Source organism: Rosettibacter firmus (assembly GCF_036860695.1).
GTDB lineage: Bacteria > Bacteroidota > Ignavibacteria > Ignavibacteriales > Melioribacteraceae > Rosettibacter > Rosettibacter firmus.
In genome coordinates this window covers 519,044-749,729 of the sequence record NZ_JAYKGJ010000001.1, presented here as the reverse complement: position 1 = coordinate 749,729, position 230,686 = coordinate 519,044, and the positions used below count along the sequence as shown (strand labels likewise).

The window sequence follows — 230,686 nt, the reverse complement described above, 5'->3', positions numbered from 1 at the left end:
ATTACCTATAGGAATTATGAGTGGAATATATCTTGCAGAATTTGGTAACAATAAGTTTGGTACAGTATTAAGATTTTTAACTGATGTTTTAAGCGGTATTCCATCTATCGTAGTGGGTGTGGTGGCTTATACACTGGTTGTGATTCCTATGAAACATTTTTCAGCTCTTGCTGGTGGTGTAGCACTGGCTATACTAATGATACCAACAATTACAAGAACTACAGAAGAAATGATAAAATTAGTTCCACATAGTTATAGAGAAGCTGGTCTTGGTCTTGGAATTCCTAAATGGAAAACTTCTTTATTTATAATTTTAAGAACAGCATGGAAAGGAATTGCTACTGGAATATTACTTGCATTATCTCGAGCAGCAGGCGAAACAGCTCCTCTTCTTTTTACTGCTTTAGGTAATAGATTCTGGTCAACAAATATTTTTCAACCAATTGCTTCTTTAACTGTTTATATTTATGATTATGCACGTGCACCTTTTGAAGACTGGAATGAACAGGCTTGGACTGCCGCTCTCGTTTTAATTTTGTTGATTTCTATTTTTAGTGTAATTTTTAGAGTTATAACAAAATCAAAATATAAAGCTAATTAATGATGATAGAAACTAATGAAATATCGCAAATATTATCGACTTATAAAATTTCTCAAAAGAAATTTGAAGAAATTATAAAAATAGAAAAACTCTCTGCTTACTTTGGAGAAATAAAAGCTCTTGATGAAATCTCTCTGTCAATTCCTAAAAATAATGTTACTGCAATAATTGGTCCATCTGGATGTGGAAAATCAACATTTCTAAGATGCTTGAATAAAATGCATCAAGAAATTGGTGGTACTACTTCAGGGAAAATTTATTATAAAGGAATCGATCTTGATGAAATTGATCCCGTAATTTTAAGAAGAAATATTGGAATGGTTTTTCAAAAACCAAATCCTTTTCCTACAATGTCAATTATAAACAATGTAGTTGCAGGTTTAAGATACAATGGTATAAGAGATAAAAAATTATTAAATGAAATAGCCGAAGTATATTTGAAAAAAGTTGGACTATGGAATGAAGTGAAAGATAATCTTAATCGTTCAGGTGCGAGCTTATCAGGTGGACAACAACAAAGGTTATGTATTGCCAGAACTCTTGCTGTTAACCCAGATGTAATTTTAATGGATGAACCAACCAGTGCACTTGATCCAATTGCAACTATAAAAATTGAAGATCTTATTTATGAGTTAAAAAAAGATTATACAATAATTATTGTAACTCATAATATGCAACAGGCAGCACGAATTAGTGATTATACTGCGTTTTTCTATTTGGGTAGATTAATAGAATTTTCTGATACAAAAAAGATATTTACTAATCCAGATCATAAACAAACAGAAGAATATATATCAGGAAGATTTGGATGAGCGTTGATAACTATAAAATAAAAGTAAATAACCTGAATCTATATTATGGAAAGCTTAAAGCTTTGAATAACGTATCAATTAATATAAAAGAAAAAAAAGTTACTGCTTTAATTGGACCATCAGGCTGTGGTAAATCTACATTTCTGAGATGTTTGAATAGAATGAACGATTTAATAGAAAATGTCAAAATAGAAGGTGATGTAATTATTGATGAAAAAAATATTTACAAAGATAGAATCGATGTTGTTGAACTTAGAAAAAGAATAGGAATGATATTTCAAAAGTCAAATCCATTCCCAATGTCAATTTATGATAATGTTGCATATGGACCTAAAATAAATGGTATTCGAAATAAAGACAAATTAGATGAAATTGTAGAAAATAGTTTACGAAAAGCAGCATTGTGGGACGAAGTTAAAGATAATCTTAAAAAAAGTGGTCTTTCTTTAAGTGGTGGACAACAACAAAGACTCTGTATTGCACGTGCTCTTGCTGTTGAACCTGAAATTCTTTTAATGGACGAACCAGCAAGTGCTCTTGATCCAATCTCTACTACTAAAATTGAAGACTTAATTTTTGAATTGAAGGAAAATTATACAATTGTTATTGTTACACATAATATGCAACAGGCTTCAAGAGTGAGTGATTATACTGCATTTTTTTATATGGGAAATCTTATTGAATATGGAGAAACTGTAAAAATTTTTACTGCTCCAGAAAAAAAACAAACAGATGATTATATTCGTGGAAGATTTGGTTAATTTATAATTTAAGAAAAGGAGTTTATTATGCAACAACATTTTATGAACGAGATTGAAAGCTTGAAAACAAATTTAATAAGAATGGCTTCGCTTGTTGATGAACAGGTTGAAAGAGTGATTAATGCACTTGAAACTGGTAATGTTGAAATGTGTAAGGGTATTAAAGCAAAAGATATTGAAATTGATGCTTATGATAACTTAATTCAGGTGCAATGCGAAAATTTACTTGCACTGTTTCAACCAGTTGCTGCAGATTTGAGATTTATTATATCTGCAATGATGATTAATAATCAACTTGAGCGATGTGGTGATATTGCAGTTAATATTGCTCAACGAATAAAAAAGACGAAAGATTATAATTCATTAATAATAGAATCTCAAATAAATGAAATGGGAAAACAAGCAAGATTAATGCTTAAACAGGCAATTGATTCATTTATTTACGGTGATAGCCAGCTTGCAGAGAATGTAATTAAAAATGATGAAATTGTAGATAACTTAAATAAACAGGCATTTAAATTATTAGTCTCAAAAATGCAAGCAGACCCAAACTTGATTGAACCTGCAGCTCATCTTATTGTATTAACTCGCCATATAGAAAGATTAGCCGACCATGCAACAAACATTGCTGAAGATCTGGTCTTTTATGTCGAAGCAAAAATTGTAACTCATCAAAAGAAACTTCAAAAGCTCGAGAAAAAAAGTGAAGACTAATTTATTTAATATTATATCTCAAGTTTCTTATATAAATAAATATTTTAGTTGATTTTTTAAAAATTGATTAACTTATTCATTAAAATTTACCCTCCAATCGCATAAAATTTAAATAAAAAATTTCTTTGCTTTAGATTTTACTTTTTTTATATTTAACATAAATTCAAAGAAACTTTAATGGGTATTGTCAAACCTGAAAGACTGAGAACAGGAGATGTAATTGGAATTATTTCTCCTGCCTCTTCACCAGACGATTTGTCAAAGATTGACAAAGGAGTTTCTTACCTTGAAAAATTAGGTTACAGAGTTGAAGTTGGAAAAAATGTAGGCAAACAAAGAGGTTATTTAGCTGGCACTGACGAAGAAAGATTATCTGATCTTCATGAAATGTTTAAAAATAAAAATATTAAAGCAATTTTTACTCTACGTGGTGGTTATGGTTCTACTCGCCTTCTTAACAAAATAGATTATAAAATTATTCGGAATAATCCTAAAATTTTTGTTGGTCATAGCGATATTAATGCTTTACAATTAGCATTTTATACAAAATGTGAATTAATTACTTTTTCAGGTCCAATGGTTGCAGTTGATTTTCAGGATGAGATAGATCCTTTTACAGAAGAATTTTTCTGGAGAGTAATAACATCAAATAAAAAAATTGGAAAAATTCAAAATCCAAAAGGTGAAAAATTTTTTGTATTGTCTAAAGGAAAAACACAGGGAAAAATATTAGGGGGCAATCTTACTTTACTTACTTCGTTAATGGGTACTGAATATTTTCCACAATTAAAAGGTTCAATTTTAGTATTAGAAGATATTAATGAGGAACCTTATAGAATAGATAGGATGTTAAATCAACTAAAACTTGCTAAAGTTTTTGAACAAATTAGTGGTGTCATATTAGGTGATTTCATTAACTGTTATGAACATGATCCAGATAAGAAAACTTTAACTCTTAACGAAGTGATTCTGGATTATTTTGGTAAGATGAAAATGCCTGTTTTATACAATGTCAGGTATGGTCATGTAAAAGAAAAAATAACTTTCCCATTTGGAGTTAAATGCTCACTTAATTCTTCTAATAGTTCTATTGAAATTCTTGATAGTGCTGTTAAATAAAACCTCATAAAACTTTGCTTAGAATTTAGAATAAGCATTAAATCCCTTTCTCTTTTTTAAGAAAAATATTCAATAAAGCTAAATTTTATTACATTTTTTGATTATTTGTAACTGGTATATTTATTGTTCAAAGACATTAATAAAAAGGTGGGCATATGGAATTTATAAATGAAGATTATATTTTCTCTTTATTAAAAGATGAAAGTCTAAAAGAAAAAGAATTACAGAAAGATATTATTCAAAAGGCAAAAGAAGCTAAGGGATTAACACTCAGAGAAAGTGCCGCACTACTGAATATTGAAGATAAAGAACTTCTTGAAGAATTATTCTATACAGCAAAAGAAGTTAAAGAAAAAATCTATGGAAGTCGCCTTGTCCTTTTTGCACCATTATATGTAACAAATGCATGTGTAAATAATTGTTTATACTGTGCTTTTCGAAGAGATAATAAAGAGCTTAAAAGAAAAACATTATCAATTGAAGAAATAAAAGGTGAAACGGAATTCTTGGTTAAACAGGGTCATAAAAGAATTTTGCTTGTTGCAGGTGAAAGTTTGAAAAATTCTTCTCTTGATTACATTGGTGAAGCTATTAGAACTATGTACGAGGTTCATATTAATGGAGGTAATATTAGAAGAATTAATGTTAATGTTGCACCTTTATCAATTGATGGTTTCAAAACACTAAAAAGTTTTGGTATTGGTACTTATCAGTGTTTTCAAGAAACTTATCATTACGAAACTTATGTAAAAATGCATCCTGATGGACCTAAAAAAGATTTTGCATGGAGACTTTATGCAATGGATAGAGCTCTACAAGCAGGTATTGATGATGTAGGAATTGGAGCATTGTTTGGTCTAACGGATTATAAATTTGAAACTCTCGCTATGTTAAGTCATGCTTTTAATCTTGATGAAAAATATGGAATTGGTCCACATACAATTTCTGTCCCACGACTCGAACCAGCTCTGAATGCACCAGTTTCTCATAAACCACCTTTTGCTGTTGATGATTTATCATTTAAAAAAATAGTTGCAGTTTTAAGACTTGCAGTTCCCTATACTGGAATTATTCTATCTACAAGAGAAAGACCTGAACTTAGACGCGAATTATTTAGTTTAGGTGTTTCACAAATTAGTGCTGGAAGTAGAACATCACCGGGGGCTTACCGGGAATCTCAGGAAAGTTTAAATGAATATGAAATGCAACAGTTCCAGCTTGGTGATCATCGTTCGCTTGATGAAGTTGTAAGAGATTGTTGCCAGCTTGGATTTTTGCCAAGCTTTTGTACTGCTTGCTATCGTTCTCAAAGAACAGGCGATAGATTTATGGAATTTGCTAAATCTGGAACAATTCATTTTATGTGTTCACCTAATGCTCTTTCGACTTTTAAAGAATATATTATTGATTATGCATCTGAAGAAACAAAAAAAATTGCTAATGATTTCATTCAAAAAGAAATAGAAAAATTAGATGGACCTACGAAAACAAAAGCCATTAAAATGATCGAAAGAGTTGATGCTGGCGAGAGAGATGTTTACTTCTAAAATATTTTACAATTAAGCTAATAAAAATGAATCTTGAGAAAATTTTATATAAAGATGAATTGTCTAAAGAGGAAATTATTTTTCTTCTTAATCTATCAGATGAAAGAGATTTACAAAAACTCTTTAATAGAGCTGATGAGGTAAGAGCAAAATATTGTGGCGACGAGGTTCATCTTCGAGGCATTATAGATTTTTCAAATTATTGTGAACAAAATTGCCTTTATTGTGGATTAAGAGCAGACAATACTAAACTCCAGCGTTATCGAATGTCTCCAGAAGAAATTATTGAAACTGCTAAACAAATTATTAATTCCGGAATTTTTACAATCGTTTTACAATCTGGAGAAGATAATTATTACGACACTGATTTAATTGCATATATAATTTATTCTATTAAACAAATAGCAGATGTGGCTATTACTTTAAGTCTGGGAGAAAGAGGTTTTGATGAATATCAAACCTGGAGAATAGCAGGTGCCGATCGATATTTATTGAAACATGAAACTGCAAATCCAAAACTTTATTCAATCTATCATTTGCATCAACAATTGAATGAAAGAATTGCCCATTTGAAGTTTCTCAAGAAACTTGGTTATCAGGTTGGTTCTGGAAATATGATTGGTCTGCCAATGCAAACAATAGAAGATATTGCAGATGATATTTTATTGTGTAAAGAACTTGATCTGGATATGGCTGCTTTTGGTCCTTTTATTCCTTCTCCATTCACTCCTTATCGTAATAAAAAACCAGCAAGTGTTGAATTAACATTAAAAACAATGGCAGTGGCAAGAATAGTTTTAAAATCAGTCCATATACCAGCTACTACAGCTCTTGCTACAATTGATGAAGATGGAAGAATTAAAGGATTAAAAGCAGGTGCCAATGTTGTAATGCCAGATTTTACACCATTTCCTTATAGAGAACAATATCAAATTTATGCTAATAGAAAGTGCATGTCGGATGATCCTAAATCCTGTCGCTCTTGTTTACAACTTCAAATTGAATCAATAGGTAGAAAAATATCCACATCCAGAGGCGATTCATTAAAAATGCATTTAAATAGCTAATGCTCTCGATAATTTAATTGCATTATCTCCTTCATAAAGATGTTTTTAACCTATAAATTTTGATTGTATATTTATCTTAAGAATTTATAATATTTATGAGGTGTTTATGAAAGTGAAGTTATATCTACCAGTATTGGCATTATTATTTTTAATTAACTGTACACAAAAAAGTGATAAAGAATATTTTGATAAAATAATGTTAAGTATAAAAGAAAAAAAATATACCGAAGCTTTAAGTGAAATGGAAAAGTTATTAGAAAAATATCCTGAAAGTAAATTATCTCCACAGGCAATTTATGAAATAGCGAAATTGTATCACTCGAATTTAATTCCCAATTTAGGTAAAGAAGAATCATTAAGAAAAGCTATTGATTGCTATAAAAAAATATTCAGTAATTATAAAAATTTTCCTGAAGCAGAAAGAGCTTTGTTTGTTACTGGTTTTATTTTTGCCAATGAGTTGAATAAACTTGATTCAGCAAAATATTATTATGAATTGTTTCTGAAAAATTTCAATAATAGTGAACTAACAAACTCTGTTAAACTTGAACTTGAAAATTTAGGTAAATCTCCCGAAGAAATTTTAACAAAAAAGATGAATTCAAATGCTAAAAAAAACTGATATTAAATCATTTCTTGATCCTTCTATTATTGCCAAAATAGAAAATCTTGAATTAAGAGCTCGAATGATAGTTGAAGGTTTTATGATAGGTTTACATAGAAGTCCATATCATGGATTTAGTGTTGAATTTAGCGAGCATAGACCTTATATGCAGGGAGATTCACTTAAAAATCTTGACTGGAAAGTATATGCTAAAAGAGAAAAATTTTTTATTAAACAGTATGAAGAAGAAACAAACTTAATTTGCCATATTTTTCTTGATGCAAGTAATTCTATGAATTTTAAATACAACGCACAGGTTACTAAACTTGAATATGCAATTACTCTTGCTGCTGCATTGAGTTATATAATGATTAATCAGCAAGATGCAGTTGGACTTGCAACTTATTCAGATCATGTGCATTCTTTTCTTCCACCAAAATCTAATAATGTTTATTTAAAAACTTTATTTCTTGAATTGTTGAAAGTAAATCCTTCTGGTAAAACATTAACTTCGAAATGTATCGATCCTTTAGTCAATAAAATTAATAAAAGAGGTTTGACAATTATAATCTCGGACTTTTTTGATTTTACTCAACCACAGCAGGATAATATTAAGACTGACATGTTTGATTCGATAATGAAAACACTTAAGCATATTCATTATAAAAAAAATGAAGTTATTGTTTTTCAAATTCTTGATCCAGTTGAAAAGAATTTTAATTTTGATAGAGATTCTATTTTTGTTGATATCGAAACAGGCGAAGAAATTACTACTCAACCATATTTTATTCAAAAAGCATATCAGGAATCAATGCAAGAATTTATTAATCGATTTAAGACAGAATGTTTAAATTATGGTATTGAATATAATCTTCTTGAAACCACAACTCCATTCGATAAAGCATTGTTAAGTTATTTTTCAAAAAGATCAAAATTATTTTAATATTCTCTTATACTTTTTGTGTTTTGTAGAATAAGTTCTAATTATTGATATTATATTTGAACCATAAATTAGGAGAAAAATTTATGGCTGTTAAAGCTGGATTTGTTTCAATAATTGGTAAGCCAAATGTAGGTAAATCTACATTAATGAATGCACTTATTGGAGAAAAATTATCAATTACAACAAGTAAGCCACAAACAACAAGAAAAAAAATTATTGGAATACTTTCAACAGAAAATTATCAGATAATTTTTCAGGATACACCTGGTATATTAAATCCAGAATATTTGTTACAGGAAAGAATGCTTGAATATGTAGTTTCGGCAGCAAAAGATGCAGATTTGATTTTGTTTATGATCGATGTGCATAATGACCCAACTGGTGAAAAAACTTTATCGGACGAAAAAGTTTTTGAAATTCTTAAAGACAAAAAAATCAAGAAAATTCTTTTAATAAATAAAGTGGATTTAGTTAGTCAACAAGTCGTAGAGAATTTAATTAATTCATTGAGCGAAAAAAAATTCTTTGAAAAAATCATTCCGATTTCTGCTACAGAAGGTTATAATCTTCAAAATGTTATTGATACTATAGTGGAATATTTACCTGAACATCCCAAGTATTATCCAGATGATCAATTAAGTGATGAAAATGAAAGATTTTTTGTATCAGAAATAATTCGTGAAAAAATATTTGAAATGTATCATGAAGAAGTTCCTTATAGTACTGAAGTTGTTGTAGAAGAATTTAAAGAAAGAAGTAAAGGGAAAGATTATATTCGAGCAGTAATTATTGTTGAAAAAGATTCTCAAAAACCAATTATAATTGGTAAAGATGGTGAATTAATAAAGAAATTGGGAAAACTATCACGTGAATCGATTGAGAGATTTTTGCAAAGAGAAGTTTATCTGGAATTATTTGTTAAAGTTAGAGAAAAGTGGCGTTCGAAACCTAATCTTCTTAAAGCTTTTGGATATGTCCCACCAGAAGAATAATTGTGGTTATATCATCAATTAAAATCATAAAAACAAAATGAATGATTCAAGCAGAAAAAAATCCATACACTTTTTAGGAGAAGGTGCACTTTTATTAATGACTGTTATCTGGGGAGGTACTTTTGTAATTGTGAAAGAATCTCTAAGTGATATTTCAACAATGCTTTTTATTACTATCCGCTTTAGTATTGCTTCATTGATTGTTTTTCTAATATTGTTAATCAAAAAGAGAGAGATTAATAAGAATGCTTTTATGGGAGGAATATTTCTTGGTCTCTTTCTTTTTTTAGGTTTTCTATTTCAAACAATTGGTCTTAAATATACAACTGCTACAAAGTCTGGATTCATTACAGGTTCTCTTGTAGTTATGGTTCCTTTCTTGCAATTAATAATTGAAAAAAAAATTCCAACAAAAGGTGCAATGATTGGAACTATATTGGTTTTTACTGGAATATTATTCTTATCAAGTAGCGGGAGTTCTATAAACAATTTTATATCAGAATTTGGAAATTCATTTAATATTGGAGATGCTCTTACTTTAATTTGTGCTCTGTTCTTTGCACTTCATGTTGTTTACATGGATATAATTTCGCCGAAGCATGATTTCTGGATTTTATTTTTTAGTCAACTAATTACAGTATCATTTTTTGCTTTAATGATGTCTATCTTTTTTCATTTTTCTTCTCTTGAATTGTTAACAATAAAATTAACTCCAAATTTGTGGACTGGAATTCTTTATACTTCTTTACTTGCTACGTGTGTTAATTTTGGTTTACAAACGAAATTTCAAAAAGTGGTTAGTCCAACAAAAGCAGGTATTATATATTCATTTGAACCTGTATTTGCAGCATTATTTGCATTCTTTTTACTGAAGGAAAAATTCAGTAATTTTGTTTTGTTAGGTAGTGCTTTAATTTTTTCTGGATTGATTGTTTCTGAAATTTTTGATTCTGTCTATTTAAACTTTTTCAATAACAAGAATGGAAAACATTAAGAGAGCAGAAATAATTGTAAATGGACTTGTTCAGGGTGTTGGTTTTAGATATTTTATTTATCGACATGCACAAAATCTTGGACTTAAGGGTTATACTAAAAATCTTTATACAGGAGAAGTTTATACAGTTGTTGAAGGAGAGCCTCATTTAATTGAAGAATTATATAATAGAATTAAAGTAGGACCTATATCTGCAGATGTTAAAAACGCTTCGATTAAATGGAGCGAAGCAAAAAACGAATTTAAAACTTTTGAGATACGATATTGAATCAACAATTTAGAATTGGTTTTGGTTATGATGTTCACCCGTTTTCACGAGATCGAATTCTCGTACTGGGTGGCATTGTTATTCCTTATGAAACAGGCTTAGAAGGTCATTCTGATGCAGATGTTTTACTTCATGCAATATGTGATGCAATGCTTGGTGCTCTTGCACTTGGAGATATTGGTAAACATTTTCCAAATTCAAGCGAAGAGTATAGAAATATTGATAGCAAAATTTTACTTGAAAGAACTTATGATTTAATACAAAAAAATGGTTACATCCTTGGGAATTTAGATGCTACACTTGTAATTGAAAAACCTAAAGTTGCACCCTTTATAAAATTAATGATAAAAGAAATTGCTTCTGTATTGAAGGCTGAAGAAAGTCAAATATCAATAAAAGCAACAACTTCAGAGAAACTTGGTTTCGTTGGTCGAGAAGAAGGGGCAGCTGCTTTTGCTGTAGTTTTACTCACGAAAAAAGAAATTTAATGCTCGAAGATATAATCTCTTACATAAGCACTCTTGACCCATCTTTAATTTATTTAGCTCTCTTCTTTTTTGGCTTTATTGAAAATATTGTTCCACCTTTACCGAGTGATTTTGTTGTTGTGCTGGGGGCAACTTTAGTTGCTAATTCTACTTTAAGTTTTTTACCAATTCTTTTAATTACAAGTGTTGGAAGTGGACTTGGATTTATTGTGATGTATTTTATTGGTAAAAATTTGGGCGATAAATTAATTCGAACTGGTAAAATCAAATTTATTAAAGCTGAATATCTTGAAAAAGCAGATTTGTGGTTTCATAAATATGGTTATAATCTGATTTTAATAAATCGTTTCTTACCAGGTACAAGAGCTGTAATTAGCTTCTTTTCTGGATTTCATAGATTAAAAAAATTAAGAACTTTTATCTATGCAATTGTAAGTTCTTTTTTATGGAATACATTATTAATTATACTTGGAATATTTTTGGGTAATAACATCGATCTAATTGATAAATACTTGACTACTTACTCAGATATAGCATTATTAATTACTCTTGCTGTAGTAGCTTATTTTGTGATTAGATATTTTTTTAAAAGGAAAAAGAAGGGATGAGAATAACTAAATTATTTCTTCCATTAACTCCAGAACAAAAGAGAGCTAAAAAAAAAGAACTATTACTGGGTGTTATTAGTGGTGTTTTGCTTGGAATTTCATTTCCACCAATTCCTTTACCAGTTTTAATTTTTTTTGCCTTAATCCCATATTTATATGTAATTGAAAAGAAAGAAGAACTCAGTTCAATTAATAGATTTACATATTTCACAATTTTTATCTTTTCTTTAATTACTCTTTATTGGGTAGGAAGCTGGACAAAAGAAGCAGATCCTTTTTTAATGATTTCAGGTGTGTTATTAATTTTTGTAAATCCAGCTCTGTTTATCATACCATCAACTTTATATTATTTTTCTAAAAAAGCATTTAATGAAAAAGTTGCTTTATTTATTTTTCCATTTTTCTGGGTTTCGTTCGAATATGCTTATAGCTTAACTGAGTTACGCTTTCCTTGGCTTACACTTGCAAATTCATTATCATATTTTAACTGGTACATTCAGATTGCAGATATAATTGGAGCATATGGAATTTCTTTGCTGATATTTTATATCAATATTTTTCTTTATTTGTTTATAAAAAATTTTTCTACAGAAAAAAAGAGAAGTTTAAGATTTGCATTTATAGCTTTTTTACTTTTTTTAATACCTATTGTTTATGGAATGTATAAAACTTTTTCTTATACTTATTCTTCAAAGAGAATTAAAGTTGGTCTAATTCAACCGAATTTAAATCCATGGAATAAATGGGAAGAAGGAAATTTAGAAGAGCAATTAAATTTATATTTAAGACTTTCTCAAAATGCAGTTAATAAAGGAGCTAAATTAATTGTATGGCCTGAATCTGCATTGCCAGTTTATTTACTATCGGGTAATTATCCACATGAAGTTGAAAGAATTCATCAATTCATAGATTCAAATAATGTTTTTTTAATGACTGGAATGCCAGATATAAATTTCTATTTTGATTTATCGAAAGCTCCTAAAGATGCTAAAAGAACAAGAAGCGGAGATGTAGCTTATACTTCATATAATTCAATTTTACTTTTTTCACCATTTTCAAGTAATGTTCAAAAATATGGCAAAATGAAATTAGTCCCATTTGGTGAAAAAGTTCCATTTGTTGAATACTTACCATTTTTAGGTGATTTAATAAAATGGCAGGTAGGAATTTCGAGCTGGAATGTAGGGAAAGAACAAACCATTTTTAATTTACTGAATTCTAAAATAGCTGGTGTAGTGTGCTTTGAATCCATCTATTCAGATTTTGTTGCAAACTTTGTAAAAAAGGGAGCTGAACTTTTAGTTGTTGTAACAAATGATAGCTGGTATGGATATTCAAGTGGACCTTTTCAACATAAAGAATTTGCAGCTTTAAGAGCGATTGAAAACAGAAGAACTGTTATTAGAGCAGCTAATGGTGGAATAAGCTGTATTATTGATCCATTAGGTAGAACAATTTCAGAAACAAAACTTTATACAAAAGATGTTTTAATAGGTTTTGCAGAATTAAGAAAAGAGAAAACTTTTTTTACACAATATCCATTGATAATACCAATATTCTCTTCTTCAATATCAATTATTAATATTATGTTATTTTGTTTCAAAAAAATAATCAGGAATAAAACAAAATGAAAAAATTTATTGATTTACGAAGCGATACAGTTACAAAACCTTCTGAAGCAATGAGAAAAGCAATGTATGATGCAGAAGTGGGAGATGATGTTTATAAAGAAGATCCAACTGCAAATGAACTGGAAAGATATGCAGCAGAGTTATTGGGAAAAGAAGCTGCTCTTTTTGTTCCAAGTGGTGTAATGGGAAATCAAATTTGTTTGAATGTTTTAACACAACCAGGCGACGAAGTAATTTGCGAAAAAGATGCTCACATATTTCAGTACGAATCTGGTTCTCCAGCTGCATTAAGTGGAATTCAATTAAGCTTAATCGAAGGAAATAAAAAAGGAATATTTACAGCTGAACAAGTTGAACCTCTTATTAGACCGACAAGTGCATATTATATGGCAAGAACAAAAGTAATTGAGATTGAAAATACTCACAACAGAGCAGGTGGAACGATTAATCCAATTGAAAATATAAAATCCATTTCAGAGCTTGCCAAAAAATATAATTTATACATGCATCTGGATGGTGCAAGAATTTGGAATGCTTCGGTCGAAACAGGAATAAGTCCTGCTGAATATTCTTCTTATTTCGATACTGTTTCTTGTTGCTTATCAAAAGGTTTAGGTGCACCTATCGGTTCAATTATAGCTGGCTCTAAAGAATTTATTAAAGAAGCTTTTCGTGTTCGAAAGGCATGGGGTGGGGGAATGCGTCAAGTTGGTATAATTGCTGCAGCAGGTTTATATGCTCTAAAAAATAATATTCAAAGACTGAAAGAAGATCATCAAAAAGCAAAACAACTTGCATATAATTTATCACAGATTAAAAATGTTAATATCGATTTAGAACTCGTAGAAACTAATATCGTAATATTTTCTTTGAAAAATATGAGTGTTGATAATTTTCTATTGAAAGCAAAGGAACATAGTTTATTATTGGGCACAGGAAAAGTTGGTATGTTAAGAGCAGTTACTCATATGGATGTAACAATGGAAGATATTGAACAGGCATCGAAAATAATAGAAAGAATTCTTAATGAATAATTTATTTGAAATTATTTTTTAATCGTTCATTTTATTGTAACAGTATACTTTCTTTTATTGTTCTTTATAAGTAACATTAATAATATGAAATTGTTTTATGTAATATTACATTTTTCTAAAAAGTAAAAAATATAATTACTGCAAATGTAACTGTAATAAAAACTAATTTTGAAATTACTGCTGGATATCTCACTTTCAAATAACCCCAGCCTTTAGCTATTAAGACCATCAAAATTGCCAGTAATAATGTTATTATTAAGCATTGAATAATGTTAAGTTTTGATTCGAATAAGTCGATTAAACTTTTTCCATCCAAGATTTTTATATAAAGTAATTTTAAATGAAGCCAGTAAACAAGAAGTGATTCTCTACTTACCTCAAGTATGAATGTTTGATTATCCTTAACTTGTTCTAAATAATGCCAGCATAAACGAAGTAAAATGAAAATAATTCCGAGTCTCTGCAAAAAGAAAAAGAAATTTGGTTTAACATTAACTAATGATTGTGGGAATAAATAATTTAAAAACATTATACCAGTAATAAAAAATATTAAGCCAGCCGCAGATAAATTATTAACAAACTTTAATTCTCCAATTTTATTTTTTGCTTCAACATAATATTTACCTGTTAATGCTCCAGTGAAAATAAATGCAAACCATGGGAAAATTGGAAAAAGTGAACCATGTTGACGATTAAAATAATTTGCTATACCTAACGGGAAAATTTTTGTAAAATCTATCTTCCAGGCAATTGGTGAATAAGCAAGAATGAATAAATCGATTAATATCAGTGTTACATAATAAACCTTATCTGATTTTATTATTATCCTCAGTAATAATAATATAATTAGACCTACAGCAATACATTGGAGAATATCAACACGTAATAATTCTTTGATCATGTGTGGATAAGAAGGATTAGAAATTTTTTTTAATGATAAATAGGATGCATGCAGTAAATAACCAGCAATAAATATTAATATAAGTCGACCAAGCTTCTTCCAGAATTTTTTACCAAATTTTCTTAGTTCATCTAACCCCTTTTGAAGTGAAAGAACAAAGACCATTCCTGAAGTGAAAGTAAATGCAGGAGCAACAAGACCATTAATATAATTCAATAATTCAAACCAGCGATATGATTTAATCTCTGGAACTAAAAATGAATTGACAACATGCACCTCGATCATAACGAGCAGTGCAATACCTTTTAATAAATCAATAAATAGTGCTCTGTTCGATTGACTCAAAATAAATCCAGAAAATTTAATATAAGAAAGATAATTATTTTTAAAATTAATATGCTTTATGAGGTATAATATTATTGTTTTTATAATTGTAAAAAATTATTAGTTTTTACTGGATTATATGAGGTCTTTATGAATCTTGTATTTGATATTGAAACTGCGTCATTTGATTTTGATACACTTACAGAATCGCAACAAGAATATATACTGCGATATGCTGAGCGTGAAAAGGACGATTCTAAAAGAGAAGAAAAAATAGAAGATGCTATAAGATATTTAAGTTTATATCCATATACTGCAAAAATTATCGTTATTGGAATGTTGAATACTGAAACAGAAAATACTCTTGTATTATATGAAAGCGAAGAGAAAGAAGAATGGCGATCAGAAGAAAAAAAGACTATTTATAAATCAATGAATGAAAAAGAAATGATAAATTACTTTTGGGAATGTGTTAAAAAAGTTGATAAGGTTATTACATTTAATGGAAAAAATTTTGATATACCTTTTGTTATGATAAGATCTGCAATACTAAAGATAAAACCTTCTATAAACTTACTAAAAAATAAATATGATTCTTCTAAACACATAGACTTACTTGAGCAACTAACATTTTTTGGCTCAACAAGAAAATTTAATCTTGATTTCTACTGCCACGCATTTGGAATTGAATCTCCTAAATCTAAAGGTGTTACAGGAATGGAAGTAAAAGAATTATATAAAGCAGGAAGAATAAAAGATATTGCTATTTATTGTGGTGATGATGTTCGAGCTACTTATGGACTTTATAAAATATGGAATGAGTTTTTAAATTTTACATAAACTTTATTAAGTAAATGAAATTTAATTACGACAAATATTTTTATTTGAGAAATTTAAAAATCAGTCTCACACTTAGTTTAATTGTAGTCATACTTACTTTTTTAATTTTACCAAAAGAATTAATCAAAAAGAAAAGCATACCGATATATTCAGAACCAGTAATAAAATTAATAGAAATACCACCAACAAATATCTCAACTAAATCTGAATCTAAACCCATTGAGCCAGGGATAAATTTAAATGTAGATGATCCTGAATTTTTACCAGATATTGTAAGTGAAGATAAAATTACAACTGGAAATCAATTAACATACAATAATGAACAGATTATTAATAATTCAGAAAATATTGAAAATGATATTATAATGCCTCAGCAAATATTAGAAATATTACCATCTATTGATTCAAAAACAAAAGGCACAATAAAATTAGAACTCTTGATAGATGAAAAAGGGATGGTTAAAGAATATAAAGTAATAAGCAATACAATAAAATCGAAAGATAAAATTTCTGAAGTAATTGATGCAGTGTTAAAATCTCGATGGCAACCACTTACAAAAAACAACAAACAAATTGAATATCGAATTGAAAAAACCTATCAATTTAATTAAGAGCATCGACTAAAACTGGATTCAAATATATTTTTTATAAATAATTTCTGTGAAGCATAAAACTTTTTTATTGAAATAATAGAATATTTCCTTTAACTTTTACTGCACATTAAGGAGGGAAAATGGATTTTTCAAAAATAATCCATTTCCTCGAGCAAAATATTTCCTCCCTGTCCAATGCCTTCTATGAACAAGTTAAACAATCTGAATATATGCAAACATATAAACAGTTCGATAAAAATGAGGTTATTAAGAGAGCAGAAAAAGTTTTTTTACATCTTATAGATTGGTTGAAAGCTGGTTCATCGAACATAGAAGCTGAAAAATATTTTGAACAAATAGGTGCAGAAAGATTTAGAGAAGGATTTCCTCTTACAGAAGTAAATTATGCACTCTTACTACAAAAAAAGTATTCTGGAGCTTTGTTGCCTGGAAAGAAGACTTATTTGAAGAAATGGATTTTTTTAAAACCATTGAACATATAACATTATTAAATAATTTCTTTGATCTTGGGAGCTTTTATATAATCAAAGGATATGTTAATGAATTAATTAACAAAATAGATGAATCATCAAAATATTCTAAAGAAGAAATTAAAAAATTCCTGGTCAAATAGTTCTTTAAATTATCCTATCCTTTCTGCAATATCACAAACAAATAAAATAGGAGGGATGTATGAATGTTAAAAAGTTAATTATTGCTTTTGTTGTTGTATTTATTGTACTTGAACTCACTAATTTATTAATTCACAATGTAATATTAGCCTCAACATATGCAAAGGAAGAGATTTCAAAAGTATTTCGTCCAGAATCAGAAATTCAGGCAAAAATATGGATTGGATTAGTAGTAGATTTAATCTGGTCGTTCTTTTTTGTATTCATATTTGTTAAGGGTTACGAAAATAAAGGTTGGCTTGAAGGCTTAAGATATGGTATTTATATAGGTCTGTTTATGAGTCTTCCAGCTGCATATTATCAATATATGGTTTATCCACTCCCTTACTATTTAACATTCCAGTGGTTTATTTATGGATTTATTCAATATGTTATTCTTGGAATTATAACAGCATTAATTTATAAGAGCAAAGAGAAACCTGCCGAAGCAACAACTGCATGAATTAAAAGGGTGCATCTAATGCACCCTTTTCTATTTCAAAAAATTAAATTAAAGTTGTATTTGAAAAATTAATGAAAATATATGTATTCAATTGTAGGTGTAATTTTATCTGGTGGACAAAGTGAGCGAATGGGCTCGAAGAAAGCTTTGCTCAAATTTGATGACAAAACATTGATTGAAATAATTTATGAAAGAATAAAATCTATATTTGATAAAATTGTTATAAGTACAAATAATCCCGAAGATTTTGAGTTTTTATCTTTAGATAAGATTAAAGATATCTATCCTAACTTAGGACCTTTGTCTGGTGTTCATTCATCGCTTTCACAGGTTGAATCCGATAGAGTTTTTATAATGTCTTGCGATACACCTTTTATTACAACCAGTTTAATTAATCACCTGCTTAATGTAAAAACCGATGAGTTTATAATTGTTCCAAAGGCTGAAGGAGTTGTTCATCATTCAATTGGAATTTATTCTAAAGAAATATTACCACTTGCAGAAAAGATTTTGAGTGCTAATTATGTTGCTAAAAAGATATATGAAGAGAAAAAGCCATTCTATTTTAGCATGAGAAATTTTATTGAAAGAGCTGGAGCTGAAATTGTAGATGTAGAAAAAGAAAAATTTTATTTTCACGATTTGTTTTTCAATATGAATACTCCCGAAGATTACGAATATGTAAAAGAAAAATTGTTCTGATTGTGAAATTAACCAGAAAAAAATTCCTAAAATATTTTTATAAAATTCTTTTACTCCCAATCTTCTTGATAACATACCTTTCTATTGAAAAACAAAGAAATATGATTGGTAAAAAAAGTAGAATCTTACCTTCAATTATAAATGATGGGGTTAATTTTTATGATGATATCATAATTATTAAAAGAAATGAAACTATAAAAGTATTTTCTTCAAAATGTACTCATCTTGGATGTAAAATTACTAACATTGAATCAGGTAAATTTGTTTGTAAATGTCATGGTTCAAAATTTAATGAAGATGGTAAAGTAATTGAAGGACCTGCGAGAAAAGATTTAGTGGAACTGAAAATTAATTTTGATAAATCAAAGCAACAATTAGTAGTTTATGAATAAGGATAACAATTACATAAAAATTTTTAATGTTTCATTTGGTCAAATTGCTTATGCTTCCTTTTTAATTTGTGTTGTATCTGGAATTTTTGTTGCCTTACCTTATGATGTTTCAAAACCTTTTGAATCAATATCAAAATTTTTATTAGTTAATGAGAATGCAAAATTAATTCGTAGCATTCACTACTGGAGTGCACAATTCTTTCTGGTTTTTACATTATTTCATTTTTGGGATCATTTAAGATTATCTACTGAAAAAAATGTAACATCTGGAATGTGGATCAGGTTAATTCTCTCAATCTTAATCGTGATCTTCTTGATGCTGAGCGGATTCATATTGAAAGGAGATGAAGAAAGTATCTTTGCTCAAAATATATTTTCAGAGTTGATTAATACTATTCCTTTAATTGGTGAATCAATTTCATTTTTTCTTCTGGGCACATCAGAAAATTTTCAGACGATTTATTTACATCACATTGCTACTGCTACAATATTATTACTCTTTTTCATTATCGAGCATGCTAAAATTATAACTCCTTCAAATAAGGCTTTTTATATCACTTTGCCTTTAATACTTTTTGTGTCTTCTCTTTTATCCCCAAATTTACATGATAAGTATTTCTCTATTGTTAAAGGACCATGGTATTTAGTTGGTGTTCAGGAGATATTACATTGGTTGATTTATCCATCAATTTTTTTACTTATACTTTTAGTTATACTAATACTTTTGTATTTATTATGGCATTTCAAAAAATCCAGAGCAAAGAGAGTAAAAAAGTTTTTGTTTGTGTTATTTGTACTTTATACAATAATGACTGTTATAGGCTTTTATCTTAGAAATGAAAATTGGGAATTCTGTTATCCATGGCAATTCAATCCATATAAAAACGCATTTAGTACTGTATTTGATGTTAAGAATTTGTTTACTCAATCAAATCATAATATAAAATTAATTTCAGGCAGATACGAAGGATGCTTGAGTTGTCATGAAAATGTAAAAGGATTATCACCTTCACATGATCCAGAAGCAATAGGTTGTGTTTCCTGTCATCTTGGAAATCCATTTACGCTTAATAAAAATCAAGCTCATTCAAATATGATTTTAATACCAGGGAATTTGTCTGATGCTAAAATTACATGTGGTAGAAGTCAATGTCATTCTCAAATTGTTGAAAGAGTTAATAAATCATTAATGAACACGATGAGTGGTGTTGTGAGTGTGGATAAGTTTGTATTTGATGAAATTAATTCTCTGGATGAAATATTTAAAATACAGGAATTGAAATATTCACCAGCTGATACTCATCTTAGAAATTTATGTGCATCATGTCATCTATCAAATGAAAAAAATGAGTTAGGTAGTATAAATCAACTTTCAAGAGGTGGAGGATGTAATGCCTGTCATCTTTATTATTCAAAAGAGGCAGAGAGTTCATTACAAAATTATAAAGTTGCAAAATTTAATAAAGACTATAAATTATCAAAGCTTCATCCTGATATAAAATTACCTGATTCAAATAATTATTGTTTCGGATGTCATTCACGCTCTGGCAGAATATCAACAAACTATGAAGGCTGGCATGAAACTGAGTTGAATAGTTTTGATTCAACAAATCAAAATTATAGACAATTAGATGATGGACGAATTTTCGTAAAGACAATTCCAGATATTCATTATAAAAAAGGCATGTTGTGTATTGATTGTCATATCTCTTCTGAAATTATGGGAGATGGAAATGTTTATTCTCATAAAGAACAACAGGTGAAAATACAGTGTATTGATTGTCACATTAAAGATAAACCAGTAACAAAATCATTAAGACAATTTGATTATGAATCGAAAAAGATTGCTGAAATTAGAAAACTTGCTCTGGATGAGAGAGATTATTTAATTGTTCATAAATCGGGTGAGCCATTAATAAATACTTTTCTTGAAAATAATGAAGCTTATTTAATTAAAAAGAGAACTCTGGAAATAGAAAAAATTAAAAAACCTTTATCGGTTTGTTTTAAAGATAATGCTCATAAAAATTTAAGTTGTAATACATGTCATACTTCATGGTCTCCGCAATGTACTGGATGTCACACAGAATTTAATAAAAATAGTTTTCGATTTGATTTATTATCTAATGAAGAAATGAAAGGTGAATGGATTGAACACGCACAAAATTTTATTGCAGATTATCCAGCTCTGGGAGTAAAAGTTGATAAGGATAAAAAAGTAATTGATAACTTTGTTCCTGGAATGATTTTAACGATTGATAAAGATAAATCGAATATAAAAGATAAAATAATATTTAAGAGACTCTATGCACCTGCATTTTCGCATACTATAAGAAGAGAATCAAGAAGTTGTAAATCATGTCATCTAAATCCATCAGCCTTAGGATATGGTAGGGGAAAATTAGAATATAAGATAATAAAAAAAGGGAACTGGATTTTTACTCCTGAATATCCATTGTCGAAATATGATGGATTACCAATGGATGCATGGATAGGATTTTTGCAAGAACCAAAAGGGAATAATACTACTCGTAACAACATGAGACCTTTTACTTTAGAAGAACAAAAAAAGATTCTGGAAGTAGGAGCTTGTTTAATGTGTCACGCAGAAAATTCTGAAGTTATGAAGCAAGCATTAGTTAATTATGAAAGTATTAAAAAAAGGCTTTCAGATAAATGTATAATACCAGATTAAGATTAAAAAACACTCCATTTCAATAGACCATCAATCTTCTTTTTCCCAACAATTAAATAAAAATTAGTTGTTTTCTTAAAAACGAAAATTATCTCGGGGCAACTTTAATAAATTAAGCAAAAAACGATATTAATAAATGGCAATAAAGTTGATATTTATAAATATCAACTTTAATAAGAATAATAAATGTTAAATACATTAGAAAACGACGAACCAATATTTCCAATAAGTACTGCTGCTAAGTTATTAAATATTTCCATTCATACTTTAAGAATGTATGAAAGGGAGGGACTTATTATTCCATATAAAAAAGAATCCAATCAAAGACTTTACTCAAAATCTGATATTGAGAGACTTGAATGTATTCGCAAAGCAATTAATGAATTTAAGATAAGTATTAATGGAATTAAAGCTTTGTATTCATTAATACCTTGCTGGGAAATTGTAAAATGTTCACAAAAAGATAGAAAAAATTGTAAAGCTTATAATAATCATAGTGAGCCTTGCTGGAATTATGAACATAGGAAAAACATATGTGAAAAAAGAGATTGTCGTAATTGTGATGTGTATAAAAAGTACAATCAATGTGGTGAAATAAAAGAATTAATAAAGTCTATTTCGAGGTAAGAATGAATTCAATATCAAGAAGAAAATTCTTGAAGATCACAGGTTTCACTGTTGGAGCTGCAGCAGCATCAACTGCACTGAATCCCATAATAAAAGGTGCAAAAGAAATTAATAATAAAAAAGCAAAAGGAATTCAAAAAATTCCTACTTACTGTGATATATGCTTCTGGAAGTGTGGAGCTATAGCTTATGTAAAAGATGGTCAATTATGGAAAATAGAAGGGAATCCCAGAGATCCACTCAGCAAAGGAAGATTATGTCCTCGTGGTACAGGTGGTATTGGTGCTCATTTCGATCCAGATAGATTAAGAGCTCCACTTATAAGAACAAAAAGTAGAGGTCAGGAACATTGGAAAGAAGTAACATGGGATGAAGCTCTCGATTTTATTGCAAATAAAATGAAAAAGATAAAAGAAAATTATGGTGCAGAGTCCATTGCTTCTTTTTCTCATGGTATTGGAGGTAATTTTCTTAAACATATGCTCAAAGCATTTGGTGCTATAAATTTTGCTGCTCCTTCTTTTGCTCAATGTAGAGGACCAAGAGATGTAGGTTTTGAATTAACATTTGGAGATTCAATTGGTTCACCTGAGAGAACAGATATCGAAAATTCAAAATGTATTGTATTGATTGGTTCTCATCTTGGTGAGAACATGCATAATTCACAGGTTCAGGAATTTGCAACTGCAGTTCAAAATGATGCAACTATAATTGTAGTTGATCCAAGATTTTCAGTAGCAGCATCAAAAGCTAAATATTATCTACCTATAAAACCAGGGACAGATATTGCACTCTTACTTGCATGGATGAATGTGATTGTTACAGAAAAACTTTATGATGAAGATTATGTAAAAAAATATGGATTTGGTTTTGAACAATTCGTCTCTGAAATTTCTCAATATACTCCTGAATGGGCTTATCCTGAAACAGGAATTAAACCAGATTTAATTCGTACTACAGCCAGAACTATGGCAATGTATAAACCTGCAACTTTAATTCATCCTGGAAGACATGCAACCTGGTATGGAGATGATACTCAAAGAAGTCGTGCAATTGCATTGCTGAATGCATTAATGGGAAATTGGGGAAGAAAAGGAGGATTTTATTTTCCAGTTAGTTACTCTTTACCACCTTATCCTTATCCACCTTATCCAACTCCAACAAAAGATAAATTGGATAATCCAGATAAAAAATATCCATTCGCATCAGAAGAAATTACAACTGGAATTAGAGAGGCTACAATTACTGGTAAACCGTATTCTATCAAAGGATGGTTTGTTTATGCTACTAATTTAATTCATGCATTACCAAATGAAGAAGAAACAATAAAAGCAATACAAAATTTAGATCTTCTTGTTGTTATTGATGTAATACCAAGTGAGATTGCAGGCTGGGCAGATGTTGTACTTCCTGAATCTGTCTATTTAGAAAGACATGATGATCTTCATACATCTGCATTTAAAGAACCTTTTGTTGGAATTCGTCAACCAGTTGTAGAACCTCCTGCAGATCAAAAACCAAATTGGTGGATTGCAAAAAAATTAGCAGACAAGCTTGGACTATCACATTATTTCCCATGGAATGATATAGAAGAATATTTTGATTATCGACTTAAAGCAGCAGGTTTAAGTTTGGCAGAATTAAAAAAAGAAGGAATTATTAACGGTCCAAAACAACCTATTTATATTGAAGATGGGATAGAACCAGAATTTGCAACTCCATCTGGAAAGATAGAATTTTATTCGCTTCAACTATTGCAAGCAGGATTCGATCCTGTTCCAAAATATAGAAGACCGGAAGAACCACCAGCTGGTTATTATAGATTACTTTTTGGTAGAGCTCCGGTTCATTCGTTTTCTCGAACACAATCAAATCCAATTCTTATGGATATGATGGAAGAAAATGAAGTCTGGATAAATTCTGATATTGCTCAAAGATGGGGATTAAAATCTGGTCAATATATTCGTTTGAAAAATCAAGATGGAATTCTAAGCAATAAAGTGAAAGTAAAAGCAACAGAAAGAATTCGACCTGATTGTGTTTATATGGTACACGGATTTGGTCATAATTCAAGAATGTTGAAAAGAGCTTATCAAAAAGGGGCAAGCGATGCTCAGTTAATAACAAAATATAATACAGATCCATTAATGGGAGGAACTGGTATGAATGTTAATTTTGTAACTTTTGAAGTTGAGGTGTAATTATGGCACGTTATGGAATGGTTATCGATACAAAAAAATGTGTTGGTTGTATGGATTGTGTTGTAGCTTGTAAAACAGAAAATAATGTTCCAGAAGGATATAATCGTGATTGGATTGTATATGTAACAGAAGGGAAATTTCCTGATGTTCATCTGGAAATTCAGTCACAAAGATGCAATCATTGTGATAATACACCATGTGTATCCTGCTGTCCTACAGGTGCAAGTCATGTTCATGATGTAGGTAAAGTTGTTCTTGTGGATCATAATATGTGTATTGGATGCAAAGCCTGTCTTGCTGCATGTCCATACGATGCAAGATTTATTCATCCCGATGGCTATGCTGATAAATGTACTTTTTGCATTCATCGAGTCGAAAAAGGTGAGTTACCTGCATGTGTTTCAGTATGCCCAACTCATTGTATGTATTTTGGTGATTTAGATGATCCAAATAGTGAAGTAAGTCAATTACTTGCTTCACGAAAATATCATACTTTATTGCCTGAAGCGGGAACATCACCAAGAATTTTTTATTTGATATAAACTATTGAGGTAGCAATGCAAGAATTAACAACAACTCGACATAATCCTCAAATTGATCCTTTCACTCATGTGTGGGGATGGGAAATTCCAGTTTACTTGTTTCTTGGTGGTATGGTTGCAGGAATGATGATTATTTCGGGCTACTTTTTATTCAGTAAAAGATATAAAGAAACTACATGTGCATGCTATACTTTACCATTAATAAGTTTAATTCTGCTCAGTGCTGGAATGTTTTCGTTGTTTTTAGATTTAGAGCATAAACTTTATTTCTGGAGATTGTATACTACTTTCAGAATTAAATCTCCAATGTCCTGGGGTGCATGGATTTTAATTCTTGTTTATCCTGTTATAATTGCAAATTTCTTAATGGGACCACCTGATTTTATTGTAAGAAAATTTCCGAAGATTAATTTAATTACTACTTTCATTAATGAAAGACCAAGATTAATTCAAAACATTGGTATTGCAAATATGTTGCTTGGTGGATCTCTTGGAATTTATACAGGAATTTTATTGAGTACGATGGGATCTCGTCCATTATGGAATAGTTCGATTTTATCAATATTATTTTTAGTATCTGGTTTATCTACAGCTGCTGCTTTTGTTCATATGATTGCAAAAAATGTTTTTGAACGTGAATTACTTGCAAAAGCTGATAATGGATTTTTGATAATAGAACTTTTTGTGATAATGCTTTTACTTGTTGGTTTGTCAACTTCATCTGCTGTTCATATATCAGCTGCAAAACTTTTAATTAGTGGAGAGTATGCACCTCAATTCTGGACTTTTGTTATTGGTACAGGAATTATTATCCCATTAATAATTCAATTACTTGCTGTAAATCATAAAATTAAACATACTCCAGTTGCTCCAATTCTTGTAATTCTTGGTGGATTGATTCTCAGATTTATAATTGTTTATGCTGGACAGTATAGTCATTACTTTAATGCTCATTTCAATTAATAATTATGGAGAATAAAATGTCTTCGTTATCAGGTATATTTTCAAAAGAGAATGTCAAAGAAGAAAAAGTATTTCAACCTGAACCATATTCGAATCCTTATCTTGTTGGTGTAGGGTTGGGATTAGTGCTGCTTGCAGCTTTTGTTATCATGGGTCGTGGATTAGGAGCTTCTGGTGCTGCATCTACTGTTGTAGCAGTCACTGTTTCAAAAGTGGCTCCTGAACATGCATCAAAAAATAATTTTTATAAGGAATATCTAACTGATGGAACTACAAATCCATTGAAAGATTGGCTTGTATTTGAAGTTATCGGAGTTGCTGTGGGTGGATTTTTGTCTGGAACTTTAGCACATAGAATTAAAAGAACAATTGAAAAAGGACCTAACATTTCTAATCGTATGAGACTTATTTATGCATTCACAGGAGGAGCAATTATGGGATTTGGTGCCAAGCTTGCAAGAGGCTGTACAAGTGGTCAAGCCCTAACAGGTGGTGCATTACTTAATCTTGGAAGCTGGGCGTTTATGTTTGCTGTTTTTGCTGGTGGATATTTAACTGCATACTTTTTCAGGAGGCAATGGTTATGATGCCATATTATAAATTCGATTACTTTAGTTTCGATTTTAGTTTAGTTGTAGCTTTTATAATTGGAATTGGTTTTGGCTTTGCATTAGAACGTGGTGGATTTGGAAACGCAAGAATTCTTGCAGCTCAATTTTATTTTTACAATATGCGTGTGCTTAAAGTTATGTTTACAGCTATTATTACTGCGATGCTTGGACTTTTTTATTTTTCATGGATTGGCTGGTTAGATTTATCTCTGATTTATTTAACAGATACTTATATTCTTCCTCAAATAATTGGTGGATTATTACTGGGAATTGGTTTTGTTATTGGTGGATATTGTCCAGGGACTTCTGTTGTTTCTGCTTCTACTGGCAGGTATGATGGTATGATGTATTTAGCAGGAATGTTTTTTGGAATTTTTGTTTTTGGTGAAATATTTCCTTTAATAGAAAGTTTTTATAATTCTACTCCAATGGGAAGAATTACATTACCAGAATTTCTTGGTTTATCTCATGGTATGATAGTTTTTTTAGTTGTGCTGATGGCTTTAGGTGCTTTTGCAGCAGCAGAATGGAGCGAGAAAGTTATGACTAAAAAATTGGGGAGAGAAAAAGAATGAAATGTCCAGTCGAAAAATTATCATTGAATAAAAGATTAGCATTAATTACTCTCCTTTTAGGAATAATAGCTTTATTTATTGGAAATCCGAATAATAAAAATACAATTAAAGTTAATGCAAAAGAATTAGCATTATCAACAATAAAAGATCAGGATAAAATTTCTGTTTTACAATTAGCTGAATGGATTATAGAAGGCAGATCAGATTTTACTTTGGTTGATTTAAGAAACGAAAAATTATTTAATAAATATTCAATTCCAAGTGCTGTAAATATTCCAGTTGAAAATCTTCTTGATTCGGATTTAATGAGAAATGAAAAAATTCTTTTGTTTGGAGATGACGATATCACTTCTGCACAGGCATGGTTTATTTTAAAGAGTGCAAATTATAAAAATGTGTATATTCTAAAAGGTGGATTGAATGAATGGAAAGATAAAATTCTGTATCCCAAACTTTCAGAAAATGCAACTGCAGAAGAGAAAAATAATTTTGAAAAAGTAAAACAAATAAGTTTACATTTTGGTGGAACACCACAAATTGTTAGTGGAACAACAACTAATGTAATTCAAAATGTTCAAACACCTTCTGCACCAAAGATAGTGCAGCCTCCCGCTGGTAATCTTAAAAACGTTCCTAAGAAAAAAAGGGAAGGATGCTAATATATAATAAAAGCTGTCTTAAAAATTTTAAGACAGCTTTTTCATTAATTGAAAAGTTATTCTTTGGAATATTTAATTATTTTTTGATGATATCTATAATTGATTGAAAAGCTGAGTCAATATTAATTCCACCTTCTCCTTCGAATGTACAAATTTTTGGATTTCCAGGACAAAGAAGATCGCAATAATTTTTATCTGGTAAAATTATTTTATTTTCATTGCCAAGTGGTCCCCATAATTGTGGAGAACATGCAGTAAGTGGACAAAACATCGATACAGTTTTTACTTTTAATGCTGCACATATATGCATTGGTCCTGTACTTGATGAAAATAATAAATCCAATGTTGCAAAATTAAGTATTGACTCTCTCAAAGTTTTATTAATGTTAGGATATAAAACAGATTCGATATTCAATAACTCCACAGGTGGTTTATTATCAGTTAAAACAATTTGAATATCATTGTCTTGTGACAATTTCATGATTAATTCTTTATAGCTTTGTGGAGTCCAGTTGGGAGCAGAGTTCCCATTTGTAGTGTGTATCCCAATTAAGAATTTTTTCCCACTCAGATAGTTTTTTCTTAATTCTTCTACTTTTTTCTTTTCAATTTCTGTTAGGAATATTTCTGTTTCAAGATTTTTGGTTTCGATGCCAATCTTTCTTGCTAAGTCCATGCAATAATCAGCTTCGTGTCGTAATGGTATATATTTATTTCTTGAAACATAATGAGTAAATGTAATGAATTGAAAAAATTTGTGACCAACACCAACTCTATAAGGAATGCCTGCAAAGAATAACATATAATTTATTCTTTCATTGGGAAGTAACATTAAAGCATGAGTGAATTTATATTTTCTAATTTCATCTACTTTTCTCCAGAAAGTTTCTGAACCATCATAGTCATCAATTAAAATTATTTTATCAACATGTGGATTATTAAGATAAACATCACTTGTGTATTTTCTAAGCATTACAGCAATAAAACTATCTGGATAAAATTTTTTTAGTTCACGGGGTATGGGAGTAGATAGAATAACATCACCTATTCGATCGGGTCTAACAATTAAGATTCTTTTTTGTTTGTTCATATTAAAAATTTATCTTTAATTCTTTTATATTCTTCTTGCCAGTTGAGTTCTTTAGCAGCAATTATGCAATTATTTTTTAATGTATTAATTATATCTCGATTATTCTGCCAGTGTTTAATAATCGGGACTATTGATTCTCCCTTCTCGATATCAACAACTTTTCCCACATTATAATCTTCAACAATTTTTTTCATTTGTGGTAAATTACTTACTATAACAGGCAAGCCAGCCATAATGTATTCAAAAAGTTTATTTGGGAGAGCATGATAATAGCTTATACTTATATTTTCAATTAATGCTAAACCTACATCTGCACCAGCTGTATATTTTATCAATTCATTTTGTTCATAAACTCCAGCGAATATTACTTTTTCACTTACACCTATTTCATTAGCTAATTTGATAAATTTATTTTTTTGTTCACCTTCTCCTAAAATGATTAGATATGTATTATCTAATTCTTTGAGAGCATTTATTATAATTGGAATTCCTCGTCCTTCAAGCAATACTCCTTGATATAAAAGTAAGAATGAATTTTCTGGTAAATTAAATTTTTTTCTGAAGTCAAATATCTCTTTGGGTTGTTGATAAAGGGGAATGTTTCTTATTACCAGTGTATTATTGATTTTGTAAAAATCTTCAAGAAATTTTGAATCCATCTCTCCAGTAGTAAGAACCAGATCTACTTTCTTAATAAAAAATTTTTCAATTATTCTTATGATTGATTGTAAAATTGGTTTATTACGTAAACCTCCAATGTATGCATATAATTCTCGACTATTGTAATAAACTTTTGCTCTTTTAAATTTTCCAATTAATACAACAAATGGTAAGGTATAAAAATCTTCAGCAAAGTAGATCTCTGCTTTAGTTTTGATTAGTTCACGGATTAAGATTGTTGCAAAATGCAGATAAAAGAATAAAGTGATTCTACCTTTATGAAGCTTAAATACTTTTATATCATCTGTAAAGATATTTTGTTTTTTAATAAACCAATCGAACGATATAACAGAAACTTTACAACCATCTTCTGTTAATGAATTTTTGAGATTAACTATTCGAGAATCGTTAAAAGCATTCCCAAGAAATGCGATGCAAATATTTTTATTTTGCATTGAGTATTATAATTTGATATAAAGAGTATTACGCATTATAGTTTTAGCATCAAATTTTTCTTTGAATTCTATAAGGCTCATACTTGGCGTCATTGGATTTTCTGCTTTTGTATCCTGAGAAACTCCAATATCAACATAACGAAATCCTCGTTCAGTTGAATCTTTTACAACTTCATACATTACTCGTTGAATTGGTTTATATTCAGCATATTCATACAATAACATATTATAAAAACATAATGCAACATATTGATTTGGATAAAACATTAAAGATCCACCAATTGGTATATCATTATAATAAACCATAAAGAGTTTTAATCTATCTGGAAGTAGTTCTTTTAGTCGTAAAAGATCTTCATAACTATGAGTTGGTTTAACATTATGTCGTGCTTTGTTTTTTAGAAGTATTGGATAGAATTCATCGTATCGTTCGTTAACTTCTACACGAAGTTTGAAATCTCTGAATGTTTTACGAATATTTCTTCGAATTGTAGGAGAAAATCTTTCCAGAATATCCCGATCCTTATCAAGTTTTATTGCACTTGAAATATAATGAATCTTGTATTTGAAACCCTGCCATAACATTGCAAAATCGAGACTTTGATTTGGATACCTTTCATAAATCATAGGTGCTGCAGTTAATACAAATTCTTTAATTCCATTTTTTCTTCCATAATCAAGAAGTGTTGACACAATTTCCATAGCTTTTGCAAAAGTTATATCTTTAGTAACAATTGAACCATAACTTGCACCTACTGGTGATTCAAATGTTCCATCAATTATAGAGCCTGGCAATACAGCAACAATATTTCCTTTGTCAAGAAATATTAAGTGGTCAAATTTAAATTTTCCTGGTGTGTGATAATCAAGAAATCTTTGTAGATGAAACATTGTTCCATTGTTCGATTCAAGAACAAATTTGTCCCACTTTTCTTTCCATTCTTCTGTATATCTAATAATTTCCATTTTGTTTAATATTATTAATGATTAAAATGTATATGTGAAAGTAATAATATGTGAATCTCCCAGAGAATATTTATATGGAACATATGCATAATCTAAATTAATTCCTTTGAATAAAATTCCAAACCCTGCAGTTATATTTTTTGAATCATACCCTGTTATATATCCACCTCTTAGAGCTAAAATTTCGTAGTAATTAATTTCAATTCCAAAATGGAAATGAGAAGAATTATCATCAATATAGCTTTGAAAACCAGCTAAAGTATTAATGTCTAAATTATAATCAACTAAATTGATATTGTAAGTTGCACCAAGTCTCAAATCTTTAGGCAATTTTGTTGGTTCAGTTCTCAATTGTTTCATTGAGCCAATATTACGAAATGATATTCCAGCATTTAAGTTTTTAATTAAATCTTTATAGCTTAATCCAAAATCGAAACCAAATCCAGTTGCATCGTCAGAGAAAAGGCTTTCATAAATATATTTGAATGATACGCCAGCAAAAATATTTTGATAAATTTTAAAACCAGTTGTTAAGTTACCATAAAAATAATGAGCATCAAATTTTGAGTCTGCTTCGCCAGGTTTAGTTCTGATTTCGATATCAGAAATATTTGTTGTATTTATTCCAAACATAAGTGGAATTTTAAATAATATAATGCTTCCTGTAAACAATTCAGATTTTAAATCATTGAACAAAGTATTGTGTGTAAAAGAAAGTCTATTTTTTGGTTCGAATGCAATTACAGAAGGATTGTAAATTCCATTATTCAAATCATTTGATGATATCATTCCAAAATCGCCCATTGAAATATTTCTTGCACCAGAACCAATTTTTAAGAAAGATAATCCCGTAGTAATATTCTGTGCGTAAATGATTGAACTAATAAGTAATATAAATAATGTCTTTTTCATAACCATCAGAAATTAATATTAATGCCAATTATGTGTTGATCACTTGAAGAATAAGGTTCGATTACAAAAGCATAATCAATACCAAATTTCATATCTTTTATTTCATAAAAATAAGAAAAGCCAAAAGAAGGTCGCATAGGTGTTTCAGTATTTGATAAATTAAATCTATCTAAACCACAACGTAAGTATAAATCACGAATAATATTATATTCAATTCCACCTCTTAAGTAATTTGTATTAGCATTACTACTTTCAAGTTCAATTGCTGCTATAATATCTGGTTTAAGAATTTTATATGAAGCACCAAATTTTTTTAGTAAAGGAAATTTGTTTTTAGTTGTATTTCCATTTTGTCCATAAATGCTTCCAGTATCCCACTTATAAGCACTATTTAAATCTGAAACAACAATTGAAAAATTTAAATTATCATTGACTGAATATAATGCTCCTATATCCACTCCTAAGGCAGTTGAAATAATGTCTTTATATAATCTATAGTAATAAAATTTGAATGCAATTCCCAGAGCAAACTTTTTTGAAAACTTATTTGATAGTGAAATAAAAAATTGTGTTTCCATAGTTGAAATGTTGTCGAAGATTTCACCTTCATTGTCTCGTAGATCTATATTCGATACTCCAGCAATAATAAAGCCTGAGCTTATGCCTGCAACAGATTTAGATTGTTGATGTTCATTGGTTGATGATTCTTTTTTGAATTCGAATTTTCTTGTAAAGTTGATGAAGCTCAGAGTTCTATCCAGAGAAAGAAAAGAATATGATGTTTGAAATGAATTATTTTCCTGGAATACAGATAGAGCTGGATTATAATATGAAACCAGATTACCTGTTTTAACAGCTGACATTGCATTTCCCATTCCCATTCCACGTGCACCAAATCCCATTCTGCTAAATGCACCTGGCATACTATTGATAGGAGAGTATTGAGTTTGTGAAATGATGATAGATGTAAATATCAATGATATTAAAAATATTTTTTTCAATATAATACCGTGATTTGTTATTACATTAATACAATTATTTTACCAAATAATGGTTCGTTTGAATCGATATCAATTCTATAAAAATAAACTCCATTTGGAACAATCTTTCCATTTTCGTCTTTTCCATCCCAGAACTCAATTTGTTCACCTTTTAAAGTTTTGTTTACATTTTGAATTAGAGTTCTTACCAAATTCATTCCAAAATCAAAAATTCTTATAGTAACATTAGCACTTTTTTCAATTTTATATTTTATTCTAACAACTTCCTCATCAGGAGAAAATGGATTTGGGAAAGCATAAGAATCATTTGAAGTATTCAATTTTTTTGATGAAAGAAATACTTTCCATTCACCATCCCAGTTATTGTTGATATCTGTAAATTTAACCAGACCATCAAGTGTACCAATCCAGATATCTGTAACAGATTCTTTTTGTTTAACCTTTACTGCTCTATATCTTTGATTTTTGATATTAATAGGAAGACCAGTTTTACTATCAATTATTTCTTGAACAGCAAGCCAGGATTTGCCTGAATTGTTAGATCGAAACAAACCATTTTCGGTTGCAGCAAAAATATCAGCGTGTGTATAATTGTTTGCATCTCCGTAGTATTTAAAATCAATATCTAAAATCTTTTCGTTTGTAAGAAAAGTTTTCCAGGTTTTGCCACCATCATTTGAAGAACTTAATGCATAATATTCATCTAAACCTTCGGCTTTCCACGTAGCAGCCCAGATAGAATTATCAAACTTATTGTGTTGAATTGAAAGAATAAAATTACCACTTATAGGTTGTTCTTGATTTGTATGATTAAATTTAATCCAGCTTATACCACCATCAGTACTTTTATTAATACCACCAGCAGTACCAACATAAATTGTTGTATCATCAACTGTTAATAAAGAGAATGCTCTATGATTCAAATAAGATTCTTTACCAAATTTACCTGCAACAGGTTGAAGTGAAAATTTTAAAGTATCAGTTGGTTTAATTGAATCCAGATTATCTGGTGGAAGAACAACTCGTTGCCAGGTTTTTCCCATATCAGTTGATTTTCTCAATCCACCTGCAAAGCAAACAATCCAGATTGTGTTTTTTGTGAATGCAATATCATAAACAAAATTTTGTTGTGGAACAGTAACAGGAAGAGCACGAATTTTATTGATTCCATAAGTGATAATAGAATCGCTAGGATCATCAACTGGTTGTTTAATGTTGTTCCAGGTTTTACCAAAATCTGTTGAATAGTGAAGTCCTGTTCCAGTAGGAACACTTGAGCCTGCTATATTATCCATCTTCCACGTAGCTGCCCATACTGTTCCATTATAATATCCTATAGCCGAAACACCATCTTCACCAAAATCTTTATGTCGATAAAAATTAATCCAGGTATTTCCATAATCTGTAGATTTACTCAAACCTTTTGATGTTGCAATCCAGATTGTATCTTCTACAAATAAAATTCGTTCAATTGAGTTACTTGCTGGAAAATCATTAATTGTTTCTGAATCACTTGTAAAAGAAAAACTTTTAGGTAAGTTTTGTGAAAAAAGATTTATTGTCAGACTACCAAAAAATAATACAATTAACAATCTTTTCATTTAATATCTCTTTTTCTAATTCAGAATTAAATAGTGTATTGCTTTATTACTGATTAATCCACCTTTATCTTTAGCATAGAATTCAAATCTCCATTGACCAGCAGGTTGACCAGAAGGGAAAGTAAGAAATACTGAATAAGTGCCATCTTTAGCCACAGTATCTCCATTTATTGATGTATTACCATCATCAAATAAAGGAAATTGAGAAATTCCTTGACTGTTTACCATTTTTGTACCGTCGGGTTTATAAAGTTCATAATAAACAGAAGAAATATCGTTTAAGCCATTGGAATCCTGTACTTTAATCATTAATGTTATTCTCTGTCCATAAGTCGCAGTAGAAGGTACAATAATTTCATTAATTACTGGTGGTAAATTAATTTGCGTGTTAGAGTAATTAAAACTATGAACAGCAACTTTTAGTGATTTATCCTGTGAATATGAAGTTTTGTTTTGTAGATAATATTCGATTAAATATTTACCACTGGGAAAATTTTTGCTCATAGGAATGAGTGCAGTAAAAATATTATCACCTTTTACTTTATCGCCAGATAAAAATAAATCGCCTTCGTCTGACATAAAAATTTGTTCGTGAATAGTTGAAGAACCATCTAAGGAAGTTACTTTTAACCAAACATTGTCAACTGAATTTGTGTTTTTAAATTTGATTGATGTAGCAAATGCAGAGTCGGAACTAAAATAAGTAAATTCATCTGGAGCTTCGATATATTCTACATAAGTGTTAGATAATTTTTGATCAACGATATTATCTGGTATTTCATCGCAGGCAAGTATTGAAATTAATAGAACAACAAATGATATTTTTATTTTATTCACGTATAAGACTTTTATCAATGATTGAAATGTTTTTGTGAAATGATTTAATAAAGGAAAAATCATAGAAAACTTGCCTTTATGATTTAAAAGTTTCGTTAATTTTAGTAGTAGCAATTTTTTCTATAATTTTTCCTTTTATTATTAAAACAAATTTAGACAAAGCTTAATAACAATGTCAAGTTGATTTATAATGAAATAATAAAAGGTGTAGGTGAAAATGAAAGAATAAAAATTGCAATTGCGATATAGCCAAGAATCATTCTTTTATTATCAAGTTTTTCAAAATAGGGAACGGGGGGATGTTTAATTTTAATAACAAAAAATAAGATCAATGCCCAGAAGAGCCATCCACTCCAGCCAAACTCAAAAGGTAATCCAAACAAACTGCTTATTATACCACCTGCACCTAATATCATTAATATAATCATTGATATTCCAGCTATAGCTTCGTGTATTTTTCCACCAAACATTGAATAAATTATATGACCACCATCGAGCTGACCAACTGGAATTAAATTCATTGCAGTGACAAATAATCCAAACCAGCCAACACATAAATAAGGATAGTGATAAACTTCTGACATTGGAGGAATAAAATCTCCAGGTTTAGTAAATAAATATTTTAGTATTTCAAAAATTAGTGTACTTCCGAATTCAAGATTAATTGTGTCTTTTCCATATTCAGGTGAAAAATAATCTGGATGAATTGTAAGTATATAATCAACAGGAGGTAAATGAGTAAATCCATAAATTAGAACTATAATGCATGCAATAAATCCAGATATTGGTCCAGCTACACCAATATCGAACATTGCTTTATTATTTGGTGTAATAGATTTTGTTCTTATTACAGCTCCCATTGTTCCAAAATTAAAGAAGCCTGGTATTGGAGGAAAAGGAATGAAATAAGGAAGTGTTGCTTTAACTCTGTGATACTTTGCAGCAAAATAGTGACCAAATTCGTGACAGGCGAGAACAAAAATAATTGATATAGCATAAGGCAAACCTTTTGTGAAGTCTGTTATCTCATATGGTCCAATTTTTCCTGTTGTCCATTCTAAACCTGCAATAATCGTTGTTAAAAAAGTGATGATTAAAAGAATAAGATGAATTAAATATGAACTTTTATTTTCTTTAGGAGTGTAGTAATCTCTAATTTCTGCTGAAAAGTTTTCGTCCATTTTTATAAGTCCAGATTTATTCCTAATGCAAAATATTTTTTATTAATATCAAAGTATTCGCCATGTACATTTTTACCTGAATAGAAATTTAAATAAGCACTTAAACCTTTTTCAAATGGTTTACCAAATTTAATTCCTGCCGAAAAAGAATGATTTGTTGAATAATTATTTATATGAATAATTTTAAGATCATAAGCGATAAAGGGATTTAAATTATTCCATGAAATTTTTTTTATAAAGTAATCGAATCCAAGTTGATAATTATCTTTTTTTATATAATCAGGGTCTACATGAAAAATATATGTAAAACCAGCATAAACTCTAAGCGAATTAAAAGAATAAAAAGGAACAATTTCAATAAATTCTCTGCTATAAACACGAGGATTTAAATTATCACGCCATTTATTGTTAGAACCATCATAATGTCCATCCACAAAATGAGCACTGATGTGACTTAATCTAAATCTTACTCCAAATTTGTCTTCTCTCATTTTTTTTGTGTAACCAAAATTTAAACCAAATAGATAATCAATAGCATCAACAGGGAAATGAAAATTTTTTTCACTCCTTAAGAGTGAATAGGTAAATAAATCAGCACCAAGTGAATAAGTTGTTTCACCATTCTGAAATTGAATAATATCCATTGAATTTCCAATATCCAATCTAAGTTCGTTTTTCGATAATTGAAAAAGAAAACCAAGTTTTGGTTCCAGAATATTCGCAGTTAATGGCTGGATATTTAGCTTGTCTGGAAATATTTCAATTGTTTTTTGAGATAAAAGTTGTAAAGGAAATATTAATGAAAGCAGAACTATAATTTTAAGTTTCATAATCATTTACTTATAAAAGTTGATAAGTAATTGTTTTAATATTCTCTCCCTTTCCATTTTACTTTGGGGTTAATAAATACTATAAAGGGAAGAATGATAACATAGATAATAAAATAAATTTCAAATGCTAAGAAGTGCTTAAATTTTAATTTTAGATTTAATTTCTTATAAACAGGGTAAATAAAAAAGTAATCAATAAAAATTTTGAAAAAGCATAAATATAATGCAGTGAAAGAAAAAAGAAATGGTGTAAGTATCATTGAAACATGAGTAATATATCCCCATAACATTATCAGATAACCAATTATATCACTTTCAATTCCACCAACGCCCCATCTTTTTTTCTGCCAGTAAAGAGTTTTTAAATCTGGACATGGTTTTGATGTTACAAGTGCTCCAGCATCAAGTGGATAAATTATTTTATATTTTTTTAATCTATTAATTGCCATTAGCAAATTAAAATCTTCTGTTACAGAAAATGGTAAACTTTCGTATCCACCTACTTCGTCGTAAGCACTTTTTCTGTAGGACATATTATTGCCAATACAGCTTAATGGTTTTCCAAGATTCAATGCACCTGATGCAACAGTTAATAAAAAAATAAAATCAATAGCCTGCATACCTGCAAAAGCATTATAATCTTGTTGAGTGGTAAAACCACCAACTAATCCAACATCTTTTTGATAATATGAAACAAGAGTTTTTGCCCATGTAGGGGATACAATACAATCTGCATCTGTTGTAAGAATAATTTCTCCTTTTGCTATTTTAATTGCATTGGCGAGTGCATTGGTTTTTCCTTTAAGTGAACCAATTTGTTTGCTGGGAACAATTAATTTAAACTTGGGTTTGTCTTTAATAAAATTTTCAATGATTTCACCTGTTCTATCGGTTGAGTGATCATTGATTATTATAATTTCTATTTTATTTGAAGGATAGATTAGATTATCAAGAGATTTAAGACAATCGAGAATATTATTTTCTTCGTTACGAGCTGCTACAACTACAGTTATATTGGGAAGTAGTTCATCTTTTATTTTAGGGTATTTTTTCCCTACACCAATAGTAAATATTATTAGTTGAATAAAATATAGAGATAATGCTATAAGAAATATTATTTCAAACATATAAATTTTATTTACATTGACTATCAAATATAATTAATTATACATCATGAATTAAAGAATTTTATAAAAAGAAATCTATGGATGAAAAAATTCAACCATTAAAAAGATTTGGACAAAATTATATATTTGATAAAAATATAATTCAAAAAATAATTGATGAATTTAATCCGCAAAGTGAAGATTTAGTTCTGGAAATTGGACCTGGAAGGGGTGCTTTAACATCTGAATTAATTGGTAAAACAAAAAAATTTATAGCTGTAGAAATTGATAAAAGAATCGTAAAAAAATTAGCAGAGAAATTTCCTGAGCTTGAAATTATCAACGAAGATTTTTTGAAAATTAAACTGGAAAGTTTTGTTGAGTCTAATAATAAACTAAGAATTATTGGTAACATTCCCTATAACATAACTTCGCCAATTTTATTTAAGTTAATTGACGAAAGAAAATTTGTAAGTGATGCACTATTGATGGTTCAATATGAAGTGGCTAAAAGAATTATTGCTAAAGAAGGCACAAAAGATTACAGCTTATTAAGTGTGCTTTTGAATTTTTTTGCTCAAACAGAATTTTGTTTTAAAATTTCTCCAAATGTGTTTTATCCAAAACCTAAAGTTTATTCTGCATTAATTAAAATTAGATTTTATGACTCATTACAGGAAGATGTTGATGAGAAATTATTTATAAGTGTAGTAAAAGCCGCTTTTGGAAATAGAAGAAAGACTTTAAAAAATTCATTAAGTAATAGTATATTTCGCACCATAATTTCAAGGAGTTCATCTGATTCAATATCTCATCTGCTTTCTAAACGAGCAGAAGATTTATCTATAAAAGACTTTGTTGAGTTATATAAGTATATAGAAAAAAATTTATAGAATAATTCACTAAAAATATTGTTCATGAAAGACTCTCATAAAGTTAAGCTGAATATTACGCCCACAGATTTCATTGTGGTTCTTTTTTGTTTATTCTTATCAGCTCTTAATATTATCTACATCGGAAAAATAAATCACTGGAAAGGAAATTTAGTTATCAACATTTTGATCATTTCATATGTTATTTTTATTTCTTACAAAGATCGGAAAGGGAATAGCATTGTCTGGAAACATTTTCATTACTGGTATCTTGTTCCGCTTATATTAATTTTCTTTAAAGAACTTTATTATATCATCGATCCTATACGTGGAGTTATTTATGATGATATTCTTATCAAAATAGATAGAATGATTTTCAAAACAGATCCCACTTATGAATTATACAAGATTGCCAATCCTTATTTAACCGAATTACTTCAAATTGCATATTCCACTTTTTTCTTTCTGCCAATTATACTTGGAGTGGATTTTATACTTACAGGAAAATTTAAAGAGCTTGATTATTCTGTTTTTATTATCGTTTATGGTTTTATACTTTCATACATAGGTTATATTTTAGTGCCAGCCATAGGTCCAAGATTTACACTACATAATTTTGATAGTAAAGAAATTGAATTACCAGGAATATTTCTAACAAACTTTTTAAGAGAAGTAATCAACTTGGGAGAATCAATTCCAAAGGGGGCTATAGATCCTGCAAAATTCGTACAGAGAGATGTTTTTCCAAGTGGACATACACAAATGACTTTGCTTGTTATGATTCTTTCTATAAAATTCAAAAGTAGAATGAAATATTTTTTTATTGTTGATGGAATACTATTAATCTTTGCAACTGTTTATTTGAGATATCACTATGTAGTTGATTTAATTGGTGGTTTTATTTTTATGCTACTTACATTATGGAGCGGAAAATATATATATAACTGGTGGATTAGTGTAAGTGAGGGTTTTAGAGAGAATAGTTGGTTTTAATAATCGAGATTATTAAGATGGATTCATTTCAAAAGAAAAATAAAGTTAAAAGAATATTTGATGCAATTTCTCATCGATATGATTTCTTAAATCACCTTTTGAGTTTTGGAGTTGATTACTACTGGCGTAAAAAAGCAATAAAGCTAAGCAGATTAAATTCAGAATCGATTCTTCTGGATGTAGCTTGTGGTACTGGCGATTTTGCAATTAAAGCTAAAGAATCTGGAGTTAAAAATATCTTTGGAGCAGATTTTTCTATCAATATGTTAAAACTTTTTAAAGAAAAAGCTAAGTGGAGTCATGGAAGATTGGTTCAATGTAGTGCTGAAAATTTACCATTTAAGGAAGGTACTTTTACTAATATAATTGTAGCTTTTGGTGTGCGTAATTTTTATGATATAAGAGAAAGTTTTATTTCATTTTATAGAACATTAAAATCAAATGGATGTCTTACAATTTTAGAATTTAGTCTTCCTTCTAATCCTGTTATCAAAAAAATTTATCTTTTTTATTTTAATAATCTTCTTCCATTTATCGGTAAAATTATTTCTAAAGACAAAGAAGCTTACAGGTATTTACCAGAATCCGTTGGTGATTTTGAAAATAAAATTGATTTAGTAAAACTTTTGAAAGATTGTGGTTTTAATAATATAGAAAAATACTATCTCACATTTCGATTGGTACAGGTTGTAATAGCTACTAAATAAAGTCAATTACTCTTTTACTCTTTCAACATATTCACCAGTTCGAGTATCAATTTTTATTTTATCACCTTCATTAATAAAAAGCGGTACATTTACAACTGCTCCAGTTTCAAGTGTTGCAGGTTTGAGTACATTTGATACTGTATCACCTTTAACACCTGGTTCTGTTTGTGTTACTTCAAGTGTAACAAATATTGGAAGTTCTATAGCAACAATACGGGTATCATCAAATAATATATCAATTACAGTATTTTCTTTTAAGAATTTTTGTCCTTCACCAATTAAGTCTGGTGAAATATTCATTTGTTCAAAAGTTTCATTATCCATAACAACATAATCTGCACCATCTCTATAAAGGTATTGAAATTGTCTTCTTTCAACTCTTACTTCGTCAACAGATTCACCAGCACGAAATCTATTTTCAAGAACACGACCTGTCTTCATATTTTTGAGTTTTGTTCGTACAAATGCACGCCAGTTACCAGGGTTAACGTGTTGAAATTCTACAATTGTCCATAATTCGTTATTCCATCTAATAACCATTCCTGGTCTGAAGTCTGATGTTGTTGCCATTAGTTTCTCCTTATACTTAAAAATGCGGCACAAAAATAGTTAATTAGAAAATTATTTTCATTATTAATTCATATTCTTGTTGTAAATCCCAGCGTTTCCATAATTTCTTTTGCTTTATCTGCAGCATCTTTTGTTTCAAATGATATTCTAAAAGTTCCACCAGTACCTTCACGAATTTTAAGCAATTCTATGTCTTTAATATTAATTCCAGCATGAAATAATGCAGTAGTAATTTTGCTTAAAACACCAGGTTCATCTTTAACGAATACAAATATATCATGAAGAGGGGATAAAAATCCTTTTGTGTTTTTGGGAATTTCATCTCGTTTATTTCTTGCACTTTCAAATTTTTGAGCAATCTTTTTAAGGTCGTTTTTAATAATTGATTTTTTAATTTCTTCTAAGTCAAATATAAAATTATCAATTGCTTGAAGAATGTTTTTATTGTTGAGTTTAATTATAGATTCCCATATTGTAAAATCACTCGAAGCAATTCTTGTCATATCTCTAAAGCCACCTGCTGCATAGTCAAAGAAATTTATATCACCATCTTTTAATGCAGCAGAATTAATTAACGAGACAGCTACTAATTGAGGTAGATGACTTACAGCAGCCACAATAATATCGTGTATTTTGGGATTTAGAAAAGTTATTCTTGCACCAATTTGATGAATTATATCTGTAAACTTCTGGATAAATAAAAAGTCTTGTGCATTATCACTTAAAATATAAATACAATTTTCAAAGAGTGTGGATTCGGAATTTTCATAACCACTTTTTTCTTTTCCAGTCATTGGATGACCACCGATATAAAATCCTTTTGAGTTATTTTCCTGCCATATCTGATGAAATATTTCTTTTACTCCACACACATCTGTTATAATTTGATTCTCTTTTAATTTTGGTAATAGTTGCTTAAAAGTTTCAATTGATGTTTCAACCGGAAAGCACAGGAATATCAAATCTGAATCAAGGGCTTCGTTAATGGAATTTAATTGGCTATCAATAACCTGGTCTTCTGTAGCAAGTCGAAGAATATTTGGTCGATCATAAGCCGAAATATAAAAACCGGGATTTACTCTTTTAAGAGCTTTTGCTAGAGAACCACCAATTAATCCTAAACCAAGTATTGATATTTTTTTTATTTCCAATTATAGATCCCTGCCTATTGCTTGTGCAATTAATTTTAATTCTTTCATAAGATTTAAAAAAGTTTCTGGATACAATGCCTGTGGACCATCAGATAATGCATTTTCCGGATCATCATGAATTTCAATCATTAATCCATCGGCACCTGCAGCTACGGCAGCTCGAGCCATTGGAGGTACCTGATCTCTCATTCCTGTTGCATGAGATGGATCGGCTATAACAGGTAAATGACTTTTTTTATGAACAACAGGTATTGCAGATAAATCAAATGTATTTCTTGTATAATTTTCAAATGTTCTGATGCCTCTTTCGCATAACATTACATTATTATTTCCACCACTCAAAATGTATTCTGCAGACATTAACCATTCTTCTATTGTAGCTGCAATTCCTCTTTTTAACATAACAGGTTTATTTACATTTCCTAATTCTTTTAGTAATGGGAAGTTCTGCATATTTCTTGCACCAACCTGAAATATATCAGTATAAGGTTCAATCAATTCGATGTGACTGATTTGCATTACTTCGGTAATTACAAGAAGATTGTATTCATCAGCTGCTGCTCTCATTAATTTGAGTCCCTCTTCGCCCAGACCTTGAAAAGAGTATGGGGAAGTTCTTGGTTTAAATGCACCTCCTCTAAGTATTTTTGCACCAGATTCTGCTACTATTTTTGCAAGTCTAAATATTTGATCTTCACTTTCAACTGAACAGGGACCAGCCATCATCACAACTTTATTACCACCAATCTCAATATCTTTTATTTTTATGATTGTATTTTCTTCTTTAAAACTTCTACTTGCTAATTTATATGGTGTGGTTATTCGATATACTTCTTCCACACCATCAAGTATACTGATGTTTCTAATATCAAAATTTGGTTTGACACCGATTGCACCTAAAATTGTTCTTTCGGCTCCAACCGATTTGTGTACCTGAAAGCCATATGCTTCAAGATGTTTTATAACATTTTCAATTTGTTCTGGTGTTGCATGTTTTTCGAGAATTACTACCACTTTTTAACTCCTTTCTAATTATGAAATTTTTTTTCACCTGCTTTTATTTCAATTGGTATAAAATCTTCTTTTGTTGGAATTGCACATGAATAATTTGAATTATATGCACAATATGGATTATAAGCTAAATTAAAATCAACAGTATAAATATAATCTGGATTTTCTTGTTTCTCAAAATCAAGATATCTTCCTACGCCATAAGATTCTTTGTTTGTGGTTTTATCTGTAAACCAGATTGTGTAATATTTATCGCCGTTTTTAGAATAACTTTCATAAACATTTATTTTATAATTATTACTTTTATAATTGATAATTACATATCCATATCTTACAGCTTTTCTTGGTTCACCTTTTGTTCCAAATATCGTGATTGTATCTTTGGTTGAATATTCATACAATTTACTTTTGAAAACAAAATCTGGATTAACATCAAAATAATTCAACTCATGGAATTCTATTTTCCCTTTATAATTAAAAGGCGATGAAGGATCATCTCTCATAAAAATATTTTTTTCTTTGCGAATTTTTTCAATTTCTTTTATATAATCTAATTCTGCCTGTGTATATTTTCTTTCACATGAAACCAGAGCTAAAACTATTAATACTGAATGCAACATTTTTTTCGTATTAATCTTTTTTCTCATCTATTTTCTTTTTTAGTTCGTTTAATTTATTAAGTGCTTCGAGAGGAGTTATTTTTTCTATTTGAATATCAGAAAGCTCCTTTCTTAATTCTTCATCTTTCATTTCAAATAAATTTATTTGATAACTATCCTGATATTTCATTTTGGCAAGCTTGGCTTTTTTAACTTCGTATGGAGTTAATTCTTTGCTTTCAAGATTTTCTAAAATTTGTTTTGCTCTTTTTGTTACAAACTCAGGTAATCCTGCCATCTGTGCAACCTGAATTCCATAACTGTGATCAGCACTTCCTGGAGTTACTTTGTGTAGAAATATAACTTTGTCTCCATATTCGCGAACTTCAACTTTATAGTTTTTTATTCTTGGAAACAATTGAGCCATTTCATTTAGTTCATGATAATGAGTAGCAAAAAGTGTTTTTGCATTAATATCAGGATGATCGTGAAGATATTCTGTAATTGCCCAGGCTATTGAAATTCCATCGAATGTGCTTGTACCTCTTCCAATTTCATCAAGTAAAATTAAACTTTTGCTGGTAGCATTGTTCAGTATGTTTGCTGCTTCTTGCATTTCTACAAGGAATGTACTTTCGCCAGAAGCAATATTATCACTTGCACCTACGCGTGTGAAGATTCTATCTACAAGACCAATTCTTGCTTCTTTAGCAGGAACAAAAGAACCAATTTGTGCAAGCAATACTATTAATCCAATCTGACGAAGATAAACTGATTTACCAGACATGTTTGGTCCAGTTAAAATTATAATTTGATTTTCCGAAGTAGAAAGTTTACAGCTATTTGGTGTGAATTTTTCTCCTGGTGGTAAAATTCTTTCAACTACAGGATGTCTACCATCTATAATTTCAATTACATCAGATTCATCAATTATTGGTTTAACATAATTATAATCATCAGCACAATCTGCTAACGACTGAAAACAATCGAGCATGGCAATTAATTGTGCATTTTCCTGAATTTCTTCTACTGCAGAAGCAGCTGCCTGTCTTATCTGCTCAAACAATTCATATTCAAGTTTTGAGATGTTTTCCTGTGCATGCAAAACTTTTTCTTCATACTCTTTAAGTTCGGGAGTAATATATCTTTCACAATTAACAAGTGTTTGTTTACGTATATAATTATCTGGGACTTTATCTTTATTTGCGTGACTAATTTCAATGTAGTATCCAAATACTTTATTGTAACTTACTTTAAGTGATGGAATTTTTGTTCTTTCTCTTTCGGTTTTCTGTAAGTTTGAAATCCAATCTTTTGCATTAGTTGATATTTGTCTTAATTCATCAAGCTCGGGATTGTATCCATTTCGAATAATTCCACCTTCTGATATTGTTGCTGGTGGATCATCAACAATTGCTTTTTCAATCTTTTCAACCAACCATTCAAGACTGTTCAATCTATTGTTAATTGTTCTTAAGGTTTCTGCTTTTGTTTGATCTAATAGTTGTTTTATTAAAGGAATTTTTTTTAGTGATGTTTTAAGATTTATCATCTCTCTTGGATTAATTCTCCCTGTGCAAACCTTCGAAATCAATCTTTCTAAATCACCAATTTCCTTTAATTCTTCTTGAAGATTTTTTCTAAGTACTTTGTTATTAAAAAATTCTTCAACACATTCCTGACGTTTAAGAATTGGCTCAAGTTTAAGCAGAGGAGCAGTAATCCATTTCTTTAGCAATCTTCCCCCCATAGCAGTTTGTGTTCTATCGAGTATAGAAATTAGTGAACCTTCTCTTTCTCCTTCTTGCATTGTAAACAAAATTTCAAGATTGCGTTTAGTTGAATAATCGAGAATCATGTAATCAGATGGATTGTAACGTTTTATTTTACTTATATGGGGAAGATTTGCTTTCTGAGTTTCTCTTAAATAATTCAGAGCTGCTCCCGATGCTGAAATGGCTGCAGTCATATTTTCAATGCCAAAACCTTTCAATGTTTTTATATTGAAGTGATTCATTAAAAGTTCGGAACAATAATCATGATCAAAAATCCAGTCATCCAATTTTGTTATTCTTGCACCTGGAGCAAATTTATTGATTAATGGTTCTAATTCTTGTTTGGATTTTTTTGAAATTAAAATTTCAGATGGATTGATAAGTCCAAATTGATTACTCAATTCAGATTTTTTTACTTCGTATGTTTGAAATTCTCCAGTAGAGATATCACAAAATGCCAGTCCACAAATATCATGTTCAATATAAATTGAAAGAAGATAATTATTTTTTTTATGATCAAGTAATTTATCTGAAAAAGCAACACCTGGAGTTACAACTTCTATTACATCTCGTTTTACAATGCCTTTAGCAAATTTTGGATCTTCCAGTTGTTCACAAACTGCAACACGATAACCTGCACGGACCAGTTTTGGTAAGTATGTATCTAAAGCGTGGTGGGGAAATCCAGCAAGCGGCACATTTTCTGCAGCTCCATTTGATCGTTTTGTTAGTGTAATTCCTAAAACTTTCGAAGCAATTTTTGCATCTTCTTCAAATGTTTCGAAGAAATCTCCTACTCTGAAAAGCAAAATTGTATCTGGATACTTTTCTTTAATCCTTGTATACTGTGTCATTAATGGCGTAATAGACATAGAAAAAGTAAATTTTTTTTAAAAAAAATATACTATAATGTATAACTAATCACAATTTGTACAGGTTTCTTAATCCTGTTGAATTTAAATATAATCACATTTTTACGATAATAAATAAAATATGGAAAAGATAACGTGCTCAAATATTCTTTAATGAGATTACTTAATTAGTTATATTGTAAAAAGAAAAGTAATTATTTTGATAATGAAGAAAGAATTAACTCAAATTAAATGCAAATACTACTCTGATGAATTTTTTTCACAAAGAGTTTTTCCAAAATATGAATTTCATATTGCGAAGGAAATTAGAAAAAAGTATGAATTTAGTGATGAAATATTTTCTATAACAGGAAATGTAATATTTGTTGATTTTCAATCAGTTAGATTATTTGTTCACAAAATAAATTCAAAAAGAAAATTAGAAGATCATATACAGGCAGGGAAATTAAATGCATCTGCTTTAATTGATGAGATTTATCATTATTTATGCAGACAATATGAATTTCATGTAAATCCAGGTGTCTATCAAAGAGCATTAGATTATCTCCAGAATGAATTAGGAGAAAAAGAACTCAATAAGATTTTGTTTGAATTTGTGGATTTATTCCCACCATTAAATGTTTTCAAAAACGAAATAAATGTAATTGATTATCTGAATTCTTACACTGAAGGTAAATCGAATCTGGAAATTACTCTCGAAGAATTAATTCTTCTCTACTTTGCTAATCTTAATCCAGCTAATAAAAATATTATTGAATTATTTGATGAAAATTATTTCTCGAACAGACATTTATACAAAAAAATCATTTCTGCACTTGAATCTTTCTTTGTTAATGAAAAAAAGTTTGGTATAGATAATCAGGATCTATTTACATTTTTTAAAACTCCAATTCTTGTTGCCCCAGATAATGTTGAAGCTCAACTTGACTTTATAAGAGAAAAATGGGGAGTTCTTCTTGATGAAAAATTCATCCAGAAAATATTAAGAAGTAAAGATTTTATAAAAGAAGAATATGGTCCTGTAATTGGTGGTGGACCTCCACCATTAATTCCTCCTCAATATAAAAGTAAAATTAGTGATGCAGATTTGTTAACACTTGGTAAATCTGCTTATAAATATGCTTATGATATTACAAAAGATTATGAAGAACCAGAGCAATTTACTCTGGATACTGACTGGATGCCTAATGTTATTATGATTGCTAAGAATACATATGTATGGCTTGATCAATTATCGAAAAAGTATCAACGAGAAATTAGAAGATTGGATCAAATTCCAGATGAAGAACTTGAACAACTTTCTCGCTGGGGATTCAATGCATTATGGCTTATTGGTATCTGGGAAAGAAGCAGTGCTTCCAGAAAAATAAAACATTTAATGGGAAATATTGATGCAACTGCTTCTGCATATTCTATTTATGACTATCAAATAGCTAATGATTTAGGTGGAGAAGAAGCATTTCAAAATTTGAGCAGCCGTGCTAAAAAATTTGGTATTCGACTTGCAAGCGATATGGTACCAAATCATACTGGAATTTTTTCAAAATGGATTGTTGAACATCCTGAATATTTTATCCAGACAAAACAACCTCCCTTTCCTAATTACACTTTTTCTGGTCCTGATTTATCTGATGATCCTTCAATTCAAATAAGAATAGAAGATGGATATTGGACTCGAACCGATGCAGCAGTAGTTTTTGAAAGAATTGATAATCGAACAGGAGAACGAATTTATATTTATCATGGTAATGATGGTACAAAAATGCCATGGAACGATACTGCTCAATTAAATATGTTATTACCAGAAGTACGTGAAGCAGTAATACAAAAAATTTTTGATGTAGCACGAAAGTTTCCAATTATTAGATTTGATGCTGCAATGACTTTAACAAAAAGACATTTTTCTCGTCTCTGGTATCCTGAACCTGGAACTGGTGGCGATATCCCTTCACGTACAGATTTTTCGATGACAAAAGAAGAATTTGATAAATTATTTCCTGTTGAATTCTGGCGTGAAGTTGTTGACCGTATAAATGCAGAACTTCCAGATACTCTTTTACTTGCAGAAGCTTTCTGGCTTCTCGAAGGATATTTTGTTCGTTCACTTGGTATGCATCGTGTTTATAATTCTGCTTTCATGAATATGCTAATGCGAGAAGAAAATGAAAAGTTTAGAGATTTAATTACTAATACTCTTGAATTCGAACCAGAAATCCTTAAACGATATGTTAATTTTATGAGTAATCCAGACGAAGAAACTGCAATAAAACAATTTGGTACAGATGATAAATATTTTGGCGTTTGTACTCTTATGGTTACTTTACCTGGATTGCCATTGTTTGCTCATGGTCAGATTGAAGGTTTTATTGAAAAATATGGTATGGAATATCAAAAAGCTTATTATCACGAAACTCCAAATCAGTACTTAATCGAACGACATCAGAAAGAAATTTTCCCGCTGATGAAAAAGCGTTACTTGTTTAGTAATATAGAAAATTTCTGGTTCTACGATTTTATTGACAACTTCGGTCATATCAACGAAAATGTTTTTGCTTTTTCAAATTATGTGAATGAAGAAAGAGTTATTGTTATTTACAATAATAAGTTTGAAAATACTGCTGGTAAGATCTTTCGCTCGACACCTAAATTAATTTCTGTAAATAATAAAAAAGAAATATATACGAAAACTTTAGCATCGGCACTTAACTTAAAACGATCAAAAGAATATTATTATATCTACAGAGATCATGTTACCAATCTCGAATATCTGCGTTCTGGATTCGATTTTGAAATAGAAGGTTTATATGTTGAACTTGGTGCATTTAAATATGCTGTTTATCTTGATTTCAGAGAAGTTTATGATGAATATGGTGATTGGGAAAAATTATACAGAAGATTGAAAGGTGTGGGAGTTCCAAATGTTGCTCGAGCTTTAATTGAAATGAAACTTGAACCAATTCATATTGCTTTCGAAAATATGTTCGACGATGAAATCTTGAATAACTTTATTAAAGCATGCGTTTCAGGCGATAACGAAAAACTTCAAGAATCAATAAGAATAAAGTTTATTGATAAAAAATATTATAGACTATTAAATATTATTAATTCTCATCTGAATCTAAATCAGGATATTAAACCGATACTTAAAAATTTTGATAAAGAAATATTTGCGTTACAAAAGCTAAATCAAATATTGGACTTATTTTTCCCTGTTGAAGAAATTCCTGTTAATTTAGAGTTGCATAAAGCAATTATTACAAATAAAGAAAGAAACTACAGAGAAGATTCAATAATTTTTGTTTTGTGGCTGATAGTATCAAATATTAGCTTACTATTTGAAGATGAAGGTGATGTTAATAAAAAGAATTATATTAATAAAATTTTACTCGATACTCCGATCAGAAATGTTTTGAAAAAATTAGGTCGTGGTGAATATGATATTTATCGTTCCATGCTCTTGATTAATATCTTACAGGAAATTTATTCAGGAGTAATTGAACTATTTTGTATAAGAAAAACCGATTATGAAGAAAGTTATTCTACAAGAATTGAACTCGGTTGTATCGAGAAATTATTACAAAATGAGAATGTAAAATTATTTATTGGCGTAAATGAATACGAAAATATAATTTATTACAGCAAAGAAAATTTTGAAGAACTTCTTGATTGGTTATTAACGCTTTCTATTCTTGAAAATTTAATTTTAATTTTACTTGAAAAAAATCCACAAACAAAAGATGATTTTGAAAAATTGTATCCCGAAATTGTTGAATTGATAAAACATGCGTATCAGAAGTATCAAAAAATTAAAAAACTTTCTGATGATTCTGGTTATAAATTAATGACCTTTATTGATAGCTTAAAAGAAATTTCAATTTCCAGTAGCAATTAAGTATAAAATATTAAAATAATTTGTTATCAAATTATATGTAATTGGAATGTAATTACTATTGAATTATTTGATTTAAATAATTGTTAACAAAATTAGGAAACAAAAGATGATATCAAAAAAAATATTGGGGGCTGTAACTATTGCAACAGTTGCTCTAATTGTGTCATCCTGTTGCTCATGTAAAAAAATTGGTGGAGAAGATAATGTGGTAAATGGATATATTACTGTTGTTGGTAACGAACCATTTGCTAAATTAGCAATCAAAACCATTGAAGATAAAATATTTATTTTAGAGTGTGATGAAGAACTCGAAAAAGAGCTATTAAAGCAACAGGGAAATTATTATTCAATTAAATTCAGCGAAAGTAAAATAGAAATGGATATCCCTGTTTTAAAAGTTATAAGTGCCATTCAAATCGAAAGAGAAAAGAAGGATGAAAGTAAATGAAAAAAATCATTATTCTATGGATAATTTTTTGTGGAATGGTTGTCTATCCACAAGAACTAATTTTGCAAAAACCAGTAAACAAAGATAATTCTAAAAGTTATCCTATTGATCCAAGACCACTGCTTGAAAATTTTAATAGAATAAATGGAATAGATTTAAATCAACCTGTTCAAGAAGAAAATGTTTTAAGAAAAACTACTGCTTGGAATTTTAAAGTTGGCGATACAAAAAAATGGTATGCATCAGATTTTTCATCAAATCAGTTTTATCAAGTTTCATCAACCTGTCGTGCTGTGGGGAATTTTAGTTATATTTTTGTAGAAGATGCTCTGTGGAATAAAAATATTGATGCTGAATCCGTTCAAAAGATTTTGGAGGCATTTGAGCAAAAAACTCCAGCTAATTCTTCTAAAGGAATATATCAAACAAATGTAGAAACATTTGGGAATCCTCCAAATGTTGATGGTGACTCCAAAATCATAATTCTAGTGCTTGATATAAAAGATGGTTACTCAGGAAGTGGAGGTTATGTAGCTGGTTATTTTCATGCTTATCATGAATATACAACAACTCAATATCCAAATAGTAACAAAGCGGAGATTTATTTCCTTGATGGAGTTCAGAACAATTTTGAAACTAATGATGGAGTTGAAACTGCACTCAGTACAACTGCTCACGAATTTCAACACATGATACACTGGAATTATATTCAAGGTGACGAAACATTTTTTGACGAAGCATGGTCTTTAATTGCAGAGGTTATAAATGGCTATCCATTATATAACCAGAGTTATTATGCTAATGAACCGTATAACTATCTTTATGGATGGAGACGTGATGATCAAACTGCTGTATTAGCAGATTATTCTCGTGCTGCAAGGTTTGCACTTTATTTAAAAGAAATGTTTGGTACACAAATATTTAAAAAATATCTTGAAGGTAAAATAAAAGCAGCAAATGGATTGCAATATGCTTTAACTCAATTAGGATATAATAAAAAATTTGTTGATGTTTTAGAAGATTGGTACATAGCAAATTATCTTAACAATAAAAACGTGAATCCTTCCTGGGGTTATAGTTATCCCGATTTACCCAAAATGAAATCTATAATTAATTATAACCCTAATGTGAGTGCTACAAAGAATGTCTTCAAATATGGTGTTCAATATATTACTTTTGTTAACGGTAAAGAACTCAATATAACTTTTAAAAATTTAGGAAATAATCTGAAAGCAAAGGCAATTAAGATTGGTAAAAATTCTGCCAAGGTTGAGAACATAGATTTCAATACTGATTATTTCTTCTCGGATTTTGGAACAACATACGATGAAATTACATTTGCTATTTATATGATTGATGAGAGTGAATCAAAGACAGGTCCATTTAATTTTACTTACGAAGCTACTGGAATATTTGAAAATAGACCTATCGAAATTGCTTATGATTACACAGAACCAGTAGGAGTATATAAATTATCAGTTGGAGATACAGTTGCTGTTGTTTTTAATGGAATTCAAGGAACAAAACTGGATTCTTTTAGAGTTGCTCTAAGAAATATGGTACCTATGCAAGGTGGTATATGGACTTCAACTAATCAGAAAATACTGGCAACTAAATTATTAGGAGTTACGGTAGCAGGTAAAACTACTCCAGCTGTAATCAATGGAAATGCAACTTATCCCTATGAACAACCTTATCCAAACTGGGTTACTGTAGATCTAAGGTCATATAATATTGAAACAAGTTCAAATTTCGCAATTGCATTTGTTATAGATGGTGTTTATGAAAGTTCTAGTTCACCAACTAATAGGGTAATGCATACGAATATACCCGGTTCTTCACCTTACCATAGTTATACATATTTAAATGAACCATCAGGTGGTAAAGAACCAGGATGGTATTATATTGGTGATGGAACAACAATTTCGTTATATCTAATTCGTGCATACGTTAGTTATATAATCTCAGATAATAAAGAAGTTGTTGAGTTAGTTCCAGCTTCGTTTGCACTTGAACAAAATTATCCCAATCCTTTCAACCCTTCAACTATTATATCTTATCAAATTCCAGAGATGAGTAAAGTGCAATTAATTATTTATGATGCAATTGGAAAAGAAGTAAGAAAATTAGTAGATGAAATAAAACCAGCTGGCAAATACCAGATTACATGGGATGGGAAAGATAATTCTGGTAATAGAGTTTCAAGTGGTGTTTACTTCTATAAAATTATTGCAGGGAATTTTGTTCAAACCAAAAAAATGATATTGATAAAGTAACGAAAATAATTACTTTCACTAAATTGAGAAGCACAAGGTTACTTTAGCTTTGTGCTTTTTAATAATACTTTTAGAACACAAAGAGGGGTATTCTATTTAATTGTTAGTTTATAAAATTTATTTTTTAATTTAGTTAGTAAATTCAAAGTTTGTGTTATACTTGATACTTACTTAATACTTCTTCATATTCGTATAAAAATATTTTCACTTCAATGTTAAAATCGCTTCTCATAAAAGACTATGCCTTAATCGAAAATATTGAGATCGAATTTGGAAAAGGTCTCAATATAATAACCGGTGAAACCGGTGCGGGTAAATCTATTTTAATAGATGCGATGAGTTTATTGCTTGGCGAAAGAGCATCAAGTGATGTGATTCGTAAAGGAGCAGATAAATCAATTGTCGAAGGAATTTTTGAAATTTCTAATAATAAAAAAGTTAAGAAAATACTCGATGAAAATGAGATAGAAGCAAATGATGATTTAATAGTAAGAAGAGAAATTACAGCAAAAGGAACAAATCGATGTTTTCTTAACGACACACCTGTTACATTAAATGTTATAAAAGAAATTGGAGATTTATTGGTCGATTTGCATGGACAACATGATCATCAATCATTGTTAAAAACCGAATATCATATTGAAATGCTTGATGAGTTTGCTAATTTAAATGAATACCTTGAAGAGTATAAAAACAATTTATCGATACTTTATCAGCTACAAAAAGAATTAAATGAATTGCTTGAAAAGGAAGCATTATTGAGAGAGAAAAAAGACTTATATGAATTTCAAATTAAGGAAATTGATTCTGTTTCACCCAGAATAGATGAAGAGGAAGAACTTGAAAATGAACTTCAAGTACTCGAAAATTCAGAAAAACTTTTATCATTATCGAATGAAATTTATGGCGAATTATATGAAAGTGAAAATTCAATATATGACCAGCTATCAAAAGTAAAGAATAAGCTGCTTGAACTATCAAAAATTGATAGGACTTTTTTAGAAAAATTACAAGAATTTGAATCTGCAGTTGTAATATTAAATGAAATATCAGAATACCTTAGAAATTATAGGAATAGAATTGATTTAGATCCTGCTCATCTTGAGAGTATTAGAGAAAGAATGGGAGTGCTTAATTTGCTTAAGAAAAAATATGGAGGGACTATAAAATCAGTTTTAGAACACCGTGAAAAGATTGGAAAAGAAGTAGATCTTGCAGAAAATTTTACAGTAAGGATTCAAGAACTTCAGAATGAAATAGATGATTTAAGAAAAGTATGCGGTGATATTGCAAAGAATATTTCACATAAACGAAAAGAAGTATCAAAAATAGTTGAAAGAGAAGTTGAAAATGTATTAAAAACTCTTGGTATAAGTGATCCCAGATTTGAAGTCAAAATTAATAACGAAATAACTGAATTAGAAAATTATATTATAATCGATAATAAAAAATATCGATATAATGAAAGAGGCATTGATTTTGTTGAATTCTATATTTCAACAAATGCAGGAGAAGATACAAAACCATTAGTCAAAGTTGCATCTGGTGGTGAAATATCTCGAATTATGTTAGCATTAAAATCTGTTCTGGCTAAGTCAGATAAATTACCCATTCTGATTTTTGACGAAATTGATACAGGAGTAAGTGGTAGAATTGCACAAAAGGTTGGTAAAGCTCTTAAATCTTTAGCTGCGTATCATCAAATTATTGCTATAACACACCTTCCTCAAATTGCCAGCGTTTCAGATTATCATTATGCTGTCGAAAAGAAAAAGTTTGGAGACCGTGTAGTAAGTTCAATTAAGTTATTGAATGAACAGGAAAGAATTCGTGAAATTGCAAAATTAATAAGCGGAGAAAAAATTACAGAAGCAGCATTAGCAGGGGCTCGAGAATTAATGTCCCAGAAATCAAATTAGTGCTTTTGAACACACAGAGAGAAAAATTTCAGTTTTTTTCTTTTTATCTATTAAATGTATTATTAACTTCGTAACATCAATAAATAATCTGGAGCTTCTTATGAAGAAAGTAACATTATTTGTCATACTTTTATTGCTTACTCAATTCAATCTTAAAGCACAAAGTCTCGAAGAAACATTATCGAATTTATCATCCACAGTTGGAAAAGCTTATGTCTCTCCAATTATTTCAGCATTCGGTTCAAATCTTAATTCTGGGTGGGTTTCAAAATTACCACCTGCGGATTTTCTGGGTTTCCACATTGATCTAAAAGTAATTGCTATGGGTTCATTTTTTTCAAGTGATGTAAAACGATTCAATGCAGCAGGAGATTTTTATTTTTCTGAATATCAGGTGGAGCAAATTCTTGCTCATTCAAATATAACTCCTTCCACTATTGGTTTACAAAATTATAATTACTTAAAGAGCGAAATAGTAAAAACAAAATTCAATGTAAACTTTTCGGGTCCTACAATAGTTGGTAGTAAAAATGAATATTTAAGAATAAGATTTCCTGGAAAAACCATCCAGGCAGGTGACCAGCAATATACAGTAAATCCATATGAAATTACACTTAATGAAGTTAATGGCTTTTTAGATGGAATTCCTGCTTTTCCGACAGGTGCAGTTCAATTGACTGTGGGAACTATTGCTGGCACATATGTATCTTTTCGTTATTTACCAAGCGTAAATGTTGAAGATATGGGAAAATTTAGTTTCTGGGGTGCTGGCTTAATTCATAATCCTGGAATATGGTTCAAGAATCCATTACCACTCGATATTGCTTTAGCATTTTTTACTCAAAAATTAAAAGTTGGAAACATTTTTGAAAGCGAAGCAACACAATATGGAGTATATGCAGGTAAAACAATAGGTTCTATTGTTTCCATTTCTCCTTATGCAGGATTTACTTTTGAAAATTCAAAAACCACAGTAAAATATGATTATCAATCAAATGAAACAGTTAATGGAGTACCTGTTCCTCCAACCCAGGTAAAATTTGAAGCAGAAGGAGATAATAATTCTGCTTTTACTGTGGGACTTAATATTAAACTTGTTGCCATTAATATTAATGCTGATTATAAATTTTCTAAAACCAAAACTGCAAGTGTAGGTGTGTCATTAGGATTTTGATAAATAATTTTTTAAGATCTGGTGTTTTAAGTTATGATTGATACTTCGATTTATATTCATATACCATTCTGCGATCATAAATGTATCTATTGTGATTTTTATTCAATTATAACTCTAAAAAATTTAGAAGAATATTTAAATGCATTAAAAAAAGAGATAGATTTTTTTGCCGATAGATATTCTGATAATAGAAAAATAATTTCAATTTATTTTGGCGGTGGAACCCCCTCTTTGATTGAACCAGATTTAATTAGAACAATTATTGAAAAAATTTCAAAAAGGTTTTTCTTATCCTCCGATATTGAGATTACATTAGAAACCAATCCAGGAACAGTAAACAAAGATAAATTAAAAACTTTCAAAGAGATTGGAATAAATAGATTAAGCATTGGTGTTCAATCATTTAAAGACGAAGAATTAAAATTTCTTACAAGAATTCATAATTCACATACTGCCATTAAAACAGTTCTTGATGCATATGAAAATGGTTTTAAGAATATTAGTATAGATTTAATATTTAATTTGCCCAAACAAACTAAAGAAATCTGGCAGAGAAATTTAGAAATTGCAATAAATCTACCAATTACTCACATTTCAGCTTATAGCTTGATTCTGGAAAAAGGAACAATATTAAATAAAATGGTTCTCGATGGAAAAATCGAAATTCAGGATGAAGATTATGATGCAGACCTTTATGAATATACAATTGACTTTTTGAATCAAAATGGATTCAATCAATATGAAGTTTCAAATTTTGCAAAACCTGGTTTTGAATCTATTCATAATAATTCCTACTGGAGTTATAAAGATTATTTGGGATTTGGCACTTCATCTCATTCATTTGTTGATGGAAAAAGATGGTGGAATTATTCAAGTTTAAGTTTTTATATAAAATCTATAAACGATAAAGGAAATGCAGTAATTGGAGAAGAAATTCTTACAAAAGAACAGATGATTGATGAGTTTGTAATGTTATCTCTCCGAAGTCAGGGTTTAAGTATAAGTAATTTTTATGAAAAATTCGGGAATAATTGGCTAAAAGAGAGAGAATTAAAAATTGAAAAATTAATTTTTGATGGTTTTATAATCAGAGAAGAAGATAAAATTAAATTAACAAAAAAAGGTTATGCATTGTGTGACGAAATAATTAAAATTTTATTATAAAACCATCAATGGATTATTAGTCAAAAATTTGCTAATTCACACAATTATTTATAGATTTGTGGTGTCTAATTTCGCCCCTCGTGGGCGATTTTTGTTTGTATAAAATGAAAAATCTTAAATTAATCGAAAAATTTGAAGAAATAATAGCATCCGAAGGATTTCTGCTAATTGACACAATAATTCGAGGTGACGATAAACTTCGGATAATTGAAATATTTATAGACGGCGAAAGGGCTGTTACGACTGACGATTGTATGAGAATAAGTAGATTGATTGAAAAAGCAATTGATGAAAGTAATTTATTTAAAAACTATCGCCTCGATGTTTCTTCTCCTGGTGTAGATAGACCATTAAAATATCTTGTTCAATATGGCAAACATATTAACAGGAATTTTGAAGTTAACTACAAGGATAAAGATTCAGTAAAAAAAATTACAGGCAAATTAATTCGAATTGATGGGAACCAATTGTATTTTCAGAATAAGAATAATGAAATAAAAATAAATTTTGAAGATATAACAAAAGCAAAAGTATTAATTAGTTTTTGATGGGGAGGTAAATAAATGAACCTTGAAATAGTTGAATCATTCGCACAAATGGTGCGTGAAAAAAGTGTCGATAAAGATGTTCTTGCAGGAATAATCGAAGAAATATTCGGTCTGCTTGTTAAAAAGAAATATGGACCAGATGCAAGATATGATGTTGTTGTTAATATGGATAAGGGAGATATAGAAATTTTTCTTGAAAGAACAATAGTAGAAAAAGTTACAGACCCAAGTACTCAAATAAGTATAGAAGAAGTAAATGCTCGAGGAAATGAAGAGGGTCTGGAAGTAGGTGAAGACTATGTTGAAAAAATCGAACTTTCTCAATTTGGAAGAAGATTAATTAATCTCGCACGTCAAAACCTGAATCAAAAAATTCGTGAGATTGAAAAAGAAATTGTTTATAATGAATATCGTAATATGATAGGCGAAATTGTTGTTGGAGATATTTATCAGGTGAGACGTAATGATGTACTTATAAATCATAATAAAAATGAATTAATACTACCTCGCTCAGAACAAATTCCACATGAAAAATATAAAAAAGGGGAAACAATCAGGGCAGTTGTTAAAGAAGTTAAGAAAACTCCTAATGGTCCAGTTATAATTGTTTCTCGTGCTGATAATATGTTTTTGAAGAGACTATTCGAAATTGAAATACCAGAAATTTATGATGGCATAATTGAAATTAAAGGTATAGCTCGTGAGCCAGGTGAAAGAGCAAAAGTGGCTGTAGAATCTCAAGACGCCAGAATCGATGCTGTTGGTGCTTGCGTTGGTATGAAAGGCGTAAGAATTCATGCTATAGTCCGTGAATTGAATAATGAAAATATTGATGTTATAAATTATTCTGATGATCCTGTTGTGTTTATTCAAAGATGCCTTGCACCAGCTAAACTAAAACAAATTGAAATTGACGAAGATGCAAAAAAATGTGTTGTAACTGCTGAAAGTGATCAGATTTCAATGATAGTTGGAAGAGGAGGAGTAAATATTCGCCTTGCAATGAAATTAACTGGTTATGATATTGAAGTTATTCGTCTCGAAAAACAACTTGATGAATATGAAGAAGATATTGAATTACCAGAATTACGCGAAGAACTTGGAAGTGATATTGTTGATATTTTAATTTCTCATCGATTTGAAACTGCAGTTGAAGTATTGAAAGCTGGAGTCGACAAATTAAAACAACTGGAAGGTATTGGAGAAGAAAAAGCAAAAGAAATAATTCAAATTCTTGAAAACCAATTTGAAGAAGAAGATTAAAATAAATAGGTTTTAGCTTCTTTTGAATTATACAAAAAATTAGGTAATCAAATGCCAGATATAGTAAAAGAAAAAAAAATACGAATTTACAAGTTTGCAGCAGAGTATAATCTTTCGACAGATACTATTATAGAATTTCTTCAGAAAAAAGGTTATGAGGTTAAATCTCATATGACCCTTTTAACTGAAGAAATGGAAAATGATATACGCGCTCATTTTAAAAAAGATATTGAAAAAGCTGAAAAACATTATAAAAAAATATCGGAATTCCAGAAAAAAAGAATTGAAGTCGAACCCGAACATCCTATAGAAACTAAACCAGAAGAAAAAATAATTGAAGATAAGTCTGTAGAAAAGCAAGAAGAATCTAAAGTAGAAGAAAAATCCGTCGAAGTTGATAAAGAAGAAGCTAAAATCGTACAAGTATCCGAAGAGATCAAACAACAAACCGAAGAGACACTTGTTACAGAAACACAGCAACCAGTAGAAGAAAAAAATCGCGACGAAGAAGCTGAAACATTCAGAACAGAAACCGAACTTGAATTAGAAGCAAAGAAAAAAGGTTTAACTATAGTTGGTAAAATCGATCTTGAAAAGAAAGAAAAAGCAGAAGTAACAAAACAACCCGAAGCAGTTACTCAGGAAGTTGCTGAAGAAGAAGAAACTAAAAAGAAAAAGAAGAAAAAGAAAAAAATTCTAAAAGCTAAAAAGAAAGGAAAGGTTGGAGAAGAAGGAGTAGATGAGGTTGTTTCTAAAAAGAAGAGAAAAATAAAAAGACTTGAAATTGATAAACGCGAAGTAGAAGAAGCAATCAAAAGAACAATGCTTAGTCTCGATGAATCTGCATTAAGTGAGCGAGCTTTAATTAGAAAGAAAAAGAGAAAAGAAAAACAGGAACAGCAAGAAAGATTGCTTGAACAAAAACAACTTGAACAAAAGAAAATAAAAGTTACAGAATTTATTGCAGTTGGCGAACTTGCTAATTTGATGGGAGTACCAGTTAGTGAAGTAATACAAAAATGTATTAATCTTGGATTGATGGTTTCAATAAATCAAAGATTGGATGTTGAAACAATTACACTTATTGCAGCCGACTTTGGTTATGAAATAGAATTGCAGGATGAATATAAAGCAGATATTGATGCAGATATTCCTGATCCAGAAGATAAATTAAAACCTCGTCCCCCTGTTGTAACAATTATGGGACATGTTGATCATGGTAAAACTTCATTACTGGATTTTATTAGAAATACAAATGTAGTAGCAGGCGAGGCTGGTGGAATAACACAACATATTGGTGCTTATAAAGTTGTACTCGATAATGGTAAAGAAATTACATTTCTTGATACTCCAGGTCACGAAGCATTTACGGCTATGCGAGCACGTGGTGCTAAGGTAACAGATATTGTTGTACTTGTCGTTGCAGCAGACGATGCTGTAATGCCACAAACTGTTGAAGCTATAAATCATGCTCAAGCTGCAAATGTACCTATTATTGTTGCCATTAATAAAATTGATAAACCTAATGCTAACGTTGAAAAAATAAAACAACAATTGGCAGAAAGAAATGTTCTGGTTGAAGATTGGGGAGGCAAATATCAATGTGTTGAAATATCTGCTAAATTAGGAAAGAATGTTGACCTGCTTCTCGAAAAAATTATTCTCGAAGCTGAAATGCTTGAATTAAAAGCAAATCCAGATAGATTAGCTCGAGGTACAATTATCGAAGCTCAATTAGATAAAGGAAGAGGTATAACTGCAACAGTATTGGTTCAAAAAGGAACATTAAAAATTGGTGACCCCTTTATTGCAGGTATTGTTTACGGAAGAGTTCGTGCAATGTTTGATGAAAGAGGCAATAAAGTTATGAGTGCTGGTCCTTCAACTCCAGTTTTAGTATTAGGATTTGAAGCTGCACCACAAGCTGGTGATATTTTTATTGTTGTTGAATCGGAACGAGAGGCTCGCGAAATTAGTATTAAACGTCAACAACTTAAAAGAGAACAGGATCAACGTCAGGTTAGACTAATTACTCTTGATGAAATTGCCAATCAAATTAGTCGAGGTGGAGTTAAAGAATTACCCATTATTGTTAAAGGTGATGTGGATGGTTCGGTAGAAGCTCTATCCGATGCTCTTATGAAATTATCTAATGATGAAGTTAATGTACGAGTAATTCATAAAGGAGTTGGTGCAATTTCAGAAGGGGATGTTCTTTTAGCAGCTGCATCCCGTGCTATTATCATAGGTTTTCATGTGAGACCAAATTCTAATGCAAGAAAATTAGCAGAAACAGAAAAAGTTGAAATTAGATTATACAATATTATTTATGATGCTATCAATGCTGTTAAATCTGCTTTAGAAGGAATGCTTTCACCAGTTATATCAGAAGAATTGGTTGGTACTGCAGAAGTACGCCAGATCTTTAAAGTACCAAAAGTTGGTACAGTAGCAGGATGCTATGTTCAGGATGGTAAAATTATTCGAAATAATAAAATTCGACTCATTCGCGATGGAATCGTAATTTATGAAGGTCAACTCGAATCCCTGAAAAGATTTAAAGATGATGTACGCGAAGTAGAAAAAGGTTTTGAGTGTGGTATGAGTATAGCAAACTTTAATGATATAAAAGTAGGCGATATTATTGAATCTTATAAAATTGTTGAAACAAAGAAAAAGTTAGAATAATGCCATCGTACAGAATAGAAAGAGTTGCAAGCTTAATTAAAGAAGAACTGAGTTTGATTTTTCTACATAAAATTCAAGATCCTAAACTCAGTATTATTACTGTTACCAATATTAAAGTAAGTCCCGACTTACGACATACAAAAGTTTATCTTTCTGTTTACGATAAAAATAAACGTAAAGAAGTTCTTGAAAAAGTAAATGAATTAAAAGGCTGGATTCGTACACAACTTGCAGGTAGAATTCAGATAAGATTTGTACCAGAACTGGATTTCTATATTGATGATACGTTAGATTATGTTGAAAAGATTGAAGGAATTATAAAAAAGATTCATGAAAGTGATAACAAAAAAAATATCGAATGATTATGTCCCTAACTTTCAGGAAGGAGAAATTATTCTTATTAATAAACCATTAAAAAAGACTTCTTTTGATGTTGTTCATAAAATTAGAAAAGCAGTTAATGTAAAAAAAGTGGGACATGCTGGAACACTCGACCCAATGGCAACAGGATTGTTAATTGTATGTACGGGAAAGAAAACCAAGGAGATTACAACTTTATCAAAATTAAATAAAACTTATTCTGGAATAATCTCATTAGGTAAAACAACACCATCTTTTGACCTGGAAACAGATTTTGATTCCGAAAAAGATTTTGATTATGTAACTGAAGATATGATCTATAAAGTGCGTGATACTTTTCTGGGTTTAATAGAACAAATTCCACCAATGTATTCTGCAATTAAAAAAAATGGAAAAGCACTTTATAAATTAGCACGCAAAGGTATTGAAGTAGAAAGAGAACCAAGAAAAATTTTTATATATAAATTTGATATTAATAAAATTGATTTACCCGATATTTATTTTGAAATTACATGTTCTTCGGGTACTTATATTCGAGTTATAGCAAAAGACTTTGGTGATAAACTTGGTTGTGGTGCTTATTTGAAAGCTTTACGAAGAACTCAGATTGGTGATTATTGCATCGAAGATGCATTCGAAATAAATGAATTCTTTGATTACTTAAAATCACTTTCTTTTTCTGTAAATTGAAAGATGTATTAAATGAAAGTTTATAAAGATATATCAGAATTTAAAAAAGATAAAATAACAGCAATTACTGTTGGAAGTTTTGATGGATTACATATTGGACATCAAAAAATTTTAAAAAAGTTATTAGAAATTACCAATCAAATTAATGGAACAAGTGTTCTTTTAACTTTTGATCCGCATCCAAGAATGGTAATTTCAAAAAATTTTGATTTTAAAATTCTAACAACTCTTGAAGAGAAAATATCTTTACTTGAAAAATATGGCATCGAAAATCTTATTATACAGAATTTTACAAAAGAGTTTTCGAATATATCATCAGATGATTTTATTAAAAAAATTCTGGTTGACAAAATTGGTATATCTCATATAATAATTGGACATGATCATAAATTTGGTAAAGATAGATTGGGAGACGAAAAGAAATTAAAAGAATTAGGCGACATTTATAATTTTAATGTAACATCTGTTGAAGCTGAAATTATAGATGGACAGATTGTAAGTAGTACAAAAATTCGAAAAGCTTTAATGGAAGGTGATATAGAAAAAGTTAATTTGTTTCTGGGAAGAAATTACTCTATTATTGGTAAAGTTGTTGAAGGAGCTAAACGTGGAAAAATGCTTGGTTTTCCAACTGCAAACATACAACTAAATGATTCTAATAAAGCTATACCTGCAGGAGGAGTTTATGCTGTTAATGTAAAGCTAAGAGATCAAAATTATTCTGGAATAATGAACATTGGAAAAAGACCAACTTTTGAAAGTAATAATCATACAGTACTCGAAGTAAATCTTTTTGATTTTAATGATAATATTTACAATGAAATAATTCAGGTTGATTTTATTAAAAGAATTCGTGATGAGAAAAAATTTGAATCAAAAGATGAATTGATAAATCAAATTAAATATGATATACAAAAAGCAAAAGAAATCTTAACTAATTAATCCTGGTTAATTCTGGGATTATATTATTAAACAAAATAAAGGAGTAAAACATGTCAATTTCAAAAGAAAGGAAACTTGAACTAATTAAAAAATATGGTAAGAACGAAAAAGATAGTGGTACACCAGAAGTTCAGATAGCAATTTTAACTGAACGAATCAATAATCTTACAGCTCACTTCGAAGCTCACAAGAAAGATCATGCATCCCGAAGAGGATTAATGCAAATGGTGGGAAAAAGAAGAAGATTACTTGATTATCTAATGAAGAAAGATATTGAAAGATATCGTAATATAATTAAAGAACTAAACATCAGAAAATAGAGGTTTTAAAACCATGGTATATACAAAAGAAGTACAAATTGGCAAGCACAAATTGATATTTGAAACAGGTAAATTAGCCAAACAGGCTAATGGTGCCGTCATGGTTCGCTATGGCGATACAATGGTGCTTGTAACTGCAGTAATGGGTGATGTTAGAGATGATATAGACTTTTTCCCTCTTAATGTTGAATATCGCGAAAAATCATTTGCTGCCGGAAAAATTCCCGGAGGTTTTATAAAACGCGAAGGGAAACCGAGTGAAAAAGAAATTTTAAGTGCAAGATTAATTGATAGACCTATTCGACCATTGTTCCCGGATAACTTTTTTAACGATACTCAAATTGTTGCCTTTGTTTATTCATTCGACAATGAAAATGATGCTGATGTAATTGCTGCTTGCGGTGCTTCGGCTGCATTGGTGATTTCTGATATTCCATTTCTTGAACCAATTGGTGAAGTGAGAGTTGGTAGAATTAATGGTGAATTCATTATTAACCCAACTTTACAACAAATTGAAGAAAGTGATCTCGAATTGGTTGTTGCTGGTACGGAAAGCTCGATTATGATGGTAGAAGGTGAAGCAAAGGAAATTAGTGAAGAAGATATGCTTAATGCACTAAAATTTGCTCATGTCGAAATTAAAAAAATTGTTCAGGCTCAAAAAGAATTGAGAGAACTTTGTGGCAAACCTAAATTGGAAGTTCCACCAAAAGTAATTGACGAAAATCTTCTTAAAGATGTTAAAGAATTAGCATATGATAAAATAAAAGCTGTAGTTGCAACTGTTTTATCGAAAGAAGAACGCTCGAATAAAAATAAAGAGATCGAAGAAGAAGTATTAAATGCCCTTGCTGAAAAATATCCTGAACAGGAAAAAGTAATAAAAGAGATTCTTCATGATATCGAAAAAGAATTGATGCGTAAGAGAATTCTTCAAGAAGGTATACGACTTGATGGAAGAAAAACTAATGAGATAAGACCTATATCAATTGAACTTGGATTATTACCTCGTCCTCATGGTTCTGCTTTGTTTACTCGCGGAGAAACACAAAGCTTAACTACATTAACACTAGGTACAAAACAGGACGAACAAATTATTGATGGTCTTCAAGCAGAATTTAGAAAAAGATTTATACTTCATTATAACTTTCCTTCTTTTAGCGTTGGCGAAGTTGGTAAATATTCAGGTGTTGGAAGAAGGGAAGTTGGTCATGGTAATCTTGCAGAACGTTCTCTAAAAAATGTTATTCCATCAGAAGATAAATTTCCATACATGATTCGCCTTAACTCCGATATCCTTGAATCAAATGGTTCATCTTCTATGGCTACTGTTTGTGCTGGTTCTTTAGCTCTTATGGATGGTGGAGTTCCTATTAAAACTGCTATTGCTGGAATTGCAATGGGACTTGTAAAAGAAGGTGATCAATATGCAATACTTTCTGATATTTTAGGCAACGAAGATCATTTAGGCGATATGGATTTTAAAGTTGCAGGTTCCGAAAAAGGAATTACTGGATTTCAAATGGATATTAAAATTCAGGGTATTTCTTATGAGATTATGGAAAAAGCATTACAACAGGCAAAAGAAGGTAGATTGCATATTCTTAAAATTATGAATCAAGCAATTTCGGAACCACGACCTCATATTTCTATTTATGCACCTACACTTCTTTCAACAAAAATTCCTACAGATAAAATTGGTGCTGTTATTGGTCCAGGTGGAAAGATTATCCAAAAAATTCAAAAAGATTATAATGTAGAAATTGTTATTGATGAAGATGGAACGGTTAATATTTCTGGTCAGGATGCTAAACAGGCAAGAGAAGCAAAAGAATATATAAAATGGTTAACCGCTGAACCTGAAGTGGGTAAAAATTATAATGGTAAAGTTGTTCGTGTTGCAGACTTTGGTGCCTTTGTAGAAATTTTACCAGGTGTTCAAGGATTATTACACATTTCACAAATCGATAATAAAAAAATTGAAAAAGTATCGGATGTTTTAAAGGAAGGTGATACAATCAGAGTTAAACTTCTTAGCATTGATGGAAATAAATATTCTTTATCACGAAAAGCATTATTAAAAGAAAAAGAAGATTCAAATTCAGAAGAAAAATGATTCACAAATAATTAACATAACACATCCTTGTTTTTTGAAGGAAAGATTTTGAATATTATTGAACTATTTTGATTTGTTAGATGAAAATTGGAAATGTTGATATTGGCAAAAAACTTTTTCTTGCACCAATGGCAGAAATTACAGATTCATCCTTCAGAAGAATTTGTAAAGAGCATGGTGCAGGTTTTACTTTTACTCAAATGGTTAGTGCTGCAGGAGTTATTAAAAATAACTTTTTTACACTTCGAAATCTTTCCTTCCATAAATCCGAAAAACCAATTGGCGTTCAATTGCTCGGGAATGATCCTGTAATAATTGGCGATGCTGTAAAAGAAATTTCCAGTTTTAAACCTGATTTAATTGATTTAAACTGTGGTTGTCCTGTTCAAAAGGTTACTGCTAATTTTATGGGTGCTGCTTTACTGGACGATCCAAATGTAATTGGGAAACTTGTATTAAGTATGGTAAAATCATCAAATGGAATTCCAATCTCTGTAAAAATTCGGCTGGGTAGAAATAAAAAAAATATAAATGTTATTGATGTTGCAAAAGCAGTCGAAGATAATGGAGGTTCTTTGATCTTTATTCATGCCAGAACAAGAGATGAAAAATATGATACAGAACCCCACTGGCAGTGGATAAAAAAAGTCAAAGAAACTGTAAAAATACCTGTTGTAGGCAATGGTTCCCTTTTTTATCCCGATGATATTAAAAAAATGATTGATGAGACAAATTGCGATTCTGCTATGATTGCACGTGGAGCAATTGGAAATCCATTCATCTTTGAAAGATATAATTCAATTATAGAAACAGGAATTGATCCAGGAGAACCTTCTGTTGAATACATAAAAAATGTTTTATTAAGACAAATAAATTTGCTTGAAGAAGAATATGGTGAATATAATTGTCTTGATAAAGTAAAGAAAAATATTATCTGGTATTTCAGAAATTTTGAAGGAATTCAAATATTGATGGAAAAAGTTTTTTCCCAAAAAGATCTGGCTTCATTAAAATTATTAGTTGATGAACATGTAGAGAAAATTCAGTCTAATTTTTATAAAATTCAGGATAGTGATTATATAAATTCAAAATTCAAGAAAAAAGTATTATTCTGGTTAGAAAATGATTATGAAGAGATACAATAAATAAAGAGTTTTAGATGAATAAAGAAATTATAATTAGTTCTTCCACAACACAGAATAGAGTAGCAATCACCGAAGATGGAAGCCTTGTCGATTTTTTTGTTGAAAACCCAGAAAAACAAAGAATGGTTGGCGATATCTATCTTGGAAGAGTTGCAAGAGTTTTACCTGGAATTAGAGCAGCTTTCATCGATATTGGTTTGAAACATGATGCATTTCTGCACTTCTCAGATATTGGAGAACGCACAGAAGCTCTCCAGGGTATTTTTGATGATGACGAACCCGATGACGATGATGATAGTAACCAACCAGAAAATAATGGTTTCTCTTCGGTAGTAACAGAATCGCAATTAGATGAAAATAAAAAAGATGTAAAAACTATTGTTAGAGAACGTACTATCCCAAAATTGAAAAAAGGACAGGAAATTCTTGTCCAAATTCTTAAAGAACCTGTAAAAGATAAAGGTGTTCGTGTTACTTCTTCTGTATCTATCCCGGGTAGATTTTGTGTGCTCCTTCCAATGGATAATAAAATTGGTGTGTCAAAAAAGATTACAGATATTCGAGAAAGAAAAAGATTAAGAAGAATTGCAAGAAGTATTATTCCAGAAAATTGCGGTCTTATTATTCGTACTGCTGCTAAAGATCAGGACGAAGAAACTCTTGCCGGTGATTTAAAATATCTTGTGAAGATATGGGAAGATATTCAAGAAGATGCTAAAAAACTTGAACCCCCGGCAATTCTTTATAAAGATTTGAGTACTACAATCAGTGTTATACGGGATCTATTCACTCCAGATGTTTCAAAAGTATTTGTTGATTCAAAAAAATTATGGAAAGAAATTCGTAATTATGTACAATTTGTTCAGCCTTCTCTTCTTGATAGAATTGAACTTTATAAAGGTGAAGAGCCAATATTCGAAGCATTTAAAATTGAAGAACAAATAAAAACATTAATGGGACGCAAAGTTCCTTTGCCCAGTGGTGGTCATATAGTAATTGAACATACAGAAGCTATGACTGTAATTGATGTTAATAGTGGAAGATATGCTGCTAAAAAAGAACAGGAACTTAATTCGCTTAAAACAGATCTGGAAGCTGCACGCGAAATTGTTCGACAATTAAGATTACGTGATATTGGTGGTTTGATTGTAGTAGATTTCATAGATCTCGAAGATGAAAAAAACAGAAAAAAAATTTATGATGAACTAAAAAAAGAATTTAAAAAAGATCGTGCAAAAACTGCATTACTTCCAATGACCGAATTTGGATTAATGCAAATAACAAGAGAAAGAGTAAGAGAAAATATAGTACAATCACTAACAGAAGTTTGTCCTTATTGTCAAGGAACAGGTTTATTAACTAAAAAATCCAATGTTATTCACGAAATAGAAAAATGGCTTCAAAGATATAGATTAGAGGGAAAACATAAATTTCTCAAGCTTATAGTGCATCCTTCTCTGGGCGAAAAATTAAAAGAAGGATTTATTTCAACACTTACTAAAATTCAATTTAAATATTTCGTTCGTTTGAAATTAGTAAAAGATGAAAAAATGGATCCATCATCTTTCAGAATAGTTGTTTCAAGAACTGGAGAAGATATTACAGAAAACTTTGCATAAACTTTTATATAATACATTTTCGATGAAAAATTATTTAATAATATGTAAATAAAGATTATTTACTGTTAATCAATTTTAGTAATTTTTCGATAAGAATATTTTAAATATTTGTATGGGAGATAAGAGATGAAATTTTTTATAGATTCAGCAAACATTAATCATATTAAAGAAGCAGCTTCTTATGGTTTATTAGATGGTGTAACTACAAATCCAACACTTGTAGCTAAAGAAGGAAAAAATTTTAGAGAATTATTAGAAGAAATTGTAAAAATTGTTGACGGTCCAATTAGTGCAGAAGTAATTGCTACAGATTATGAAGGTATTCTTAAAGAAGCAAGAGAACTTTCTAAAATTCATAGAAATATTGTTGTAAAAATTCCTTTAATTAAAGAAGGAATAAAAGCAGTTAAAACACTCTCTTCCGAAGGAATAAAAACTAATGTAACATTGTGTTTTTCTCCTTCTCAAGCAATCCTTGCAGCAAAAGCAGGTGCAACTTATGTAAGTCCTTTTGTTGGTAGACTGGATGATATCAGTCACGAAGGAATGGCTTTAATTGCTCAGATTATTCAAATCTATAAAAATTATGATTTTAAAACTGAAGTTATAGTTGCAAGTATACGACATCCTTTACATGTTGTAGAAGCTGCAATGATGGGAGCTCACATTGCTACAATGCCTTTCGATGTTATTGAAAAACTTTTTAAACATCCATTAACAGATATTGGCTTAGAAAAATTTTTGTCAGACTGGAAAAAACTTAATCAATCATAAATATGAAAAAAACAAAATTCTATTCCATTCATGAAAAACTTGGAGCCAGGATAGTAGAGTTTGCCGGGTTCTATATGCCTATTCAATATTCATCTATTATTGCCGAACATAAAGCTGTTCGTTCAGCTGTTGGAGTTTTTGATGTATCTCATATGGGAGAAATATTTGTTCGCGGAAAAAATGCTCTGGACTTTGTTCAACATATAACAATTAATGATGCTTCAATTTTAAAAAATGGTAGAGTTCAATATTCTGCTATGTGTTATCCAGATGGTGGAATTGTTGATGATTTACTCGTTTACAAATTAAACGATGATGAATTTATGTTTGTTGTTAATGCATCGAATAAAGATAAAGATTATCAATGGATGATTAGCAATAATATTTTTGATGTGGAAATTACTGATGAGAGCGATGATTATTCTTTACTTGCTGTTCAGGGACCAAAATCAAAAGATGTAATTCAAAAAATTTGTGATAGACCACTTGATCTGGAATATTACCACTTCTTTTTTGCTAAAGTTGCTGGTGTCAATATGATTGTTTCTCGAACAGGATATACCGGAGAACTGGGTTTTGAGTTGTATTTTAAAGGTGATGAAAATACAGCAACAAAAGTATGGAATGAATTATTTGAAGCAGGGAAATATGAAAATATTACACCTGCTGGATTAGGAGCAAGAGATTCTTTAAGATTGGAAATGGGATATTGTTTATATGGAAATGATATTAACGAAACTACAAATCCTCTTGAAGCTAATCTTGGCTGGATTACAAAACTCAAAAAGAATTCTTTTATTGGAAAAGAATCTCTTTTGAAGATAAAAGAAGAAGGATTAAAAAGAAAATTAGTCCCGTTAATTTCAGAAGAAAAAGCATTTCCACGTCATGGTTACGATTTAGTTGCAGATGGTAAAAAAGTTGGAGAGATTACAAGTGGTACTGTGAGCCCGATACTTGAAAAAGCAATTGCACTTGGTTATGTTTCTATTGATTATGCAAAAGAAGGAACTCAAATTAACTTTTTAATTAGAGGAAAAGAAATACCTGCATATATTACTAAATTACCATTTGTGAAGAACTAATATGAAAATCAATGTATTGTTTTCAAACATATTTTTAGATGAACTTTATTTTACTGGTAAAACTACAGTAATTATTGATGTATTAAGAGCATCCTCAGTTATTACAACTGCATTATCTAATGGTGCTCGAGAAATCGTTCCAGTAAGTACATTAGATTTTGCAATGAAAATTTCGAGCGATGCATTTAAAAGTCAAACATTACTTTGTGGTGAAAGAAATACCAGAATGGTCGAAGGATTTAATCTTGGGAATTCACCACTTGAATATAAACCTGAGATAGTTGCTGGTAAATCAATAATTTTATATACCACGAATGGTAGTAAAAGTATTGTAAAAGCAAAATTCTCGGAAAATTTATTTATTGGATGTTTTCTTAATTTACCTGCATTAGCTCGGCATTTAATGAATCTCAATCTTGATTTTGAAATAGTATGTGCCGGTACAAATGGATTATTTAATCTGGAAGATGCAGTTTGTGCGGGTATGTTAATAAATGAAATTCAAACTCAATTATCAGACATTCAGCTTTCAGATTCAGCAGTAGCAAGTGTAATTTTAAGCAAACAACTAAATAAAAATTTATATAGCTTTTTATGCGAAACAGAACATGGAAAATTATTGATTGAAAATGGATTCCTTGATGATATAATTGAGTGTTCGAAATATGGTATTACAGATGTAATTCCTTATTTTGTATCTGGTGCAATTAAGAGACTATAAAAATTCAATCTGAAGAGAATGTCTAATAAAAAGAGTAAATCTGTTAATAGCGATAAGGAATTTTTTGTTATCTCTCCCAAGAAAAAGAAAAAAATTCTGGGTATACTATTTATAGTATTTGCTCTTCTAATTTTTTTAAGTATACTTTCTTATTCACGCTATGACGATGCTTTTTTTTCTTATCGATTCACAGACCTGTTTAATATCTTCTTTGCAAATCCTGAATTAAAAGAGAAAGCAGCTAACACACATAATTGGCTTGGAATTTTTGGTGCATACATTTCTAACTTTTTTATTCATGCAACACTTGGGTATTTCTCTTTAATTTTTCCTGTAATTCTTTTTATATGGGGATATACAATATTAAGAAGTAATGATTTCAAATTAGCTATCTATTTTACCAATTTTTTTCTGGTAATTGGAATTCTACTATCTTCATTCTTTGGAGTTCTTCGCAATGCAAAAGAATTTAAATTATTAAAAGATTATTATGAATTATCTGGAAATGTTGGTGATTATATTGGAATTGCCTTCAGTAATTTAATGGGCGGTTTAGGCAGTATTATATTTTTATCAGCTGGTATATTGATAACTTTAATAATCTCATTTGATGTGCGATTCAGTCCATTACTTGATTTTTTAAAAAGTTTCTTTGAAAAGGAAATTAAAGAAAAAGAAGAACTCGAAGAAATTTCTGATAATACAATTAAAATAAAAAGTGTTAATGCAGAAGTAATTTATGATGATAAAGAATTAGATAATGATGCTGAACTGGATAAACAGAAGAAAACTGAAACTAAAATAAGAATTATTAAGAAAGATGATGAAACAAAAATTTATGAGCCAGAAGAATTTCCAGCAAAACATAAGAAGAGTGAAATACAAAAAGTTGAAAAACCTAAAGTTGAAGAAGAACTTATAAAAATAGATAAAGAAAAAGAAGCTGAACTTCCTGATCAATGGAATGAAGAAATTGATTATACACCTCCCAGTTTAGATTTATTAATTACACCAGACGACGAAGAATTTAAAATTCACGAAAGTGAATTAAAAAGAAATGCTCAGCTCTTAAAAGAAAAGCTTTCACTTTTTGATATCGAAATAGAAGACATTACAGTTACACCCGGTCCAGTTGTAACTCTTTATGAAATTGTACCTGCACCTGGAGTAAAAATTAGCAGAATTGTTAGTCTTGAACATGATATTGCTCTGGCTCTTGCTGCACGAGGAATTAGAATTATAGCACCAATACCTGGTAAAAGTGCAATAGGTGTAGAAATTCCAAATGCCGAAGCATCTTTAGTCCGTGCAAAATCTGTGATTAGCAAATTGAAAGATACAAAAGCTGAACTTCCACTTGCACTTGGCAAAACAATATCTGGCGAAGTTTATATAACTGATTTAGCAAAGATGCCTCATTTGCTTATCGCTGGTTCGACTGGTTCTGGTAAAAGTGTTGGTATTAATATGATTATTCACAGTTTAATTTATTCGAAACATCCTTCTGATGTTAAGTTTGTAATATTTGACCCCAAAAAAATTGAACTGTCTTTCTATAGAAAATTAAGCAGACATTTCTTAGCAGTATCACCTGATCTGGAAGAAGAAATTATAACAACACCAACGAATGCATTGCTTGCTCTCAAAGCAGTTGAATATGAAATGGAAAAACGTTACGATAAACTTGCTAAAGCAGGTGTAAGAAATATTGTTGACTACAATAGAAAAGTTTTAAATCCTAAAACTCGTCCACACGATACAGAAGAGATTAAACATCACAAATTACCATATATTATAGTTATAATTGATGAACTTGCAGATTTGATGATGACTTCTGGAAAAGAAGTTGAAGAACCAATTGCTCGTTTAGCACAACTTGCACGAGCTGTAGGTATTCATTTGATCCTTGCAACACAAAGACCTTCTGTAAATGTTATAACAGGTGTGATCAAAGCTAATTTTAGTGCAAGAATTGCTTATCAAGTTGCAACAAAAATTGATTCCAGAACTATTCTCGATATGAATGGTGCTGAGCAATTACTTGGTAGTGGTGATATGTTATTTTTACCAGCGGGTATGCCAAAACCAATTCGTATTCAAAATGCATTTATTACTACCGAAGAAATTGAAAGAGTAACTAATTTTATCTATCAACAAAAAGGATATTCTAAGAGATATTTTCTTCCTTCTATTTATGAAAAAAAGAAAGCTGAAATGAATAATTTCTTATCTGACCTGGATCCAATGTTCGAAGAAGCAGCAAGAATTGTTGTTCGTCATCAACAGGGGTCGGTGTCGTTATTGCAGAGAAAACTTAAATTAGGTTATTCCCGCGCGGCAAGAATAATAGATCAACTTGAACAGGCAGGTATAGTTGGACCAGCCGAAGGAAGCAAAGCCCGCGAAGTAATTGTCGAAAACGAAGAACAACTCGAAACAATATTAAGATCGCTATGAAGCAGATTATTATTCTGTTATTAACAGCAAATATTTTATTTGCTCAAATTGGAACTGAAACATTAAGAAAAATTCAGAATAAGTTTAATACTATATCAGATTTTACCGCAAGTTTTATTCAGTATGATTGCACATCTTCAATGAAAAACTCATCTGCTATTCAGGGAAAGATTTTGTATAAGAAGAAAAATAAATTTATAGTGGAGTTGAAAAATCAAGTAATAATTTCGAATGGAGAAATTATCTGGAATTATAATAAGAAACAAAAACAAGTAATTATAAGTAATTTAAATGATGAACCTAATACATATTCAATTGAAAAGATTATTTATAATTATCCATCGTTATGTAACATCAGGTATTTGAAAAAAGAACTTGATGAAGATGTTATTGAATTATTACCTAAAGAAGGAATGCTTGATATAAAAAACATAAAAATATGGAAGGATAAGAATGATTTTATTTCAAAATTAGAGATTACTGATATAGGAGATATGTGTTATAGAATTCATTTTAAAGACATTTTAATCAATCAGAATATAACTGATTCAAAATTTACTTTTAATCCTCCAAAAGGAATTCACATTGTTGATCTCCGTTAAAAATAAAAATTGGTTTAAAATATTTACTGGCTACATATTACCTTTTTTACTTACAATTATTTTTTTAATTCTTGCTTTCAGAGGTATCGATCTCAAAAAATCATTTAAACTTATTATTAACACGTCGGTTGTTTGGTTAATTTTTTACATAATAATATTTTACTTCTCCCATTACATTCGTGCATTACGATGGAAATTAATGATTAAATCGGTTAAAGCAGATACTTCTTCTTTAAATTTATTTGGTGCTGTTATGATTGGATATGGTATTAACTGTGTTATTCCTCGCTTCGGAGAAATTTATAGAGGCTTATTTCTTGGCAAATGGGAAAAATTATCTCGCTCTACTATGATAGGAACTATTATAGTTGAAAGAGTAATTGATATTATTTCTTTTGGTTTAGCAACATTTTTGAGTGTCTTATTTTATACTGGTGATCTATTTAATAGAATTAACTGGCTCAAACCTACTTTGATAGTTGGATTTTTTGTTGTATCTATAATTATAACCTTACTTGTATTAATTGTGAAATACGAACAAGGGTTAACTTCTAAGTTATTCAGGTTGCTAAATAAAATTAATCCGAATTTATCAAATAAGTTTTCTGAAATATTATCAACTCTTATTGATGGATTATCCAGTATTAAAGGAGGTAAAAATATTTTTAATATTATTAGTCTTACCGTCATTATGTTTTTACTTTATGCATTTAATACATATGTGGGATTTTTGATGCTTAAAATGCATCTTATACAAAATGTAGATTTGAAAATGGCTTGGGTTTTTATGGCTATCAGTGCTTTTGGTACTTTGATTCCAACACCAGGTGGTACAGGTTCATATCATATTATCTCAATTTTTATTCTATCAAGATTATATAAATTCAATTATGAAATTAGTGCCGCATATGCAATTTTAACTCATTTTATTCAGTATTTTGTATTTGTTGTGTCAATGCCAGTTTTAATTTATATCATCAATAGATTAAGAGTAAAAAGAGGTGAACCAAAAGAAAATTTTGTTTCGGTTTTTAATCCTAATTCAGGTGATAAATGAGAAAAATATTAGTTTTATTTTTTGCGTTCCCTCTTATTATAATCGCACAATGGGATTTTAGTATATCTATGGGATTGGATTATAAGTCTACTCCCTCATATCGTGATTATATCAATTCTAATTTTTCACAATATGGTAAAAAATTATCTTCTTTTTCGAGTGCTATAAACTTTGGAAGCGAGATTAATTACAGAATAGCTGATAATACTCAATTTGGTATTGAAATAAGTTATTTGATTGATTCTTATAATGTAAATATAGGAATGAGTGGCCTTTATGAAATTTCATATTCTTTTTTAAGACCTTCTATAACAACTTATTATGTTATAAGCGGTGCAGGATATAAATTCAAATTCGGAGGTGGTTTAGGGCCACGTTTTGTGTTATTAACTGAAAATAATATTGTAAAAGTTAATTATACTGCTAAAGGTTTTGGATTACTTTTGAAAGCAGAAGGAAATACATTATTGAGTGATAATCTCTATGCAGTTATTGGATTCGATTTAAGATATGATTTTATTTCTGAGCTAAAAGATGAAAAGTCGAACAATAAAATAATAAATTACTATAATGGCAAACCTGTTAATATGACTTCTCTTTCTGCAGGAATTAAACTTGGTATAGCATACATTTTTTAAGGAGTTTTTATGAGTTTTATTGAAGCTATTATTCTTGGTATTATTCAGGGTCTTACTGAATTTTTACCAATTAGTAGTACGGGACACCTTACTGTAGCTGGTAAAATTATGAATCTTATTTCTGAATCTAATCCACAAGTATGGACTGCTTTTATTGCTGTAATTCAATTAGGTACTATGATTGCAGTCTTAATATATTTTCGAATTGATATAAAAAATATAATTAGAGATTTTTTAAAAGATAATTTATGGAGAAGGAAAAATTTTTTTGAACAATCATTTAATGCTAAGATGGGATGGTATGTTATAATTGCAACCATACCTGTTGTAGTGATTGGATTGAGTTTTAAAGATATAATTGAAGGAACTTTAACAAAAAATTTATATGTAATTTCAGCAAGCTTAATTTTGTTAGCTTTAATACTCGGTATAGCAGAAAAAACAGGAAAGTTTAAAAGAGATATGAATGAAATTAAATGGTTTGATGCATTAATAATAGGAATTGCTCAATCATTTGCATTAGTACCAGGATCTTCACGTTCGGGAACTACAATTACTGCAGGTTTATTTCTTGGATTGAATAGAGAAACTGCTGCACGTTTTTCTTTTTTAATGAGTATTCCTGCTGTTTTTGCAAGTGGTTTACTGGAATTTTATGAAACACTCAAATATCTGGAATCTATTTCTATTATTAATTTATTAATTGCTACTATTACTTCTGCATTGATTGGTTATTTATCAATTGAATTTTTATTAAAGTATCTAAGAAAAAGAACTACTTTTATTTTTATTGTGTATAGAATTTTAGCTGGCTTTTTAATTTTGTTATTAATTGGTTTTAAAATATTACAACCATAGGTGATATATGAAATATTTTAGGATGTTTTTACTTGGTATAATTTCATTAATGATATTAAACTGCACTTCTAATAATCAAAAGCAACCTGAAACTAAAAATGAAGCTAAAGATAATATTGAAGAAATGATAACTTTGAAACCAGATGAGAAATTGATTGCCGTAATGAAAACAAATATGGGAACAATAGAACTTCAACTATTCCCGAACGAAGCACCTAAAACAGTAAAAAACTTTGTGGGTTTATCTCTCAAAGGATTTTATGATGGAGTGATATTTCACAGAGTAATCAAGAATTTTATGATTCAAGGGGGTGATCCTACAGGTACTGGAATGGGTGGTGCAAGCATTTATGGTGGTCCTTTCGAAGATGAATTTTCTGTTTCTTTAAGACATGATTCTCCAGGCATACTATCTATGGCAAATGCAGGTCCAAATACAAATCAAAGTCAATTTTTTATAACTGTTGTTCCTACACCATGGCTTGATCTTAAACATACAATTTTTGGTAAGGTTATTAATGGAATGGATGTAGTTAATTCAATAAATTCAGTCCCTACAGATAAAAATGATAGACCTCTTCAGAATGTTGTTATTGAAAAAATTATAATAGAAAAACGCAGATAAAACATGCGACTTGAATTTTTTTCTACACGATGGGGATTGGTTTTATCAACACTTGGAATTGCAGTAGGTACAGGAAATATATGGAGATTTTCTCGAATTGTTGCTCAAAATGGTGGTGGTTCTTTTTTAATTCCATGGATTATATTTTTATTTATCTGGTCTATTCCATTAATCATTTCTGAATTTGCTCTCGGAAAATTTACAAGAAAAGCACCAATTGGAGCAATTGCAAATATATCCAGTAACAAATTTACATGGATGGGAGCTTTTATTGCTTTTGTATCTACTGCTATAATGTTTTATTATTCTGTTATTACTGGCTGGTGTATAAAATATTTAATTTTGTCTTTATCTGGGGATTTACTTACATCTAATACAATTCAAACATGGTATGACTTTTCATCTGGTCTAAATCCACTATTATACCATTTTATTGCAATGTTGATTGGTTCATTAGTAGTCTATAAAGGAATTGTAAAAGGAATCGAAAAGGTTAGTAGAGTTCTTGTAACCTTACTTGTAATTATACTTTTTATATTATTTGTAAGAGCTGTAACATTACCTAATGCTTTTGAAGGAATTAAATATTTTTTTACACCTCAACTTGAATACTTAACAGATTATAAAGTATGGCTAAGTGCATTAACACAAAATGCATGGGATACAGGTGCTGGTTGGGGATTAGTTTTAACATATGCAACATATATGAAACAAAAAGAAGATATTGCTTTGAATGCTACTTTAATAGGATTTGGAAATAATTCTATTTCATTATTGGCTGGAATAATAATTTTTTCTACAGTATTTGCTCTGGGCTCAAATGATGCAATTCAACAAATTTCACAATCAGGTCCTGCAAATACTGGTCTTACTTTTATTGTATTGCCTCAGTTATTTTCTAAAATTTCTGAAACAATGTTAATTAATATAATCTTTGCGTCATTATTCTTTCTTGCATTATCTTTTGCTGCTATTACTTCTTTAATTTCTATGATTGAACTGGCTGTGAAATCTTTAATAGATTTTGGTTTTCAGAGAAATAAAGCTACACTTTTTGTTGCAATAGGTGGATTTGCTTTTGGGATTCCATCTGCAATTAATATAAATTTTCTAATAAATCAAGATTGGGTTTGGGGAGTAGGATTAATATTAAGCGGTGCATTCATTGCTTTTTCAATAATAAAATATGGAATCGATGAATTAAGAGAAAATGTTATTAATGGGATTGGGAGTGATATAAAAATTGGTAAATGGTATAACGTTATTATGAAATATTTTATACCTATTCAAGCAATTTTGCTATTATCCTGGTGGTTATTATCTTCTACTTCCTGGGATAAAGAATGGTGGAATCCATTTCATAAAGAAAATTTAGGAACTTGTGTATTTCAATGGGCAATTGTGTTAGCCTTACTGATTGTATTCAATAAGAAAATATCAAATAAAATATTATAATATGATAACGTTTATTACTGGAATAATAACAATTATTATAATCTGGGGAGGATTTATTTTTTTTATAATAAAAGCTATAAATTTCGAAAAGAAAAAAATGATTGAAGATGGCAAAAAAAATAATTCCATCAACTAATGAATTATTAAAAAATTTAAAAACAGAGAAGTTTTTACCAGTTTATTTTATTTGTGGTGAAGATGATTATACTATCGAACAAACAGTTAACTCAATTATAAAAGCTGCAAAACCTTTTATTAAATCTGACTTTGATATTGAAGTTATTGAATCTGATCGGGGACAAAATTTTTCTCAAATTATTGATATTGCTCTGGCATTTCCTTTCGGTGGAGGGAAAAAGTTAATAGTTGTCAAGAATTTTGAACGAGTGAGTGATAAAAAAACATTACAAGAATATTTAAAATCTCCTGCTGAATTTACAATACTTGTATTAATAAATAGATCTAAAATTAATGATTACACAAAAGAACCGTTTTCATCATTATTACAAAAAGGATATTTATTTGAGACTAAATCAGAAACAGGAGAAGAACTTGTTGACTGGTTAGTAAATAGAGCAAAAGAATTTAATTTAGAAATAGCACGTGAAGATTTAATTGGTTTAATTGAAATAGTTGGTGAAGATAAAAGCTTACTTGAAAGTCAACTTAAAAAAATTTCAGATTATAACATTAATAAAACAGTTACTTTTAATGAAATAAAAGAACTTATTTCAGTTACAAAGAAATTCTCCATTTTCGATTTACAGGAGGCAATAGGTAGAGGAGATAAATCAAAAGCCATTGAAATTGGAGTTAATCTACTGGACAATGGAGAAGAAATAGTAGCCATAATAAATATGCTTGCAAAATTTATTTTGACAATTGCTCAAATTACTGAAATGGTTAAAACAAATGTTAACGATAATGAAGCTGCAAATAAACTTCGAGTAAGCTGGTATTATTACATAAATTGTAAAAAAGCCAATTATTTATTTTCTGAAAAAAGACTATTAAACGCTTCGCGAGCTCTTCTCGAAGCCGATGAAGCTGTAAAAACTACTGCTACAGATTCTAAAACAATTTTGATTATGCTGATTACGAAAATGTTAAGTTAATGTTGAAAAATATTTCCATAATAACTAAAATTATGCACCTTATTTTTGAAACAATCTTAATAATGGATGGGTATAATTGCCGAACAATCAAAATTTAACTGAATTATCGGACGAAGAACTAATTAAAAAGTTTCAAGAAACTAATGAACTTGAAGCTTATGAAATATTAGTTCGCAGGTATAAGGATCCTTTGATGAACTTTGTGTATAGATTTGTTGGCGATAGAGATGTTTGTACAGATATAGTTCAAGATACGATGATTAAATTTTATCTTAATAAAGATTCTTATCGTGAGTTTGCTAAGTTTTCTACTTGGATTTATACAATAGCTGGTAACCTTGCAAAAAATGAACTTAAAAGAAGAAAAAGAAGAAATATTATTTCTTTAGGTCCAACTGAAGATGAAAAACAAATACAGGTTGAAGATAAATCATTTGTTTCGCCAGATCGAGCAGCAGATAGCAATATTAAACATGACATGATTCAACGTGCACTAATGAAAATTAAACCTGTTTATAGAGAAATGGTGATTTTAAGAGATATACAGGGACTTTCATACGAAGAAATTGCTGAAATTACAAAAGTATCTTTGGGAACAGTTAAATCGAGAATAAATAGAGGAAGAACTCAACTACAGAAATTATTAAAAAATATATACAAAGAGTAAGCCTATGGAAATAAACGGTTACAATGATGATGAACTTAAATTTATCAAACTATTAAAGGATTTAAAAGAACTCCCGAAAATTAAAGCCGAAGATAATTTTGAATACAATCTAATGATTCGTATTCAAAATGGTAACTTCGGTAACTTAGAGGAAGAATTTAAACCACGCTATGGCATTATTAAATTTATTATACCATCTGCAATAGTTTCAATAATAATTTTATTTATCCTGTTTTTCCCAACCAATGAACAGGTAATAGATAATCCTTTAATGTCTGATCCCCCAAAAATATCTGAAAAAGAAAATATAGATAACTCTCAGATTTTTTCTTCTAATGTTGAACAGATTACTACGCCTAAACTGAAAGTAAAAAAGGGGGAAATTCAATCTGGGAGTACAAGTAAAAAATCAAATACATCTACAAATCCTGCAATTAAATATCCAATTAATCAAACCCGTTCAGTTTCTTTAGATGAATATATTTCGGGAGAAAATGCTCGTGTAAATAATTTACAGCGAGGAACAGTTGTTAGTAGCGGAGAAGAAGTTTTTGAATTTGATAGATTTCTTATGCCTCAACAACTTGATAAAGAGTCTATTGAAAAATATCGAAGAATGATTGATTCAATTAAAAAAGCAGAAGCAAAAAGAGATTCAATCAGAAGATCAAGATATAATAGATAGTAGAAATTTATAAATTTGTTTTTTTATTCATACATACTTAATTTTGTAACTCAAATTATTTAGGAAAATTAGAAGAAATGAAAAAAGGTATTCATCCAACTTATAGAAGATGCGAAGTAACGTGTGTATGTGGAAATTCATTTGTTACACGTTCTACAGTAAGCAGTATAAAACTTGAAATTTGCTCTGAATGTCATCCCTTCTTTACAGGCAAACAAAAAATTGTGGATTCTACTGGTAGAGTAGAAAAATTCAGAAAGAAATACGGATTGAAAGAAGCTTAAAATTTTTTAGAAGTTTCAGGGCTGTTTTTAAACAGCCCTTTATTATTTTAAACCTACCTTAAAAATAATAACTGCGAGTTTTAATAATGGATAAGTTAGATTATACAGAATTATCTGGTATGAATTTGTATCAGGGTGTAAGAGGTCATGCCGTAAAGATTTTGAATCGCGTTGATAGAACAGATGCTTATCTTGATAAATTGTTAGAAATAGAATTAAAAAATTCTAACCTGAGTGGAGTTGATAAAGCATTGTTATTTGAAATTGTTCATGGTGTAATGCGATGGATGGGAAGATTAGATTGGATATTAACTGGATTTTATAAAGGACAATTTTCAAAAAGTGTTTCAGATGTAAAAAATGCACTTCGCGTTGCTCTTTATCAAATCCTTTTTTTAGATAAAATACCAGATTATGCTGCTGTTAACGAAGCTGTGGAATTCATAAAAAAACTTCAGGGACAAAAATATGCCGATATTGCTAATGCTGTACTCAGAAATATAATCAGGAATAAAGATTCTATTCGTTACCCCGATCCAGAAGAAGACTTGATTGGATATTTGAGTGCATATTATTCACATCCAGCATGGATGGTTAAAAGATGGTTTAAAAGATTTGGTAAAGAAGAAACTGAAAAACTCTTAATAGCTAATAATAGTAAGCCAGTTCTTTCTTTAAGAGTAAACAATTTAGTTACAAGTTTAGATGAATTAAAATCACTCCTGGATTCGGTAGAACTTAAGTATACTATAAGTAAATATTTACCAGAATTTATTAGACTTAATAAATTAACCAATATTACTGATTGGGAATATTTTCAGAAAGGATTTTTTTCTGTTCAGGATGAAAGTAGTGGACTGCCCGTAAAATTATTAGATGTTAAACCTGGAATGAGAGTTCTTGATTTATGTGCAGCACCTGGTGGTAAAACAGCTTTTATTGCAGATATAATGAATAATCAGGGTGAAATAATTGCTATAGATAGATATGAAAGTAGATTAAAAATCCTGGAAAAAAACCTCACAAGATTAAAAGTTACTAATGTGAAAACTCTTGCAATAAATGCACTTGATTTTAATGATAATGAGGGTTTTGATAGGGTTTTAGTTGACGCTCCTTGTTCTGGATTAGGTACGCTTACAAAAAAGCCAGATTTAAAGTGGAAAAAAGACTTGGGAGATATTAGAAAAATTATTAATATTCAATATGAATTGTTAAAAAAAGGTTCATCAATGCTTAAAGTGGGAGGATCACTGGTCTATAGTACATGTACAATAGAACCTGAAGAGAATTTTGAAATCATAAAAAGATTTTTAGCAGAAAATCCAAATTTTACACTTGTAGATGCTTCTGAAATATTTCCCAAAGAACTTTTAGATGAAAATGGTTGTGTTCAAACATATCCTCATATTCATGGTATTGATGGTTCGTTTGCTGCTAAGATTATTCGTTTAGTTTAATATATAGAGAAATTATATGGCTTCCGAAGCCTTAAAAAAATTTGCTGAGGAACTAAAATCTCTAAGAGAAGAAAAAGGTTTTACATTACAGCAAATTTCAAATCATACTAAAATTGATATTAAATTTCTTCAAATGATTGAAGATGGTAATTTTAATTTTCTTCCCGAAATTTATGTAAAAGCTTTTATTAAAGAATATGCTCAAACTATGGATTTGGATGTAAATGTTATTGTAGAAAAATATAATTCAGCAAAAAAAGAAGTTGATTCGAATGTTAGTTCTTATGAAAAAGAAAAATCATATTCTGAAAAAATATCAACAAGTAAGAAAAAAGAATCTTTGATAATTGATGATACTTACGATAAAGATTATAATGCAAATGAGTATTTATCTTTTATTTCGGATGTTGTTGTAAAGAAGAAAATAGGTCCTAAATTAAAATATTATATTATAGGTGGAGTAGTATTAATTTTCTTATTGCTTATATATCTTATATTCATAAATTCTGGTTCTTCTATTATTGAGGAAAATCCATATAAAGATATTACTACAGATAGATATAAACCCGATACATCATCTGTAACTCAATTATTCAAAAATTCTGATAGTCTTACTCTATTAATTACTCCTGTAAAAAATGTCTGGTTAAAAGTTTTGTGTGATAAAAAAGAAGTTTATCAACAGATGGCTCCTGCAAACCAGTTATTAAATTTTAAGGCTTCAAAAGAATTTTATGTTGTTGTGGGAAATGCTGGTTATGTAAAAATGAATTTGAATGGTAAACCATTATCTCAAGCAGGAAACATGGGTGAAATAAGAAGATATTATATTTCAAACGATACTGTCAAGAGTTTTTTAGTCCCAATTCAAAAAAATGATGAAAAAAAATCCTCAACAGAGAATTGAAGAATTAAGAAAATTAATTAATGAGCACGATTACAGGTATTATGTGCTCGCTGAACCTATAATTAGCGACTATGAATACGATCAACTTGTTAATGAACTGATTCAATTAGAAAAAGAAAATCCACACTTAATTACTCCAGATTCCCCTACACAAAGAGTAGGTTCAGACCTTACAAATGTATTTAATCCTGTTGTTCATAAAATACCTATGTTGAGTCTTTCTAATACTTATAGCGAAGAAGAAATGTATGAATTTGATAGAAGAGTAAAAGAAGGATTACCACGAGGAGAAAAAGTTGAATATGTTTGCGAATTAAAAATAGATGGTGTCTCTGTAAGTTTAAGATATAAAAATGGAATATTAGTTACAGCAGCTACCAGAGGGGATGGTACTACAGGCGAAGAAATTACCAACAATGTTAAAACTATTAGAAGTGTTCCTCTTTCACTAAGAAAACCTTCATCACTAAAATTGAATCTTGATGACATTGAGGTTCGTGGCGAAATTTATATGGAAATTGAAGCATTTAAAAAAATTAATGAAGAAAGAGAATTAAATGGTGAAAAAACTTTTGCAAATCCAAGAAATCTTACAGCTGGTACAATAAAATTACTGGAACCTCAACTTGTTGCTAAAAGACCACTCAAAATATTTGTTTATTATTTGTATTCTGAAACCGATGAATTAAGTACTCATTTTGAAAATCTTAAAATATTATCTGAGATAGGATTTCGAGTTAACCCGAATTATAGACTTTGTAAAAATATCGAAGAGGTGATGGATTTTTGTAATGAGTGGGAAGAAAAAAGAGATAAATTACCATATGAAATTGATGGTGTAGTTGTAAAAGTTAATTCATTAAAACAACAAAGAATACTCGGTAATATTGCAAAATCTCCACGCTGGGCTGTTGCTTATAAATTTAAAGCTAAACAAGCAAAAACAAGATTAAAAAAAATTATCTGGCAGGTCGGTCGCACAGGTACATTAACACCCGTAGCAGAACTTGAACCTGTTTTTCTTGCTGGTTCTACTATAAGTCGTGCAACTTTGCATAATATCGATGAGATAAGACGAAAAGACATAAGAGAAAATGATATTGTTGTAATTGAAAAAGGTGGCGATGTAATTCCTAAAGTTGTTGAAGTAGATTTATCACAAAGACCAAAAGATTCACAGGTTGTAAAACTTCCTTCGAAGTGTCCAGTATGTAACTCAAATTTATTCAGACCAGAAAATGAAGTTGCAATTTATTGTGAAAATAATTTGTGTCCTGCACAAGTTAAAGGAAGAATTGAGCATTTTGCTTCTCGTGGTGCTATGGATATTACTGGATTGGGAGAAGCTTTAATTAATCTTTTTGTTGACCGTGGATTTCTAAAAGATTATTCTGACATTTATCAATTAAAAGAACATAGAGAAGAATTAATTAAGATAGAGAGACTCGGTGAAAAAAGCGTGGATAATTTACTGGCAGCAATCGAAAAAAGTAAAGAGAAACCTTTTGATAGAGTTTTATTTGCAATAGGAATAAGATATGTTGGTGCTGGTGTAGCAAAAAAGTTAGCCGATCATTTTAAATCTATTGATGCTTTAATTAATGCCAGCGAAGAAGAAATTGAATCCATTCATGAAATTGGTCCAAGTATTAGCAAAAGTGTTAAAAGATTTTTCAGTGATAAAAATAATCTTAAATTGATTGAAAAACTTAAAAAAGCAGGATTAAAATTTAAGATAGATGAAATAAGAATTACTTCTGATAAATTAAAAGGTAAATCTTTTGTGTTAACTGGTACTTTATCTTCAATGTCGAGAGAAGAAGCAAAAGAAAAAATTATTTCACTCGGTGGACATGTACTTTCGGCAGTAAGTAAAAATACAGATTATGTGGTTGTTGGTGATAATCCTGGTTCAAAGTTTGACAAAGCTAAAAAGCTTGGTATAACAATTCTTACCGAAGAAGATTTTCTTAAAATGATTGAATAGAAAATTATGTTTGAAAATATAAAAAGAAAATTAGCTCATTATTTGTTATCAAAAAAATTTCTAAAAAATGGTAGTAATCCAATATTATTTAATAAGATTATTACTAATTCTAAAAGTTTTTTTGTTATCCTTCCAGAAGAAGAAAGTGATTTAAGCCATTCGTTAGATTTAATTAAGTTTTTATTAATACATAAAAAAGATGTTACAGTTTTTTTGCAGGAATACAGATATAATTTTTTTCCAATGAAGGATAAAATTCATTTTATAACTTATTCGCAACAGGATATATCTCGATTAAATTTACCTTCTAAAAATTTGCTAAATAAGTTATTTAATACTAAATATGATATTGTAATTGATTTGAATAGAGTTGAGAATACTTTTTTTAGTGCAGTAGCTAATATTGTTAGTTCAAAAGTTAGGATTAGCTTTAAAAAGGAAAATTCAGAATCATATTATAATTTATTATATTTTGATAATAATAATGAGTCAGAATTAGTATTTAGAAATTTTCTAAATTTTGTACGAATGTTTTAGTTAAATATTCTTTATAATATTTCATTGAATTTGTAGATTTCAATAGTAAAATTTAAGAGCAGGATAAAATGAGCGACAATATTAATTACGAATTAAAAAAAATAGGTAATACTGCTATATTCAAATTAAATGAAAAAAGATTTGATGCTTCCATTGCTGGATTTGTAAAAGGAGAATTTACAATTCTACTTCATAGCAGTGATATAAATAAATTAATCATAGATTTATCGGAAGTTGATTATTGTGATAGCTCGGGATTAAGTGCAATACTACTGGCTTACCGTATTCTTCAAACACGAGATGGAATGATTCGTTTAGCTAATCCTACAAAAAATGTAAAAACACTTATTGAAATTTCACAACTTGATAGGGTATTAAAAATTTGTAATTCAGTTGATGAAGCTTTGATAGATTTAGAAGAAATTTCAGAATAATTCAATCCCTTTGTAAATTCAATTAATTTTGTCAGGCTATCTCCTATAGCGATTAATATTGAGACTATGTCGTTCTAAAAAAAATGATAAAAACAGAAGAAGAAATACTAAGAAACTTGAAGCTTGTTGTTTTAGATCTCGATGGGACAATCCTCGATAACGAAAATAATATTAGTAAAGAAACAATCAATCTTATAACAAAATTAAAAGATAAAGGACTTAAATTTACAATTGCTTCTGCAAGATATTTATCCTCCTTTTTAGATTATATAAAATTACTCAATATAGATTTACCAGTAATATGTCTTGATGGTTCGGTTATAATAAATCCTATTACAGGGGAATATATTAATGAATTGTTTATTCCTGCTAAGTATGTTTTACGCTCTATAAAAATGTCCGAAAAATACTCTCTAAATTTTCTTCTATTTTGTAAAGATGGAATTTATTATAACAAAAATAGTTATGTTATAGAATCATTGTTACATAAATATGGAACAGAATATAAATTGATTAATTTCATTAATAACTGTGTTAATGAAACATATGAAGTTATAATAACAGGTAATGAGTTTGAAAACTTAAAAAAAGTAAAGAGAAAAATGATTTTCCCATACACATATGGCATTCAAGCATCAATTTACAAATCAAGAAAAGATAATGGGAATAATTTTTTAGAAATAAAAAAAATTGGAGTAAATAAAGGGATGGCACTTAAAAAACTTTGTAATTATCTGGATATAAAAATTAAAAATACTGCTGTAGTTGGCGATTGGTATAATGATATTTCACTTTTTAATACAAATGCTTTCAAGGTTGCAATGGCTAATGCAGTCCCAGAAATAAAAAAATTAGCTGATATTACTACAACAAAAAGTAATAACGAAGATGGTATTAATGAATTTTTGAATTTGTTATTGGAATTAAAATCTTAATGAAAAGGAATTTGGAAAATATTTTGAAAGAAAATATAAGAGTTAAGTTACTGATTGTATTTATTACCATAACACTTATGGTATTAATGTTTCCTAAAGGTGAATCAATTGAATCAGAAGTAACCGTTGGTTCTATCTGGATTAAAGATGATTTAATTGCTTCAAGAACTTTTGAAGTGCTAAAAGATCCTGCAGTTTATGAAAAAGAAAAACAAGATGCGATTTCAAAAATACTACCAATTTTTGTTCGTGATAATAAGGCATCTGAGAAATTTTTAGACTCTATCAATAAATTCAATAAAAAATTAAATGAACTACTTCAAAGAGATATATTACAAAATAAAAATTCATCAAAAGAAATATTCTTAAGTGAAAGCTCATACAATACTCTTTTAACATTAAAAAAAAATCCTTCAAGGTTTACAGGCTTAAAAGTAAAATCATTAAATCTAATTTTACAGAATGTTGTAATTCTGCTCGGAAGAATATATCAACGAGGATTACTGAATTATGACTATAAAGAAATTGAAAAAGATAGCATTACATTTAGAGAAGGGAAATATGAAAAAAATCTACCTAAAACATTTTATTTCGATAGACAATCAGTTAATGAATTTATTAATACTTATTTAGAAACAAACATCGGGAGTAATAAAGAAGTAAACGAATCTCTTTTTGAATATATTACTCATTTTCTCACTCCTAATATTATTTATAGTTATGATTTAACTAAAGCTGCAAAAGAAAATGCAAAAGAAAAAATTCCACGAAATATTGGAATTGTAAATGAGAACGAAAGAATAGTTGCAAAACATGATAGAATTACTCCAGAAATTAAATTAAAAATAGATTCATACAGAATAGCAAAAGGTGAAGAAACAAGTACTTTGAATAAAGCTGCACAAGAACTGGGGAAATTTATTCATATATCCATTGTAGCACTTCCTTTTATACTTTATATATATTTGTTCAGGAAGAAAATCTATAATGATAATTTAAAAATTCTTCTTATTGCAATTATATTTTTAATTGTAAGTTTTATTACATTTCTCATTTATCAAATTAATGCTTCAATTCAACTTGAATTGCTTGTGCTGGTACCAGTAGCATCCATGCTATTGACAATAATATTTGATTCAAGAGTTGGTTTTTATGGTACTGTTACTATTTCATTAATAGTAGCTGGATTGAGAGGTAATGATTATGTTTTTGCGGTTATGAATATTGTAGCAGGAGGTTTAGCTGCTTATACAGTTAGAGATATAAAAAATAGAACACAAATATTTCGTTCTTTTTTATATATACTTATTGGTTATCTGATAAGTATAATTGCGTTTGGATTAGAAAGGTATGATTCTTTTAATAAAATGATTGTGACAATTGCATTTGCAGCTTCGAATGCACTTATAAGTCCAGTGTTTACATATGGCTTAATAATTTTTATTGAGAGAATTTTTAAAATAACAACAGATTTAACTCTTCTTGAATTAACGGACTTTAATCATCCCTTACTAAAGGAATTAGCAAAATCAGCACCAGGTACTTTTAATCATTCTATGTTAATGGGAACTATGGTAGAAACTGCTGCCGAAGCAATAGGTGCTAATCCAATCCTGGCAAGAGTAGGAGCTTATTATCACGATATTGGTAAAATACTCAATCCATCGAGCTTTATAGAAAATCAATTGCACGACGAAAATATACATGAAAAGATTCAACCTGAAGAAAGTGTAAAATTAATTTTAGATCATGTTGAAAAAGGGATTGAACTTGCTAAAAAATATGATCTGCCAGATGAAATTATAAACTTTATTCCAATGCATCACGGAACAATGATTATAACTTATTTCTATGAAAAAGCTAAAGAAATTAATGGTGAAGAAAATGTAGATGTAAATGATTTCCGATACAAAGGTCCAAAGCCAAATACAAAAGAAACCGCTCTTGTTATGCTTGCAGATGCCTGTGAATCTACAGTAAGATCATTAACCAATCCTGAACCTCAAAAAATTGAAAATGTAATTAATAATTTAATTAAAGCTAGAATTGATGATGGTCAATTAAATGATGCACCAATAACATTTAATGATATTAAATTAATTAAAGAAGCTTTTCAAAATATTCTTATTGGACAGCGTCATAAAAGAATTCGATATCCAAATCAAGATGAGTTGGAAGTAAGAAAAGATGAAGAAAATTAATTATGGAACAATTCTTAAAAGAATACCTCACAATTTTACGATTCGAAAAAAATCTTTCCAGTAACTCAATTAAATCTTATGAAACTGATTTAAGGAAATTATTTAATTACCTGGAGTCTAAAAATGTAAAGGATCTAAATGATGTTACTGCTGAGTTAATTTCTGAATACTTTGACCTACAACGTAAATATGGTATTGATGCAGCTACTGTTGCACGTTATATGTCTTCGATTAAGGGATTCTGGCAATATCTTGAATCTTCAAAATATATAGAGAAAAATCCAACTGAAAAATTGTATTCTGTAAAAAAATCCAGAAAACTCCCATCTGTGCTTACGTTCGAAGAAATTGAAAAAATCCTCCAATCAGCAAAGGCAGATAATTTACTTGGCATTAGAGATAGAGCAATAATTGAATTATTATATTCCTCAGGCTTGAGAGTATCTGAATTAATCAACTTAAAAATTACTGATTTGTTTTTCGACGAAGAAGTAATTCGTGTTTTAGGAAAAGGTTCTAAAGAAAGACTTGTTCCCGTTGGTCAAAGTGCTATTTACTGGATTAATGAATATTTGAAAACAACCAGACCAATAATTGAAAAAAAAACAAAAAGTCAAAACTATGTTTTTCTGAATAAAAGGGGGACTAAACTATCAAGAATGGGTATATGGAAAATTATTAATTTCTATGCTAAAGAAGCAGGAATTAAAAAGGAAATTCATCCACATACATTCAGACATTCCTTTGCAACTCATCTAATAGAACGAGGAGCTGATTTAAGAGCTGTTCAAGAAATGCTTGGTCATGCTGATATTTCCACTACACAAATCTATACTCATATTGATCGTGAATATATTAAACAGGTTCATCGAGATCATCATCCACGTGGTTAAAAAATGAAAAAATTTTTAGTGGCAATAATAGCTGTTTATTTACTATTGATTTCTTCCGGGTGCAATAATAAAAATGAAGAACAATCTAAGTTTACTTATTCAATCTTCCTTGCTGAATTTAAAACATTAACAAAAGCTTATAATTATAGAAATAAACTGGATAAAAATTTAATTGATAGTATTACAATCAGAAATATTTCACCAGATAGATATTTAATCCTTTATGGTAAATATAATTCGTCTTTTGATGCAGGCTATCGAGCCTATGATTTATTTAAGAAGGGATTGATAAAAAATTATAAAATCTATTATAAAGATGAATATGTAAAAGATTTATTTGCCAATGTATTATTTATTGCAAACTACTCTGGAAGACCTTCAATTTATAATTTTAACTTAGTAAATAAACAAACAAGACCATTATGGACTCGCTGGGGTAGAAAAGTTCTTACTTTAAATTATTCTAAAAATAAAACTGAAGCATTTATAATTACAGCAAAAAATTATAATGTTCGAAATTCAATACCATATATTAATGATATTGGTTTGCTTTACTATGATGGTTTAAAAGGAGAATTTCAGGAAGTTTATACTTTTGGTGATGGAATTCAAATTTATAGTTACTGGGAAACAGAAGATACATTTAAAGTAAATATTACTTTTTCAGATTCTTTAAAGCCGGAGATATTGATTCAAAAAATTTATTCATTTGATATTACGGGTATCTTAACTAATATTCAGCAAAGATATTTTAATTTACAAAAAGATGGATTCCCAAAACCTCCTAAAATAAAACCAGTGGTTATTTCACCTAAAGGTCGATTTCAAATTAGAAATATTAAAGAAATTGAAAAAGAATATATTTACCTTCGTGATGTTATTCATAACTCAGAGATACTTATTTTTGAAAGTAAAGGTGAATTAAAAAGTATTAAATGGACTGATGATGAAAAATATTGTATGATTATAGCAGCAGATGATATTACTAATAACTCAGGTAAGATTATAATTGTTGATACAAATAAAATGCAAATAAGAAATATTTATAAAGGTCCTTTAAATCAGAATTTATTAGTTCATGGAAACTTTCTATTTTTTGAAGAAGAAATTGGTACAACTAAACAAATTACGATATATGATTTTAATACTAATTCAATATATTATAGAATTCAATTTTATGATGGTTGTGGTTTAAATAATTTATAGTATACAATGAAAACATATTTTAGAATTCTTAAATACGTAAAACCATTCTGGAAATATCTTGCTGCTTCAATAATTTTTACAATATTTTCTGCATTACTTGATGGAGCATCAATATACCTTTCAATACCTCTGCTCGATACTTTATTTCAGCAAAAGGGAGTATCTACTGGAAATCAGATTGATAGTATTTCTAACTTGAGTCATAAAACAGGAAATTGGATTTCCCAATTTGCAAATGAAATAGCAACGAATTTTAAAGCATTCATATTTAGTGGCTCAACTTCTGAAGTACTTTTAAAAATATGCTTTTTAATTGTTATCACATTTTTAGGAAAAAATCTTTTTGGGTATCTTCAAGCATATTTTCTTGCACATGTAGAACAGGGGATGATTCGAAATTTAAGAAACGAGGCATATCAACATTTACATAAACTACCAATGAGTTTTTTTAAGAATGAAAAGACTGGCAATTTAATTTCTAGAATTATGAATGATGTTAATGCTGTTAATGCAAGTGTATCAGCAGTGTTTTTAAATTTAATAAGAGAACCATTAAAGATAATTGTCTTTCTTAGTATTGCTCTGGCTATTAGCTGGAGATTAACTTTATTTTCACTTGTTGTATTACCTTTTTCACTGGTAGTAATTAGTTATATTGGATTACTTGTAAGAAAACAGAGTGGATTGCTTCAATCTAAAATTGCAGATTTAACAAACAGTATTCACGAAGCAATAACAGGTGTTAAAATTGTTAAAGCTTTTGGAATGGAAGATTATGAAAACAAAAAATTCTTTAAGGAAACACAAAACTTTTTTAAACTTTCTTTGAAAATTACAAGAATAAGAAATATTGCAAGTCCCACAACAGAATTTTTAAGTGTAATTGTTGGAGTGGTAATAATTTATTTTGGGGCACAACTTGTACTTATCGAAAAATCTATAACAGCAAGTCAATTTATTGGATTTTTATTTGCTATATTTCAACTAATGCCACCTATTAAAGAATTAAGCAGTGTGAATAATCGAATTCAGGAATCAAGTGCAGCTGCAGATAGAATTTTTGAGATTATTGATATCGAACCCAGTATAAAAAATATTGATAACCCGGTATCTATTAACCAATTTAATAGAGATATTGAATTTGAACATGTTTATTTCAAATACGATGGTACTGATGAATATGTTTTGAATGATATTAATTTTAAGGTGGAAAAAGGAAAGATAATTGCACTTGTTGGAAGTAGTGGAGCAGGCAAAACAACTCTTGTAGATTTAATCCCGAGATTTTATGATCCTACAAAAGGTAGAATATTGATAGATGGTATTGATATAAAAAATATTCGTATTGAAGATTTAAGAAAATTAATTGGGGTTGTAACCCAGGAAATAATTTTATTTAATGAATCTGTTAGAAATAATATCGCTTATGGATTAACAAATTGTTCTGAAGAAAAAATAATTGAAGCAGCTAAAGCAGCAAATGCGCATAATTTTATAATGGAGCTTCCTCAAAAATACGATACTATTATTGGCGAAAAAGGAACAAAACTTTCTGGGGGACAACGACAGAGAATAGCTATAGCTCGCGCTCTCCTGAAAAATCCTCCTATAATGATCTTTGATGAAGCAACATCTGCACTTGATAATGAATCAGAAGCTTTGGTTCAGGAAGCTATTGAAAGACTTATGAAAGATAGAACTGTTTTTGTTATTGCACATCGTCTTAGCACAATTAGAAACGCAGATAGAATTCTTGTTATCGAAAAAGGGAAAATTGTTCAGGATGGTAAACACGATGAATTACTTGGTGAAGAAAATAGTATTTACAAAAAACTTTACGATTTGCAATTTAGAGATATTGATTGAATTTCGTCACAATAAGAAAAAATAAAGTGAAATTATCTTCAATTATTATAGCAAGAGATGAAGAACAAAATATTAGTAGGTGTATCGAAAGCCAGTTAAATATTATTGATGATATTTTAGTTTTAGTAGATTCTAGAACAAAAGATAATACTTATCAAATTGTTACTTCTTATCCAGATGTAAGATCAGAAATTGTAGAGTGGAAAGGATTTGGTCCAACTAAAAATTATGCAATATCTAAAACAAAATATGAATGGGTTTTGTGGATAGATGCCGATGAAGAATTATCAAAAGAATTAGCCAATGATTTGCTTAGCTTTAAAAATTCTACTCCAGAATTTAATTCATATTTTATTCCTAGAAAATCATATTTTCTTGGTAAATGGATAAAACATTGTGGATGGTACCCGGACTATGTTTTGAGATTATTCAATAAAAACTTCTCATATATAAGCGAAAATCCAGTTCACGAAAAATTAATAGTTAAAGGTGAATCAGGTTATTTACAACATCCATTGATTCACTATACATACCCCGATATAACTCATTATTTAAATAAATTAAATAATTATACTTCTCTTGCTGCCGAAGAAATAATTAAGAATAATAAGAAAGTAACTTTAATAGATATATTATTAAGACCAGCATTTATTTTTATTAAAATGTATATTTTAAAATTGGGATTCCTGGATGGATTGCATGGACTAATTTTATCTCTTTATTCATCATTTTATGTGTTTACTAAGTATTGTAAAGTTTGGGAGATAAAGAAATCCGGGAGAAATTTAAAAGAGGAATAATATGATACTTGGAATAATTCCAAATATTACAAAAACAGATATCTTGAAAACTATTGAAGTCATAGTTGAAGAATTACAAAAATACAATCTAGGATTTTTTATTTGTGATTCAATGCTTAAAAAGAAAAATGAGTTTAGTGAAAAACTTAATAACTGCAGTTTTCTTCCTTTGAAGGAATTAATTAATAAATCAGATATAATAATTTCCATTGGTGGAGATGGAACAATGCTCAATACTGCATACGAAGTTAGAAATGATAATAAACCGATTATTGGAGTAAATTTAGGTAAATTAGGTTTTCTCGCAGAGTTTGATGTTGAAAGCTTTAAAAATTTTATTCCTGATATAATATCTAAAAACTACACAATTGAAAATAGAATTGCATTAATAGGAAATGTGAATAATAAAGAGGAATTATATGCAATAAATGATATTGTAATTGATAAAGGTTCATGGGCTAAAATGATTGAAATTACTATTAAAATTGATGATGATTATGTATCTACTTTTTCTGCAGATGGAATTATAATAGCAACTCCAACTGGTTCAACAGGGTACTCACTTTCTACTGGAGGTCCTATAATTACTCCAAAATCAAATGTAATAACATTAAGTCCCATTGCTCCTCATACTTTAACAATGAGACCCCTTGTTATATCCAGCAATCAAAAAATTACAATAATCGCACAATCACAATTTGGAAAGATTCATATAAGCTGTGATGGGCAACGCAGTAATATTTATGATTCTCCTTCTTATATATTTGTTGAAAAAAGTAAGAAAGATATTCAATTAGCACATTCAAATAATACTAGTTACTTTGAGATATTACGTAATAAACTTTTCTGGGGACTGGATATTCGTAAGTTTAAAAATCATCAATGAATATTATAGTTTTATATATAGCATAACATTTCTGTTATTAATACCAATAATGAAAATATTTTTTTGTCATAATAAGTATTTCATAATTAATCTGGTTTGAAGAATATTGAAGATTAAATATATTAGCAAGAGTACGGTTGAATTACATTTTTACTAATTGTAGGAGTTATTAATAATTGCTGGGGATATTTTATAATAGCAAATAACATCGGAGGATTCATGTTACAGGCAATATGTTTGTTTGAGGATTCAGATTATAAAAATTTATTGCCACTTGTTTACTTTCGACCAGTATTTGATTTAAGATGTGGAATTATGAAATTAATTGATAAGGTCAAACTTCATTATCCAGATTACTCATTTATTCTTCATTGTAGAGAATATTTAAATGACTCTGTCAAAATGAAATATTCAAATTTTATTGTAAATGAAATTCCAGAAACTGTTAATAGGTGTTTATTTGTCAATTCTCGAGTAATAGTAAATGATTACTTTAAAAATCAAGTAGTGGTAAATGGTGAAGATGTTGCGTATATACATAACGACACGGTAGTTGCTGCAATTGTTAGCGGAAAAAATCTGGATATGATTAAAAAAATTATGAAGAATGTTTTTACAAATGAAGCATTTGCTAATATTAAAAAACAAGAAATAAATGTCACTATTTTAAAATATCCGTGGGATTTTGTTAATATTAATGGTTCTCAAATAGTAGAAGATTTTGGATTGATTGTTAATAAAAATGATTCTATGATACGTGGAAAAATTTATGATGGAGCTTATCTTCTTAATAAAGATAATATTTTTATTGATGAAGGTGTAAAAATTAAACCAGGAGTTGTACTTGATGCCGAAGAAGGTCCAATTTATATTGGTAAAAATGTTCAGATATTACCGAATGCAGTAATAGAAGGACCTTGTTTTATTGGAGATAACTCGGTTATTAAAATAGGAGCAAAGATTTATGAAAACACAAGTATTGGCGAAGTGTGTAAAATAGGTGGAGAGGTTGAAGCTTCTATAATTCATTCTTATACTAATAAGCAACATGATGGCTTTTTAGGACATTCATATTTGGGTCAATGGATAAATTTAGGTGCTGATACAAATAATAGCGATTTAAAAAATAATTATGGAACAGTGAAGGTAATTATTAATGATGAGCAAGTTGATAGTGATTCTATATTTGTTGGTTTAATAATGGGAGATCATTCAAAATGTTCAATTAATACTATGTTTAATACTGGAACTGTAGTAGGAGTATCATGCAATATTTTTGGAGCTGGTTTTCCTCCTAAATATATTCCATCATTCTCCTGGGGCGGGAGTGAGTCTCTTACAACTTATGAAATAGATAAATCAATTGACGTTGCCAGAAAAGTAATGAAGAGAAGAAATATTGAATTTACAGCTGTTGATGAAAAATTATTTAGAGAAGTATTTAAGCTTACAGAAAATGAAAGAAAGAAAAGGGGAATGTGATTAGCAAAAAGGGGGAATCATGAGATTAATAATTCAAGATAATTATGAATTGGTTTCAAAATGGGCTGCATTTTATGTTGCTCATAGAATTTTAGAATTTAATCCGTCTCCTTCAAAACCTTTTGTGTTAGGATTACCAACTGGTTCTTCGCCACTTGGAATGTATAAAGAACTAATTGAGCTTTATAAATCAGGGAAAATATCATTTAAAAATGTGGTAACATTTAATATGGGTGAATATGTTGGATTACCAGAAGATCATCCTCAAAGTTATCATTACTACATGTGGAATAATTTCTTTAAACATATTGATATTCCTAAAGAAAATGTAAATATACTTAATGGTAATGCAAAAGATTTAGAGCTGGAATGTGAAAATTATGAAAAGAAAATTTTAAGCTATGGTGGTATTAAACTATTTGTTGGCGGTATAGGACCTGATGGTCATATTGCATTTAATGAACCAGGGTCTTCTTTAAGTTCAAGAACAAGAATTAAAACATTAACGCAGGATACAATAATTGCCAATTCTCGTTTTTTTGATAATGATGTAAGTAAAGTACCTAAGAGAGCTTTAACAGTTGGTGTTAAAACAGTTTTGGATGCAGAAGAAGTTATGATTATAGTTAGCGGTCATAATAAAGCAAGAGCGTTGGCAAAAGTAGTGGAAGAGGGAGTTAATCATATGTGGACAGTAAGTGCATTACAACTTCATCCTAAGGGAATTATAGTTTGTGATTATGCAGCAACATGGGAATTAAAAGTAGGTACTGTAGAATATTTTAAAGATATTGAAAGACCAAATCTTGACCCATATTCATTACTCAAATAACTTATATAAATTTCAAGCTTGTTATATTTTATATTTTTCTAACTATTATTTATTGTTTCACTTGTTTCAAGTTGTGGAATTTCAATAGTAGTTATATGTTTATAATTTTTTGGTTTTTTTGAATTACCATTTTTCTTATGAGAAATTTCTATTGGTATTTGAGGTTCTTCTTTAATAATTGCAGATTCATGTTTTGCTTCTCGATAAATATAAATTTCATTTTTATAGTTTCTCATAACAATTCTATCTTCATCACGATGTAAAATATATTGTGGTAGGACTGGTATTTTGCCTCCACCTCCAGGTGCATCGATAACAAAGTGAGGTATAGCCAATCCACTTATATTTCCACGAAGCTTGAACATAATTTCTAATCCTTTTTCAAGAGATGTTCTAAAATGATTAGCTCCTCTCGTTTCGTCTGCCATGAATAAATAATATGGTCTAACTCTTATTTTGAGCAATTTAAGAAATAGTTCTTTTAATACTTCTGCATCATCATTTACACCTTTCATCAATACTGCCTGATTATTTACAGGAATTCCTGCATCAACTAACATTTCGCAAGCTTTTGTACTTTCAGGTGTTATTTCCCATGGATGATTAAAATGAGTATTAACATAAATTGGATGATATTTTTTTAACATTTCTACAAGTTTGGGAGTAATTCTGTGTGGAAGTACACAAGGCATGCGTGTACCCAGGCGAATTATTTCTATATGTGGAATCTGTCTTAATCTCTTTAATATTTTTTCTAACATAGTATCTGTTAACATAAGAGGATCTCCGCCAGACATAATTACATCTCTTATCTCTGTATGTTCTTCGAGATATTTAAATGCAGATTCAAGTTGTTTCATGGAAATTTTTTCTGAGTTACCAACTTTTCTTTTTCTTGTACAAAATCTACAATACATCCCGCATTGACTTGTTGTTAGGAATAGAGCACGGTCTGGATATCTGTGTGTAATATTTGGTACAGGGCTCATGGCATCTTCTTGCAGCGGGTCTTCGTATCCAGAAATGTCTTCTAGTTCTTTTACATCTGGAACACATTGTAACCATATTGGATCTCCTGGGTATCTAATTAAGCTCAGGTAGTAGGGATTAATTCTTGCCTGGAAGAACCCATCGAGTTCTTCAGCTACTTTTCTATCTAACTTGAATTTTTCTACAAGTTGATCTACTGAGTGGATACTATCCCTTATCATTTGCTGCCAGAGTTCCATATTTATGCCCTTTATATTATTTTATGTATTTACCAAATATTATGAGATTATCATTTATTGTGTAAAAATCTTTTATCTCTGCAAGTATTGAATATTTATTTCTCAAATAAAAGTTTCTTGTACTTGCATAGCTTTCTTTTGAAGATGTTTCTGCTAATATCCATCTTCCTTTTTTTTCTTGAACAAATTTTTCCGCATGATTAAGTAATTGTTTCCCAATCCCTTTGTTTTGATGTTGTGGATCAACAACAATCCAGTATAAATCGTATACACCATCTGTAAGTGCTCTCTTCCCGATGCAATAATATCCAATAATGTCATTCTCATTTTCGTAGACATATATGTTATAATAATCCTGGTCTTTATTAGAAATAGCTTCATCAATTAATTCAACAGCAACTTTTTTTTCTTCATCATTAAAATTTTCTATTTGAGCTATCAAATCAACTAATCTGTTTCTATCATCACATTGCAACTTGCGTATCATAATTCTGCCTTTGTAATGCAAAATTTGTTATTCTGTATAAAACTTCTTCATAACTAATTCCAGCTGCAGCAGCAGAACGAATAAAACCCGCATCTGGTGAAATATCAGGATTGGGATTAACTTCAATAACATACGGAATATTATTTTTGTTCAATCTAATGTCTACTCTGGCGTAATCTCTGCATTCAAGTGCATCGAATGCTTTTTTTGCTATTGCTTCAATTTTTTCTTTTAAAGATTTTTCCAGCTCTGCAGGGCATTTAGGAATTGTATGTTTATAATAAATACTTTCGGGTGACCATTTTGCTTCGTAAGTTATAATCTTTGGTAAATGTTCAGGTAAACTTTCAAAACAAATTTCTGAAATAGGTAATATCTCATCACCTAAAATTGCTACGTTTAATTCTCTACCTTCAATATATTCTTCTATTAAAACATCTTGATTGAAATTTTCAAAAAGGTATTCAAGTTGTTTTTTCAAATTCCTGTAATTACTTATAACAGAAAATTCTGAAATGCCAATGCTGGCATCTTCTCGTAAAAGCTTTGTTATCACAGGATATTTTAATTTTAATTCCGTTGACGAAGGAATTCTTTTTAATTGTGCAATATAATAACGTGGTGTTTTAATTCTATGTGATTTTAAGATTTGTTTGGTACGTACTTTATCAAGACAATTAGCTAAACAAATAGCATTATTCCCTGTGTATGGAATTCCGAGTATATCATATAAACCTGCTATATAACTTTCGAGATTAGAATTACCTTCAATAGATTCAACGAAGTTAATTATTACATCAGGAGAATATGACAATATTTTTTTAATAAATGTTTTTATATCACTATTTACAGAGAGTGTATTAACTTCTAAATATTTTTTGCTTAATATTTTCTTTATGTTATCAATTTGGTTTAAAAAATTGTGTTCAGAGAGATCGATATTTTCTTTTTCATTATTTATTTCTTTCCCAAGGTAATTATTATAGTATCTTATTGGTTCATTGTAGCATATTAATATTTTCCGTTCGAAGTTCATACCAAGTTATATCTTTTAATTGCAGAAAATAAAACTTTATTTATCATTTCTTCGTACGATAGTCCAGCTGCTCGAGCAGCTTTAGGGAAACATGAATTATCATCAGGATCTGGTAAAATGCCCGGAAGTGGATTTACTTCGAGTACATTTGGTATACCATTTTCATCAAGTCTTATATCAATTCTACTCCAATCTTTACATCTAAGAACTTTATAAGTTTTAAGAGCAATACTTTTAATTTTTTCTTCTAGTGCATTGTCAATTTCTGCTGGACAGGAAAATATTTTAAGAGGCTTATCTCTAGTATCGACAATCCATTTGGCTTCGTAAGAATATATAGGTATTAAATCTTCTGGTAATTCATTAAAATTAATTTCAACAATTGGAAGAACTTCGGTTTCAGAATCATTTCCTATTAAAGCAACTGTAAATTCTCTACCAGGCAAAAATTCTTCAATTAAGAAAGGTTGCTTGTATATTTCAAAATTGTAAACCAACTTTTCTTTTAAATCATCGATATTCTGAATGAATGAAGAATTAAAGATGCCTTTACTGGAACCTTCGCCTACTGGTTTAATAATTACAGGGAATTTTAGATGAAAGTTTTCTAAATCATTAAGTGTTTCTGCTAACAGGAATTTTGCAGTTGGTATTTTATAGTAAGATAAAATTTCTTTAGTGCGAGCTTTATCTAAACATGTTGTAAGTGTAAGTGGATCAGAACCTGTATATGGTATTTGTAACATATCTAACATTGCAGGAATTTGTGCTTCTCTACTAATTCCATTTGCACCTTCAGCAATGTTAAAAACAATATCTGGTCTGTGTTTCTTAAATTTTTCAAATGCATCTTCATTGGCTTCGATCATTATAACATCATTAAAAAGTTCTAGAGCTTCTTTAACAGCATTAATTGTTTCGATTGTATCCCATTCAGCATACTTATCTAAAAAAATTTCTTTTGTATTCTTTTGAAGAGAGAGAGATTTGCCTTCGAAAGAATTTTCTTCTTCCGGTTTTATATTATATGTAAGTGCTACTTTAAACTTTCTATTTAGTATAAAAGAACTAATACAAAATCCTTCTATTTGTTTGTTACCAATATAGTCATTTAAAAATTTTTTTCAAGAAGTTATTATAAAATTTTGTTGAGAAAAATTTTTTTGTGTTATGCTATTTGAGATAGAAGAAGATTGTTGTGATAATTTTCTTTAAGAACTTTTTTAATAATAAAATTTTTTTCCAGGTTTAATTTTGGATCTTCTTTAATAATATTAAAAGCAATTTCTTTTGCATCATAAAGTATGTCAACATCTTCTGAGATGTCTGAATATTTTAAATCTGGTAATCCACTTTGTTTAGTACCAAATATATCTCCAGGACCTCTTAACTTTAAATCTATTTCTGATAATTCAAAACCATTATTACATCTAACCATGGAATTTAATCTTATTATTGTTTTACTTTTTTCTATTTGTGCAGGAGATAAATATTCGAAATTAATGTTAAGCATATTTGAATTAGTAATGAATTCATCTTTCGTTACTAAGATACAATATGCTTGCTTATCACTTCTTCCAACTCTTCCTCTCAATTGATGAAGCTGTGATAATCCAAATCTAAATGCATCATTAATTACAATTATATTTGCATCTGGTATATCAATTCCAACTTCGATTACAGTTGTTGAAACAAGAACATCGTATTTTTTAGCAGCAAAGTCTAACATAATTTTTTCTTTTTCCTGCCATTTCATTCGTCCATGAATTAAAGCTAATCGTAAATCTTTGAGATGGGTTTCTTTTAAGCTATTGTAATAAGTTTCTGCGGCTTTTAATTCCATCTTTTCTGAGTCTTCTATTAATGGATAAACTAAAAATGTTTGATAACCTTCTTTAGCTTTAGCTTGAATGAATTTATATATCTCAGGCAATTTGCTTTCTCCACGCAATACTGTCTTAATTGGTTTTCTATTAGCAGGCATTTCATCGATTGTAGAAACATCCAGATCTCCATATAGTGTTAACGACAAAGTTCTGGGGATTGGAGTAGCAGTCATAATCAACACATCTGGATTTATACCTTTCTTGATTAATTCTGATCTTTGAATTACACCAAATCGATGTTGTTCATCAATTACTACTAAACCTACTTTGTGAAAATCAACATTCTCTTCAATTAAAGCGTGTGTTCCAATAATAATTTGTGCATCTCCATTTTTTATTTCTTTAAGAATTTTTTCTCGTTCATATTTTTTTTGTCCACCAATTAGAAGACTGACTTTTATATTTAAGTCTTTAATTAACCTTGAAATATTTTTAAAATGTTGATCGGCTAATATTTCTGTTGGAGCCATTAAAATTGCCTGATAACCATTTGTAACAACAATTAACATTGCAATTAAAGCTACAATTGTTTTTCCACTTCCTACATCACCTTGTAATAATCTATTCATTGGTTTAGAACTTTCTAAATCTTTTCTTATTTCGTGTAATACTTTTAATTGAGCTTTTGTTAATTGAAAGGGAAGTGAATTTAAAAATTTTTTTATTGGTTCTGGCTTTACAATAATTTTATAATTTTTCTTCTTGCTTTCTACAAGGCTTTTTCTTAATGCAACAAGACATTCAAAATAGAAAAGTTCTTCGAATTTTAATCTACGTTTGGCGGCTGTTAGTGAATCGTTATCAGAGGGGAAGTGAATGTTTTTTATGGCTTCGTTGAGTGGTAATATTTTTTTTTCTTTTAAGATATACTGTGGTAAAGTTTCTTCTACAAGATCAGAAAATTTTTCAACGGCTTGATGAATAATTTTTCTTAAACTAAAATCACCCAGATTTTTTTCTCTTAATTCTTTTGGTACTCTGTAAAATGGAATAATTTTACCGGTGTGTAAAAATTCTAAAGATTCATTTTTTGATATTCTATCAAAGTCAGGGTGTACAAACTGAAGATTTCCATATTTGGTAAGTACAGGTTTAGCTGAAATAGCAAAGTAATCTCCTTCGTTGAATATTTCAGTAAAATATTTTATTCCCTGAAACCATACACATTCGAAAATTCCTGTGGAATCTTTCATTCTAACTTTGAATATATTTTTTTTACCGTAATGAATTAATTCTTTATTAATAACTTCACCTATGATTGTAACTTCGCCTTGATAACCATTGCGTACGTATTGAACAATTTTTATACAATTTAAGATATTTGAACGGTCGAGATATTTTGAAGGGAAATAAAAAAGTAAATCCTTGATTGTATTGATTCCGATTTTAGAAAAAGCTTCGGCTCGTTTTGGCCCAACCGATTTTAAATATTGAACTGATGTAGAAAGATTTTCTGACATTCAAGAATTTTTTTCATAAAAATAATAAATAAAATCGAAAAGTATTTTTTGAAAGGTGTATATTAAATATTACTCGTTTTCGGCTTTCATATCACGAGTCATAAGTTCATATGTAACTTTTATTGGGTCGAGTTCTTCAAAGAGAATTTTATAAACAGCAGTGCAAATAGGTGTTTCGATATTGTGTTTAATTGAAAGTTGATAAACTGATTTACTTGTTTCAACTCCTTCGGCAACCATTTTCATATTTTTAAGAATATCTTTTAGTTTTTTGCCCATTCCAATTTGTTCACCTACATATCTATTACGACTATGTTTACTCATGCATGTTACTATTAAGTCTCCCATTCCAGAAAGACCAGAAAAAGTTTCCGGTCTGGCACCAAGCGCAATACCAAGTCGAGAAATTTCAGCAATTCCACGTGTCATTATTGCTGCTTTTGTATTATCCCCAAACTTTGCTCCATCGACAATACCCGCACCAATAGCTATTACATTTTTGAGAGCACCACCGTATTCTACTCCAAGTATATCGGTAGATGAATAAACTCTGAAATAAGATGTAATAAAAGTCGATTGAATTTCTTTTGCGGTGTCGATATCAGAAGATGCAGCTACTACTGCTGTTGGAATTTTTCTGCTTACTTCTTCTGCATGACTTGGACCGGAGAGAACACCAATTTGCGAAGGAGATATTTTTTTAATTTCATCAAGGATAATTTGTGAAACTGTTTTAAGTGAATCTTTTTCAATTCCTTTAGCTACATTAACAAAAGTTGTATTTCTAAAATTGAAATCTTTCATTTGAACAAGAACACTTCTCAAATACTGAGTTGGTATAGCAAGTACTATAAAATGTTTATTGTTACAGCTATCTTCAAGTGAGTGTGTTATTTTTATTTCATCAGGGATTTTTATACCAGGTAAGTATATTTTGTTTTCACGAGTTTTATCAAGTACATTAGCATAATGCTTTTTATATTCCCATAGGGTAACATCATGACCATTATGATAAAGAAGAATAGCCAGGGTTGTACCCCAGCCACCAGCACCTAAAACAGATACACGCATTACTAACTTATTTATGTTTTCTTAATGAAATACGATTTTCATTTCCTTTAATTAGGCGGTCAATATTTTTTCGATGTGTGAAAATTACTAATAAAGATAATGCAATTATGAAGGGTAAAATTGTATTATAGCCCGGTATATGTACACCAAAAATATTTTCTCGAACTATTAATATTATAGGAACAGATACTGCTGCTGTTAAAGAACCTAAAGAAACATAACGGGATAAATAAACAACAATTAAAAATATTCCTAATGCTAATAACATGTCGACTGTGATTATTGTAATTAAAAATCCCAGAGCAGTTGCAATACCTTTACCACCTTTGAATCCAGCAAATACAGTCCAGATGTGACCAATTACTGCTGCGACTCCACATATTATCTGGATTAATGTGAAATCATCAAAAGGTGTTATATTATTAAATGGAATATTATCCAAATACATTCTTGCGATTATTACAACTACAAATGCACCTTTAAGTGCATCGAGAATTATTGTTAGAAGTCCCCACTTCCAGCCAAGTACTCTAAATACATTAGTACCGCCGGCATTTTTGCTACCGTAATTTCTAATATCAATTCCTTTTACAAGTTTGCTTATAATTATACTTGTTGGAATTGAACCAACGATATATGAAAGTACTGTTACAAAAATTAGATTTAACATTTTTCCTTTAAAATTTTTGTGTAAATTAGATAAAAACTATCAGATTAACAATTAAAATATTATTAACGTTCAAAATTGACTTATTAGTTTTTCAAATAATTTCAAATCATCATCTGTAGTAATCTTAAAGTTCATTGATGAACCTTCTACAATTTTAATTCTATAACCAGCATTGTGGATTAACATTGATTCGTCTGTACCTATAAAATTCTCTTTTTCTGCTTTTTCCATTGCATGTAAAAAAATTTTATATTGAAATACTTGGGGAGTTTGAACATAATAAGTATCTGATCTGTCAATATAATACTCTATTAAATCAGTTCCTTTAATAAGAGTATCTTTTGCTTTAATAGCAGTAATAGCACTCCCAAAATTTTTTGCAGCATTAATTACGTTTTCGAGAATTGATTCTTTTAAAAGTGGTCGTACAGCATCGTGAACTAAAATTAAGTCATCATCATTTGCTTTTATTGACTTAACAGCATTAAAAACAGAGAACTGTCTTTCTAATCCACCTTCTACAATGTTAGTGATTTTAGTAAAAGAATATTTCTGTTTTATTTCGTTTAGTAATGAGAAATATTCATGTTGAGCTGCAATAATTATTTCATCTATTAAATGTGATTTTTGGAAAATGTGGAGAGTATAAGTAATTAATTCTTTCCCATTGAATAATAAATATTGTTTTGGGATTTCTGAGTTTATTCTTTTTCCTTTCCCACCAGCTGGTATTATAGCAAAAGTCTTCATATATATGTAAATAATTCCATTTAAAAATGATTAAATCCGGGGAATAATTAGAGAATTAACATAGCATCGCCATAGCTAAGGAATCGATAATTTTCTTTAATTGCTTTTTTATAAGCCTTCATTATAAAATCATAACCAGCGAAGGCAGCAGCAAGCATCAGTAAAGTTGATTCAGGAGCATGAAAATTGGTAATTAACTTTTTAGTAATTTTAAAATCATAAGGTGGGAAAATAAACTTATCTGTCCATCCTGCATTTGGTTTTGAAAAACCATCTGCTGTTACACTGCTTTCTAGAGCACGACAGGTACTTGTACCAACGACAAATATATTTTTCTTTTCTTGCATTGCTTTATTAATTACGTTTGCTGTTTCTTCAGGTATTTCATAATATTCTGAATCCATTCTGTGTTTTGTCAAGTCTTCTACTTCTACTGGTCTAAATGTACCAAGACCTATATGAAGTATAACAGGAACAAATTTAACACCTTTCTTTTCAATTTTTTTTACGAGCTGTGGAGTAAAATGTAATCCAGCAGTTGGTGCAGCAACTGCACCGTCAACTTCTGCAAATATTGTTTGATAATATTCTCTATCCTGTTCTGTTGGTTCACGTTTGATATATGGGGGAAGTGGTGTAGTTCCAATTTTTTCAATTGCTTTGTAAATATCTCCAGCATCTTCATTGAATCTTACTGTTCTTCCTCGCGATGTTGTATTGTCGATTACTTCACACCAGAGATTATCGTTAAAATAAATTCTATTTCCTATTCTAACTTTTCTTGCGGGATCAACTATAACATCCCAGATTTTTTCTTCTTTATTTAATTCGCGTAGAACAAAAACCTCAATCTTTGCGTTTGTTCTTTCTTTCTTTCCTATTAATCGAGCTTGCATAACTTTAGTTTTATTAACTACAACAACATCGCCTTTATCCATATAGTCTACGATATCAGAAAAAATTCTATTCTCTATTTCTCCAGTTGCTCTGTTTAATACCATTAATTTTGCTTTATCTCGCGGAGAAACAGGAAACTTAGCAATTGCTGTTTTAGGTAAGTTATATTTGAAATCTGATAGCTTCATTTATACTCCTCTTTAATCCCTAATTAACAAGTTTAATTAAAAGCAGCGTAGATTAAAACTACGCTGCTTAAAGTTTCAGATAATATTTATCTTTTTTTAGATGATTTTTTAGCTGGTTTTGCATTAGCTTTTTTTTCTTTAACAACAGCCTGTGCTGCTGCTAATCGAGCAATTGGAACTCTAAATGGTGAACAGCTTACATAGTCTAAACCAATTTTATGACAGAATTCAACTGATTTTGGTTCCCCACCATGTTCACCACAGATTCCAATTTTTAAATCGGGTCTTGTTGCTCTACCACCTTCTACAGCAATTTTCATTAATGTACCTATACCTTCTTGATCAATTGATTGGAAAGGATCTTCAGGAAGAATTTTCTTTTCAAGATAATCTGGTAAGAAACCACCAATATCATCACGAGAAAATCCAAAGCCCATTTGTGTAAGGTCGTTAGTACCGAATGAGAAAAATTGAGCGTATTCTGCAATTTTATTAGCAGTTAAAGCTGCTCTTGGAATTTCAATCATAGTACCGGTTAAATGTGGTATTTTCTTTAATCCAAATTTCTCACATACTTCTGCATGAACTTTATTAATTATGTCATATTGGTGTTTTAATTCTTTTACGTCACAAACAACAGGAATCATAATTTCAGGGAATGGCTTTTTACCTTCTTGAATTAATTCAGCAGCTGCTTCGAATATAGCTCTTACCTGCATTTCTGTAATTTCAGGATATGTAATTCCGAGACGAACACCACGATGACCCATCATCGGGTTGTTTTCGTGTAATGAATCAGCACGAGCATTTAGTTCATCGAGAGTAATACCCAGACTTTCTGCTAATTTAGCTCTTTCATCCTGACGGTTTGGAACAAATTCATGTAATGGTGGATCAAGTGTTCTGATTGTAACACCATAGCCATCCATAGCTTCAAGTGTACCTTTAATATCATTTTTAACAAATGGGAATAATTCATCCAGAGCTTTTCTTCTTTCTTCTTCTGTTTTAGATACAATCATTTTACGCAGAATAAATAGCGGTTGTTCCGAATTTTTACCATAAAACATATGTTCTGTTCTAAATAAACCTATACCTTCTGCACCAAAAGCTCTTGCTTTAGCAGCATCTTCAGGTGTATCTGCATTAGTTCTTACTTTTAATTTTCTTACCTGATCACATAATTTCATAAAAGCCTGGAAATCTGGATTTTCTTCTGCAGCTTTAACCATTGGAAGTTCGCCTAAATAAACAACTCCTTTTGATCCATTGAGTGTTAACCAGTCACCTTCTTTTACAACATGACCATCAACTGTAAAATATTTTTCGCTATAATTTATTTTAATTGCACCTGCACCAACTATACAACATTTACCCCAGCCACGTGCAACGAGAGCAGCATGAGAGGTCATTCCACCTCTTGCGGTAAGAATTGCCTGAGCAGCTCTCATTCCTTCAATATCTTCTGGATTTGTTTCTTCTCTAACAAGTATAACTTTTTTACCCTGTTTAGCCCATGCTACAGCATCGGAAGCACTAAATACTACCTGACCGCTTGCACCACCAGGACCAGCAGGCAAACCTTTTGCAATTGCAGTTGCACTTAATTCTGCTTTAGGATCAATTATTGGGTGAAGTAATTCATCTAACTGTGATGGATTTACTCTTAAAATAGCTTCTTCTTTTGTAATTAATTTTTCTTTATACATATCCAGAGCAATTTTTACTGCAGCAGGACCATTTCTTTTTCCAACACGACACTGAAGCATATAGAGCTTACCTTCCTGAATTGTAAATTCAATATCAAGCATATCACGGTAATGCTTTTCTAAAATTTTTTGTATTCTATTTAGTTCTTTATAAGTTTTTGGCATTGCTTTTTCTAATGAAGGCAGATGTGCATTATGTTCAGATTTTCCAATTTCATTAATTGGGTTTGGTGTTCTGATACCAGCAACAACATCTTCGCCCTGAGCATTAGGAAGCCATTCACCGTAGAAATATTTTTCACCAGTAGCTGGATTACGTGTAAATGCTACTCCAGTAGCCGATGTATCGCCCATATTACCAAATACCATGGATTGAACATTAACAGCTGTTCCCCAATCATCAGGTATACCTTCAAGTCTTCTATAAGCTACAGCACGTTTTCCCATCCAGCTCTGGAATACAGCTCCAATAGCTCCCCATAATTGTTCCATAGGATCTTCCGGGAAAGGTTTTCCTAAAACTTCGAGAACTTTTGCTTTATAAATTTCAACCAGTTCTTTTAAGTCATCAGCAGTTAATTCTGTATCGTTTTTGTATCCCTTTGCTTCTTTCATTTTGTGAAGTTCTGCTTCTAATTGCTGACGAATTCCTTTTCCTTCTTCGGGTTCAATACCAGCTGCTTTTTCCATTACAACATCAGAATACATTTGAATAAGTCGACGATGAGAATCGTATACAAAGCGGGGATTATTTGTTTTTTTAATCAGTCCTTCTCTTGTTTCGTTGTTTAATCCTACATTTAATATAGTTTCCATCATACCTGGCATCGAAGCTCGTGCACCAGAACGAACAGAAACGAGTAAAGGATTATTCTTATCACCAAATTTTGCACCCATTTCTTTTTCAACTTTGGCGAGTGCTTCTTTAACTTGTTTTTCTAACTCTTTTGGATACTTTTTATTGTTTTTGTAATATGCAGTACAAACTTCGGTAGTAATAGTGAAACCTGCGGGAACAGGCAATCCAATATTAACCATTTCAGCAAGGTTTGCACCTTTACCACCTAATAATTCTTTCATATCTGCTGTACCTTCGGCTTTTTTACCACCGAAATAATAAACATACTTTGGCGTTTTAGATTTTGCCATTGCATTACCTCCAATTAATTAAGTTAACGATTCTTTAGTTAAGTTTTTATTATTATATATGTTAAGTATTAAATTTTCGAATACTTCTTGATTTTCAAGTTTCATTTCTATTTTTAAGTAATAAATGTCAATATCATCAAGTTCTTTTGAAAATTTTGTTAGTTTAACTGCATCTTTTTGTGTAGTTAAAACAGAATATGCATTTGTATCATAAAATTTTTTTCTAATACTTTGTATTTCTCTTAATGTATAATTCTTATGGTCTGGAAAAAGCATTTTGTTAGTAATATCAATATTATTGTTTTCAAGTATACTTAAAAAAGAATATGGTTTTGCTATTCCACAAACAACAAGGCTTTTTTGTCCTCTAAATTCTTCAAGAGTAAATTCTTTATGTGTTTTAACATCAAAAATTCCTGCTGGTATATAATATCCATAAAAAATTTTTTTGTTATTAAAGTATTTTAACAATTTTTCTGGTAATTCTGTTTTATCTGCAAATTTTCTATTGATTATAATTAAATCTGCACGATTAATAGATTCAAAAGGTTCTCGCATTAAACCTAATGGAAGTAATCTTTGTTCAGTTTGTTCAATTTTATTTAAAAATCGTTGATCAAATATAAGAATATCAAGATCACGATATAGCCAGCGATGTTGAAATGCATCATCAAGAATAATTGTTTTTACATTGGTATCTTCAATTAACCTTTTTGCACCTAAAACTCTCCTTTCTGATACTGCTGCTGGTAAATTCGTTTCGTTTGCAATAAGATACATTTCGTCTCCACACTGGTCTACTGTTGTTTTTATTTTTTTACCATCGGATACTAATAAATATCCACGAGAACTTCTTCGATAACCTCTGCTTAAAATTCCTGTACTAATATTATTTTTCTTCATTAGTTCTGCAAGAAATATTACAGTTGGAGTTTTACCAGAACCACCAACTGTTAAATTTCCGACAGAAATTATAAAAGCATTTACTTTTGTTATTGTAAATATTCCTTTGTCAAAACAAAGATTTCTAATTTTAATTATAAATGCATATATAAATGTAAACGGTGATAATATTATTCTTATTAACTTAAGCAAAGCTTTCTAACATCCTCTTGTAAATTATTTAGTTTATTTTCACAGTCCTGTATCAATCTTGATGTTTCATCATAAGTAAGAGTATTGCTAATATAAATTGGTTCAGAATAGAGAACATTAATTTTACTAAATGGTAGTGGTATTTCAAATTTATCCCAGCTTTTCAAATTAATTTTTTTATTACTACAAATTCCAGTAAGAATTAATGGTACTTGAGTTTTTTTTGCAGCCACAACAGCACCTGCTTTCATTTTATAGATTGGACCTGTTGGTCCATCGGGAGTTATAACAAGATTATTTTTTTGTTTTAATAATTCCACAATATTTTCCATTGCTTCGTTTCCACCAATATGACTTGAACCACGTATAACTTTGTAACCCCATTTTTTTAATACATGGGCTAATAGTTCACCATCTTTACTTCTACTTACAAGTGCAGCACAATTTAAATTTCTATGTAAATACCATCCAATCATCATATAACCATGCCAGAATGCAACAATAAAATTTTGTTTTCTCAATATTAAATCATTAATAATTTCTCTTTTATGAATTTTTATTTTACAGGTTTTCAAAAGAATATTAACAGCAATATCTGCAATGTAAAATCCAATTTTTCTAAGTACTTTTTTTTGAAAATTACTAAGCTTCATTTAGAACCGAATAAATAATTCTTGCTGCTTTTTCAGAAGCACCGTCTTCGCCTAATAATAATTTAACACGAGATAATTTTTCTTTTATTTCTTTATACTTTAATTCATTAGAAAGAATGTTATAACAGGTTAAGTAAAGATTTTTTGAATTCATTTCTTTTTGAATAAGTTCATCTATAACTTTTTCGCCAAGTAAGATATTTACCATAGCAATTGAATCAATTTTAACAAAAATTTTTCCGAGCCAGTATGTTAAAGCATTGGTTGAATAAACGACAACAAAAGGAAGTTTAAAGTAACCAGCTTCAAGTGTTGAAGTTCCAGACTTTATGATACCAAAATATGAATGTTTGAAAAGATCGTAAGTATAACCTTTTATAATTTTATAATTTTTAATATCACTTAAATCCTTAAAAATATTTTCGTTGATATTATCTGCACAAGCAACTACAATCTGTAGATTAAAATTTGTTGCTAATTGATCTGCTGCTTTAATTAACTCAGGAAATATTTTTTTAATTTCATGTTTTCTGCTTCCAGGAAGAAGTAGTAATATTTCTTTTTCTTTATCAAGTGAAAATTTTTCAAAGAGTTCATCCTTTGATAAGTAATTGTAGTTTTTAATGTGCTCAATCAATGGATGACCAACATATGAAGTATCAATAGATTTTTCCTTGTACAATTTTTCTTCGAATGCAAATACTACAATCATTTTATCAATTAATTTTTTGATTTTATTTATTCTTTTTTTTCCCCATGCCCATACCTGTGGAGAAATGTAGTAAATAATTTTTCTTCCCAGTTTTTTTAGTTTTTTTGCAATTCTCAGATTAAATCCAGGATAATCTATCAAAACGATGGTCATAATATTTTCTGAAAGAACATAATCAATTAATTTTTTTTGAACATAACTGATAAAAGGTAAATGTCTTATAATTTCAGTAAATCCAAGAAATGCCATTTTTTTAATATGAAAAAGTGCATGTAATCCAGCATCGATCATTTTATCTCCACCAATACCAAAAAATTCAATTGATGAATCAAGCTCTTTTAATTTTTTTATTAAAGCAGCACCGTGCAAATCGCCAGATGCTTCACCTGCTATTATCATTATTTTCTTGTTCAATTTGTAACCACAAAAAGTATGATTAATAGTAATATAGTAAAAGAAATTGCCTGTAATGTTCTTCGCTCTGATTTTAAACCAGCTTTAATATTAAAAGGTGGTTGTTCAATTTCTGGATTTTTATATTTAGTAAAAGTAGGAATCCATCTTGGAACAGAATTAAAATAATGTTCGTATTGCTTGCCAAATTTTTTTTGTAAGAAAGCTTCTTCTTCTTTAATAATTGTTTGATATTGCCATAAGAAAAACAGTATTGCAATTATAAGCAAGTATGGATATAAAGCCATAGACATTACACCAATTCCAGTATAAATTAAAATATTACCAAAGTATAATGGATTACGAACGTAAGCATATGGACCTGAAACAACTAAAAAAGTTCCGCCTACCTGTCCAGTAGTTCTGGTTTCGCTACCTGCATAAGATACACCCCATAGACGGAAAAATTCGCCAATAAGAACAAAGATAAAACCTGTAATTAAACTTATTAATGTAGCCTTTTGAAAAATTACCATTAAAATCAAAAATGGTATGGGCGTATAACTACGATACTTAAAAATTTTTTTTGCTATTTCTGCCAATTTATTACCCTTGTATATATATTTCTCTTCTTTTTAGTTCTGCTTGATATCTTTTCTTTAATCTTTTTCGTTGTTTTAATTCTTCAAGTCGTTTTATTACATCATTAAAATCTGAATAGGGGAAATAAGTTATTCTATTTATTTCGCAATATTTTAATAATGATTTTTTAGCAAAAATAAAATCGCAGTATTGTGCAGGACAAACATCTGAATATCCATCTCCTATGTAAATGCTGAATTCGTCATCACCACTGTAATTTAGAACGTGATTTCTTTTACAATTAGCACATCTTGTACATTCTTCGTCTGTATAAGGAAAAACTGGGATTAAATTGCCATTGTTGTCAAAAGTTAGTTTGTTGCAATAGACCTGTATATAAGATAAATCTTCTTTTTCAAGAATTTTATTTATGTAATAATCAAGACCATCGCTAAGTATTCTTAATTCATAATTATTTTCTTTGCAATAATTAATAAAATGTTTGAATGAAGGATCGATCTCAGAATTTAATAGGAATTCATCAAATTTTTGTAAATCTAAATTCTTAATTGTATTACAAAGCATTTGCCAGGATTGACGTGCGTTAATTTTTTCATTAATCCAATCGTTAACAATTTCTTTTGCTTTTTGAGCATCACCAAATTTTAAAAACATCAATTCCCCAATATCCTCTTTTGTAATTGTTCCATCAAAGTCTACAAATATTTTAAATTGTCTTTCTATCATATTAATCCTGATATTCTGGTATTTCTTCGAATCTTACACCTACAAGTTTTGAAATTCCTTCTTCCTGCATTGTTACACCGTACATTGTTTCTGCAGCTTCCATAGTTCTTTTGTTATGTGTTACTATGATAAATTGTGTGTCTTTGCTAAATTCTTTTAGAAGTTTAGTAAATCTATCAATATTTGCATCATCTAAAGGAGCATCAACTTCATCAAGAATACAGAATGGACTTGGTTTAACAAGATAAATAGCAAATAAAAGAGCAGTTGCTGTTAAAGTTTTTTCTCCTCCAGATAATAATTCAATTGAAGTCGGTCTTTTTCCTTTTGGTTTAGCTATTATTTCAATTTTAGCTTCCAGAGGATCAACATTTTCTTCGAGTGTTAAGTCAGCTTCGTCTCCAGGATTAAAAAGTGTTTGAAAGATTTTTATGAAATTTTTTCTGATTTGCTCAAAAGTATCAAGAAATAGTTTTTGTGCAGTTTCATTTATTTCGTGAATTGTTTTAATTAAATCTTTTTCGGATTCAATCAGATCGTCTCGTTGTTGATGTAAGAAATCAAGTCGCTTTTTCTCTTCTTCATATTCTGAATAAGCAAGTAAATTTACAGGACCAAGACTTTTTAGTTTTTCTTTTAGTCTATTAACTTCTTGAGAAGTTTCTTCGTAATTGAAAGTTTGTAAATCATCAAATTGTTTTAATTCAAGATCAATTGAATAATTTTCTTTTATATGTTGTTGAATACTTTCGATTTTATAATTTATTTCATTTTCTTTTATTTCAAGTGAATGAATTTTGTCGGAAACTTCCTGTCTTTTATTTCTAAGTTCTCTTAATTGATTTTCATATTTTGAAGCTTCGTTTTTTAAACTCGATAAGTTAGTTTCAATTTTTGTTTCTTCTTCTTCAAGTCTATTTTTAAGTTGCAATACATTTTCGAGTTCAGTTTTTAAACTCTCCAGAGTATTTTTTAGTGTTTCACTTTCTGATTTATTATTTATTAAATCGTTCTGTCTTTTTTCTATTCCTTTAAGAGTATTGGTGATTTCATTTTCATTATGATTAATTGTGTTTAATATATTTTTAATTCTACCATTCAGTCTTTCTAATTCAAGTTTGTGCTCGTTAAACAAATTAAGTATAGAAGAATATTCTTCTTCGAAAGTTTGAAGTTCTTTTTCGTGTGCAATTATTTGATTATCAATTTCATTGCGTTTATCGTAAAGAATATTTAATGATTTTTTTTCTTCTTCAAGTTGATTATCAAGTTCATTTGATTTTTCTGCTAATTCCTGAATTTCCTTTCGAGCCAGATCAATTTCTTCATCAGATTTTTTCTTTTCATATTCAAGTTGAGAAATTTGTTTTTCGATGTTAGAAATATCATTTGCAATTAATTTTTCTCTATCACTTAAATTTTTAAGATCAATTGCAGCAATTTTTTCTTCTAATGTGGAAATTTCTTTTTTTAAAGACTCGAGATTGGTTTCGTGAACGGGAAATTCTTTTTTAAGATTTTCAAGTAATTGTTTTCTTCCAAATATTGTTTCATCTTCTTTAGGGAGAGATCCTGCTTCTATTATGCCATTATTTAGTATTAAATCGCCATCTAATGTTACAAAATTGAAGTCAGGATATTTCTTGAAAAGTGTAATAGCATTTTTAAAATCACTAATTATTGCAAAAGAAGAGAGAAGTTGTTCAAAGAAATATTTCCATTCATCTGAAGTTTCCACAAAATTGTTAGCCCAACCAATAAATGAATTTTCTTTTTCGAGCTTTTTTATTTTTTTCTTCAGATTGTATTTGTTTATTCTATCGAGTAAAGTTAATTTCTTATTAAAATCACTTTTTAATAAAATAAAAGATGCCTTGCCAAGTTCGTTATTCTTTAGAAATTCTACAGCGTTTTGTAAATCAGTAATTTCATTAATTAATAAATTATTTAGTGCTGTTTTAAGTGCAGCTTCGAGTGCAAATCGATATTTTTCCTGTGTATTGCCAGCATCGGCGAAAATGTTTTTTTCTTTATCAGACCAGTTTTTGCTTTCGAGTAAAACTTTTGTTCCACTCGAAAGTCCTTCGAGATTTGTTATGAGTGTTTGTAAGAAGTTAATTTTTTCTTTTAAGCTAAACAAAAATGTTTTTTGTTCAATTTCTTTTTCTTTTAGTTCATTAAGTTCTTTTTCTAATCTTTCTTTTTCTTTCTGGTTTTGTGCAAGTTGAAAACCTGTTTGATTTAATCTATTTTCTGCTTCAGCTTTTTCGTTTGATAGTTCTTCTATGAATCCAACTGTTTTTGCAATTCTATTTGTGATATTAAGAATTTTATTATTGAGTTTTTCGATTCTTTCGTTGTAGTTATTTATTTCTTTATTTAATGTGTTTACAAGATTTTCCTTAATAGAAATTTCTTTAATAAGAGAAAATCTTTCCTGGTTAAGTTGTTTTAGTGCCTGTCTTTTTTCATCAAGTAAAATCTTTTTTTGTGAAATTATTTGCTCATAATTATTAACATCCAGTTTTTTTGTTTCAAGATTCTTTTCGAATTCTACTAACTCGAGCTTGGATTGTTCATTAGCTGTTTTATATTTTTCAATGTTTTCTTTAAGCTCTTCGATTTCTTGTTCTATTCTAATTTTATTATTTGAAAGCGAGTTCAATTTTTCTTCTGAAACAGAAAATGATTTTTGCAATTGATATTGTTGATTGGAAACCTCAGAAATTTCAACTCTTTTTTTATGTAATTCAGATTCTATTGAATTAATCTGATTGCGATAAACTATTAATTCATTTTCAATTGTTCTTATTTCTTTATCAATTTCTTCTTTTTGCGATATTAAGGAAGATATTTCATTTATAAGATTTTGTTTTTTTTCGTGAAAGAGTGCAAACTCTCTTTCAGCTAAATTTAATTCTTTATCTCTTAAAACTGATTGAATCTGAGTAAATTGATCTGCTCGTTTAGCCTGTCGTTCCAGTGATCTTACATTTTTTTCAACTTCGGAGACAATATCATTAACACGTGTTAAATCGGCTTTTATATCATCCAGTTTTTTTAATGATAATCTTCTTCTTAATTTGTATTTGTTTACACCTGCTGCTTCTTCAAATAATTTTCTTCTCTCATCAGCTTTGCTACTTAAAATGGTTTCGATCATTTTTAATTCAATGACTGAATAAGCATTAGTCCCAATGCCAGTATCCATAAATAGATTTGTAATATCTTTGAGACGACAAATATTTTTATTCAGAAGATATTCACTTTCACCAGAACGAAATATTCTTCTTGTTATAGTAATTTCAGAATATTCAGATGGCAGAATACCTTTATCGTTAACCAGAGTAAGAGAAACTTCAGCCATACCCATTGGTTTTTTTTCTCTCGTCCCGTTAAAAATTACATTTTCCATTTTATCACTTCGTAACGTTGTGGTTTTTTGTTCTCCCAATACCCATCGAATAGCATCAACTATATTAGTTTTACCACAACCATTAGGTCCAACTATTCCAGTAATTCCACGATTAAAGTTTATAACTGTTCTATTTGCAAATGACTTAAAGCCAAATATTTCTAATTTTGATAGGAACAAGTTCTTTCCTCTTTAATGTAACATCTGAGCGTATTGGTTAATTGAATTTTTTATAAAATAAATAGTTGATTCTGTATATTGATAGTATAGTATAATAATACCTGCTATAACTATAATTAATGAAAAGCTATAGAAATAAACCTTACCAGAATTAACTTCGAATAGAACACTAATTCCTTTAAACAGTCTTTGAATTATCCATAACATAATCAACACAATAAATATAAAGATGTATGCATTAAAATTGTTTAATAGCAATATTCTATAAAGAATTAATTCACCTGGTATAATCAATACTAAAGGGAAGAATGACCATATAACACTATAAAAAATACTCGGGAAATCAATTTTTGTTTTAATGAAAATATTAGCAGATTTTATAATTATGCTGAGTATAAGAATTTTAATTAAAAAAAGTAATAAAAGATAAATGAAACAAGCCTCAGGATGCCAAGCAAGATAACTGATAGAGTTAATTAACCAACTGTTACCAAAAGCTAATAAAATTTTTTCTAAAAGTATGTTTGATCTTAGATAGTATAAAATTATTGTAAAAAGTAAAGAAATTGAACCAGCAACAATGAACATTAAAATGATTGTGTATAAGCTTGAAAGAATTCTATGATCTCTTAAGTCTGCAAAAAAATTATAAGGTCGAAATAATGCTCTTGTGCAATCTTCTTTAAAGCGTTTTCTTGAATTAATTAATATTGCTAAAATTAATGAGAGTCCAAGTGCAATAAAAATAAAGAATGATTTATTCTCACTTTTACCAATACCTATTGGAATAGTAACTTTTTGTTTATTGTTTTGTATTGATTCAACTAAACGAAATGAGATGGAATTTAAATTATTTCTATTGTGTAAAAGTCCGAAATTATAATATTCATTGTATCCTCCATACAATGAATAAATATTGGCTGGATAGTTGAATAAACCATTAATAAAATATCCGCTTAATTTTGTGTTTGAAATATTTTCAAGAAATAGTTCAAAGTATTTTGCCTGTGCTTCTGTAGAATTTTTTATGAGATAACCTGATGAATTACCAACATAATTAGGATAGATAACTTCGCTAATGAAATATTTTTCAGGATTATTATTTACTCTATCGATAATCATTTCAAGTTTTTCAACTGGATAAGAATATAATTCCAGTCCATAAAAATTTAAGTCTGCAAAATTATAACCAGGAATTCCAACAAAAGAAGCATAAGTAAAAATACTTTTATCAATATTGTTCAATAGTTTTTTAATAAACCTTTGTGTTACATAAGAATCTGCCAGGTAAGAACTTCCTAAACCAATTAAAATTGCATTGGAGTAATTTCTATATTGATGAATTAACTCTTTTAATTTGTTTTGTGCTCTTATTTGAAATTCATTATCAAGTAATATTTCTTCTGGAGCTGAATTAAGTGGTAATTCGATTAAAGCAAATAGTCCAATTTGCTGACAAAATTTTAATGCAAAAGGATTGGGATATGACTTAGCAAATCTAACAGAATTGAAACCACTCTTTTTTATTAACAATAAATCGTTTATAATTCTATCTTGCAAAGGTGTTTTTGTATAAATGCTTTCATCTAAGTAATAAGTTGTTCCTTTAAATGAAAATGGTTGATTATTCAGCAACAAAGTATTGTCGCTTTTGAAATTAAAAATTCCTGTTTCTTGTGTAATTTCGTCAATTAGCTGATTACCTGAATATAAACTTACCTTAAAGATATAAAGATTAGGAGTTTCGGGAGACCAGAGAACAGGATTTTGTATTGTGAAATAAAATTTCCTTTTTATTTCTTTATTATCATTTAAAGTAAACACAAAATTTTGTGAATTTCCTAAAAAGTTTTTTGGTTGTACATTAATTTCAATATGTAAGTCTTCGATGTTTTCAGATTGTTTTTTGAGTAAATCATAATTTTTAATAATCGATTCAAATGTAACAAATGCATAATTTTGTTTTTCAGGAAATGAGAAATAAAAATTAGATTCATCAATAAAAGTATTGGGAATAAATTTTAAATAGACACTCCTTAAAATTCCTGCTGATGTTCGTGGTAATAAATAACCTGATTTTAATGGAATAGTTGTAGAATTATCATAGTCAAAAGTAACTTTTAGTGTTATTTTATTTTTAGAATCTGGTTTTATAATGTCTTTAGGAATTTCGATTTCGAAGGGGATTTCTGATCCGTATTTTCTAAATATATTGTATTTATTGAAGCTTATTTCAACAGAGTTGTTAATTCCTAAAAAGCATAGTTTTATGACATTATTTTGGTACTCGTTTTTAGAAATGTAAAAATATTTTTCAAAAATTAATGTAGTTGCACCTTCAAAAGAACAGGGGAGTGAAGTATTAATTTTTTTTTCTGGATTATCTTCTTCGTAAACTTTCCAGTTCTGATTAAATAAAATAATTTTTCTAGTGGAAGGTTCAAAATAGCAGGTATCATCAATTGAATTAAAAACAAGAGATTTAATCTTAATTTCTGAGATTAAATTTGAGTAAAAAAGAAAGATTAAGATAAAGAATAAAAATTTGGGTTTTAAATTCATTTTCTATAAAAATATAGTAATATATCTTTCAAATATATAAAAAATGAGAGGGCTTATCAATTTGGCAGGGGGAACAAAAAAGTCCGCTATTGAGCGGACTCTATAATTTTAATAAAAGATTCAGCATTCAAACAGGCTCCTCCCACCAGAGCACCATCAATATCCGGTTGCGACATTAAATCTTTTGAGTTTTCTGGTTTTACACTGCCGCCATATTGAATAATTAACTTTTCAGCAAATTCTTTTGAATAAAGATTTGCAATTAAATCTCTAATAAACTTATGAACTTCTTCTGCTTGTTCGGGGGTAGCATTTCTACCTGTTCCTATAGCCCAGACAGGTTCGTATGCAATAATTAGGTTTGAAAGTTCTTGCTCAGATAAATTGGCTAAACCTTCACGAATTTGAGTTTCCACAACATTAAATGTTTTTCCTGCTTCTCTTTCTTCAAGAGTTTCACCAATACAAAAGATAGGATTTAATCCATTTGATATAGCTGCTTTAATTTTTTTATTAATTAATTGATTCGACTCCATAAAAATGGTTCTTCGTTCGGAATGTCCTAAAATTACATATTCACAACCAACGCTTTTTAACATTAAAGGTGAAATTTCACCAGTAAAAGCACCGCTTTTTTCAAAATACATATTTTGTGCTCCTAATTTTATAGGAGTCTCCTTAATTAAAGCATAAGCTGTTTCAAGTGAAGTAAAAGGAGGGCAGATTATAACTTTAACATTAATATTTTTTTGATTTAAGCCCTTTTTAATTTCATTAATAAGTGTAACTGAAGAATTAATATCATTATTCATTTTCCAGTTACCGGCAACTACTTTTGTACGCATATTTTTTTCTCTACTTATTTATTAAATACGGAATTTTCAATTAACTGCTTCTACACGGCGTATGCCCGGTACCTCTCTTATTAGAACGCGTTCGACACCAGCTCTTAAAGTCATAAGAGACATTGGACAATCAACACAGGCACCGGTTAATTTAACTTCGACAATACCTTCAGGCGTAACTTTCACTAATTCAACATCTCCACCATCTGCTTTAAGATAAGGTCGAATTGTCTCTAAAGCTTTCTCAACCTTTTCTTTCAGTATATTATTTTGCAAATCTTCATTCATAATAACCTCTTTTAATTTCCTAAAACTATTTCAATTTTAGGAGTACTGGTTGATAAATTATTTATGCTTATTTGTGCTGCAAGATTTTTACTTATTTCAATAATTTTTTTTGCTTCTTCTGAATCAGGTTCTGCGTATACAATTGGTTTACCAGAATCTCCACCAATTCGAATATTTGGGTTGATTGGTATTTGTCCAAGTAGTGGGACAGAAAGTTCTCTGGATAATTTTTCTCCACCACCATTTCCAAATATATCATATCGTTTTCCTGTATCTGGAGCTATAAAATAACTCATATTTTCAATTATACCAAGTATTGGAACATTAACACGTTGAAACATTCGCATTGCTTTTTTGACATCAATTAATGAAACATCTTGTGGTGTTGTAACTACAATTGCTCCAGTTAAAGGAATTGATTGAACAAGAGTTAATTGTATATCACCAGTTCCCGGAGGTAAATCAAAAATTAAATAATCTAATTCATCCCAGAATACATCTGTCATAAATTGTTTGATTGCACCACTTGCCATTGGTCCACGCCAGATAACTGGTGTATCCTCGTCAATGAGAAAACCAATAGAAATAACTTTTATACCATAACTATCGAGAGGTAACATTTTTCCGGTTTTTGTATCCTGGTAAATTTGTGGTTTGCTTGGAATTCCAAGCATCATTGGTATGCTTGGACCATAGATGTCTGCATCTATAAGTCCTACCTTGCTTCCTAATTTAGAGAGAGCAATTGCAATATTAGCAGCGACAGTACTTTTTCCTACCCCACCTTTCCCGCTGGCAACAGCTATTGTGTTTTTTACATCTGGTAGAATTGAGTTTTTTGTTTTCTCAAATTTTGTGCTGACATTGGAAGTTAAATTCACATTAATATTTTCAATTTCAGGAAAAGCTTTTTTGATTTCATTGATACAATCATCTTTAATTTTATCTTTAAGTGGGCAGGCAGGTGTGGTAAGCTGAATTTCTAAGAATACATTTTTTCCTTCTAATTTTATGTCTTTTACAAAATTCAAACTTACAATATCCCTCTTTAAATCCGGATCTATTACGTTTTTTAAGGCAGCTTTTATATTATCTATGTTAAGTTGCATAAATTCTCCATTATTTTAAAAGTAAAAATAATAATTTCTTTTCTTTCTACCTATTAAACGATGAACAACAAGATTATGTTCAATTTATGGTATCGAGTAATAAGTTAATTATATTAAAATTCATAGTTAAATATGCTTGATAATTAAGTTAAGAATACTTAACTTTATAATTAATTAAGAAGATAAAATTATGACTACAATTTCAAAAGAAAACTATTTGAAACTTATTTATATACATACCATAGATAAAAATACTGGTGCTGCTACCTCAAGAATTGCTAAAAGATTATCAATTACAAATTCTGCTATTAGCGGAATGGCAAAAAAATTAGCTAAAGAAGGTTTGATTACATATACTAAATACAAAGGAATGCAACTAACAAAAGAGGGTAAAAAAGCAGCATTAAAAGTTGTCAGAAAACATAGATTATGGGAGTCATTTTTATTAGAGGTATTAAAAATACCCTGGAGTGAAGTACATAAAGAAGCAGAACTACTCGAACACAATACTTCTGATTCTTTAATTGATAAAATTGATGAATACTTGGGTTATCCAGAAATAGATCCACATGGTCATCCTATTCCTAAAAAGGATGGAACATTACCAAAGCTTCCAAAATTAATTTGTATGAATCAATGTGAAGTTGGTAATATTTATGAATTATCACAAGTTGATGATACTGATGAACGACTTATAAAATATCTATCGAAAATAGGACTTTTTATAAATGTACCATTTGAGGTTTCCGATATAGTATCGTATGATAAGTCTTTAATCGTTAAGTTTTCAAACAAGACAGTTACGATCAGTGATAAAGTGGCAAGAAATATAATGGTTAAACCAGTTAAGAAGGCGAGGTGAAAATGAATCTGATTTTTTTATCTGGAATACTTGTTCTGATTATTGCTTTTTTTATGTTAAAAAAATATCTCTCAAAATTAAATGATATGAAGAAGTATAGAGAGAAAGTATTATTTGAAGATGCTCTTAAGTACATGTTTGATTGTGAATTTAAACTAAGCGAATGTACAATTGATAGTTTAAAAGAAACCTTATTAATTAATGAAGAGACAGCCAGACAGCTGATATATAAATTAGAAAAATTAGGTCTTGTGACTGAGCAAAATAATATAGTTCGATTAACAGATTTGGGAAGAGAAAATGCTCTAAAGATAGTTCGTATACATAGATTATTAGAAAGATATCTGGCTGAAAAAACAAATATAAAAGAAACTGAATGGCATCGAATAGCAGAAGAAAAAGAGCATGAAATTGATATTGAAGATGCAAATAAAATTTCCATTGAACTTGGTAATCCATTATTAGATCCTCATGGCGATCCAATACCAAATGAAAAGGGAAATATTCACTTCAGGAAACAAATATTCCTTGATGAATTAGATGAAGGGAAATATGCTCAAATATTGCACATAGAAGATGAACCAGATGAAATTTTTTCAGTGATTAATTCGCATAAGATTTATCCAGATATGAAATTGAAGATTATTAAAAAATTCAAAGATGAAATTATTATTGAAGTAGAAGGAAGAGAAATTAAGTTATCTACAGAAGTAGCAAAAAATATAAGCGTCAAAGAGATAGAAGAAAGTAATTACTCGAAAATAAATGTAAAACCTCTTTCTTCATTAAAAACAGGAGAGATTGCAGAGGTTAACTATTTATCTAAAGCTCTGCGTGGAGAACAAAGAAGAAGACTGCTTGATTTGGGTATAGTGCCGGGCACAAAAATAAAACCAGTGTTAGAAAGTATTGGAAAAGAACCAGTAGCATACGAAGTAAGAGGAACATTAATAGCTCTCAGAAAAAATCAGGCTGAAAACATATTTGTTAAAGAAATAAAATGAAAAATAATGTAAATCAAAATAGTGAAAACCAACCTGTTCATAATCTGAATCATCTTGTAAGACTCGGAATTGATATGACAGATTATGACTTTGTTGTTGCTTTAGCCGGGAATCCTAATACTGGCAAAAGTACTGTTTTTAATAGTCTTACTGGACTTAAACAACATACAGGTAACTGGCCTGGTAAAACTGTTGGTAGAACAGAAGGTGGTTTTATTTATAACAATAAGAGATTCAAAATAGTCGATTTACCTGGAACGTATTCTTTACTTTCTACAAGTGTTGATGAAGAAATTGCTCGGGATTTTATATTGTTTGGCAAACCTGATGTAACTATAATTGTAGTCGATTCAACAAGACTGGAAAGAAATCTAAATCTTGTACTTCAAATTCTTGAAATTACCGATAGAGCTGTTTTATGTTTGAATCTTATTGACGAAGCAAAAAGGCATAAAATATTAATCAATGATAAATTACTTTCACAGAAATTAGGAATCCCTGTTGTTCCAACAGCTGCAAGAGAAAAAATTGGAATTCAAGAATTATTAAAAGCAGTATATGAAGTTGCAACTGGAAGTTTTAAATGTCAGCCATTCAGAGTTACCGAAGACTTCAAAGAATTAGCGTTTGCAGTTGAAGAGCTTGATAAAAAAATCCAGAAAATTTTTCCTGATTTAAATAATACAAGATGGATTGCCTTACGTTTACTCGAAGGGGATCAAAGAATTATTGATGCTATTCGTTCAGGTGAAATTGGGTCATTAAAATTATCAAATAATAAATAGGATACTGGTTATGGAAAATAATATCGATAGAGAAAACCTGATTGAAACTGCAGAAAAATTAAGATGGGAAATAGGGGAAGGTGTTCACGATTTAATTATTAAATCAATTTATAAAAATGCTGAAGAAATTACTCAAGAAGTTGTTTTTAAATTAGAGAAAAACCAAAAATTTGATTTTGATCGTTTTATAGATAAAATAGTTACTAATAAATGGACTGGTTTACCTATAATGTTATTACTCCTTTCTTTGGTATTCTGGTTAACTATAGTAGGAGCTAATTATCCTTCGAGTTTTTTATCTTCAATTTTGATTGATAAGTTACATCCTGTTTTAGGAGAGACCGCACTCGCATTACATTTCCCGTGGTGGTTAAAAGGAGTATTGATTGATGGAGCTTATCTTTCAATGGCATGGGTTGTTAGTGTTATGTTACCACCAATGGCTATATTTTTCCCATTATTTACATTACTCGAAGATTTTGGATATTTACCAAGAGTTGCATTTAATATGGATAGCATTTATAAAAAAGTAGGTGCACATGGTAAACAAGCATTAACAATGAGTATGGGTTTTGGTTGTAATGCTGCTGGTGTTATTGCTGCAAGAATTATCGATAGCCCGCGTGAAAGATTAATAGCAATAATAACAAATAATTTTTCTATATGTAATGGAAGATGGCCTACACAAATTTTAATAGCTACAATTTTTATTGGTAGTTTAGCTCCACCATATTTGGCTGGTTTTATTTCTGCAGCTGCAGTTCTGGGAATTGCAGTTCTGGGAATAATATTGAGTCTTGTTGTTTCATGGCTTTTATCAAATACAGTATTAAAGGGGGAAGTATCAGCATTTAGTCTTGAATTACCACCTTATCGCCCACCAAAGATATTGCAGATTCTATATACTTCACTTATTGATAGAACAATTTTTGTTTTATGGCGTGCAGTTGTTTTTGCTTTACCTGCTGGTGCTGTAATCTGGCTTGTTGCAAATATTAATATAAATAATGTTAGTATGGCAGAACACTTTATTAAGTTTGTTGATCCTGCTGCAATGATTATTGGATTAAATGGAGTCATTATTCTTGCATATGTAATAGCTATACCAGCTAATGAAATTGTAATACCTACAATATTAATGTTAACAGTGTTGACAACTAAAATTACTGGAGTGGGAGCGGGAACTGGAGTGATGTTTGAAATGGAGAATATCTCAGATGTTGCAGTGCTTTTGAAAACAGGAGGATGGACAACACTAACAGGAATTAATTTAATGTTATTTAGTTTGCTTCATAATCCATGTTCTACAACAATATTTACAATTTATAAAGAAACAAATAGCTGGAAATGGACATTGATTTCAACATTTCTACCAATAATGCTGGGAATTCTGGTTTGTTTTATTGTAACTAGATTGTGGTTTATTTTTTAATTGGAAGTAATAAAAAGAGAATATGATTTTTATTTATTATTAATTTTAGATGCAAGAGATTTTTTATAATTGTTATTCACTAATTGCATCATATATTCTTGATGATCCACAAGAGATTCATTATAAACTGGATGATTGAAAACATATTTCCCTGTTGGTAATAATATTCTTGCTTTTACATTATCTTTTAAGCAAGTATCTAAAATATGTTCTTTTAAAAATGCTTTGTGCTCGGGATCTTTAATAGGGAATGTAATTTCAACTCTACGATCTAAATTCCTCTGCATTAAGTCTGCACTACTTAAATAAATTTCTTCATTACCATTATTATAGAAATAATAGATTCTACTATGCTCTAAAAATCTTCCGACTATGCTTATTACTCTAATATTTTCACTTAATCCTGGTACTTGAGGGATAAGACAACAAATTCCTCTAACAATTAAATCAATTTTTACACCCTGTCGCGAGGCTTCATAAAGAGAAGCAATTAGCACAGGATCAACAAGTGAATTAAGTTTGAATATCAAGTGCCCTTTACCATAAGTTTTTACATTTTTTATTTCTCGTTCAATTAACTCTAAGAAAGTTTGTCTTTTATTTATAGGAGCAACAGATAATTTTCTATATTCTTTTTGCTCTGAATAACCAGTTAAATAATTAAAAATTTCTGAAACATCAGCACATATTTCTTCATCGGTAGTAAAAAGTCCAATATCAGTGTAAACTTTGGCAGTATCAATATTATAATTTCCTGTGCTTAAATGGACATAGCGTTTTACACCTTCAGCTTCTCTTCTTACCACAAGTGTCATTTTTGCATGAGTTTTTAGTCCTACTAAACCATAAACTACATGAACACCTGCTTTTTCAAGTTCGCGTGCCCAATAAATATTGTTTTCTTCGTCGAATCTTGCTTTAAGTTCAACCAGCACGGCAACCTGTTTTTTTCTTTCAGCTGCTTCAATTAAATACTTTACGATGGGAGAATTTTGACCAACTCTATATAGTGTTTGTTTTATGGCTAATACATCTGGATCTCGAGATGCTTCTTTGATAAAATCAACAACAGGCGTAAATGATTCGTATGGATGTATAATTAAAATATCTTTATTGCTAATAAGTGAAAAAATATTTTCATCTTCATCAAATATTGGAGGAGTTACAGGATAGAACGGTTTATCTTTCAGATGAGGGAGAGCTAAGTCGTAGAGTAACATAACATCACTTAGTCCTAAAGGACCATCGATGATGTGCAAATCATCACGAGTTATTTCCAGATTTTCTATGAGAGTATCAATCATATAATCAGGCATTTGCTTTTCAACTTCTAATCTGACTACTGAACCAAATTTTCTTTGTCTTATATTTTCTTCTATAAGCTCGAGTAAATCGTCTGCTTCATCCTCTTGAATTTCAAGATCAGTATTTCTTGTAATTCTAAATAGATATGCTTCGAGTACTTCTAAACCGGGAAATAACATGTTAAGATTTGATTTTATTAATTCTCCGATCCAGACGAATTTAATTTTACCATTATTATTTCTTGAATCATGTTTGATAAGTTTGTCCACCCGTAATAGTCTGGGTAAAATGCTTGGTACTTTCACTCTTGCAAAATGTTTTTCACCAGTAGGCTTTTTAATTAAAATGGCCAAGCTTAAGCTAAGATTAGAAATATATGGGAAAGGTCTTCCTGGATCGAAAGCAAGTGGAGTTAAAATAGGATAAATTTCCTTTATAAAATAATTATTCAATCCCTCTCTTTCTTCTTTTGAAAGCTCATCAAGTTTACATATGTAGATTTTATTTTTTTTTAACTCAGGTATAATATAGTTATTCCAGTAAAGATAAATTTGTTGAAGCATTGGTCTTAATGTATTTTCAATTTGATGGAGTTGTTCTATAGGAGTTAATCCATCAATAGAAGTTTCAAAAACTTTAGCTCTAATTTGTTCTTTGAGACCAGAAACACGTATCATATAAAATTCATCAAGATTAGAGAAGAAAATAGAGATAAATTTAACTTTTTCTAATAGTGGTAAATTTGGATTTAATGCTTCTTCAAGCACTCTTCGATTAAATTCCAGCCAGCTCAAATCGCGATTAAAATAATATTGTGGTTTGAAATATTTTTGTAAATAATCTTTTGTTAGTTTCATAAATAGAAATAGAATTTTTAATTGAATATAATGCTTTTTATTTTCAATTACTTATAATTCTTATTAAATACTTTGTTTCAATTAATAATTATTATTTTAATTTTTTAGCAGATGAATAATTCTCAAGGTCGTAGTTAATTTCTCTATTAGGCATAGGTAATCTTTTAATGTTTACTTTTGCTTTAGCAAAAAACTCTTCGGCTAATGTATCATGGTAATCCGAAAAAATTACAATTTCCTTAATACCAGCAGCTATTAGGGCTTTAGCACAATTAGTACAAGGCATATTTGTTATATAGGCAGTTGCCCCCTGTGTACTAACACCATGTAAAGCACATTGAAGTAGTGCATTCATTTCTGCATGAATGGTTCTCACACAATGATTATCAACAATCATACAACCTACATCTTCACAGTGATCATCTCCAGGAATTGAACCATTATATCCGGTTGAAAGGATTTGTTTATCTTTAACAATTACACAGCCACAATGCATACGAGGACAGGTAGCACGTTCGGAAACAAGCATTGCTACTTTCAGGAAATATTCATCCCATGATGGTCTTTTTTTATTTGAATTAGCCATTATTGTTCTCCAGAATTTAAAATTTGATAATTAGATTTAAAAAATAATGCTGATAAGTTTAAAAAAAAACTGGTATGGCTGAGGGCGACACCATACCAGTTCGATATGCTTTTATTAGGAGGGTTACCGACACTCAGGAACGAGGGCAATTCCTTTGTGTCGAGGGATTTTCCTATGCAAATATAAATAATCATTTACAAATTGCAAAGGAAAAATTTATCTCTTTAAAAAAATTATTTAAAATGTTAATAATTTTTTAAAAGTGGAAAATTAAAAAAACAATTGATTTATATTTCACTTTTACTTCGATTCAATATTATCTTAAAAGTAGTTCCTTTATTAGGAATTGATTCTTTAACAAAGATTTTTCCTTTATGATAATTTTCTATAATTCTTTTTGATAGACTTAAACCCAAACCCCAACCTCTTTTTTTAGTTGAATAGCCAGGCTTAAAAATTTCCTTTTTCTTGTTTTGCTCTATACCTTTTCCGGTATCTGAGATTTCAATGTGTACTAACTTTTTTGTAGTATAAATATTAAAGTCTATTTTACCATCTTTATTTTCAATAGCATCGAGTGCATTTTTTATTAAATTTTCTATAACCCATTCAAATAACTCAGGATTAATTTTTGCTTTTACTTCTTTATCGCCATGAATCGATAAAACAATATTTTTTCCTAATTGTGGAATTCTTCTTTCAAAATAATGAATAACTTTTAAAATAATTTCGTAAGGTGATTCATCTTTTAAATCTGCCTGTGAACCTATTTTTGAAAATCTGGTTGTAATTTTATTTAATCTATTAAGGTCATTTTTAATTTCTTCTGCAATGTCAAAAACTTTATCTGGATTATCGTAATTCATTCTTAATATTTCATTCCAGCCTAATAAACTTGAAATAGGTGTTCCTAATTGATGTGCAGTTTCTTTAGCCATTCCTACCCATATACTGCTTTGTTCATTTTTTCTTATGTAATTAAAACTTGAGTATGCAATAATTAAAAAGAAGATGGCAAACAAAATTTGAAGATATGGATAATATTTTAACTTCTCTATTATTTCTGAATCGCCATAATATAAATATTGAATTACTTTTCCATCTGGTGTTTTGACACTTATAGGAGGATGTTTACTTTTAAGTTCTTCTAATTTCTCATTTAATATTTTTTTAATCTGTGTTTTTGATAAGCCTTTTTTTATTTCAATATTTTTATATCCTATCCCGACTTCACTTGAAATAAGCTGATGGTTTTGGTCAGTTAATATTAAGGGGAAATCAATTCTTTGAATAATATTTTGAAATATAAAAGTAAGATCAGTTTCCATTGTTGTAGTGCTTGTAATGTATTCGAGACTTTTAGCATAAAGTTCTACAATTTCTTTTTCTCTTTTCTGAAGTTTATTTACAAGTGTTTGAGTGTAATACCAGGTGCCGAGTGCTATTAAAGATCCAATAATTAGCAGTAATAATTTTAATGTAAAAGCAAAAGAGCTTTTAAAAAATTTCATATTGATATTTTATTAAGAATATTTTCTGGGAGATAATAGTGAAAATGCAATTATAGTTCAATAGTTTGTTGTCTGCTTGGTCCAACCGAAATAATGCTAATTTCGAAGCCGCTCTGTTCTGATATAAAAGAGAGATAATTTTTGGCTTCGTCTGGTAAATCTTCATAACGTGTAATACTGGAAATGTCTTTTTTCCATCCAGGTAATGTTTCGTATATAGGTTTAACTTTCATGAGCTGGTTAACATCTGTAGGGAAGGATTTTAATCGTTTCCCATTAATTTCATAACCAATACAAACTTTAATTTCATCAAGGTAACTGAGTACATCAAGTTTTGTAATTGCGGCTCTTTCTATTCCATTAATCATTCTTGAATAATTTACAAGAAAAGCATCGTACCAACCACAACGTCTTGGTCTTCCAGTAGTTGCACCGTATTCAAGTCCAGTTTTTCTTAATCTTTCCCCTTCTTCGCCTGTTAATTCAGTTGGGAAAGGACCAAGTCCTACTCTTGTTGTATAAGCCTTAACAATTCCAATTACAGACATAATTTTAGTAGGAGGTAAACCAGTACCGGTACATGCACCACCTGATGTTGGATTGGAAGATGTAACATAAGGATAAGTTCCAAAATCGACATCTAACAAAGTACCCTGTGCACCTTCCAGTAATATTGATTTACCTTCAGCAATTGCATTATTCAAATAAGATGGAACATCAGTAATATACTGATCAATTTTTTTATCGAATTCAAGGTATTCTTTAATAATTTGATTAACATCTAATTCTTCGTGATTATATACTTTTTTCAATAAATTATTTTTTTCTTCAATATTAAATTTTATTTTCTCTTCAAGAACTGCTTTGTCTAACAGGTCAACTATTTTTATCCCTTTTCTTGCATATTTGTCAATATAGCAGGGACCAATGCCTCTTCCTGTAGTTCCTATTTTTCCGGCTCCACTTTCACTTATTGAATCAAGTAATTTATGATATGGCATTATCAGATGTGCATTATGGCTTATAAATAATCTTCCTTTAATACTGATGCCATTATTTTCTAAAAACTCTATCTCTTCCAGTAGTGCTTTTGGATCAATTACAACACCATTCCCTATAACACATATAACATTTTCCCTTAAAATTCCCGATGGAATTAGATGAAGGATATATTGTTTATCCCCAATTTTAACTGTATGACCAGCATTAGCTCCGCCCTGATATCGTACGACTATATCATATTTTTCTGAAAGTAAATCTACAATCTTACCTTTTCCTTCGTCGCCCCATTGACTTCCAACTACTACAGTAACACTCATTTTTCTTTAACTCCAGTATAATATTTCAAAGGAAGGATAAAATTACATCAGTTGAATTCAAATCCTATTATTGATTACTGAAACTTTTGACAGCTTCTTCAACAGATGTATAATGCTCAAATATTGTTATTAATTTTGTAATAACAAGGAGACTTTCAATTTTCTCTGTGGCATTAGCTAATTTTAAAGTTCCTCCTCCATTTTTCATTGTTGTATAACCACTGATTAACATTCCCAATCCAGAACTATTCATAAATTTACAATCGGCTAAATCAACAACTACATTTTTCTTCCCCTCATCTAATAGTTTATGTAATAGGTTACTAAATTCCTGAGCTTCAGGACCACCCATTACATTTCCTTTGAGTTCAATTACTACTGCTCCATATTTTTCATAAGTTTTTATTTTCATAATTACTCCTGGTATTAATTTTTTATTCTATATTTTGATAAAATTATTATTAAAATCTTTGCTGGGTATTATAAAAAATAAATTATATATATTGGTAGTTAAGTTATTGAATACTATTGTAAAAATAAAATATTTTTACTTTCAATGATAGAGCTTATTAAAATTTTTTTAATATAACATTATTATTTATTTATCGTCTAAAAGTATGACTTTAGAACAAAATAATGAAAAACTTGAAAATACTGCTGTTGAAAATGAAGATTTTGATCTGATAAAAAGTTTTATTGATGGCGACGAATCAACTTTTAGAACTCTTGTAATTAAACATAGAGATAAAGTGAGAAATTTAATTTTTATTACACTTGGTGATACCGAAGGGATTGATGATATTTCTCAGGATGTTTTTATAAGTGTCTATCATAAATTACGTGAGTTTAGATTTGAATCTAAATTTACAACATGGTTATATCGAATAACAATTAATAAGTGCAGAGATTATTTACGTAAAAAAAAGGTTAGAAGTATTTTTGTTCCATTAAGTGATTCCGATAGGGAATATTCATCTGGTACTTTTTCAGAAAATATTGATATTCCACAATTAGTGCGAAAGGCAATTGATAAATTACCAGAAAAATTAAAAATACCTCTCATTCTCAGAGATATTGATGGACTTAGTTATAAAGAAATAGCTGATCAACTTGGTACTGATGTTGGCGTAATTAAATCAAGAATATTTAGAGCACGAGAAAGTTTAAGAATAATTTTAGAACCATTTCAAAAAGAATTAAGATTTTGATATGAATTCTGAATTGAATGAAAAAAATATTGTTAAGAAATATTTACCAGTAACCCCAATTATTTTACTAACTTTAATACTGATACTAATATTTCGTTATAACAAAGAAAAAGTTGGAAACTTAATAGAAGAAGGGAAAAAAGACTTAGTTTCGTTTTATATGGATAATCTTTATCCAATTTTTTCAAAATCGCAGATTACTACCGAAGATATTTTCAATTTTGCTTTATTCAATACAATCCCTATCGATAAAAATAAAGATAAAGTACTTTTAATTACAGAAGACGATAAAAATAAAACAGTATTTGAAATAAAGACTCTACCTTTTAATAAAAATACTGAAAATTATGAACGATTTATTAAAGACCTTGGAATTAACAAAAAAGAAAAAGAAGATATCGATTCAATACTGAATTCGTATAAGAACGATATTACTGTTTCAATATTGGCAAACGATAAAAACACACTGGCTATAAATCCAAAATTAATAGATTTACAAAAAGTTGTTGCTGCCGATTTAATAAATTATTTATTGAAACTAAACCGAGTTAATCTCGAAAAAATATTTAATCATGATATTCGGAATAAAATTAATATAACTGAATTTATTTCTAAAATTAGAAAAAGACCTTACAAAGAATATATTTTTATAACCCCCGATTCAATCTTTAAAAAATCTTTTGTACCCGATACATCAAAGCTTTATTTAAGTGGAGATATTAGATTTCCACAACTCGGGAATCAACATAGTAAAGAAATAAGTGTTGAATTAAATTTTGATATGAATGAACATAAATTGAAAAAATTATCTTCCATTGTTGATTCAAATAAAATAATAATTAATATCCCGATTGAACTAAAGAACATGATTCCAGACTTTAATGAAAATGTCGAAGTGCAAATGAAAGAATTAGATATAGCCTTAAAAAAACTTAATGAACAATTAAATATTAAAATTAAGAGTCATGAAAGGAAAGAAGAAACAAAAAAAATAAAAGAGTTTAAATTCATAAACCCCGTCGATATTATAAATAAACAATCAAAAGCATTTGAAAAAACAAAAGATTGGGAAGAGTTCGGTAAAAAAATAGATTCGATGGTAAAACAATTTGAAAACGATTATTCAGATTCTATTAATAAAAAATTTAGAAAGTAATTAAAAAAGTGATCAACTAATTTCAGTATAATTATGTATACTATAAGTAAATTGAATTCAAAAATATATTTAGCTAATAAATTAGAGAATACGATTATTATATCGATATTACTTGTAGTTTATAAACTTGTTATACCCATCAACACTTCTTTAATTCCATTTATAATAAATGAACTGCTGGTTTTTGGTGTTCTTTATTTTCTTTTCAATTATGTGAATACAATAGTAGAAACTAAAAAGGAAACTCCACTTTCTTTAGTATTAAATACTGGAATTTTAGGAGCACTCATATTCTTTGTTATTTCTGTATCAAATGCACTTCTCGGGAAAAGCGTGCAGGATAGTGTTCAATCAAATTTTTTCAATTCATTAATATTTATAGCCATTGATTTTGTTTTTGTAATTGTTGCTATCTATATTTTTTCAACATTCAGAACATTATTTTTTTTGAGACAGGTTAAAGATCAATCAATTTACTTCAATACCATGCTGGCATTTTTTTCTTTAACTTTTATTTCGGATCTAAATCCTGTAAATGCATCTTATGATTATATTCACGATGCTTTTTATGTTGTTTCAATAGTTTTGATTTGCTTGAATTCCTTAAAAGTTTCCTGGATTGCATTTCTTACTAAAAAGCAAAAGGTCTATTTATTAGTTATATCAATTATTCTTTCAATTCTTTTTGGACTTAACTTTTCTTTACTTACAGAAAACGCACCAGCAAAAATTTTACTTTTTAATTTTTCATCTGGATTTTATTCCATTTATAGTTTAGTTATGATTTATGGTATGATTTATTTTGGAATAATATTTTTTACCACTTTGTTTCACTTACCTACAGCTGCAGCATTCGATAGAAAATCTGAAGAAGTTTCTTCACTTATGGATTTGACGAAATTAATTACACAGGTTTTTGACTTTAAAGAACTTGCAGATACAATTACTTCAATAACTACAAAAGTATGTAACTCGTATTCTGCCTGGCTGATTACTATAAAAGAAAATAATTATGAATTAAATTCAGTTAAAAATATTGCTTATGTTGATGCAGATAACATTACAAAAGTAACGCTTCAAAAGATTAAACTTATTGATGATGTTCAAATACTGGATTATAGTTATTTAAATCAATTATTTCAGGAAACTCCAATTGAATATAAATCCATTGCAATTGCACCTCTAAAAGTACATGGAAATATAAATGGTTATTTATTTGCTGCAAGAAAACACGAAATAAATTTTGACGAAGAAGATAAACGTTCAATCCAAGCATTTGCATATTATGCTGCTGTTGCACTTGAGAATGCTAAGTTAATTGCTCAATCAATTGAAAAAGAAAGATTAGAAAAAGAACTTGATGTAGCAAGAGATGTTCAAAGAAAAATTCTTCCTCATAAAATTCCTTCATCAAGTGAGTTGGAAATATCTGCATTATTTATACCAGCATTCGAAGTAGGTGGAGATTATTATGACTTTTTTGAACTTGATGAGAATAACCTTGGTTTTGCTGTTGCAGATGTTTCTGGTAAAGGAATAACTGCTGCATTTATTATGGCAGAGATTAAAGGAATTTTTGAATCATTATCGAAAATAATTTTTGAACCAAGAGAAATGTTAATAAAAATAAATGATATTCTTAAAAAAAGTCTTGATAAAAAAAGTTTTATTACTGCTGTTTATGGAATAATAGACAAAAAAAATGGTATTCTGAATTTTGTAAGAGCAGGGCATCCTCCTGCAATTTATTGTTCACAAAATAAGACTGAAAGATTACTTCCATCAGGTATTGGACTTGGACTTGACTATGCAAATGTATTTGGAAATACTTTAAAAGAAATGCAAATTAAGCTTAAAGATGGAGATATTGTTGCATTTTACTCGGATGGTATACCAGAAGCTAAGAATGCAGAATATAAAGATTATGGCTATGATAGATTTGAAAGTATAATTCAAAAAAATTGTTGTAAATCTATTGATGAAATATCAAACGAAATTATAAAAGACTTAACATTGTTCTCAAAAGATAATACACAACACGATGATATTACTCTTGTACTTTTCAGGTGGAACTCAAATAAAAAATAATATCTTGATTTAAAATCAAGAAAAAAATTGGAGAAGTAAATGGCAGATTTTAATGTAAATCTTAGACGATTTGAATCCGTCAGCATAATTGATGTTAAAGGTTATCTTGATGCACATACAGCACCAATGCTGGAAAGTGTTTTCAATAAGCTTTTAGAAGAAAAGAATTTTCGCGTTGTTGTTAACTTTAATGAACTAAATTATATAAGCAGTGCAGGTCTTGGTGTTTTTATGGCATATATTGAAACCATGCGTCAGAATAATGGTGATATAAAATTTACTAATCTTAAAGACAATGTATATAATATCTTTGATTTACTTGGATTTCCACTATTGTATGAATTTTATAAAGACGAAAAAGAAGCAATAAAAAAATTTATAGATCAGGAAAAGTCTTGAATCAATTGAAAAAAAATTTTGAAAAAATACTTGTTGTAGAGAGTACTACAGAGAATCTATCGAAGGTAAGGGAATTTACAAAAAATGCAGCAGTAGAATGTAAATTCTCTGAAGATACTATTGAAAAAATAGTATTAGCAGTAGACGAAGCATGTACAAATATTATTAAGCACGCCTATAATTATTCTCCTGATGGAATTATTAACATTTCTATAAAAGTAAATAATGGGAAATTTATTGTAACAATAATAGATCACGGAAAAACTTTTAATCCAGATACTATTCCAGAGCCTGACGTAAGAGAATATTACAAACAAAAAAAAGTTGGTGGTTTGGGAATGTATCTTATGAAAAAATTAATGGACGAAGTAATTTATTCTACTCTCGGGGATAATAAAAATCAGGTGGTTTTGGTTAAATCGCTTGAAAATTAAGAAATGCAAAAATTAGATAATACTACAGCCTTAAGAAATCTTTCAGCCCTTATAGACTTTAGTAATCTTATAAACTCAAGTCTTGATTTAGATTTTACATTAAATAATATCCTGCTTACATGCCTTGGTAAATTTCATACTACAAAAGGAATAATAGCACTGGTTAATGATTCATTGATTTTAGAAGTTAAAGCATCAAAAGGTGTATCGGAAAATGTAATAAAATCTTTTCCAGCTCTAAAAGTCGAAGAAATTTATAACAAACAAGAATTTAATGAATATCTAATTTCTAATAGTTTTGAAATTTTACAAACAATAAATTCTTCTGCAGGTGTAAAAGGAATTTTAATATTAGGTAAAAAGTTTACTAATCTTCCTTATGATGAAAGCGATAAAGAATTTTTAAAAACAATCCTTAATGTAGGAGCTACTGCTATTGAAAATTCTCTTATTGTAAATAAACTCAAAAGTGTAAATAGGGAATTAGATACCAAAGTTAATCAACTAAAATCTCTTTTTGATTTAAGTAAAGAATTCAGTGGAATACTTCAACCAGATAAAATTGGGAAACTTTTAGTTTATACGTTGATTGGTCATCTGCTTGTATCGAATTATGCTGTTATAGTTTGTGAAAAAGATAATTATACTTTTCTTGAAAGTAGCTTTAATGAAAATAACTTAAAAACTTTTTTGAATGAATGTCTGGCAAATAAATTTGATAAACCAGTTCTTTCAAATGAATTAAAGAAAAATTATTCTACAATTTATAATGCTGGTATTGAATTAATTGTACCAATGCAAATAAAAGGTGAAACTAAAGGATTAATATTACTTGGTAAAAGAAAAAATAATCTGCCATATTCACAAACAGATATCGAATTTATTTCTTCACTTGGTAGTTTAGCAATTCTCTCGATTGAAAATGCTAAACTATTTAAAGAGATGCTCGAAAAACAAAGAATGGAAAGAGACCTTGAGACAGCTCGAAATATTCAGAAGAATCTTTTACCAAAAACAATTCCTGAACTATCAAATTTAAGTTTAGTGGCTTATAATATTTCTGCAAAAATTGTTGGTGGAGATTATTATGACATTGTTAAACTGGATGATGACAATGTTCTTATAGCCATAGCAGATGTATCTGGGAAGGGAGTATCTGCATCACTTTTAATGGCAAATTTACAGGCATTTTTAAAATCTATTTGTAAACAAAAACTTCCTTTGAACGAAGCAACTAATTTGATTAATGACTTAGTTGTAGAAAATACAATGATGGGAAATTTTATAACATTTTTCTGGTGTATTTTTAAGAATTCAACCAAACAATTAACCTATGTTAATGCAGGTCATAATCCACCTTTGTTGATAAGAAATTCAACAATTACAAAATTAAAGAAAGGGGGAATGATTCTTGGTTTTCTTCCCACTACAGTTACATACGTTTCCGAAACCATTCAACTTGAAAGTGATGATGTAATTGTTATGTTTACAGATGGTATAACCGAAGCGATGAATAAAAATTTTGAAGAATATACCGACGAACGACTTGAAAAATTAGTTTTAGAAAATTCCAAAGATGAACCTGAAAGTATTTTAGAAAAAATTAAAGAAAGTGTAAATGAATTTATAGGTGGTGCAGAACAGAATGATGATATAACCTGTCTTATAATGAAAGTTAGATAAAAAAAGAGACGCCGTAAAGACGTCTCTAATCAGGGGGGATTAAAATTCAATTTTACGATTAGTTCTATTTGCTACTTCGAGCACAAAAGCACTCGCCACAAAAATTGAAGAATAAGTTCCAGTTATCATACCAATAAACAAAGCGAAAGCAAAACCTCGTAAAACTTCGCCACCAAATATTAATAGTATAATTATGGTTAGTATTGTTGTAAATCCAGTTATGAGAGTTCTGCTCATTGTTTTGTTTATAGCACGATTCATATTTTCTTCTAAAGACAGAGATTTATGCAATTTCATTTGCTCACGTACTCTATCGAATACAATTACAGTGTCATTAATAGAATAACCAACTAATGTAAGAAATGCAGCTACAACACTTACTGTGATTTCTAAATTTAATCCAGGTATTACTCCATATAACACTGCAAATAATCCAAGTGTAATAAGAATATCGTGGAATAGTGCAATTACAGCACCCAATGCGAATGTAAATTTAAATCTAAAACCCAAGTAAATTAAAATAACAATTAATGATAACATCACTGCGATTACGGCATCGGTCTTTAATTCCTTACCAACCTTTGGTCCAACTTTGTCTTCTTTAAGTACATTAAATGGATTATCTTTGAATTTTTCAGCAAGATTTTCTTTTATCCAGTCAGAAATACCAAGACGAACAATTATTGCTGTGTTAGATTGTTCTTCAGAAACTTTTACAGTTTGAAAACCTGCTTCAAATAATTTATTATTTATAATTTCTGCAGACTGATTATCCGGGAAGTTATATGTAATAGAATTTTGAGTAGAATCAATGATTTTTTTATTAACACCGGGCAAAGTATTTGCAATTATTGTTTCAATTCTTGATTTTACTTTTGGTATTACATTCGATGGTAATTCCTGCAACTCAGTTCTTAATAATATACCGGTTGATCCACCAAATGTTTTGACTTCAACATTTCCAAGACCAATTTTATCAATTTCATTTCTTATTTTTGCAATGTCTATTGGTTTTTCGAATTGAATTGCTACTTCTGTACCACCTTTAAAATCGATACCAAATTGAAGTCCACGAAAAAGAATATTGAGTAAACCAATCAATAATATTGCAGAAGAAACAACATAGAATGTTGTTCTTTTACTCATGAAGTTAATATTTAAATTCTCGAATAGGCGCATCTATTTAAGTTCTCCTTTATTAACCAACATTAATTTTGTATCCCTTTGATAGCATATAATCAAATATCATACGAACTAATACTAACGCAGAGAATAAACTTGTAATAATACCAATCATAAGTGTTAATGCGAACCCCTGAACTGGACCACTACCAAATTGATATAGAATGATACCAGTAAAGAAAGTAGTAATATTTGAGTCGAAAATAGCTGAAAATGAATGTTTAAATCCGGCATCAACTGCAGCCCTATCAGTTTTTCCTGTTGCTAATTCTTCTCTTATCCTTTCATATATAATAACATTTGCATCGACTGCCATACCCATTGTTAATACAATTCCAGCAATACCAGGTAATGTTAATGTAGCCTGGAAACCAGCAAGAACACCAAGTATTAGTAGCACAGTAACAATTAAACCGAGGTCTGCTATAGTACCGGCTTTTTTATAATAAAATGCCATAAAGAGTGCAACGAGGAGATATCCAAATAAAACAGAATTAGAACCTTGTTTAATAGAATCCTGACCCAGTGAAGGACCAACGCTTCTTTGTTCGATAATATCAACTGGAGCAGGAAGTGCACCAGCTTTTAATACAATTTCAAGAAGTTTTGCTTCATCAAGATTTGGAATTCCACTAATCTGTGAATTTCCTGAAGGTATTTTATTTTGAATTACAGGAGCTGAATAAACGACTCCATCGAGTACAATAGCGCATCTTTTTCCGATGTTTGAACCGGTAATTCTTGCCCATTCTCTGGCACCTTCAGAATTCATTTGCATGGTAACAATAGGAGCTGATGTTGTAGGGTCTATATTAGATTGAGCATCTACAATTACGCCGCCTGTTAATTCTGGATTTTTGTTTAAAATGTATAATCTATAATAATTGGCTCCATCAGGACCTTTTTCTGGCCTTGCATCATAAAGAAATTCAATATTATCGGGAATAACTTTTTTAACTTCGGGTCTTTCAAGATATGCATTTAATTTTTGTCGATCAGTTTCTTTTACAAATGCATCTGGTATTCTTCCCTGAGGATCAATTAATCTTGCAATTGCAAAAAATGGATGTTCTTTTGCAAATTGTTCTTCTGTTAAGTTTTGTTGTTTAGCGGTATCTGCTTTTGCAGTTTTTGTAGTATCTAAGGAAATTGTATCACCTCTAAGTGAAGCTGCCAAAACTTCATCAATGCGTTTCATAATTGGTATAGCAATATCTGCATCTTTTACCAATCTAAATTCGAGTAATGCTCTTCCTTGTAGTAATCTTTTGGCTTCTTCTTCGCGTGCAATACCCGGGAGTTCAATTACAATTCTTCTTGAGCCCTGTTTTTGAATATTAGGTTCAGAAACTCCATATTGATCAACTCTATTACGAATAATTTCAATTGCTCGTGTAACAGCATCTGCTTCTTGTTCTAATAATCGAGAAATTATTTTATCGTCGTCTTCACGTATTGAACCAAAATATCTACTCAAACGAATTCCTTTTTCAGACATTTTACGAGCAAGAATTGAGACAACATTTTCATCAGAAATTTTTGATTCTGCTTCTGCTTCTTTTAAGATTTCATTGAATTGATCATCAGGGTCTTTAGCTAATTTTTCAAGGAGTTTGGCAGTATTAACTTCCATTACGAGATACATACCACCTTGCAGATCAAGACCAAGCTTAACTCTTTTCTCACGAGCTGCACGATAGTCTGGATTATTAGATAAAATACTATCTCTTTTATTGTTAATGAATTCTTTAATTTGAATTGCTGATAAATCAGGATTGCTCTTTTTTAAACTGTCTTCTAAAGTACTAAGTTGTTTGGTAACAATTTGATTATTACGATAATCTTTGTAGGTAGGAATTAAAAGGTAGACAGAAAGAGCAATAAAACCTAAAACCAGCAATAGCCTGAATCTTATCTCTTTCATTCCGTATCTTAATTTTAGTTTGTGAATTAGTTAGTTGGAAACAATAAAAAGCCGGTATTGAACCGGCTTAAATTTATTCTCTTACAACCCAAGCTTTAACAGTAGCTGTAACTTGCTGATGTAGTTTTATTGATACACTATAAATACCGAGTGATTTAATTGGTTCGGTAATTTCAATTTTGCGTTTATCTAAGTCGAATCCTTTTTCTTTTAGTGCATCAGCAATCATCTGATTAGTTACAGTACCAAAAATTTTATCTTCTTCACCAACCTTTACAGGAATGGTAATCGATACTTTTTCAAGCTCTGCTGCTAAAGCCTGGGCAGCTTGTAGTTCTTTAGCTTCTTTTTTAAGAATTTGTCTTTTTTCTTCTTCTAATGCTCGTATATTGCCTTTTGTAGCCTGATAAGCTATTTGGCGAGGAATAAGATAATTCCTTGCATAACCATCTTTAACAGTTACTATATCACCAACTTTACCAAGCTGTTCAAAGTTTTTTCTTAAAATTACTTTCATTATAGTCTCCTTTTACTTAACAGCTTCTGCAACGAAAGGTAGAATTGCAAGGTGACGAGCTCTTTTTATTGCTCTGACTAACTGACGATGTTGTTTAGCACTTAATCCAGTAATACGGCGGGGAATTATCTTCCCCTGATCCGTAATAAATTTCTGGAGTTGCTTGGCATCTTTGTAGTCGATATAACCTTCAATAATTCTTTTTATTTTTTTTGTACTTTTCATTTTTTACTCTAAATTGTCTTATTTGTTATCTTTCATCAGATCAGATTCTTCATCGGTCAAGAATTTGTCGAATGAATTATCTTCATAATCTGAATCATCACTCTCAGCAACAACGTCGTTATTCTCTCCATTGTTCTGTGATTTATTAAATTTGTTCAGAAATTGAATTCTCTTTGCTTTGATTTCAACAATTGTTCTGTTTTTTCCATCTTCTGTTTTAAATGTTCTACTTTGTAATTCACCATCAATTAAAACAGCACTGCCTTTCTTGAGGCGATCTCTACAACTATCAGCTAATTTGTTCCATGCAACAACCCCTACATAGCAAACATCTTCTTGCCATTGGTTGTTGCTGTCTTTGTATCTTCTATTAGCTGCTATGTGGAAATTAACTACAGGTGTGTTATTTGATGTTTGTCTGAATACAGGATCTTTTGTTAAGTTTCCTGCTACTATTACACTGTTTAGTTCTGGCATCTTTAATTCAGCCATCGTAACCTCCATGCTTAACTTAGTTTGTTATTCGATACTTTCGTTATTTGAATTTATAACTTCTTCTGAAGATTGCTCTTCAGATTTGGAAGCTTCTTTTTGTTTTTTAATTGCTTCTAATGCAAACTTATCTAATGTTACTGTTAAATAGCGTATTATATTTTCATCTAATCTGTAATTTCTTTCAAGTATACTGATTAGATTTGTAGGTGCATTAAAACGGAAAATTACATAATATCCGCTCTTTGCTTTTTGAATAGGATAAGCCAAACGCTTACGGCCCCATCTGTCAATATCAAATATTTCACCACCGTGTGTGGTGATAAATTCCTGCAACCGTGAAATGGTTGCTTCAATTTGTTCGTCTTCAAGTGCTGCATTTAATATTACAACACTTTCATAACTTTTTGTACGCATTATTTTTCACCTCCCTTTGGACTTAAAGGCCCCTTCTTATTTATTAGAAGGAGCAGGGTTTTTAATTAAATTAGGTCTCAAAAATAAAATTATTTTACAAGCCTTGCAATATAATTTATTATTGCATTTTAGTTTAGTTAAAATATAAAGAAATTAATAAATTTTGAAATATTTCATAAAATCTTCTTGTTTGTAACACTATAGTAATCAGACATTAATTTATAACCACCCAAAGTAAATTTTTCTATAAGTTCTACAGAAAAGTTTATACTGTTATTAATTTCTTGAAATTCATCTTCTGTAAATTCACTTAAGACATAGTCTGCCATTTCATCTTTCTTGAAATCTTTTCCTATACCAAATCTTAAGCGGGGGAATTGATTGCTTTGAAGATAATTAATTATTGATTTTATCCCATTGTGTCCACCATCGCTACCTGTTTTTCTTAATCTAATTTTACCTAAATCAAGATTTACATCATCGACTACAACTAAAAGATTTTCCATTTCTACTTTGTTTTCGGATAAAAATTCTTGAACTGCAATGCCACTCAAGTTCATATAAGTAGTAGGTTTTATCAAAAAAAACGTGGAAGATCCGGTCGTACCTTCCACATAATAATAACTAGATTTTTTTTTAAAGTGAAGATTGTGTTTTTCAGCGAATCTATCCAGTATTATAAACCCAATGTTATGTCTTGTCAATTCATATTTTTTGCCGGGATTGCCCAGGCCTACAACCGAATACAAGACTTAATTATTCCTCTTTTTCAACTTTACCTTTAGCAATTACTTCGGGTTCTTTTTGAGTTTCTTCACTCTCTACAGGCTGTTCAACTTCAACAGCAGCTCTTTGATGTATAACAGATGCTATAATAACATCTTCATGGTGAAGTATTCTTATATTTTCAAGCTTTAGATCTTTAACATGAATAGATTCACCAATTTTTAAATTTGATATATCAACAACAATATGTTCTGGAATATTATTGGGAAGACATTCAATTTTAAGTCTATGCATTTGATGTTGCAATAAACCACCCTCTTTAATACCAATTGCGGTTCCCTGAATAACAACAGGTACTTCTAATTCTATTTTTTGATCTAGAGAGATTCCCATAAAATCACAGTGTATTATTCTGTCGGTTACAGGATCAAGTTGATAATCTTTTAATATTGTTTTTATTGGTTCAGAATCATCAATTGTTAAATTAACAATGTGTGTTTCTGAAGTATAAACAAGAGGTCTTAATGATAATTCTGGAACATAAATTGGAACTGGCTCAGTTCCTTTGGAATAATAAATACCCGGAACATTTCCTGCTTTTCTTAATTTATTAACCACACTTTTTGTTGATATGGTTCTTCTTTTTGCTTTAATACTTATTTCTAACATTTTAATTAACTCCTAATTATACTTAACTAAATTTTATCTTTATCTATATCAAAAAGCGAACTTATTGATTGATTTCTATTAGACCTAATTATGGCTTCGGCTAATAGCGAAGAAGCAGATTTTACAACTATTTTTTTTGATTTTTCTTTTAATGGAATACTATCTGTAACATACAATTTTGTAATTGGTGATTGATCTATTTTTTCTATTGCATCTCCTGATAATAGTGGATGTGTAATTGCTCCATAAATTTCTTTTGCTCCATTTTCTTTTAATTTTTCAACAGCTTTAACTATTGTACCACCTGTATCGATTAAATCATCAACAATCAATACGTTTTTACCATCGACATCACCAATTAAATTCATTTCTGCAACTTCGTTATGTTTTGCTCTCTTTTTATCTATTACAACTAAACCTGCATTTAATCTATTTGCATAAGAACGAGCCAGTTTTATTCCACCAACATCAGGTGATGCAACTACAAGATTTTTGATTTTACCTTTAAATAAAGGTGTAAAAATTGGTGACGCATAAAGATGATCAAATGGAATATCAAAAAATCCCTGTATTTGAGCTGCATGTAAATCCATAGTAATTACTCTATCTGCACCCGCCACAGTAATTAAGTTAGCAACTAACTTTGCAGAAATTGATACTCTTGGTTGATCTTTGCGATCCTGTCGTGCATAACCAAAATATGGAAGAACAGCAGTAACACGCTTTGCTGATGCTCTTTTAGCAGCATCGAGCATTATTAATAATTCCATTAAATTCTCTGCTGGCGGTTGCGTGGGTTGAACAATGTATACATCCTGGCCACGTACATTATCAATAAATTTTGTCCAGATTTCACCATCATTAAATCTTTTAATATAAACTTTTCCTTCTGGTAATTTAAGGTACTTGCAAATTTTTTTTGTTAATTCTGGATTTGCACTACCAGAGAAAATTAATGGTTCTGTTTCCAACTTAAATTTATTATATGTTTTTAAAAATTGCTGCGAAATATAAGTAAATCAAAAAGGTTAGTCAAACCTGTGATTTTAGCTTACATATTTAAATTTATTTAACTTTTTTAGTAAATAAAAATGTAATTACTATTACAAGTACAAATAATGCAGCTATGTAAACCCATAAAGGAGTCTCTTTTAACTTAAATGGCCTGTATGTTGCAGTTATATATTTTCCCGTACCAATTTCATCTAAGGTATATTTCCATGTTAATTTATTTCGCGAAATTTCTGTAGCATTATGATCGAGTATTTGTCCAGGTAAGTAGTAAATAAATGTCATAGAAAAATTTTTACTTTCAAATCCAAACCCTGTTGCAATTGGTTTGATGAATTGTGAAAATATCTTTGTATTCTTTTCACCATCTTTTATAGATAACTTTGAATCCTTAAATACAGGAGTAGAATTAAGTGAATCGAGACTATTAAATTCAAGTTCAACTTTAGCATGTATTGTACTATCTTCATAATCTCTATAAACTTCTACATTTTTAATAGAACTATATTGAGAAGAAAATTCTTTATAAACTGAATCTTGATTAAAAAGCCCTAATTGTTCAACGATGATTGAATCTCTTGGATTGGTCCACTTCATCCAGTAATGAATAAACATATTACCGCTACCATCTTTTTTTATTGTGGTTACCTGCATATAATTTAGGCAACCACTTAAAATCAATAAAAATATTAATGAGAATTTTATTTTCATAAATCGATTAAATTTTGTTGTTTAATATGCAAAAAATGTAATTAATAAACTTGATGTATTTAATGAAAACTCTAATTATTTTTGTAAATTAAATTTACTTTTTTTAGAAAAAATAATGTGATGGAGGTTAGTAATGCCAACTTATGATTATAAATGTTTAGACTGTGGTTATATTTTCGAAGAATTTCAGAATATGACAGATTCCCCGTTAACTGTATGTCCAAAATGTAAAGGGCAATTAAAGAGGTTAATAGGAGCAGGTGCTGGACCAATTTTTAAAGGCACCGGTTTTTATCATACAGATTATAAAATGAAGAATAATAACACTTCTAATAATTCAGGGAAGAAGTAGATAAGAAAAATGAACACAGGTGATGTAAACATTAATAAGTTGTTAATCACCTGTGTTCAAATTTTATTTATTAGAATAAATTTATTCTCTCCCTAAATTTGAATATTCTTAAAAGTCCATACCTATTGAGATATAATATCTTGGAGTAGAAAATTTATCTAAATTCCATTTCCAGGCAATATCAATTTTCCATAAGAATAACATATATATTCTGAAACCAAAACCAGTTCCAATTAATAAATCTTGAGTTATTAAACTATTTTCTTGATTTCTGCCAAAAAGTTTTAATTTTTGTGTATTATTCCAGGCAGAACCTGCATCGAGAAATGCTACACCGAGTATATTCTGAAATAGAAGAGGGAGTGGACCTGTAACTAAATATCTAATTAAAGGCATACGAAGTTCTAAGTTAAGCAATGAATATTTAGTTCCAATTTGTTCAGCATAATCGTAACCACGCAAAGGCATAGCAGGAGATAAAAATGCAAAATCAGATGCATTTTGAATTGGAATGTCCTGTGTAGCAAAACTTCTATTAATCCAGTTTTCTGTTCCACCAATAAAAAATCTCTGTGGATTTGCACCTCCAGAATATCCTCCAGATAATCTTACAGCAAATGAATAATCAAAGAAGAAACGATAATATTTTCTATAGTCATAATTTATTGAATAAAAGCTCTGTTGCTTTCGAGATAATCCGGGATCTCCAAACACAGTTAAGTTATATCGTGTTCCTTCGATTGGAGATGTATATCCATCAAGAGTATTATCGTGTACAAAACTTAAAGCAGGGACAAGATAAGTTGATTTATCTATAGGTTCAAAAATGTTATCAAGATTTTCTGCTGTTACACTCATAAGACTTAAAGAACCGTCGAGTCGATAAAATCTATTAAATGGATAACTAAAAGAAGTTACTAAGCCAAAATTTCTGAAACGATATAAATCGTATCCAAAGAATGAAGTTCTGTATAAAAATCTTGCAGTATGAAATCCTTCTATTCCAAAGTCTAATCTTTTTTCGAGATAATAATAAGCTAATCCGTAATCACTATTTTTAATGTCAATTTGTAAACTGGTAATTCCAATTAATCTATGATTACCCAGTATATCACTAAATGCAAGTATTGTTGTTCCCTGTAAACCATAGAGAGTGCTATATCCAGCATTAGCATAAATTAAATCAGGTGAAAAATTTACTTTGTATCGATTAACAAGGAAGTTTCCTTTTTCATCTAACTTTTCGGTGAAGAGTTGATTCCGTTTTGCTATTCTTGCACTGTCACTTTCTTCATCTGTTGCTCCAAATATATAACGACTATAATCTGTTTTTGTAGAATCTTTTTGATCTTCTTTATGACCAATATATTGTCCAACAAAAAATTTTCTTCCTTCAATACTGGTAGAATCAGCTTTTTCTTCTGATTCTGTTCTTGAAGCAATTTTTATTGAATCAATTTTTGTCGTATCTTTTTCAGAAGTAAACAGAGCAGGTGTTGTATCTTTTTTTGTTTTTAGCAAAGTCATATATTTTGTTGGCTCCAGTGAATCTGCAATAGGATTCATTTCAAATGGATTATTTAACATAAAAATGTTATAGCCAAGTTTGTATAAAGCAGTAAAAACAAGTTTCTTTCCATCATAAGTAATTGAAGGTTGACTAATTTCGCTTAACGAATTTGTAATAGGGAATGCTTTTATTTCTGTAAGTGATTTATTATCTGGTGAATTTAAAATCTCTATTGACTTTTTGTAAATATTGTTTATTCCATTTTGATCTGAAATAAATAAAATTTCTTTACCATCTGGAGATACTACAGGAAATCTTTCATTGCTTAGTTGCCAGTCGGTTATTCTTGTAATTACTCTGGTTTCAACATCAATTGCATAAAGATCTAATTGTTTATAATTGTGGTTGCTCATAAGAAAGTCTGAATTCAGCAACGATGGATTAGTGATATCTCCTCTATCTGAAGCGAATATGATTTTTTTTGAATCTGGAGTCCATACTGGATCGGTATCGCTAAAAATATCGTTTGTAATATTTATTAGTTCATTTGTTTTGAAATTGTATATGTAGATATCTGATTGGATTGAGTTATGTGCATTAAATACTAATTTATCGCCATCGCGTGACCAGTCAACTGATTCAATGCCATCGAATTTAAATGGTAAATCGTAACTTTCTTGATTATTTGTATTTATGATTGTTATTACATCGTAGCCAGCTTTTTTAGTTGAAAGTGCAATTCTAATATTATCTGGAGACCATGTAATTAATGGATGAAGAACAGTTAATTCTTCAAAGTCTGTAGTTTTACCACTTTCAACAATTTTTTTAATAACTTTACCAGTTATTGCATCCATTATATAAACATCAAGAAAAATATCTCTATCTGAAATAAATGCAATTTTATCTCCCTGTGGTGAAATTGCGGGACTTGTATTATAAAAGCCATAAGATTTTTTGTTGTCAGTTAATCTTTTTGCAAATTCATCTGGATCCTGATACTTTGCAATATCTGGCCAGTATTCCTTTTTAAGGCTTTTTTTCCATCGTTCATTTAATTCTTCGAAGTCTATTCCAATTGAAGATTTTAGAGCAGATTCAAGTGAACCGAGTCCCTGAATTTTATTAATAAGTTCACCTAATTTTTGTCGTCCATAAGTATCCGCGATATATTTAAAAACAGATTGACCTCCGCGATAGCCAAGATATCCAGTTAATTGATTAATATCTGGAAGAGATTCGCTAATAATTGCATTTCGAATAAACATGTCAGTATAAGTTTCCCAGCCCTGCGAAAAATATTCTGCGCTTCCTTCCATAAACCAGTGGGGAAGTTGTAATGTTATTCCTTTAGAAATTACATTCTGAATTGATCCACCAAAGTACATATCCTGCATAACAGCATGAACAAGTTCGTGATGAATAACATGTCTAAATTTTTCATAAGAACCTTCGAAAGGGAAGACAACTCGATTTTTAAATGGTTCGGTAAATCCACCAACACCCTGACCAAGATATTCATCGGTTATATTGGTTTCTTGAAAATCATTATGTGAGTTGTATACTACAAGAATTATTCTATTATTAATTTCGTAATTAAAATCCTGTTGAAGTTTAAGAAGAGCATCTTCTGCCACAGCAGCAGTAAATTCAGCAATTCTTTCGCCACCTTTTGCAAAGTATATATCAAAATGTTTAGTTTGAATATAAAACCATTCATGATTTTTATATTGAACTCTGTTCTGCCCAAATTGTGCAAAAAGTGAGCAGGTTATAATTAAGTTAGTCACAATTAAAAGAATAAACTTTTGCATATTTACCTCGCTTATTATAAAAGCTGAGTAATTAATTGATCAGAGCAAAATCGATTTCTCTTTTTTCTTCGTCTACACGAATTAATTTTACATTTACTTTATCTCCAAGGCGAATTCTACGACCTGTTCTTTTACCAAATATTGAATAATTTTTTTCATCGAATACATAATAATCATCTTCCATATCACGATATCTTATTAAACCTTCTGCAAGTGTTTGACTGAGTTCAACAAAAATTCCAAAATTAGTAATTCCAGATACAATTCCCTGAAATCTTTCACCAACTTTACCTTTGAGAAATTCAATTTGTTTCAGTTTAACAGATAATCTTTCTGCATCAACTGCTGTTCTTTCACGTTCGGATGCATGTTGACAAATTTTTTCCAATTCTTCAATATTATATTTTTTCTCCATTTTGTTTTCTAAGAAATTGTAAATAAGATTGTGAACAATTAAATCAGGGAATCTTCTAATTGGCGAAGTAAAATGTGTATAATACTTAAAACCGAGTCCATAATGTCCAATATTTTTTGTTGAATAAATTGCCTTTGCCATAGAACGAATAGCTACTTCGTTTACAACTGCTTCTTCTTCTGTACCTTTAACACTATCAAGTAATTTCTGAAATTCTTTAGATTTATTTGAACTATTAGGATCAAAAGAATATCCCAGAGAACGAACGAATCTTGCAAATTCATCAATTTTTTCTTTATCAGGTTGATCATGTACACGGTATACAAAAGGATATTCCTCAGCTCCTTTTTTAGGCTTAACATGTGTAGCAATTATTTGATTTGCCAATAACATAAGCTCTTCAATTAAATTATGGCTTTCTCCGACTTTCTTTATATTTATTTCTATAGGTTTTCCATTTTTATCCAGTTTAAAGACAACTTCAGGGCTAAAAAAGTTTATACTGCCTTTCTTTATTCTTTTTTCTCTTAAAATTTTTGCAATTTTATTTAATAGAGAAATTTGTTCGTAAAATTCACCTTTACCTTCGTCAATAATTTTCTGGACTTCATCGTAGGTAAATCTTCGCTTACTATTTATAATTGATTTTTTAATTTCATAATTAACAACCTTGCCAGATTGAGTAACTTCGGCAAAAACAGAGAAAGTTAGTCTATCTCTTCCAGGAATAAGTGAGCAAATTTGATTTGATAATTTTTCGGGAAGCATTGGAATAACTTTTCCAACAAGATAAACACTTGTCCCTCGTTTTAGAGCTTCTTTATATGTTGCAGAATTTTCTTTAACATAGTGACTTACATCTGCAATATGAATTCCGAGTAACAAATTTCCATTATCTAATTTTTCAACCGATACAGCATCATCAAAATCTTTAGCATCTTCGGGATCAATTGTAAAAACTATTTTATCTCTTAAATCAATTCGTTTTTTAATTTCAGATTGTGGTATTTCCTCAGAAATTTTTTCAACTTCTTTTAAGACAGATTCTGGAAATTTATATGGAAGTTCAAATTCGCGAGCAATGGATGCTATTTCAACATCAAAAGTACCTGCTTTACCAAGAACTTCTATTATTTTTCCTTCTGGATTTAATTCGGGAGATACCCATTTGATATTACCAACAACAACTTTGTCTCCAGATTTAGCACCATTTAAATTTTTTGATGAAATGTAAATATCTCTATGAATTTTTTTATCATCAGGAATAACAAAATAAAATGAATTACTTTTTTGAAGTATTCCAGTTATTTCTTTTCTACTTCGTTCAATTACATTTACAATTGTACCTTCGATGTTTTTTCCTTTTCTTTTTTGGAAAAGTTTTACTTCGACAAGATCACCATCGAAGGCTGTATTAAGATTTTTCCCTGCAATAAAGACATCTTTGATGTTTTGATTTTTTAAAACAACAAAGCCATAGTCTCCTCGAGAAATTATCTGTAAAACGCCAATTAATTTCTCGGTACCATATCGATTAAGCTGATAATACTTACCGTATTTTTCGAGATATCCTTCTTCTGTTAAATTATGTAAATAATGTTTTAGCTCGGCATATTGAAAGTTATCGTAAATGCCGAGTCTTTCAGCTAAATCTTTTGTTTTGATTTTGAGAAATGGATTACTTTTAAAGAATGACTTAATTTTTTTCTTCATTAGAATAATAACCTATATTTTAGTGCTAATTCATTTATTTTTTCTTCAAGGCTATATTTTTGAACAACAGGATCTTTCCTTTCTAAACGAATTAAGAAATTAGGATTAAACGGATATTCAATTTTAATATTAGCTTTGTTAATGTTTTGAAATACTTCTGTTGTACCACCAATGCTATAGCGAAGATTTTGAATTCTTCCCGAGAAACTAAATTTTGTATATTCTCCAATTCTTGTTATTTGTATGTTATTAACCAGATCACCCACAGCTGAGTTCACAAAACTTGTAAGCATTGCACCTAAGAACGAAGTTGCAGTACTTTGAACATCTGTAATTAAACCTGCTGTTTCTGCTCTATCCTGTGCTGTTAAGTCGTCCTTAAACTTTCCCAGTAGAATAAAAGAAAATGCATCTGAATAATCGTAACGATTATCCTTTATATTGTTTTGAATATTTCTTGTTCCAACATAAACTCCAATGCTTTCAGGATTGTTTGCTAAATTTTTACCAATTTCAGAAAGTGGTCCTTTAATATTAATTTTTACAGCAACTTCTTGAGCTGTGGCATTTGCGTCTCTTGGATTAAGATAATCGCTTATGTAAGTTGCAACTATATCGAGATACGGATTTGTAATATTGCTTTCGAATCTTATTACCCCTTCGGCATTAAATGTTTTAAAGAATTCGAGCTTAGAACCTTGCATTAACTGGAAAAATCCCTGAGCACGAGTAATCCCATCAATATATTCATACTTTAATTCACCTGTGGTTTCTACAAACAACTTTTGATTTGCTGCCTGTGACAGAATAAATAACATTTGAGCAGTATCTTCTATTTTAATTGTTAAATCATAATCAAACTTAAGTTCTTTTTCTTTTAATTTATCATTTTGTTTTTTAATACTTTTTTCGGCTTCAAGTATTTCGGCAAATCGAAGTAGTTCTTTATCAATTTTTGTGGAGTCGACTACATAAGTAATGTTTAAATTATTGTTCGTAGCCTGATAATTATCACTGCTTACTGTATAAATAAGATTAGTATTTTTAAGTAAAACGTTTCCTTTCAAAAATAATCTATTGTCTTTTAAGGTCACAGTCCATTGTGGATTCGTTTCAATAACAAGATCGCCATAAATTTGTGGACTGCTGGATTTAGAAAGTTGACTTAATATTGCAAGTTTTCCTATTAAGTTTATTGATACATCTTTTATTTCAAAGCCTTCATATAAAATTTTTCCCGAGCCAAGAATATCACCACCGTATTTTGTACCTCCAGCATTTGATAGAGATAAACTATCCACTGTAATTTCATTTTTGTTGAATGTTAATTTTAAACCACAACGATAAGGTAGATTATTATTTATTGATACAAGATATCCATCCAGTAAATTTAAATAACCAGCAAATCTTGGTTCGTCAAGTTTACCATTAATATCTACATCAGCAACTAAGTGACCTCTCTGTTCTTTAATAAATGGAATAAGATTTCCAAGCGAGCTCAAATTGAAGTTCTCTGATTTTATTTTAATATCTATTTCTTCATCTTTTATGATTCTATCTTTGACTGAACCAAAACTTAAGTTTATCGGTACTGTCCCACTTATTGTTATTAATGGTTGATTATAATTATAAGTTGAATCTAAGAATCTTAAATCTGTGTCGATTACTTTATTTTCATAATTTAATATTCCAGAAAGATAACCTAATTTTCTTTGAGCATATGAAATATCGTTCACCTTTATATTTGCTGATATTCTTGGATTATTAAATTCGCCATTTACTGATACATTTATATCACAATCTGCTTTCAGGAAAGGATTTATTGTGCCAAATAAATAATTACTCAGAACTTTACCAGAAATGTTATTTGCATTTAATCTTAGATTTTGTTTACCAGTGGATTCAATAATTCCACTTAATGATATTAAAGAAGTATCATATTTTAGAACAAAGCTATTAATTTTAAAGTAGTTTGGATTAAAGTTTATTTTAATTGTATCAGGATTTTTCCATAACATATTTTTGTAGTCGATAGATAAATTGCTCAATAGAAGTTGTTGTTCTACGGGAGATAATAAAATATAACCTTCTGCAGATGTTTTTGCAGAATTTTCTACTGCTGCATAAATATTAAAAAATAATTTGCTTTGATTGAATACAAAATCCAGTTCTATATTTTCAATGTTGCCACCATTATAAAATCTTTTACCAGTTAGAGAAGTTGTTCCAAATAATTTATTGAATGATAGGGAATTATTATTTCTCGTGAAATTTATGTCTGTTATTAAATCTGAGATATAAATTGTTTCGCCATTCTGCATTAGTACAAAATAATCGATATCGAGAGAAGTATTGATTGAAAAATTTGATGATTCATTTTTAATAAAACCTTTTCCTGAACCAACAATATCTAATCGTTCATTGTTCAGTATCGAAGCTATTAAGCTAAAGTCTTTCAATTTAAAATTGAAGTCGAACGCAAGATCTTTTTTTGCAATATCAGGAATTGTTGTTACTAAAGTATCTTCTTTAGTTTCTTTTGAAATAATAGCTAAAGGATTCAGTTGCTTTAATTTATCAGAAATAATTTTTGAAATAGTATTTGATTCGTAAGAAAGAAGATTTATGGCATCACTTAATAGAAAATCGCCTTCAATATTAAAGTCTATAAAATCTGAAACAATATTTATTGTTCTATGATTATTTTCTTTTTTTAGTATTAAATCAATGTTTGAGAATTTTATATCTGTATTTCTAAATTTTGATGAATCAATACCAAATGAAAATGTACCAATTATGCTATCGGGATTGATATGCTGTCCTTCAGCACTGAAATAGAAATTAAGATTGCTTTTGTCTTTATCTTCTTTTGTGAATTCAGATAAGTTAAGGTGTTTTAAGCTTCCTACAATACTATAAATGGGGATTGAATCATTTTTAAAATCTATGTCACCTAAAAAGATTGCTTCTGTTGATTTTGAATATCCTTCAATATCTAAATTGATATTTTTATTTTCTGCTTTAGCTGTTGCAGTAAATTTATCGATCGGGATTTCGTTAATTATAGAATTTTCAATTGTTAATTTAAAATCTGTTTTTAAGTCAGCAGGTTTTACACCTATTCCATTTACATCACCATAAGCATTGAGAAGAGTACTATAACCAATTAATGGTTCTAAATTTATTTCGTTTGTCTGGAATTTAATATTATATGAAATTGGTTGCTCTTTTAAATTAAGTGAACAATCAAAAATTAATTTTCCATTTTCTATGTTTCCACTAAACTTAGCATTAAAATTTGTTGGTTCACCATTAAATTCAATATTGACAGAAGAGACGGAGAGTTTAGCAAATTCAGGAAGTTTTAATTCTGGTAGTAAGGCTATAGCATCTTTGTAATTTATGTCTGTATCAATAATCTTAGCATCTATAAAAAGATTTTCTGGATTGTTAAGGTTGAGCATTCTTCCTTTTAATTCAATATGAGAATCACGATAATCGAGTACAAGTTTTTGAATATTAAAATCACCGAATTTACCACTGGCATTTAATTTTAAAGAAGGAGAGCCTTTTAGGATTTTAGTGCTTTCAATAAACGAAGATAAATCTGTGAAACTGAACTGTTTTATATTAAGATCAATTTGTATTGGACAATTTTTAAAACCTTCTAAATTAGTGTTTTCAAGAATATTTAAACTATCGAGTTTAGCATCTAATTGAATATTGCTGCTATCGGTTTCGAGTACAAAGTTGGAGACACTTGCAAAATTTTTAGTGATGGCAAAATTTCCAGAAATATTTTTTAGTGTAAAGTGATTAAGATTTGGTTTGAATGAGAATTTATTCAATAATATTAGGAAGTCAGAATTTTTAATATCAATAAATGCTTGAGCTGATAAATTCAAATTCGTGATTCTAATGTCATTGTAATTTAGAGTGTTATAAAATTTTTCTGATCTTATATTTTCAAAAGACTGTTTAACAAAATTTATGTTTTTTAATTGTAGATCGTTTACCTGAATAAAGAAGGGGAATTTAGATTTTGTGGTATCTTCTGGTTTAGGTTTAAGTAATTTTTCGTAATTCCATAATCCATTTTCATCTTGCAGAAAATTAATTTTTAGATTTTCAAGAGAGATTTTTCTTACATAGATTTTTTTTAGAATAAGTTGAAGGGGACTTGTTTTAATCTCAATATTCTTTGCATAAAGAAGAGTATCGTTCTCGGTTAACAGGGATGTATTTCTCAAGAAAAGGGAAGTGAGAATTGTTCCTTCAATTTTTTCGATATTAATTTTACCATTAATTTCTTTATTAACAAGTTCAATTACTTTTTTTCTAAAAAGTTCACGAAAAGTTCTTGTTTGTGAAAAACCAATAAAGATGATTAATAAACACACAATTCCCAGAAAAATGCCAATAAAGACATTTATAATTTTTCTGAATAGAGAGCGTTTTCTTTTTGGTTTTACTAATTCATCTATCATTTATCTTTAAATCTCTCAAGAATAGTATTAATTATATTTGTTGTTGATTGAAAGTTAACGAATTCAATTGTTTCGACTCTACCGCCTGCAGCAATTACAATATCACTTCCAACAATTTTATCTTTAGACCAATCAGCACCTTTAACTAAAACATCAGGCACTAATTTTTTAATAACTTCATAAGGAGTTTCTTCTTCAAATATTGTGACATAATCAACGGCTTTCAGGTTTGAAATAATAAATGCTCTTTCGTTTTGTGGTACGATTGGTCTTTTTTCTCCTTTAATTTTTTTCATCGATAAATCTGAATTAATTGCAACAAATAGAACATCGCCAAGAGCTTTTGCTTTATTCAAATAATCAATGTGACCAGCGTGTAAAATATCAAAACAACCATTTGTAAAAACAACAATTTTGTTTTGTTTTTTTAATTCACTTCTTATGGTTAGAAGTTCATCAATGGATTTAATTCTTTCCATTATTAATCTCTTCGATTACTTCATTAAATAATTTGTCAATTGAAATAGGAACGATTCCTACTTCTTCGCAAACGAGTCCACCAGCAAAATTAGCTAAATAAGCTGCATCATAAATTTTTGCACCAGCAGCCAGAGCAATAGTTAATGTTGAAATTACAGTATCACCTGCTCCAGATACATCGGCAACTTTTCTTGCCTTTGTAGGAATTTTTCTTTCAATCTGTCCGTTTTCAAATAAAGCAACGCCTTCTTCTCCTAATGTAAGTAAAACATACTTTGCTTTTAATTTTTCCATTAAAATATTTCCTGCTTTAGTTACATCTTCAGGAGTTTTTATTTTTATGCCAAGTACATCTTCAGTTTCTTTTCTATTAGGTTTAAAGACAGTAACATTTTTATAGGAAAAGAAATTATTGAATTTAGGATCAACAGTAATAATTTTTTTTGATTCATTTGCAATAGAAATTATTTGCTCTATTAATCTGGCTGTTAGAACACCTTTATTGTAATCTTCCAGAATAATTGCATCAATTTGTTTAATATTTTTTTTAAGTATCTCTATAATTTTATTTTCAATTCTGGAATTGATAGGAGTTGTATCTTCTTTATCAATTCTTACAATATGTTGATTATTTGCAATTACTCTTGTTTTTGTAGTTGTTGGTCTTGTTTTATCAATTATTATAAATCGATTATTGATTTTTGCCTGCGACATTAAATCAAGCAAGTTTTTTCCGTTATGATCATTACCTATTACACCAATAGGAAGAGGAATTCCACCAAGCTTTAAAATGTTATGAGCTACATTCATTGCACCACCAAATCTTGAAAATTCATTATCAACTGCTACAATTGGTACTGGAGCTTCTGGTGAAATTCTACTTACTTCGCCCCAGTAATAACAATCGAGCATCATATCTCCAATAATTGCAATTTTTTTATTATAAAATTTTTTCTTGAGTTTGTTTAATTGTTTTAATGTAGTGTTCAACATTTTATTATCTCCATTGTGCAAGTTGATTAAAGAAATTTATTTTTATTAGACCATTTTCTGAACCAAGCCACAAGTAGGTGCCATCAAAAAAAATTTTGTTTATTGTTTTAGGAATTCTTTCATCGTTTATTGGAATAATTTTATTATTAATTCTATTTATTAATACAAGTCCACGACCATATAATTCTTTTGTTTCTTTTCCAAATTGATAAAGAGAGACCCAGATATAATTGCCTGTTCTTTCAAGATCATAAATTCCATTAGCTGGTAATCCATTAGTATTGTCAAATCTAATCCATTCATTTTTACGATTATACCTGAATAAACCACCGAGATTGAATTCAGGTCTTTCAGCAGTAATAAATTCATCGAGACCAATCCAGATGAAATTTCTTTCCAGTAATATTGTTGAAATAGAAACTTGCTCACCTTCTCCATTGAAGTAATTATAACGATTGTCGTAAAATGTAATTGCATCAGGACTGTTCAAATCTTTTGATTTATCATACTTATGCAAACCAGCTTCTGTTCCGAACCATACAATACTATCACCATCAACAAGAATTGTTTTTATTGTATTTGTTTTTTCGTTATTGTTAATCTTTAAATTATAGTCTGTAAATCTTTTAGTTTTCAAATCATATTTTGTTAGATACTGAAATCTTCCTATCCATACAACATTTTCATATTTGTCATAAGCAATCGAACGAATCCAGTTTGAAAGTTGACCACCAAGAGCAAATTTTCTTTTTGTCCAGAAGTTTCTATTTTTATCATAAATAAAAAGACCATCAATTGAGCCTGCCCATACATAATCTTCGTTAGCAGTTATGCAATAAAAAAAGTCGTGTTGTAAATTTCCTTTTAGTGTTGAGTACTGTTCCCATTTATCTTGTGATGGAATATATCTAAATATACCAGATCCATTTGTAGCAATCCAGATATCCTTACCATCACTGCAGATATCCATTACCGAAGAACCTTTTAAATAAAAATCGTATTCACTAAGTGATTGTGAAAAGAGTAATGAACTAAAAATTAATACGATTACAAAAATATTTTTCATAGCAATAAGTATTCAATTATTTTCAAATTGAAAAATAATATTAAGATTGTTCTGATGGAAATTCAATGAAGCAATTATTTTAGGATTGACAAATTTATTTCAGATTTATCAAATTCAATATCCCATACTTTCTTAAAGCCATTTATCAAGCATTCAGAAAGTTTAATATAATCAACCTGTTTTCCAGTAATTGTTTCTACTTCAATTGTTTTTTGAGATATTTCATTTTTTAGTTGAGTTCTGGTAGTTTCATCAGTATTAATGTAATCAACTAAATTTCTGTGATATTTTCCGCATAATAACGAACCATGCTGAAGAATTACGTTGTTTAATTTTCTCTGAGCACTGCCAATTAATTTTCTGCCATTAAATTTAACTTCGTTTTTAGCAGAACTTCCAAAACAAATAATTCCAGATGGTTGATTCAGTAGTTTGAGAAAATCTGGTTGATTATTTTCTAATTCAAGGTTATGAAAAACAGGATGATAAAGTTTTAATCCTTCAATCAAGGCGAAGGAAATTTTTTGATAAACTTCTTTTGCACTATTAATTCTGGAAAAAGGGAGAATAACAGAATAAGTAATTTCTTCTGCATGAAGAATTGCCCGTCCACCAGTTGGTCTTTTTACTACATCAATTCCATCTTTCTCAGCTTTTTGAAGATTAATATCTTCGAATTTTTGATGAGCTCCAAGTGAAATACAATATGGTTTCCATTTATATAGTCTAAGATAAGCTTCATTATCTTTACAAATTTTTGCAAGCTCCAGATCAAATTGCATGTTGTATTGACCTGGAGCTTCTAAGAATTCTATCAGAAACCATTTCATCTTCGTACTACACCGCGTTCAGAAGATTCAATAAATTTTATTATATTTTTGACGAGTGGATGTTCGGAGTATTTTTCTTTTAATTTTTGAAGTGCAGCAGAATGATTTAAACCAGAGTTATAAAATATTCTATATGCTTCTTTTAATGTATTAATATCTTCGCTTGAAAAATTTCTGCGTTTAAGTCCAACAGTATTTAAGCCCATAAATCTTGCGGGATATCCACTTACGAGTGAATAGGGAGGAATATCTGTTCCAACCATTCCACCACCACCAACCATAGCATGTTGACCAATTTTACAGAATTGATGAACCGCCCCCTGTCCACCAATTATAACTACATCTTCAATTTGAACATGACCGGCAATTTGAGTTGCATTTGAAATTATCACCTTATTTCCAATTACACAATCATGTGCAACATGAACATAAGCCATCAGTAAACAATTATTTCCTATCACAGTTTTTCCGGTAGCAGCAGTTCCTTTATGAAGAGTTGCAAATTCTCTTATTACTGTATCATCTCCAATATAAAGGTAAGTTTCTTCATTTGCATATTTTAAATCCTGTGGCAGGTTGGAAACAGAGGCTCCCTGAAATATTTTTACACGACTCCCAATTCTGGCACCATTATAAACAACTACATGTGGACCAATAATACAATCATTACCAATTTCAACATCATCATGAATGATTGTGTATGGACCAATTTCAATGTTATCGCCTAATTTTGCTTTTGGACTAACAATTGCGGTTGAATGAATTTTATTCATATCAATAGTATTTAGTTCTGAGGTTTATTTTCTTTATCTACAATTGCACCCATAAATTCTGCTTCGGCTACAACATTTCCATCAACATAAGCAGTTCCTTTGATGGAAAAGTATTTTGTTTTTTTAGAAATTATTTCTGCTTCAAGAATTAATTGATCACCTGGTACAACAGGTTTTCTAAATTTTGCATTGTTAATGCTCATAAAATATACGAGATGGTTTGCTGGATCAATGAATGAATTTAAAACTAATATTCCACTTACTTGAGCCATAGCTTCAATAATAAGAACTCCGGGCATTATTGGTTGTCCAGGGAAATGACCAGGGAAAAATGGTTCATTAATTGTAACACATTTTACACCTACAACTTTTTTATCCAGTTCAAGATCAATAATTTTATCGACGAGCAGAAATGGATAACGATGTGGTAAAATTCTTTGTATGGCATTTGCATCAAAAACAACGCCTTCTTTTTTAACATGTTGATATTTTTTAACAAGTTTTTTCTGTTGATAAAGAGTTCTAATTTTTTTTGCAAATTCTACATTTGCTTTGTGTCCTGGACGAGCTGCAAGTATTTGTGCTTTAATAGGAACTCCAATTAAAGCTAAATCGCCAAGCATATCAAGTAATTTATGTCTTACAGGTTCATTTTTGAATCGTAAAACATTATTACTTAAAAATCCTTCATGAGTCACAGAAATATCATCTGCAAGGTTAAGTTTTTCTTTTAATCTTTTTAATCCTTCTTCGTCAATTTCATGGTCAACAATTACTACAGCATTATTGATATTTCCACCTTTAATTAATCCCTGATCGGCAAGCATTTCAACTTCGCTTAAAAAGCAAAAAGTTCGTGCAGGTGCAAATTCGGTAACAAATTCTTTTTCGAGATTAAATAAACCAGTGTGTTGACTTCCGAGAGCAGGATTTTGATAATCCACCATAATTGTTATTCTATAGTCATTTAATGGAAGTGCTACAATATCAATTTTTTTTTCTTCATCGTGATACATAACAGTCTGATCAATAACAAGATAATCTTTAGGACTATTTTGTGTAACAAAGCCTGCTTCGAGTAATTTTTCGACAAAAGGCATTGCACTTCCATCGCCTACAGGTGGTTCAATTCCATCTATTTCAATTATAATATTATCTATTTGTAAGCCTGCAATTGCAGCGAGTACATGTTCGACTGTATGAACTTTTGCTTCGCCAATGCCGAGTGTTGTTCCACGAGATAGATCTACAACATAATCGACATTAGCAGGAATCTCTGGGCTACCTCCCAGGTCGACTCTGATAAATTTTATACCATAATTTTCTGGAGCAGGTTTAAATGTAATAGTACATGATGTACCTGTATGTAAACCAGTACCTGATAATGAAACTGGTTTAGCTATTGTTCTTTGTAATTCTAACATTAATTACCCTTTTTTTCTGTTAATTCTAAAATTTTACTTTCCAAAGATGCAATTTTTTCTTCTAATTTTTTAATTCTTTCTAAGTAAGAAGGTAAATTTCTTACGTGGGCTTCTAATCTTAATTGAGTTGACATTTCTTCGGCAGGTGAACCTCTATATTTTCCAGGTTTCTTAATTGATTTTGAAACACCAGCTTGAGCACCGATAATTGTTCCATCTGCAATTTCAATGTGACCAACAAAACCAGATTGACCAGCAATCATACAATGTTTTCCAATTTTTGTACTGCCAGAAATTCCAGCCTGAGCTGCAATGGCTGTGTGTTCACCAATAACGACATTATGTGCTACCTGAACAAGGTTATCTATTTTAACACCTTTTTTAATTAATGTTGATCCAAGTGCTGCACGATCAATTGAAACATTAGAACCTATTTCAACATCATCTTCAATAACCACATTTCCAATTTGTGGAACTTTTTCATATTCACCTCTATCGTTTAAAACATAACCAAATCCATCTGAACCTATACAAGTGTTTGAATGAATTATCACATTATTTCCAACCACACAATTTTCTCGTATTGTTACGTTAGGATAGATTAAAGTATTTGAGCCAATTTTAACATTGTCCATTATTACAGTATTATGAAAGATTATAGTGTTATCTCCAATCTCACAGTTTTCTGATATTACAACATTTTTACCTATTGCAACATTTTTTCCAATTTTTGCAGTTGGATGAATTGAAGCAGTAGAATCGATGCCAATCAAATTTAAATTTGGTTTTAAAAATGTATTAATAATTTTTTGAAAAGCTACATTAGGATTTTTAACTTCAATATAACTTATATCGGTTCTTGTCTTTTTAAATTCTGGACTTATAATTACAGCTGATGCTTTAGTGGTTTCGAGATATTTTTCGTAAGCAGGGAGATAGAGAAATGTAAGATCACCTTCTTTTGCTTCTTCGATTTTTGCAATGTTAGAAATTTCGAGTTCAGGATTTCCAATAACAACACCGCCGACAAAGTCGGCGGCATCTTTCAATTTAATTTTCATAGAAACTCACTTTAATTTTTCTAAAACTAAATTTGTGACATCATATTCTTCTTTTGCATAGAGAAACATAATATCACCACTTCTATCAAAAATAAAATCATAATTATTTTCTTTTGCAACTTCCTGAATTGCATTAAAGATTCTATTGAGAATCGGTTTATTTAATTCTTCCTGTTTTTGAAATAATTCTCCTCTTACACCAAATTTTTCCTGTCTGAATTTTGATATCTGATCTTCGAGTTGAACGAGTTCCTTTTCAATTTCGACACGTCTTTGTTCACTTAAGATTAATTTTCTTTTTTCATAATCATCATACTTGGCTTTCCAGTCTTTTTCTAATTTACTTAATTCTTCCTGCCATTCTTTAATCATAGCATCTAATTTTTTTTGTGCATCCTGATATTCAGGAAGCTGTTTCATAATTGCATCGCTATCCACATAACCAATCTTTAATTGAGCAAAAGAAACTGTTGTAAGAAGAAAGCCTATTAATATGAGTTTTTTCATTTTTAAATTCCGTTTTATTTTCCTCTTTTAAGACGATCAAGTACTTTGAATGTTATATCAAAAGATGGATCGGCATAAAGTACAACAACATCACCAGCTTTGTCGAGCACAAAGTTCATTCCTTCTTCTTTTGCTATATCTTCAATTGCTTTGAATATTTTTTGTTTAACTGGAGTCATTAATTGTTCCTGTTTTACAAAATATTCCCCATTTGGTTGAGCGAATTTTTGTTCTCTATATTGCTGTAATTTTTGTTCTTTCTCAATTATTTTTTGTTGTGCTTCACGTTGTTTTTCCTGAGTCATAGTTTGAGCTTGTTTTTGATATTCGGCATAAGCATTCTGTAAATCTGCTGCCATACTATCGGCTTCTTTTCTCCATTTTGATACCATTGCTTCAAGGTCACTTTTAGCTTTAATAGCTTCTGGATATTGTGCTAAAATAATTTCTGAATCAACATAACCTATTTTTAATGGATTTGTTTGTTGAGTTTGAGCAAAGACTGTTGCAGTCAAGAAAACAGATAATATTATTACTTTTTTCACGTTAACCTCTTTATTAATTTAAGTTAAAAACCTTTTCCAAACTGGAAATGGAATATCCATTGTGGATCTTTTCCGTCAACACTTTTACGGTCGAATCCGTATCCATAATCAAATCCAAGTAATCCAATTGGATTAATTAAAACTCTTGCACCAACACCAACTGATCTTTTTAAATCAAAGAAATTTGCCTGTTTAATATCAAAATAAACATTACCTGCTTCTGCAAATGCTAATAAATATATGGGAATTGGTTCTAATGCTAAAGCTCCTCTTAATTCAAATGTGTATTTAACCATAACACGACTTCCAATAACATTACCACCTGCATCAACAATTCCTAAACTTCTATCTTCATAACCACGTAAAGGAACTGTAGCAATAATCATCCCATTTCCACCCATGTAGTAGAAATCGAATGGATCAATTTTTTTGAAATCACCAAGATTATGAATATAACCAAGATTGGTATTTGCATAGAGTACAATTCTATTCGTATTGAATAAAGCCTTATACCAGTCAGTTGTTAAATCGAATTTATAATAATCTACATTACCTGGCAATAATGGTCCACCAGAAAATTCTGCATTAAAAGCAAATTTAGAACCACGAGAAGGGAATATTGGATTATCGATGTCTGTTCTTGTAATAGCTGTGCCAATTGTGTATTGTCTTGTAAGTCCTTCTATGTAAAATCCTCCACCATCAATTATATCGTTATACTGAAATCTAAATGATCCCTGAACATAAAAGTAATCATCTGGCCAGGTTAATCTTCGACCAAGTCTAAATGAAATACCGGATTTTCTCATATCATAAACATATCGTTGTCGAGTATCGAATAAATCGAATCCAATAGATGTGGGAGTATCCATTAACCATGGTTCGGTAAAACCAAGTGAAAATGTTCTATAATAATTTCCTACTCCAAATTGCCAGTTGAAATTTAGAATTTGTCCACCACCCATTTGAAATGGTTCAGTAATTGAAAAATTTGTTAATGTAAAACCAATTGCACCACTAAATCCAAATGCTCCACTGTATCCAACCGAAGCGTTTAAATAATCACTCGATTTTTCTTCTACTTTATATATTAAATTAACTGTACTATCATTTACAGGTCTATAATCAATGCCAGATTTATAAAGACTTTCCGAGTTAAAATATTGGAGATTGGCAAGTTGTTGTAAACTTCTTATTATCAATCCACGACTGAAATAATATCCAGGCACAGTAAATAATTCTCTTCTAATTACTTTATCTTTGGTTTTTGTATTTCCCTGAATATCGACTTTACCAATTTTAAATCTATTTCCTTCGTTTATTTTTATAATAATATCAATTGAGTCATCTGAAACTTTTTGTTCTTTTGCTTCGAGTGAAAAAGCCAGATATCCATTATCTTGATAAAGTGAAGAAACATCGGATTGTTTTTCGTTATAATGAAGATTTTGATTAAATCTTTCGTAGTTATATATATCTCCTTTTTTGAAGTTTAGTCTTTCAGAAAGAACTTCATCGGAATAAACAGTGTTTCCTTCCCATACGATATTTCTTACTTTATATTGATTTCCTTCGTAAACATCAATAATTAAATCGACAAATTTTTTATCTTCTGAATAGATCAAAGTATCACGTAGAATTACAAAATCTCTATAACCGTTTTTCAAATAAAATTTTTGTAGAAGTTCTTTATCTTTTTCGAATTTATCTTTTTTAAAGTTAGCAGACGACCAGAACTTCCACCATTTTTTTTCTTTTGTATCATTAAATTCACTTTTGAGATCGTCATCATCGTAAGCAATATTACCATTAAATTCGATTTTTCTGATTTTTACTTCTTCACCTTCTTGAATATCGAGAATTACAAGAACTCTTTCTTTAATTCTCTCAATTGAACTAAATGATATTGCTTTTTTTAATTCATAAGTTGTTTGATATTCATCAGAAAAATCTTTTTCGTTTCTCCATGTAACTGTTATTTCGTCTTCAGATGTATCGGCTTTAAGAAATGTATAATATTTAGGTGTGATTTTCGCATTGAGATAACCTTCTTCGGTATATAAATCTTTAATTTTCTGGATTATTCTTGCTACTTCTTGTGGCTTGAGAGTTTGTCCCCTTACAATAGTAATTTCTTTATTGATTTTATCTGTGCTTACTTCGTCATTTCCTTTAATAACAAATTGTTCGAGACGGGGATATTCTTTAATTTTTATTTGAAGAAAAATTCCATCATCAATTTTTTTTTCGATTATTAACTGAATATCTTCAAAAATTCCAAGTTTCCACAATCTTTGAATTGCATTGTTTGTTTGATCGCTTGGTATTGAAATTTCGTCACCAACTTTTAGTCCTGTGTTTGCAATAATTGTCTGAGCATCAGCAGTTTTATTACCAGTAACATTAATTCCAAGAATTTTATAAGTAGATTTTTGAAATTGTGGAAAAGTAGAAGTTGATAAAGCTATAAAGTAAATAAGTAAAAAGTAAATAAAAGTAATTTTTAAAGAAGGTTTTTGCATTTTAATTTTTCTTAAAGTTTTTTGATAGTTGTTCGCTTACTAAACCAAATCTTCGTTCTCTTTTCTGATAATCTTTAATTGCATCGAGTAATTGTTTACATCTAAAATCTGGCCATAGAGTATCTGTTACATAAATTTCTGAATATGCAATTTGCCATAAAAGAAAATTACTAATTCTAAATTCACCTCCACTTCTTATCAATAAATCTGGATTAGGTAAACCAGCTGTAGTGAGATTATTTGAAATTAATTCTTCATTAATTGCATCAATAGAAATTTTACCAGTTAGAACCTGTGCACTTATATTTTTGACTGCTTCAACAAGTTCCCATCTTCCACCATAACTTAGAGCTAAGTTTAAAATCATCTTAGAATTATTAGCAGTTTTTGCAATTGCACTATCGAGTTCTTTTTGAACTATTTCAGGTAGTGAATTTTTGTCGCCAATTGTTGTTAACTTAATATTATTTTTATTGAGTTCATCAGTTTCTTTTTTTAGACTTCTCACAATAAGTTTCATTAAAGTAGAAACTTCTTCTTTTGGACGTTTCCAGTTTTCGGTTGAAAATGTATATAGAGTTAAAACTTTCACTCCAAGTGCAACACAAGATTCTACAATTAAGCGAACCGTCTCAACTCCACGTTTGTGACCGGCAACTCGAGGTAAATTTCTTTTTTTAGCCCATCTACCATTTCCATCCATTATAATTGCAATATGATTCGGAATATTTCCTTTGGCTTTAACCTCTTCAATGGCTTTCTTTTCTTTGTCTGTTAATACTTTCAATTTTGCTTTTATTTTTTAGGCTTGAAAAAATACTTCCCCATGCAGTAAATGTCAAGAAATTGGAAAGAAAGTTTACTGTTAATTTATTGAATTTAATGCGAGTGTCAAACATCATTTTAAAAATATGTATTCATGTAGAATGATTTATATAAAAATTTTTGATTTAATGAAATAGAAAAAATGAATTTATAAATTTGTAAATCTGTTATTACATAAAAAACTTAAAGGAATATAATTATGGCATTCGAAGAAACATGGCGATGGTTTGGACCAAACGATCCATTTTCTTTAAAAGAAATAAAACAAACTGGAGCTAAGGGAATTGTTACTGCATTACATCATATTCCGATAGGAGAAGTATGGTCTGTAGATGAAATTATTAAAAGAAAGAAAATGATAGAAGAAGAAAAATTAAAATGGTCAGTTGTAGAAAGTGTTCCAGTTCACGAAGATATAAAAAAGAGAAAAGGTAACTATAAGTTATATATAGAAAATTATAAAGAGACAATTAGAAACTTAAGTAAATGTGGCATTGATATAGTTTGTTATAATTTTATGCCAGTACTTGATTGGTCGAGAACAGATTTAGAAACAGTTTTTGATGATGGTTCAATCACAACAAAATTTGAAACAAAAGCATTTGCAGCATTCGACTTATTTATTTTAAAAAGAAAAGATGCAGAAAAAGATTATACTGAAAAACAAATTGAAGAAGCAAAACAATATTTTAATAGCTTGAGTGATTTTCAAAAAGAAAAATTAGTTAATACAATATTATTTGGACTTCCTGGCTCATGGGAAACTTATACTCTGGAAGAATTCAAAAAATCACTTGAAGATTATAAAGATATTAATAAAAATGATTTAAGAAATAACCTGATCTATTTTTTAAATGAAGTTATTCCTGTTGCAGAAGAGTCGAATGTTTTTATGGTAATTCATCCCGATGATCCACCACGTTCATTACTCGGTTTACCAAGAATTGTTAGCACAAAGGAAGATATTGAAATTATTTTGAGTTCAGTTAATTCTTATAATAATGGTTTGACTTTGTGTACAGGATCGCTCGGTGCTGGATATGAAAATAATGTTGTTGAAATTGCAAATGCTTTTTCTGATAGAATTAATTTTCTTCACCTGCGTAATGTTATTAGAGATTCTCAAGGCAACTTTATGGAAGCAGATCATCTTAATGGTGACATTGATCTTTATAATGTTATTAAATTACTTTTAATTGAACAAAAGAGAAGAATTCAACAGGGAAGAAAAGATGTTCGAATGCCCATGCGTCCAGACCATGGTAGATTGATGATACCAGATATGAATAAAAAAGGAATTTATCCAGGTTATTCTTTATTTGGTAGAATGAGAGCACTTGCTGAACTTCGTGGACTTGAATTAGGAATTATTCATTCATTAGGAATTGAGTAAAATTATAAGTTCACTTTAATAATTTTCATGAACATTTCTTCTTTGAATATTCCATCCCTTTTTATTTTTAATAGATGAATTAGGTTAACTATTTTTTTATTTTCATATAACCAATTAAAAATGGTGGGTTATAAAATGAAAATAGTTTTAAAGTTTTTATTGTTTTTTGTTGTTTCAATTATTTATTCTCAAAATTATAGACCTTCAGAAGAAAATTTAGCTAATCGAGAATGGTTTCAGAATGCGAAATTTGGGATGTTTATTCATTGGGGAGTTTATAGTGTACTTGGAGATGGAGAATGGGTTATGCAGCAGAAAAAAATTGATAAAAAAACTTATGAACGTCTTGCTGGTTTTTTTAATCCAGTTGAATTTAATCCACAAGAGTGGGTTTCAATAGCAAAGAATGCTGGAATGAAATATATTACTATTACTACAAGACATCACGATGGATTTTCGATGTTTTATACAAAACAATCTGACTGGAATATTGTGGATAAAACTCCATATAAAAAAGATATAATAAAATTACTTGCAGAAGAATGTGAAAAACAAGGGATCAAATTATTCTTTTATTATTCTCTGGTTGATTGGTATCACGATGATTATTTCCCACGTGGAATGACAGGACAATATAGTGGTAGACCGGATACTGGCAACTGGAATAATTATATAAATTTTATGAAAGCTCAGCTTACAGAATTATTAACTAATTATGGAAGTGTTGCAGGAATCTGGTTTGATGGACTATGGGATAAAAAGAATGCGGACTGGAAATTAAAAGAGATATATGAATTAATTCATAAATTACAACCAGCTTGTTTAATCGGTAATAATCATCATCTTGCACCAATTGAAGGAGAAGATTTTCAAATGTTCGAAAAAGATTTGCCTGGTAGAAATACTTCTGGCTTTAGTGGTGAAGCTGAGATTGGTAGACTTCCACTGGAGACCTGTGAAACAATTAATAATTCATGGGGCTTTAATTTACTTGATAAAAATTTTAAATCTGTAAAAGAACTAATACAATATTTAGTAAAAGCTGCAGGAAATAATGCAAACTTTTTATTAAACGTTGGACCAATGCCTAATGGAAAAATTCAACCAGAATTTGTCTCTCGATTAAAAGAAATTGGTGATTGGTTGAATAGATATGGAGAATCAATTTATGGAACACGTGGTGGTCCTGTACCACAAAAATCATGGGGTGTTACAACACAGAAAGATTCTAAAGTTTATATTCATATTCTGAACTATGAAAATCAAAACTTGTTACTACCAGATTTTGGGAAGAAGATAAAAAATATTTATTTGTTTGATGGAACAAAACTAAATTATAAACAGGATTCTTTTGGTATTGCAATAAAAATTCCAGAAGAAAAAATTGATCCTGTTGATACAATAATAATTGCTGAATATTAGGGTTTTATTTCAATTAGATTTTAATTCATCATTGAAGGATAATTTTTTTAAGAGTGATATTTGTTATTTGTATAAAGTTATTGATAAGAAATGTTATAATAGTTCTTTTGAGAATTTCAAATTGGTAATTATATATTAAAGTGAACTTTAATTTATATGAATGATATTTTGAATATTCTGATATATAAAAAATCGCCGGAGTTATAAAAGGAATTTAGCTCCGGCGAATTTATCAATGTAGCACAGACTATTAGTCTGTGATGTATAAAAATTGTGCTTATTTATTTCAGTAAAATCATCTTTCGTGTAATTGATTGATTTTCTGTTTCCAGTCTATAAAAATATGTTCCACTTGGTAAGCCCGAGCCATTAAAAGATACAACATATAAACCAGGACTTTTTTCAGCATCTACAAGGACTGCAATTTTATTACCAAGCAAATCATAAATAGTTAATTTTACGTGAGATTTTTTATCAATCGAATATGAAATTTTTGTGCTCGGGTTAAAGGGATTGGGATAATTTTGCATCAGAGAAAACGTGTGTTTTAAAAATGGATTTTCTTCAATATTTGTAATCGGAGAAGAGACATCCTGCCATGATGTTCCAAGTCGAATTTCATCAACAGCCATTGTCATTCCTACACCTTCGCCTCCAAAGTGAACAACAATTCTGTTGAAACCATTTGGCAGTTTCCAGTTACCTCTTGCATCTGCAATATTAGTATCTGGTTCTCCACCATTCGGATCTGGACTAACCCATAAATGAACTCTTGCTGTGGAGTCTCCTGACATTTGCATACGAGCAACAAGCCATTGTGGTCCATCCTTTGTCATATAGGGTGAATGACCTTCATCGTTATAAGTTGCAATACCTATCCAGTCATTTCCCCATTCATGACCAATACCAGCTAATTCTTTTGTACTATCATAAACACTTACTAATGCCCAACCATTATCAGTAAATCTTTCAAGTTGGTAAGCACAACTTATCCAGTATACTACACCTGCTTTTTGTGGCCATCTTTGTGCAAGATATCTCCCATATCTTTGATAACCCCATGCTGTTGAATTTGCACCTTTTATATGATGTCCAGTATTATAAATAGGGAAATTAATTTTGTCGTTATAAGTAAAACCTGTATCAGTTACAAGAAAAACATTATAGTTTAAAGCCCATGAAGAATCAAAAAGAACCCATGGACCGCCCCATCCATCTTCAGCTTTACCTTGGTTGTCAAGGTAAGTCCCAACTGGATAAGTAAATGATTCTCTAACTGAGTTTTGAGCAAGTAATTGTGTGGATATTAAAATAAGAATAAAAAATTGTAAGTACTTAAATAAGTTCATGGGTGCCTCCATTTTAATTGATATTTTTTTGAATTCCACAAACATTCCCGCAAACCTTTGCAGAATGTTATATATTTTTTTTATATAATAACAATAGACTAATTTTATTTCAATTTATATACCTAATTGATTTTCTTCATTAGCATAAGGGATGTATGCCTGATGGAATGATTTATATATAAAATTGATATATTTTTTTTATATGATTATATCAAATTGATAATTTAATTTTTTTGTTTCTATTAAATTAATAATCTGTTTTTGTGTTATTGCCACTTTTTTATAAAGATTATTTCAAAATAGATTTATAAAAAAACAAAAATAAAAGAAGGTCCTTATATTGCTTCTCTTAAGTATTGATACATAATTCAATAATGTAATTCTTTTTTATAGGTTAATAAAGATATTATCATGTTATAAGAAAGTTATAAACATTTTAATCTATATCAATATTTGAGTATAAAATGTTTTTGATAATAATTTTAATCTTCCAAAATTTTTATGAATTGATAAACTATAATGAGTATAATTTTTAAAGAATTTTTTGTCTCAAAAAAATATTTATTAGGATGTTTGATTTTAGAATAATAATAAGATATTTTTGTAAATTGAAATAGCATTAAACCGTTTTAATTGTACAATTGTGAAATAGGAATTTTAAATGAAAAGAATTACTATAGTTGATGTTGCCAAAAAAGCTGGTGTATCGAAAGGGACAGTATCTGCCGTTATCAATGGTAAGAACACAGTAAAGCCAGAGACACGTGATCATATTTTAAAAGTAATGAAAGAAATGAATTTTAGACCGAAAGGTGTTGCAAGGAATTTAAAGAATGGAGTACAGGATAAAAGTATTGGAATTATAATCAAAGATTTAAATTATCCTTTTTATACTGCAATAGCATCAGGTGTTAAGGAATATGCTAATAGTAAAGGATATTCTGTTATTATAACAAGTTCAGAAAACGATCACGAAAGCGAAAAGAAATTCTCTCATTTATTTTCAACTAAAGATATTAAAGGAGCAATTATTGCTCCAATTGTAGAAGGCACAGCAGAAATTGAACATTTGTTTAATCTAAAGATGCTTAATTTCCCATTTGTTTTACTTGAAGATGTAAAAGGTATTCAAGCAAATGTAGTTGCAATCGATAATTTGAAAGCAATTAAAAATGCAGTTAAGTATCTTATAGATAGTGGACATACAAAAATTGTTCACTTTGCTGGTCCTCCTCAGTCATCCCATACTCAAGAAAGAATTGAAGGATTCAGACATGCTTTTAGTGAAAGTACACTTGTTTTCCATCCAGATATGATAGTTCCAGTAGGAAGTGATTACGAAGAAAGTTTTAAACGAACAATTGAATATTTTAGCAATAAAAGTAGAGAAGATTATCCAACAGCAATTGTATGTTTTAATGATTTACAGGCACTTTCAGTAATACTCGCATTGAAAGAATTAAATATAAAAGTACCGGACGATATTTCAATTATTGGAAATGATGACATCTTTTATGCTAAAATTTATCCTGTCCCTTTAACAACTATTAGAGCACCACAGAGAGAAATAGGTAGAAAAGCAGCTGAAATATTAATTCGGAATATTGAATCAAATACACTCCTTCCGGTTGAAAAGGTTGTTCTCGAAACAGAATTAATAATTAGAGAATCAACTAAAGTTTTAAACAAAAACTAAAATCATAATCCAGACTTCTGCTTTTAAGGTGAGTAAAATTATTTTACTCACCAGATCATTTCCCAATCTTTAAATATCAACGCTTTTCAATTTTTCATGTTGACAATTAGAAAAAATGTTTCTTATATTTAATCGGTTTAATAAATATTGAACTGATAAAATAAAAAATATTTTTTACTACATTAAATCTTATTTAGAAAAATAAAATTTAATAAGATTGAAAATTTATAACGGTAATAGACTGATTAAAAGAAAGAATCAAATTCTTCAATAAATTAAAAATCTCTTAAATAAATTCTGAGGTTAAAAGTGCAAACAACTCAAGAAAAACTTTCCTTAAAAGAAAAAATAGGTTACAGTCTTGGAGATACTGCTTCAAATTTGTATTTCCAGACATTCATGCTTTTCTTAATGTACTTTTACACTGATGTATTTGGACTTCCTGCAGCAGCTGTTGGAACAATGTTTTTAATTACGAGAATATGGGATACTGTTAATGATCCGATTATGGGGACTATTGCAGATCGTACAAATACAAGATGGGGTAAATTTAGACCTTACTTAATATGGGCATCTATTCCATTTGGAATTATGGGTGTTCTAACTTTTACAACTCCTAACTTTGATATAACCGGGAAATTAATTTATGCTTATGTAACTTATAACTTTTTAATGATGGCATATACAGCAGTTAATGTTCCTTATTCAGCACTTATGGGTGTTATTACTCCTAATTCTCTTGAAAGAACAGAATTATCTTCTTTTAGATTTGTTGCTGCTTTTGTTGGAGGCTTAATTGTTCAGGCTTCAACAATGTCATTAGTAAAATATTTTGGAAAGGGAAATGATGCACTTGGATGGCAATGGGCTATGGGTTGTCTTTCTGTTCTTGCTGTTATATTATTTTTAATTACTTTCTTAACAACCAAAGAAAGAGTTTATCCTCCTAAAGAACAAAAAAGTAATTTTAAGCAGGACTTGAAAGATTTAATTCATAATAAGCCCTGGTTATTAATTGCTGGTGCAACTGTATTCCAGTTATTATATGTTGTAATTCGTAATTCTTCGATAATGTATTATTTCAAATATTATGTGAAAAACCAACATTTAAATATTTTCTTCTGGAAAGGAGAACTTTCTTTTGATGTTTTAGCTTCTTCATTTATGCTTTCAGGAACTATAATCACAATCTTAGGTGCAATTCTAACTAAATGGTTTGCCAAGAGATTTGATAAGAAAAATACTTATGCAGGTGCTTTAATAATCAGCTCGGTATTTTGTGCTTTATTTTATATTCTAAAACCACAGGATGTTCTAATAATCTACTTATTAAATCTTATCATCTCGTTTGCTCTGGGTCCAGTTTCAGTTCTACAATGGGCTATGTATACCGATACAGCTGATTACTCTGAATGGAAAAATGGTAGACGTGCAACAGGATTGGTGATGGCTGCATCTTTATTTTCTCTTAAACTTGGTCTAACACTTGGTGGTGCAATAGTTGGCTGGCTTTTAGCTTATTATGGATTTGTCGCAAATCAGGAACAAACATTAGAGACAATCACTGGGATTAAATTGTTAATGAGTTTCTATCCAGCTATTACTGGTTTGATAGGTGGTTTGTTAATGATGATGTATCCTCTTAATAATAAAATGATGGAAAAAATTGAAGCAGAACTTGCTGCAAGAAGAACAAGTTAGATTTAATTTTAATTCGGTTATTAAATTAAAGCAAATAATTTTATGAGTATAAAAAAGCTAATTCTAATAAGATAATTTTCTTAGTCCGGATATGGGGAACTTGGTTTAAATAAAAATGGTGCCTCCATTTCAAGTTCCCCATTTTTTTATGAATTAGAATTCGGGGTATTTTATGAAACTCAAAATTTATTTATCAATTCTTTTATTGACTTTTTTTCTTTACTCATCAAAACTTCACACACTATTTGCACAAGAAAATTCTAAAGGAGCATTTTTTACAAATAAATATCCGAACCTGTTTGTTGATTTATTGCATAAAAGTGAATTAGAAGTAAAAGCAAAAATTGATAATGCATTTCAACAATTATTCTATGGTGATGATAAAAATCAACGTGTGTATTATCCTGTTGAAAATGATATGGCATATATAGAAGATATTCTTCATAATGATGTTAGAACAGAAGGAATGTCATACGGAATGATGATAGCTGTGCAGCTGAATAAAAAAGAAGAGTTTGATAGATTATGGAAATGGGCAAAAACATTTATGCAACATAAATCTGGACAACGAAAAGATTATTTTGCATGGCACTGTAAAACAAATGGAGAAATAATTGATTCAAATTCTGCTTCGGATGGCGAAGAATGGTTTGTAACAGCTTTGCTTTTGGCTTCTGCAAGATGGGGTGATGGAGAAGGAATTTTCAATTATAAATCTGAAGCTTTGAAAATATTAAATGCTATGCTCACTAAAATTGATTCTTCAGATAGTAGAAAAGTTGTTACAAACATGTTTAATAAAAAAGTAAAACAAGTTGTTTTTGTTCCTGCAGGCGAAGCTGATGATTTTACAGATCCCTCTTATCATGTTCCTCATTTTTATGAACTATGGGCAATCTACGACAATAAAAACAGAGATTTCTGGTGCGACGTTGCTAAAGTTAGTAGAGATTTTTTAAAAAAAGCAGTTCATCCCGAAACTGGATTAGCACCAGACTATTCAAAGTTCGATGGTACACCATTTAATCCATGGGGTGGTGGTAATAATAATTTTCAATACGATGCATGGCGTGTTGCAATGAATATTGCTACTGATTATTTATGGTTTGCTAAAGATAAATGGGCAGTAGAACAATCAAATAGATTACTGAATTTTTTCTATTCCAAAGGTATTAAAGAATATCCTGATTTATATACATTGGATGGAAAGCCATTGTCGAATAATAGAAGTACTGGATTAATATCTATGAACGCAGTTGCTGCACTTGCTTCAACTAATGATAATAGAAAAGAATTTGTAGAAGAACTCTGGAATTTACCTGTACCAGAAGGACAGGGAAGATATTATGATGGTATGCTTTATCTATTAGCATTATTGCAGGTAAGTGGAAATTTTCAAATTTATATTCCTGATGATCTTAAAAAAAATATTTGTAAATGAAGGATTAAAAAATGAAATCTATTACTAAAACTTTTTTAATACTTTTTTTAATCACAATAAAACTTCTTCCTCAAAATAATTACATTACCACTAAAAAATCTGAAGCATCCTTTACAATATCATCGAATAAAAAATCTGCTCCAATAATTTATAGTTCGCAAGATTTTCCAGGTGTAATTAGAGTAGTAAAACATTTACAGGAAGATATTTATAAAGTAACAGGTATAAAACCAGAAATTTTTGAAGATAAAATTCCAGACTCAGACGAAATTATAATTGCTGGAACAATAGGTAAAAATCCATTTATTGATAAACTTGTTGATGCAAAAATTATAGATGAAAAAGAATTAAAAGGAAAATGGGAAAAATTTATTATTCAAACAGTTGATGGAAATTTATTTGATGTCAAGAAAATCCTGATTATTGCTGGAAGTGATAAGCGTGGTACTATTTATGGCTTATATGATTTAGCAGAACAAATTGGTGTTTCACCATGGTACTGGTGGGCAGATGTACCGATTAAAAAGAAATCAAACATTTATTTTAAAGCGGGTAAGTATACATTAGGTGAACCAAAAATCAAATATCGTGGCATTTTTATTAATGATGAAGCTCCTGCTTTAACTGATTGGGCTTACGAAAAGTTTGGCGGATTTAATTCAAAGTTTTATGAAAAAGTTTTTGAATTAATTCTTAGACTTAAAGGTAATTTCCTCTGGCCTGCAATGTGGGGGAAATCATTTTTTGTCGATGACACACTCAATCCAAAATTAGCTGATGAATATGGAATTGTAATAAGTACATCGCATCACGAGCCAATGATGCGTGCTCATGTTGAATGGTCTAAATTTGGTAAAGGTCCATGGAATTATGAAAAAAATGATAGCGTGCTCAGAGAATTCTGGCGAGAAGGAATTAAAAGAAATAAATCTTATGAAAGTATAGTTACAATTGGAATGCGTGGTGATGGCGATGAACCAATGAGTGAAGAATCTAATATTGCTTTACTTGAAAGAATTGTTAATGATCAGAGAAAAATTTTAAAAGAAGTTACAGGTAAAAATCCAGAAGAAATTCCTCAAGTATGGGCTCTATATAAAGAAGTTCAGGATTATTATGAAAAGGGAATGAAAGTTCCAGATGATGTTACATTGCTTTTATGTGATGATAACTGGGGCAATATTCGAAAGTTGCCTGATCTAAAAGAAAAACCTCGTAAGGGTGGATATGGCATTTACTATCATTACGATTATGTGGGTGGACCAAGAAATTATAAGTGGTTAAATACAAACCAAATTGAAAGAGTCTGGGAACAAATGCATCTTGCATACGAATATGGTGCAAGACAAATATGGGTTGTTAATGTTGGTGATATTAAACCTATGGAATTTCCTATTAGCTTTTTCCTTGATTATGCATGGAATCCAGAAGCAATCCCGCTTGAAAAATTATCTACTTATTCTGTTAACTGGGCTGCAAAACAATTTGGTGAAAAATTCTCAAATGATATTGGTTACATTTTAAATAAGTATACAAAATTTAATTCCAGAAGAAAACCTGAATTACTTTCTCCAGAAACTTATAGTCTTATAAATTATAGAGAGTTTGAAACAATTGTAAATGATTACAATGATTTATTACTAAAAGCAAAAAATATTTATGAAAAAATCCCTGCTGAATATAAAGATGCTTATTATCAACTTGTTCTTCATCCTGTTGAAGCTTCTGCAAATCTAAATGAACTTTATTATGTAGTTGCAAAAAACAGATTATATGCAAAACAGGGAAGAGTTTTAACCAATAAACTTGCAGAATATGCAAAAAAGTTATTTGAGAAAGATTCATTAATAACAGAAAAATATCATAAACTCGGAAATGGAAAATGGAATCACATGATGTCTCAAACTCATATCGGTTATACTTACTGGCAACAACCTGATAAAAATTACATGCCTTCTGTAGAAATAATAGATGTACCTGATAAAGCTGAAATGGGTTTAGTTGTAGAAGGATCTGAAATTTGCTATCCCAAAGGAAACGAAGAAGCTACTTTACCTGAATTTGATGTTTTCAATAAACAAAAATACTACATCGAAATTTTTAACAAAGGCAAATTGCCGTTTGATTATTCTGTTAGTACAAAAGATTCTTATATTAAAGTAAATGAGCTAAAAGGAAGAATTGAAACAGAAAAAAGAATTTGGGTTTCTATTGACTGGAATAAAGCTCCTGCAGGAAAAAGTAGTTCAAAAATTTATGTTGAAGGGAATGGAAAGAAGATAATCATTAATGTATCAATTAATAATATATCTATTCCTGAAATTTCTAATGAACATTGTTTTATTGAAAGTAATGGATATGTATCAATAGAATCTAAACATTTCTCGAATGCTATTAATAAAGATAATATTGAATGGATTGTAATCCCAAATCTTGGTAGAACTTCATCTGGCATTTCAATTAAACCTGGTACTTCGCCAAGACAGCAATTAAGTGAAGATAGCCCTCACTTAGAATATAATGTTTATCTTTTTACCACTGGTGAAGTAAAAGTTAATTTATATTTTTCTCCAACACTGAATTTTACTCACAATTCTGATGGAATCCACTATGCAGTTTCTTTTGATAACGACGAGCCAAAAGTATTTAATTTAACATCAAATCCCAATCCACCAGATTTGAATCGTGATCCTGTGTGGAATAGATGGGTAGCAGATAATATTAACATACAAACTTCTGTACATAAAATTAAAAACTCTGGAAAACATACATTAAAAATCTGGATGATAGATCCCGGTATTGTTTTACAAAAAATTGTTATTGATACAGGTGGTTTAAAACAAAGTTACCTCGGACCACCTGAAAGTTTTAATAGCAAAATAAGAAAATGATGTTCTGGATTTTAAAAATGAGTTAATCCTGGTTTTACAGTGAAAAAAATCTCTTGATTAAATAAATATAAGGGAAGCTTAAATGAGAAATATTATTTTGTATTTATTGTTGATATTATCATTAAATAGAACATTAGCTCAAGAAAAATTTTTCAATCCAATTCTCGCAGGATTTTATCCAGATCCAAGTATTTGTAGAGTTGGTGAAGATTATTATCTGGTTAATTCTACATTTGCATATTTTCCTGGTATTCCTGTTTTTCAAAGTAAAGATCTTGTAAACTGGAAATTAATTGGACATGTGCTTGATAGACCTGAACAGGCAAACTTAAATGGGCTTGGCGTATCAAGGGGAGTTTTTGCACCTGCTATTCGTTATCACAATGGAATATTTTATGTAACATGTACACTTGTCGATGCAGGTGGTAATTTTATAGTTACTGCAAAAAATCCTGCTGGACCCTGGTCAAATCCTGTATGGATTCCAGAAATAAATGGAATTGATCCTTCGTTATTTTTCGATGATGATGGTAAAGCATATATAATTTATAACAGTGTAGCTCCAGATAATAAACCTCTTTATGATGGTCATCGAACAATTAGAATGTATGAATTTGATATTGAGAATTTGAAAGTTATAGGAGAAGAAAAAATACTTGTTAACGGTGGAACAGATATAACTAAAAAACCTGTATGGATTGAAGGTCCACATATTTTCAAAAAAGATGGTTATTATTATTTAATCTGTGCAGAAGGAGGAACAGCTGAACAGCATTCAGAAGTTGTTTTTAGAAGTTTGAAAGTTGATGGTCCTTATATTTCTTATGATAAAAATCCAATTTTAACTCAACGTCATCTTAATCCTAAAAGAGATTATCCTGTTACATCAACTGGACACGCAGATTTTGTTGAAACACAAAATGGAGATTGGTGGGCTGTATTTTTAGGTTGTCGACCATATAAACCATATGAAGAAAATTTTTTTAACACAGGAAGAGAAACATTTTTAGCACCAGTAAAATGGATTGATGGCTGGCCTGTAATTAATCCTGATTTTGAAGAGGTTCAATACACTTATCCATATCCTTTAAAACCATTTAAAGAATTTGCACATCGAAAATATGGAGGTAACTTTACTATTTATGATGATTTTAATAATTCGGAATTAGCAAAAGACTGGATCTTCTTAAGAACTCCACTTGAAAAATGGTATAAGATTGAGAATGGTAAATTGATTATTAATCTAAGAACTGAAACTTGTTCTGGTAAATCAAATCCAAGTTTTATAGCACATCGTCAGCAACATCAAAATTGTTCTGCAATTGTAAAAATGAGTTTTAATGCAAAATCAGAAAATGAAAAAGCAGGTTTAATAATTTTTCAAAATGAAAATCATTTTTATTATTTATGTAAATCAATTAAAGATAACAGAGAAGTTATTCAACTTTATAAATCTACAAACAACAAAAATATGGATTTGATAAAAGAAAATGTACTGGACAAAAGATATATGAATAATGATATTATTCTAAAAATTGATGCAAAAGGGAAAGATTATTCTTTTTATTATGGATTTGACAAAGATAAATTAAATCTACTCGAAGATAATGTTGATGGAACATTTTTAAGTACAAAGGTGGCAGGTGGATTTGTTGGTTCAGTATTTGGTTTATATGCAACTTCACTTGGGAAACCAAGTAATTCCAGAGTTATTTATGATTGGTTTGAATATAAAGGCAATGATGAAATTTATAAGTAATATTAAATAACATTGATAACAACAAAAAATCAGGAAATAACATTTTAGTATCATTCAGTGAGTAAAAATATTTAATTGTTTATCTCAAATTTCTGGAAAGTATAAACTAAGCTTGAATAGTGGAGATAATTTTAAAGATGCTGACTATTTATTTTATTGATGTATTTCTTAAAACAAAATAATGATATTAATTTGTGAATTGAGGTAAAAAATGGAAGAGTTAATTAATCGTATAACACTTTGCACTGAAAGGGGGAAAGTTAATTTATCATCTCCTTATCCACCTGATATGAAAGGACAGGAAGGTGCAGACGAATTAACATTGAAAGCCTTAGAAGCAGGTCTTCAACCATTTGAAATTCTCGATGCATGCAATGTAGGAATGAAAAGAATAGGAGATAAGTTTAGTCGTAACGAAGTTTTTGTACCTGAATTACTTATGGCTGCAAAAGCAATGCAGGCAGTTATGAATCATCTAAAACCATATTTTCAAAAAGGCATAGTAGAGAAAAAAGGGAAATTCATTATTGGAACAGTTGCTGGTGACTTACATGATATTGGTAAGAATCTTGTAAGCATGGTTGTTGAAGGGAATGGTTATGATGTGATTGATCTCGGCGTTGATGTTAAACCAGTAAAATTTCTTGATGTGATAAAACAAAATCCAGATTCTGTTGTTGGTCTTAGTGCATTACTTACAACTACAATGCAAAATATGGCACTTACAGTTAAAGAAATTAAACAACATTTCCCTGATATTAAAATAATTGTGGGTGGTGCACCATTAACAGAAGCAGCAGCAGAAAAAATGGGAGCAGATGCATACGGACCTAATCCACAAAGTGCAGTCGACTTTTTGGAAAGTTTGAGATGTAATTAATTTTTGTAGAATTAATAGAATTGTGATTTAGATGATGAAAAAATATCATATTTGTTGGAGAATTTAATGAAAACACTAATTGAATTATTAAAAGAAAATAAAATACTTATATCTGATGGGGCATGGGGAACTTTTCTCCAGAGTAAAGGATTGCAACCAGGTGAATGTCCAGAGTTATGGAATATAACACATCGTGATGTTGTATTTGAAATAGCAAAGAGTTATGTAGATGCTGGTGCAGATATGATTTTAACAAATAGTTTTGGTGCTAATCCAATCAAGTTAAAACATTATGGTCTGGAATCAAAAACTGCTGAACTTAATTTTGCTGCAGCATCAATTTCAAGAGAAGCAGCAGGTGATAATCATTATGTGCTTGGTTCTATTGGTCCAACTGGTATTTTATTAATGATGGGAGAAATTTCGGAAGATGAAATTTATGAGGGATTTAAGATTCAAGCTACTGCTCTTAAAGCTGGAGGTGCTGATGCAATATTAATCGAAACTATGTCTGATATCGACGAAGCTAAATTAGCAGTAAAAGCCGCAAAAGAAAATACAAACCTGACAGTAATCTGTACATTTACATTTGAAAAAACATTGACTGGTGAATATAGAACAATGATGGGTGTCTCTCCAACTGAAATGACAATAGCACTTAAAGAAGCTGGAGTAGATATTATTGGAACTAATTGTGGTAATGGTTTCGATCAGATGATTGAGATTGTTCAGGAAATAAGAACTGTAGATAATTCAATCCCGATTTTGGTTCATGCTAATGCTGGTAAACCAATTTTTAAAGATGGTATTACTGTTTTTCCCGAAACTCCTGATTTCATGGCTTCTAAAGTTCAACTATTAATTGAAAGCGGTGCTAATATTATTGGTGGATGTTGTGGAACAACTCCTGCTCATATTTCAGCTATTGCTAATGTAGTCAGGAATATTAAATGATTAAAGAAAATGAAATCGATTATAATACTTATGAATTGAATATAAGTCCAGAATTAATTCATATAGAGAAAAATCGAATTATTGAGATACTTGGATATAATTCATTACCAGAGCATTTTGATTTAATGCTCGATAATGTTCTAAGTGACATTAAAAAAAAATTAAACATTAGAGCAGGCTATAAAATAATTGATGATTATAAATTATTAGATAATAAAGAGGGCTTCTTTATTTCCAGAACTTTTTTTAAAACTGGTAAAATTGTTACAACACAATTAGGTAAAATAGAAAGTGTAGCTGTTTTTATTTTAACAGCAGGATTTGAAATAGATAAATGGATTAAAGAACTAAATGAAAAAGGAGAAACTCTATTAAGTTATCTGGTAGATATAACTGCTTCAGAAGCAACAGAAAAGATTGCAGATGTTCTGCATGATTATATTAAAAGTAAAATGAAAAACTTTGGATTAAATGTAACCAATCGCTATAGTCCCGGATATTGTAATTGGGATGTTTCTGAGCAGCAAAAGTTATTTTCACTTCTTCCCCGGAATTTTTGTGGAGTAAAATTAACTGAATCTTCACTAATGATTCCTGTTAAATCAATAAGTGGAATAATTGGAATTGGAAAAAAAGCAAAGTGGAAAAATTATTTATGTGATAAATGTGGAATTAGTGATTGCACTTATAGAAAGATAATATCAAGGAATAAATCTAAAAAACATATTGACTGATCACTAATAATAAAAATTTATGGAGAAATAAAATGACAGATCAACAATGGGAAAAATTAAAAAGAATTATCAATGGCGAAATCTTTGATCCTTTACCAATGGCATTTATAATTGATAGTCCATGGCTACCAAATTGGTATGGCATTAAAATTATTGAATACTTTTCGAGTGAAGAACTCTGGTTTAAAGCAAACTTAAAAGCAATTAATAATTTCCCGGATGTAATTTTTCTGCCTGGCTTCTGGTCAGAATTTGGAATGTGTACAGAACCATCGGCATTTGGTGTAAAATGCACTTTCCCTCCAGATGAATTTCCATTTGCTCACAAAATAATTCGTTCAACAGATGATATTGATTCGCTTGAACAACCAAATCCCGAAACTGATGGATTATTACCATTAGTTTTAAATCGATTAAAAATTATGCAGCCCAGAATCGAAGATGCTGGACATAAAATTAGATTTGCTGTAGCACGTGGTCCACTAAATATCGCCAGCTATTTAATGGGCACTACTGAATTCCTTACAACAATAATGATGCAACCGGATAAAGCTCACCTGCTTTTAAGAAAAATCACAGATTATCTTAAAGATTGGCTTCAACTTCAAATGAAAACTTTTCCAACTATTGATGGAATTTTTTTGCTCGACGATATTATTGGATTTATGGGAGAAAATGAATTCAAAGAATTTGGTCTTCCTTATTTTAAAGAATTATTTAGTCTAAATGTTTCTGTAAAATTTTTACATAATGATGCACCATGTAAAGTCTCTGCTCCTTTTTTGCCCGAGATGGGAATCAATCTTTTTAATATGGGTTTCGATGTTACATTAAACGAATTAAAAGAACTTACTCAAAATAAAATTACACTTGTTGGAAATATTCCCCCAAGAGATGTACTTGCAAATGGTACTCAGGAAGATATTAAAAAAGCTACCGAGGATTTAATAAATTCTTTAAAAGATCGTTCGAGAATAATTTTATCGTGTGGTGGAGGAATGCCTCCTGGTGTTTCAACAGACAATATTCTTACTTTTATCGAAACAGTCAAAAATTTTATTAATGGATAGAATTTAGTTTAATCTAAATAAATGGTATAAGTTTATTATTAATGAATTCTAAAAGGTCAGCATTATTAAATAAAAATTCTGGTCAATAAATGAAAACTTTTATTAAGATAATATTTTTAGTGAATATCATTATCTCGAATTTATTGTTAGCACAGTTACAGAGAGATATTGTACAAGGGAACTTAATTCAATTTAATGATAATGGCTTATGGTGTTGGTTTCAGGATGAAAGATGTGTAGTTGATACTATTAATAAAAAAATAATTCTTGGAAGTGTTGCAAATCCCTCAGGTTTTGGCGGTAATTCAAGAAGTAGCTCAATTGAAGCTGTAATCTTTGATAATAATTTTAGAATCCCTGTTCGCTATTTTTTAGCAAAGTTAAGTAATGATGATCATAATGCCCCGGCATTTTTAATTACTGCTGAAGGAAATTATATTGCAATGTATTCCGACCATTATGATAAGTATAAAAATCGTTATAGAATTTTTAATGGTAAAATATGGTCTCCAGAACAGGCATACGATTGGACAAAAAGACCTGGTGGAACAGACTATACAATAGCCTATAATAACTTATATTATCTTTCTGATGAAAAAAGAATATACAATTTTTCAAGAGCAAATCATCGTACCCCTAATTTTATTATTTTTGATGATAATGGAACAACATGGTTATGGGGAGGTCAATTAACTACTAATTCAAGTAATTCTTATAATAAAGGTTATTATAAATACTGGAGTAATGGAAAGGATAGAATAGATTTTATTTTTACAGAACAACATCCAAGAGATACATTAACAAGTATATATCATGGTTACATCAAAGATGGTAAAGCATTTAAATCAGATGGTACACTTGTAGATGAAAATATTTATGATACTACATTTATTCCAGCATACTGGCATTTTACAAAAGTATTTGAGAACGGGACTAAAATTGGTAATAATACATTTTATCGTTGTTGGCAGTCGGATCTGGTTAGATATAAAGATGGTACAATTGCAGCAATTATTACTGCAAGAATGAATCAAAGCGTAAGTTATGGATATCCAGATAATCAAGTAAATCCTGAACATGCTTTTATCTATTGCAGGTATGATGGTAATAATTGGTCTTACACATTTTTAGATAAAGCTGGTTTGAAATTTTATGATTCTGAAGCAGATTATGTTGGACTTGGAGCTCTTTGTCCTGATGATCCCAATATAATTTTTATTTCATCTCCTTATGATCCTCGTGATACTACAATTAAATTAAATGTACGAGAAATATTTAAAGGTGTTACAAGTGATAATGGAATAACCTGGGAATGGACACCAATAACTCAAAATTCATCAAGAGATAATATTAGACCCATTGTTCCTGCCTGGAATAATAATAACTTAGCCTTAATATGGTGCCGTGGCACATATACTTCAGCTCAAAATTATGATGCTGTTATTGTTGGAATAATTGAAAATAAAGATGAAATTTTATCTAAAAAGTTTTATGTGGATGCTTCAATTAATAATACTACATTTGAAGATGGTTCTCCATTTATTATTACAGGACCAGATTCTAATCCAGGACAAGCAGATAACAAATGGCATTTTCGAACTGATTATGGCAATGATAATTCCATATTTACATCTTCTGAATTGGGAGGAGAAAATGCACAAATGCTCAAGACTGAAATTACAGTTTCTAAAAAAGGGATTTATGATGTATGGATTAATTTCTGGGCAAATCCTTCTGCAGATTGGAGAATAAAAGCAGGATTATCGAAGAATAATATGTGGACTTATCGTCATATTGCTTCTCACACTGTAAATAAAGATGAATACAATAATAATATAATTGTTAATCAAGATAATTTATATTTATATCAAGCATATTTGGGAAGATTAGATGTTAAAGATAGCTTATCATTTTATGTATATATTGATGATGATGCAACTAAAATAGGTTCAAGTTCAACATTAACTGGTGATATAACAAGAACATGGTATGATGGAATTAGTTATGCAAAAGTTGAATTGAAAAATCCTGTATATATTGCAAATGAAAATACTGTACCACATGAATTTGTTCTAAATCAAAATTACCCTAATCCATTTAATCCAATTACAACAATAAGCTATCAAATTCCAGAAGGGGGCTTTGTTATATTAAAAATTTATGATGTACTTGGAAGAGAAATATCAACACTTGTTAATCAATTTCAAAATGCTGGCAATTACTATATAAACTTTGATGGAAGTAATCTAACTTCAGGTGTTTATTTTTATAAGTTAAGCGTAAATTCTCAACATTCTTCAACGAAGAAAATGATATTATTACGTTAATTACATAAAGGTAAAATATGAGAATTTTAAAAATTTTTTTATTGGTAATATATTTTTTGTTGTTCATTAATTTTGTTACAATTGCTCAGATTATTAATTCAAAAGGAATTATTGTAGAAATAATAGCAGGGGGATTTCAGTTTGTTGAGGGACCTGTATGGAAAGATGGAAGTTTATTGTTCAGCGATATACCAGCTAATACAGTTTATAAATGGGCTCCTGATTCGGGCATTAAAATTTTTTTAAGACCTTCAGGAAATTCTAATGGATTGGCATTGGACAAAAATGGAAATTTATTATTAGCTCAACATGGATTAAGACAGGTTGCAAGATTAGAAAAAGATGGTAAATTAACTTCACTTGCAACACATTATGATGGTAAAAGATTGAATAGTCCAAACGATATTGCTTTGAAATCAGACGGTTCAATTTTCTTTACTGATCCTCCTTATGGAATTAATTCCAGTCAGGAAGAACTTCATTTTTATGGAATTTATCGAATTAGTCCACAGGGTAATTTACAATTGCTTGATAAAACTTTATCTCGACCAAATGGAATTGCTTTTTCTCCTGATGAAAAAAAATTATATGTAAGTGATTCAGAAGCAAGAACTATTTATGAATGGGATGTGGTTGATGATTCAATGATTACAAACAAAAAGAAGTTTGCTTATATGCCTCCTCAAGGTTATGCAGATGGAATGAAAGTAGATAAATATGGTTTTATATTTGCTTCTGGACCAACTGGTATATGGATTTTTAGTCCAGATGGAAGTGTAATTGATACAATTCCTATCCCTGGTCAAACCACAAATTGTTGTTTTGGTGAAGACGGAAAAACTCTATTTGTAACATCAGGTAATTCAGTTTATAGAGTAAAAAATATTTATACTGATATTAGAGATAAAGAAAAAATCCCACAAAAGTCATTTCGTCTAAACTATAATTATCCTAATCCTTTTAATTCTACAACAATAATTTCATATTCTATTGATGAACCTACTTACGTTAAACTTACTTTGTTTGATGAATTGGGTTGTAAAGTTCGTACGCTTGTTGATGCATATCAAAATCCTGATAATTATAGAATTTTATTTAATGCCGAAAATCTTTCAAGCGGTGTATATTTTTATCAATTACTTACTGGTAACAAATATATTGATACCAAAAAAATGATTTTATTGAGATAAGAATGAGTATCTACAAGAAAATATTTTTGTTTGTTTTATCATTTACATTAATTCATTCTGTTTGTTCAGGTAAAGAAAAGATTAATAGATATGAATTAGTTCATCGCCATATCCCTATCAATACAAAATTAGATTCGCTTTCACCTTTTACAGTTGGGAATGGTAAATTCGCTTTTACTGTTGACTTCACTGGTCTACAATCTTTTCCTGAATATTATGAAAAAGGAATTCCTTTGTGCACACAATCTGAATGGGGATGGCACTCTCTTCCTGATGAGTTTAATTATAAACTCGAAGATACATTTGAATATTATGATTATTATGGTAGAAAAATTCCTTTTGCATCAAATCAAAATTCAAAAGCTGCTGAATGGTTGAGAGCAAATCCACACAGACTTAATTTAGCAAGAATCGGCTTGAAGATTTTTAATGATGACTCTACAGAAATCAGTATTAATCATATAAAAAATATTTTACAGAAAGAAGATATATGGGAAGGGATAATTAAAAGTTCTTTTGATATAAATAATAAAAAAGTATTTGTCAAAACTGCTGTACATCCAGAACTTGATTTAATTGCGGTGAGCATTCAATCAGATTTAATACAGGAAAGAAGAGTGGCTATTGAATTCAGTTTCCCTTATGGTTCTACACAGTGGGGCAAAAATGCATCTGATTGGGAAAGCAATGATAAACATTCTTCGGATATAATTTATCACGATTCGAATTATGTTATTATAAAAAGAACTTTAGATACAACAAATTATTTTGTTACAATTAAGTTTAGCGGGGCAAAATTAAATCAAAAATCTAAACATACTTTTTTGTTGAGTGTTGAACCTGCAGAAAAATTTGAATTCAGTGTGTTGTTTTCTAAAAATCAAAGTGATTTAAAGTTACCTGATATAAATGAAACTTTTAATGCATCAAAAATTCACTGGAAAAATTTCTGGGAAACAGGCGGAGCAATCGATTTTTCAGAATGCACAGATGAATTTGCAAATGAACTGGAAAGAAGAATTATCTTATCTCGATATTTAACTGCAATTCAATGTGGGGGTAAATATCCACCTCAGGAAACTGGTCTAACTTTTAATAGCTGGTATGGAAAATTTCATCTTGAAATGGCGTGGTGGCATCTGGTGCATTTTGTATTATGGGGTAAACCAGAATTTCTCGAAGATAAGATGGATTGGTACAAACAGATATTACCACTTGCTAAAAAAAATTCTTTGTTACAGGGATTCAAAGGTGCTAAGTTTCCCAAAATGGTTTCTCCAGATGGAAGAGAAAGTCCATCAAAAGTTGGAGTGTTTTTAATCTGGCAACAACCTCATATTATTTATTTTGCAGAACTCTTATATCAATATTACAGGAATGATTCTATACTTCATAAATATAAAGATTTAGTTTTTGAAACAGCAGATTTTCTTTCTTCTTTTGCTCACTGGGATGAGAAAAATAAAAGATATGTTCTGGGTCCACCTTTAATACCTGCACAGGAAATATATAAACCTGCAACAACATACAATCCTGCTTTTGAATTATCATACTGGAAATTTGGATTAAAAACTGCATTAGAATGGAAAAAACGCCTAAGGTTATCAATTGATAAAAACTGGAAACATGTTTTAGAAAATTTATCTGAAATTCCTCTAAAAGATAGTTTATATCAAAATGCAGAAAATGCATTAAACACTTTTGAAGATGTGAAAAATTGTAAAGACCATCCAACTTTACTTGCCCCATTGGGTATGATTCCTGATGAATCAATAAATAAATCAATTATGAGAAAGACACTCAAAAAAGTTTTAGAGTTATGGGATTGGGAAAGCACATGGGGATGGGATTATCCAATGATGGCAATGACAGCTGCAAGAATTGGTGAGCCAGAATTAGCCATTAAATGTTTGAAGATGAGTGTGAAGAAAAATACATATTTAAATAATGGTCACAATTATCAGGATGAAAGATTGCCTATTTATCTACCAGGTAATGGTGGATTGTTAACTGCTGTTGCCATGATGGCTTCAGGCTGGAATAAAAATAAAATTTTTGCTCCTGGTTTTCCCAAAAACGGTAAATGGAAAATAAAGGTCGAAGGAATTATGCCCCTACTTTAAAAAAAATAAAGGGATTTAATAATGAAAAATCACAAAGGTTTTACTCGTAGAGATTTTATTAAAACTGTTGGTATTACTTCAACAGGATTAATGTTAACTCAATTATATCCAAAAAAATTATTTGCTTTTCCTTCCTTTAAGATGTTTGATTATAAAGCAAAGGTAGCAATTACCAGAGCTAATAATTATGAACGAAATTTTATTAAACAAAAAGTGCAATATTTATTTGAACAACTCGATGGAATTAAAGATTTATTTTATAATGGGAAAAGAGTTGCAATTAAAATAAATCTTACAGGTGGTTCAGGCTCTGCTTATAGTTCGAGATTGAAAGGGACTGATATACGTGAAGCAATGTGGACACATCCTGAAGTAATGCGAGCAGTAATTGAGTTAATAATTGATAGTGGAGTTAATCCAAAAGATATCTTTATAGTAGAAGCTTTATGGGATGATAGTTCATTCAACAATTTTGGTTATAAAGATATAAAAGATAATCTTGGCGTTAATTTTATTAACCTGAATAAACCTGAACCGTATTCAGATTTTGCTGAACTACCTGTTGGTGATAATAAATTTTATTATAGCTCTTTTAAATCCAACAGAATTTTAAGTGAAGTTGATTTATTTGTTTCTATACCAAAATTAAAACATCATTTCGAAGCTGGTTACACGGGAGCAATTAAAAATCATGTTGGAATTGTTCCAAAACAACTTTATGAATTACCTAATGATAGGTCAAGAAGAGGTGCTTTGCATCAAGAAGGAGGACCTTCAAATACTCATCTGCCAAAATCAATAAGTGATTTATTAATCGCACGACCAATTCATTTATCTGTAATTGATGGAATTAAAAATGCTATTGGTGGCGAAGGTGTCTGGAATCCCACATTTGAACCTGCTGAGTATAATGTTTTAATAGCTGGAAAAGATGCAGTTGCAACAGATAGCGTGGGTGCTTTTGTGATGGGACGAGATCCATCGAAATCAAAGTTACAATTGCCTGCAGGTGGAGAATGCGATAACTACCTTTATATGTTAAATCAAAAAGGTTATGGAATAAATAATCTTAATGAAATTGATATTGTAGGTGATGGAAAAGATTTAATTACTTCTCTTAAAGAAGAAGTAAATATTTCTTTACCTGATGAATATCAACTGATGCAAAATTTTCCCAATCCATTTAATCCTTCCACAAGAATTGGTTTTTATATTCCAAAAAATGAATTTGTTGATTTAAGAGTTTATGACATAACAGGAAGAGAGATTAAAAAAATTATTAATAAAGAAATTTCTGCTGGTTATCATGAGATTGTTTTTGATGCAGATAATTTATCTTCTGGAATTTATTTCTATAGAATTACCACACAAAATTTTTATGATGCAAAAAAGATGATTCTACAGAAATAAAAAAGTATACATCTGCTTTTCTTCATATCAAAAACAATTGCTGGATTAAATATGAAAGGGAAAATTTTATTTCATTATCTCGAAAAAGCTTATAATGAAAAGAAAAGATTAATTGCCCCTTTGTTAGGATTTCCTGCATTAAAATTAATTAACTCAACAATTAAACTTGCTCAACAAAATTATTATGAACATTATAAAGCTTTAAAATCAATTGCAGAAACTTTCCAGCCTGATGCAATTTTTCCATTGATGGATTTATCTGTTGAAGCTAATGCACTTGGTAGATACACATTATTTCCAGTTGATGACTCAGCAACTGTAGTAACAGAAGAAATAACAAATGATGAACTGGAAAAGATGAAAGAAATTGATATACGATATGATTCACGTCTACTTGGTTATGTTGAAACTATAAAACTTATGAGAATAAATTTTTCTAATAAAATTCTAATTGGTGCATATGTTACTGGTCCTTATACGCTTGCAGGACTCCTTTTAGGGGCGAGTAATGCAGCAACTCTTTCAATAACCAATCCTGATTATCTTAAACAAGTTTGCGAAATAGTTACTGAAAAGATTCTCAATTATGTAAAACTTCTAATTAACGCTGGAGCACAAATTATTTGCGTTCTGGAACCAAGTGCTGTAATGCTTGGGCCAGAGCAGTTTAATTTATTTTCAAAAAATTATGTTAATAAAATTTGTAATCTTTGCATCGATACAGAAATTTCAGTGGTTTATCATATCTGTGGAAATTCAATGCATTTAATTGATAAAATGTGTGAGTCTGGAGTTGATGCATTAAGTCTGGATTCAAAAGAAGCTGGTGTAGATTTAGTTGCAGTTGCTAAAAAAGTTCCTGAGAATATTATAATTATTGGAAATATTTGTCCCACAGGAAATATCCTTATTGGCAAACCAGAAGATGTGTGTAATGAAGTTAATAATCTTTTGATTCAAATGAATCCATATAAAAATTTTATTTTAAGTACAGGTTGCGATTTACCAAAAGAAGTTCCTGTTGAGAATATAAAAGCATTTATAGAAGCAGGTAGGAATTTCAAAATAGAATATTGAATGGTTTTGTGTTTTAATAGTTTTGTTATTTTGTAAATTGAGTCTTAATGGTTTGGAATCTGAGGGAATGATATATAAATATCAAATCATCAATTAATATATAACAAAAGGAAGCAGAGTTATCTTTTCTCTGCTTCCTTAAAAATTATTCAGAACTAATTAATTACCATTCTTCTTTTTCCTGTAATGATTTTAAATCAGGTTTTGTTTGAACGATTTTTAATGATTCTTCATATAATTTATTCAGGTCACCTAAATTTACTTCTGATCCTTTGCGAATAAAGATAGGAATTTTGTAAAGAGGAGTATTAACATCTATGAATTGTCCACCTTTATAAATTTTTTCTGGATTCCATGCATCGATCCATTCTTCGCCAGCAGGTAAATAAACTTTTTGAGAAGATTGATTTTTCTTCCATATAGCAGATACGAGAATATCAGAGCCATATAAATATGTTTGCCATTCTTCCCAAGATTGTTTTTGTTCTGGATAAATTAAAAATAATGGTCTTACAATAGGAATTCCTTCTTTATGAGCTAATTGAGCAGCTTTAAATGAATAATCAACCAGCATAACATGAATTTTTGAATATAATCTCCATATAGCAAGAATTTCAGTATCGTAATGAGGTTCCTTTTTCATATCCCATAATCCACGATCTTCAGTTGGACCAACTTCCATAATTGGTGAGAAGCAACTAAATGCAAGCCATCGAGCAAGGACTTCGCGATCTAAATCTCCTTGCCAGTATCCACCAGTATCTGAACCCCATATTGGAAAACCAATTATTGAAGCACGTTGTTGAGCAATGATTGCACATCTTAAACCTTCAGGTGGCGAACCAATATCTCCACCCCAGAATGCACTATACTTTGAACTACCTGTATATCCAGCTCTTGGGAATAATATAAAATCATCACCATGAATTTTTTTTGCAATATCATGAGTAGCTTTTACGTATTGAACAACATAATCATTACGATTTTCTCTTGCTGTTCTGCCATCAAATACTTTGATGTTCATAGATTCTGGAACAATTTCTTCTCCACGATCAAGTTTAAATCCTTTTACACCCTGTTTTAAAACTTTAGCAAGACCATTTTCCTGCCACCATTTTACCGCATCTGGATTTGTGAAATCAATTAGAACTCTTTTAGTATTAATTTTTGGAGGAAGCTCATATCCTTTAACTTTTGCTTCTTCTGCCATTTTACCATGAATCCATGGAGCTATCCACAGTAAAAATTTTATATCTTTTTTATTGAGCCATTTTATCATTGCTTCTGCATTTGGAAATCTTGTTGTGTCCCATTCAAAATCTTCATAACCTTCTTCACCTTTTGCCCATGGTCTATCAACCCAATAAACTCCAAGTGGTATATCTAAAGCTTTCATCATTAATATATCTTCAACAACCATACTGTTGTATGGAGCTGTAACTTCTGTGCTATCGAAATATTTTTTCAAATTGGTATGATTATCTTTCCATCTATAAGGCATAAATGCCCACTTAGGAGGTAAAATTGGAGGTCCAGCATGCAATGTATGTGCTTTTACTAAATCGAGAGGATTTTTTGCAGTATAAATAATGAAACTGAGTGCTGGTCCCTCAAATTCAATTTGTACATAATTTTCAGCTTCTTTACAAAAATCATATCGTCCAGGCCACGTTCCTTCTACAAATAATCCATATCCATTTGAAGAAATATAAAATGGAGTATAAAGTGAAAGAGTTGGTTTAATTATCATTTCAACTGTTTGTCCACGAAGATTCAATGCTTCTGTAATACCTTTTCGCCATGATTCTTTTTGATTTCCATCTACAACTCGTTCAAATAAACCAGTAAAATATTCATCGTTTGTAGCATTAAGATTAAAGCCCCATTTTATTATGTTAATTGAATTACTTTTATCATTATCTAACATTGAAAGTTTGATTTTAAAACTGTTATTCTCTTTTTTAATGTAGAATAAAATATTTTGATTGTTTAAAGACCAAACAGCTTTTAGTGAATTTTCTTCCTCTTCAATTTTTACTGGTTTGCCCCGTAACCATGTTTTTCCTGCAGGTGTTTCAAAGAATATACTTCCTTTGCCAATAGTTTCATTAGGAAAGATTTTTAAATTATTTTTTAATTCTTGACTGATAATTTCAATAACTACATCATCATTAATACCAGTTGTGTAGATTTTACAAAAATTGTTTTTATCTTTTCCTGAAGTGATGATTGTTATTAGAAATATTATTGATAATAATTTCTTCATCCGACAACTTCCTTGTAATTAATTAAGAAAATTATTGTAATGAATTTTTAGTGATTATTTGATTTATGAATTATTTCTAAATTAACTTATAATTGGTTATTTGTTAAGAATGCTAATAAGCCATACTTTGATAAAATTGAATAAAGAGTGATAATTATTCTGATTGATCTGTATAAATTCATCATTAGCATTTTCTGCAATTGAATAATCCTAAGAATTAAATAATTTTTAGTTGATCAATAAACTTATAGTTCTAAAATTTGGTAATCTTTTATATTGTAGTGTTGTAAAGCTTTGTTTAATAAGGATTCTCTTATAACAAAAATTAAATTCATCGAAGTAGAATTCTTCAAAATGATTTTTATTGATTTATCCAGTCCTTTCCCTTGCAGCTCAAGTAATCCAATTTCGTCAATCACTAACCACTCATAATTTTTATCTGATGTGTTTATAAGTTTTTCATTTGCCCATTTAAATGCTTCTTGATTGAATTTATATTTTCCAACTTTAATAGTATTGAAATCATCATCACTTCCAAGTAACATTAAAGTTCTGGAAGATATATGATAAAAACATCTCTTACCATCTACCACAGGCTGTAAAATTCCATCAATGCTTTTTTGATTTAAAGCCCAATTCATCAGTCGAGTTGTTTTACCAGTTTTACTCAATCCAGTTATGATATAAATCTTGTTCTTCATCTATTTCTGCAGATAATAATAGAGCTGTTGTATCTGAAAGAAATTTTATTATTCTAAAAATTCCAATTTCACCTTTAGACATAAACCATGCATAATTAATCAGTCTTTTTATACTCGGGAATAGAACGATTATTTTGTTAATTTCTGGTGCATGATCGAATTTATTTTTTTCTAAAAACTTGCTGAATCTTTTCTGAATATATGGTGAAATAATTGAAAACCATACAAATGTGATAATAACTGAACGAATTAACATCATCAAAATTTCATACGAACGATATAGTCCTAATTCTTTCGAGTAATAAGATAAAATCATATATAAAATTGAGAATGCAATAATTGCCATTCCACTGGGTTTTTTCCACCATCTTTTTTTCTTTTTTTTCAGATTTAATTTGAATGCATCCATTTTATAATAAAAAGAAGAATGCAATGGATATACTATGTCTGTTCTACTTTCAATCCATTCAGGTATTTTTACAACTTTAGAACCAATATAAATTCCAGCAATCATATGAATTATTATATAAAACATAACTGAAAATATACTCAGGCTGAAAGGATAAAGATATCTTTCAACACCAATTTGATTAAATATATAATGGGTAAATGAATCGAGTGCCTCCCAGAATGTAAATCCAAATAATATTGTTAAAACAAGTACTCTTTGAACAGCAGAAAATGTTTCTGAAAAAAAACCAAGTAATATACTACTGACTTTTATGTTCTTTATATGCTTAAAGAAAATGTATCCCATCATTCCCTGTAATGCAATAGCAAAATAGGAACTTAAAGAACTATATGGACTTACAACAGCTTTTACAAGGATAACAAGTAATGTTGAGTGAAGAATTTCATTTTTATTTTCTGAGTATCTGCCTATTAATGAAATAAATATAGTAGCTGCACCACTTAGAAGAAGACCAGCGAAAGGAACTTTTAGTATGCCGAGTATTCCTCCAAAGACTGCCTCGCTAAAAGCCCAGAGTGCGGTAAATCTTTTTGTATCAATATATAGTGTGTTGTGAAATTGTAATGTGTTTTCTTTCAAAAATTATTTTCCTCCTTTTTTAATCTAATTAAATCAACAATTCAACTAAGTTTTGTAATTGTAGCTGGAAAAACCAATTGTAGTGTATCAATAATTGTAAACTCGATATTTTCTTTTTTAATTTTGGCTTTAGAAGCTTTATAAACTCGAGCATGATTTGTATCTTCTATTCTTGCACCAGCTGAAATTGCAAGTTTAATCGGGATTTTAGTTTTCTTGTTTAGATGCGAGTTATAAACACTACCAAAGTTTTCATAAGCACCAGCAATTTCAGGAAATTCTTTTAAAAATTTTTCAAACCGTTTTGAGAGTTTAGCCATTTTCTTATCCCTCTATTTTTATTATGAAAATTAAGGTTATATATCCGCATCTTCAATAAAAATTTTGCTTAAGAAATATTTTTATTGATTTTTTTCAAAATTTTATAATAGTCATATCATTTTATTTCATATTTTTGTATAAAAAATTTAAAGGCTTTATGAAAATACTTGTTACAGGCGGTGCAGGTTATATTGGTTCTCATTTCGTAAAATTTCTATATGAAAATAATTATGAACCAATAGTTATCGATAATTTATTTCGAGGGCACAAAGAAGCTATACCTACAAATATTCCACTTGAGATTGTGGATTTATTAGACTACGAAAAATTATTAACAGTAATTAAAAAACATAAACCAGAAGCAGTTGTTCATTTTGCTGCTTTAGCGTATGTTGGTGAATCAGTAGAAAATCCACAACTTTATTATTTAAATAATGTTGTTGGAAGTTATAATCTGATAAGAGCTGTGACAGAATCTGACATAAAAAAATTTGTTTTTTCATCTACATGTTCTATTTATGGAAATCCATTAATTATTCCAATTTCAGAAAAAGAATCTTCAAAACCAATTAATCCATATGCTAACACAAAATTGATAATAGAAACAATGCTAAAAGATTTTGATAATGCATATGGACTTAAATTTGTTGCTCTAAGATATTTTAATGCTGCAGGAGCTCATCAAGATGGTGAAATAGGAGAGAGTCATAATCCTGAAACACATTTAATCCCGCTTGTTCTTTACACTGCAATGGGAAAAAGAGATAAATTATTTGTATATGGAAATGATTATGATACTCAAGATGGTACATGCATAAGAGATTATATTCATGTGATGGATCTTGCAGATGCACACTTAAAAGCATTACAGTATTTAAATGATGGAAATGATTCAACAATAATTAATCTTGGAACAGGTAAAGGAAATTCTGTACTTGAGATAATTAAAAAATCAGAACAAATAACCGGTCGAAAAATTCCTTATGAAATTACAGGTAGACGAGCTGGAGATCCAGCAATACTTGTTGCTGATAATAAAAAAGCTAAAGAAGTACTGGCATGGTCTCCCAAGTATTCAATTGAAGAAATTATTGAGTCTGCCTGGAAATGGCATCTTAATCAAAAGTATTAAGAGGAATAATTGTTAGTTGAGAAAACTTTTATAGATGGTTTATTAATTATTAAGCCCGATGTCTATTTTGACGAAAGAGGATTTTTTTTCGAATCATTTAATCAAAAAAGATATTTTGAAGCAGGCATTGATTTTAATTTTGTTCAGGATAATATTTCAAAATCAAAAAAAGGAACAATCAGAGGGTTACATTATCAGGTAGGGGATTTTGCACAGGGGAAACTCTGTTATGTTATTGCAGGTAAAGTTCTTGATGTAGCAGTTGATATTCGTTTTGGTTCACCAACTTTCGGGAAATATTTTTCCTGTGAACTTAGTGAAGAAAATAAAATTCAATTATGGATACCACCAGGCTTTGCACATGGTTTTTCTGTTTTGTCTGATGATACAATTTTTTATTACAAATGTACAGCACTTTATAGCAAAGAACATGAAAGAAGTATCTTATTTAACGATGAACATTTAAATATTGATTGGAAAGTTGAAAATCCTATAGTTTCTAAGAAAGACTTAGCAGCTAAAAGATTTAAAGATATAGACAAAGATTTTTTTTATTGAGAGATTTGAGGGTCTTTTCCACTAATGATAATGTAAATTATTCATATCCATTAAACTAAATACAAAATGGTTTTTTAATTATAATCCTGACTTAAGTACAAAATAAAATTTTAAAAAAATTAGAGAGGGAAAAATGGAATTAGCAGTAATTGGAACAGGTTATGTTGGATTGGTAAGTGGAACTTGTTTTGCAGAAATGGGGAATAGAGTAATTTGTGTTGATAACAACAAAGAAAAACTTGAGAAGCTTAACAAAAGAATTGTCCCAATTTATGAACCTGGATTAGAAATTTTATTTCATCGTAATATCGATAAGCAAAGATTGATTTTTACAGATGATTTGAAAAAAGCCGTTCTGGAATCCGAGATTATTTTTTTGTGCTTGCCCACACCACAAGATGATGATGGTTCAGCAGATTTGAAATATGTATTTGGTGTAGCAGAAGAAATTGGCAAAATTTTGCAGGAAGCAAAAACTGATGAGTTTAAGATTATCGTGAATAAAAGCACAGTGCCAGTTGGTACTTCTAAAGAAATAACAAAAATTTTACAAAAATATGATATTAAAAATTTTGAAGTAGTTTCTAATCCTGAATTTTTAAGAGAAGGATTTGCTGTAGAAGATTTTATGAAGCCAGATAGAATTGTAATTGGAGCAAGAAGTAAAAAAGTTTTTGAAAAACTTCATGAACTTTATGAACCATTTGTTCGTCAGGGAAATCCAATTTATGATATGGACCCAGAGAGTGCTGAAGTAACAAAGTATGCAGCAAATTCATATTTAGCAATGCGTATAACTTATATGAACGAGATAGCTAATTTTTGTGAATCTGTTGGAGCTAATGTAGATATGGTTCGTAAAGCAATGGGGGCTGACACAAGAATTGGAAAAAGATTTTTGTTTCCTGGTATTGGTTATGGTGGCTCTTGTTTTCCTAAAGATGTAAAAGCATTGATTAAAACTTCAGAAGAATCTGGTTCGCCAATAAAAATTCTTAAAGTTGTTGATGAAGTTAATAACTCTCAAAAATTAATTCTCGTGAAAAAAATTCTTCAACATTTTAATAATGATATAAAAGGAAAAATATTTGCTGTGTGGGGATTAGCATTCAAGCCTAATACAGATGATATGCGAGAAGCTCCATCGATTACAATTATTAAAAAATTAGTTGAGCTTGGTGCAAAAGTTAAAGGTTACGACCCGGCAGCAAAAGAAAATGCAAAATATTATCTCGGTGAAATTTTTGAATATGTTGATGAACAATACGAAGCCTTAAAAGATGCTGATGCACTTTTAATATTGACTGAATGGAATGAATTTCGTAATCCAGATTATGATAAAATTAAATCTTTATTAAAATCAAAACTGATTTTTGATGGCAGAAATATATTCGACCTTCATAAAATGGAAGAACTTGGTTTTATTTATTATAGCATTGGTAGAAAAACAATAGGCTTATAAAATTTATTTTAAGGGGTATTTAAAATTCGTTCATAATACTCAATATACTTTGGCACAATTATATTTTTGTCGAAATATTTTACTGCTCTTTCACGTGAATTTTTAGAGAATATTTTGTATTTCTTTTCATTAGTTAATAAATCAATTACATACTTTGCCATTCTATCGATATCACCAATTTCTGCTATATAACCAGTTTCGTTATGAATTATTAATTCGGGTAAACCACCAACAGAAGAACTGACAACTGGAATTCCACATGCCATTGCTTCGAGTGCTGATAAGCCAAAACTTTCTGACTGTGAAGGCATTAAAAAAATATCTGCTGCATTTAATATTTCTGGTAGTGCATCTTGCTTGCCAAGAAAAATTACATCTTTTTGTAAATCTAATTCTCTTGTAAGTCTTTCACATTCAGATCTATCAGGTCCATCACCAATAAGAACTAATTTTGCAGGTACTTCTTTTTTAACCTTTTGAAGAATTCTTATTGTATCGGGAACTCTTTTAACTGCTCTGAAATTTGATGTATGTACCAGAATTTTTTCGCCATGAGTTGCAAATTTTTCGTGATAAGGTTTATCATCTAATGGCTTGAATTTTTCTGTGTCAATAAAATTGTAAATTACTTCGATATCTCTATTGACATTAAAATTTGTTAGAGTTTTTTCCTTCAAAAATCTTGATACAGCTGTAACACCATCACTTTCTTCAATACTAAATTTTACAAGTGGCATAAAAGAAGGTTCTAAACCCATTAATGTTATATCAGTTCCATGAAGTGTTGTAATAAATTTTATGTCTTTATTTGTTTTTTTACGAATTTGTTTTGCAAGATATGCACTTACTGCATGCGGTATTGCATAATGAACATGCATTAAATCAAGTTTTTCATATTCAATTACTTCCAGCATTTTACTGGTAAGAGAAAGTCCATAGAGAGAATGTTCGAATAATGGATAACTTGCAATTTCAACTTCGTGGAAAAATATATTTTCTACAAAACGATTTAACCTTTGTGGCATAGCATAACTAATAAAGTGCACCTGATGCCCCATTGAGGCAAGTGCTAATCCTAACTCAGTTGCAACAACTCCACTTCCACCATAAGTTGGATAGCATGTTATTCCGATTCTCATATAAATTTATCCTTTTGAATCAACATTATTATTTTTGAATATAACATGAAATTATTATTCTATAGTTCATAATATAAAATTTTAATATGAATATTTTATTAATTGGTCATTCAATTATTGACCACTACAAAATAGAAAATATTGAATTAATAAAACCAGGTGGAATCTATTATTCTGCTGCCGGGATGCTATATATAAAAAATAATGAAGATAATCTCTTTTTGCTAACCGGGATTAACAAGAATAGTTATAATTTATTTGAAAAAGTTTATTCAAAATTAAATCTTACTTTGTCTACTGAACTGGATAATATGCCAGAAGTAAGTTTGAAAATATATGAACATCAAGAGAGAGATGAATTTTATAAAAATATTTCTTCTCCTCTTTCACTTGATAAAATTAATGACTGGAATTTATTTAATGGAATATTAATAAATATGATAACTGGTTTTGATATTTCACTTGACCAACTTAAATATATCAGAAAAAATTTTAATGGCTTAATTTACCTGGATATTCATACACTATCGCGTGGTGTTGATGAGAACTTGAAAAGAAATTTTAGATTAATTCCACAAGCAGAAGAATGGCTTTCGAACATCGATATTGTTCAATGTAATGAAAATGAATTAAAGACACTTTTTAATTATGAAGATGACTATATGATTATCAAAAAAGTAATGACATTAAAACCTGAATTACTTGTCTTAACTAAGGGTATGAATGGTGCTGAAGTTTATTTCAAAGATAATCACCAAATTGGTAAATATTCTATACAGGCAGAAAAAGTTGTTGTTAAAAATAAAGTAGGATGTGGTGATATTTTTGGGTCAGTCTTCTTTTATTTATATCTTAGGACACACGACATAATGAATTCTTTAAAAATAGCAAATAAAATTGCAGCACTTTCAGTTTCATCAGTCAACATTGAAGATTGGTTAAAGCTATGTTAGGTGGTAACTTGATTAAAACCAGAATTCTTATTATTGGTTCAAATGGAATGCTTGGACAAAGGTTAACAACTTATTTTTCTAATAACAACTATGAATTAATGTGTGCTTCTATAGAACCTAAATCATTTTTTCCTGATGTTAATTATAAATGTGTTGATATAACACAAAAAAACAAAGTGCGAGAATTAATTCTTGATTTCTTTCCAGATTTTGTAATAAATGCTGCAGGCTATACAAATGTAGATAAAGCTGAAAAAGAAAGAGAACTTGCCTGGAAAATAAATGTTACTGGAGTTGAAAATATTGCTCTTTATTCATGGACAGTTGATGCACACTTAATTCATATCTCAACAGATTATATTTTTGATGGTAAAAAAGGACCCTATACAGAAAACGATAAACCATGTCCACTCAGTTATTATGGTAGAACAAAATTAGCTGGTGAAAATTCAATTAGAACCAGTGGTGTTAATTACACAATTATTAGAACGAATGTTTTATATGGACCAGCAAAGTTTGGTAAACCAGACTTTGTTAGATGGGTTATAAATTCTTTACGCAATGGAGAAAAGATAAAAATTGTTACAGACCAATTTAATAATCCAACTTATTTAGATGACATAGTGAGTGCTATTGATAAAATTATTTTATATAGGAAAGAAGGAATCTACAATATTGCAGGTACAGAAATTTTATCTCGTTACGATTTTACAATGAGAATTGCAGATTTTTTTGGCTTAAATAAAAAATTAATTGAACCAGTTCTTACAAAGGATTTGAATCAATCTGCACCTCGCCCATTAAAATCAGGATTAATTATCCTTAAGGCAATGACCGAATTAGATTTTAAGCCACACACAATCGAAGAAACTTTTGAACTTATGAAAGAAGAATTAAACCTTTAAGGTAAATTGAAATTGATGTAAATAAAAGGTAGTTTTATTTGAGTATTATTGAGGGTAAAATGAAAAAATTTATTTTAATAATATCTTTGATTTTTTCAGTGAATTTATCCCCCCAATCATTTAATGTTAGTAATTATAAAAACTTTCTTAAAGAACATTCCAACATGAAAGCAAGTGAATTGCTTTCTCTTTATAACGCAGGTCTATTTAAATATGAAATAAACTACGATATATCCAGTGCAAAATATCTCGATTCCGTTATAATTAAATTCAAGTTAACTGAAGATGAAATATCATTATTGAAGAAAAATGGTTTTGTTGTAACTGAAAGGATTAGTTTTAATGATTTTATAGACATGTATTTAGATATTTATCACAAAGATTTGCCAGTGTTAATTACAACAGATGCCATTTTGAATGCTTTTCATAAATCTTATGATGCAATACTTAAAAAAGTTGAAGTCGAATTTTTGATTCCTAAATTGAAAGAATTATTAAAGAATATGCATAATTCTGTAGTAGATTTAAAAAACATTTATGAGAGTTCTGAACTTGATATAATGATTAAAGATGTTGATTTATACTTATCAGTAGCAAGAGAATTATTAGGTGATAATTACCCGTTACATTTTTATGAAAATAAAAATAAAATTGATGAGCTATTAAATCTTATTGAAAACCAGAATATAGAATCGTATTCCTTATTTAGTTCAAGAAGTCGAAAAATTGATTTTTCACAATTTAAAGTTAGGGGTCATTATGATGATGAACGATTTCCTCAGCTGGCAAATTATTTTAAAACAATGACCTGGCTGGGAAGAACAGAATTTTATTTAATAGCACCTGAGTCCGAAGAAAATATAAATTATTCAATTATTGATGAACAACGACAGATTATTGATTCATATTTTTTATTAAAACTTATCGAAATTTCTAATTCAATTAATCTTTATGAAGAAATTGAAAATACTATTAAAACTTTTGTAGGAGAACAAGATAATGTTGAACTATATCAATTGCGAGAATTATTTCAAGAGTTAAATATAAATTCTGCATCACAATTACTCGATACACTAATTATAAAAGAGTTTCAAGAATTATTGTTGACGAAAAATTACTCTGACCAGAAAATATTATCACAAATATTGAATAGCAACCCTTTGAATCCCGAGATAATTAAACCAGCTTCAGCTTTTTTATTATTTGGACAAAGGTTTGTAATTGATTCTTATATTACAAACAATGTCACATTTGATAGAATTATTTTTAATGGTAAAAAAGTACTTCGTATGCTTCCTTCTTTGCTTGACATAATGTTTGCGCTTGGTAATTCTGCTGCTGCTCAATTGCTTAGAAAAGAGCTTGAGTTATATAATTATTCATCAAACTTAGCTTCGTTAAGATATTTAATCGATTCCTATGATAATAATTTCTGGAAAAATTCAATATATAACCTATGGTTGAATGCAATCAGAACTTTGAATCCACCTTATGAGAGAAGTGTTTATCCAGAATTTATGCAAACAGCTGCTTGGTGGCAGCAAAAGTTGAATACTCAACTTGCTTCGTGGACCGAATTAAGACACGATAATTTATTATACGCAAAACAGTCTTATACAGGTAATGTAATTTGCTCTTATCCTTATGGTTTTGTAGAACCAATTCCTGAATTTTATTCTTCAATGAAATTAATTTCTGCTGAGACACTTAGTAAATTGAATTCTTTATCCTTATCTGATGCTTCACTTAAAGATTATTTTGAAAATTTCTCTAATGTAATGGATACCTTAAAAACATTGGCAGAAAAAGAATTACATAAAATGCCATTTAATAATTTTGAAACTAATTTCTTAAAACGTGTTGTTTATGATATTCCTCTTTGTGGAACTACTTTAACAGGTTGGTATTATGATCTAATTTATAAAAGCCAATACAGTAATTATGAAAATAAAATAGATTTCGTAGTAGCTGATTATCATACAAGTCCTAGTGATGAAGCTGGTAACGTTGTAGGATGGATAAAACATTCTGGTACTGGTAAAAGAAATTTAATAATACTCGTTGCAGAACACCCAGATAAAGGTATGATTGCTTTTGCAGGTCCTGTTAATTCATATTATGAAATAACAACAAATAATTTTTATAGAATTACAGATAATGATTGGATAAATAACTATTTAAAATCATCATCTCGTCCAGATTGGGTTAATATCTATCTTGCAGATATAAATGGTAATATTAAACAGGAAGGAATAAATCTTATAACAGGTATTAAAGATAAAAATCAAACTTACTTAAAAATTCCTCAAGAAATATTTATTCAAAATTTTCCTAACCCTTTTAATAATTCTACGGTGATTAATTTTGTTATTCCTTCAAAATATGGGAGAGTATATGTAGAGCTTAATATATATACGATAAATGGGGAAAAAATAAAACAGTTATTAAACGAAGAACTTCGACCCGGGAGTTATTTTATAAGCTGGGATGGGAAAAGTGAAAGTGGTTTATTTGTTTCAAGTGGAACATATTTTTATGAAATAAAAGCTGGTCAAATGAAGAAAATTGGTAAAATGATATTAATGAAATAAATCTTGTTCTTTAAATGATTGATGGGCACTAACATAATAAATATCTCGAAAAATTCTTAATCTTTATTGAGAATTAAATATAAAGTAGTAAATTTGTAAACCTAATAACTCAATCCTTACATCATCCTTCAAAAAGGAGGTGCCCATGCTGAGCATGCTAATCAGCCCCGAAATCAAAGAATTAATTCAAAATAGACAATTCCTTGATCTTAAAGAAATTTTAATGGATTGGACACCAACTGACATCGCAGATTTAATCTTAACTCTTAGTGAAGACGAGAGAGTTTTATTGTTCAGACTTTTACCTAAAGAATTAGCTGCAGATGTATTTGAATACCTGGATTATGATACACAAATCGAATTAATTCGTTCAATGAGTCATGAAAAGATTTCAGAATTATTGAACGAAATGTCGCCAGACGACCGTACTGCACTATTTGAAGAAATGCCCCCGAATGTTGTTAAACAGATGTTAAATTATCTCTCTTTCGAAGAAAGAAAAATTGCTCAACAATTGCTTGGCTATCCTGAAAATAGTGTCGGTCGTTTAATGACTCCGGATTATATTGCTATTAAAGATTACTGGACTGTTCAGGATACATTAGATTATATTCGTAAATATGGTCAGGATAAAGAAACTCTTAATATTCTCTTTGTGATTGATGATTTTGGTAGATTAATAGATGATATACGAATCCGTGAAATTTTACTTGCCTCTCCAGAAACTAAAATTATTGAATTAATGGATGGTAATTTTGTTTCGCTAAGTGTTACAGATGACCAGGAATATGCAATCGAATTATTTAAGAAATATGACAGAGTTGCATTACCTGTTACAGATAGTACAGGAATTTTAGTAGGCATTGTAACAGTTGATGATGTTCTTGATATTGCAGAAGAAGAAACCACAGAAGATATTCATAAAATCGCAGCAGTACAGGTACTTGAAGAACCATATCCAAATACATCAATTTTTCAAATGATAAAGAAAAGAGCAGGTTGGTTAAGTATTTTATTTATAAGTGAAATGTTTACTGCTACAGCTATGGGATATTTTGAACATGAAATTGCTAGAGCAGTAGTGCTTGCATTATTTGTACCATTAATTATATCTAGTGGTGGTAATTCAGGTTCTCAGGCGTCTACATTGATAATTCGTTCACTTGCTCTCAACGAAATTAGTCTTAAAGATTGGTTTTATGTTTTTAGAAGAGAAATTTTAACTGGGCTATCACTGGGAATAATTTTAGCAATTATTGGATTTTTAAGAATCTCACTCTGGCAATTTACTGGGCATGTATATGGGGAACACTGGTTCCTGATTGGTATTACTGTAGCATCAGCATTGATTGGAGTTGTATGTTGGGGTACTTTAATGGGTTCGATGCTACCTTTATTATTAAAAAAGTTGGGATTTGATCCTGCAACTTCATCTGCTCCTTTTGTTGCTACACTCGTTGATGTGACAGGAATAATAATTTATTTTTCTATTGCTTCAATAATTTTACGAGGTACTTTGCTTTAATCTTTTTTATTCAAAACTTTTTCGCCAGCTACGCATTAAAAATCCTGTTATTATTAATGCTATTCCAATTAATGCTATTTTAATGTACGATTCTGAATAATAATAAAAACCACCTATAGCAACAGGTACATTTTGCATTTCTACAGAAGTAAAACCCTCGCCCCTTGCTATTTCAACTTTATATTGAAAATGTAGAAGAGCATAACTTAAAATTACACTCCCCTGTACAAAACAAACTATATCAACTAATGCAAAGATTATTGTACTCATAAATTTTTTCATTTATTAACCCTCTTGAGTTTTTGATATTAATAAGATATTAAAATTATTTTTTATTCAATAATTATTTATTTATACTTATCAATATTTATACAAAATGAGCAAAGAGAACTTTTATATCATTTTACAAATTAGATTTTTCTTATATTTGTTAATAATTATTAAATAATAGTGAGAAAAAATTGGCAAAAGAGAAAGTACTTGTTACTTCTGCACTTCCATATGCTAATGGAAATATTCATCTTGGTCATTTAAGTGGTGCTTATTTACCTGCAGATATTTATGTACGTTATAAAAGACTTAATGGTGATGATGTAATTTACATTTGTGGTTCAGATGAACATGGAGTGCCCATCACAATAACTGCAGATAAAGAAAAAGTTCATCCAAAAGTTGTTATTGATAGATATCATGAACTAAATAAAAAAGCTTTTGAAAAATTTGGGATGAGCTTCGATATTTATTCAAGAACAAGCCTTCCAATTCATCATAAAACAGGACAGGAATTTTTTAAGTGTTATTATGATAATGGTTTGTTAATCGAAAAAAAATCAATGCAGTTTTATGATGAAAAAGTAAAAATGTTCTTACCAGATAGATATGTAGAAGGTACATGTCCTCGATGTGGATATGAAGAAGCAAGAAGTGATGAATGCGAAAAATGTGGCTCTCTTTATGAACCATCTGAACTTAAAAATCCAAAAAGTAAAATTAGTGGCGAAACACCTGTATTAAAAGAAACTTCACACTGGTATTTCCCATTAGGCAAGTATCAAGCAAGATTAGAAAAATATATTGATGAGATGAATAAAAAATATGGATGGAAGGATAATGTACTTCAATACTGTAAAGGATGGTTTACAGAGGGCTTGAAAGATAGAGCAGTAACACGGGACTTAGATTGGGGAATAAAAGTTCCTCTCGAAAATGCTGAAGGAAAAGTTCTTTATGTCTGGTTCGAAGCAGTTCTTGGTTATATTTCTGCTACAAAAGATCTATCTGAAAAAAGAAATGATCCGGATTTATGGAGAAGATACTGGCAGGATCCAAATACAAAATATATTGCATTTATTGGAAAAGATAATGTTGTTTTTCACACAATAATTTTTCCTGCAATGCTAATGGCTTGGAATGACTTTAACGAAGATAAATATGTATTACCACAGAATGTTCCAGCAAATGAATTTTTGAATTTTGAAGGGAAAAAGTTTTCAAAATCTCGTGGATGGGGAATTGATGTTATCGATTTCCTTGAAATTTTTCCTCCAGATCCACTTCGTTATACACTCGCTGCTAATCTGCCAGAAAATAAAGATACAGATTTTTACTGGAAGGAATTTCAAGCAAGAAATAATGGAGAACTTGCAGATATACTCGGTAATTTCATCAATAGAACTTTTACCTTTGCATTCAAACATTTTGATGGTAAAGTGCCGCAACTTTATTCATTAGAAGAAATTGATAAAAATATGATTGAACTTCTTGAGTCATATCCAAAAAAAGTTGGTAATTTAATTGAGCATTTTAAAATTAAAGATGCAGTTTTTGAAATGATGAATCTTGCACGAGCCGCAAATAAATATTTTAACGACTCTGAACCCTGGATTACAATCAAAAAAAATCCAGAAAAATGTAGTACAACAATTAACATCTGTTTGAACACAATTTATACACTTGCCGAATTATTTGAACCTGTAATTCCATTTACATCCGAAAAGATTTTTAATATGCTTAATGCAAAAAAATGTGAATGGGAACAATCAGGTAAATTAAATCTAAAAGAAGGACATAAACTCAATCAACCTGAAATATTATTTAATAAAATTGAAGATAAAGTTATTGAAGAACAGATTAATAAACTTGGCGTTGTAGGTGAACAAACCCAACAGGATGAAGAAATTACTATCGAAGAGTTCAAGCGGATTAAACTAAAAGTAGCAAAAATAATTTCTGCAGAAAAAGTTAATAAAAGTGAAAAGCTACTTAAACTTCAACTCGACTTAGGAAATGAGAAAAGACAGGTAGTTGCTGGAATTGCTAAGAGTTATAATCCAGAAGAATTAATTGGAAAAAATGTTCTTATCGTTGCTAATTTGAAACCTGCTAAGTTGTTTGGACTCGATTCTCAAGGGATGATACTTGCAGTTGATTCCGAAGAAGGGAAAGTAAAAATTATTGAGATTGATAACTCAGTTAAACCTGGCACTCTCGCAAAGTAATTGCATGACATTATCTATTTGAACAAATCAATTTTCTCATTTATGAAGAATAAAAGAGTTGCAACAAGAAATAAAACAATCTTTTTATCAGATGATGAATTAAAAAAGTTTTCAAAAAAGTTAATTAAATTGAATAATAAAGCCGAGCTAAGTGATATTTTGAATAAAACTATTTGTCAGGATTTATTTACAGTTTTAGATTATTTGCCAGATGCGTTTGTTGACTTATTAATAGTAGATCCCCCATACAATCTGAATAAATCTTTTAATTCAATAAAGTTTAAGGAACAATCAATTTTTGATTACTCAGAATGGATTGAGAAATTTATTATTAAATTGAAAAGAACATTAAAACCAACTGCTTCAATTTATTTTTGTGGTGACTGGCATACCTCAATTTCAATACCTCTGGCTTTAGAAAAACATTTTATCATTAGAAATAGAATTACTTGGGAGAGAGAAAAAGGAAGAGGTGCAAAATCTAACTGGAAAAATAGTTCAGAAGATATCTGGTTTTGTACAGTTTCAAATAAATATACATTTAATGTAGATGCAGTTAAATTAATGAAAAAAGTTATTGCACCTTATCGAGATGAGAATGGTAAACCAAAGGATTGGTCTGATTCATTGAATGGTAAATATAGATTGACGCATCCATCAAATATATGGACAGATATTTCTATTCCATTCTGGTCGATGCCTGAAAATACTATTCATCCAACTCAAAAACCTGAAAAGTTAATTGCTAAAATTATTTTAGCAAGTTCTAACGAAAATGATATAATATTGGATCCTTTTTTAGGTTCAGGAACTACTTCAGTTGTTGCAAAAAAACTTGGAAGAAATTATGTGGGCATTGAAAAAGATAAATACTTTGCAGCACTTGCAGAAAAAAGACTTTACCTTGCAGATGAAAATAAAAAAATTCAAGGATTTGAATACGGTGTTTTCTGGGAAAGAAATACTAAACCATTTCCTTTAGAATAAGAAACTTTTTATAGATTTTAGCATTACAATAAAATAAAATTATAATCATTGAGGAGGATTCTGGTATGCATTACAAAAAGATATTTCTGATAATCCCTGCTATTATATTTTTGATTACTTCCTGTGCAACCGAACATTCAAAAATTGTAGTTGCTGAATTTGGTAAAAACAAAATCTATATGGATGAATTTGAAAAAGCGTATGCTAAAAATTCAGGTGGCTACGAAAAAGCAAAAGTAGATTCTATTTCCAATTATAAAAAATTTTTAGACCTTTATGTTAACTACAGAATGAAACTTCGTGATGCTTTTGTAAGAGGTTATCATACAGACGAAGATCTTCAAAAAGAATTAAAAGATTATAAAGTTAATATAGGTACAATGTTTTTCTTGAATAATGAACTTATTAAACCAGCAGTAAATCAACTTTATGAACGAAGAAAATATGAGTATCATGCTGCTCATATTATGCTAAGACCAGATACCTCAATGAATGAAGAACAAACTATTAATTTAGGCAATGAATTAATTAATAGAATATTGAATGGAGAAAGTTTTGAAAAATTAGCTAAAGAATATTCAAAAGATAACTATTCAAAAAATAGAGGGGGAGATGTTGGATTTGTAACAGCTGGTGAAATTACAATTCCAGAATTTGAAGATGCAATCTATTCTACAGAACCCGGCTCAATTTATCCCAAATTGCTAAAATCAAATTTTGCATATCACATAATAAAAGTAATTGAAAAAGTACCAAGAAGATATATGATTAGAGCACAACATATTCTTGCCAGCTTTAAAGATTCTCTTGGTAATGTAGACTCAGCAAAAGCATATCAGAAAATTCTTGAAGTCGAAAATAAAATTAAACAAGGTGAAGACTTTGGTAAACTTGCTGAACAATATTCAGATGATAAATACAGTGCAAAGAGGAATGGTGATCTTGGTTTTTTCCAGCGCCATCGTATGGTTCCGGAATTTGAATATGCAGCATTTAAACTGAAAGTAGGAGAAATATCACCAATAGTGAAAACTGATTATGGATATCATATAATTAAAGTTACAGAAGAAAAAGAATTACCATCTTTTGAAGAAAGTAAAAATGAACTCGAAGAAATGTATAAAAATACTCGTTATAAAAAGGATCTGATGAAATTAAAACAAGATTTACTTAAAAATGCAACATTGCAGACTAATAAAGAATTTTTAGAAAAAATTATTTCATACTCAGACTCATTAAAAAATATTAATGAGTATTTTGGGAGTAAATTTCAAAATGAATTAGGTAAGGAGGTTATATTTACAGTTGATAACGATAAAGTAATTATAGATTCACTGTTTAATTACATTAAGAATAAGGGAGAATATATATTTAAAAAACTTAATGAAAGTTTGTTAACAGAAGCTATTAATGATTATGCTGGAGAAATATTAATTAGAAAGAAAGCACTCGAATACGATAAAGTCAATCCAGAATTTGCTTCATTAATAAAAGATTATGAAAATGGAATTTATCTCTTTAAAATTCTCGAAGAAGAAGTCTGGTCGAAAGTAAAAGTTGATAGCATTATGGCAAAAGATTATTATGAAAAGAATAAGAATAATTTTAGATGGAAAGATAGAGTATCATATAAGTTTATTAGCGTTAACAATGATTCTCTTGCTCAGGTATTATATTCACTTGCAACAAGTGGATTGGAATTTGATTCTCTGATTGCAAAATATAAATCTCAAGTTAAAAGTAATAAAAGTGAACTGGTTGAGGTAGGAACTAATGAATTAGCTGACGAAGCTAATAAACTTCAAAATATTGGAGAAGTGACCAAACCATTTAAAAGTGGTAGTAACTGGTATATAATACAACTTACAAAAAAAGAACCTGCACGAATAAAAACTTTTGAAGAAGTACGGAACGAAATAATGGGAATTCTGCAAGAACAAGAAAGTAAACGTCTTGAAGAAGTTTATATTAATAAATTAAAGAAGTTATATAAACCAGAATATAATTATGAAGCACTTAATCAAGCTTTCAAGCAATAATCTGTTAATTCTTTTTTTTCTTTTTCTATTCTTTTATGGATGTTCAAAGAAAGAAGAATTACCGAACGAAATAGTTAGAATTAATGGTAATGTTCTTACTGAAGACGATTTAAAAATTGCTCTGGGAGAAAAAGCAAACAATGCGAAATTAAGAGAACAGTATATTAACGAATGGATAGAAAAAGAAATATTATTTCAAAAAGCAATAGAAGAAGGTATAACTAAAGATAAAGAATATAATTCAATACTCGAAAGAACTAAAAAGGAACTGGCTGCAGCATTTCTTATTGAGAAAATATTATCTGAAAACCCGATATCTTTAACAGAAGATGAACTGAGAAATTACTATGAATCTGTTGTAGAAGATTTTAGATTAGTTGACGATTTGTATCGTATAAATATTATCTATTTTAATAACTTCGATGAAGCAGTAAAATTTAGAAAAATTTTATTAGAAAGTGATTGGAATAAAGCCTTAAATGCATTTAAAGGTGCTACGTCAATAATCAGTTATGAAACAGGCAATTTGTATTCTGGATATCAATTGCAGCCTGTTCCATTAACAAGAATAATTTCATTTATGTTACCTAACGAAGTAAGTGTGGTTATTGAAATAGAAAAAAATAAATATGCTGTAGTTCAATTAATTGAAAAATTGGAAAAAGGAATTATACCTCCTTTCGAGATAGTTAAAGAAAAAGTAAAAGAACAATTTAAGACATTGAAGAAAAAAGAGTTTATACAGAATTATATTCAAGAATTAATTTCAGACTATGAAATTGAAATAAAAAGGTATTGAGTATGAGAAAAATTATTATCATGATTTTTATCTGCATTTCAATTAATGCTCAACAGGTACTCGATAAAATTGTTGCAGTGGTTGATAAAGAAATAATTTTAAAATCTGAACTTGACTTTCGTGCATCATACGAAGCTGCACAAAGAAATATACCTGCACCAGATTCAGCTATGCTAAGAAATATTTTAATGCAAATGATAGAAGAAAAACTTTTGTATGCACAGGCAGAACTCGATTCTATTGTTGTTACTGATGAGCAGGTGAAAAGTCAACTTGATTATCAAATAAATTATTTTATACAACAATATGGTTCACAAGAAAAACTGGAACAGATTTATGGAATGCCAGTTGAAAAAATAAAACGAGCATTAAGAGAAGATACACGTAAAAATATAATGGCTCAAATGCTTCAACAAAAAAAGTTTGGAGAGATTCAGATATCTCGAAAAGAAGTTGAAGATTTCTTTGAATTGTATAAAGATTCACTTGGGATTGTTCCAGAGAAATATGAAATTGCACATATCTTTCTAAACCCCAAAACAGGTGAAAGAGCAAGAAAGAAGGCAATTGAACTTGCAAATAAATTACTGGATTCACTTAAAAAAGGGGCAGATTTTTCTGAACTTGCTAAAAAATATTCTGATGATCCCGGTAGCGCATCTCAGGGAGGTGATTTAGGTTTTGTTAAACGTGGTGTATTCTATCCAGAATTTGAAGCTGCAGCATTTTCTTTAGCTCCAAATCAATTATCTGGCATTGTTGAGTCTCCTGTTGGATTCCACATTATTCAAATGCTCGAAAGAAGAGGTGAATCGATTCATACCAGACATATCTTAATCAAAATGAAATCTGATGACGAATCTGACCTTCAAGCAATTGAATTCTTGAATGATTTGAGAGATAGTATACTTTCAGGCAAAAATACTTTTGAATATTATGCAAAGAAGTATAGTGATGATAAGGAAACAGCAAAGTTTGGGGGACTACTTGGAACTTTTGAAGCAAATCAACTTGATAAATCAATTATGGATCAGATTTATAAAATGAAAGAAGGAGATATTAGTTTTCCTAAACGTATGGAAATTGATAGAAATAATTATGGCTATCATATTTTTAAATTAATTAAAAGAATACCACAGCACAGAGCCAATCTTGAACTCGATTATGATGAAATTAAAAAGTTAGCAGAATATTATAAGAAACAAAAACTCTATAAAAACTGGATGAATGAATTAAAAGAAAAAATTTATTGGGAAATAAGATTATAAAGGACCTAAAAGTGATTAACAAAAATATAAGCGATATCGAAATTGTAGAAAAATTATCTCATTCTTTCAAAGAAATTAAAAAGGAAATCTCGAAGGTTATTGTTGGACAGGATGAAATAATTGATAACTTAATTGTAAGTCTGTTATCTAGAGGACACTGTCTATTAATTGGTGTACCTGGATTGGCTAAAACTCTTTTAATCAAAACACTTGCAGAAGTTCTCGACTTAAAGTTTAGCCGTATTCAATTTACACCTGATTTGATGCCAAGTGATATTACAGGTACAGAAATTATTGAAGAAGATGCAATTACTAAAAAGCGAGATTTTAAATTTATTAAAGGACCCGTCTTTGCAAATATCATATTGGCAGATGAGATTAATAGAACACCTCCTAAAACTCAATCTGCATTATTAGAAGCAATGCAGGAACACAGAGTAACAGCTGCCGGAATCACGTATAAACTTGAAGAACCATTTTTTGTTCTGGCAACTCAAAATCCTATTGAACAGGAAGGAACTTATCCTTTACCCGAAGCTCAACTGGATCGATTTATGTTCAGCCTCTGGCTTGACTATCCATCTTTTGACGAAGAGATAAAAATTATTAAACAAACTACAAGTGATTATAAACCTGAATTAAAAAAAATACTTAGTGCTAATGATATAATATTTTTCCAGGATTTTATTGCTAAAGTACCGGTTGCAGATAATGTAATTGAATATGCTGTGAAATTTGTTAAATCAACCAGACCCGCAGATGGAACTTTGAAATTTATTAAAGATTGGATAAGCTGGGGTGCAGGTCCACGTGCATCTCAATATTTAATACTCGCTGCAAAAACAAAAGCAGTAATTGATGGAAGATATACACCATCAATAGAAGATGTAAGAAATTTTCTAATTCCTGTTCTTCGCCATAGATTAATTCCTAATTTTTCTGCGCAAGCCGAAGGAATTGATTCAGTTGAAATTATTGAAAAACTAAAATCGAATATTGAATAAATAAAGCACGATATAAGAAAGCTGAAATTTTATATTGTTATTTATTACCGAGTAGATTAAAATTATAATTTTGTGTACTGATTATCTTATCTTTCTTAAAAAATGTTTTGTTTTCAAACATTAAATAACAATTTTACTTAATTATGATATTCTTTAAACACTATTTTTTTCATGAATTAAAATAAACCTATCCAGTATCTTAAATTGTAGGATCAAATTTTTGCATTAGGAAAATTTTATTTATATAATTTCTTGCATAAGAATAATTAAGATTTTTTACAGAACTCATAAATTAATTAACATAATCAGTAATTAAATAATTTATAATTATGCATAATTATGTATAATATTTAAAAAAACATTTTATAAAGTTTGATATTTATTGCAAAGCCGCAAAATATTTTTTATCTTCGCAAAAAATTTTGGGAGAAATATGAAAGCAGAATGCCCTGTATGTGGTGCAATGATTGAATTAAAAGAAGGGACAATTGTTGGTGAGTTACTCGAATGTCCTGATTGTGGAACTGAACTTGAAGTTGTTTCTCTAAACCCGCCTACATTAAAAGAAGCACCTCAAGAAGAAGAAGATTGGGGAGAATAATTGGTCTGGGTATTAGATTCAACTTTAAGAGAAGGGGAACAAACCCCTGGGGTTTATTTTGATAAGCACATCAAGCTCGCTATAGCAAATCTTTTAGATGAGATTGGCGTTGATATTATCGAAGCCGGTCATCCCATGGTTACACCCGAAATTCATGCAGCTGTAAAAGCCATAGCACAGAAAAATTTTAATGCTATTGTTGGTGCTCATTCCAGATCCTTAAAACAAGATGTTGATCTTGCTCTTGAATGCGGGGTAAAGTTTATAGGTGTGTTTTATTGTGTTTCTGATGAAAGATTAAATAATGTCTTTAAAAAAGATTTGGATGAAGCAATTAAACAAATTACAGATATAATCAAATATGCAAAGTCTCAGAAGCCAGATTTATTAATTCGTTATACACCTGAAGATACTGTAAGATCGCAATTCGATAATGTTGTTAAAGCATCTGTAGCTGCTGTTGAAGCAGGTGCAGACATTATTAGTGTGGCAGACACAACTGGCTTTATGATACCCGGTAAGAGAAGTATGTATGATTATATATCAAGATTGAAAGAAGAATTTAATAAACGAAATTTAAATCCTAAAGTTGCTGTACATTGCCATAACGATAGAGGCTTAGCATTAGCAAATGCTCTTGATGCATATCGTGCTGGAGTAGATATTATTGATGCAACTGCTCTTGGTCTTGGTGAAAGAGCAGGTATTGTTGATCTTGCTCAACTATTAGTTGTTCTATCTGTGGATTTTGGGGAAAATAGATGGAATCTCCCTAAATTGATAGAACTCTATGATCTTGTAAGTAAACATTCTGGAATTCCAATCCCTTCTAATTTCCCGATTACTGGTAAGAATGCATTTACACATTGTGCTGGTGTACACACTCATGCTGCTTCTATTAATCCAATGCATTATGAAAGCTTGAACCCTGCAGTCGTAGGAAGAGAAAGAAGTTTTGCTTTAGATCATATGTCTGGTATTGCATCTTTAAGGTATGCTCTGAAATTGATTGGTGAATCAGAACTCGATGAAACAATTCAGTTTGATATTTTGCAGGAAGTAAAATCCGTTGGTCAACGTGGACGAACTGTTGATCTTACCGAGCTTAAACACATCGTCGATGCTGTTAAACATCATCAAACCTATAAACAAGACTGATTTATTAATAGCTCTTATAAATTTAATCAGGAGAAGAAAAAATGAAAATAGGATTGCTTCATTCATTATTAAGAAAAGATGAAAAGTTATTAATCGATGAATTTAATGCAATAAAAGGTGTAGAATTAGTAATGATTGATGACCGTGAAATAACTTTCACACTCGGCAAAGATAAATTTGACATTGATGTTCTTGTAGAAAGATGCATCAATCATTCACGAGCACTTCATGGCTTGAGACTTTTTGAAGCAGCAGGTGTTAAATGTGTAAATTCATATAGTGTTGCAACTATTTGTGGTGATAAACTTTTAACTTCTATAGCCTTGGCAGAGCATAACGTCCCACAACCTGAAGTTAGAGTAGCTTTTACAGAAGAATCTGCTCTTAAGGCAATTGAAGAAATGGGTTATCCAGTAGTTCTTAAACCAGCTGTTGGATCATGGGGTAGATTACTATCCAAAATAAATGATCGTGATGCTGCAGAAGCTATACTTGAACATAAAACTATTCTTGGCTCTTATCATCATTCAATCTTTTATATTCAGAAATATGTTGAAAAGAAAGGTAGAGATATTCGTAGCTTTGTTGTTGGTGATGAATGCATTGCTGCAATTTATAGAAATTCTCCTCACTGGATAACAAACACTGCAAGAGGTGGAATTGCTACTAATTGTCCTGTTACTGATGAATTGCGAGATATTTCATTAAGAGCTGCTAAAGCTGTTGGTGGAGGTATTGTTGCTATCGATATTTTTGAAACAGAAAATGGATTGATGGTAAATGAAGTTAATTATACTATGGAATATAAAAATAGTATCCATACCACAGGTGTTAATATTCCTAAAAAAATGGTTGAATATATTTTGAGAGTTGCAGAGGAGAAGTAAATGGAAAAAATTAAAGTATCAATTGTAGGTGCTTCTGGCTATACTGGTGGTGAATTATTAAGATTACTCCTATTTCATCCTTTTGTTGAAATTAAACAAGTAACATCAGAAAGTAATACAGGCAAATTTGTTCACAAAATTCATCCTAATTTACGTAAATCAACAACTCTTAAATTTAATTCTATAAATGAACTTGAGGAATGTGATTTATTATTCCTTTGTCTACCTCATAATAGTTCTCAAAATAAAATTGATTCTTTCAAAAAAATTGCTCCAAGAATTATTGATTTAAGTGCAGATTTTAGATTAAAAGATCCTGCTGAATATGAAAAATGGTATGGTCATAAACATGCTCGCCCAGATTTATTAAATGAATTTGTTTATGGTATTCCTGAACTTCACCGCGAAGAAATGAAAAAATCTAATTATATCTCAAGTGCTGGATGTAATGCAACTGCAAGTATACTTGGTTTATATCCATTGTATAAAAATGGTTTGGTTGAAGAAGATAGAACAGTGATTGAAGTAAAAGTTGGTTCAAGTGAAGGTGGTAATAAAGTAAACGAAGGCTCTCATCATCCTGAAAGAAGTGGAGTTGTAAGATCATACATGCCAACTCAACATAGACATACAGCTGAAATTTTACAGGAGTTATCTTTTGGTAAAAAAATTCAGATTCATTTTTCTGCTACTGCAATTGATATTGTAAGAGGATTACTTGCAACATGCCACGTTTTTCTTAAAGAAAATTTAAATGAAAAAGATATCTGGAAAATTTATCGCGAAGCTTACGGTAATGAACCATTTATTCGTATTGTTAAAGAAAGTGAAGGAATTTATCGCTATCCTGAGCCCAAATTATTAATTGGTACTAATTATTGTGATATTGGATTTAAAAAAGATGAATTTTCAAATCGTTTAGTTGTAATAAGTGCTATTGATAATTTAATGAAGGGAGCTGCAGGACAGGCTTTACAGGCATTTAATATTATGTTTGGTTTTGATGAAAAAACTGGACTTGAATTTCCAGGTCTTCATCCAATTTAATTTATTGTTATTCATAATAACTATAACTTTTCTGGCTTAAAATGTGTCGATTACTTTATGTAAATTCAAGTGAAGAATTTAGTGTAGAAGAATATCTTACAAAGTTTGCTGAAATTTCTAAAAGAAGTAAAGAATATCAGGGACACGGCTGGGGTTGTGCATTTTTACAAAATGGAAACTGGAAGTTTTATAAAAATATAAAACCAATATGGGAAGATAACTTAAATCAATTTGGTAAAACAAAAAGATTAATTGCTCATGCTCGCAGTGCTTTTAGAGATGAAGGCATTGTTGTAGAAAACAATATGCCATTCTATGATGATAAGTATATTTTTATTTTTAATGGCGAATTACGTGGTGTTAAAATAAAAGAAGAAGGAAGAATTGGTGCAGAAAAAATTTTTAATTATATAAAACGTTTTGATAAAGGAAATATAAAAGATGCAATTAATAAAGGAACTGATATAATTAAAAAGAAATCATCTTATGTAAGAGCAATGAATTTTATAATCGCAGATAATAATTATGCTTATGTTTATTCATTTTTCAATGAAGACCCTGATTATTTTACTATGCATAAAAAAATTCTGGATAATACAATTTTAGTCTGTTCAGAAAAATTTATAGATGAAAAAGACTGGCAACCAATACCAAATAAATCATTAATGGAGTTCAAATGTATTTGATTAAAATTGGTGGAGGAAAAGAGATTAATCTGAAAGGAATTATATCCGATCTTGCATCTTTGAATGAAAAATTAATAATCGTTCATGGTGCAAATGCATTGAGAGATGAATTAGCACAAAAATTAAATATTCAGAAAAAAGTTGTAACATCGCTATCTGGTTACGATTCTGTATTGAGTAACGAAGAGACAATTGATTTAATGATGATGGCTTATGCTGGATTAAAAAATAAAAGGATCGTTGAATTATGTCAGCAAAATGGAATAAATGCTGTTGGACTATCTGGACTCGATGGAAAAATTATTGTTGGAAAAAGAAATAGTGGAATCAAAGTTCGTGAAGGTGGAAAAACTCTATTACTTCGCGATTTTTCTGGAAAACCTAAATCTGTAAATAAACATTTATTGAATTTGTTACTTGAAAATGGATATACACCAGTTTTAAGTGTCCCTTTAATAGATGAAAATAATTTTGCAATAAACTCAGAAAATGATGACATAGTTGCACTCTTACAAAGCGAATTTAAAGCAGAAAAAATTATTTCATTAATAGAAGCTCCAGGATTTTTACTCGATAAAAATGATGAAAATTCATTGGTATCTAAATTATCTAAAGAAGAACTTGAAGCTATGGAACAAAAAGTTGAAGGCAGAATGAAAAGAAAAATTCTGGCACTCAGAAAATTATTTGAAAATGGAAATACTACAGTCATTATATCTGATGGGCGAACCGAACATCCTGTTCTGGATGCTCTAAATGGAAAAGGAACAATTATTTCATAGAAATGAGGTTTATATGACAGATTATAAAACGCTTCAGCAACAATATGAATTAGAAGTTTATCCAATGCGTGATGTTGTCTTTGTTAAAGGGAAAGATGCACGCTTATGGGATGATCAGGGGAATGAATATATTGATATGGCAGCAGGTATTAGTGTTGCTAATGTTGGTCACTGTAATGATAAAGTTGTTGATGCTATCTCTAAACAAGCATCTACACTTATTACATGTGCTAATACTTTTTATAATGATAAAAGGGCTTTATTCTTAGAAAAACTTTTTAGTATTGCACCAAAAAATTTGAAGAAAGCATTTCTAACAAATTCTGGTACTGAAGCAATAGAAGGTGCAATTAAGTTTGCAAGATTTACAACAAAGAAGACAAAATTCATAGCTGCAATGAAAGGTTTTCATGGACGCACTATGGGTGCTTTGAGTGCTACATACAAAAGTGAATATCGAGAAGGATTTGAACCATTAGTGCCAGGTTTTACTTTTGTACCTTATAATAATTTTGAAAAACTCTCTGAAGCTGTTGATGATGATACTGCAGGAATTATTCTTGAATTGGTGCAGGGCGAAGGTGGAATAAATATTGGCAAAAAAGAATATTTTCAAAATGTAAGAAAGTTATGTGATGAGAAAGGAATTATTTTAATTATTGATGAAATTCAAACAGGTTTTTGTAGAACAGGAAAAATGTTTGCAATAGAACATTTTGATATCGAAGCAGATATTATGACTCTTGCAAAGTCAATTGCAGGTGGATTTCCTATGGGTGCAGTTTTATGTTCAGATAAAATTAAAATAGAAAAAAGCAAACACGGTTCTACATTTGGAGGTAATCCATTAGCATGTGCTGCAGGAATTGCTGCAATAGATTTTATGCTCGAAAATAAATTATGGGAACAAGCTGAACAAAAGGGGAATTACTTTAAAGAAAAATTAAGTAAATATCCTTTATCAAAAGTTAGAGAAATTCGTCAGATAGGTTTAATGATTGGCATTGAACTTAAAGAAAAGTCGCAGCCTGTTATTGTTGAATTATTAAAAAAAGGTATTGTAACATTGCCTGGTGGTACTACAGTGTTAAGATTACTTCCACCTTTAGTTATAAGTTACGAAGATTTAGATATTGCAATTGAGAGAATAGCAGAGGTTCTCAATTAATTAAAAAATTATTTCAATTAAGAATTTCATTTTATTAAAGTTAATTTTCCATAAAAACTAAAAATGATTTCTTTATGTATTTCAAAGTTAATGCTTTTTTTGTTTGAGGAAGGCTTTTATAAATTAGTGTTGCAATCAGTATAAATTTTGTATTATAAAAGTAAAAACCTTGCTATCATAAATAATCTTTTACTCAATTTATTTTGTTTAATTATATATCACTTCTTAATATCTCTTTTGCATTATAAATCTAATTAGATTATTTTTCATTTATAAAAAAGTAAAAAATGTAATTATGATATTAGATTATATACCTATTTTTCTTGTATTGATTTTTTCTGGAATAGTTGGTGGAGCAATTATTCTATCATCCAGAATATTTGGGCCATATCGTCCAAATAAAGTAAAATTAATGCCTTATGAAAGCGGAAAAGATCCCGTTGGTACAACTCACGAAAGAATTTCTGTTAAATATTACCTTGTAGCTATGTTGTTCATTATTTTTGATATAGAAGTAATTTTTGTTTATCCATGGGCAGTCCAGTTTAAATCTCTTTACAATCAGTATGGAATTTTTGCTTTCTTTCCAATGTTTGTTTTTTTAATAGTACTTGAGTTAGGATTTTTTTACATTTTGATGAAAGGGGCACTAAAATGGGATTAGAAGCAAAATTAAACAGTGATGGTTTCATTACTACTACAATTGATGCTGTTATTGCATGGGCACGTAAAAGTTCTGTTTGGCCAATGCCAATGGGTATCTCTTGTTGTGCTATTGAATTGATTGCAGCAGCCGATCCAAAATATGATCTTGCACGTTTTGGTTCAGAAGTTATGAGATTTACACCACGTCAATGTGATTTGATGATAGTTGCAGGAACAGTAACTTATAAAATGGCTCAGGTTGTAAGAAGAATTTATGATCAAATGCCAGAGCCTAAATGGGTTATTGCTATGGGTGCCTGTACATCTACAGGTGGAATGTATCGCTCTTATAATGTTGTTCAGGGAATTGATCAATTTTTACCTATAGATGCTTATGTTGCAGGTTGCCCTCCACGACCAGAAAATTTGATTAATGCTATAATGACTATTCAGCAAAAAATTTCTAAAACTAAAGCAAGAGATTTTCAGGATAAACCTCTTTTAGAAACTATTGATAAATAAATATGGCTTTTAAAGATCTTATCATCGAGAAAATCAAAAAGCAATTCGAAAAGTCAATTGAAGAAGTAAAAGAATTTCGAGGTGATTTATCAATAACAATTGCGAAAGATAAAATTGTAGAACTTGCAAGATTTTTAAGAGATGATGATGAACTTTGTTTTGAAACCTGTCTTGATGTAACAGCAATTGACTGGGCAACAAGAAAAAATAGGTTTACAGTTGTTTATCATGTTTATTCATTCAAAAATAATTTTACACTCAGAATAAAAGCTAATATAGATGGCGAACCACCTCAAATCGAAACCGTATCATCTATATGGCCAGGTGCTAACTGGTACGAAAGAGAAACTTATGATATGTATGGAATTGTTTTTCTAAATCATCCTGATTTAAGAAGAATGTATATGCCAGAAGGTTTTGAATATTATCCTTTAAGAAAAGATTTTCCTCTTTTAGGTATACCTGGATCATTACCATTACCAGATAAGTTAGAATAATTATGGAAAATAAAAAGAACGTCTACTCCGACGAAAAATTATTAAAAAAATTGCTCGAAGATAAAAATATCACCATCGAAGATGCATTAGAAAATGAGATGGTGATAAACATGGGGCCGCAACATCCAGCAACTCATGGAGTTTTAAGATTAGTATTAAGATTAGATGGTGAAACAGTTTTAAGTGTTATTCCAGAACTCGGTTATCTACATCGTGGTTATGAAAAGATGGCAGAAAACATGAGCTATATTGAATATATACCTCATACAGATAGACTTGATTATACTGCTACTATGTGTAATAATGTGGCTTATGTTTTAGCTGTAGAAAAATTACTTGGAATAGAAGCTCCTAAAAGAGCACAATATATTAGAATGATGGTTGCTGAACTTTCTCGTATTGCTGCTCACATGGTAGCAATTGGTACTTATGCAATGGATGTGGGTGCTGTTACAATGGTTATGTGGACTTTCCGGGAACGAGAAAAAATTCAAAATATTTTCGATAGACTGGCTGGTGCAAGATTTACTACAAGCTATACAAGAATTGGTGGTGTTGCAAATGATGCAGATGATGTTACTCTGAAAATGGTTCGTGATTTTCTTGATCAACATCAATCAGCTCTTGATGAAATGGATAAACTACTTCTAAGAAATAAAATTTTTATTAATCGATTAGATGGAATTGGTATTCTTCCAAAAGAAGATGCTATTAAACTTGGAATAACTGGACCAAATCTACGTGCATCTGGTGTCGAGTACGATGTTCGTAGAGCAAAACCATATTTATTTTATGATGAAATTGATTTTAATATTCCTACTCAATCAGAAGGAGATTGTCTTGCTCGATATTATCAGAGAGGTGAAGAGGTAAGAGAAAGTGTAAAAATTTTATACCAGATTCTTGATAAAATGCCTGGGGGAGAAGTCCTTGCAAATGTTCCAAAACATGTACTTCCACATAAAACTGAAATTTATACTAAAATGGAAGAATTAATTCACGATTTTATGTTGATTAATTATGGCATTAATCCTCCTGAAGGTGATGTGTTTTTCTCAGCAGAAAATCCAAAAGGTGAATTGGGTTTTTATATTGTAAGCAATGGAACAGGCTATCCCTGGAAATTAAAAATACGTTCACCATCATTCTGCAATTTGCAGGCATTGCCTGTCGTTTGTAAAGGTGCAATGATTTCTGATGTTATTGCCATCATCGGAAGTTTAGATCCTGTTATGGGAGAAGCAGACAAATAAATTTTTGTAATGTAATTAAAGAGTGTAGTATGAGTTTTAAGTTTACAGAAGAAAATCTAAAAAAAATTGAAGAAGCACGAAAAAAATATCCTACTTCATTAGCTGCTGTAATGCCAACACTTTATATAGCTCAGGAACAAAATGGTTATATATCAAATGAAGTAATTGATGAAATTGCTGAAGTACTTGGAATTGATAAAGTAGATATTCTGAGTGTTGTTACTTTTTATACTATGTATCATACAAAACCAGTAGGTAAGTATCACATTCAAGTTTGTACAAATGTTTCATGTATGTTACGTGGTGCGTATGATATATGGGATTTAATTAGAAATAAACTTGGAATATATAATATGGAAGTAACCCCTGATGGAAAATTTTCAATCGAGGAAGTTGAATGCATGGGTGCTTGTGGTTATGCTCCTATGATTGCAATTAATGAAGATTATTATGAAAATCTTACATTAGAAAAAGTCGAAGAGATATTAAATTCACTTTTAAATAATGAGTAATAAATGGAAAGAATAGTATTACCTGATATACCAAACCTGAATCATATTGAAGTTTATTTGTCAAATGGTGGTTTCGAAGCCGCAAAGAAAGCTTTTTCTCAAACACCTGAAGATATTATTGATCAGGTTAAAAAATCTGGTTTGCGTGGTAGAGGTGGTGCTGCATTTTTAACGGGTTTGAAATGGAGTTTTATGCCCAGGACTACAGATAAACCAAAATACCTCTGTATAAATGGGGATGAAAGCGAACCGGGCTCATTTAAGGATAGACAAATTTTTGAATATAATCCATTTCAATTAATTGAAGGAATTATTATTACTTGCTATGCTATCGGTGCACAAACTGCTTATCTATACATTAGAGGTGAATATCATAAGTGGATTAAATTAATGCAAAAGGCAATTGATACCGCTTATGAAAAAGGTTTTCTTGGCGAACGAATGAAAGAAACTTTTAATACAGATTTTTATTGCAATCTTTATATTCATAAAGGAGCTGGGGCTTATATTTGTGGAGAAGAATCAGCTCTGATGAATTCAATAGAAGGATTGAGAGGATATCCAAGAGTTAAACCGCCATTTCCTGCACAACGTGGTCTGTGGGGTTGTCCAACTACAATTAATAATGTTGAAACTATAACTAATGTTCCTCCAATTATCTTAAAAGGATGGGAATGGTTCTCAAAAATTGGTGAACCAAAACATCCAGGTACACTTTTATATGGTGTGAGTGGTCATGTAAATAAACCTGGAGTTTATGAATTACCAACTGGTATTTTATTAACAGATTTAATTTATAACTATGCTGGTGGAATTCCAGGAAATAAAAAAATAAAATGTGTAATTCCCGGTGGAACTTCGATGCCACCATTAAGAGGCGATCAGCTCGAAGGTGTAAGAATGGATGCTGAATCACTTAAACAAGCAGGTTCAGCAATTGGTACTGCTGGAGTTATTGTTATGGATGAAGATACTAATTTATTAAAAGTGTTATTAAGAATTACTCGTTTTTATCATCATGAAAGTTGTGGCCAATGTACTCCTTGTCGCGAAGGGACTGGATGGATGGAAAAAATTTTACATAGAATTGCTGAAGGGAATGGCACTTCAAAAGATCTGGATTTATTAATTAGTGTTGCAAATAATATTGAAGGAAATACAATTTGTGCTCTTGGTGATGCGGCAGCCTGGCCAGTAAAATTTATGATTCAACGCTTTCGTGATGAATTTGAAAAATATGTAAAACCTGATATTAAAATTACAATACCAAATAAAGTTCATTCATTAAGAAATACTAAATTACCACTTAATTAATAAACGAATAATTATGGGGAAAGTATTAATTCTCTATTATTCGAATGAAGGACATACAAAAAAGATGGCAGAGTATGTCTGCGAAGGTGCAAAGGAAGTTCCTGATACAGAAGTGCGTATTAAATCAGTAAACGAAGCTAATCGTGATGATATTTTCTGGTGTGATGGACTGGCATTGGGTTCACCGACTTATCTTGGTACTGTTGCAGCTGAAATGAAAAAATTCTGGGAATCATTATTACCAGATTGGCAAAAGTTAGATGGAAAAATTGGATGTGCTTTTAGCTCACAAGGAGGATGGGGCGGAGGAGCAGAATTAACATGTCAAACTCTATTAAATATTTTAATAAATTATGGATTTCTTGTCTTTGGTGTAACAGATTATTCAGGTAAACAATTTACTGCTCATTATGGTGTAACTCAAGCTGGCGAACCAAGACAGGATAAGGAAATTGAAGCATGTCGTAGACTTGGAAAAAGATTAGCAGAGTGGGTTGCTGTTTTTGTTGATGGTAGAAAAGATTTACATCCTCTCAATAATTTGTATAAAAGAAATCCCTGGGATTAAATTTTCACTTCCTAATTAAAAATTTTTCACATTTCCATTCAAAAATATTTTTCTAATTCGATAATAGACTTGGAATTACTGTTTTTTATTATTGGAGGAAAAATGCTTAAAAAGTTTCATGATCTAAAAATTATTAATAAGATTATTATTCTGTTTATTATTGTTGTTATAATAACCGGGATTAATGCTTACCTTGTCTATATGAATTTAAACAGAGAAGAAAAAGTTATTCATAATATGGGATATAATATCTTACCGGGTGTACATTCATTAATTACACTTTATCAAGCAGAAACTTCGGTGTTAGCAGGTGAAAGAGGAGTTTTGAATTATGACTTAAAAAATGAAACTGT

At 29.6% G+C, this 230,686-nt stretch carries 202 protein-coding genes and 1 pseudogene (2 of these 203 cut by a window edge); 131 read left to right on the top strand and 72 right to left on the bottom strand.

Going from position 1 to position 230,686, the window contains the following annotated elements:
• The 16 genes from pstA to ltaE all read left to right on the top strand — a co-directional run.
• Positions 1 to 601: the 3' portion of a phosphate ABC transporter permease PstA gene (gene pstA / locus VJY38_RS03280; RefSeq protein ID WP_353679242.1), read on the top strand. It extends 266 nt beyond the left edge of the window; the window shows 601 of its 867 coding nt (coding positions 267-867); its start codon lies beyond the left edge, outside the window; it ends in the stop codon at positions 599 to 601.
• A 2-nt stretch (positions 602 to 603) separates the two neighbouring features.
• Positions 604 to 1,413, top strand: a complete 810-nt coding sequence (gene pstB / locus VJY38_RS03275; protein ID WP_353679934.1) for a phosphate ABC transporter ATP-binding protein PstB — start codon at positions 604 to 606, stop codon at positions 1,411 to 1,413.
• Positions 1,410 to 2,174: a phosphate ABC transporter ATP-binding protein PstB gene (gene pstB, locus VJY38_RS03270; RefSeq protein ID WP_353679241.1), complete on the top strand. Its 765-nt coding sequence runs from the start codon at positions 1,410 to 1,412 to the stop codon at positions 2,172 to 2,174. The genes pstB (VJY38_RS03275) and pstB (VJY38_RS03270) overlap by 4 nt, the downstream gene beginning before the upstream one ends.
• A 27-nt stretch (positions 2,175 to 2,201) precedes the next feature.
• A complete protein-coding gene (gene phoU, locus VJY38_RS03265) occupies positions 2,202 to 2,888 on the top strand; it encodes a phosphate signaling complex protein PhoU (RefSeq protein WP_353679240.1) in 687 nt (228 codons plus the stop codon).
• Positions 2,889 to 3,065: 177 nt separating this feature from the next.
• Complete coding sequence (locus VJY38_RS03260; protein ID WP_353679239.1) at positions 3,066 to 4,007, top strand: S66 peptidase family protein; 942 nt, start codon at positions 3,066 to 3,068, stop codon at positions 4,005 to 4,007.
• A gap of 155 nt (positions 4,008 to 4,162) precedes the next feature.
• A complete protein-coding gene (gene hydG, locus VJY38_RS03255; protein ID WP_353679238.1) occupies positions 4,163 to 5,554 on the top strand; it encodes a [FeFe] hydrogenase H-cluster radical SAM maturase HydG in 1,392 nt (463 codons plus the stop codon).
• A 26-nt stretch (positions 5,555 to 5,580) separates the two neighbouring features.
• Positions 5,581 to 6,621: a [FeFe] hydrogenase H-cluster radical SAM maturase HydE gene (gene hydE, locus VJY38_RS03250; RefSeq protein ID WP_353679237.1), complete on the top strand. Its 1,041-nt coding sequence runs from the start codon at positions 5,581 to 5,583 to the stop codon at positions 6,619 to 6,621.
• 106 nt (positions 6,622 to 6,727) lie between these two features.
• Complete coding sequence (locus VJY38_RS03245; RefSeq protein ID WP_353679236.1) at positions 6,728 to 7,243, top strand: tetratricopeptide repeat protein; 516 nt, start codon at positions 6,728 to 6,730, stop codon at positions 7,241 to 7,243.
• Positions 7,227 to 8,168, top strand: a complete 942-nt coding sequence (locus VJY38_RS03240; protein WP_353679235.1) for a DUF58 domain-containing protein — start codon at positions 7,227 to 7,229, stop codon at positions 8,166 to 8,168. The genes VJY38_RS03245 and VJY38_RS03240 overlap by 17 nt, the downstream gene beginning before the upstream one ends.
• A gap of 83 nt (positions 8,169 to 8,251) precedes the next feature.
• On the top strand, positions 8,252 to 9,160 hold the full coding sequence (gene era / locus VJY38_RS03235; protein ID WP_353679234.1) for a GTPase Era: 909 nt from the start codon (positions 8,252 to 8,254) through the stop codon (positions 9,158 to 9,160).
• 37 nt (positions 9,161 to 9,197) lie between these two features.
• Positions 9,198 to 10,154 carry a DMT family transporter gene (locus VJY38_RS03230; protein WP_353679233.1) on the top strand — a complete coding sequence of 319 codons (957 nt, stop codon included), beginning with the start codon at positions 9,198 to 9,200 and terminating at the stop codon, positions 10,152 to 10,154.
• Positions 10,141 to 10,422 (top strand): acylphosphatase, encoded by a 282-nt coding sequence (locus VJY38_RS03225; protein WP_353679232.1) that lies wholly within the window; start codon positions 10,141 to 10,143, stop codon positions 10,420 to 10,422. The genes VJY38_RS03230 and VJY38_RS03225 overlap by 14 nt, the downstream gene beginning before the upstream one ends.
• A complete protein-coding gene (gene ispF / locus VJY38_RS03220) occupies positions 10,419 to 10,910 on the top strand; it encodes a 2-C-methyl-D-erythritol 2,4-cyclodiphosphate synthase (protein WP_353679231.1) in 492 nt (163 codons plus the stop codon). The genes VJY38_RS03225 and ispF overlap by 4 nt, the downstream gene beginning before the upstream one ends.
• Positions 10,910 to 11,518 carry a DedA family protein gene (locus VJY38_RS03215; protein ID WP_353679230.1) on the top strand — a complete coding sequence of 203 codons (609 nt, stop codon included), beginning with the start codon at positions 10,910 to 10,912 and terminating at the stop codon, positions 11,516 to 11,518. Before ispF ends, VJY38_RS03215 begins: the two co-directional genes overlap by 1 nt.
• Positions 11,515 to 13,149, top strand: coding sequence for an apolipoprotein N-acyltransferase (gene lnt, locus VJY38_RS03210; protein WP_353679229.1), 1,635 nt, complete (start codon positions 11,515 to 11,517; stop codon positions 13,147 to 13,149). The genes VJY38_RS03215 and lnt overlap by 4 nt, the downstream gene beginning before the upstream one ends.
• The gene (gene ltaE / locus VJY38_RS03205) at positions 13,146 to 14,183 is read left to right on the top strand and encodes a low-specificity L-threonine aldolase (RefSeq protein WP_353679228.1); all 1,038 of its coding nucleotides are present in this window, start codon (positions 13,146 to 13,148) and stop codon (positions 14,181 to 14,183) included. Before lnt ends, ltaE begins: the two co-directional genes overlap by 4 nt.
• 115 nt (positions 14,184 to 14,298) lie before the next feature.
• Here ltaE and VJY38_RS03200 read toward each other — a convergent pair whose 3' ends face one another.
• Positions 14,299 to 15,429, bottom strand: coding sequence for a heparan-alpha-glucosaminide N-acetyltransferase domain-containing protein (locus VJY38_RS03200; RefSeq protein ID WP_353679227.1), 1,131 nt, complete (start codon positions 15,427 to 15,429; stop codon positions 14,299 to 14,301).
• A gap of 129 nt (positions 15,430 to 15,558) precedes the next feature.
• On the opposite strand from VJY38_RS03200, the gene VJY38_RS03195 reads away from it, so the two are divergent.
• From VJY38_RS03195 to VJY38_RS03130, 14 genes are all read left to right on the top strand, one after another.
• Positions 15,559 to 16,248, top strand: coding sequence for a ribonuclease H-like domain-containing protein (locus tag VJY38_RS03195; RefSeq protein ID WP_353679226.1), 690 nt, complete (start codon positions 15,559 to 15,561; stop codon positions 16,246 to 16,248).
• Positions 16,249 to 16,262: 14 nt separating this feature from the next.
• Positions 16,263 to 16,859 carry an energy transducer TonB gene (locus tag VJY38_RS03190; RefSeq protein ID WP_353679225.1) on the top strand — a complete coding sequence of 199 codons (597 nt, stop codon included), beginning with the start codon at positions 16,263 to 16,265 and terminating at the stop codon, positions 16,857 to 16,859.
• Between the two features lie 122 nt (positions 16,860 to 16,981).
• Complete coding sequence (locus tag VJY38_RS03185) at positions 16,982 to 17,344, top strand: hypothetical protein (RefSeq protein ID WP_353679224.1); 363 nt, start codon at positions 16,982 to 16,984, stop codon at positions 17,342 to 17,344.
• A 190-nt stretch (positions 17,345 to 17,534) separates the two neighbouring features.
• Entirely contained in the window at positions 17,535 to 17,975 is a 441-nt protein-coding gene (locus VJY38_RS03180) for a hypothetical protein (RefSeq protein ID WP_353679223.1), read from the top strand.
• A gap of 81 nt (positions 17,976 to 18,056) precedes the next feature.
• Entirely contained in the window at positions 18,057 to 18,677 is a 621-nt protein-coding gene (mobA, locus tag VJY38_RS03175) for a molybdenum cofactor guanylyltransferase (protein WP_353679222.1), read from the top strand.
• 101 nt (positions 18,678 to 18,778) lie between these two features.
• Positions 18,779 to 19,069, top strand: a complete 291-nt coding sequence (locus tag VJY38_RS03170) for a QcrA and Rieske domain-containing protein (protein ID WP_353679221.1) — start codon at positions 18,779 to 18,781, stop codon at positions 19,067 to 19,069.
• Entirely contained in the window at positions 19,062 to 21,764 is a 2,703-nt protein-coding gene (locus VJY38_RS03165) for a hypothetical protein (protein ID WP_353679220.1), read from the top strand. Before VJY38_RS03170 ends, VJY38_RS03165 begins: the two co-directional genes overlap by 8 nt.
• A gap of 186 nt (positions 21,765 to 21,950) precedes the next feature.
• Positions 21,951 to 22,391: a MerR family transcriptional regulator gene (locus VJY38_RS03160; protein WP_353679219.1), complete on the top strand. Its 441-nt coding sequence runs from the start codon at positions 21,951 to 21,953 to the stop codon at positions 22,389 to 22,391.
• 2 nt (positions 22,392 to 22,393) lie between these two features.
• On the top strand, positions 22,394 to 24,592 hold the full coding sequence (locus VJY38_RS03155; protein WP_353679218.1) for a molybdopterin-containing oxidoreductase family protein: 2,199 nt from the start codon (positions 22,394 to 22,396) through the stop codon (positions 24,590 to 24,592).
• 2 nt (positions 24,593 to 24,594) lie between these two features.
• Complete coding sequence (locus VJY38_RS03150) at positions 24,595 to 25,134, top strand: 4Fe-4S dicluster domain-containing protein (protein WP_353679217.1); 540 nt, start codon at positions 24,595 to 24,597, stop codon at positions 25,132 to 25,134.
• 15 nt (positions 25,135 to 25,149) lie between these two features.
• Positions 25,150 to 26,097: an NrfD/PsrC family molybdoenzyme membrane anchor subunit gene (nrfD, locus tag VJY38_RS03145; protein WP_353679216.1), complete on the top strand. Its 948-nt coding sequence runs from the start codon at positions 25,150 to 25,152 to the stop codon at positions 26,095 to 26,097.
• 17 nt (positions 26,098 to 26,114) lie between these two features.
• Positions 26,115 to 26,684, top strand: a complete 570-nt coding sequence (locus tag VJY38_RS03140; RefSeq protein WP_353679215.1) for a YeeE/YedE thiosulfate transporter family protein — start codon at positions 26,115 to 26,117, stop codon at positions 26,682 to 26,684.
• The gene (locus VJY38_RS03135; RefSeq protein WP_353679214.1) at positions 26,681 to 27,283 is read left to right on the top strand and encodes a YeeE/YedE thiosulfate transporter family protein; all 603 of its coding nucleotides are present in this window, start codon (positions 26,681 to 26,683) and stop codon (positions 27,281 to 27,283) included. Before VJY38_RS03140 ends, VJY38_RS03135 begins: the two co-directional genes overlap by 4 nt.
• Positions 27,280 to 27,942, top strand: a complete 663-nt coding sequence (locus VJY38_RS03130; RefSeq protein WP_353679213.1) for a rhodanese-like domain-containing protein — start codon at positions 27,280 to 27,282, stop codon at positions 27,940 to 27,942. The genes VJY38_RS03135 and VJY38_RS03130 overlap by 4 nt, the downstream gene beginning before the upstream one ends.
• 76 nt (positions 27,943 to 28,018) lie before the next feature.
• On the opposite strand, the gene VJY38_RS03125 is transcribed toward VJY38_RS03130, so the two are convergent.
• The 10 genes from VJY38_RS03125 to VJY38_RS03080 all read right to left on the bottom strand — a co-directional run bounded on the left by VJY38_RS03125 (position 28,019) and on the right by VJY38_RS03080 (position 38,602).
• Complete coding sequence (locus VJY38_RS03125; RefSeq protein ID WP_353679212.1) at positions 28,019 to 29,032, bottom strand: glycosyltransferase family 9 protein; 1,014 nt, start codon at positions 29,030 to 29,032, stop codon at positions 28,019 to 28,021.
• Positions 29,029 to 30,147, bottom strand: a complete 1,119-nt coding sequence (locus tag VJY38_RS03120) for a glycosyltransferase (RefSeq protein ID WP_353679211.1) — start codon at positions 30,145 to 30,147, stop codon at positions 29,029 to 29,031. The genes VJY38_RS03125 and VJY38_RS03120 overlap by 4 nt, the downstream gene beginning before the upstream one ends.
• 6 nt (positions 30,148 to 30,153) lie before the next feature.
• Positions 30,154 to 31,113, bottom strand: a complete 960-nt coding sequence (locus VJY38_RS03115; protein WP_353679210.1) for a GNAT family N-acetyltransferase — start codon at positions 31,111 to 31,113, stop codon at positions 30,154 to 30,156.
• Between the two features lie 21 nt (positions 31,114 to 31,134).
• Positions 31,135 to 32,025, bottom strand: coding sequence for a PorV/PorQ family protein (locus VJY38_RS03110; RefSeq protein ID WP_353679209.1), 891 nt, complete (start codon positions 32,023 to 32,025; stop codon positions 31,135 to 31,137).
• Between the two features lie 5 nt (positions 32,026 to 32,030).
• Positions 32,031 to 33,026 carry a PorV/PorQ family protein gene (locus VJY38_RS03105; protein WP_353679208.1) on the bottom strand — a complete coding sequence of 332 codons (996 nt, stop codon included), beginning with the start codon at positions 33,024 to 33,026 and terminating at the stop codon, positions 32,031 to 32,033.
• Between the two features lie 20 nt (positions 33,027 to 33,046).
• Positions 33,047 to 34,627 carry a WD40/YVTN/BNR-like repeat-containing protein gene (locus VJY38_RS03100; protein ID WP_353679207.1) on the bottom strand — a complete coding sequence of 527 codons (1,581 nt, stop codon included), beginning with the start codon at positions 34,625 to 34,627 and terminating at the stop codon, positions 33,047 to 33,049.
• 15 nt (positions 34,628 to 34,642) lie between these two features.
• Positions 34,643 to 35,464, bottom strand: coding sequence for a hypothetical protein (locus VJY38_RS03095; RefSeq protein WP_353679206.1), 822 nt, complete (start codon positions 35,462 to 35,464; stop codon positions 34,643 to 34,645).
• A gap of 185 nt (positions 35,465 to 35,649) precedes the next feature.
• Positions 35,650 to 36,645 carry a site-2 protease family protein gene (locus VJY38_RS03090; RefSeq protein ID WP_353679205.1) on the bottom strand — a complete coding sequence of 332 codons (996 nt, stop codon included), beginning with the start codon at positions 36,643 to 36,645 and terminating at the stop codon, positions 35,650 to 35,652.
• 2 nt (positions 36,646 to 36,647) lie between these two features.
• Positions 36,648 to 37,475, bottom strand: a complete 828-nt coding sequence (locus VJY38_RS03085; RefSeq protein WP_353679204.1) for a DUF1207 domain-containing protein — start codon at positions 37,473 to 37,475, stop codon at positions 36,648 to 36,650.
• Positions 37,476 to 37,510: 35 nt separating this feature from the next.
• Positions 37,511 to 38,602, bottom strand: a complete 1,092-nt coding sequence (locus tag VJY38_RS03080) for a glycosyltransferase (protein WP_353679203.1) — start codon at positions 38,600 to 38,602, stop codon at positions 37,511 to 37,513.
• A gap of 77 nt (positions 38,603 to 38,679) precedes the next feature.
• Between VJY38_RS03080 and rsmA the strand changes: the two genes are divergently transcribed.
• The 3 genes from rsmA to ubiE are packed head-to-tail and all read left to right on the top strand — an operon-like array spanning position 38,680 to position 41,153.
• Complete coding sequence (rsmA, locus tag VJY38_RS03075) at positions 38,680 to 39,474, top strand: 16S rRNA (adenine(1518)-N(6)/adenine(1519)-N(6))-dimethyltransferase RsmA (RefSeq protein ID WP_353679202.1); 795 nt, start codon at positions 38,680 to 38,682, stop codon at positions 39,472 to 39,474.
• Between the two features lie 24 nt (positions 39,475 to 39,498).
• The gene (locus VJY38_RS03070) at positions 39,499 to 40,446 is read left to right on the top strand and encodes a phosphatase PAP2 family protein (RefSeq protein WP_353679201.1); all 948 of its coding nucleotides are present in this window, start codon (positions 39,499 to 39,501) and stop codon (positions 40,444 to 40,446) included.
• 17 nt (positions 40,447 to 40,463) lie between these two features.
• Positions 40,464 to 41,153, top strand: a complete 690-nt coding sequence (gene ubiE / locus VJY38_RS03065) for a bifunctional demethylmenaquinone methyltransferase/2-methoxy-6-polyprenyl-1,4-benzoquinol methylase UbiE (protein WP_353679200.1) — start codon at positions 40,464 to 40,466, stop codon at positions 41,151 to 41,153.
• A 6-nt stretch (positions 41,154 to 41,159) separates the two neighbouring features.
• On the opposite strand, the gene efp is transcribed toward ubiE, so the two are convergent.
• The 5 genes from efp to mutS all read right to left on the bottom strand — a co-directional run bounded on the left by efp (position 41,160) and on the right by mutS (position 47,131).
• Complete coding sequence (gene efp / locus VJY38_RS03060) at positions 41,160 to 41,723, bottom strand: elongation factor P (protein WP_353679199.1); 564 nt, start codon at positions 41,721 to 41,723, stop codon at positions 41,160 to 41,162.
• Positions 41,724 to 41,791: 68 nt separating this feature from the next.
• The gene (locus VJY38_RS03055) at positions 41,792 to 42,874 is read right to left on the bottom strand and encodes a prephenate dehydrogenase/arogenate dehydrogenase family protein (RefSeq protein ID WP_353679198.1); all 1,083 of its coding nucleotides are present in this window, start codon (positions 42,872 to 42,874) and stop codon (positions 41,792 to 41,794) included.
• Positions 42,875 to 43,888, bottom strand: a complete 1,014-nt coding sequence (gene aroF, locus VJY38_RS03050) for a 3-deoxy-7-phosphoheptulonate synthase (protein ID WP_353679197.1) — start codon at positions 43,886 to 43,888, stop codon at positions 42,875 to 42,877.
• A 14-nt stretch (positions 43,889 to 43,902) separates the two neighbouring features.
• Positions 43,903 to 44,532 (bottom strand): DUF1684 domain-containing protein, encoded by a 630-nt coding sequence (locus VJY38_RS03045; protein ID WP_353679196.1) that lies wholly within the window; start codon positions 44,530 to 44,532, stop codon positions 43,903 to 43,905.
• Entirely contained in the window at positions 44,516 to 47,131 is a 2,616-nt protein-coding gene (gene mutS / locus VJY38_RS03040; protein WP_353679195.1) for a DNA mismatch repair protein MutS, read from the bottom strand. The genes VJY38_RS03045 and mutS overlap by 17 nt, the downstream gene beginning before the upstream one ends.
• A 205-nt stretch (positions 47,132 to 47,336) precedes the next feature.
• Between mutS and VJY38_RS03035 the strand changes: the two genes are divergently transcribed.
• From VJY38_RS03035 to nagB, 44 genes are all read left to right on the top strand, one after another.
• Positions 47,337 to 51,023 (top strand): alpha-amylase family glycosyl hydrolase, encoded by a 3,687-nt coding sequence (locus VJY38_RS03035; RefSeq protein WP_353679194.1) that lies wholly within the window; start codon positions 47,337 to 47,339, stop codon positions 51,021 to 51,023.
• A gap of 106 nt (positions 51,024 to 51,129) precedes the next feature.
• Complete coding sequence (locus tag VJY38_RS03030; RefSeq protein WP_353679193.1) at positions 51,130 to 51,471, top strand: hypothetical protein; 342 nt, start codon at positions 51,130 to 51,132, stop codon at positions 51,469 to 51,471.
• A complete protein-coding gene (locus VJY38_RS03025) occupies positions 51,468 to 53,747 on the top strand; it encodes a FlgD immunoglobulin-like domain containing protein (protein ID WP_353679192.1) in 2,280 nt (759 codons plus the stop codon). Before VJY38_RS03030 ends, VJY38_RS03025 begins: the two co-directional genes overlap by 4 nt.
• 212 nt (positions 53,748 to 53,959) lie before the next feature.
• Complete coding sequence (recN, locus tag VJY38_RS03020; protein ID WP_353679191.1) at positions 53,960 to 55,666, top strand: DNA repair protein RecN; 1,707 nt, start codon at positions 53,960 to 53,962, stop codon at positions 55,664 to 55,666.
• A gap of 100 nt (positions 55,667 to 55,766) precedes the next feature.
• Positions 55,767 to 56,840, top strand: a complete 1,074-nt coding sequence (locus VJY38_RS03015) for a DUF6588 family protein (RefSeq protein WP_353679190.1) — start codon at positions 55,767 to 55,769, stop codon at positions 56,838 to 56,840.
• Positions 56,841 to 56,873: 33 nt separating this feature from the next.
• Positions 56,874 to 58,004 carry a radical SAM family heme chaperone HemW gene (gene hemW / locus VJY38_RS03010; RefSeq protein WP_353679189.1) on the top strand — a complete coding sequence of 377 codons (1,131 nt, stop codon included), beginning with the start codon at positions 56,874 to 56,876 and terminating at the stop codon, positions 58,002 to 58,004.
• 104 nt (positions 58,005 to 58,108) lie between these two features.
• Positions 58,109 to 58,552 (top strand): ribosome maturation factor RimP, encoded by a 444-nt coding sequence (rimP, locus tag VJY38_RS03005; protein WP_353679188.1) that lies wholly within the window; start codon positions 58,109 to 58,111, stop codon positions 58,550 to 58,552.
• A gap of 15 nt (positions 58,553 to 58,567) precedes the next feature.
• Positions 58,568 to 59,815, top strand: a complete 1,248-nt coding sequence (gene nusA / locus VJY38_RS03000; protein WP_353679187.1) for a transcription termination factor NusA — start codon at positions 58,568 to 58,570, stop codon at positions 59,813 to 59,815.
• A gap of 51 nt (positions 59,816 to 59,866) precedes the next feature.
• Positions 59,867 to 62,503 carry a translation initiation factor IF-2 gene (infB, locus tag VJY38_RS02995; RefSeq protein ID WP_353679186.1) on the top strand — a complete coding sequence of 879 codons (2,637 nt, stop codon included), beginning with the start codon at positions 59,867 to 59,869 and terminating at the stop codon, positions 62,501 to 62,503.
• Positions 62,503 to 62,865 (top strand): 30S ribosome-binding factor RbfA, encoded by a 363-nt coding sequence (gene rbfA / locus VJY38_RS02990; protein ID WP_353679185.1) that lies wholly within the window; start codon positions 62,503 to 62,505, stop codon positions 62,863 to 62,865. The genes infB and rbfA overlap by 1 nt, the downstream gene beginning before the upstream one ends.
• Entirely contained in the window at positions 62,834 to 63,553 is a 720-nt protein-coding gene (truB, locus tag VJY38_RS02985) for a tRNA pseudouridine(55) synthase TruB (RefSeq protein WP_353679184.1), read from the top strand. Before rbfA ends, truB begins: the two co-directional genes overlap by 32 nt.
• Positions 63,554 to 63,565: 12 nt before the next feature.
• Entirely contained in the window at positions 63,566 to 64,495 is a 930-nt protein-coding gene (locus tag VJY38_RS02980) for a bifunctional riboflavin kinase/FAD synthetase (RefSeq protein WP_353679183.1), read from the top strand.
• Between the two features lie 50 nt (positions 64,496 to 64,545).
• Positions 64,546 to 64,815: a 30S ribosomal protein S15 gene (gene rpsO, locus VJY38_RS02975; RefSeq protein ID WP_353679182.1), complete on the top strand. Its 270-nt coding sequence runs from the start codon at positions 64,546 to 64,548 to the stop codon at positions 64,813 to 64,815.
• Positions 64,816 to 64,828: 13 nt separating this feature from the next.
• Complete coding sequence (gene pnp, locus VJY38_RS02970) at positions 64,829 to 66,931, top strand: polyribonucleotide nucleotidyltransferase (protein WP_353679181.1); 2,103 nt, start codon at positions 64,829 to 64,831, stop codon at positions 66,929 to 66,931.
• A gap of 80 nt (positions 66,932 to 67,011) precedes the next feature.
• Complete coding sequence (gene dusB / locus VJY38_RS02965) at positions 67,012 to 68,076, top strand: tRNA dihydrouridine synthase DusB (protein WP_353679180.1); 1,065 nt, start codon at positions 67,012 to 67,014, stop codon at positions 68,074 to 68,076.
• A 14-nt stretch (positions 68,077 to 68,090) separates the two neighbouring features.
• Positions 68,091 to 69,695: an Rne/Rng family ribonuclease gene (locus VJY38_RS02960; RefSeq protein ID WP_353679179.1), complete on the top strand. Its 1,605-nt coding sequence runs from the start codon at positions 68,091 to 68,093 to the stop codon at positions 69,693 to 69,695.
• 126 nt (positions 69,696 to 69,821) lie between these two features.
• Positions 69,822 to 70,469: a fructose-6-phosphate aldolase gene (fsa, locus tag VJY38_RS02955; RefSeq protein WP_353679178.1), complete on the top strand. Its 648-nt coding sequence runs from the start codon at positions 69,822 to 69,824 to the stop codon at positions 70,467 to 70,469.
• A 2-nt stretch (positions 70,470 to 70,471) separates the two neighbouring features.
• A complete protein-coding gene (gene gcvT, locus VJY38_RS02950; protein WP_353679177.1) occupies positions 70,472 to 71,554 on the top strand; it encodes a glycine cleavage system aminomethyltransferase GcvT in 1,083 nt (360 codons plus the stop codon).
• 1 nt (position 71,555) lies between these two features.
• Positions 71,556 to 72,275 carry a 2-phosphosulfolactate phosphatase gene (locus VJY38_RS02945; protein WP_353679176.1) on the top strand — a complete coding sequence of 240 codons (720 nt, stop codon included), beginning with the start codon at positions 71,556 to 71,558 and terminating at the stop codon, positions 72,273 to 72,275.
• 18 nt (positions 72,276 to 72,293) lie between these two features.
• On the top strand, positions 72,294 to 74,732 hold the full coding sequence (locus VJY38_RS02940; protein ID WP_353679175.1) for a DNA translocase FtsK: 2,439 nt from the start codon (positions 72,294 to 72,296) through the stop codon (positions 74,730 to 74,732).
• Positions 74,729 to 75,334, top strand: a complete 606-nt coding sequence (locus VJY38_RS02935) for a LolA family protein (RefSeq protein ID WP_353679174.1) — start codon at positions 74,729 to 74,731, stop codon at positions 75,332 to 75,334. Before VJY38_RS02940 ends, VJY38_RS02935 begins: the two co-directional genes overlap by 4 nt.
• Positions 75,318 to 76,391: a lysylphosphatidylglycerol synthase transmembrane domain-containing protein gene (locus VJY38_RS02930; protein ID WP_353679173.1), complete on the top strand. Its 1,074-nt coding sequence runs from the start codon at positions 75,318 to 75,320 to the stop codon at positions 76,389 to 76,391. Before VJY38_RS02935 ends, VJY38_RS02930 begins: the two co-directional genes overlap by 17 nt.
• Positions 76,388 to 77,029 carry a hypothetical protein gene (locus tag VJY38_RS02925; protein ID WP_353679172.1) on the top strand — a complete coding sequence of 214 codons (642 nt, stop codon included), beginning with the start codon at positions 76,388 to 76,390 and terminating at the stop codon, positions 77,027 to 77,029. Before VJY38_RS02930 ends, VJY38_RS02925 begins: the two co-directional genes overlap by 4 nt.
• Before the next feature lie 9 nt (positions 77,030 to 77,038).
• On the top strand, positions 77,039 to 77,887 hold the full coding sequence (gene uppP, locus VJY38_RS02920; protein WP_353679171.1) for an undecaprenyl-diphosphatase UppP: 849 nt from the start codon (positions 77,039 to 77,041) through the stop codon (positions 77,885 to 77,887).
• Positions 77,888 to 77,894: 7 nt separating this feature from the next.
• Entirely contained in the window at positions 77,895 to 78,512 is a 618-nt protein-coding gene (locus tag VJY38_RS02915; protein ID WP_353679170.1) for a peptidylprolyl isomerase, read from the top strand.
• Positions 78,513 to 78,515: 3 nt separating this feature from the next.
• Positions 78,516 to 79,967: a sodium-dependent transporter gene (locus tag VJY38_RS02910; protein ID WP_353679169.1), complete on the top strand. Its 1,452-nt coding sequence runs from the start codon at positions 78,516 to 78,518 to the stop codon at positions 79,965 to 79,967.
• A 107-nt stretch (positions 79,968 to 80,074) separates the two neighbouring features.
• Complete coding sequence (gene holA / locus VJY38_RS02905) at positions 80,075 to 81,082, top strand: DNA polymerase III subunit delta (RefSeq protein ID WP_353679168.1); 1,008 nt, start codon at positions 80,075 to 80,077, stop codon at positions 81,080 to 81,082.
• 76 nt (positions 81,083 to 81,158) lie between these two features.
• A complete protein-coding gene (locus VJY38_RS02900; RefSeq protein WP_353679167.1) occupies positions 81,159 to 81,749 on the top strand; it encodes a sigma-70 family RNA polymerase sigma factor in 591 nt (196 codons plus the stop codon).
• A 4-nt stretch (positions 81,750 to 81,753) separates the two neighbouring features.
• Entirely contained in the window at positions 81,754 to 82,434 is a 681-nt protein-coding gene (locus VJY38_RS02895; RefSeq protein ID WP_353679166.1) for a hypothetical protein, read from the top strand.
• A 77-nt stretch (positions 82,435 to 82,511) separates the two neighbouring features.
• Positions 82,512 to 82,718: a 50S ribosomal protein L31 gene (rpmE, locus tag VJY38_RS02890; protein WP_353679165.1), complete on the top strand. Its 207-nt coding sequence runs from the start codon at positions 82,512 to 82,514 to the stop codon at positions 82,716 to 82,718.
• A gap of 86 nt (positions 82,719 to 82,804) precedes the next feature.
• Positions 82,805 to 84,178: a 16S rRNA (cytosine(967)-C(5))-methyltransferase RsmB gene (gene rsmB / locus VJY38_RS02885; protein ID WP_353679164.1), complete on the top strand. Its 1,374-nt coding sequence runs from the start codon at positions 82,805 to 82,807 to the stop codon at positions 84,176 to 84,178.
• A 16-nt stretch (positions 84,179 to 84,194) separates the two neighbouring features.
• A complete protein-coding gene (locus VJY38_RS02880; RefSeq protein WP_353679163.1) occupies positions 84,195 to 85,085 on the top strand; it encodes a helix-turn-helix domain-containing protein in 891 nt (296 codons plus the stop codon).
• Complete coding sequence (gene ligA, locus VJY38_RS02875; RefSeq protein WP_353679162.1) at positions 85,054 to 87,072, top strand: NAD-dependent DNA ligase LigA; 2,019 nt, start codon at positions 85,054 to 85,056, stop codon at positions 87,070 to 87,072. The genes VJY38_RS02880 and ligA overlap by 32 nt, the downstream gene beginning before the upstream one ends.
• A 6-nt stretch (positions 87,073 to 87,078) precedes the next feature.
• Positions 87,079 to 87,609, top strand: coding sequence for a DUF6913 domain-containing protein (locus tag VJY38_RS02870; RefSeq protein ID WP_353679161.1), 531 nt, complete (start codon positions 87,079 to 87,081; stop codon positions 87,607 to 87,609).
• Between the two features lie 68 nt (positions 87,610 to 87,677).
• Positions 87,678 to 88,043 carry an STAS domain-containing protein gene (locus VJY38_RS02865; RefSeq protein WP_353679160.1) on the top strand — a complete coding sequence of 122 codons (366 nt, stop codon included), beginning with the start codon at positions 87,678 to 87,680 and terminating at the stop codon, positions 88,041 to 88,043.
• An 83-nt stretch (positions 88,044 to 88,126) separates the two neighbouring features.
• On the top strand, positions 88,127 to 88,978 hold the full coding sequence (locus VJY38_RS02860; RefSeq protein ID WP_353679159.1) for a Cof-type HAD-IIB family hydrolase: 852 nt from the start codon (positions 88,127 to 88,129) through the stop codon (positions 88,976 to 88,978).
• Positions 88,978 to 91,179, top strand: coding sequence for an HD family phosphohydrolase (locus VJY38_RS02855; protein WP_353679158.1), 2,202 nt, complete (start codon positions 88,978 to 88,980; stop codon positions 91,177 to 91,179). Before VJY38_RS02860 ends, VJY38_RS02855 begins: the two co-directional genes overlap by 1 nt.
• A 2-nt stretch (positions 91,180 to 91,181) precedes the next feature.
• Positions 91,182 to 92,072, top strand: coding sequence for a site-specific tyrosine recombinase XerD (gene xerD / locus VJY38_RS02850; protein WP_353679157.1), 891 nt, complete (start codon positions 91,182 to 91,184; stop codon positions 92,070 to 92,072).
• Between the two features lie 3 nt (positions 92,073 to 92,075).
• A complete protein-coding gene (locus VJY38_RS02845; protein ID WP_353679156.1) occupies positions 92,076 to 93,278 on the top strand; it encodes a hypothetical protein in 1,203 nt (400 codons plus the stop codon).
• 6 nt (positions 93,279 to 93,284) lie between these two features.
• On the top strand, positions 93,285 to 95,144 hold the full coding sequence (locus tag VJY38_RS02840; protein ID WP_353679155.1) for an ABC transporter ATP-binding protein: 1,860 nt from the start codon (positions 93,285 to 93,287) through the stop codon (positions 95,142 to 95,144).
• Positions 95,141 to 95,944, top strand: a complete 804-nt coding sequence (locus VJY38_RS02835; RefSeq protein ID WP_353679154.1) for a glycosyltransferase family 2 protein — start codon at positions 95,141 to 95,143, stop codon at positions 95,942 to 95,944. Before VJY38_RS02840 ends, VJY38_RS02835 begins: the two co-directional genes overlap by 4 nt.
• 1 nt (position 95,945) lies before the next feature.
• A complete protein-coding gene (locus VJY38_RS02830; RefSeq protein ID WP_353679153.1) occupies positions 95,946 to 96,830 on the top strand; it encodes an NAD(+)/NADH kinase in 885 nt (294 codons plus the stop codon).
• Between the two features lie 219 nt (positions 96,831 to 97,049).
• Entirely contained in the window at positions 97,050 to 98,312 is a 1,263-nt protein-coding gene (locus VJY38_RS02825) for a GlmU family protein (protein WP_353679152.1), read from the top strand.
• Between the two features lie 19 nt (positions 98,313 to 98,331).
• Positions 98,332 to 99,144, top strand: coding sequence for a glucosamine-6-phosphate deaminase (nagB, locus tag VJY38_RS02820; protein ID WP_353679151.1), 813 nt, complete (start codon positions 98,332 to 98,334; stop codon positions 99,142 to 99,144).
• 38 nt (positions 99,145 to 99,182) lie between these two features.
• Here the strand turns inward: nagB and VJY38_RS02815 are convergent, their stop codons facing one another.
• From VJY38_RS02815 to apbC, 20 genes are all read right to left on the bottom strand, one after another.
• Positions 99,183 to 100,373, bottom strand: coding sequence for a KamA family radical SAM protein (locus tag VJY38_RS02815; RefSeq protein WP_353679150.1), 1,191 nt, complete (start codon positions 100,371 to 100,373; stop codon positions 99,183 to 99,185).
• A 16-nt stretch (positions 100,374 to 100,389) separates the two neighbouring features.
• Positions 100,390 to 100,860 (bottom strand): GNAT family N-acetyltransferase, encoded by a 471-nt coding sequence (locus VJY38_RS02810; RefSeq protein ID WP_353679149.1) that lies wholly within the window; start codon positions 100,858 to 100,860, stop codon positions 100,390 to 100,392.
• Entirely contained in the window at positions 100,838 to 101,896 is a 1,059-nt protein-coding gene (locus tag VJY38_RS02805; protein WP_353679148.1) for a D-alanine--D-alanine ligase family protein, read from the bottom strand. Before VJY38_RS02805 ends, VJY38_RS02810 begins: the two co-directional genes overlap by 23 nt.
• Positions 101,893 to 102,765, bottom strand: coding sequence for a D-alanine--D-alanine ligase family protein (locus VJY38_RS02800; RefSeq protein ID WP_353679147.1), 873 nt, complete (start codon positions 102,763 to 102,765; stop codon positions 101,893 to 101,895). The genes VJY38_RS02805 and VJY38_RS02800 overlap by 4 nt, the downstream gene beginning before the upstream one ends.
• A gap of 299 nt (positions 102,766 to 103,064) precedes the next feature.
• Positions 103,065 to 105,242 carry an ATP-dependent DNA helicase RecG gene (gene recG / locus VJY38_RS02795; RefSeq protein WP_353679146.1) on the bottom strand — a complete coding sequence of 726 codons (2,178 nt, stop codon included), beginning with the start codon at positions 105,240 to 105,242 and terminating at the stop codon, positions 103,065 to 103,067.
• Between the two features lie 69 nt (positions 105,243 to 105,311).
• Positions 105,312 to 106,313, bottom strand: a complete 1,002-nt coding sequence (locus tag VJY38_RS02790; protein ID WP_353679145.1) for an NAD(P)H-dependent glycerol-3-phosphate dehydrogenase — start codon at positions 106,311 to 106,313, stop codon at positions 105,312 to 105,314.
• Between the two features lie 7 nt (positions 106,314 to 106,320).
• On the bottom strand, positions 106,321 to 106,983 hold the full coding sequence (gene plsY / locus VJY38_RS02785; protein WP_353679144.1) for a glycerol-3-phosphate 1-O-acyltransferase PlsY: 663 nt from the start codon (positions 106,981 to 106,983) through the stop codon (positions 106,321 to 106,323).
• Positions 106,984 to 107,052: 69 nt separating this feature from the next.
• Positions 107,053 to 107,733 carry a 2-C-methyl-D-erythritol 4-phosphate cytidylyltransferase gene (gene ispD, locus VJY38_RS02780; RefSeq protein WP_353679143.1) on the bottom strand — a complete coding sequence of 227 codons (681 nt, stop codon included), beginning with the start codon at positions 107,731 to 107,733 and terminating at the stop codon, positions 107,053 to 107,055.
• 47 nt (positions 107,734 to 107,780) lie between these two features.
• Complete coding sequence (gene queA, locus VJY38_RS02775; protein ID WP_353679142.1) at positions 107,781 to 108,818, bottom strand: tRNA preQ1(34) S-adenosylmethionine ribosyltransferase-isomerase QueA; 1,038 nt, start codon at positions 108,816 to 108,818, stop codon at positions 107,781 to 107,783.
• A gap of 86 nt (positions 108,819 to 108,904) precedes the next feature.
• On the bottom strand, positions 108,905 to 111,676 hold the full coding sequence (gene ppdK, locus VJY38_RS02770; protein WP_353679141.1) for a pyruvate, phosphate dikinase: 2,772 nt from the start codon (positions 111,674 to 111,676) through the stop codon (positions 108,905 to 108,907).
• Positions 111,677 to 111,694: 18 nt separating this feature from the next.
• Positions 111,695 to 112,771 (bottom strand): tetraacyldisaccharide 4'-kinase, encoded by a 1,077-nt coding sequence (gene lpxK / locus VJY38_RS02765; RefSeq protein WP_353679140.1) that lies wholly within the window; start codon positions 112,769 to 112,771, stop codon positions 111,695 to 111,697.
• Positions 112,759 to 113,424 carry a lysophospholipid acyltransferase family protein gene (locus VJY38_RS02760; protein ID WP_353679139.1) on the bottom strand — a complete coding sequence of 222 codons (666 nt, stop codon included), beginning with the start codon at positions 113,422 to 113,424 and terminating at the stop codon, positions 112,759 to 112,761. Before VJY38_RS02760 ends, lpxK begins: the two co-directional genes overlap by 13 nt.
• On the bottom strand, positions 113,414 to 114,550 hold the full coding sequence (gene lpxB / locus VJY38_RS02755) for a lipid-A-disaccharide synthase (RefSeq protein WP_353679138.1): 1,137 nt from the start codon (positions 114,548 to 114,550) through the stop codon (positions 113,414 to 113,416). The genes VJY38_RS02760 and lpxB overlap by 11 nt, the downstream gene beginning before the upstream one ends.
• Entirely contained in the window at positions 114,547 to 115,131 is a 585-nt protein-coding gene (locus VJY38_RS02750) for a methyltransferase family protein (RefSeq protein WP_353679137.1), read from the bottom strand. The genes lpxB and VJY38_RS02750 overlap by 4 nt, the downstream gene beginning before the upstream one ends.
• Before the next feature lie 4 nt (positions 115,132 to 115,135).
• Positions 115,136 to 115,858 carry an MtnX-like HAD-IB family phosphatase gene (locus tag VJY38_RS02745; protein ID WP_353679136.1) on the bottom strand — a complete coding sequence of 241 codons (723 nt, stop codon included), beginning with the start codon at positions 115,856 to 115,858 and terminating at the stop codon, positions 115,136 to 115,138.
• A 1-nt stretch (position 115,859) separates the two neighbouring features.
• Positions 115,860 to 119,453, bottom strand: a complete 3,594-nt coding sequence (gene smc / locus VJY38_RS02740; protein ID WP_353679135.1) for a chromosome segregation protein SMC — start codon at positions 119,451 to 119,453, stop codon at positions 115,860 to 115,862.
• Positions 119,454 to 119,465: 12 nt separating this feature from the next.
• Positions 119,466 to 122,015 carry a glycoside hydrolase family 2 TIM barrel-domain containing protein gene (locus VJY38_RS02735; protein WP_353679134.1) on the bottom strand — a complete coding sequence of 850 codons (2,550 nt, stop codon included), beginning with the start codon at positions 122,013 to 122,015 and terminating at the stop codon, positions 119,466 to 119,468.
• A gap of 86 nt (positions 122,016 to 122,101) precedes the next feature.
• Positions 122,102 to 122,860: a triose-phosphate isomerase gene (gene tpiA / locus VJY38_RS02730; protein ID WP_353679133.1), complete on the bottom strand. Its 759-nt coding sequence runs from the start codon at positions 122,858 to 122,860 to the stop codon at positions 122,102 to 122,104.
• A gap of 36 nt (positions 122,861 to 122,896) precedes the next feature.
• Positions 122,897 to 123,148 (bottom strand): NifU family protein, encoded by a 252-nt coding sequence (locus VJY38_RS02725; protein ID WP_353679132.1) that lies wholly within the window; start codon positions 123,146 to 123,148, stop codon positions 122,897 to 122,899.
• Positions 123,149 to 123,159: 11 nt separating this feature from the next.
• Positions 123,160 to 124,257 (bottom strand): iron-sulfur cluster carrier protein ApbC, encoded by a 1,098-nt coding sequence (apbC, locus tag VJY38_RS02720; RefSeq protein ID WP_353679131.1) that lies wholly within the window; start codon positions 124,255 to 124,257, stop codon positions 123,160 to 123,162.
• A gap of 190 nt (positions 124,258 to 124,447) precedes the next feature.
• Here apbC and VJY38_RS02715 point away from each other — a divergent pair, with 190 nt between their 5' ends.
• From VJY38_RS02715 to feoB, 3 genes and pseudogenes are all read left to right on the top strand, one after another.
• Positions 124,448 to 125,119 carry a metal-dependent transcriptional regulator gene (locus VJY38_RS02715; protein ID WP_353679130.1) on the top strand — a complete coding sequence of 224 codons (672 nt, stop codon included), beginning with the start codon at positions 124,448 to 124,450 and terminating at the stop codon, positions 125,117 to 125,119.
• Positions 125,120 to 125,121: 2 nt separating this feature from the next.
• Positions 125,122 to 126,123, top strand: a complete 1,002-nt coding sequence (locus VJY38_RS02710; protein WP_353679129.1) for a metal-dependent transcriptional regulator — start codon at positions 125,122 to 125,124, stop codon at positions 126,121 to 126,123.
• Positions 126,120 to 128,340: pseudogene (feoB, locus tag VJY38_RS02705) on the top strand (ferrous iron transport protein B). Before VJY38_RS02710 ends, feoB begins: the two are co-directional and overlap by 4 nt.
• Positions 128,341 to 128,369: 29 nt before the next feature.
• On the opposite strand, the gene ppk1 reads toward feoB, so the two are convergent.
• The 5 genes from ppk1 to VJY38_RS02680 form a co-directional block, all read right to left on the bottom strand.
• A complete protein-coding gene (ppk1, locus tag VJY38_RS02700; RefSeq protein ID WP_353679128.1) occupies positions 128,370 to 130,502 on the bottom strand; it encodes a polyphosphate kinase 1 in 2,133 nt (710 codons plus the stop codon).
• Positions 130,503 to 130,593: 91 nt separating this feature from the next.
• Positions 130,594 to 131,088 carry a deoxycytidylate deaminase gene (locus VJY38_RS02695; protein WP_353679127.1) on the bottom strand — a complete coding sequence of 165 codons (495 nt, stop codon included), beginning with the start codon at positions 131,086 to 131,088 and terminating at the stop codon, positions 130,594 to 130,596.
• Positions 131,089 to 131,375: 287 nt separating this feature from the next.
• Positions 131,376 to 132,599: a sensor histidine kinase gene (locus VJY38_RS02690; RefSeq protein WP_353679126.1), complete on the bottom strand. Its 1,224-nt coding sequence runs from the start codon at positions 132,597 to 132,599 to the stop codon at positions 131,376 to 131,378.
• 50 nt (positions 132,600 to 132,649) lie between these two features.
• The gene (locus VJY38_RS02685) at positions 132,650 to 133,918 is read right to left on the bottom strand and encodes an adenylosuccinate synthase (protein ID WP_353679125.1); all 1,269 of its coding nucleotides are present in this window, start codon (positions 133,916 to 133,918) and stop codon (positions 132,650 to 132,652) included.
• A 67-nt stretch (positions 133,919 to 133,985) separates the two neighbouring features.
• Entirely contained in the window at positions 133,986 to 134,330 is a 345-nt protein-coding gene (locus VJY38_RS02680) for an STAS domain-containing protein (protein WP_353679124.1), read from the bottom strand.
• Positions 134,331 to 134,535: 205 nt separating this feature from the next.
• Here VJY38_RS02680 and VJY38_RS02675 point away from each other — a divergent pair, with 205 nt between their 5' ends.
• From VJY38_RS02675 to VJY38_RS02650, 6 genes are read left to right on the top strand one after another with little or no spacing between them, the layout of a single operon-like run.
• Positions 134,536 to 135,126, top strand: a complete 591-nt coding sequence (locus tag VJY38_RS02675) for an RNA polymerase sigma factor (protein ID WP_353679123.1) — start codon at positions 134,536 to 134,538, stop codon at positions 135,124 to 135,126.
• Between the two features lies 1 nt (position 135,127).
• A complete protein-coding gene (locus VJY38_RS02670) occupies positions 135,128 to 136,282 on the top strand; it encodes a hypothetical protein (protein ID WP_353679122.1) in 1,155 nt (384 codons plus the stop codon).
• Positions 136,283 to 136,333: 51 nt separating this feature from the next.
• Positions 136,334 to 138,370 (top strand): GAF domain-containing SpoIIE family protein phosphatase, encoded by a 2,037-nt coding sequence (locus tag VJY38_RS02665; protein ID WP_353679121.1) that lies wholly within the window; start codon positions 136,334 to 136,336, stop codon positions 138,368 to 138,370.
• A gap of 39 nt (positions 138,371 to 138,409) precedes the next feature.
• Positions 138,410 to 138,769 (top strand): STAS domain-containing protein, encoded by a 360-nt coding sequence (locus VJY38_RS02660; protein ID WP_353679120.1) that lies wholly within the window; start codon positions 138,410 to 138,412, stop codon positions 138,767 to 138,769.
• Positions 138,766 to 139,203 (top strand): ATP-binding protein, encoded by a 438-nt coding sequence (locus tag VJY38_RS02655; RefSeq protein ID WP_353679119.1) that lies wholly within the window; start codon positions 138,766 to 138,768, stop codon positions 139,201 to 139,203. Before VJY38_RS02660 ends, VJY38_RS02655 begins: the two co-directional genes overlap by 4 nt.
• Positions 139,204 to 139,206: 3 nt before the next feature.
• Positions 139,207 to 140,886, top strand: a complete 1,680-nt coding sequence (locus tag VJY38_RS02650) for a GAF domain-containing SpoIIE family protein phosphatase (RefSeq protein WP_353679118.1) — start codon at positions 139,207 to 139,209, stop codon at positions 140,884 to 140,886.
• Between the two features lie 39 nt (positions 140,887 to 140,925).
• Here the strand turns inward: VJY38_RS02650 and secF are convergent, their stop codons facing one another.
• The 10 genes from secF to VJY38_RS02600 all read right to left on the bottom strand — a co-directional run bounded on the left by secF (position 140,926) and on the right by VJY38_RS02600 (position 148,760).
• Entirely contained in the window at positions 140,926 to 142,032 is a 1,107-nt protein-coding gene (gene secF / locus VJY38_RS02645; protein ID WP_353679117.1) for a protein translocase subunit SecF, read from the bottom strand.
• Positions 142,033 to 142,084: 52 nt separating this feature from the next.
• The gene (gene secD / locus VJY38_RS02640; RefSeq protein ID WP_353679116.1) at positions 142,085 to 143,992 is read right to left on the bottom strand and encodes a protein translocase subunit SecD; all 1,908 of its coding nucleotides are present in this window, start codon (positions 143,990 to 143,992) and stop codon (positions 142,085 to 142,087) included.
• Positions 143,993 to 144,065: 73 nt separating this feature from the next.
• On the bottom strand, positions 144,066 to 144,509 hold the full coding sequence (gene rplI / locus VJY38_RS02635) for a 50S ribosomal protein L9 (RefSeq protein WP_353679115.1): 444 nt from the start codon (positions 144,507 to 144,509) through the stop codon (positions 144,066 to 144,068).
• A 12-nt stretch (positions 144,510 to 144,521) separates the two neighbouring features.
• Positions 144,522 to 144,734, bottom strand: coding sequence for a 30S ribosomal protein S18 (rpsR, locus tag VJY38_RS02630; protein ID WP_353679114.1), 213 nt, complete (start codon positions 144,732 to 144,734; stop codon positions 144,522 to 144,524).
• Positions 144,735 to 144,752: 18 nt separating this feature from the next.
• A complete protein-coding gene (locus tag VJY38_RS02625; RefSeq protein ID WP_353679113.1) occupies positions 144,753 to 145,226 on the bottom strand; it encodes a single-stranded DNA-binding protein in 474 nt (157 codons plus the stop codon).
• A 27-nt stretch (positions 145,227 to 145,253) separates the two neighbouring features.
• Positions 145,254 to 145,643, bottom strand: a complete 390-nt coding sequence (gene rpsF, locus VJY38_RS02620) for a 30S ribosomal protein S6 (protein WP_353679112.1) — start codon at positions 145,641 to 145,643, stop codon at positions 145,254 to 145,256.
• A gap of 173 nt (positions 145,644 to 145,816) precedes the next feature.
• Positions 145,817 to 146,392 carry an aminoacyl-tRNA hydrolase gene (gene pth / locus VJY38_RS02615; protein WP_353679111.1) on the bottom strand — a complete coding sequence of 192 codons (576 nt, stop codon included), beginning with the start codon at positions 146,390 to 146,392 and terminating at the stop codon, positions 145,817 to 145,819.
• 7 nt (positions 146,393 to 146,399) lie between these two features.
• Positions 146,400 to 147,038: a 50S ribosomal protein L25 gene (locus tag VJY38_RS02610; protein ID WP_353679110.1), complete on the bottom strand. Its 639-nt coding sequence runs from the start codon at positions 147,036 to 147,038 to the stop codon at positions 146,400 to 146,402.
• A 26-nt stretch (positions 147,039 to 147,064) separates the two neighbouring features.
• Positions 147,065 to 148,009: a ribose-phosphate diphosphokinase gene (locus VJY38_RS02605; protein ID WP_353679109.1), complete on the bottom strand. Its 945-nt coding sequence runs from the start codon at positions 148,007 to 148,009 to the stop codon at positions 147,065 to 147,067.
• A 94-nt stretch (positions 148,010 to 148,103) separates the two neighbouring features.
• On the bottom strand, positions 148,104 to 148,760 hold the full coding sequence (locus VJY38_RS02600; RefSeq protein ID WP_353679108.1) for a hypothetical protein: 657 nt from the start codon (positions 148,758 to 148,760) through the stop codon (positions 148,104 to 148,106).
• Between the two features lie 133 nt (positions 148,761 to 148,893).
• Here VJY38_RS02600 and VJY38_RS02595 point away from each other — a divergent pair, with 133 nt between their 5' ends.
• A complete protein-coding gene (locus VJY38_RS02595) occupies positions 148,894 to 149,112 on the top strand; it encodes an FmdB family zinc ribbon protein (RefSeq protein WP_353679107.1) in 219 nt (72 codons plus the stop codon).
• A gap of 108 nt (positions 149,113 to 149,220) precedes the next feature.
• Here VJY38_RS02595 and VJY38_RS02590 read toward each other — a convergent pair whose 3' ends face one another.
• The 14 genes from VJY38_RS02590 to uppS all read right to left on the bottom strand — a co-directional run bounded on the left by VJY38_RS02590 (position 149,221) and on the right by uppS (position 170,039).
• Positions 149,221 to 152,436 carry a peptidase MA family metallohydrolase gene (locus VJY38_RS02590; protein ID WP_353679106.1) on the bottom strand — a complete coding sequence of 1,072 codons (3,216 nt, stop codon included), beginning with the start codon at positions 152,434 to 152,436 and terminating at the stop codon, positions 149,221 to 149,223.
• A gap of 31 nt (positions 152,437 to 152,467) precedes the next feature.
• The gene (rnr, locus tag VJY38_RS02585; RefSeq protein ID WP_353679105.1) at positions 152,468 to 154,564 is read right to left on the bottom strand and encodes a ribonuclease R; all 2,097 of its coding nucleotides are present in this window, start codon (positions 154,562 to 154,564) and stop codon (positions 152,468 to 152,470) included.
• The gene (locus VJY38_RS02580) at positions 154,564 to 159,051 is read right to left on the bottom strand and encodes a translocation/assembly module TamB domain-containing protein (protein WP_353679104.1); all 4,488 of its coding nucleotides are present in this window, start codon (positions 159,049 to 159,051) and stop codon (positions 154,564 to 154,566) included. The genes rnr and VJY38_RS02580 overlap by 1 nt, the downstream gene beginning before the upstream one ends.
• Positions 159,048 to 159,530 (bottom strand): D-glycero-beta-D-manno-heptose 1-phosphate adenylyltransferase, encoded by a 483-nt coding sequence (gene rfaE2, locus VJY38_RS02575; protein WP_353679103.1) that lies wholly within the window; start codon positions 159,528 to 159,530, stop codon positions 159,048 to 159,050. The genes VJY38_RS02580 and rfaE2 overlap by 4 nt, the downstream gene beginning before the upstream one ends.
• Complete coding sequence (gene rfaE1, locus VJY38_RS02570) at positions 159,517 to 160,524, bottom strand: D-glycero-beta-D-manno-heptose-7-phosphate kinase (RefSeq protein WP_353679102.1); 1,008 nt, start codon at positions 160,522 to 160,524, stop codon at positions 159,517 to 159,519. The genes rfaE2 and rfaE1 overlap by 14 nt, the downstream gene beginning before the upstream one ends.
• A 4-nt stretch (positions 160,525 to 160,528) precedes the next feature.
• Complete coding sequence (locus VJY38_RS02565; protein ID WP_353679101.1) at positions 160,529 to 161,590, bottom strand: ligand-binding sensor domain-containing protein; 1,062 nt, start codon at positions 161,588 to 161,590, stop codon at positions 160,529 to 160,531.
• Between the two features lie 74 nt (positions 161,591 to 161,664).
• Positions 161,665 to 162,420, bottom strand: a complete 756-nt coding sequence (locus VJY38_RS02560; protein WP_353679100.1) for a lipoate--protein ligase family protein — start codon at positions 162,418 to 162,420, stop codon at positions 161,665 to 161,667.
• Positions 162,417 to 163,193, bottom strand: a complete 777-nt coding sequence (gene lpxA, locus VJY38_RS02555; RefSeq protein WP_353679099.1) for an acyl-ACP--UDP-N-acetylglucosamine O-acyltransferase — start codon at positions 163,191 to 163,193, stop codon at positions 162,417 to 162,419. Before lpxA ends, VJY38_RS02560 begins: the two co-directional genes overlap by 4 nt.
• 11 nt (positions 163,194 to 163,204) lie before the next feature.
• Entirely contained in the window at positions 163,205 to 164,617 is a 1,413-nt protein-coding gene (locus VJY38_RS02550) for a bifunctional UDP-3-O-[3-hydroxymyristoyl] N-acetylglucosamine deacetylase/3-hydroxyacyl-ACP dehydratase (protein ID WP_353679098.1), read from the bottom strand.
• The gene (gene lpxD / locus VJY38_RS02545; RefSeq protein ID WP_353679097.1) at positions 164,617 to 165,678 is read right to left on the bottom strand and encodes a UDP-3-O-(3-hydroxymyristoyl)glucosamine N-acyltransferase; all 1,062 of its coding nucleotides are present in this window, start codon (positions 165,676 to 165,678) and stop codon (positions 164,617 to 164,619) included. The genes VJY38_RS02550 and lpxD overlap by 1 nt, the downstream gene beginning before the upstream one ends.
• Positions 165,679 to 165,684: 6 nt before the next feature.
• Positions 165,685 to 166,185 (bottom strand): OmpH/Skp family outer membrane protein, encoded by a 501-nt coding sequence (locus tag VJY38_RS02540; RefSeq protein WP_353679096.1) that lies wholly within the window; start codon positions 166,183 to 166,185, stop codon positions 165,685 to 165,687.
• Positions 166,186 to 166,199: 14 nt separating this feature from the next.
• Complete coding sequence (locus VJY38_RS02535; RefSeq protein ID WP_353679095.1) at positions 166,200 to 166,730, bottom strand: OmpH/Skp family outer membrane protein; 531 nt, start codon at positions 166,728 to 166,730, stop codon at positions 166,200 to 166,202.
• Between the two features lie 23 nt (positions 166,731 to 166,753).
• Positions 166,754 to 169,252, bottom strand: a complete 2,499-nt coding sequence (gene bamA, locus VJY38_RS02530; RefSeq protein WP_353679094.1) for an outer membrane protein assembly factor BamA — start codon at positions 169,250 to 169,252, stop codon at positions 166,754 to 166,756.
• A 1-nt stretch (position 169,253) separates the two neighbouring features.
• Positions 169,254 to 170,039, bottom strand: coding sequence for an undecaprenyl pyrophosphate synthase (gene uppS, locus VJY38_RS02525; protein WP_353679093.1), 786 nt, complete (start codon positions 170,037 to 170,039; stop codon positions 169,254 to 169,256).
• A 237-nt stretch (positions 170,040 to 170,276) separates the two neighbouring features.
• Here uppS and uxuA point away from each other — a divergent pair, with 237 nt between their 5' ends.
• On the top strand, positions 170,277 to 171,470 hold the full coding sequence (gene uxuA, locus VJY38_RS02520) for a mannonate dehydratase (RefSeq protein WP_353679092.1): 1,194 nt from the start codon (positions 170,277 to 170,279) through the stop codon (positions 171,468 to 171,470).
• A 135-nt stretch (positions 171,471 to 171,605) separates the two neighbouring features.
• Positions 171,606 to 172,892, top strand: a complete 1,287-nt coding sequence (locus VJY38_RS02515; RefSeq protein WP_353679091.1) for an alpha-L-fucosidase — start codon at positions 171,606 to 171,608, stop codon at positions 172,890 to 172,892.
• A 281-nt stretch (positions 172,893 to 173,173) separates the two neighbouring features.
• On the opposite strand, the gene VJY38_RS02510 is transcribed toward VJY38_RS02515, so the two are convergent.
• Positions 173,174 to 174,241 (bottom strand): T9SS type A sorting domain-containing protein, encoded by a 1,068-nt coding sequence (locus tag VJY38_RS02510; RefSeq protein ID WP_353679090.1) that lies wholly within the window; start codon positions 174,239 to 174,241, stop codon positions 173,174 to 173,176.
• 661 nt (positions 174,242 to 174,902) lie between these two features.
• Here VJY38_RS02510 and VJY38_RS02505 point away from each other — a divergent pair.
• The 14 genes from VJY38_RS02505 to VJY38_RS02440 all read left to right on the top strand — a co-directional run bounded on the left by VJY38_RS02505 (position 174,903) and on the right by VJY38_RS02440 (position 195,494).
• Complete coding sequence (locus VJY38_RS02505) at positions 174,903 to 175,937, top strand: LacI family DNA-binding transcriptional regulator (protein ID WP_353679089.1); 1,035 nt, start codon at positions 174,903 to 174,905, stop codon at positions 175,935 to 175,937.
• Between the two features lie 309 nt (positions 175,938 to 176,246).
• On the top strand, positions 176,247 to 177,638 hold the full coding sequence (locus VJY38_RS02500; protein WP_353679088.1) for an MFS transporter: 1,392 nt from the start codon (positions 176,247 to 176,249) through the stop codon (positions 177,636 to 177,638).
• Between the two features lie 172 nt (positions 177,639 to 177,810).
• A complete protein-coding gene (locus VJY38_RS02495; RefSeq protein ID WP_353679087.1) occupies positions 177,811 to 179,079 on the top strand; it encodes a family 8 glycosyl hydrolase in 1,269 nt (422 codons plus the stop codon).
• 11 nt (positions 179,080 to 179,090) lie between these two features.
• A complete protein-coding gene (locus VJY38_RS02490) occupies positions 179,091 to 181,970 on the top strand; it encodes a glycosyl hydrolase 115 family protein (RefSeq protein WP_353679086.1) in 2,880 nt (959 codons plus the stop codon).
• 82 nt (positions 181,971 to 182,052) lie between these two features.
• Positions 182,053 to 183,729, top strand: coding sequence for a glycoside hydrolase family 43 protein (locus VJY38_RS02485; RefSeq protein ID WP_353679085.1), 1,677 nt, complete (start codon positions 182,053 to 182,055; stop codon positions 183,727 to 183,729).
• A gap of 211 nt (positions 183,730 to 183,940) precedes the next feature.
• Positions 183,941 to 184,609, top strand: a complete 669-nt coding sequence (locus VJY38_RS02480; protein WP_353679084.1) for a cobalamin B12-binding domain-containing protein — start codon at positions 183,941 to 183,943, stop codon at positions 184,607 to 184,609.
• 66 nt (positions 184,610 to 184,675) lie between these two features.
• Complete coding sequence (locus VJY38_RS02475; protein WP_353679083.1) at positions 184,676 to 185,563, top strand: homocysteine S-methyltransferase family protein; 888 nt, start codon at positions 184,676 to 184,678, stop codon at positions 185,561 to 185,563.
• A complete protein-coding gene (locus VJY38_RS02470) occupies positions 185,560 to 186,297 on the top strand; it encodes a vitamin B12 dependent-methionine synthase activation domain-containing protein (protein WP_353679082.1) in 738 nt (245 codons plus the stop codon). Before VJY38_RS02475 ends, VJY38_RS02470 begins: the two co-directional genes overlap by 4 nt.
• Positions 186,298 to 186,329: 32 nt before the next feature.
• A complete protein-coding gene (locus tag VJY38_RS02465) occupies positions 186,330 to 187,367 on the top strand; it encodes a uroporphyrinogen decarboxylase family protein (protein WP_353679081.1) in 1,038 nt (345 codons plus the stop codon).
• An 89-nt stretch (positions 187,368 to 187,456) separates the two neighbouring features.
• A complete protein-coding gene (locus tag VJY38_RS02460; protein ID WP_353679080.1) occupies positions 187,457 to 189,694 on the top strand; it encodes a T9SS type A sorting domain-containing protein in 2,238 nt (745 codons plus the stop codon).
• A gap of 17 nt (positions 189,695 to 189,711) precedes the next feature.
• Positions 189,712 to 190,884: an SMP-30/gluconolactonase/LRE family protein gene (locus VJY38_RS02455; protein WP_353679079.1), complete on the top strand. Its 1,173-nt coding sequence runs from the start codon at positions 189,712 to 189,714 to the stop codon at positions 190,882 to 190,884.
• A gap of 2 nt (positions 190,885 to 190,886) precedes the next feature.
• The gene (locus tag VJY38_RS02450) at positions 190,887 to 193,007 is read left to right on the top strand and encodes a glycoside hydrolase family 65 (protein WP_353679078.1); all 2,121 of its coding nucleotides are present in this window, start codon (positions 190,887 to 190,889) and stop codon (positions 193,005 to 193,007) included.
• A 21-nt stretch (positions 193,008 to 193,028) separates the two neighbouring features.
• A complete protein-coding gene (locus VJY38_RS02445; protein ID WP_353679077.1) occupies positions 193,029 to 194,417 on the top strand; it encodes a DUF362 domain-containing protein in 1,389 nt (462 codons plus the stop codon).
• A 51-nt stretch (positions 194,418 to 194,468) separates the two neighbouring features.
• Positions 194,469 to 195,494: a uroporphyrinogen decarboxylase family protein gene (locus VJY38_RS02440; RefSeq protein WP_353679076.1), complete on the top strand. Its 1,026-nt coding sequence runs from the start codon at positions 194,469 to 194,471 to the stop codon at positions 195,492 to 195,494.
• 163 nt (positions 195,495 to 195,657) lie between these two features.
• Here VJY38_RS02440 and VJY38_RS02435 read toward each other — a convergent pair whose 3' ends face one another.
• The 4 genes from VJY38_RS02435 to VJY38_RS02415 form a co-directional block, all read right to left on the bottom strand.
• Positions 195,658 to 197,760: a TIM-barrel domain-containing protein gene (locus VJY38_RS02435; protein ID WP_434968557.1), complete on the bottom strand. Its 2,103-nt coding sequence runs from the start codon at positions 197,758 to 197,760 to the stop codon at positions 195,658 to 195,660.
• A gap of 245 nt (positions 197,761 to 198,005) precedes the next feature.
• Positions 198,006 to 198,461, bottom strand: a complete 456-nt coding sequence (locus VJY38_RS02425; protein ID WP_353679074.1) for a nucleoside-triphosphatase — start codon at positions 198,459 to 198,461, stop codon at positions 198,006 to 198,008.
• Positions 198,424 to 199,512 (bottom strand): hypothetical protein, encoded by a 1,089-nt coding sequence (locus VJY38_RS02420; protein ID WP_353679073.1) that lies wholly within the window; start codon positions 199,510 to 199,512, stop codon positions 198,424 to 198,426. Before VJY38_RS02420 ends, VJY38_RS02425 begins: the two co-directional genes overlap by 38 nt.
• A 41-nt stretch (positions 199,513 to 199,553) precedes the next feature.
• Entirely contained in the window at positions 199,554 to 199,832 is a 279-nt protein-coding gene (locus VJY38_RS02415) for a carboxymuconolactone decarboxylase family protein (RefSeq protein WP_353679072.1), read from the bottom strand.
• 158 nt (positions 199,833 to 199,990) lie between these two features.
• Between VJY38_RS02415 and galE the strand changes: the two genes are divergently transcribed.
• The 3 genes from galE (at position 199,991) to VJY38_RS02400 (ending at position 202,985) form a co-directional block, all read left to right on the top strand.
• Positions 199,991 to 200,965, top strand: coding sequence for a UDP-glucose 4-epimerase GalE (gene galE, locus VJY38_RS02410; protein ID WP_353679071.1), 975 nt, complete (start codon positions 199,991 to 199,993; stop codon positions 200,963 to 200,965).
• A gap of 9 nt (positions 200,966 to 200,974) precedes the next feature.
• Entirely contained in the window at positions 200,975 to 201,523 is a 549-nt protein-coding gene (gene rfbC, locus VJY38_RS02405; RefSeq protein WP_353679070.1) for a dTDP-4-dehydrorhamnose 3,5-epimerase, read from the top strand.
• Between the two features lie 133 nt (positions 201,524 to 201,656).
• Positions 201,657 to 202,985: a UDP-glucose dehydrogenase family protein gene (locus VJY38_RS02400; RefSeq protein WP_353679069.1), complete on the top strand. Its 1,329-nt coding sequence runs from the start codon at positions 201,657 to 201,659 to the stop codon at positions 202,983 to 202,985.
• A gap of 8 nt (positions 202,986 to 202,993) precedes the next feature.
• Here the strand turns inward: VJY38_RS02400 and bshA are convergent, their stop codons facing one another.
• Positions 202,994 to 204,124, bottom strand: a complete 1,131-nt coding sequence (gene bshA, locus VJY38_RS02395; RefSeq protein ID WP_353679068.1) for an N-acetyl-alpha-D-glucosaminyl L-malate synthase BshA — start codon at positions 204,122 to 204,124, stop codon at positions 202,994 to 202,996.
• Positions 204,125 to 204,210: 86 nt separating this feature from the next.
• On the opposite strand from bshA, the gene VJY38_RS02390 reads away from it, so the two are divergent.
• The 4 genes from VJY38_RS02390 to mgtE all read left to right on the top strand — a co-directional run bounded on the left by VJY38_RS02390 (position 204,211) and on the right by mgtE (position 210,098).
• Positions 204,211 to 205,077 (top strand): carbohydrate kinase family protein, encoded by an 867-nt coding sequence (locus tag VJY38_RS02390; RefSeq protein ID WP_353679067.1) that lies wholly within the window; start codon positions 204,211 to 204,213, stop codon positions 205,075 to 205,077.
• The gene (rfbD, locus tag VJY38_RS02385) at positions 205,071 to 205,982 is read left to right on the top strand and encodes a dTDP-4-dehydrorhamnose reductase (RefSeq protein ID WP_353679066.1); all 912 of its coding nucleotides are present in this window, start codon (positions 205,071 to 205,073) and stop codon (positions 205,980 to 205,982) included. Before VJY38_RS02390 ends, rfbD begins: the two co-directional genes overlap by 7 nt.
• Positions 205,983 to 206,041: 59 nt before the next feature.
• On the top strand, positions 206,042 to 208,573 hold the full coding sequence (locus VJY38_RS02380) for a DUF3160 domain-containing protein (protein WP_353679065.1): 2,532 nt from the start codon (positions 206,042 to 206,044) through the stop codon (positions 208,571 to 208,573).
• Positions 208,574 to 208,718: 145 nt separating this feature from the next.
• Positions 208,719 to 210,098, top strand: a complete 1,380-nt coding sequence (gene mgtE, locus VJY38_RS02375; protein WP_353679064.1) for a magnesium transporter — start codon at positions 208,719 to 208,721, stop codon at positions 210,096 to 210,098.
• A gap of 6 nt (positions 210,099 to 210,104) precedes the next feature.
• Here mgtE and VJY38_RS02370 read toward each other — a convergent pair whose 3' ends face one another.
• Positions 210,105 to 210,380, bottom strand: a complete 276-nt coding sequence (locus tag VJY38_RS02370) for a hypothetical protein (RefSeq protein WP_353679063.1) — start codon at positions 210,378 to 210,380, stop codon at positions 210,105 to 210,107.
• 179 nt (positions 210,381 to 210,559) lie between these two features.
• Here VJY38_RS02370 and metG point away from each other — a divergent pair, with 179 nt between their 5' ends.
• The 21 genes from metG to VJY38_RS02265 all read left to right on the top strand — a co-directional run.
• Positions 210,560 to 212,596 (top strand): methionine--tRNA ligase, encoded by a 2,037-nt coding sequence (gene metG, locus VJY38_RS02365; RefSeq protein ID WP_353679062.1) that lies wholly within the window; start codon positions 210,560 to 210,562, stop codon positions 212,594 to 212,596.
• Positions 212,597 to 212,638: 42 nt separating this feature from the next.
• Entirely contained in the window at positions 212,639 to 213,583 is a 945-nt protein-coding gene (locus tag VJY38_RS02360) for a DNA-methyltransferase (RefSeq protein ID WP_353679061.1), read from the top strand.
• Positions 213,584 to 213,648: 65 nt separating this feature from the next.
• Positions 213,649 to 215,622: a peptidylprolyl isomerase gene (locus VJY38_RS02355; protein ID WP_353679060.1), complete on the top strand. Its 1,974-nt coding sequence runs from the start codon at positions 213,649 to 213,651 to the stop codon at positions 215,620 to 215,622.
• On the top strand, positions 215,591 to 216,421 hold the full coding sequence (locus VJY38_RS02350; RefSeq protein ID WP_353679059.1) for a peptidyl-prolyl cis-trans isomerase: 831 nt from the start codon (positions 215,591 to 215,593) through the stop codon (positions 216,419 to 216,421). The genes VJY38_RS02355 and VJY38_RS02350 overlap by 32 nt, the downstream gene beginning before the upstream one ends.
• Positions 216,422 to 216,423: 2 nt before the next feature.
• Positions 216,424 to 217,689 carry a peptidylprolyl isomerase gene (locus VJY38_RS02345; protein WP_353679058.1) on the top strand — a complete coding sequence of 422 codons (1,266 nt, stop codon included), beginning with the start codon at positions 216,424 to 216,426 and terminating at the stop codon, positions 217,687 to 217,689.
• A 14-nt stretch (positions 217,690 to 217,703) separates the two neighbouring features.
• Positions 217,704 to 218,693, top strand: coding sequence for an AAA family ATPase (locus VJY38_RS02340; RefSeq protein WP_353679932.1), 990 nt, complete (start codon positions 217,704 to 217,706; stop codon positions 218,691 to 218,693).
• Positions 218,694 to 219,126: 433 nt separating this feature from the next.
• Positions 219,127 to 219,294, top strand: a complete 168-nt coding sequence (gene lysW / locus VJY38_RS02335; protein WP_353679057.1) for a lysine biosynthesis protein LysW — start codon at positions 219,127 to 219,129, stop codon at positions 219,292 to 219,294.
• Positions 219,295 to 220,452, top strand: coding sequence for a hydroxymethylglutaryl-CoA lyase-like TIM-barrel protein (locus VJY38_RS02330; protein WP_353679056.1), 1,158 nt, complete (start codon positions 219,295 to 219,297; stop codon positions 220,450 to 220,452).
• A gap of 41 nt (positions 220,453 to 220,493) precedes the next feature.
• Positions 220,494 to 221,339, top strand: coding sequence for a lysine biosynthesis protein LysX (gene lysX, locus VJY38_RS02325; protein WP_353679055.1), 846 nt, complete (start codon positions 220,494 to 220,496; stop codon positions 221,337 to 221,339).
• Entirely contained in the window at positions 221,340 to 222,386 is a 1,047-nt protein-coding gene (gene argC / locus VJY38_RS02320; RefSeq protein ID WP_353679054.1) for an N-acetyl-gamma-glutamyl-phosphate reductase, read from the top strand.
• A 41-nt stretch (positions 222,387 to 222,427) separates the two neighbouring features.
• Complete coding sequence (locus VJY38_RS02315) at positions 222,428 to 223,072, top strand: class II glutamine amidotransferase (protein ID WP_353679053.1); 645 nt, start codon at positions 222,428 to 222,430, stop codon at positions 223,070 to 223,072.
• Positions 223,063 to 223,854: a [LysW]-aminoadipate kinase gene (locus tag VJY38_RS02310; protein WP_353679052.1), complete on the top strand. Its 792-nt coding sequence runs from the start codon at positions 223,063 to 223,065 to the stop codon at positions 223,852 to 223,854. Before VJY38_RS02315 ends, VJY38_RS02310 begins: the two co-directional genes overlap by 10 nt.
• 13 nt (positions 223,855 to 223,867) lie before the next feature.
• On the top strand, positions 223,868 to 225,022 hold the full coding sequence (locus VJY38_RS02305; protein WP_353679051.1) for an aspartate aminotransferase family protein: 1,155 nt from the start codon (positions 223,868 to 223,870) through the stop codon (positions 225,020 to 225,022).
• Between the two features lie 295 nt (positions 225,023 to 225,317).
• Positions 225,318 to 225,686, top strand: coding sequence for an NADH-quinone oxidoreductase subunit A (locus tag VJY38_RS02300; RefSeq protein WP_353679050.1), 369 nt, complete (start codon positions 225,318 to 225,320; stop codon positions 225,684 to 225,686).
• A complete protein-coding gene (locus VJY38_RS02295; protein ID WP_353679049.1) occupies positions 225,677 to 226,189 on the top strand; it encodes an NADH-quinone oxidoreductase subunit B in 513 nt (170 codons plus the stop codon). Before VJY38_RS02300 ends, VJY38_RS02295 begins: the two co-directional genes overlap by 10 nt.
• Positions 226,190 to 226,191: 2 nt before the next feature.
• Positions 226,192 to 226,686 carry an NADH-quinone oxidoreductase subunit C gene (locus VJY38_RS02290; protein WP_353679048.1) on the top strand — a complete coding sequence of 165 codons (495 nt, stop codon included), beginning with the start codon at positions 226,192 to 226,194 and terminating at the stop codon, positions 226,684 to 226,686.
• Between the two features lie 2 nt (positions 226,687 to 226,688).
• On the top strand, positions 226,689 to 227,939 hold the full coding sequence (gene nuoD / locus VJY38_RS02285) for an NADH dehydrogenase (quinone) subunit D (protein ID WP_353679047.1): 1,251 nt from the start codon (positions 226,689 to 226,691) through the stop codon (positions 227,937 to 227,939).
• A 29-nt stretch (positions 227,940 to 227,968) separates the two neighbouring features.
• Positions 227,969 to 228,451 (top strand): NADH-quinone oxidoreductase subunit NuoE, encoded by a 483-nt coding sequence (nuoE, locus tag VJY38_RS02280; protein ID WP_353679046.1) that lies wholly within the window; start codon positions 227,969 to 227,971, stop codon positions 228,449 to 228,451.
• 3 nt (positions 228,452 to 228,454) lie between these two features.
• Positions 228,455 to 229,765: an NADH-quinone oxidoreductase subunit NuoF gene (nuoF, locus tag VJY38_RS02275; protein ID WP_353679045.1), complete on the top strand. Its 1,311-nt coding sequence runs from the start codon at positions 228,455 to 228,457 to the stop codon at positions 229,763 to 229,765.
• Between the two features lie 13 nt (positions 229,766 to 229,778).
• On the top strand, positions 229,779 to 230,333 hold the full coding sequence (locus VJY38_RS02270) for a flavodoxin family protein (RefSeq protein WP_353679044.1): 555 nt from the start codon (positions 229,779 to 229,781) through the stop codon (positions 230,331 to 230,333).
• Between the two features lie 102 nt (positions 230,334 to 230,435).
• On the top strand, positions 230,436 to 230,686 hold the start of the coding sequence (locus tag VJY38_RS02265) for a methyl-accepting chemotaxis protein (protein WP_353679043.1). The gene runs 2,002 nt beyond the window's last position; only the first 251 of its 2,253 coding nucleotides appear in the window; its start codon is at positions 230,436 to 230,438; its stop codon lies off the right edge, out of view.

Bases quoted from the DNA above. Each gene is read 5' to 3' on its own strand.
- VJY38_RS02980 (WP_353679183.1), top strand. From the start codon at position 63,566: ATGAAAGTTTATAAAGATATATCAGAATTTAAAAAAGATAAAATAACA.
- tpiA (WP_353679133.1), bottom strand. From the start codon at position 122,860: ATGCGTACAAAAGTAGTTGCCGGTAACTGGAAAATGAATAATGATATT.
- VJY38_RS02735 (WP_353679134.1), bottom strand. From the start codon at position 122,015: ATGAATTTAAAACCCAAATTTTTATTCTTTATCTTAATCTTTCTTTTT.
- uppP (WP_353679171.1), top strand. From the start codon at position 77,039: ATGAGTTTTATTGAAGCTATTATTCTTGGTATTATTCAGGGTCTTACT.
- VJY38_RS02870 (WP_353679161.1), top strand. From the start codon at position 87,079: ATGTTTGAAAATATAAAAAGAAAATTAGCTCATTATTTGTTATCAAAA.
- VJY38_RS02960 (WP_353679179.1), top strand. From the start codon at position 68,091: ATGAATAAAGAAATTATAATTAGTTCTTCCACAACACAGAATAGAGTA.
- mutS (WP_353679195.1), bottom strand. From the start codon at position 47,131: ATGTCTATTACGCCATTAATGACACAGTATACAAGGATTAAAGAAAAG.
- VJY38_RS02450 (WP_353679078.1), top strand. From the start codon at position 190,887: ATGAGTATCTACAAGAAAATATTTTTGTTTGTTTTATCATTTACATTA.
- secF (WP_353679117.1), bottom strand. From the start codon at position 142,032: ATGAGTAAAAGAACAACATTCTATGTTGTTTCTTCTGCAATATTATTG.
- VJY38_RS03225 (WP_353679232.1), top strand. From the start codon at position 10,141: ATGGAAAACATTAAGAGAGCAGAAATAATTGTAAATGGACTTGTTCAG.
- recN (WP_353679191.1), top strand. From the start codon at position 53,960: ATGTTAAAATCGCTTCTCATAAAAGACTATGCCTTAATCGAAAATATT.
- VJY38_RS03150 (WP_353679217.1), top strand. From the start codon at position 24,595: ATGGCACGTTATGGAATGGTTATCGATACAAAAAAATGTGTTGGTTGT.
- nagB (WP_353679151.1), top strand. From the start codon at position 98,332: ATGAGATTAATAATTCAAGATAATTATGAATTGGTTTCAAAATGGGCT.
- VJY38_RS02940 (WP_353679175.1), top strand. From the start codon at position 72,294: ATGTCTAATAAAAAGAGTAAATCTGTTAATAGCGATAAGGAATTTTTT.
- lysW (WP_353679057.1), top strand. From the start codon at position 219,127: ATGAAAGCAGAATGCCCTGTATGTGGTGCAATGATTGAATTAAAAGAA.
- xerD (WP_353679157.1), top strand. From the start codon at position 91,182: ATGGAACAATTCTTAAAAGAATACCTCACAATTTTACGATTCGAAAAA.
- apbC (WP_353679131.1), bottom strand. From the start codon at position 124,257: ATGCAACTTAACATAGATAATATAAAAGCTGCCTTAAAAAACGTAATA.
- VJY38_RS02315 (WP_353679053.1), top strand. From the start codon at position 222,428: ATGTGTCGATTACTTTATGTAAATTCAAGTGAAGAATTTAGTGTAGAA.
- VJY38_RS02690 (WP_353679126.1), bottom strand. From the start codon at position 132,599: ATGAAATTTTTTAAAAGCTCTTTTGCTTTTACATTAAAATTATTACTG.
- VJY38_RS02830 (WP_353679153.1), top strand. From the start codon at position 95,946: ATGATACTTGGAATAATTCCAAATATTACAAAAACAGATATCTTGAAA.
- VJY38_RS02710 (WP_353679129.1), top strand. From the start codon at position 125,122: ATGAATCTGATTTTTTTATCTGGAATACTTGTTCTGATTATTGCTTTT.
- VJY38_RS02445 (WP_353679077.1), top strand. From the start codon at position 193,029: ATGAAAAATCACAAAGGTTTTACTCGTAGAGATTTTATTAAAACTGTT.
- rplI (WP_353679115.1), bottom strand. From the start codon at position 144,509: ATGAAAGTAATTTTAAGAAAAAACTTTGAACAGCTTGGTAAAGTTGGT.
- VJY38_RS02800 (WP_353679147.1), bottom strand. From the start codon at position 102,765: ATGATCGAAGCCAATGAAGATGCATTTGAAAAATTTAAGAAACACAGA.
- holA (WP_353679168.1), top strand. From the start codon at position 80,075: ATGGCAAAAAAAATAATTCCATCAACTAATGAATTATTAAAAAATTTA.
- VJY38_RS02290 (WP_353679048.1), top strand. From the start codon at position 226,192: ATGGCTTTTAAAGATCTTATCATCGAGAAAATCAAAAAGCAATTCGAA.
- VJY38_RS03090 (WP_353679205.1), bottom strand. From the start codon at position 36,645: ATGGACGAAAACTTTTCAGCAGAAATTAGAGATTACTACACTCCTAAA.
- VJY38_RS02805 (WP_353679148.1), bottom strand. From the start codon at position 101,896: ATGAACTTCGAACGGAAAATATTAATATGCTACAATGAACCAATAAGA.
- ubiE (WP_353679200.1), top strand. From the start codon at position 40,464: ATGGATTCATTTCAAAAGAAAAATAAAGTTAAAAGAATATTTGATGCA.
- rpmE (WP_353679165.1), top strand. From the start codon at position 82,512: ATGAAAAAAGGTATTCATCCAACTTATAGAAGATGCGAAGTAACGTGT.
- rfbD (WP_353679066.1), top strand. From the start codon at position 205,071: ATGTTAGGTGGTAACTTGATTAAAACCAGAATTCTTATTATTGGTTCA.
- VJY38_RS02675 (WP_353679123.1), top strand. From the start codon at position 134,536: ATGACTTTAGAACAAAATAATGAAAAACTTGAAAATACTGCTGTTGAA.
- VJY38_RS02910 (WP_353679169.1), top strand. From the start codon at position 78,516: ATGCGACTTGAATTTTTTTCTACACGATGGGGATTGGTTTTATCAACA.
- truB (WP_353679184.1), top strand. From the start codon at position 62,834: ATGAAAGTGATAACAAAAAAAATATCGAATGATTATGTCCCTAACTTT.
- VJY38_RS02380 (WP_353679065.1), top strand. From the start codon at position 206,042: ATGAAAAAATTTATTTTAATAATATCTTTGATTTTTTCAGTGAATTTA.
- rpsR (WP_353679114.1), bottom strand. From the start codon at position 144,734: ATGAAAAGTACAAAAAAAATAAAAAGAATTATTGAAGGTTATATCGAC.
- VJY38_RS03025 (WP_353679192.1), top strand. From the start codon at position 51,468: ATGAAAAAAATCATTATTCTATGGATAATTTTTTGTGGAATGGTTGTC.
- ppk1 (WP_353679128.1), bottom strand. From the start codon at position 130,502: ATGAAACTAACAAAAGATTATTTACAAAAATATTTCAAACCACAATAT.
- VJY38_RS03230 (WP_353679233.1), top strand. From the start codon at position 9,198: ATGAATGATTCAAGCAGAAAAAAATCCATACACTTTTTAGGAGAAGGT.
- VJY38_RS03135 (WP_353679214.1), top strand. From the start codon at position 26,681: ATGATGCCATATTATAAATTCGATTACTTTAGTTTCGATTTTAGTTTA.
- VJY38_RS02460 (WP_353679080.1), top strand. From the start codon at position 187,457: ATGAAAACTTTTATTAAGATAATATTTTTAGTGAATATCATTATCTCG.
- VJY38_RS02865 (WP_353679160.1), top strand. From the start codon at position 87,678: ATGAGCGACAATATTAATTACGAATTAAAAAAAATAGGTAATACTGCT.
- nusA (WP_353679187.1), top strand. From the start codon at position 58,568: ATGAACCTTGAAATAGTTGAATCATTCGCACAAATGGTGCGTGAAAAA.
- VJY38_RS02560 (WP_353679100.1), bottom strand. From the start codon at position 162,420: ATGAAATGGTTTCTGATAGAATTCTTAGAAGCTCCAGGTCAATACAAC.
- VJY38_RS02565 (WP_353679101.1), bottom strand. From the start codon at position 161,590: ATGAAAAATATTTTTGTAATCGTATTAATTTTTAGTTCATTACTCTTT.
- infB (WP_353679186.1), top strand. From the start codon at position 59,867: ATGCCAGATATAGTAAAAGAAAAAAAAATACGAATTTACAAGTTTGCA.
- VJY38_RS02695 (WP_353679127.1), bottom strand. From the start codon at position 131,088: ATGGCTAATTCAAATAAAAAAAGACCATCATGGGATGAATATTTCCTG.
- era (WP_353679234.1), top strand. From the start codon at position 8,252: ATGGCTGTTAAAGCTGGATTTGTTTCAATAATTGGTAAGCCAAATGTA.
- VJY38_RS02670 (WP_353679122.1), top strand. From the start codon at position 135,128: ATGAATTCTGAATTGAATGAAAAAAATATTGTTAAGAAATATTTACCA.
- fsa (WP_353679178.1), top strand. From the start codon at position 69,822: ATGAAATTTTTTATAGATTCAGCAAACATTAATCATATTAAAGAAGCA.
- VJY38_RS03085 (WP_353679204.1), bottom strand. From the start codon at position 37,475: ATGAAACTTAAAATTATAGTTCTGCTTTCATTAATATTTCCTTTACAA.
- hydG (WP_353679238.1), top strand. From the start codon at position 4,163: ATGGAATTTATAAATGAAGATTATATTTTCTCTTTATTAAAAGATGAA.
- queA (WP_353679142.1), bottom strand. From the start codon at position 108,818: ATGAAGCTATCAGATTTCAAATATAACTTACCTAAAACAGCAATTGCT.
- mobA (WP_353679222.1), top strand. From the start codon at position 18,057: ATGTATTCAATTGTAGGTGTAATTTTATCTGGTGGACAAAGTGAGCGA.
- VJY38_RS03160 (WP_353679219.1), top strand. From the start codon at position 21,951: ATGTTAAATACATTAGAAAACGACGAACCAATATTTCCAATAAGTACT.
- VJY38_RS02590 (WP_353679106.1), bottom strand. From the start codon at position 152,436: ATGCAAAAGTTTATTCTTTTAATTGTGACTAACTTAATTATAACCTGC.
- ppdK (WP_353679141.1), bottom strand. From the start codon at position 111,676: ATGGCAAAATCTAAAACGCCAAAGTATGTTTATTATTTCGGTGGTAAA.
- VJY38_RS02935 (WP_353679174.1), top strand. From the start codon at position 74,729: ATGAAGCAGATTATTATTCTGTTATTAACAGCAAATATTTTATTTGCT.
- VJY38_RS02495 (WP_353679087.1), top strand. From the start codon at position 177,811: ATGAAACTCAAAATTTATTTATCAATTCTTTTATTGACTTTTTTTCTT.
- lnt (WP_353679229.1), top strand. From the start codon at position 11,515: ATGAGAATAACTAAATTATTTCTTCCATTAACTCCAGAACAAAAGAGA.
- secD (WP_353679116.1), bottom strand. From the start codon at position 143,992: ATGAAAGAGATAAGATTCAGGCTATTGCTGGTTTTAGGTTTTATTGCT.
- VJY38_RS03130 (WP_353679213.1), top strand. From the start codon at position 27,280: ATGAAATGTCCAGTCGAAAAATTATCATTGAATAAAAGATTAGCATTA.
- VJY38_RS02815 (WP_353679150.1), bottom strand. From the start codon at position 100,373: ATGGAACTCTGGCAGCAAATGATAAGGGATAGTATCCACTCAGTAGAT.
- VJY38_RS03240 (WP_353679235.1), top strand. From the start codon at position 7,227: ATGCTAAAAAAAACTGATATTAAATCATTTCTTGATCCTTCTATTATT.
- argC (WP_353679054.1), top strand. From the start codon at position 221,340: ATGGAAAAAATTAAAGTATCAATTGTAGGTGCTTCTGGCTATACTGGT.
- dusB (WP_353679180.1), top strand. From the start codon at position 67,012: ATGAAAATTGGAAATGTTGATATTGGCAAAAAACTTTTTCTTGCACCA.
- VJY38_RS02600 (WP_353679108.1), bottom strand. From the start codon at position 148,760: ATGAAAATAAAATTCTCATTAATATTTTTATTGATTTTAAGTGGTTGC.
- VJY38_RS02360 (WP_353679061.1), top strand. From the start codon at position 212,639: ATGAAGAATAAAAGAGTTGCAACAAGAAATAAAACAATCTTTTTATCA.
- VJY38_RS02625 (WP_353679113.1), bottom strand. From the start codon at position 145,226: ATGGCTGAATTAAAGATGCCAGAACTAAACAGTGTAATAGTAGCAGGA.
- VJY38_RS02660 (WP_353679120.1), top strand. From the start codon at position 138,410: ATGGCAGATTTTAATGTAAATCTTAGACGATTTGAATCCGTCAGCATA.
- VJY38_RS02925 (WP_353679172.1), top strand. From the start codon at position 76,388: ATGAGAAAAATATTAGTTTTATTTTTTGCGTTCCCTCTTATTATAATC.
- VJY38_RS02840 (WP_353679155.1), top strand. From the start codon at position 93,285: ATGAAAACATATTTTAGAATTCTTAAATACGTAAAACCATTCTGGAAA.
- VJY38_RS02825 (WP_353679152.1), top strand. From the start codon at position 97,050: ATGTTACAGGCAATATGTTTGTTTGAGGATTCAGATTATAAAAATTTA.
- nuoD (WP_353679047.1), top strand. From the start codon at position 226,689: ATGGAAAATAAAAAGAACGTCTACTCCGACGAAAAATTATTAAAAAAA.
- VJY38_RS02860 (WP_353679159.1), top strand. From the start codon at position 88,127: ATGATAAAAACAGAAGAAGAAATACTAAGAAACTTGAAGCTTGTTGTT.
- VJY38_RS03070 (WP_353679201.1), top strand. From the start codon at position 39,499: ATGAAAGACTCTCATAAAGTTAAGCTGAATATTACGCCCACAGATTTC.
- VJY38_RS03190 (WP_353679225.1), top strand. From the start codon at position 16,263: ATGAAATTTAATTACGACAAATATTTTTATTTGAGAAATTTAAAAATC.
- ligA (WP_353679162.1), top strand. From the start codon at position 85,054: ATGATGAAAAAAAATCCTCAACAGAGAATTGAAGAATTAAGAAAATTA.
- VJY38_RS02400 (WP_353679069.1), top strand. From the start codon at position 201,657: ATGGAATTAGCAGTAATTGGAACAGGTTATGTTGGATTGGTAAGTGGA.
- VJY38_RS02650 (WP_353679118.1), top strand. From the start codon at position 139,207: ATGCAAAAATTAGATAATACTACAGCCTTAAGAAATCTTTCAGCCCTT.
- VJY38_RS02505 (WP_353679089.1), top strand. From the start codon at position 174,903: ATGAAAAGAATTACTATAGTTGATGTTGCCAAAAAAGCTGGTGTATCG.
- mgtE (WP_353679064.1), top strand. From the start codon at position 208,719: ATGCTGAGCATGCTAATCAGCCCCGAAATCAAAGAATTAATTCAAAAT.
- VJY38_RS02915 (WP_353679170.1), top strand. From the start codon at position 77,895: ATGAAATATTTTAGGATGTTTTTACTTGGTATAATTTCATTAATGATA.
- VJY38_RS02415 (WP_353679072.1), bottom strand. From the start codon at position 199,832: ATGGCTAAACTCTCAAAACGGTTTGAAAAATTTTTAAAAGAATTTCCT.
- rsmB (WP_353679164.1), top strand. From the start codon at position 82,805: ATGGATAAGTTAGATTATACAGAATTATCTGGTATGAATTTGTATCAG.
- VJY38_RS02680 (WP_353679124.1), bottom strand. From the start codon at position 134,330: ATGAAAATAAAAACTTATGAAAAATATGGAGCAGTAGTAATTGAACTC.
- VJY38_RS02580 (WP_353679104.1), bottom strand. From the start codon at position 159,051: ATGATAGATGAATTAGTAAAACCAAAAAGAAAACGCTCTCTATTCAGA.
- VJY38_RS02715 (WP_353679130.1), top strand. From the start codon at position 124,448: ATGACTACAATTTCAAAAGAAAACTATTTGAAACTTATTTATATACAT.
- VJY38_RS02370 (WP_353679063.1), bottom strand. From the start codon at position 210,380: ATGAAAAAATTTATGAGTACAATAATCTTTGCATTAGTTGATATAGTT.
- VJY38_RS02390 (WP_353679067.1), top strand. From the start codon at position 204,211: ATGAATATTTTATTAATTGGTCATTCAATTATTGACCACTACAAAATA.
- pstB (WP_353679241.1), top strand. From the start codon at position 1,410: ATGAGCGTTGATAACTATAAAATAAAAGTAAATAACCTGAATCTATAT.
- VJY38_RS02355 (WP_353679060.1), top strand. From the start codon at position 213,649: ATGCATTACAAAAAGATATTTCTGATAATCCCTGCTATTATATTTTTG.
- lpxA (WP_353679099.1), bottom strand. From the start codon at position 163,193: ATGAATAAAATTCATTCAACCGCAATTGTTAGTCCAAAAGCAAAATTA.
- VJY38_RS03115 (WP_353679210.1), bottom strand. From the start codon at position 31,113: ATGGAAATTATTAGATATACAGAAGAATGGAAAGAAAAGTGGGACAAA.
- VJY38_RS02610 (WP_353679110.1), bottom strand. From the start codon at position 147,038: ATGTTAGAAATAAGTATTAAAGCAAAAAGAAGAACCATATCAACAAAA.
- ispD (WP_353679143.1), bottom strand. From the start codon at position 107,733: ATGAAGACTTTTGCTATAATACCAGCTGGTGGGAAAGGAAAAAGAATA.
- pnp (WP_353679181.1), top strand. From the start codon at position 64,829: ATGGTATATACAAAAGAAGTACAAATTGGCAAGCACAAATTGATATTT.
- VJY38_RS03100 (WP_353679207.1), bottom strand. From the start codon at position 34,627: ATGAAAAGATTGTTAATTGTATTATTTTTTGGTAGTCTGACAATAAAT.
- rimP (WP_353679188.1), top strand. From the start codon at position 58,109: ATGAAAAATCTTAAATTAATCGAAAAATTTGAAGAAATAATAGCATCC.
- VJY38_RS02435 (WP_434968557.1), bottom strand. From the start codon at position 197,760: ATGAAGAAATTATTATCAATAATATTTCTAATAACAATCATCACTTCA.
- bamA (WP_353679094.1), bottom strand. From the start codon at position 169,252: ATGCAAAAACCTTCTTTAAAAATTACTTTTATTTACTTTTTACTTATT.
- rfaE2 (WP_353679103.1), bottom strand. From the start codon at position 159,530: ATGGAAAGAATTAAATCCATTGATGAACTTCTAACCATAAGAAGTGAA.
- rpsF (WP_353679112.1), bottom strand. From the start codon at position 145,643: ATGCGTACAAAAAGTTATGAAAGTGTTGTAATATTAAATGCAGCACTT.
- VJY38_RS02310 (WP_353679052.1), top strand. From the start codon at position 223,063: ATGTATTTGATTAAAATTGGTGGAGGAAAAGAGATTAATCTGAAAGGA.
- VJY38_RS02760 (WP_353679139.1), bottom strand. From the start codon at position 113,424: ATGAAGCTTAGTAATTTTCAAAAAAAAGTACTTAGAAAAATTGGATTT.
- VJY38_RS02465 (WP_353679081.1), top strand. From the start codon at position 186,330: ATGACAGATCAACAATGGGAAAAATTAAAAAGAATTATCAATGGCGAA.
- VJY38_RS02490 (WP_353679086.1), top strand. From the start codon at position 179,091: ATGAAATCTATTACTAAAACTTTTTTAATACTTTTTTTAATCACAATA.
- nrfD (WP_353679216.1), top strand. From the start codon at position 25,150: ATGCAAGAATTAACAACAACTCGACATAATCCTCAAATTGATCCTTTC.
- VJY38_RS02790 (WP_353679145.1), bottom strand. From the start codon at position 106,313: ATGCGTGTATCTGTTTTAGGTGCTGGTGGCTGGGGTACAACCCTGGCT.
- VJY38_RS02345 (WP_353679058.1), top strand. From the start codon at position 216,424: ATGAGAAAAATTATTATCATGATTTTTATCTGCATTTCAATTAATGCT.
- VJY38_RS02550 (WP_353679098.1), bottom strand. From the start codon at position 164,617: ATGTTAGAATTACAAAGAACAATAGCTAAACCAGTTTCATTATCAGGT.
- VJY38_RS02510 (WP_353679090.1), bottom strand. From the start codon at position 174,241: ATGAACTTATTTAAGTACTTACAATTTTTTATTCTTATTTTAATATCC.
- VJY38_RS03030 (WP_353679193.1), top strand. From the start codon at position 51,130: ATGATATCAAAAAAAATATTGGGGGCTGTAACTATTGCAACAGTTGCT.
- hydE (WP_353679237.1), top strand. From the start codon at position 5,581: ATGAATCTTGAGAAAATTTTATATAAAGATGAATTGTCTAAAGAGGAA.
- VJY38_RS02425 (WP_353679074.1), bottom strand. From the start codon at position 198,461: ATGAAGAACAAGATTTATATCATAACTGGATTGAGTAAAACTGGTAAA.
- ltaE (WP_353679228.1), top strand. From the start codon at position 13,146: ATGAAAAAATTTATTGATTTACGAAGCGATACAGTTACAAAACCTTCT.
- lysX (WP_353679055.1), top strand. From the start codon at position 220,494: ATGAAAATAGGATTGCTTCATTCATTATTAAGAAAAGATGAAAAGTTA.
- VJY38_RS02855 (WP_353679158.1), top strand. From the start codon at position 88,978: ATGAAAAGGAATTTGGAAAATATTTTGAAAGAAAATATAAGAGTTAAG.
- VJY38_RS02895 (WP_353679166.1), top strand. From the start codon at position 81,754: ATGGAAATAAACGGTTACAATGATGATGAACTTAAATTTATCAAACTA.
- VJY38_RS02515 (WP_353679091.1), top strand. From the start codon at position 171,606: ATGAAAATAGTTTTAAAGTTTTTATTGTTTTTTGTTGTTTCAATTATT.
- VJY38_RS02810 (WP_353679149.1), bottom strand. From the start codon at position 100,860: ATGATACGCAAGTTGCAATGTGATGATAGAAACAGATTAGTTGATTTG.
- plsY (WP_353679144.1), bottom strand. From the start codon at position 106,983: ATGTTAAATCTAATTTTTGTAACAGTACTTTCATATATCGTTGGTTCA.
- VJY38_RS03035 (WP_353679194.1), top strand. From the start codon at position 47,337: ATGAAGAAAGAATTAACTCAAATTAAATGCAAATACTACTCTGATGAA.
- VJY38_RS02475 (WP_353679083.1), top strand. From the start codon at position 184,676: ATGAAAACACTAATTGAATTATTAAAAGAAAATAAAATACTTATATCT.
- bshA (WP_353679068.1), bottom strand. From the start codon at position 204,124: ATGAGAATCGGAATAACATGCTATCCAACTTATGGTGGAAGTGGAGTT.
- efp (WP_353679199.1), bottom strand. From the start codon at position 41,723: ATGGCAACAACATCAGACTTCAGACCAGGAATGGTTATTAGATGGAAT.
- recG (WP_353679146.1), bottom strand. From the start codon at position 105,242: ATGTCAGAAAATCTTTCTACATCAGTTCAATATTTAAAATCGGTTGGG.
- VJY38_RS02480 (WP_353679084.1), top strand. From the start codon at position 183,941: ATGGAAGAGTTAATTAATCGTATAACACTTTGCACTGAAAGGGGGAAA.
- VJY38_RS02685 (WP_353679125.1), bottom strand. From the start codon at position 133,918: ATGAGTGTTACTGTAGTAGTTGGAAGTCAATGGGGCGACGAAGGAAAA.
- VJY38_RS03260 (WP_353679239.1), top strand. From the start codon at position 3,066: ATGGGTATTGTCAAACCTGAAAGACTGAGAACAGGAGATGTAATTGGA.
- VJY38_RS02270 (WP_353679044.1), top strand. From the start codon at position 229,779: ATGGGGAAAGTATTAATTCTCTATTATTCGAATGAAGGACATACAAAA.
- VJY38_RS03080 (WP_353679203.1), bottom strand. From the start codon at position 38,602: ATGTTTGAAATAATATTTCTTATAGCATTATCTCTATATTTTATTCAA.
- VJY38_RS02945 (WP_353679176.1), top strand. From the start codon at position 71,556: ATGAAAATCAATGTATTGTTTTCAAACATATTTTTAGATGAACTTTAT.
- VJY38_RS02305 (WP_353679051.1), top strand. From the start codon at position 223,868: ATGACAGATTATAAAACGCTTCAGCAACAATATGAATTAGAAGTTTAT.
- VJY38_RS02470 (WP_353679082.1), top strand. From the start codon at position 185,560: ATGATTAAAGAAAATGAAATCGATTATAATACTTATGAATTGAATATA.
- VJY38_RS03195 (WP_353679226.1), top strand. From the start codon at position 15,559: ATGAATCTTGTATTTGATATTGAAACTGCGTCATTTGATTTTGATACA.
- VJY38_RS03180 (WP_353679223.1), top strand. From the start codon at position 17,535: ATGAATGTTAAAAAGTTAATTATTGCTTTTGTTGTTGTATTTATTGTA.
- VJY38_RS03140 (WP_353679215.1), top strand. From the start codon at position 26,115: ATGTCTTCGTTATCAGGTATATTTTCAAAAGAGAATGTCAAAGAAGAA.
- rsmA (WP_353679202.1), top strand. From the start codon at position 38,680: ATGGATGAAAAAATTCAACCATTAAAAAGATTTGGACAAAATTATATA.
- rnr (WP_353679105.1), bottom strand. From the start codon at position 154,564: ATGAAGAAAAAAATTAAGTCATTCTTTAAAAGTAATCCATTTCTCAAA.
- uxuA (WP_353679092.1), top strand. From the start codon at position 170,277: ATGGCATTCGAAGAAACATGGCGATGGTTTGGACCAAACGATCCATTT.
- VJY38_RS02725 (WP_353679132.1), bottom strand. From the start codon at position 123,148: ATGAATGAAGATTTGCAAAATAATATACTGAAAGAAAAGGTTGAGAAA.
- rfaE1 (WP_353679102.1), bottom strand. From the start codon at position 160,524: ATGTTGAACACTACATTAAAACAATTAAACAAACTCAAGAAAAAATTT.
- VJY38_RS02540 (WP_353679096.1), bottom strand. From the start codon at position 166,185: ATGAAAAAACTCATATTAATAGGCTTTCTTCTTACAACAGTTTCTTTT.
- VJY38_RS02745 (WP_353679136.1), bottom strand. From the start codon at position 115,858: ATGATAGAAAGACAATTTAAAATATTTGTAGACTTTGATGGAACAATT.
- VJY38_RS03155 (WP_353679218.1), top strand. From the start codon at position 22,394: ATGAATTCAATATCAAGAAGAAAATTCTTGAAGATCACAGGTTTCACT.
- nuoF (WP_353679045.1), top strand. From the start codon at position 228,455: ATGGAAAGAATAGTATTACCTGATATACCAAACCTGAATCATATTGAA.
- VJY38_RS03045 (WP_353679196.1), bottom strand. From the start codon at position 44,532: ATGAGAAAAAAGATTAATACGAAAAAAATGTTGCATTCAGTATTAATA.
- VJY38_RS03110 (WP_353679209.1), bottom strand. From the start codon at position 32,025: ATGAAAAAGACATTATTTATATTACTTATTAGTTCAATCATTTACGCA.
- nuoE (WP_353679046.1), top strand. From the start codon at position 227,969: ATGAGTTTTAAGTTTACAGAAGAAAATCTAAAAAAAATTGAAGAAGCA.
- VJY38_RS02595 (WP_353679107.1), top strand. From the start codon at position 148,894: ATGCCAACTTATGATTATAAATGTTTAGACTGTGGTTATATTTTCGAA.
- VJY38_RS02485 (WP_353679085.1), top strand. From the start codon at position 182,053: ATGAGAAATATTATTTTGTATTTATTGTTGATATTATCATTAAATAGA.
- VJY38_RS03165 (WP_353679220.1), top strand. From the start codon at position 19,062: ATGAATAAGGATAACAATTACATAAAAATTTTTAATGTTTCATTTGGT.
- VJY38_RS02455 (WP_353679079.1), top strand. From the start codon at position 189,712: ATGAGAATTTTAAAAATTTTTTTATTGGTAATATATTTTTTGTTGTTC.
- pstB (WP_353679934.1), top strand. From the start codon at position 604: ATGATAGAAACTAATGAAATATCGCAAATATTATCGACTTATAAAATT.
- lpxD (WP_353679097.1), bottom strand. From the start codon at position 165,678: ATGAAAATTAAATTGAAAGATGCCGCCGACTTTGTCGGCGGTGTTGTT.
- VJY38_RS03185 (WP_353679224.1), top strand. From the start codon at position 16,982: ATGGATTTTTCAAAAATAATCCATTTCCTCGAGCAAAATATTTCCTCC.
- VJY38_RS03125 (WP_353679212.1), bottom strand. From the start codon at position 29,032: ATGAACAAACAAAAAAGAATCTTAATTGTTAGACCCGATCGAATAGGT.
- VJY38_RS03120 (WP_353679211.1), bottom strand. From the start codon at position 30,147: ATGCAAAATAAAAATATTTGCATCGCATTTCTTGGGAATGCTTTTAAC.
- VJY38_RS02300 (WP_353679050.1), top strand. From the start codon at position 225,318: ATGATATTAGATTATATACCTATTTTTCTTGTATTGATTTTTTCTGGA.
- rpsO (WP_353679182.1), top strand. From the start codon at position 64,546: ATGTCAATTTCAAAAGAAAGGAAACTTGAACTAATTAAAAAATATGGT.
- hemW (WP_353679189.1), top strand. From the start codon at position 56,874: ATGATTGATACTTCGATTTATATTCATATACCATTCTGCGATCATAAA.
- rbfA (WP_353679185.1), top strand. From the start codon at position 62,503: ATGCCATCGTACAGAATAGAAAGAGTTGCAAGCTTAATTAAAGAAGAA.
- VJY38_RS02440 (WP_353679076.1), top strand. From the start codon at position 194,469: ATGAAAGGGAAAATTTTATTTCATTATCTCGAAAAAGCTTATAATGAA.
- VJY38_RS02350 (WP_353679059.1), top strand. From the start codon at position 215,591: ATGAAGCACTTAATCAAGCTTTCAAGCAATAATCTGTTAATTCTTTTT.
- VJY38_RS02880 (WP_353679163.1), top strand. From the start codon at position 84,195: ATGGCTTCCGAAGCCTTAAAAAAATTTGCTGAGGAACTAAAATCTCTA.
- VJY38_RS02295 (WP_353679049.1), top strand. From the start codon at position 225,677: ATGGGATTAGAAGCAAAATTAAACAGTGATGGTTTCATTACTACTACA.
- VJY38_RS03170 (WP_353679221.1), top strand. From the start codon at position 18,779: ATGATTGGTAAAAAAAGTAGAATCTTACCTTCAATTATAAATGATGGG.
- phoU (WP_353679240.1), top strand. From the start codon at position 2,202: ATGCAACAACATTTTATGAACGAGATTGAAAGCTTGAAAACAAATTTA.
- VJY38_RS02845 (WP_353679156.1), top strand. From the start codon at position 92,076: ATGAAAAAATTTTTAGTGGCAATAATAGCTGTTTATTTACTATTGATT.
- VJY38_RS03215 (WP_353679230.1), top strand. From the start codon at position 10,910: ATGCTCGAAGATATAATCTCTTACATAAGCACTCTTGACCCATCTTTA.
- galE (WP_353679071.1), top strand. From the start codon at position 199,991: ATGAAAATACTTGTTACAGGCGGTGCAGGTTATATTGGTTCTCATTTC.
- VJY38_RS03245 (WP_353679236.1), top strand. From the start codon at position 6,728: ATGAAAGTGAAGTTATATCTACCAGTATTGGCATTATTATTTTTAATT.
- gcvT (WP_353679177.1), top strand. From the start codon at position 70,472: ATGAAAAAAACAAAATTCTATTCCATTCATGAAAAACTTGGAGCCAGG.
- VJY38_RS03015 (WP_353679190.1), top strand. From the start codon at position 55,767: ATGAAGAAAGTAACATTATTTGTCATACTTTTATTGCTTACTCAATTC.